A 218,529-nucleotide genomic window follows, 5' to 3' on the forward strand; every position below is an offset into this window, starting at 1 on the left:
GCCGCGCGCCAGCGACCGGGCCGCCTCGTCGGCCTCCGCCAGCATCGCCAGGGTCGCCCCGAAGCCCTCGTTCGCGCCCTGGGTGCCGCCGATCGACTGGAACGGCAGATCGACCGGCAGCCCCGCCTCGATCAGGTCGATCGTGGTCGTGACGTGGGTCAGGACACAGCTCTGCGTCGGGATCTCGTAGCGGAGGCGTACGTCATCGACGAGCCGGAGCAGGTCCGCGACCGTACGCGGGTTGTCGGAGGCCGGGTTGATGCCGATCAGCGCGTCCCCGGACCCCAGGAGCAGACCGTCCAGGATCGAGGCCGCGATGGCGCCCGGGTCGTCGGTGGGATGGTTGGGCTGCAGCCGGGTCGCCAGCCGCCCCCGCAGCCCCATCGTCGTGCGGAAGCCGGTCACCACCTCGGTCGCCGCCGCCACCGCGATCAGGTCCTGGTTGCGCATGATCTTGGAGACCGCCGCCACCATCTCGGGGGTCAGGCCCGGCGCGACGGCGGTCAGCGCGGCGGTGTCACGCCGCGCGGCGGCGGCGAGCAGCCACTCCCGGAGAGCCCCCACGGTCAACCCGCTGACCTGCGCGAACGCGTCCTTGTCGTGCGTCTCCAGGATCAGCCGGGTGACGTCGTCGGACTCGGCCGGAACCACCTGCTCCTCGAGGAAGACGCTCAGCGGCAGGTCGGCGAGCACCATCCTCGCCGCGACCCGCTCGGTGTCGGACCGCGCGGCGCATCCGGCCAGAACGTCGCCGGAGCGCAGCGGCGTCGCCCTCGCCAGCACCTCCACCAGACCGTCGAACTCGAAGCCGTGCCCGTGGAGACTCTGCCGGTATCGCATGAGATCAACGGTAGAGCCGCAATATTTCCACGGTGTGAGGCTCAGGCACCAGTGCAGCACGGCGGACCACAGCGCCAGAACAACACACGAACCCGCCAGACACAGTCGATCCAGAACTCGTTTTCAATCGGCTGCCGCGCCACCCCAGTGAACGGAAGGCAAAGACAGTGCGCGTTAGGGTGCTGTGGTCCCGAACCCAACCGGAAGGACAACAGTGTGACTTCTGAGAAGAAGACAGACAGTCCAAAATCCGACAACCAGAATCCCTCTGGGCACAACCCCTCTGGCCTCATCAAGTCTCCCACGGGCGAAGTCGTCCCACACCCCGCGCTGGACCTGCCGATCTCGAGCGAACAGGACCAACGCAAGGGAATCGACTGGGTGGTCTTCGGCATCGCGGCGGCCATCGCCATCGCGTTCATGGCCTGGGGCTTCATCAACACCGACGGCATGGGCAAGGTCGCCGGCGACGCCCTCACCTGGGTGCTGGACAAGGCCGGCTGGGTCTTCGTCCTGACCGCCAGCGGTTTCGTCATCTACATCATCTGGCTCGCCGTCAGTAAGTACGGCAACATCCCCCTGGGCCGTGACGACGAGAAGCCGGAGTTCAAGACGGCTTCCTGGATCGCGATGATGTTCAGCGCCGGAATGGGCATCGGTCTGATGTTCTACGGCGTCAGCGAGCCCATCTCGCACTTCGTCACTCCGCCGCCGGGCACCGGCGAGGCGGGCAATCCCGAAGCCATCCAGCACGCGATGGCGACCACGATGTTCCACTGGACGCTGCACCCGTGGGCGATCTACGCGGTCGTGGGTCTGGCGATCGGCTACGGCGCCTACCGCAAGGGCCGCGTCAGCCTGATCTCCTCGGCCTTCACGCCGCTGCTCGGCAAGAAGACCGTCGAGGGTCCGGCAGGCAAGGCGATCGACATCTTCGCGATCTTCGCGACCCTGTTCGGCTCCGCCACCTCGCTCGGCACGGGCGCGATCCAGATCGAGAGCGGCCTGCAGATCGTGGCCGGGCTCGGCGAGGTCGGCAACAACGTCCTCATCGGGATCATCGCGGTCCTGACCGTCTGCTTCGTGATCTCCGCGGTCTCGGGTGTGGCCAAGGGCATCCAGTGGCTCTCCAACATCAACATGGTGCTGGCCCTGCTCCTGGCACTGTTCCTCTTCGTGGTCGGCCCGACGGTCTTCATCCTCGACCTGATCCCGACCTCGCTCGGCACCTACATCGGCGACCTCGCCCAGATGTCGGCCCGCACCGGTGTCGGCGGCGAGGAGACCTCCGCGTGGCTCGGTTCCTGGACCGTCTTCTACTGGGCCTGGTGGATCTCCTGGACGCCGTTCGTCGGCATGTTCATCGCGCGCATCTCGCGCGGGCGCACCATCCGGCAGTTCGTCGCCGGCGTGCTCCTCGTCCCGAGCGCCGTCAGCGTGATCTGGTTCTGCATCATGGGCGGCACCGCCATCGACCTGCAGCGTGACGGGACCGTCGACATCGCCGGTCTCGGCGGCGTCGAGTCGCAGCTGTTCACCACGCTCGACCAGTTCCCGCTGGCCACCGTGATGAGCATCCTGGTCATGGTCCTGGTGGCGATCTTCTTCGTCTCCGGCGCCGACGCGGCCTCGATCGTGATGGGCACCCTCTCCGAGCGTGGCGCCGAGGAGCCGAGCCGGCCGACGGTGGTCTTCTGGGGTGTCGCGACCGGTGTCGTGGCCATCCTGGGGCTGATCGCCGGTGGTGCGGACGCCTTGTCAGGACTGCAGACGATCACGATCGTGGCGGCACTGCCGTTCGTGGTGATCATGGTCGGGCTGGCGGTCTCGCTGCAGCGCGACCTGGCCCATGACCCGCTGATCGTGCGTGGTCAGTACGCCGCGGAGGCGGTCGAGCAGGCCGTCATCACCGGCGTCACCGAGCACGGTGACGACTTCGCGCTCGCGGTCGTCGAGGACGACCACAGCAACGACGCCGAGCCGCCTTCGGCCAAGGGCACTGTCACCGCGGTTCCTGCCGACAAGGCCTGATAGACACTGCAGCTGATGGCGGGGTCCTCCGGGACCCCGCCATCAGTCGTCTGTCAGCGGGGTCCCGGCGTACGTCTCCAGGGTGACGAACTCCTCGACGGGCTGCCTGCGCAGCCTGGTGAGCTGCTTGACCGGCTTGCCCAGCGGGACGACCGCGGCGACGGCGTAGCCCTCAGGCGCACCGAGCAGCTCGAGCACCGCCGGCTCCTCGGCGACCACCATCGTGGTGATCACCCCACCGAAGCCCTCGTTGCGCGCGGCGAGGAGCGTGTTCCACACCAGCGGATAGACCGAGGCGCCGGAGACGACACCGACCCGGTCCAGCTGGGAGTCGATGGAGGCGACCGCGCCGAGGTCGACGAGGAAGACGAGCACCACCGGAGCCGTGCGCAGCGGCTCGGTCATCGCGTGCGGGACCCGGGTCGCGGCGATCTGCTCGTCGGTCACCGCCGTCGGGTGCACCGTGTTCCACGGCATCTCCCCCGCCTTCTGCTGCGCCATGTACCTGCGAGCACCGGTCGCGGTCAGTTCGACCAGACGCTCGCGGGTCTCCTGGCTGCGTACGACCACCACATGGCCGCCCTGCCGGTTGCCCCCGGAGGGCGCGAACCGGGCATTGTCGAGGATCCTGGCGAGGATCTCGTCGGGCAGCGGGTCGTCGGTGAAGTCGCGTACGGCATGGGTGGTCCGCATCGCCTCGTAGAGCTCCATGGCTCCATCCCAGCAGACTCAGCCCCGGCTCAGCCCACCAGGAAGGCGATCAGCGCGGTGATGCCGACCACGACGATCACACCGCGGAGCACGTTGGGCGGCAGTCGGCGGCCGATCCTGGCACCCAGGAGACCACCGATCGTCGCGCCGACGGCGATCAGGGCGGCGATCTTCCAGTCGACGTCGGCGACGAGGGCGAAGATGAGTCCGGAGATGCCGTTGGTGATGGCGACCAGGACGTTCTTGAGCCCGTTGAGACGCTGCAGCGACTCGGCGACACCGATGCCGATGATCGCGATCATCAGCACACCCTGGGCGGCACCGAAGTAGCCGCCGTAGACGCCGAGCATCGCGATCGCAGGCCAGACCCACCAGCGCTCGCTGCCATCATCGGGCAGGTCGCCGTGCCGTCTGGCGACCCACCGGGAGATGCGCGGGCCGGTGATCACCAGGATCACACCGAGCCCGATCAAGACCGGGACGATCGCCTCGAACGCACCCGGCGGCAGCACCAGCAGCAGGATCCCGCCGACCGCGCCACCGATGAGCGCCGCGGCCCCGAGCCGCAGGATCCGCCCGCGTTGCCCGGCGAGCTCGCGACGGTAGCCCCAGGCGCCGGCCAGCGAGCCCGGCACCAGGCCGATCGTGTTGGACACGTTGGCGACGACCGGAGGTACGCCGAAGGCCAGCAGCGTCGGGAACGTGATCAGCGTCCCGGAGCCGACGGCAGCATTGATGGTGCCCGCCCCCACCCCGGCGATCAGGATGAGGGCGGACTGAAGTGGATCCACTTAGGCGGTCGGCTCAGCAGGAGGCTGCGGCCGGTTGGGGGCCTCCGCCTGCTTGGCCTCGGCGAGCGCCTCCTGGACGGCCGCGGCCGCGGAGGACTGCTCGAGGTCGACCGTCGGCTCGGCCGAGCCCATGTCGACGCGCTTGACGGGGCCCTCGACCTCGTCCGGGATGCCCTGGAGGCTGTTCATCGTCGAGCCGAGGCCCTCGAGGGCCTTGCCGATCTCGCTCGGGACGATCCACACCTTGTTGGCGTCGCCCTCGGCGATCTTCGGCATCATCTGGAGGTACTGGTAGGCCAGCAGCGACTGGTCGGGGCGGCCGTCGTGGATCGCCTGGAAGACGGTCTGGATGGCCTGGCCCTCACCCTGGGCGCGCAGGATCGCGGCCTCACGGTCAGCCTGCGCCGCGAGGATCTGCGACTCGCGCTGACCCTCGGCGTTGAGGATGGCGGACTGCTTGTTTCCCTCGGCGGAGAGGATCGCGGACTGGCGCTGACCCTCGGCGGTGAGGATCGCGGCGCGCTTGTCGCGGTCGGCGCGCATCTGCTTCTCCATCGCGTCCTTGATGGACATGGGCGGGTCGATCGACTTGATCTCGACGCGCTTGACCTTGATGCCCCAGCGACCGGTGGCCTCGTCCAGGACGATCGAGAGACCGGAGTTGATCTGCTCGCGGCTGGTCAGCGTCTCCTCCAGGGTCATGCCACCGACGATGTTGCGCAGGGTGGTCATGGTGAGCTGCTCGACGGCCTGGATGTAGTTGGCGATCTCGTACGTCGCCGCCACCGGGTCGTTGACCTGGAAGTAGATGACCGTGTCGATCGAGACGGTCAGGTTGTCCTCCGTGATCACCGGCTGCGGTGCGAACGCGACGACCTGCTCACGCATGTCGATCATGTAGCGCACCTTGTCGACGAACGGGATCACCGCGTTCAGGCCGGGGTCACGCTTCGACTGGAACTTGCCGAAGCGCTCCACGATGCCGACCCGCGCCTGCGGGATGATCTTGATCGTCTTGGCCAGCGTGGTGATCACCAGCACCGCCAAGATGACCAGAAGGGCCAGGATGATGCCACCCATTGCCAATCAGTCCTTGTCTATTCGTTGTGCGTCAGGTTGCCCGGAAAGCTACGGAGTCCCGAGCTCCGGAAGAGGATGGACGTACGCCGTCGCTCCTCTGATCTCGAGCACCTCGACCGGCGTGCCGGCCGCGATCACGAGCGTCTCGTCATAGGGCTGAGCGGTCCAGAGCTCGCCCTCGAGCTTGAGCTGCCCAGGCTTGTGGGCGCTGATCTCGACGGGCGAGATGGCCTGGACGCCGATCAGCTTCTGCGCGCCGATCTGGATCTCCGGGCCGTTGTGGAGCCGCCTGGCCAACCCCGGGCGTACGACCGCGAGCATGGAGACCGAGACCGCCAGCGCGACGATCGCCTGGATCACGAAGCTGTCGGTGAACGCGCCGGTCAACGCGCCCGCGAAGGCGCCGGTGGCGAGCATCAGCAGGATCAGGTCGAGGCTGAAGAGCTCTCCGACGACGAGCAGCGCTCCGAGTGCCGTCCAGATCGCCCAGTCCCACTCCTGCCAGTCCATGGGCGTCACCCTATCCAGACGGGCCACGCGTTGTGGGGAGGTTTGGGTACCGACTTCTTAACGTTAGGCCTACCGGGTGTGGCGGGCGCGACGCTTGGCCCAGTAACGGCCATCACTGGCCTCGAGCTCGAGCGGCATGCCGAAGGTCTTGGAGAGGTTGGCCGAGGTCAGCGTGTCGTCGATGAGCCCCTGGGCGGTGATCCGGCCGGAGCGCATCATCAGGACGTGGCTGAAGCCGGGCGGGATCTCCTCGACGTGGTGGGAGACGAGCACGGTCGCTGGGCTGTCGGGGTCGTAGGCAAGCGTCGACAGCGTCGAGACGAGGTCCTCGCGGCCGCCCAGGTCGAGCCCGGCGGCGGGCTCGTCGAGGAGCAGCATCTCGGGGTCGACCATCAGCGCCCGGGCCAGCTGGACCCGCTTGCGCTCGCCCTCGGACAGGGTGCCGAACCTCCGCTCACCGAGGTGCTTGATGCCGACCTCGATCAGCAGCGCCTGGGCACGGTCGTGGTCGAGGTCGTCGTAGTGCTCGCGCCAGCGCCCCACCACGCCGTAGGAGGCGCTCACCACGACATCGCGGACGAGCTCGTGGCGCGGGATCCGGTCGGCCAGCGCGGCGGAGGTCAGGCCGATACGCGGGCGCAGCTCGAAGACGTCGATGCGGCCGATCTGCTCGCCGAGGATCTTCACGACACCCGAGGTCGGGTGGAGCTGGGCTGCGGCGGTCTGGAGCAGCGTGGTCTTGCCGGCGCCGTTGTGGCCGAGGATGACCCAGCGTTCATCCTCCTCGACCACCCAGCTCACAGAGTCGAGAAGGGCGTTGCCCCCGCGGCGTACGGTGACGTCGTTGAACTCCAGCACGGCTGCCATGGCGGCAAATCTATCGGCAGGGGTTCTCGGGCTCGAGGATAGGGTGGGCGGCTGTGAGTGTCGATGAATCCGAGGCGCTGGAGACCACCCCGGAGGCCCTGCGCCTGGCCTGGTGGGTGACGGCGTGGCTGCGCGGTGAGGCAGTCACCGACCTGGTGCTCGATGCGGTGATCGGGCCCGACGCGACCCACACCGTCAGCGGGCTGGCCGCGCTCGGGCTCGGTGGCACCGAGGGGGTCGCGGACACCTTCGTCAGCGGGATGGGACGGCTGCGTACGGAGGGCGCGACCTGTGTCGGGGCCGCTTTCCCGGCCGAGGGCGACCCGGTCGGGCTGGGCGGACCCCGGGCCTTCAACACGGCCGCGATGGAGGCCGGCGAGGCGGTGGTGAGCGACGCCGGGATCGGGCTCGTGCCGGTCCGGGTCGGCGCGGTCGTCGAGTGGCAGGCCTACCCTGCTCAGCGCCGTCAGCTCCCCGACGTCGGCGAGGCCGACCGGGCCCTCCGGCTCGCGCTGACCGAGTCCGCGACGGCGCTCGCCGAGCTCGACGTCGCCCGGTGGCGGCCCGAGGTCGCCGACCGGCTGATGAACCTCCGCCATCGGCCCTCGCTGGCCGGTGCTCCCGGAGTGCCGCCGCGGTGCGTGGAGCTCGCCGCCCGTGGCGTACAGGCCCGGGAGATCGTCGCGGTGGCGCTCGAGGACGAGGGCGGCGCCGTGTCCGCAGCGGAGATGCTGCAGCGGCGAGAGGCGCTGGTCGGCCTCGACCGTGCCGCGCGGAGGGCGCTCACCGCGGCGGGATCGCCCGAGGTGTGGCCGCCGAACTGAGACGCGGGCGCCGGCTCCACTATCGTTTGCAGAGATGACCGAGGAATTCGACGCGCTCGAGCGCCGTCCCGACACCCTGCTGATCACCCTCGCCGGAAACGACCGTCCCGGGCTGACCTCGGCCACCCTGGCGACGCTTGCGTTGGCAGGGGTCGACGTGGTCGACCTGGAGCAGATCGTGCTGCGGGCACGGCTCGTGCTCGGGCTCCTGGTGACCGCGCCGGCCGACGCGGCGAGCACCGACGCGCTCAAGCACGCGATCGAGGAGACCGCCCACGCTCTCGACATGACCGTCGAGATCGAGGAGGGCGTCGGCGACACCCCGCGGGAGCCCGCCGACCGCGCCCGGGTGACGGTGCTGGGTCTGCCGCTGAAGGCGGCCGCGCTCGCCTCCGTGACCCGCACGATCGCCTCGGCAGGCGGCAACATCGACCGCATCATCCGGCTGGCCCGCTACCCGGTCACCGCCTTCGACCTGCACGTCTCCGGCGCCTCGCCCGACGAGCTGCGGGTCACGCTGGCGGCCGAGGCAGCCGCCCAGGGCGTCGACATCGCGGTGCAGCCCGCCAACCTGGTCCGCCGCGGCATGCGCCTGATCGTCATGGACGTCGACTCGACGCTGATCGACGGCGAGGTGATCGAGATGATCGCCGCCCACGCGGGCTACGAGAAGGAGGTCGCCTCTGTCACCGAGGCGGCCATGCGCGGCGAGCTCGACTTCGAGGAGTCGCTCCGGGGGCGGGTGAAGTACCTCAAGGGCGTCCCCGCGACCGCGTTGGACGAGGTGTACGCCGGGCTGCAGCTCAACCCGGGGGCGCGGACGATGGTCCGCACCCTGCGCCGCCTCGGCTACCGCTTCGCCATCGTCTCGGGCGGCTTCTCGCAGATCACCGACCGGCTGGCGGCCGACCTCGGCATCCACTACGCCCGCGCCAACGAGCTCGAGATCGTCGACGGCGTACTCACCGGTGAGGTCGTCGGCGAGGTCGTCGACCGGGCCGGCAAGGCTCGTGCGCTTCGCGAGTTCGCCGCCGAGATCGGCATCCCCGAGGCCGCCACCGTCGCCATCGGCGACGGCGCCAACGACCTCGACATGCTCGCCGCCGCCGGCCTCGGCATCGCCTACAACGCCAAGCCCGCGGTGCGTTCGGCCGCCGGGACCGCCATCAACGTCCCCTACCTCGACACGATCATGTATCTCCTCGGCATCTCCCGTGAGGAGATCGAGGCCGCCGACGCCGAAGCCGGCATCGTCACCCCCGCCCCGCCGCTCATCTGAGCCCTGCCGAGTCAGCTTGCGCCGACTCGGCGGTCAGGCTCGTGCGACGTGGAAGGCGGTGACGGAGGCCTCGGCCTCGTCGAGCTCGGACCAGTCGCCGTCGTAGGTGAGTACGGCGACGGCGGAGGTCGGGAAGCCGAGGGCGAGCTCGTTGCCGGCCTCGTCGTCCCCCTCGCCGTCGTCGAGGAGCTGCACGAGCGAGAACACCGTCGGGTTGTGACCGATCACCACGACCGTCGAGATGCCGTCATCGACGCCACGGATCAGGTCGAGGGCGGTGGAGGTGCCGGCGGCGTACAGACCCTGGTCGTACTCCGCCAGCGTCAGGTCCCACGACGCACCGAGCGCGACGTCCTCCCAGGTCTGGGTGGCGCGGTCGGCCGCCGAGACCAGCACGTAGTCCGGGACCACGCCCTGCTCGGCCAACCACTCCCCCGCTGCGACCGCGTCGGCATGGCCGCGCTCGGTCAGCTGACGCTCGTAGTCGGTGGGTGCCGACGACTCCGCCTTGGCGTGCCGCATGATGACAAGGGTCCGCATGCGGCAACCCTATGACCTCACGCACCCAGCGAGTGATAGCCCCCGTCGACATGGATGATCTCGCCGGTGGTCGCCGGGAAGAAGTCCGAGATCAGCGCGCAGACGGCCTTCGCGGTCGGGCCCTGGTCGGTGTTGTCCCAACCCAGCGGCGCCCGGGTGCCCCAGCCCTCGTCGAGCTCCTCGAAGCCCGGGATCGCCTTGGCGGCGAGGGTCTTGAGCGGACCCGCGGAGACGAGGTTGCAGCGGATCCCGTCAGGGCCCAGGTCGCGGGCGAGGTAGCGCGAGGTCGACTCGAGCGCGGCCTTGGCGACACCCATCCAGTCGTACGCCGGCCAGGCGATCGTCGCGTCGAAGGTCAGCCCCACGATCGACGAGCCGGGAGCCAGCAGCGGCCGGGTCGCCATCGCCAGCGACTTCAGCGAGTAGGCGCTGACCTGGACCGCCTGGGAGACGTCGTCCCAGGGGCCGTCGAGGAACTTGCCACCGAGGAGCGTGTTGGGGTTGCCGTACGCGATCGAGTGCACGACCCCGTCGAGCCGCTCGACACCCTCGGCCCGGAGCGCGTCGGCGAGGCCGTCGAGGTGGTCCTGGTTGGTCACGTCGAGGTCGAGGACCGGCGGCTCCTCGGGGAGCCGCTTCGCGATCCGCTTGGTGATCGACAGCGCGCGGCCGAAGTTGGAGATCAGGACGCGAGCGCCCTGCTCCTGGGCCACCTTGGCGACCGCGAAGCCGATCGAGGAGTCCATCGTGACCCCTGCGACGAGAACAGTCTTGCCGTCCAACAAACCCATGATCAGTGCCCCATTCCAAGTCCGCCGTCGACCGGGATCACGGCCCCGGTCACATAACCCGCATCAGCCAACCACGTCACGGCCGAGGCCACCTCGTCCGGTGACGCGTAGCGCCCCAACGGCACCCGCTCCGTGATCGCCTTCTGCTGCTCATCGGTCAGGACCGCGGTCATCTCGGTCTCCACGAAACCGGGCGCGACCACGTTGGCGGTGATCCCCCGCGAGCCGAGCTCACGCGCGAGCGAGCGGGCCATCCCGACCAGCCCGGCCTTCGACGCCGCGTAGTTGACCTGGCCCGGGTTGCCCATCAGCCCGACGACCGAGGAGATGAAGATGATCCGCCCGCGGCGCAGCCGCAGCATGCCCTTCGAGGCCCGCTTGGCGAGCCGGAAGGACGCGGTCAGGTTGGTGTCAATCACGGAGGTGAAGTCTTCCTCCGACATCCGGAGCACGAGGGTGTCCTTCGTGATCCCGGCATTGGCGACGAGGACCTCGACGGGTCCGTGGGCGGCCTCGGCGGCGGCGTACGCCTCCTCGACGGCGGCCGGGTCGGTGATGTCACACACCAGGTCCAAGGCCCCTTCCGGAGCCCCGCCCTTGCGGGAGGTCACGGCCACCTTGTCGCCGTTGGCCACGAAGGCCTCGGCGATCGCCCGGCCGATGCCGCGGCTGCCGCCGGTGACAAGCACCGAGCGAGGCGATGGACTCTGCCTTGTGGGGTTTTCACTGTCAGTCACAGGCGCGACGGTAGCGATTACTTCGGCGTACGACCAATGCCTTGGATTTGCTTGTGAGAACCCTCCAAGGTCTTTCGGAGCGCCCCTGTTGGGACCACACCATTGACCGGATGCCATCGGCCACGACCTAGACTGGCGGTATGTCCAAGGCGCAACCGATCAGGATCACCACCGCCGGGCGTAGCCGCGCCGAGGACATCGCGATCCGCCAGAAGCGCTACGCCATCTCGATGTCGATCCGCTCGCTGTGCTTCATCGGTGCCGTGATCGCCGGTCTGGCCGGCATCGGCTGGCTGTGGCCGATCCTGATCGCGGGGGCGCTGATCCTGCCCTACATCGCGGTCGTCATGGCCAACGCGACCAACACCAAGAGCGACGAGATGAACCTGATGGACTCGCCCTACGGCCCGCGTCAGCTCACCAGCGGACGCGAGCAGCAGCTCCGCGAGAAGGGTGAGCAGTGATGGGCGCGCTCGACTCCGAACTGTGCTCGGCGAAGGGCTGCCAGGACCCCGGATCGTGGGAGCTGCAGTGGAACAATCCGAAGATCCACACGGCTGATCGGCGTAAGATCTGGCTCGCGTGCGAGACGCACAAGGAGTCGCTCAGCGACTTCCTGGGAGCGCGCGGATTCCTCAAGGACGTCGTCCCTCACTAGCCGTTCCCCCGGAGAGGTCGTGCGATGAACCCGATCCCTGTGCTCCTCGACTGCGACCCCGGCCACGACGACGCCATCGCGATCCTGCTGGCGCTGGGCAGCCCGCACATCGACCTGCTCGGCATCACCACCACCTTCGGCAACTGCCGGGTGGAGAAGGCGACCTACAACGCCCAGCGGGTCCTGGCGCTGGCGCGTCGGCCCGATGTCCCGGTCGCCACCGGTGCCGCCGGGCCGCTGGCCGGTGAGATCCACATCGGTGACTTCATCCACGGCGCGACCGGGATCGACGGGCCCGATCTTCCCGAGCCGCTCCCTGCGCCGGTCGCGATCGGGGCGGTCGAGCTCCTGCGTACGTCCCTTCTGGCTGCCCCGGAGCCCGTCACCGTCGTCGCGACCGGACCGATCACCAACGTCGCGGTGCTGCTGCGTGATCATCCCGAGGTCGGTGCGAAGATCGCCGAGATCGTCTTCATGGGCGGCTCGACCGAGCGCGGCAACACCACGCCGGCCGCCGAGTTCAACGCCTACGCCGACCCCGAGGCACTCGACCTCGTCCTCACCAGCGGCCTGCCGATCCGGATGGTCGGGCTCAACCTGTCCCACCAGGCGCTGGCCACTCCCGAGGTCGTCGCGCGGATGCGGGCCATGGATCATCCGGTCGGCCGGGCATGCGCCGACCTGATGGGCTTCTTCGGCGGCACCTACTCCGACGTCTTCGACTTCGCCTCTCCCCCGGTCCACGACCCCTGCACCATCGCGGCCCTCATCGACCCCGGCCTGATCACCTGGCACAAGTCGTTCGTCGCTGCCGAGACCGCGGGCCGCTGGACCCGCGGCGCCACCGTCGTCGACCTGCACGGCCGCCTCGATGAACCGCCCAACGCCCAGGTCGCGATCACCCTCGACGTCGAGGGCTACTGGGACCTCGTCCTGGACGCACTCGACCGCGTCGGTTCCTGACCTGCCGAGAGGTCAGGTACGTCGGCCGAGGCGTCACTCCCGCCGGCCGAAGCGTCAACGCGGCGCCAACTCGGCCGACGCGGGTGACGTCTCGGCTGGTGGTCAGCCGCCGATGGCGGACATGGGGCGGTCGGGCTGGAGGAAGCCGAGGTCGTCGATGCCGTGGCCGGCGCGCTTGCCGGCCATGGCGGTGACCCACCGGGCGGCGAGATCGTCGTCGGAGGCGCCGGCGCGAAGTGGCGTACGCAGGTCCGACTCGGAGCGGGCGAACAGGCAGTCGCGCACCTGCCCGTCGGCCGTGAGGCGCACCCGGTCGCAGTCGCCGCAGAAGGGGCGGGTCACGGAGGCGATGATGCCGACCTTGGCCGGGCCGCCGTCGACGTGGAAGAGCTCGGCGGGGGCGCTGCCGCGGGGCTCCTCCGCGGGCGTCAGCTCGAAGGCCGCCGACAGCGCCGCCAGGGTCTCGTCGGCGGTCACCATCTTTTCGCGCGACCACCCGTGCTGGGCGTCGAGAGGCATCTGCTCGATGAACCGCAGCTCGTAGCCACGCTCGACCGACCAGCCGAGCAGCTCGGCCGCCTGGTCGTCGTTGACTCCCCGCAGCAGGACCGCGTTGATCTTGATCGGTCCCAGGCCGGCGTCGGCCGCGGCCTCGAGCCCGGCGACCACGTCGGCCAGCCGGTCGCGGCGGGTGATCTCAGCGAAGATCTCCGGCCGGATCGAGTCCAGCGACACGTTGACCCGGTCGAGCCCGGCCTCGGCGAGGGACCCGGCCATCCTGGCGAGCCCCAGCGCGTTCGTGGTGATCGAGAGCTCCGCGTCGGGGGCGACCTCACGGGTCCGGGCGACGATCGAGACCAGCCCGCGCCGCACCAGCGGCTCTCCACCGGTGAACCGCACCTCGCGTACGCCCAGCCGACCGGTGGCGACGCCGATCAGCCGCACCACCTCGTCGTCGGTGAGCACCTCGTCGCCGGGCAGCCAGTCGAGTCCTTCCGCCGGCATGCAGTAGGTGCACCGCAGGTTGCAGCGGTCGGTCAGAGAGACCCGCAGATCTGTCGCGACCCGGCCGAACCGGTCGACGAGCCTCTGCTGGGTCTGATCTGTCGGGGAGGTCGTCATCACACCAGTCTAGGCAGGCTCGACCCGGATCGTGAGTGAGGACCGCATGCCAGTTAGTCTCGTAGGGTGAGTTCGTTCCGTTTCCTGCTCAGCCGACGCTGGGCCGGTTTCACGGTGTTCGTGCTGATCCTGGCCTACGGGACCTGGTGGCTGGGCCAGTGGCAGTTCGACCGTCTCGAGGACCGCAAGGCCAGCAACCAGATCGTCCGCGTCAACGAGCACGCCGAGCCCGCGCCCGTCTCCGACGTACTGGCCCCGGGCCAGAAGGTCGCCGAGAAAGACGAGTGGCGGCGGGTGACCGCGACCGGGACGTACGCGGTCGACGACACGATCATCTGGCGCTACCGCACCCCCGACGACGCGAAGGGTGTCGACATCGTCGTCCCGCTGGTGCTCGCCGACGGCAGCGCGGTGCTCGTCGACCGCGGCTGGCTGCAGACCGAGTCGCAGGACGAGTTCGAGGACCTCCCGGCGCCGCCGTCGGGCGAGGTCACGATCACCGGCTGGGTCCGCGCCGACGGCACCGGCGACTCCACCGACGTCGCCCAGGTCGACGGCTACCACGCCACCCGCGCGCTCTCCTCGGCCCAGGTCGCGAAGGTGGTCGACGAGCCGCTCCTGACCGGCTGGCTCCACCTCGACACCGAGTCCCCCGAGCCCACCACCCAGCTGCGCAAGGCCGACCTCCCCGAGCTCGACAACGGACCACACTTCTTCTACGGCCTCCAGTGGTGGTTCTTCGGCGTTCTTGCCATCGCCGGCTTCTTCTACCTGATGTACGACGAGCGGCGCACCCAGCGCCAGGACGCCCCTGCAGAAGACGATGACACCGCCGACGGCGACGAGCCGGCCGATGAGCGCGCCCGCAAGAAGGCCGCCAAGCTTGCCCAGAAGCAGGCCGTGAAGGCGGCCTACCAGGCTGCGTACGAGAAGGAGCGCAGCGGGAAGAGCTGACCGTCTAGCGACGGAACTGCGTCTCGTAGAGCTCCGCGTAGAGCCCGCCGTCGGCGAGCAGCGACTCGTGGGTGCCGGACTCCACGACTCGTCCGTCCTCGACGACCAGGATGCGGTCGGCGGCGCGGATGGTGGAGAGCCGGTGGGCGATGACGATGGACGTACGTCCCTCCAGCGCGGCGTCCAGAGCGGTCTGCACCGCGGCCTCGGACTCGGAGTCGAGGTGGGCGGTGGCCTCGTCGAGCACGACGATGTGGGGCGCCTTCAGCAGCAGCCGGGCGATCGCGAGCCGCTGGCGCTCGCCGCCGGAGAGGCGGTAGCCGCGGTCGCCGACGACGGTGTCGAGGCCGTCCGGGAGACCCTTGATGACGTTGGCGACCTGGGCGGCATCCAGAGCGGCCCAGATGTCGTCGTCGGAGGCGCCGGGGCGGGCGTAGAGCAGGTTGCCGCGCACGGTGTCGTGGAACATGTGGGCGTCCTGGGTCACGTAGCCGACCGCGGCCTCGAGCGACTCCAGGGTCACGTCGCGTACGTCGAGGCCGCCGACCTCGACCGCCCCGGAGCGTACGTCGTAGAGCCGCGCGATCAGGTGGGTGATCGTCGACTTCCCGGCGCCGGAGGGTCCGACCAGTGCGACCATCTCCCCCGGTTCGGCCACGAAGTCGATGTCGGACAGCACCTCGCGCACCTCCCGGCTCTCCGGGCGTGCGATCGTCTCCAGGGAGGCGAGCGAGACCTCGTCGGCGCGAGGGTAGGTGAAGGCGACATGGCGGAACCGCACCGACGCAGCGTCGGCCGGCACCTCGACCGCGTCCGGCTTCTCCTTGATCAGCGAAGGCAGGTCGAGGACCTCGAAGACGCGGTCGAAGCTGACCAGCGCGGTCATCACGTCGATGCGTACGTTGGAGAGCGCCTGCAGCGGCCCCAGCAGCCTCACCAGCAGCAGACCGAGCGCGGTCAGGGTGCCGAGCGTGACGTCGCCCTGGATCACCATCCAGCCGCCCACGCCGTAGACCAGCGCGGTCGCCAGCGCCGGCACCACCTGCATGGTCGCTCCGAACAGGCGGGTCAGCAGCGCGATCCGGATCCCAAGGCGGCGTACGACATCGGCTCGCTCGGCGAACGCGGCGTCCTCCTCCTCGCGGCGTCCGAAGAGCTTGAGCAGCAGAGCGCCGCCGACGTTGAACCGCTCGGTCATCGTCGTCGCCAGCGCCGCGTTGCCGTCCATCTGCTCGCGGGTCAGGCCGGCCAGCCGGCGGCCGACCCAGCGCGAGGTCAGGAACAGGATCGGGAACAGCGCGACGCACATCAGCGTCACCTGCCACGACAGCACCAGCATCGCCGCGCCGACCACGACCAGCGAGATCAGGTTGGAGACGCTGTTGGACAGAGTCGAGGTGAAGGCCCGTTGCGCGCCGAGCACGTCGGTGTTCAGGCGGCTGACCAGCGCGCCGGTCTGCGCCCGGGTGAAGAAGGCCAGCGACTGGCGTTGGACGTGGCCGAAGACCTGGGTGCGCAGGTCGAAGATGAGTCCCTCGCCGATGCGGGTCGAGAGCCAGCCCGAGACGATCCCGAAGCACATGTCGACCACGGCCACCAACGCCATCGCCGCGGCCAGCCAGACCACCAGCGAGACGTTCTGCTCGAGCACACCGTCGTCGATGAGGCGTTGGGTCAGCAGCGGGGTCACCACCACGAGCGCGGCGTCGAAGACCGTGAACACCAGGAACGCGCTGATCAGGGCCCGGTGAGGCCCGGCGTAGGAGATGACTCGCTTCAGCGTGCCCTTCGGCAACCCGCGCTGGAGAACCGTCCGGTCGGCACGCAGGTTGCGCATGATTCCGCCGCCGCCCATCGCCCCGCCGCTCGCACCGAAGCCTGGACCCATTTGTGACACCCCGTCACCTTAGTTCGCCCGGCCACGTTCGGCCGCCTCGGGATGGTTCGTCGAATTATGGTCAAAATCACCTCGGGTTGGTGACCAAGCGCTCTGTTGGTGGTATGAAGTGGAGCGCGTGTGTGCGCCGGTCTCCGGGGGCTGGATCAGGATTCGTCCAGACTGCCCTGAACCCGCGGGTTCATGCCCTGACTGTTCACCCCCACACCAGGTGCCCTGACATGACCCGACCACTCCTGGCCCGACTCCACCGAGCCGGTCCATGGTTCTGCAGTACCGCGATCCTCCTCTTCGTCGCGCTCTCCCCCGTCATCTTCGTCACCGCCTCCGGTGACCAGTGGTTCTGGCCCTGGATCCTCGCCGGCGTACCCGTCGTCGCTCTCACCCTGTGGCTCACCGCGATGGCCTACGACACCCCTGCCGAGGCGTCACCCCGGTCGGCCGAGGCGTCAGTCCCGTCGGTCGAAGAGTCGGACGCGCAGGCCGAAGCGTCACTTGCGTCGGCCGAGTGGGCACCGGATGACACCTCGACCGACGCGAATGACGTCTCGGCAGACGTACCTGACGTCTCGGCCGACGCGAGTGACCTCTCGGCCGACGTACCTGACGTCTCGGCAGGGAGGGGTGGGGATGCCGGGATGCGGGTGGCGGTGCTGTCGCTGTCTCGCAAGGTGCAGGCGTCGGCGCACCGGATCCAGGAGGAGTCGACGCGGATGGTGGCGAAGTTCCCGGCCGAGCCGGACGTGCTCGAGGCGGGGATGCGGGTCGACCACGCGGCGGCGCAGCAGGCGCGGCTGGCACAGAGCATCGCCACGCTGTGCGGGGAGCAGCCCGGACAGCACTGGCGCGACCCGCTCGCGATCGCCGATGTCGTACGCGGCGCGGCCGGCCGGATCACGGCCTACCGCCGGGTGCGGGTGGAGGGTGACCCGCCGGTCGCGGTCCAGGGTGCGTACGTCGAGCCGCTGATCCACCTCGTGGCCGAGCTCCTCGCCAATGCGACCCAGTCCTCGCCGCCGGCGACGGAGGTGCTGGTCACGATCCGTTCCGTACGCCGCGGCGCGGCCCTCGAGATCGACGACGCGGGCGTCGGCATGGACGAGACCAACCTGGCCTGGATGCGTGAGATCGCCTCGGGCACCCGGCAGGTCCGCCTGCACGACCTCGGCGAGATCCCGCAGACCGGCCTGGCGGTGGTCGGCACCTACGTACGCCGCCACGGGTTCCGTGTCGACCTGACCGAGTCCGTCCACGGCGGCCTGCGGGTCGCCGTGCTCGTTCCCGAGGCGATGAGCACACCGCTGAGCCCGGCCGCGCTCGAGCCGGTCGCGCCGGTCGCGCCGCGTACGCCGACCTCGACCCCCGTCCCCACCGCGCTCCTGACGAAGGCGCCGAAGGCACCAGCCCCGACGACCACGCCGCCGACGACGCCGGCCTGGCCCGTCTACAGCAACGCGAAGGCGCCCGATCCCGTGCCGGACCACGAGCAGCGCGAGCCGTCGCTGTTCACCTCCGACGGCCTGCCGCAGCGCCGCTCGAAGCGCGGCCAGCGCTTCGCGACCGGACAGCAGCTCGCGGCGAGCCAGCCCATCCCAGCGCAACCCGAGCCGACCGCCGAGCAGGCGGGCGCCTGGATGAGCAGCTTCCTCAGCACCCCGGCCACGCCCGCGGCCGGCACGACCATCCCACACCAGGCCGTCGAACCGAAGGACGGCAGCACCGCCGCGGAGACCGATTCCGCACCCGAGAACCACTGGAGGAACCATGACCGATGAGAACAGCTGGATGCTGGAGCTGGTCGCGGGAGTACGCGGCGTACGTCATGTCGTGGTCCTCTCCGCCGACGGGCTCGTCCGGGTCCGCACGAGCCACACCCCTCGCGAGGAGGCCGACAAGCTGGCCGCGGCGTGCGCCGGCCTGACCTCGCTCGGTCACGGGATCAGCCGCCAGTTCGGCGCCGACGCCCACCCCCGTCAGGTGATGGTCGAGTTCAACGGCGGCTTCCTGTTCATCCGTGGCGCCGGCGACGGCTCCCGCCTCGCGGTGGTCACCGAGATGAGCATCGACCCGGCGCTGGTCGCTCAGCAGATGCAGGCGACCGTCCTGATGCTCGGGGAGCGTGCGATGAGCACCCCGAGACGTTCGATCTGAGCCGATCCGAGCCGATGCCCGACGCTTCTGACGACTACGTCGACCACCCGATCCGGTCCTACGTCCGGACGGGTGGTCGTGCCCGTCCGACCCATCGGCTGACGCCGGCGACGCTCCTGATCGGCCACACCAGCCCGGCGGCCACGGACTCGTCGGTGGGCCGTCAGGAGCGCGAGGTCCTCTCCCAGTGCCTCGGCGTGATCTCCATGGCCGAGATGGCCGTCCATCTCGGCCAGCCGGTCAGCGTCCTGGCGGTGATCGCCTCGGACATGATCGACGCCGGCCTCATCGGCGTACGCCCCGACAGCGACACCGCCGCCGGCCCCTCCCGCGAAACCCTCCAGAAGGTCCTGCATGCTCTCAACCACCTCTGACGGCAACCACTATCTGGCGCCGACGGTCGTCGAGTCGGTCAAGATCCTGGTGGTCGGCTCCTTCGGAGTAGGCAAGACCACGCTGATCGACTCGGTCAGCGAGATCGAGCCGCTGCGCACCGAGGAGACGATCACCCAGGCCAGCGAGGGGATCGACGAGGTCGCGGCGACCCCGGAGAAGACGACGACCACGGTCGCGATGGACTTCGGCCGGATCACCCTGACCAACGAGATCGCGCTCTACTTGTTCGGCACCCCTGGGCAGCGCCGCTTCTGGGACCTGTGGTCCGGCCTCGCCGAGGGCGCCGCCGGCGCCCTGGTCCTGGTCGACACCCGCCGACTGGCCGACTCCTTCGAGGTGCTGGACCAGCTCGAGACGCGTACGTCCCTGCCGTTCGTGGTCGCGATCAACCAGTTCCCCGGCGCGCCGAACTACGAGCCCGACCAGATCCGCACAGCGCTCGACCTCGATGACGAGACCCCGATCGTGGTGTGCAACGCCAAGAACCGCAACGCCTGCGCCCGAGCGCTCGCCGCGCTCGTGCGCCATGCCCTGAAGACGCACTGACCCCCGATCCACGACCGACAGGCACTCCTCGCGATGACTCCCACCCGCACCGCACGTCTCGCCGACCTCACCGACCTCGTCCAGGCGCCCGAGACCGTCGGGCCTCGGGCGAGAGAGGTGCACCAACGGCTCCGGGCCGAGTGGGGTCCGGTGGCCCCCGGCGAGCTCTCCCCCGGCGTACGCCTCTGGTTCGCGATGGGCTACGCCGAGTTCAGCGAGGTCATCCGCAACGAGGACGTCTTCTCCCGCAACGGCGACAACTGGAGCGCGGTGCAGGAGGGCAAGATCCTGCCGGACATGCCGATCTATCCCTTCGTGACCACCCGGCAGAACTCCTTCCACAACGACGGCGAGCTCCGCCGGCGGCTGCGCTCGCCGGTCGACCGGGCGCTCTCGCGGGTCGACGAGCACGGCTACGCCGCGAAGGTACGCGGCATCTGCAACGACCTCGTCGACGACATGCTCGAACGCGGCGAGGCCGATCTGGTCCAGGACTACGCCGTCCTGATCCCGCTGCTGTCGGTCGCCGCGATGTTCGGGATGGGCCACGAGGTCGGCGACTCGATGCGCAAGGCCGCTCACAAGGTCCTCGGTGGCGGCCAGCTCGCCCAGGAGGGGGTCATCGAGCTGGCCGTGGAGATCGTCGACCACATCGCCAAGCGCCGCAGGGAGCCTCAGGACGACCTCACCTCGCACCTGATCGACGACCCCGGCCTGTGGGACGACAACGAGGTCATGGAGGCGATGATCGTGATGATCATCGCCGGCAACGAGCTGACCATCGCGACCATCACCCAGACCCTGCTGCTGATGCTCTCCGACGAGCGTTTCGCCGGCCGGCTGCGCGGCGGCCGCCTCGACGTCGACCAGGCGATCGAGGAGGTCATGTGGCGCGACCCACCCTGCTACAACATCACCCCGCGGTTCGCGCTGCGCGACGTCGAGCTCGGCGGTCAGCTGATCCGTAAGGGCGACGCCGTGGTGCCGTGCATCGCGGCCGCCAACGTCGACCCACTGATGACCGGCGGCGACCCGTGGCTGGAGATCGGCAACCGCGCCCACATGTCGTGGAGCGCCGGGCCCCACTCCTGCCCCGCCCAGCGTCCGGGAACGATCATCGTCCAGGCGGCCGTACGCACCGTCCTGGAGCGCCTTCCCGAGGTCTCCCTCGCGGTGTCGGCCGACCAGGTCGAGCGCAACACCGACTCGCTCTCCTACCGCTACCCGACCTCGATGCCGGTGACGTTCGTCCGCACCCTGACCTGATCGCTACGCGAGCGAGACCAGGTCGGCGTACTCCTCGTTCCACAGGTCCTCGACGCCGTCGGGGAGGATGAGCACCTTGTCGGGCTCCAGCGCGTGCACGGCGCCCTCGTCATGGGTGACCAGCACGATCGCGCCCTCGTAGCGGCGGATCGCGTTGAGCACCTCCTCGCGGGAGGCCGGGTCGAGGTTGTTGGTGGGCTCGTCGAGCAGGAGCACGTTGGCCGCGGAGACGACCAGGGAGGCCAGGGCCAGCCGGGTCTTCTCTCCACCGGAGAGCACTCCGGCCGGCTTGTGCACGTCGTCGCCGCTGAAGAGGAACGCACCCAGCACGGTGCGCGCCTCGGTGTCGGTGAGCTGCGGAGCCGCGGACTGCATGTTCTGCAGCACCGACCGCTTGGTGTCGAGGGTCTCGTGCTCCTGGGCGTAGTAGCCGACCTTGAGCCCGTGACCCGGCACGACCTGCCCGGTGTCGGGCTGGTCGACGCCGGCGAGGATGCGCAGCATCGTGGTCTTGCCGGCACCGTTGAGCCCCAGGATGACCACCCGAGTCCCCCGGTCGATGGCCAGGTCGACGGCGGTGAAGACCTCGAGCGCGCCGTACGACTTAGACAGGTCGTTGGCGGTGAGCGGCGTCTTGCCGCTCGGCGCGGGTGAGGGGAACTTGATCGCGGCGACCTTCTCCTGCTGCCGCTCCCCCTCGACGCCCGCCATGATCTTCTCGGCGCGCTTGAGCATGCTCTGCGCGGCGGTCGCCTTGGTGGCCTTGGCGCGCATCTTGTTGGCCTGGTCGGTGAGCGTCTTGGCCTTGTTCTGCGCGTTCATCAGCTCGCGCTTGCGCCGGGCCTCGTCGGTCTCACGCTGGGTCAGGTACTGCTTCCACGGCATGTTGTAGATGTCGATCACCTCGCGGTTGCCGTCGAGGTGGAAGACCTTGTTGACCGTCTGGGCGAGCAGGTCGTTGTCGTGGGAGATCACGATGAAGCCGCCCTTGTAGGACTTCATCCAGTCGCGCAGCCAGATGATCGAGTCGGCGTCGAGGTGGTTGGTCGGCTCGTCGAGGATGAGCACCTCGGCCGACGAGAAGAGAATGCGCGCCAGCTCGACCCGGCGTCGCTGACCACCGGAGAGCGTCTTCAGCGGCTGGGTCATGATCCGGTCGGGGATGCCGAGCGACTGGGCGATCTGCAGAGCCTCGGTCTCGGCGGCGTAGCCACCGCCCGCGTCGAGCTCGTCGTGGGCGCGCTGGTAGCGCTTCATCGCCTTCTCGCGCACGTTCGGATCCTCGGAGCCCATCTCCTCCTCGGCGATCCGCATGCGGCGTACGGCATCATCGAGCCCTCTTGCGGAGAGGATGCGGTCCTTGGCGATCACCTCGGGATCACCGACCCGCGGGTCCTGGGGCAGATAGCCGATCTCGCCGGTGTTGGACACCGTTCCGGAGGCAGGCAAGTGGTCGCCGGCGAGCACCTTCGTCAGGGTCGTCTTCCCAGCGCCGTTGCGGCCTACGAGCCCGACCTTGTCGCCGGGTCCGACTCGGAATGTGACGTTCTCCATCAAAAGTCTGGCGCCGACGCGGACTTCTAGGTCATGGGCAGTGATCATCTCCGTCACTAGTGTATGGGCGGGGCACTCGGTCCCACACATCACCACCTCCAGGGGGACAAGATGCGGTTCAACCCGAAGGCCAGACTCGACACCAGCCGGACCTCCGGCGGCGGTGGCGGTGGTGGGTTCGGTGGTGGAGGTGGCGGCCGGCTCCCGATCCCCGGCGGCAAGGCGAGCGGCGGCATCGGCACCGTCATCGTGCTGCTGCTCTTCTTCCTCATCACCCAGTGCACCGGCGTCGGCCCGCAGGTCCTCGGGGACAGCGGAGGCTCGACCTCGGTGGGCACCGGCACCTTCGGCGGCATGCAGGCGGCCGACGGCGGCGAGACCGGCGACTTCGGGTCGTGCCAGACCGGCGAGGACGCCAACAACGACGAGAACTGCGCCTTCGTCGCCCTCGAGAACTCAATGACCGGCTACTGGGACTCCCAGCGCGACCTCTCCGGCCGGTTCCAGCCCGAGCAGGCGGTCGTGATCTTCTCCGACCAGGTCCAGACCGGCGGCTGCGGCTCGGCGTCGAGCTCCGTCGGCCCGTTCTACTGCCCGGCCGACCAGACGATCTACCTCGACCCGACCTTCTTCGACTCGATCTTCGAGCAGCTCGGCGGGCAGGACACCACCTTCGTACGCGCCTACGTGCTCGCCCACGAGTACGGCCACCACATCCAGAACCTGCTCGGCACCATGGGCCAGGTGCGCACCCAGCAGGGCCCCGACTCCGACGCCGTACGCCTGGAGCTGCAGGCCGACTGCTACGCCGGCATGTGGACCGCCGCCGCCGAGGGCGACGGGTTCGTCGAGGACATCACCGACCAGGACATCACCGAGGGCATCACCGCCGCCAAGACCGTCGGCGACGACCACATCCAGTCCCGGACCACCGGCCGCGTGGACACCTCGTCGTTCACCCACGGCTCCTCCGAGCAGCGGATCGCCTGGTTCCGGAAGGGCATGACCACCCCCGACTCGATCGCCGGCTGCGACACGTTCAAGGCGCGGGATCTGGACAACCCGTAGGCCCGGGCGGGATACCCGGTTAACCGGGTATCCCTGCACTTCTCAGGCATTGCAACGCCTGAGAAGTGCAGGGATTGCCTGAGTCATGGTGCAGATGTGACGCATGGGACCGCCCGTGCCGCTCACATCTCAAGCAGCGCCTCCACCAGCGGAGCCTGTTTCTGCAGTGTCCGAAGATGCGGCGCGACGGCGGGGTGGCGGAACTTCGCGAGCAGCGGCCCCTCCCCCGGCTTGATCCGGCTCAGCGCCCACTCCGCTCGGCTCAGCGCGGTGTAGACGGCGCTGATCTGCGCGCCGAGCGTCGCCTCCTCGCGGGTCGCGACACCGGAGGGCAACCCCAGGACGTACGCCTCGAGCAGCGGCTCGAACGACTCCCGGGCGTGCAGCAGATAGAGCCCGAGGTCACCACCGACGGGGCCGTGGCCCAGGCTCGACCAGTCGATCGCGATCAGCCGCTCGCCGTCGTCGGTGCGGCCGAGGAGGTTCTGCGGCGCGGGGTCGCCATGCTGGGCGACCTGGGGCAGCTCGTCGAGGAGGTTGGTGAACCGCCCGCGCCGCTCCCAGAGGGTGTGGGCGATGTCCGCGGCGGTCGTACGCATCATGGTCGGCCAGCCGCCGTTGTACTCCACCCGCGCGATCCGGTCGCGGAACTGGTCGCGCGCCAGCCAGCGCGCCTCGCCCAGGTCCGCGCCGGCGAAGCGGCCCATCGATAGTGCCGCGAAGAGCCCGGAGTTGGCGGCGTCCTCGACCCACTCGCTGGTCAGGGTGATGCCCTCGTCGTCCTCGGCGACGCTCGTACGCGCGCCGATCATGCCCGGGGTGTCGTCGACGAGCCCTGCGGTGGCGACGTCGGCCGCCCGCCGCCAGTAGGCGAAGTGGCGCCGGCGGCTCAGCTCGGCCGGATCGTACGCCCCCGGCTCCCCGAGCCGCTTGACCACGACCGGCTCTTGCTCCTCGCCCACAGCAGTGCGCCAGACCCCCAGCGTGGAGGGTCCGGTGCCGCCGGGAAGGACGAGCCACCCTGGGTCGGGCTGCCACATGCTTGCCAAAGTAGCGCATCCTCGCAGGTCGCAACGGCACTCACCGCCGGGATGCGACGACGGGATGCTGAGTTTGATCCTGGGGCCGATATGGTTGAGCCGATGTCCGAGACTGACTACTGCGAGCTGTGTGACCTGCCGAAGTCACAGTGCATCCATGGGCGGCCCCCGGCCCCGCCCGCTCCGGCTCCAGTGAAGAAGCCGACAACCCGGGTGCGCAAGACCACGACGAGCTCGACGGCCGCCGCGCCGAAGGTCGTCACCAAGTCCGCTCCCCGCAAGTGGACCCCGCCGGCCGCCTTCGCGCCGCTCATCCTCGAGATCCTCGAGACCGCCGGTGGCTCGATGTCTGCCGACAACGTCCTCGACGAGCTCGAGAGCCAGCTGGGCGACAGCCTCCTCCCGGGCGACTTCGAGACCACCCCGGAAGGCGAGCTCCGCTGGCGCTACGCGGCGCGACGCGCCCGTCAGACGCTGCTGACCGACGGCCTGATGGTCAAGGGTTCGCCGGGAGTCTGGCAGCTCCCCTGACGCGTCAGCCGTCGGCGTTGAGGACCTCGATCCGCACCTTCTGGGCCTCCTCGACGGCCTGATCCAGCACCGCCCGGTTGGGGTCCTGCACGGCCAGCCACGGCCCGGTCACCTCGAGCGACGCCAGCCGCCGGTCCTCGAGCACGTCGTCGACACCGCCGTGGTCGCCGCCGGTGACCAGCGGGCCCCGCAGCCCGTTCAAGATCCGGGCCGCGTGCTCGGCCGCCGCCTCGTACGCAGCGCTGGCCTGGTTGGCCCGGCGCCGGGCGAAGCGCTGCTGGCTCCAGCCGCCGGCCTTGGTCTTCCCCTGGACGTGCCGCCGCCCGATCTTGTGGTCGGCGATCTCGCCACCGCTCATCCGGGCGATCGCGAAGCCGCCCTTGCGCACCAGCAGCAGGCCCCAGTCCTGCGGCGCCGCCGAGGCGGCGATGAACGCCTCGACCTCGGCCGGCCCGGCGTACGTCTTCTCGAACGGCAGCGTCGCGATGAACGAGGACCCGTCGGCCGCGGCACCGGTCAGCGCACCGGAGTCGACCGCGAGCCGGGTCTCGCCGTGGCGCCCGGCGAAGTTGTCGACCCAGCGCTGGATCCGAGCGACCGGGACGGCGACGTTGGGCATGTCCGTACGCTACCGGTCCAGACCACGCAGCAGCCGAGGCGGCGCGATGTGGCGATAGGCGTCCTCGCAGATCTCGGCGACCTCGTCCCAGTCGACGTCCCCGTCGAGCCGCATGCCGACCCAGCCGCGGCCACCGACGTAGGGAGGTACGAAGAACCGCTCGGCGTCGTCACCGACGACCTCGGCCTGCACCCCCGCCGCAGCGGCCGCCCACAGATGCGGCTCCTCCCGCCCGTGATGTCCCTCCGGCCACAGCATCACGAACTGCTTCTTCACGAAGAACCCGGGCGCGCCGTGGGTCACCCGCTCGGCGCACTCCGGGAACCCGAGGCAGATCTCCCGGACCCGCTCGGTCAGCTCGGTCGGTGTCATCCGCCCACCATCCTGGTTCCTGGATCAGGCCGGCTTCGGCCAGACGAGCTCGAACTGCTCCATCACGACCGGCATGTCCTCGCTGAACTCGTGGTCGGGACCGGCGAACTCGGTGAAGAAGCGTTCGTGCACCTCGCGCCAGTACTCGAGCGACAGGTCGCCCTCGCCCTCCAGCCGGGCGAACTCCTCAGGGACGTCCCGGAACGGGGCGATGTCGACCTGGGTGGTGGCGATCAGTGCCCGTGGATGACCGGACCCGTCGAGGATGATGCTCATGCCACCGACGGTCGGGAGCGGCTCGTCTCCGTTCTCGAAGTCCCACTGCGCAGTGGCCGTAGCGGTCTTCACCCCCTCGAGAACGAGCTCGAGCAGACCGTCGGCCTCCTCCGGCGTACCGCCGAAGGCCCAGGCCGGCGGCTGCAGCGCCTCCAACGGCGATGCCCCGAAGTAGCCGGGCGCGGCGCTGAGGTGGGCGTGGTGCTTCACGTCGTCCCAGAACGCGGCGATGTCAGCCTCCTGCTGGGAGTCGGACACGGGGGCCTCAGGCTCAGGGATCGTGGCGTCGTCGCTCATAGGCGACACTCAATCACAGTTCGCGTCAGCCGTGCCGGGACTCGACGGAGGTACGCGGCGTGGCTGATCGCGCGGTCACCAGGCGTGCCTGGGCGCGCCAGCCGAGGCCGGCGTAGAGGGGTTCTCCCATCTCGCTGGCGACCAGAAGGCCATGGACCGCACCGGCCTCCCCGGCGGCCGCGACGAGCAGGCTCATCACCGCGCCGCCGAGACCGCGGCGTCGGTGGTCGGGCTCGGTCTGGATCCGGTCGGCGACGGCGTCGGCGCCGATGACGGCGATCCGCCCGCCGGCCGCGACAGCATCGCCCGCGCTGACCGTCACGGTGATGACGCCGCCGTCGCGCTCCACCTCGGCGCGATAGCCCTCCGGAAGCCGCCGGGACGCGTGGTCGGCGAGCTCGATCGACATCAGCGCCTCCTCGCCGTCGTTGGCGTCCAGCCCGGCCTCGACGAACCAGGGACGTACGCCCGCCGGCGACTCGGTCACCACCGACAACCACGCCTCGGGCGTGGCCCGGGCGGTGTCGACGAGCCCGGCGAGCGTGTCCGCGTCGTCGGTCGCCACCCACTCGACCCGGCGCCCGGGCTCCCCCACCTCCACGCGTACGCCTCCGGGCACCGCCGCTGGGCGCGGGAAGCCCCGCGCGTAGGCCCAGCCGCGGGCCCACCGGGAGACCAGGTCCGCAAGGTCGGTGTCCCCCGCAGCAGCGGAAAGCGCGGCCTGACGACCGCGATACCACTCCCCCAGCACCGTCGCGACCAGCACGGCGACCGCCAGGCCGAACGCCAGCGGATCCAGCGTGAACAGCCCGATCACCGCGAGACTCACCGCGGCGATGTACCCGAACCAGATCCGACCAGGAGCCTCCACGTCCGCGGAGCCTACCGGGGTCAGCCGAGACGCTCTCGCAACGTCGCCACCCCTGGTCCGTCGAGATCGGCCAACGCGACCGACCGGCCGGAGAGCGCCATCGCCAATGCCTCGCTGGGACCGGCGACCTCTTCGCCCGAGCCGTCGGCCGCAGTCCAGGACCAGTCCTGGTCGGTCGCGCGCAGCGCGAGCCCGTCGAGCCGTCCGGCCGGGACCACCCCGAGCGAGGCCTGCTTGGTCGGCAGCCAGTCGAGCACCGCGCGCCAGTCCTCGAGCGGGACCTCGGTGTCGAGACCGAGCGGCCGGGCACAGTCACGCAGGTGGATGCAGTGATCGGTGAACTGCCCCATCGGACCGACGCCGGGCGCCGGCACCCGCTTGGTGGCGTACGTCCTCAGCAGCCCCGTCAGCTCGGCGACCGGCCGTCGCGCCTGCTCCTCGGCGATCGCGACCGAGGCCCGGTCGATGGAGCCTCGGGCCAGCAGCGTGCGCCACAGCAGCCGCCCGATCCCGACCGAGAACGGCATCGCGCTGTGCCCCAGCACCTCCCTCACCGTCCAGGCCGAGCAGAGGCTCTGCGTCTCCAGCTGGGACTCGTCGAGGCCGTCGAAGAAGTCGGCGAGCAGGCGGCGGTTGGCTGCGGTGCGGGCGGCTACGTCCATGCCTCCATCGTGTCAGGCCGCGGCCTCCTCCACGACGGGCTCCACCGCCGGCTTCGTCCCGGCATACACGTCCCGGTCGATCTCGTCCGCGCCGTGCGCCACCAGCAGAGCGACCATGGTGTCGCCGTTGACGTTGAGGAACGTACGCAGGATCCCGGTGAACCAGTCGACCGCGATGAGCAGCCCGGCGGCCTCGATGGGCAGGTCCAAGGACGTGGCCAGGAAGATCGCGACGACCGGGAACCCGCCGGGCACCGTGATCGTGCCGATGTTGAGCAGCACCGCGAGCGCCATCCCGAGGGCGATGTCGCCCGGGGAGAGCGAGACGCCGGAGGCCTGGGCGAGGAAGAGCACCACGATCGTGTAGTTGAGCACCGCGCCGCACGAGCCCATCGTCATCCCCAGGCAGAGCGTGAAGTCCGCGACCCGCTTCGAGATCCCGAACTTCTCGACCGCGTTCTTCAGCACCGTCGGGAAGGTGACCGCCGACGATGTCGTGGTGACGGCCACGACGGTCTGCTCGGCGAGCTTCGCAGGCAGGCGCAGCGGGTTGAGCCGGGTGACGGCGACGACCACGACGACGTAGAGGACGGAGATGATCACCACGCCTGCCAGGGTCGTGCCCAGGTAAGTGAGCGCGGTGGTGACCACCCCGAAGCCGACGCGGCCGGCAAGGTCGGCGAGAAGGCAGAAGACGCCGATGGGCGCCAGGACGTACCTGATCATCAGCAGGACGATCGCCTGGATCTGCTCGAAGAAGGTGAGCACGACGGTCGGGCCGTTCATCGCGGTGTAGCGGTTGAGCGCGAGACCGAAGATCAGGGCGAAGACGATGATCGGCACCATCGCACCGGTGGCCATCGCCTCGACCACGTTGGTGGAGACGAAGCCGGTCACGGTCTGCTGCCACCCGACCGCGGTCGCCGCAGCCGAGTCGGTCAGGGTCGGGTCGAGCTCGCCGTCGTAGCGCATCCCCGAGCCCGGCTGGATCAGCTCGGCGAGCCCCCAACCGACGAAGGCGGCGACCACCGCGAACCCCAGCATCCAGCCGAAGGTCGCCCCGGCCAGCCTGCCGGCGCCCGCCCCGGTCATCGCGCCCGTCGCGACGATCACCGACGAGGCGACCAGGGGGACGATCGACATCTGGATCAGCCGGATGAAGATGTCACCGACGAACTTGAGGTTCGCCGCCCACTCCCCCACCACCAGGCCGAAGACGATGCCGGCGACCGCACCGACGAGGATCAGGACGGCTGGGGACTTCAAGACCTTCATCGGGTCTCCTAAGCGTCGGGGACGGTGGATCCCCGGACGCTAACGAGGCCGCGTACGCCGCCGGTTAAGCCGTCGTCACCGGCACGTTTCCCGCGACAAACCAGTGGTCCCGGCTGGGGCGGGGTGAATACCATTGATGTCATGCGCGAGACCACGATCTGCAAGCACCTGGGCCGACCGGTCCAGGACGTGGAGTTTGCGCGCTCGGAGCCGCAACGAACGTAGGTGCTCACCGCATCCACCAGGGCCGCTCCGATCGAATCGGAAGCGGCCCTTTCTCATGTCCAGCAGCATCACCAGGAGGTGAACGAGATGGAGATCATCACACTCTTCGGAGAGGGCAACAGCTCCAAGACCTACGAGCTGACGCTGAAGCACCCGACTCCCCGGACAGACGAGTGGGCCTGCGTGGGCGAGGACCCGGAGCTCTTTCACCCCGAGGACCTCACCCAGCTCGCCGAAGCGCAGGAGGTCTGCGCGGGCTGCCCGATGCGGCAGACCTGCCTCGAGCTCGGGACCGCCCGGCGGGAGTGGGGAGTCTGGGGCGGTGTTCTCCTGGAGAGCGGCAAACCTCGGGACACCCCCAGAACTCCCGGACGAAAGCCCTACAAGCGCAGCCAGGAAGCGATCGCGCGCGCCCGTCGCGTCGCCTGAGATGACCTGGGAGTCCTGAGGCGGTGTCCTGAGCCTGTCGAAGGGTCACCCAGTGACCTCAGGACTCCCACGTCAAGGCGGCATCAAGGACTACTCCGGTCCGAACAGGAGGGGCCGCGTCGGCCACTGTGCGAGATCCGCCTCGAGCAGCGCCGGGTCGCGCCGCGACGGGACCTCGTCGAGGATCTCCAGTCGTATGATCCGCTCGATACGGAACCCACGTATCGCATCGCGGAGCCGGCACCACCCGGTGAGCAGCCACGTGTCAGCGGCGCGGAGAAGACCCATGGTCTCGACCTCACGGACGGTCGTGCTGGCGACGTCCGGGTTTCCGTCGGCGCTCTCACCCACGTAGGTGAGTCGCACCACGCGGCGCGCGGCGATCGCGTCGGAGAGTATCCCGAGCGGCACGGAGCCGTCCGTTGGCGGGACTGCGTCGATGACATGCATCGTTCCGAGCAGATCCTGCACGGGCGCGCGATGCGCCTCGTCCATGACCGCAGCGATCTTGGCGCGTGCGCGGCGAGCAGCTCCTTGGTAGGGCGAGGACTCGAGCAGTGCGAGACCGGCGATCACCGCCAATGACTCGGCAGCGGAAAGGTTCAGCGGCGGCAGCGAGTACTCCTGGAGGATCGAATAGCCGCCCGCGGCCCCGTGATCCGCGTAGATGGGGACCCCGGCCTGTTGGAGTGAACCGATATCGCGTTCGATCGTCCGTGACGACACGCCGAACTCGTGAGCGAGCCGAGCGGCGGACCAGGGACGCCGTGCTCCGCGAAGCAGGTCGACCAGGGCATATTGTCGCTCGGCTCGCTTCATGCTTCCTATTCTCCCGAGAGCCGGCGGAGTCGGGTGGGATGCATCAGCTCCGCATGCTCCTCTGCCCGCCCACAGACCAGACCCGACGGACCCGACCGTCGCCATCGAAGTCGAAGACGTCCACGCCACCTGCCTGCTGACCGTTCACGTCGACATCCCAGAGAAGCCGGCCGTGGTTGCCGTCGATGGCATCGGCGATGTTCGTGAAGACGACACCCGGGTTCTGCTCGTGCCACCAGTCGAGATATCGCGCGAAGTCTTCGGAGGTGCGGATGTCGTCCGCGGGGGTCGACCCGTCGGGCTCGGTCACGGCGAAGTGGATCCGGAAGTCGTTCGCGCAGATCTGTCGTGCGATGTCGCTGTCGGTGTTCCACATCGTCAGCCATGCGTCGAGCGCGTGTCGGGCGGCCGAGCTGCGCGTGATCGTGGGGTCGGTGTTGTCGGTCATGCGTCTACCTTCGACCAACCACGCGACAACGGTATGTCGGTGTTCCCCGAAATGACGTGGGAGTCCTGAGGTCACCCAGTGACCTCAGGACTCCCACATCGGGCGAAACCCTCAGACGTTGAACCCGAGAGCGCGCAGCATCTCGCGGCCGTCGGGGGTGATCTTGTCCGGGCCCCACGGCGGCATCCAGACCCAGTTGATGTGTACGTCGTTGACCATGCCCTCCAAGGCCTGCGAGGTCTGGTCCTGGATGACGTCGGTCAGCGGGCAGGCCGCCGAGGTCAGCGTCATGTCGATGACCACGTTGGAGTGGTCCTCGATGTGCAGGCCGTAGATGAGGCCCAGGTCGACGACGTTGATGCCGAGCTCGGGGTCGACGACGTCCTTCATCGCCTCCTCGACGTCCTCGATCTTCAGGCTCGCGCCCTCGACCGTGGACGTACGCATCCCCTGCCACTCAGGCGCCTCGTGACCGTGGCCGTGGCCCGAGTGGTCATGACCGGAGTGGTCATGACCCGAGTGGTCGTGTCCCGCGTGATTGTGCTCAGCGTGGTCGGTCTCAGTCATCAGTTCTCCTCAGCGACAGTCTTCGCGGCGGCGTCTTTCCAGGCCATCCACGACAGCAGCGCGCACTTGATCCGGGCGGGGAACTTGGCGACGCCCGCGAAGGCGATGCCGTCCTCCAGAATGTCCTCGTCGGGCTCCACCTGGCCCTTGCCCTGCATCAGCCGCAGGAACTCCTCGTGGATGACCATCGCCTCATCCACCGTCTTGCCGACGACCAGGTCGTTGAGAACGGAGGCCGACGCCTGCGAGATGGAGCAGCCGAGGGCATCGTAGGAGATGTCCTCGATCTTGCCGCCGTCCACGTGGAGCCGCAGGGTGATCTCGTCGCCGCAGGTCGGGTTGACGTGGTGAACCTCCGCCTCGTAGGGGTCGCGAAGACCCTTCCCGTGCGGGTTCTTGTAGTGGTCCAGGATGATCTCCTGGTACATGCTCTCGAGGTTCGCGGCAGTCATCACTTGTCCAACTTGAAGAACGTGCGTACGTATTCCAACCCCTCGACCAGCGCGTCGATCTCGGCGGGCGTGGTGTAGAGGTAGGACGACATCCGGTTGGAGGCCTGTACGCCGAACCGCTGGTGAGCCGGCTTGGCGCAGTGGTGCCCGGCGCGGATGGCGACGCCCTTGGAGTCGAGGACCTGGGCCACGTCGTGCGGGTGCACCCCGTCGAGCTCGAAGGCGATCGCGCCGCCGCGCTTGGCCGCGTCGGCCGGGCCGAGCACGGTCACGCCCGGGACGGTCGCGAGGCGCTCCAGCGCGTAGGCCGTGATCGCCTGCTCGTGGGCGTGGACGTTCTCCATACCGACGTGCATGAGGTATTCCAGCGCCGCACCGAGACCCACGGCCTCGGCGATCGGCGGGGTGCCGGCCTCGAACTTGTGCGGGATCGGCGCGTAGGTCGACTTCTCCATCGTCACCGTCGCGATCATCTCGCCACCACCGAGGAACGGCGGCAGCGCCTCGAGCGCGGCGCGTCGGCCCCACAGGACGCCGATGCCGGTCGGGCCGACGACCTTGTGGCCGGTGAAGGCGAGGAAGTCGGGACGCTCCTCCTCGGCCATGCCGGCCAGGTCGATCGGCAGCACCGGGGCGGCCTGCGCGGCGTCGACGACGACGAGCGCACCGACCTCGTGAGCCTTGCGGGCGATCTCGGCGATCGGGTTGATCGTGCCGAGCATGTTGGAGACCCAGGTCAGCGCGACGATCTTGGTCGCCGGCGTGATCAGCTCGTCGATGTTCGAGAGGTCGAGCTCACCGGAGTCGGTGAGCCCGAACCACTTCAACGTCGCACCCGCGCGCTGCGTGGCGAGCTGCCACGGAACGATGTTGGAGTGGTGCTCCATCTCGGTGGTGACCACCACGTCGCCGGCGGCCAGCGGCACGGTGTTGGCGACCAGGTTGAGCGCCTCGGAGGCGTTCTTGGTGAAGATCACCTCGTCGCGCTCGGGCGCGCCGAGGAAGCGCGCGACCGTGTCGCGCGCCCCCTCGAACGCCTCGGTTGCCTCCGCACCCAGGTGGTGCATCGCCCGGGCGATGTTGGCGTTGTGCCGCTCCAGGTGGTCGACCATGGTGTCGATCACGATCTGCGGCTTCTGCGAGGTGTTGGCGCTGTCGAGGTAGACCAGCGGGGTCTCGCCGCCGTCGAAGGTGCGCTCCAGGATCGGGAAGTCCTTGCGGACCAGATCCAGGTCGGGCAGCAGACCCTTCATGTCAGACTCCCGTCGCGACGTACTTCTCGTAGCCGTTGGCCTCCAGCTCCTCGGCCAGGTCCGGACCACCCGACTCCGCGATCCGGCCGGCCACGAAGACGTGCACGTGGTCAGGCTTGATGTAGCGCAGGATGCGGGTGTAGTGGGTGATCAACAGGACCGACTTGCCATCGCGGGCGCGGAAGTCGTTGATCCCCTCGGAGACGACCTTGAGCGCGTCGATGTCGAGGCCGGAGTCGATCTCGTCGAGCAGCGCGAAGGCCGGGTCGAGGATGTCGAGCTGGGCGATCTCGTGGCGCTTCTTCTCACCGCCGGAGAAGCCCTCGTTGACCGAGCGCTGCGAGAAGGTCGGGTCCAGGTGCATCTTGTTCATCGCACCGTTGACGTCCTTGACCCACGTACGCAGCTTGGGGGCCTCGCCGTCCAGCGCCGTCTTCGCGGTGCGGAGGAAGTTGGCCACGCTCACGCCGGGAACCTCGACGGGGTACTGCATCGCGAGGAACAGACCAGCCTTGGCCCGCTCGTCGACCGACATCTCCAGGACGTCCTCACCGTCGAGGGTGACGGTGCCGCCGGTGATGGTGTACTTCGGGTGGCCGGCGATCGAGTAGGCAAGCGTCGACTTGCCCGAGCCGTTGGGGCCCATGATCGCGTGGGTCTCGCCGGAGTTGATCGTCAGGGTCACGCCCTTGAGGATCTCCTTGGCACCGTCCTCGGTGTTCACCGAGACCGTGAGGTCCTTGATCTCAAGCGTGCTCATGCGGTTGCGTCCTTCTCGATAAGAGTGTTGATGTTCTTGGCGAGCTCGGCCTCGACCGTGCCGGTCAGCTTCTCCTCGAGCTCGGGGACACCGATCTGACGGATCAGGTCGTTGAAGAAGCCGTGCACGACCAGGCGCTTGGCCTCGGTCTCGGAGATGCCGCGGCTCTGCAGGTAGAAGAGCTGCTCGTCGTCGAACCGGCCGATCGCCGACGCGTGACCCGCGCCCTCGATCTCGCCGGTCTCGATCTCCAGGTTGGGCACGGAGTCGGCCCAGGCACCGTCGGTGAGGATGAGGTTGCGGTTCTCCTCATACGTCTCGATGCCCTCGGCCTCCTTGCGGATCAGCACGTTGCCGATCCAGACCGCGTGGGCCTTCTCGCCCTGCAGCGCACCCTTGTAGACCACGTGGGACTTGGTCTTCGGGGCGGTGTGGTCGACGAAGAGACGGTGCTCGATGTGCTGGCCGGCGTCGGCGAAGTAGAGACCGAGCGCCTCCACCGAGCCGCCGGGGCCGGCGTACTCGGCGGAGAAGTCGTGGCGCACCACGTCGCCGCCGAAGCTCACCGAGACGTGCTTGAGGTTGGCGTCGCGGCCGACCTTGGCGTGCTGGGTGGAGAGGTGGACGGCGTCGTCGGCCCAGTCCTGGACGGAGACGACGGTGAGGTCGGCGCCGTCCTCGACGACGATCTCGATGTTGTCTGCCACGACGGCAGAGCCCTCGAAGACCAGCACGACGGTCGCCTTGGCGAACTTCTCCGCCACGATCACCGCGTGACCGGCGCCGGCGGTCTCCGAGCCGGTGCCGTGGTGGCGGATCACGGTCGCGCCCTCGACGACGGTGTCGGTCGGGATCCGCACGACGGTCGCGCCGGTGCTGGCCGCCCAGGCCCGCGCCGAGACGCGGTCGGTCGGGACCAGACCCGAGCTGCCGCGTACGGCATCGTCAGCCGCTACGGTCTCGACGGTCACGCCCGCGGCCGCCTCGATCTCCACCTTGGTCGCGCCGTCGGCGAACGGGGCGTCGTTGTGGATGCCCTTGAGGCGCTTGAGCGGGGTGAACCGCCAGATCTCCTCGCGACCCTTCGGCACCTCGTGCGCCTCGACGTCGAAACTTCCCTCCGGGTGGAGGTGGCTCTCGACCTTGTTCATCTCGAGAGCGTCAGCTACTGCCGTCATCAGCCGACGGCTCCTTCCATCTGCAGTTCGATCAGGCGGTTGAGCTCGAGGGCGTACTCCATCGGGAGCTCCTTGGCGATCGGCTCGACGAAGCCGCGCACGATCATCGCCATCGCCTCGTCCTCGGCCATTCCGCGGGACATCAGGTAGAACAGCTGGTCGTCGGAGACCTTGGAGACCGAGGCCTCGTGACCCATCGAGACGTCGTCCTCGCGGATGTCGACGTAGGGGTAGGTGTCCGAACGGGAGATCTGGTCGACCAGGAGCGCGTCGCAGAGCACGTTGGACTTGGAGCCGTGCGCGCCCTCGTTGATCTGGATCAGGCCGCGGTAGGACGTGCGGCCACCGCCACGAGCAACGCTCTTCGACAGGATGGACGAGGACGTGTTCGGGGCGGCGTGCACCATCTTGGCGCCCGCGTCCTGGTGCTGGCCCTCGCCGGCGAAGGCGATGGAGAGCGTCTCGCCCTTGGCGTGCTCACCCATCAGGTAGACCGCCGGGTACTTCATGGTCACCTTGGAGCCGATGTTGCCGTCGACCCACTCCATGGTCGCGCCCTCCTCGCAGACGGCGCGCTTGGTGACCAGGTTGTAGACGTTGTTCGACCAGTTCTGGATGGTCGTGTAGCGAACGCGGGCGTTCTTCTTCACGATGATCTCGACGACCGCGGAGTGCAGCGAGTCGGACTGGTAGATCGGCGCGGTGCAACCCTCGACGTAGTGAACGTAGGAGCCCTCGTCGGCGATGATCAGGGTGCGCTCGAACTGGCCCATGTTCTCGGTGTTGATCCGGAAGTAGGCCTGCAGCGGGATGTCGACGTGGACACCCTTCGGCACGTAGATGAAGGAGCCACCCGACCACACGGCGGTGTTCAGCGCGGCGAACTTGTTGTCGCCGACCGGGATCACCGTGCCGAAGTACTCCTGGAAGATCTCCGGGTGCTCCTTGAGCGCGGTGTCGGTGTCGAGGAAGAGCACGCCCTGGGCCTCGAGGTCCTCGCGGATCGAGTGGTAGACGACCTCCGACTCGTACTGCGCGGCGACACCGGCGACGAGGCGCTGCTTCTCCGCCTCCGGGATGCCGAGCCGGTCGTAGGTGTTCTTGATGTCCTCGGGCAGGTCCTCCCACGAGGTGGCCTGCTTCTCCGACGAGCGCACGAAGTACTTGATGTTGTCGAAGTCGATGTCCGAGAGGTCGGAGCCCCAGGTGGGCATCGGCTTACGGCCGAAGAGCTTGAGGCCCTTCAGGCGCAGGTCGAGCATCCACTGCGGCTCAGACTTCTTGCCGGAGATGTCGCGGACGATGGCGTCGTTGAGACCGCGCTGTGCCGCGGCACCGGCGACGTCCGAGTCGGACCAGCCGAACTCGTACTTGCCGATGCCCTTCAGCTCGGGGTTGAGCTCCTCGATGGAGGTCATGTCGTGACCTGCTCCTTCTTCTTCGAAACTTCGCCGGGACCGGAGGATCCAGGAGGGATGTGCGTCGTGCAGACTCCGTCGCCGTGGGCGATGGTGGCCAAGCGTTGTACGTGGGTGCCGAGCAGCTTCGCGATCGCCTCTGTCTCCGCCTCGCAGAGCTCGGGGAACTCCTGGGCGACGTGGGCGACCGGGCAGTGCTGTTGGCACAGCTGCTCACCTGCGTCATGGCCGTTGATCAGCGGCAGCTCCCTGACGGAGGCCGCATAGCCGTTGGCCGTGAACACATTCGCAAGCACCTGCGCGGGGCTGAGGTCCGTCTCGCCGGCGGCGATCCGGTCCAGTCCCTGTTTGATGAACGCCGCGCGGCGCTCCGCGAATTCCCGCACGGCCTCCTCGCCGGCCACCTCGGAGAGGAACCGCAGCGCCTCGACGGCCAGGTCGTCGTACTTCTTCTCGAAGCCGTCCCTACCCTGGTCGGTGAGCGCGAAGAGCTTGGCCGGGCGGCCTCGCCCACGCGTGGACGCGGTGCGCGGCTCGCGCTGCTCCACCGCCTCCTCCTCGGCCAGGGCGTCCAGATGGCGCCTGACCGCGGCCGGGGTGAGATCGAGCCGCTTGGCCAGCGTCGCAGCGGTCTGCGGACCATCGACGAGCAGCGACCGAGCGACCCGCTGGCGGGTGCTCTCCTCGCTGGTCTCTGCGGGCTGCAGAGTGCTCTCGTCGAATTTCACAACACCATTGTGACGTTATTCCCCCAGGCGATTCAACGAAGGCAACCCTTACTTGCTCGCCCGGCGCCGCCAACGTGTCGTACGTCACCACCGCAGAGCGAATCACCGATCAGCCCGTCGGCATCCCGTCGAGGGTCGGGGAGGCGAGGGCGGCGACGCCGATGTAGACGGCGTCGGGCGGCAGCCAGCGGGTGCCGCGGTCTGAACGCAGGACCGCCCGACCGCGTTCGAGGTCGAAGACACCGACTCTGGTGCGACCGCCGGAGCGCACGACCGCCACCTCGCCGCGCCTGGGTCGGCGGGGGTTGATCATCAGGTCGGAGCCCGGCGGCAGGCCGCGAGAGGTGAGGTGGGCGCCGACAAGACGGTAGACCTGCGTCCCCTCTTCCGGCACAGGCGCCGATGGTCGCTTGACGGGTGCGGGCAACGCATCGACAGCGATGTCGAACGGCAGCGGTACGTCGCACCGGGACGCGCCGCCAGTCGATCTCATGTTCGAAAGCGTACCGGTCAACGACGGCACACGGAACCGCCCTGAAATCTCGGATTCGCCCGGGCGCCCTGCTCTCCCACCCTGCTCCGGTCCGAGAGACTGTGGCCCATGACCGTCAATGACCCCACCGACTGGGAAACCGCGTACGTCCGCGGCACGACCGGCTGGGACCTCGGCGCTCCCCTGGCGTACATCGGGGAGGACGCGGCGCTGTTCGGGGAGCCCGGCACCGCCTTCGCGCCAGGTGCCGGCCGGGGACACGACGCGGCTGGGTTGGCGGCTGCAGGATGGCGTACGACGGTCGTCGACGTCTCGCCCACGGCGGCCGCCCACGCAGCCGAGCATTACCCGGAGCTCACCTACGTGGTCGGCGACGCACTCGACATCGACGTCGTCCTGGCCGCGACCGGCGGACCGGTCGACCTGATGTGGGACCACACCTTCTTCTGCGCGCTGCCGCCCGCCTGGCGCGGCCGCGTCGGTGACCTGGCCCGCGCGGTCGTACGCCCCGGCGGGCGGGTCGCGTCGGGGGTCTTCCCGATCGACCGGCCGAGAGAGGAGCCCGGCCCGCCATGGACGTACGTCCCTGAGGACATGACCCGCGCCCTCGGCCCGGACTTCGACCTGGTCCACCTATCCGAGCCGCGCCAGCTGAGCCCGCGGCTGCCGTGGAACCACCGCCTCGGGATCTGGCAGCGCCGCTGAACCCGCTAGCAGGAACCAGCGGCCCCTCGGTCTCAGGCGAGGTGGGCGGGGAAGCCGCCGGTGGCGACCGGGCCCCAGCGCTTCGGGGTGATCCGGAGGAGGGACTTGCCCTGGTCGACCATGGCCTGGCGGTACTCGTCCCAGTCGGAGTGCTCGCCGGAGATGTTGCGGAAGTAGGTGACGAAGGCGTCCAGGGCCTCCTCCCCCGCGGTCGCGTCGAGCACCTCGGCCTCGCCGTCGACCTGGACCCAGGCGCCGTTCCACTCCTCGGAGAGGACCATGACGCTCACCTGCGGGCGGGTGCGGGCGTTACGGGTCTTGGCCCGTTCGGGGTAGGTCGCGATCACGATCCGCCCGTCGTCGTCGACGCCGCCGGTGACCGGCGAGAGCTGCGGTGACCCGTCGGCTCGGCGGGTCACCAGGATCATCTGGTGGCGGGGACGTACGAACTCCAGGAGCCCCTCGAGATCAACGGTCGTGTTCGTCGCGATCGTGCGTGCCATGGTCCCCAGCCTGCCAGGTGAACCCGTCCGGGTCGGTGAAAGCCTCGCTACCGCCACCCAGCACGATTCCGTACGCAGCGGCCGGGTCGACCGCGACACCGGTCTCCTTCTCCAGGGCACGCCGGGGGTAGATCGCGAGCTGGACGGCACCGGGAGCGGCCTCGAACTCGGCGTACTTGCCTCCGAAGCTCCGCTTCACGCCCAGCCCGCGCTCGGCGTAGAACCGCTTGGTCGCCTTGACGTCGGCGACGCCGAGGAGCAGGACGATGTCGTCGATCTCGCGGGTGGCGGGGCCGTTGTCCTTCTTCGCCGAGGTGGCGATCTTCCAGATCGAGCCGTCGGGGGCCTGGACGATGCCGCCGTAGCCCCAGAACGACTTCTCGACCGGCTTGAGCGAGGTGGCGCCGGCCGCGAGCGCGGAGTCGACGAGGCTGTCGACCGTCGAGGGCTGACCGACGACCAGGGAGATCGTGAACGGGCGGCCGGTGCCGGTGCCCGGGCCCTGCCGTACGGAGATCTGGTCGGTGAGCCCGAAGGCCTTCTCGTAGAACGCCTGGGCGTCCGTGGGGTCGGTTGCGTCGAGGGTGATGGTCTCAAGTGTGAACATGTCTCGACCTTAGGAATCCCGGGGCCTTCGAGGCTTCTCGATTCCTGACCGCCTTGCTTGTTGATCTTCTGAGCAGAAATTGTGTCTGAGACACCGCGTCATGGCCCCCGGGGCATCACGTCTCATCCCCGCGTTGGCCGTCCTTCGGTGGGAGTTGGGCGGCCAACGTCCTTACAGACACCTAAGAATCCACAGGATCGCACCTACGCGATTGGGCCGGTGGCGTACGCCTTCTTAGACTGCCGCCGTGGACTCTTCCGTCGCCAGGCCTGCTGTCGAGGTACGCGACCTGCGCATGACCTATGGCGACAAGACGGCCGTCGACGGACTCACGCTGAGCGTCGCGGAGGGCTCGATCACGGCCGTTCTCGGGCCCAACGGTGCCGGCAAGACGACGACCCTGGAGACCTGCGAGGGCTACCGGAAACCCCAGCAGGGGACGGTACGCGTCCTCGGGCTCGATCCCATCGCCGACCGCAAGCAGCTGCTCCCCCGGATCGGGGTGATGCTGCAGGGGCAGGGCGCCTGGAGCGGCGTACGCGCCATGGAGATGCTCAAGCACATCGCCCGGCTGCACGCGCATCCGCTCGACGTCGACTACCTGGCCGAGCGGCTCGGCCTGGGCGAGTGCGGTCGCACCCCCTACCGGCGGCTCTCGGGCGGGCAGCAGCAGCGGCTCGGGCTGGCGATGGCGCTGGTGGGCCGCCCGGAGCTGGTGTTCGTGGACGAGCCGACGGCGGGGATGGACCCGCAAGGGCGGCGTACGACCTGGGAGCTGCTGCGCGAGCTGCGCGCCGACGGTGTCACCGTCGTGCTGACCACCCACTACCTGGAGGAGGCCGAGGAGCTGGCCGACCAGGTGCACATCATCGATCGCGGCCGGATGATCGCCTCGGGCACTCCGCTCGAGCTCACCCGCGGCCCAGGAAATGGGATGAGCGCGACCGCCACCGTGAGACTGGTCGTGACCAAGCCGTTCCCGCCCGGTGCCCGCGAGTCGCTGCGCAAGGCGCTCGGCGAGGACACCGAGGTCACCCTGCTCGACGAGCGCTCGATGCGGGTCACCGGGAAGGCCGACCCGACCACGCTCTCCAAGGTGAGCCGCTGGTGCGAGGAGAACAACGTCCTCCCGGAGTCGCTGACCCTGGGTCGCAGGAGCCTCGAGGACGTCTTCCTCGATCTCACCGGAGGGCTCCATCTCACCGAGGGGGTCGAGCATGTCTGAGGTGGCCACGGGGACCTTCACCCCCAAGCCCGGCGGCGCCCCGATCACCCGGCAGGTGGTCGCCCAGGCGCTGATGGAGGCCAAGCTGATGCTCCGCAACGGCGAGCAGCTCCTCCTCGCCGTCGTGATCCCGGTGATGGTGCTGGTCGGCGGAGTCACCGCGGGCAACGCGATCGACCTCGACCTCGGCACCGACCGGCCACTCGTCGACCTCCTCACCCCCGGCGTCCTCGCCCTGGCGATCATGTCGACCTCGTTCACCAGCCTCGCGATCGCGACCGGGTTCGAGCGGCGCTACGGCGTGATCAAGCGCCTGGGTGCCTCACCGCTCCCCCGGATCGGCCTGCTCGCCGGCAAGGTGCTCGCGCTCGGCTGCGTACAGCTCGTGCAGCTCTTCGTCATCGGCGCCGTCGGCCAGATCCTCGGCTGGACCCCCGCCGCGGGATTCGGCACCGTCCTCGCCTTCTTCCTCGCCATCGCGATGGGCACACTGGCCTTCGCCTCGCTCGGGCTCTTCGTCGCCGGCGTGCTGCGCGCCGAAGCGACCCTGGCCGCGGCCAACCTCATCTACCTGCTTCTCCTGGCCGGTGGCGCCGTGGTGCTGCCGCTGACGGCCTACGGCGCCTACGGCGACGTCGCCCGCTGGCTTCCCTCGGGCGCGCTCGGAGAGGCCGTACGCACCGCGTTCCTCGACGGCGTCCCGGCCTGGCGAGACCTCGGCGTACTCCTGATCTGGGCCGTTCTCGGCTCCACCCTCACAGCTAGGACCTTCAAGTGGGAATGACCTCCACCGAACCCGCCACCGGCCCGGCATCCACGGCCAAGGACAAGGTCCTCGCCTGGCTCCGCGCCCATGCGTTCGGTCTGGCCATCGCCAACCTGATCGCCAACATCGGGATCGTGGTGACCGGCGGAGTGGTCCGGTTGACCGGCTCCGGCCTCGGCTGCCCGACCTGGCCCAAGTGCACCGAGGAGTCCTACGTGGCTCACGAGGCGCTCGGGATCAACGGCGTCATCGAGTTCGGCAACCGGCTGTTGACCTACGTCCTGGCCGCCATCGCGATCACGGTCGTCATCGCGGTGTGGAGGCGCCGCGGAGTCGTACGCAACCTGGCGGTCGTCATCGCCCTCGGCGTCCCGTTCCAGGGCGTTATCGGCGGGATCACCGTGCTCACCGACCTCAACCCGTACGTCGTCGCCCTCCACCTGCTGCTGTCGATGGCGATGGTCGGACTGTGCGTCTGGCTCCTCGACGAGATCCGTTCGCCGGTGCGTGAGGCGGCTCCGCGCAACGTACGCATCGCCTCGGTGGTCACCCTCGTCGTCGGCTGGGTCACACTCTGGCTCGGCACCGTCGTGACCGGCTCCGGCCCCCACTCCGGCGACCTCGAGTCCCGCCGCACCGGCCTCGACCCAGCCCTGATGTCCCACATCCACGCCTACGCCGTCTACGCGCTCGTCGCCGCGACCCTGGTCACGCTGTGGCTGGGCCGCAAGAACGCGTACGTCCGCCGAGTCACCATCGTCCTGCTGGTCATCGAGCTCGCCCAGGGCCTGATCGGCTGGGTGCAGTACCTCACCGACCTCCCCGTCCTCCTCGTCGGCTTCCACATGCTCGGCGCCGCCCTGATCTCCGCCGGTCTCGCCCGCGTCCTCGTCTCCACCCGCGCCCACACCGCCTGACCCGCCCTCGCCGAGCCGTCACCCCGGTCGGCCGAGAAGTCGCTCCGGCTGGCCGAGGCGTCAGTTGCGTCGGCCGAGCGGGCAGTGCACTGCCGACTCGGCCGACGCAACTGNCGGTCACCGAGGCGTGGTGGGAGCCCGGCGGCGGGCGGCGGGTCGCCCGCTTCCAGCTCGTCGGGGTCGACGGCCGCGCCTGGCTGGCCACCTTCGACACCGACCACTGGCTCACCGAAGCCAGCTACGACTGATGGGCTCGGCTGATGGGCTGGAACAACCCCGAGATCCCGTGGAAGGAGCTGGAGCGGCGACTGTCGGGCCGCCCGCCGAAGGATCCCTACGGCGATGCGCCGATCTCGCGCCGCAAGAAGCGGCTGACCGATGAGGAGGTGCGCGGGCCGGAGGGCCCGGTGGTGCCGTACGCCGAGCTCCACGCCCACTCCGACTTCTCCTTCCTCGACGGAGCGAGCTCGCCGTCGGCTCTGGTCGCCGAGGCGATTCGGCAGGGGCTGCGCGGGATCGCGATCACCGACCACGACGGCTTCTATGGGGCGCCCGCCTTCGCGGAGGCGGCGCAGAAGCTGGGCCCGGCCGGTGAGAGCGACCGGTTGCGGACCATCTACGGCGCCGAGCTGTCCCTCGGCCTGACCAAGCCGCAGAACGGGATCGCCGACCCCGAGGGCAGCCACCTCCTCGTGCTCGCCCGGGGCGTCGAGGGCTACCGGCAGCTGGCCGGCGCGATCACCGAGGCGCAGCTGCGCGGCGACGAGAAGGGCCGGCCGGCCTACGACCTCGACGAGCTCGCCGACCGGGCTCGCGCCGGCAACTGGCTGATCCTGACCGGGTGCCGCAAGGGCACCGTACGTCAGGCCCTCACCGGCACGGGCCCGATCGCCGCGGCCCGGGCGCTGCGCGACCTCACCGACAGGTTCGGCCACGACAACGTCGTCGTCGAGCTGACCGACCGCGGCCATCCGACCGACTCCTACGACAACGACCTGCTCGCCGGCATCGCCCGCGAGGCCGGCCTGCCCACGGTCGCCACCAACAACGTCCACTACGCCACGCCCGACCGGCACCGGGTGGCCGACGCGCTCGCGGCGGTCCGCGCGCGGCGCACCCTGAGCGACATCGCCGGCTGGCTGCCGGCCGGCCCGGTGGCGTACGTCAGGTCGGGGGAGGAGATGGACCAGCTCTTCCGGCGCTACCCGGGGGCGGTGGCGCGTAGTGTCGAGATCGCCGAGGAGTGCGCCTTCGACCTGCGCAAGGCCACCCCGAAGCTGCCCAAGCGCGGGATCCCCGAGGGCGAGACCGCCGCGAGCCGGCTGCGCCACCTGACAGAGGAGGGTTTCGCGGAGCGCTATGCGAAGGCGTACGCCACCGACCCGGAGTTCGTCGAGAAGGCCCGCAAGCGGGTGGAGCACGAGCTCGACGTCATCGAGCGCAAGGACTTCCCGGGCTACTTCGTGATCGTGCACGACATCGTCGAGTTCGCGCGGAGCGAGAAGATCCTCTGCCAGGGGCGAGGGTCGGCGGCCGCATCCGCGGTCTGCTACGCCCTGGGGATCACCGCGATCGACCCGGTCTTCTACAAGCTGCCGTTCGAGAGGTTCATCTCCGAGCACCGGGAGGAGGAGCCGGACATCGACGTCGACTTCGACTCCGACAAGCGCGAGACGGTGATCCAGTGGGTCTACGACACCTACGGCCGGCGCAACGCCGCGCAGGTCGCGAACATCGTCGGCTACCGGCCGAAGATGGCGGTCAGGGACGCGGCCAAGGCGCTCGGCCACAGCCCCGGCCAGCAGGACGCCTGGTCCAAGCATCTCGGCTACTCCCGCGTCGAGGCACCGGACGACGTCGGCATCCCCGCTCCGGTCCTCGCGCTGGCCGAGGAGATCCACGGAGCCCCGCGCCATCTCGGCATCCACTCCGGCGGCATGGTGCTGACCGAGGAGCCGATCGGCGAGGTCGTACCCATCGAGCGTGCCCGCATGGAGAAGCGCACCGTGATCCAGTGGGACAAGGACGCCGCCGAATACATGGGGCTGGTGAAGTTCGACCTGCTCGGGCTCGGGATGCTGGCGGCGCTCGACCACATGATGCATCTGGCTCTCGAGCACCTGGGGGAGGGCTGGACCCTGGCCACCATCCCCAAGGAGGAGCCGGCGGTCTACGACATGCTCTGCCGGGCCGACTCGATCGGGGTCTTCCAGGTCGAGTCGCGCGCGCAGATCGGCACCCTGCCGCGCCTGCAGCCGCGCTGCTTCTACGACCTGGCCATCGAGATCGCGCTCATCCGGCCAGGGCCGGTGCAGGGCGGGGCGGTCCATCCCTACGTACGCCGGGCCACCGGGCGCGAGGAGGTCAGCTTCGCCCACGAGCTGCTGGAGCCGGTGCTGGAGCGCACCCTCGGGGTGCCGTTGTTCCAGGAGCAGCTCATGGAGATGGGTCGCGTCCTGGGCGACTTCAACCACGACGACGCCGATCTGCTGCGCCGGGCGATGGGCTCGAAGCGTGGTCTCGAGCGGATCGACTCGCTCAAGGAGCAGCTCTATGAGGGCATGCGAGCCAAGGGGATGACCGAGGAGACCGCCGAGGCGGTCTACACCCAGATCCTCTCCTTCGCGAACTTCGGCTTCGCCGAGTCCCACGCGCTGAGCTTCGCCAAGCTCGTCTACGCCTCGTCGTGGTTCAAGCTCCACTACCCGGCCGCGTTCCTGGCCGGCCTGCTCCGCGCCCAGCCGATGGGCTTCTACTCACCGCAGTCGCTGACCCAGGACGCCCGCCGCCACGGAGTGGAGGTACGCCGCCCCGACCTCGTCCTCAGCCAGGCCGCGGCAGACCTGGAGCCGCTCGATGTCGACCTCGTGTCGCCGACCGGGAAAGAGGACTGCCGGCTGGACGGCGAGAAGACCCCGTGGGTGCCCGGCACCCCCGACCCGACCCCGGAGCACCGGCGTGACGGCAACTTCGCGGTGCGGCTGGGCCTGGACTCCGTACGCGGCATCGGCAAGGACGTTGCCAAGCGGATCGTGAAGGCCCGCGAGGAGGCGCCGTTCAAGGACTCCCTCGACCTCTCCCGTCGCGCCGGACTGGAACGCGCCCAGCTCGAGGCGCTGGCGACCGCCGGATGTTTGGAGGTGTTCACATCGAGCCGTCGCCAGGCGCTGTGGCAGGCGGGCTGGACCGAGACCGAGGACCAGCTCGAAGGGGTGCGGTTCACCGCCGAGACCCCTGCGCTGCCCGGCCTCGACCCGGTCGAGGAGACCCTCGCCGACCTGTGGGCGACCGGCGTGACCCCCGGCAGCCATCCCTTCGCCCATCTCCGGGCCGGCCTGACCGCTGCGGGGCTCCCGAAGATCAGCGACCTCCCCACCTCGGAGCCCGGCCGGCGCATCACCGTCGCCGGCCTGGTCACCCACCGCCAGCGTCCCGGGACCGCGGGCGGCGTCACCTTCATCAACCTCGAGGACGAGACCGGCATGCTCAACGTCGTCTGCTCCGCCGGCCTGTGGAGGAAGCACCGCAAGATCGCCGTCTCCACCTCCGTCATGCTCATCCGCGGCATCCTCGAGCGCAACGACGGAGTCACCAACCTGGTCGCCGACCGCCTCGCCCCGCTCGAGGAGATCCACCCCGAGGCCGCCAAGGCCATCGCCTCCCGCCACCGCTCCCGCGACTTCCACTGACTGCCGAGGCGTCAGCTAGGTCGGCCGAGGCGTCACTCCCGTCGGCCGAGACGGCAGCCGGTGACCTCTCGCGCGACGTACGTGACCTCTCGGCCGACGCGGGTGACGCTTCGGCCGACGGGGGTGACGCCTCGGCGCTAGCCGGCCGCCTGGAACATCTCGAAGGTCGTACGCCGCCGCTCCTCGAACCCGAGACCGAGGTAGACCGAGATGGCGCCGGTGTTGGCGACCGAGGCATGCATCAGCGCACGAGAGCCGCGGGCGTGGATGTCGGCGGTGACCGCGAGGACGAGGCGGCTGGCCAGGCCGCGGCCGCGTGCCTCGGGCGCGGTGCAGACGGCGCTGATCTCGATCCAGCCGCCTGGGTGCATCCGCTGGCCGGCCATCGCGACGAGGCGGCCCTCGTGGCGCAGCCCCAGATACGTACCCATCGTGTGGGTCGACTTCTCGAACGGTCCAGGCTCGGTGCGGGCGACGAGGTCGAGCATCTCGGGTACGTCGGCGGCTCCGAGCACGACCGCCTCGGGATCGGGCGCGGCAACGACCCGTGACGTCTCGACGAGCTGGACGCCTTCGCCGCCACCGACCATCTCCCACCCGTCCCCGCAGACACCGGCCGCGCCGGTGATCAGCGCGGTGCCGCCGGTTCCGACGGCCGCGGCCAGGTCGCGCCACGCCTGCGGCTCGCCCGGATCCGAGACCGCGGCGAAGGGCGAGACGTCGGGACGGTAGCGACGGGCGAGCCCCGAGCCCTCGGCGAGCGAGGCGTGCGCACCGGTCAGCGAGTGCCAGACCGGGTTGTCGAGAACATCGTCGAGAAGAAGATCAGGCTGCGAGACGGACACGCCGGAATTTTCCCACCACCCCTCCTGTCACGGTTAACCCTTTTCGACAGGTGGATCGATAATGGAGGGGTGCCTTCCGCTCTGCCTCCCGGCGACCCCGCCCCCACCGACGGGTCACTGCCGGCCGAATCGCTGAGCACGCTGGGGGAGAAGGGGCTGGGCTTCTACGTCCACGTCCCGTTCTGCACGGTCAGGTGCGGCTACTGCGACTTCAACACCTACACCGCGATCGAGCTGGGCCCCGGCGTGAGCCGGCAGACGTACGCCGACCAGGCGATCGAGGAGGTCAGGCTGGCGCGCCGGGTGCTGGCCGACAGTGACAAGCAGGTGGACACCGTCTTCTTCGGCGGTGGCACCCCGACGCTCCTGCCGGCGAGCGACCTGACCGGCATGCTCGGTGCGATCAGGGACGAGTTCGGCCTCGCCGACGACGTCGAGGTGACGACCGAGGCCAACCCCGACTCCGTCGACCTGGACTACCTGCGCACCCTGCGCGAGGGCGGCTTCACCCGGCTCAGCTTCGGCATGCAGTCGGCCGTCCCCCACGTACTCGAGACCCTCGACCGCACCCACGACCCCGAGCGGGTCCCGCTGGTCGTGGAATGGGCCCGCGAGGCCGGTTTCGAGCAGGTCTCCCTCGACCTCATCTACGGCACCCCGGGCGAGTCGATCGACGACTGGCGCACCAGCCTCGACGCCGCGCTGGCCAGCAACCCCGACCACATCTCGGCCTACTCCCTCATCGTCGAGGACGGCACCGCGCTGGCCCGACGCGTCAGAAGAGGCGAGATCGAGATGCCCGACGAGGACGACCTCGCCGACAAGTACGAGCTGGCCGACGCCACCCTCCGAAAGCACGGCCTGGCCTGGTACGAGGTCTCCAACTGGGCCACCGACGAGTCCCAGCGCTGCCGCCACAACATGCTCTACTGGCAGGGCGGCGACTGGTGGGGCGTCGGCCCCGGCGCCCACAGCCATGTCGGCGGCACCCGGTGGTGGAACGTCAAGCACCCCAAGGCGTACGCCGACCGCATCGGCGCCAAGCAGAGCCCCGCCCACGCCCGCGAGATCCTCGCCGAGGAGGACCGGCGGGTCGAGCGCGTCCTGCTCGAGCTGAGGCTCGCCGACGGCCTCCCGACAGAAGCCCTCGACGACGACGGCCGTGCCGCTGTTCCGGAGCAGGTACGCCGCGGCCTGGTCACCGTCGCCGACGACACGATCTTCCTCACCGAGACCGGCAGACTCCTCGCCGACGCGGTGGTCCGAGACCTGCTCCCCTGAGCATCCCTGAGTCCGGGACCTTGGTCCTGATCGAAGGATCAGGGGTGATCCTGATTGGTAAAGAGGGCCTGACGGGGGAGAGTGGAGCCATGGCAACCACAACTCTTTCCCGTCCCAGCAACGACAAATGGATCGCCGGCGTCTGCGGCGGTCTCGGCGCCCGTTTCGGCATCAACTCGAACCTGATCCGGCTGGCCTTCGTGATCTCCTGCCTGCTTCCCGGACCGCAGTTCATCGTCTACATCGTGCTGTGGATCATCATGCCGAAGAAGTCGTCCTACTGACGACAGGCTCAGACGGGCTCGGTCACGAAGTCGATCAGCTCCTCGACCCGCCCGAGCAGGGCGGGCTCCAGGTCGCCGAACGAATTGACCCGGCCCAGGATGTGCTTCCACGCGCGCGCGATGTCGGCCTGATCGCGGTGGGGCCAGCCCATGTGCTGGCAGATGCCCTTCTTCCACTCGATCGAGCGCGGCACGTTCGGCCAGGCATCCAGCCCGAGCCGGGCCGGCTTGACCGCCTGCCACACGTCGATGAACGGGTGACCCACGATCAGCACGTGCTGACCGACCGCGGAGCGCCGGATCGACTCCGCGATCCGGGCCTCCTTGGACCCCTTGACCAGGTGGTCGACGAGCACCCCGACGCGGCGCTCGCGGCTGGGACGGAAGTCGACCAGGTGGTCGGCGAGGTCGTCGACACCACCCAGGTATTCGACGACGACACCCTCGATCCGCAGGTCGTCGCCCCAGATCTTCTCGACGAGCTCGGCATCGTGACGCCCCTCGACGAAGATCCGCGACTCGCGCGCGACCCGGGCCTTGACGTTGTCCACGGCCACCGAGCCCGACGCGGTGCGGGTCGGCTTCGCGGGGGCGGTGCGGGTCACCGGGGGAGTGAGGATGACCGGCTTTCCCTCGAGCCAGAAGCCCGGCCCGAGCGGGAACGTACGCCGCTTGCCCTTCCGGTCCTCCAGGGTCAGCGTGTGCAGGTCGCGGTCGATCCGCACGATCTCGCCGACGAAATCGGTCTCGACCTCCTCGACCACAGCGCCCAGCTCTGCGGGAGTCTCGACGGCACGCCCGTTCTTGGGCTTGCGCCAGTCGCCGGCCAGTACGTCGGAGCCGTAGCGATCGCTCATCCGGAGAACGTTAGTGGAGTCAGCAGCGAGAACCGGTGAGTACGCGCCCGAGCTGCTCGAGAACCTCGTCCGGCGTGGCCGCGGTCTCCGGGAACCGGAAGGTCACGTGGTGGCCGCCGTCGAGGGTGATCCAGGAGACGTCGACGCTCTCGGCGGTGAGGTTGGAGAGGCGTACGCCCACGATGTGACGCGGCCGCAGCCCGAGCCGTGCGGAGAGCGAGCGGCACAGGTCCGTCTGGTGCTCGTCGTTGGCGTGGGCCGTGATGCGGACCAGCAGATCGTCGGCGATCATAGGACTCTCCAGTGGGGCGGAAGCAGTGCAACGAATGGCTCTAAGGTCAGCCTAACCTAAGGCTATCTCGATGACGAGAGGAGTGTTCCGTTCCACAGAGCGGAGCGGCCACCGGAAACTGGTGCCTGTGACGCGAACCGGTAGGATTGGCACTCGCACGGAATGAGTGCCAGGCAGCCAGAGCGATAGGAGGGCAGATGCAGAACGAACGCAGGCTCTCCGTCCTCAGGGCGATCGTCGAGGACTATGTGAAGACCGAGGAGCCGGTCGGCTCCAAGGCGCTCGTGGAGCGTCACGGTCTGGGCGTCTCACCGGCGACGGTACGCAACGACATGGCCGCGCTGGAGGAGGAGGGCTACATCACCGCCCCCCACACCAGCGCCGGCCGGGTGCCCACCGACAAGGGCTACCGGCTCTTCGTCGACCGGCTGACCACGGTCAAGCCGATGACCGCGGCCGAGAAGCGCGCGATCGCCGGCTTCCTCGACGGCGCGGTCGACCTCGACGACGTCGTCAGTCGCTCGACCCGGCTGCTCTCCCAGCTGACCCGCCAGGTCGCGGTGGTGCAGTACCCGACCCTGAGCCGCTCGACCGTCCGCCACGTAGAGCTGGTCGCGCTGGCCCCGACCAGGCTCCTCCTCGTGCTCATCCTCAGCACCGGCCGCGTCGAGCAGCGACTGCTCGAGGTGACCGAGGAGGTCTCGGAGGAGACCCTGGCCACGCTGCGCGCGAAGATCAACACCGCGGTCGCCGGCGCCGTCATCGCCGAGGCCGGCGAGGCGCTGCGCACGATCGCCCAGCCGGCCGGCGAACCCGCCGACGCCCCGCAGGACCCGCTCGCCTCCGCCGTGGCGGAGGCCCTGATCGAGGCGATGAACGACCACCGCTCCGACGAGCGGATCTCCATCGGCGGCACCAGCAACCTGGCCCGCTTCGGCGACAGCTTCGACACCGCCGTGCGCCCGCTCCTGGAGGCCCTCGAGGAGCACGTCGTCCTGCTCAAGCTGATGGGCGAGGCGACCGCGGGCGGCCTGGTCACGGTGCGGATCGGCGCCGAGGGCCCCTACCAGGAGCTGTCGCAGACCAGCGTGGTCGCGACCGGCTACGGACCTGGCGACGAGGCGCTGGCCACGCTCGGCGTGGTCGGCCCCACCCGGATGGACTACCCCGGATCCATGGCGGCGGTGCGCGCGGTGGCGCGCTACCTCTCCCGGATCCTCGACGAGGCCTGAGCAGCAGATTCGATTCAAGGAAGATCAGCGAACTTCGATGGCAGGAAGACCGACGTTGGACCCCTATGAGCTCCTCGGTGTCGACAAGGACGCCGACGACGCAACGATCAAGAAGGCGTACCGGAAGCTGGCGCGCCAGTACCACCCTGACGTCAACCCCGACGCCGAGTCGCAGGAGAAGTTCAAGGAGATCTCCCACGCCTACGAGGTGCTGAGCGACCCGCAGAAGCGGGCTGCGTACGACCGCGGTGGCGACCCGTTCGCGGGTGGTTTCGGCGCCCAGGGCGCGGGCTTCTCGTTCACCGACATCATGGACGCCTTCTTCGGGGGCGCCGGTGCGGGCACCGGTGGCGCCGGACGTGGCCCCCGTCCGCGCGTACGCCGCGGGCAGGACGCCCTCATCCGGCTCGACATCGACCTGGCCGAGGCCGCCTTCGGCGTCACCCGCGACCTCAAGGTCGACACCGCGGTCGTCTGTGACACCTGTGGTGGCGAGGGGGCCGCGGAAGGCTCCCACCCGGTCCCGTGCGAGACCTGCCACGGCCAGGGTGAGGTCGCGGTCGTGCAGCGCTCCTTCCTGGGCGAGATCCGCACGCTGCGCCCGTGCTCGGCCTGCAACGGCTTCGGCACCGTCATCCCCGACCCGTGCCGTGACTGCAGCGGCGAGGGCCGGGTGCGCTCCCACCGCACCCTGACCGTGAAGATCCCGCCGGGCGTCGACGACGGCACCCGGGTGCAGCTCGCCGAGCAGGGCGAGATCGGCCCCGGTGGCGGCCCTGCCGGCGACCTCTACGTCGAGATCCACGTCGCCAAGCACGCCACCTTCACGCGGAGGGGCAACGACCTGCACTGCACCGCGAAGGTGCCGATGACCGCGGCCGCGCTCGGCACCACGCTCAACCTGCCGACGCTGGAGGCCGACCTCGTCGGCGAGGGCGCCGACCAGATCGACCCCGAGGACGCCTCGATCCAGATCGACCTCAAGCCCGGCACCCAGTCCGGCACCGACCACGTCCTGCGTGGTCGCGGTGTGCCCGGTCTGCGGGGCGGTCGCGGCGACCTGATCGTGACCATCAACGTGGAGACCCCCACCAAGCTCGACCTCGAGCAGGAGGCGCTGCTGCGCCAGCTCGCCGAGATGCGTGGTGAGGAGTCCGTCCAGGGTCAGCTCAAGGCGGCTCACAAGGGCGGCGTCTTCTCCTGGTTCAAGGACACCCTCAACGGGCACTGATCCACGATGACCCTTCCTGTTCACCTCGTCGAGTCGCTCGTCGGCACCCGTGTCGGCGACGACATCGAGGTGAGCGGTGACGAGGGCCACCACGCGGTGGTCGTACGCCGCCTCCGGGTCGGCGAGGAGGTCGTGCTCACCGACGGCGCCGGCGAGGGCGTCACCGGCACGATCACGCAGACCACCAAGAAGTCGATGACCGTACGCGTCAACGAGATCATCCTCGGCGACGCGCCGCCCGAGCCCGCGCTGACGGTCGTCCAGGCACTGCCCAAGGGCGATCGCGGCGAGCTCGCCGTCGAGATGCTCACCGAGATCGGCGCCGCCAGCATCGTCCCGTGGGCGGCGACCCGCTCGGTCGCCGTCTGGAAGGGCGAGCGCGCGGTCAAGTCCCTGGCCCGCTGGCGGGCCACCGCGAGGGAGGCCGCCAAGCAGTCGCGCCGGCTGTGGCACCCCGAGGTCGAGCCGCTGGCGACCACCGACGCGGTCGTGGCCAAGATCGAGGCGGCCGACGTCGCCGTCGTGCTCCACGAGGAGGGCACCCTCCCGCTCGGCGCCGTCCCCGTCATCGACGAGGGCACCATCCTGGTCGTGGTCGGCCCCGAGGGCGGCCTGACGGAGGAGGAGATCTCCCTGTTCGAGAAGGCCGGCGCCACCACCATCCGCCTCGGCGGCGAGGTCCTGCGCACCTCGACCGCCGGCGTCGCCGCCTCCGCCGCCCTGTTGGCCCGCACCCGCCGCTGGGACTGACCACCGACCGACCGCCGACTGCTCGGCGTGGTGGGTTCGTCCTTCGGGGATGCCGGGTGAGTATGGAGGCATGAGGAGCACACGTACGCGTCCGGCGGGCGCCATGATCGCTCTTGCTCTCTGCGGCGTGCTGGCTGCCGGGTGCGGCAGCAACGATGCCGTCGCCGAGGATCCGGAGGTCTCGACCCAGCCGTCGGAGGAGCCATCCGTGCTGCCACGCACCTCCGGCCTGATCACGCTGGCGGCGCCGGCCGAGGGGGCGACGGTCTCCGACAGCTTCGAGGCCTCGGGCAAGGCCAACTCTCCCGAGGCGAACGTGCCGTGGGAGGTCCGCGACACCACTGGCGAGACGGTGCTCGAGGGGGCCGCGACGGCCGAGGGCTGGGTGGACAAGCTCTACCCGTGGAAGACCACGGTCGACGTCTCCGAGCTCGAGCCCGGGACGTACCTCTTCATCGCTCGCACCGACGACACCTCCGACGGCGAGGGGAAGCCTTCTGAGGAGGTTGGCGCCCGGATCACCGTCGAGTAGGAGATCATCGCTACCGTGATCCTCACCGAACGGCAGCTCAACCGGACCCTCCTGCTCCGCCAGCACCTGCTGTCGCGGGCCTCGCTCACCCCGGCCGAGATGATCGAACATCTGGTCGGCCTGCAGGCGCAGGAGTCGATGCCGCCGTTCTTCGCGCTGGCCGCCCGGCTGGAGTCGTTCGACCCCTACGCGCTCAGCGCACAGCTCGAGTCGAGCGCGCTGGTCCGGCTCTCCTCGCTGCGGTCGACGATCCACATGCACACCGCCGCCGACGCCGCGCTGATCAGGGCCTGGACCCAGCCGGTCCACGACTTCTACACCCAGCGGGTCGAGATCGTCCGCCCGGCGGCGCAGCTGAAGGGCTTCGCGGAGGCGGCCGAGGACGTACTCGCTCTCGGGGCGCTGCCCAACGCTGCCCTCGAGGCAGGTCTGGTCGAGCACTTCCCCGACGTCCCGGCCAAGGCCCTCGGCCTGCGGGCGCGCAACGAGCTGCCGCTGGTCCAGCTGCCGCCGCGAGGCCTGTGGAAGGGCTCGGGCGGGCTCGTCTACGACCTGCTCCCGCGCTGGACGGGCGTGCCGCCGGTGGCCGTGGACGACGTCGTCCCGACGCTGGCGCCGGAGATCGTACGCCGCTACCTGCGCGCATTCGGGCCGGCGACCGCCGCCGACATCACCACTTGGTCGTCGCTGACGCGCCTGGGCCCGGTGGTCAAGCGGATCGAGGGGCTGGTGACCTACCGCGACGAGGCCGGCAAGACCCTCTACGACGTCCCGGACGCTCCGCTCGCCACCGGCGAGGAGCACGCTCCGGTGCGGCTGCTGGGCAGGTTCGACAACGTCTGGCTCTCGCACGCCAACCGGGAGCGGATCACCGCCAAGGGGACCCGGAAGGAGTGGGGCATCGGTGGCGGCGGCGCGGTCATCATCGGCGGTGGCCACCTCATCGGTCTCTGGAAGCCGGTCGACGGCAAGGTCGAGGTCGTCAAGCTGCTCCGCGACCTCACCCCGGACGAGCGCGACGAGCTCGCCGAGGAGACCGTACGCGTCGAATCGCTGCTCGCGAGCTGACGCCCGAACTATCCAGTAGGAGAGGGGCCGAGCGCCCGCGTACCATGGACGCATCAGCCTCGTGACGAGAAAGGGCCCGCTCCGGGCATCCATGACCGATCGACACCCAAGTCCGCTTCCGACCGACACCTCCGACCAGGGGGTCTCCGCTACGACCAAACACACGGTGGTCGTTCCGAACAGTGTCGACATGGTGACCGTCCTCGGTCCGGCCGATGAGCACCTCGGGATCATCGAGGCCCACTTCGACGCAGACGTGCACGTGCGCGGCAACCGGATCACCCTCCACGGCGCCCCCAGCGAGATCGCGATGATCGAGCGGGTCCTGGAGGAACTGGTCCAGATCATCCGCACCGGCCAGGGCGTCAGCGGCGAGACGGTGGAGCGGGTGATCGGCATGCTCCAGGCCGACACGACCGAGAAGCCGGCCGATGTGCTGAGCCTCAACATCCTCTCCAACCGCGGCCGCAGCATCCGTCCCAAGACGCTCAACCAGAAGCGCTACGTCGACGCGATCGACAAGCACACGATCACCTTCGGCATCGGCCCGGCCGGCACCGGCAAGACCTACCTGGCGGTCGCCAAGGCGGTCCAGGCGCTGCAGACCAAGCAGGTCACCCGGATCATCCTGAGCCGTCCGGCGGTCGAGGCCGGCGAGAAGCTCGGCTTCCTGCCCGGCACCCTGACCGAGAAGATCGACCCCTACCTGCGCCCGCTCTACGACGCGCTGCACGACATGATGGACCCGGAGCTGATCCCCAAGCTGATGGCGTCGGGGACCATCGAGGTCGCCCCGCTGGCGTTCCTCCGCGGGCGAAGCCTCAACGACTCCTTCATCATCCTCGACGAGGCGCAGAACACCACGCCCGAGCAGATGAAGATGTTCCTGACCCGCCTCGGCTTCGGCTCGAAGATCGTGGTCACCGGTGACGTGACCCAGACCGACCTCCCCAACGGCCAGAAGTCCGGGCTCCGGGTCGTGGAGGGCATCCTCGACGACGTCAAGGACATCAGCTTCAACAACCTGACCAGCCACGACGTCGTACGCCACCGGCTGGTCGCCAAGATCGTCGCCGCCTACGAGGAGCACGACGTGCAGAGCCAGGGCCGGGCCTCCGGAGAGGTTCGATGAGCACGGAGATCATCAACGAGTCCGAGCAGGAGATCGACGTCGAGCACGTCGCCAAGCTTGCTCGTTTCCTGCTCGAGCAGTTGCGCGTGCACCCGCAGGCCGACCTCCGGATCAAGTTCGGCGACGAGGCCACGATCACCGCGCTCAACGAGCGCTACTTCGACACCGAGGGCCCGACCGACGTGCTGTCGTTCCCCGGTGACGAGCTGCTCCCCGGCCGCCTCGACGAGGAGCCGGAGGAGGGCGACCTGGGCGATATCATCATCGCCCCGACGATCGCGGCCAAGCAGGGCGAGGCAGCCGGCCACGGCACCGTGGCGGAGATCGAGCTGCTGACCACCCACGGCATCCTCCACCTGCTCGGCTACGACCACGTGGACCCCGACGAGCACGCCGAGATGTTCGGGCTGCAGGCCAAGCTGCTCAAGGCCTGGGGCTCCTCGGCCACCGCACCCGAGTAGGAGCACCACCAACACCCATGGACGATGCGAGGCTGCTGATCGCAGCCGCAGTTCTGGTCCTGATCGCCGGCATCTTCTCAGCCGCCGACGCGGCGCTCAGCGCCTTCTCCCGCGCCCGGGCCGCGGAGCTGGTCTCCGAGGGCCGTGCCGGCGCCAAGCGCCTGGTGGCGGTGGTCGGCGACCCCGCCCGCTACGTCAACACGGTGCTGCTGCTCAGGATGCTGTGCGAGATCGGCGCGACCGTGCTGGTCGCGCTGTGGGCGTACGACCTCTACCAGGGGCGCTGGTGGCCGACGGTGCTCACCACGACCGGGACGATGACCGTGGTCTCCTTCGTGGTCATCGGCGTCGGTCCCCGCACGCTGGGGCGCCAGCACCACGAGGGCATCGCCCTCGCGGTCGCCGGCCCGATCGGCGCGATCACCGCCATCCTCGGCCCGATCCCGAGCCTGCTGATCATGCTCGGTAACGCGCTCACCCCCGGCAAGGGCTTCCGCAAGGGCCCGTTCTCGACGGAGACCGAGCTGCGCGAGCTGGTCGACATCGCCGAGGCCTCCGACCTGATCGAGGCCGACGAGCGCCGGATGATCCACTCGGTCTTCGAGCTCGGCGACACCCGTGCCCGCGAGGTGATGGTGCCCCGCGGCGACATCGTCTTCCTGGAGCGCCGCAAGACCCTGCGCCAGGCGCTGTCGCTGTTCCTGCGCTCGGGCTACTCCCGGATGCCGGTGATCGACGACAGCCTCGACGACATCATCGGGATGGTCTACCTCAAGGACGTCGTCGCGCGAGACTTCGAGGCGCCGGAGGTCGAGACCACCCAGCGGGTCGAGTCGCTGATGCGCAAGCCGACCTGGGTCCCCGACTCCAAGCCGGTCGACGAGCTGCTCGCCGAGATGCAGCAGCACCGCCAGCACATCGCGGTGGTCGTCGACGAGTACGGCGGCACCGCCGGCCTGATCACCATCGAGGACATCCTCGAGGAGATCGTCGGCGAGATCACCGACGAGTACGACATCGAGGACCGCGAGCCGCTCCACCTCGGTGACGGCTCCTGGCGGGTGCCCTCGCGCTTCCTGGTCAGCGACCTCGAGGAGCTCATCGGCCTCCCCGTCGAGGAGGACGACGTCGACTCCGTACGCGGTCTGATGGCCAAGCATCTCGGCCTCGTGCCGATCCCCGGGACCGAGGTCGAGGCCCACGGGCTCTGCTTCGTGGCCGAGGAGGCTGCCGGCCGGCGGAACAAGATCGGTACCGTACGCATCAGCGTCGTCGTCCCGGCCGAGACCGGGGCCGACGACGAGGACGAGCAGAGCGAGAAGACGGACAGGAAGAAAGAGGCACATGCCCGAGCAGAGTGAGCTCACCGCGGAGGACCGCAAGCTGGTGACCCTGGCCCGGGCGACGCGTGCCCGCACCGGCGCGGCCGAAGGAGCAGCCGTACGCGACCTCGACGGCCGCACCTATGCCGCTGCCACCGTGGACCTGCCCTCGCTCCAGGTCTCCGCGATCGGCGTCTGCGTGGCCATGGCGGTGGCCTCCGGCTCCAAGGGCCTCGAGGCCGTGGTCGTGCTCGGCGAGGCCGAGGAGGCCTCCGCGAACGACCTCTCGATCGTCAAGGAGTTCGCGGGCGAGGACGTCCCGGTCCTCGTCGGCGACCCGCGCGGCAACCTCCGCTGAGTCCCTGCGGGCTGCTCAGCGAGCGGCCCGGTGGCCGCCGGTGCCGCCGGCCCCGCCGGACTCGGCGAGGAGCGGAAGAGTGCCCAGCTCGATCGTGACGTGGATCCCGTCCTCGTCCCGGTAGGCGGTGAGGCCGTTCATGGTCGCCATGTCGACGCCCTTCTCACGCATGTGCACGACGATCTGGTCGATCGCCAGCGCGAGCCGGGCCTGGGACACGGACTTGTTGCGCCACTTGACCTGGTTCTCGGTGAAGTAGGGGGTTGCCTTCTCGGCGAGCGTTGACACAGCGTCACGATGGGCAGCACTGGACATGGGGACCCTCCAGGGTGCACGAGATTGGGGGCGCTCGACGGGAGCAGTCGGCGCTTGTGACTGTAAGCGAACGAACGTGAAAATCGAAACCCGAGATCCCAGGGCGCGAGTAAAGTGCGTGGAGTGACGGGTGAGACTGGTTGGCAACGACACACCGAGGCCGTCGAGCGGCTGACGGCCTCCTACAAGCGGATCCCTGACGGCGCTCCCGTCAGGCTGGCCAAACGCACCACCAACCTCTTCCGGGCCCGGGCGGCGACCGACGCCCCCGGCCTCGACGTCTCCGGCCTCGGCGGCGTGATCGAGGTCGATGCCGAGGCGGGCACTGCGGACGTACAGGGGATGTGCACCTACGAGGACCTCGTCGACGCCACCTTGGCGCACGGGATGATCCCCTACGTCGTCCCGCAGCTGCGCACGATCACGCTCGGTGGCGCGGTGACCGGGATGGGCATCGAGTCCACCTCGTTCCGCAACGGGATGCCGCACGAGTCGGTGCTGGAGATGGACATCCTGACCGGGTCGGGCGAGATCGTCACGACGGTTCCGGGGGAAGACCTCTTCGACACCTTCCCCAACTCCTACGGCTCCCTCGGCTACGCCACCCGGCTCAAGATCAAGCTGGAGAAGGTGCCGGGCTACGTCGCGCTGCGCCACGTACGCTTCGACGACGTCGGCCTGCTCACCAAGACGATCGCGCAGATCACCGAGACCAAGTCGTACGAGGGGGAGCGGGTCGACGGGCTCGACGGTGTCGCGTTCGAGCCGGGGGAGTACTACCTGACCCTCGCGACCTGGACCGAGAAGGCCACGCAGACCCCCAGCGACTACGGCGGCCAGCAGATCTACTACCGCTCGATCCAAGAGCTCTCCCAGGAAAACGGCGGAGTTGATCTGCTGACGACCTACGACTACCTGTGGCGCTGGGACACCGACTGGTTCTGGTGCTCGGGTGCCTTCGGTGCGCAGAACAAGTACCTCCGCAGGGTGTGGCCGCGCCGGCTGCGGCGCTCGGACGTCTACATGAAGCTGGTCGGCCTGGACCGGAGGTTCGGCATCGCCGACAAGCTCGACGCGCGTGCCGGACGGCTCCTGAGGGAACGGGTGATCCAGGACATCGAGGTCCCGGTCGAGAACCTTCCGGCCTTCCTGGAGTGGTTCGACGCCGAGATCGGGATGCGGCCGGTATGGCTGTGCCCGCTGGTCTCCCAGGGGACGAGCACAGGAGGGAAGTGGCCGACCTACCCGCTCGAGGCGGGCCGGACGTACGTCAACGTCGGTTTCTGGGGCACGGTGCACGTCGGCCCCGGCGCCGTCAACGCCCCCAAGAACCGTGCGATCGAGGCACAGGTTCACGAGCTCGGCGGGCATAAATCGCTCTACTCCGAGGCGTTCTACGACAAGGATGTCTTCGACGCTCTCTATGACGGGGACAACCTCGCCGCCGTGAAGGCGAGGTATGACCCTGGCAACCGGTTGACCGATCTGTACAGCAAGGCGGTGAAGAGACTGTGAACCACATTGCAGAGACCATCAACGAACTCTTCGACGGTGGGCTGCCAATCAAGCTCACCGCGTACGACGGCAGTGTCGCCGGCGACAAGGACTCTCCCTTCGGGATGGAGATCCTCAACCCGCGCGGGCTCGCGTTCCTGCTGACCGCGCCGGGCGACCTGGGGCTAGCGCGTGCCTACGTCAGCGGTGACATGGCCCTGCACGGCATCCACCCGGGCGACCCCTACCCGCTCCTGGACCTGATCCTCGACAAGACCGACTTCAAACGGCCCAGCCCTCGGGAGACGGTCGACATGGTCCGTGCGCTCGGGGTGAAGAACTTCGTCCCGCCCAAGCCACCGCCGCAGGAGCACCTGCCCGCGTGGCGGCAGCGGGCCGAGAACGTACGCCACCTCTCCGGTCGCGCGATCAGCGCGCTGCCGTGGACGCGGCACTCGCCCGAGCGCGACGCCGACGCGATCCACCACCACTACGACGTCTCCAACACCTTCTACGAGTACGTCCTCGGCCCGTCGATGACCTACACCTGTGCGCTCTACCCGGCCGATGACGCCACCCTCGAGGAGGCGCAGGCGGCCAAGTACGACCTGATCTGCCGCAAGCTCGGGCTCGAGCCCGGGATGCGGCTGCTCGACATCGGCTGCGGCTGGGGCGGGATGGTGCGCCACGCGGCTCAGCACTACGGGGTCAAGGCGCTCGGTGTCACGCTCTCGCGCGAGCAGGCCAACTGGGCCCAGAAGGCGATCAAGGCCGATCGTCTCGACGACGTCGCCGAGGTGCGCTTCTCCGACTACCGCGACGTGGTCGAGGGGGACTTCGACGCGGTCAGCTCCATCGGGCTCACCGAGCACATCGGCGTGGCCAACTACCCAGCCTACTTCGGCTTCATCAAGAGCAAGCTGCGCGACGGGGGCCGGCTGCTCAACCACTGCATCACCCGTCCCGACAACGTCTCGAAGGCGAACGCGGGGGCGTTCATCGACCGCTACGTCTTCCCCGACGGCGAGCTGATCGGCTCGGGCACCATCGTGTCCGCGATCGAGAACACCGACCTCGAGGTGCAGCACCACGAGAACATCCGGGTCCACTACGCCAAGACCCTCACGGCGTGGAACGACAACCTCCGCGACAACTGGGACGCCTGCGTCAACGAGGTCGGCCTCGGCACCGCGAAGGTCTGGGGCATCTACATGGCCGGTTCCCGGATCGGCTTCGAGCGCAACAACATCCAGCTCCACCACGTGCTCGCGACCAAGACAGTCGACGGGCTCTCGGGCTACCCGCTGAGGCACACCTTCTGAGTAACTCTGAGTAGCTGAGTGGGCGAAAGTGGCAGTTCGGACCGCGGTCCGGCTGCCACTTTCGCCCACTTGCTATGAGACTTCGGGCAACTGCCAGGTTCCACCATGGTCGGATGTCATCGACGGTGAGCTCTCGTCCGAGCGCATCCATCGCCGCCCGGAGGATCAGCCAGCTGTCGTGGCGGACCTGGCTCGCGATCCATCCGTGGCGTACATATCCGGCCTTGGCGAGGTCCGCGTCCCTTCCCCGGTCGCGGCGGTACTGACCGCGCTCACGGTGCTGTGCTCCGTCGTACTCCTGCAGCGTTTTGGTCCCGGTCACCACGAGATCGGCTCGCCCGATGAAGACGCCACGGGCGTCGTGGATTTCCACCTGCGGCTCGACCTCGACCTCGCACGCGGTGTGCAGGATCCGCAGGACGGACTCCCAGGCGGACTCGGAGCGCCGGTCGCACCAGCGCAACGCCTCGCTCAGCCGACGTGATCCCGGTCGACCAGTGGCTGTGGCGGCCTGGAGATCGGCGAGCGTGCACTTCTCCAGATGGAGGGCGCTGTCGATCAGGACCACCAGATCCAGAACGCCGAGGTCGCGTGCGCAGGCAAGAGCTGCATCGGGCACCGGCGCAACCCGAAGATTGTCGAGCGAGATGGCTGCCGGTGGCCGCGGGTGTCGGCTGATCCGCAGCTCGGGCCGGCGTATCCGCGCGGACGACTCGTGGAGCGCCACGAAGACCGGCAGATCGTCGGGCACCGGTGGGAGCCAGAGGTCGTGGAGCCGCATGGCGGTCAACCCGGTGAGAACGGCCGAACCGGGAAGAACATCTGTCCACGCTGCCAGCCCTGCTCGCCACCTGGAGTCACCGTCGAGCCCCGCTGGCACGTACACGCCGTTCCCGACCCGCTCCCAGGTTGGACCCCGCCGCCGAGGTTGTCGCGGACGTCGTCGTCGGGTGGTCGTTCGCGGTGCGTCGCCTGTGAAGACCGTCGATGTGTCCTCGAGGGGTTGGCCTTCGATATCGATGAGATCCATGGGGCTCAGCATCCTCGCGACCACCGACATCTCTGGTCGACGGCCATCGAGTGGGCGAAAGTGGCAGGCTGGAGCGCGGTCTGGCTGTCACCTTCGCCCACTCGTATGTGGCACGGTGTCGGAATCGGCCCTTTCTGTTCGTGGAGTAGGTGAAACATCCTGTTCCAGCCGAAGGAGACACCGCCATGGAGACCCACAACCTCGCCGAGATGTACGACGCCCCGCCGATGTCCTGGGCGGAGGTGACCGCTCGTCTGGACCAGGGCTTCAACCAGGGGCCCGGGTCGCAGGTGGGCGAGCCCGGGCGCTACACGACCTGGGTGAGCACGATCAACGCCGACGGCGGCCCGCACGTGAACGCCGTCGGCGCCGTCTGGCTCGACGGCAGCTTCTACCTGGTCACCGGACCAGAGACACGGCGTGGCCGCAACCTGGCCCGCGATCCCCGCTGCGCGCTGTCGCTCACGGTCCGTGAGTTCGACCTGGTCGTGGAGGGCCGCGTGACGCGGGTCCTCGGCGATGAGCTCGAGCGCGTGGCCAAGCACTACCACGACGACGAGGGCTGGCCGGCCGAGGTCGACGAGTCGGGCGAGGCCGTCACGGCGCCGTTCAACGCGCAGAGCGCGGGCCCGGCGCCCTGGCACGTCTTCCGCATCGACGCAACCTCCGCCCATGCGGTCGCGACCGTCGAGCCCTACGGCGCGACCCGCTGGAGGTTCTGAGATGACCGACCTGTTCGCCGGGCAACCGGTCGCAGACCTGGCGCGTGCGGTCCGTTGGTACGAGGCCCTGCTCGGTGGCCCGCCGGCCTTCTACCCCAACGACGTCGAGGCCGTCTTCGAGGTGGTCGAGCACGGCTACGTCTACATCGAGGTGAGGCCGGAGCTCGCCGGCCGTGGCTTCCTCACCCTCTTCGTCGACGACCTGGACGCCCGCCTCACCGCGATCGCCGACCGCGGCCTGCGGCCGGAGTCGCAGGAGACGTACGACAACGGGGTCCGCAAGACCATCTTCCGCGACCCCGACGGCAACGAGATCGGGCTGGGCGGTGGCCCGGCCTGATCAGGCCGGGACCGGGAGGCTGTGCTCCTTGGCGTAGGCACGTCGGCAGGACGCGGCGCAGAAGCCGATGGTCTCCCCGTCGTGCTCCATCGTGATCGCTCCGCGGCCGAGGGTGACCTGCATGCCGCACATCGGATCGATCACGACGCCTTCGGGGAGGTCGACCTCGCCCGCGCTGTGTCGCGCACGGAACTCCTCGGTCATCCAGCTCGTCAGCTCGTCTGCCGTCGCGGGGCTGCCGTTGAGCCCGATGCTGCCGTCCGCGATCCCGACCAGGTTGATCCAGAGGTGCCCGCCCGGCCTGGTCCAGCCGTGGTCGCGGTCGAGTCTGCGTACGCCGGCCCGGACGGCGCCGGACAACGGGCGAGACATCTCCTCCCGCCACGCCTCGGGAACGGTGGCCGTGATGACCAGCGGCGGCGGGGCGGGCGGTGCCCACGTCCCATCACCGGTCGTCCATCCGGCGAGCTCCCGGAACGCGATGTGGGTCACCGCCCGGCCTCGAGCCATCGTCTCCTCCGGCGCGCTGACGCCCTCGTTGAGGAGCGACGTCACCGCCTTTGTCAGCGTCGCGCGGTCGCCGTCGGTGAGTGCTCCGGCGGGAGCGGCGATCTCGATCAGGAACACGTCAGGCCTCCTCGTGGTGGGCGTCGGGATCGAAACCGTCGGGTGCGCGATCGATGAACGCGGTGATAGCGGCGATCCGTCCGGACCGATCCAGATCGAGGACGTCGGTGCCCTCGGCGAACGAGCCCTCCTCCTTGCGGATCTCCCAGCGCACGCGGACGTGCTTGTGGTGTGAATCGGGCTCGGTGCGAGCCACGAACGTGTAGTCGCCGACGCCCTCGATGAACTGGCGGGTGAAGTCGATCAGCGCCTCGAGGCCGGTGGACTCGCCGATCGGGGTGGAGCGAGCGACGTCGTTGGCGAACAGGGTGGCGCCGAGGGCGCGCTGCTCCTCGGCGGAGAGGTTCCAGAACGAGACGTACGCCTCGGCGGTGGCGGCAGGTGAGCGGGGTGTGGTTTCAGTCGTCATGGCCAAGACGATCCGCCTCCGGGCGAGCCCTGTCGATTACCTCTCGGGTAGTTGCCGTGCCGCACTCCGCCCGGCAGCCTGGGTGCATGACAACGGCCCAGCTGAGCGTCGGAGAGCTGCTTCGCGACTGGCGCGAGCGGCGCCGTCGCTCGCAGCTCGAGGTGGCGATCGCGGCCGACGTGTCGGCTCGTCACCTCAGCTTCATCGAGACGGGCAGATCAGGACCGAGCCGGACGATGATCGAGCGGCTCTGCGAGGAGCTCGAGGTGCCGCTGCGTGAGCGCAACCGGCTCTATCTCGCGGCCGGGTTCGCGCCCGTCTACCAGGAGCGGCCGCTCGACGACCTCGGGGTCGCCAGGTCAGCCGTCGAGGCGGTGCTCACCGCCCACGAGCCCTATCCGGCCTGCGCGGTCGACGTCCGTTGGGACATGGTGGCGACCAACCGGCCCATGGAGCTCTTCCTCGCTCCGCTGCCGGACGCGCTGCGGCAGCCCCGGCTCAACATGCTGCGCGCGACGCTGCATCCCGACGGCCTGGCGGCGCAGGTGCGCAACTACGCGCAGTGGCGCGCCCACGTCGTCGGCCGCATCCGTCGGCAGCTCGACCGCACCGCGGCCGACGGGCTGGTCGAGCTCCTCGAAGACGTGGAGGGCTACCCGGCGCCGCCCGGAGCCGACGTGGACGCGCCGGCGGTCACGGCGAGGGACGGTGCCTTGCCGGTGCTGCCGCTGCTGCTGCGTACGAGCTTCGGCGATCTGTCCTTCCTCTACGTCCTCTCCGTGATCGGCGCGCCGCGCGATGTCACGGTCGACGAGATCGCGGTGGAGGCGATGTTCCCTGCCGACGACGCGACTCGAGCGGCTCTGCTCGCCATCAGCCACGAATGAGTGCGGCGCTGATGCGGGCGGGCCGCGTCTGCGCGGATAACCTTGAGGCGATGAGTGTCAAGGCCCAGCAGTACGCCGCGGAGGTGCTGCGGCGCGAGCAGATCACGCCCCACCTCGTACGTCTGGTGCTCGGCGGTCCCGGCCTGGCCGGGTTCGAGTCCACCGGGATCCCCGACGAGTGGGTCGGGCTGATCGTCCCGGGGCAGTTCCAGTCGCGCTACTACACCGTGCGGTCGTGGCAGGGTGGCGAGCTGACCCTCGACGTCGTCGTCCATGACGTCGGTCTGGTGACCGAGTGGGCCACGCGTACCGACCCCGTCGGGCAGACGGTCACGATCACCGAGCCCAAGGGCTCCTACGCCGCGCCCGACGGCGCGCAGTGGCTGTTGCTGGTCGGCGACCTGACCGCGATGCCGGCCATGGCGCGGATCGCCGAGACCACCACGCTGCCGACTCGGATCTGGGCAGAGACCCCCGACGACCTGCCCGGATATCTCCCTGGGACCGCCGAGGTCACCTGGTCGACGCCGCCGTCGGAGACCTCCTCCGACCTCGCGGCGGCCGTGGAGAAGATCGAGTGGCCCGAAGGCGACGGATACTTCTGGATGGCCGGTGAGTCCAGCCAGATGCGGGCGATCCGCAAGCATCTGATGCGCGAGCGGAAGCTCGACTCCCACGCCTACGACGTGATGGGCTACTGGCGCGGAGGCGGCCAGAAGCGGCAGCCGCGCGCGGTCGATCCCGGACCGGTGTGGCGTGAGGGCAAGGCCCAGGGGCTCACCGACGAGCAGATCTGGCAGCGATACGACGAGCAACAGGAGCAACAGTGACCGAGCCAGCTTTCCGGAGCGGCTTCGTGTCGTTCGTCGGACGCCCCAACGCGGGCAAGTCGACCCTGACCAACGCACTGGTCGGCACCAAGGTGGCGATCACCTCCGACAAGCCGCAGACGACCCGCACCGTGGTCAAGGGCATCGTCCACCGGCCCGACGGCCAGCTGATCCTGGTCGACACCCCGGGCATCCATCGGCCGCGTACGCTGCTCGGCGAGCGCCTCAACGACCTGGTCGAGGCCACCTGGACCGAGGTCGACGTGGTCGCGATCTGCTTCCCGTGCAACGAGAAGATCGGTCCCGGTGATCGGCGGATCGCGGAGAACGCCAACAAGCTCAAGAAGGGCATCAAGCGGGTCGCGATCGCCACCAAGACCGACCTCGCCACCCCCGAGCAGATCGGCGAGCACCTGATGTCGATCCAGACCCTCGGGGTCGAGCTCGGCATCGAGTGGGCCGAGATCGTCCCGGTCTCCAGCGTCGGCGGCGACCAGGTCGACCTCCTCGGTGACCTGCTGATCAAGCTCCTCCCCGAGGGACCGCCGCTCTACCCCGACGGCGAGCTCACCGACTCTCCCGAGGAGATCATCATCGCCGAGCTCATCCGCGAGGCAGCCCTGGAAGGCGTACGCGACGAGCTCCCGCACTCCATCGCCGTCGTCGTCGAGGAGATGCGTCTGCGTGAGGACCGCCCGGAGGACAAGCCGCTGATGGACATCCACGCCTTCCTGTACGTCGAGCGCGACTCCCAGAAGGGCATCGTGATCGGCCACAAGGGCTCACGCCTCAAGGACGTCGGTCAGCGCGCGCGCCTGCAGATCAAGGAGTTGCTCGGCATGCCGGTCTACCTCGACCTGCACGTCAAGATCGCCAAGGACTGGCAGCGCGATCCTCGGCAGCTGCGCAAGCTCGGGTTCTAGTCCCAGGCGCCTCACCGGTCACAGCGCTCGGGTGTTTCCTGCACTTCTCAGGTGTTGCAATGCCCGAGAAGTGCAGGAATACCCGGTTAACCGGGTATTCCATCCGCCTTAGCTCGGCGCCCAACAGATCCCATACGTCTGCCCGCCCTGCCACTGCTCGGCGCTTGGGAACTCCCAGGACCACTCGTACTTGAGCGGGTCGTCGGCGACCTCGGCGGCAGCTGCCTTGCAGTCCTCGGCGCCGGCGCTGTTGACCTTCGCCTCGCCGGGGTACTTCCCGGAGCCGAGGTCGATGACCGACAGGGCCCGCCAGCTGTGCTTGAGGGAGCAGGGGACGCGCTTGAAGGACTCGGACTTCGGCGAGGCCGTGCCGCACATCCGGAACGGCTCGGCGGTCTTGGAGTCGCCCAGGACGCCCTTCATGTTGCCCTTGAGGGTCATCAGGGCGTTGGGGCCGGCGATGCCGATGACGTCGCAGCGGAACCAGTTGGCGCCGGCCTCGGACTCCTTGATCGTCGGCGTGAACCAGACCGGGCGCAGCATCGAGAGTCGCAGGTCGTCGGCGTCGCCACCGAGGTACTTGGTGACCTTGTTGGGGCACGCCTCGGCGACCTGGGCCGCGACCTGCTCCGAGTCGACCGCGACGAGGTGGCCGTCGACGACGTTCCTCAGCCTGCCCACGGCGTACGTCTGGGTGGTGTGCTTCCCCTTGCAGGAGACCGCGGTGCCGCCGGCGGTCGGGGCCAGCGCCTCCTCGTAGGTGAGGTTGTAGCAGGCCCCCTCCTTCGGGGACGGAGCCGCCGAGGCGGAGGCGGACGGAGGCGCCGACGAGGGTGACGGAGCCGACTTCGGCTCGCCCCCACCGCAACCGGCGAGAGCCATGGCTCCCACGGCGACGAGAGCTCCCCACAGCTTGTTAGAAACCATGCTCACTCCTCGGTCACCGCCCAGCAGACCGCCCAGCGGTTGCCGGCGTTCCACTCCTTCTCTCCAAACCATGTGTACCCGTAGTCGAAGCTTTCCGGGTAACCCAACCAGGCCTGGACCGAGCCCTTGCAGTACTGCGAGGCCTTCTTCTTCGACTCCGCGACACCGAGGAACTTGGTCTTGGCCTCGCCCAGCTTGATGGTCGTCACCGCACGCATCTGGTGCGGCTCGGAGCAGGGCACCTTCGCGGAGGCGACGCTCTTGCCCTCGGCGCACACCATCCAGCGGTCCTCGACGTCCTCGACCTTCTTGACCTTGAGGAGGTTGCGGGTGGTGGTCGGCAGGTCGACGTACTCGGCGCCCTGCTGGCCACCGCCGACCACGTCGCAGCGGATCCAGCGAGCGCCCTCCTCCCAGGCCTTCTCCGAGGGTCCGAAGTAGACGTGGGAGAGCATCGAGCGCATCAAGAGGCTCTGGTCGGAGCCGACGTACTTCTCCAGCAGCTTGCGGCACTGGCTGAAGGCCCACTCGTTGACCTTCTCGTCGCCGTACTCGGCGTCCTTGAACTCGTCCGGGAGCGGTCCGGCGCCGAAGGTCTCGGCGTTGTGCGGCTCGTCGCAGGCGACGTACTTGTCGAAGTTGTAGGCCTCGGCGACATCCTCGTGGGTGAGGTTGCGGCACTTGCCGACCTCGGGCAGCGCGGTCGAGTCCACCTGCTTCGGGTCCTCGCCCTTGGCAGCAGCCCGATCACCGCCGCACCCGCTGAGCGCGAGGACGGCGAGCACCACGATCAGGAGCGACAAGGATGTCGTACGTCTGGGGGTATGGCCGATCACGGGGATCGACTCTACTTGCGAACCCATGAGCAGGCCGAAAGGACAATCAGTCGAGGACGGCGGCCAGCGTGGCTCCCAGCTCGTATGCCGCCTCGATGTGCGCGTCCTCGACGTCTCCCAGGACGTCGAGGATGTCATAGGACTGGGCCCACCCGAGCGCGCCGACGATGGACTGCACCGAGCGGATCGCGCCGGTGGTGTCGTAGCGGCCGTGGACGTAGAAGCCGTAGGGGCGTTTGGCGGTGGCACCGGCCGCTGATCCGTCTTCTGGCCCGGCTCCGCCGGAGGGGTCGAGCGCGCCGCCCACGTCCAGGAAGATCGAGTCGAAGAAGTGCTTCAGCGCGCCCGACATGTAGCCGAAGTTGGCGCTCGTGCCGAGCACGTAGCCGTCGGCGGCCAGGACGTCGTCGGCAGTCGCCTCCAGAGCGGGACGTACGACGACCTCGACCCCCTCGATCTCGGGATCGTTGGCGCCGGAGACCACCGCGTCGGTCAGGCGCTGCAGCGACCGGCTGGGGGAGTGGTGGACGACGAGCAGGCGAGGCATCAGCCGTCCGCGCCCAGACGGCGGCCGGTGACCTCCTTGGGGCGCAGCCGCACCCACAACGGCCGAGGGCCGGCCGGCCAAGGGTGGAGGTTCTTGACGAGATCGGGGATCTGGTCCTCGCGGTAGAGGATCTCCGCGCGGCCCTTGAACAGCGCCGACCAGCCCACATGAGTGTCGGGGTCGAGGTCGTCGACCAGCAGCGCGACGGCGCTCTCGTCGATCTGCTCGGCCATCGAGGAGTGGGCCGAGGTGCGGATCCAGAGCGCTTCCTCGTGCACGACGTGGTTGACCGGTAGTACCACCGGGCCGCGCGGGCCGGTCCAGCCGATCCGAGACACCTGGGTTTCCGTCGCGAGGCGCCAGGACTCCTCGACCGTGAGCTCTTCCAGTTGGGCCACGCCCGTTCCTCCCCTTCGTCGTCACTTCTGCGTCTCAGTGTTGAGGATCAATCGCCTGCCCGGCCAGTCTGCCAGTTCTGTTCTGTTATTGTTACCGAGTCATGATGCGCAGCCTCCTCCTTAGCTGCCGCAGCGGGGTCTGAGAAAGCCGGACTCCCTCGCTGCGGAGGTTCGACGTGCGCCGGCACTCGCTTCCATCTGTTGAGGATTCCGCATGACCAACCTGAGCAACTCCAGCAACCAGCAGAAGCCGTCGGGGATGCCGCACCAGCGCTATCGCGCCTTCGTGCCCGTCGACGTACCTGATCGCACCTGGCCCACCAAGAAGATCACCAAGGCTCCGCGCTGGCTCTCCACCGACCTGCGTGACGGCAACCAGGCCTTGATCGACCCGATGACGCCGGCCCGCAAGCTGCGGATGTTCGAGCTGCTGGTCGCGATGGGCTACAAGGAGATCGAGGTCGGCTTCCCGAGCGCGAGCCAGACCGACTTCGACTTCGTGCGCAAGCTGATCGAGGAGGACCGGATCCCCGATGACGTACAGATCTCGGTCCTGACCCAGGCCCGCGAGGACCTCATCTCGCGCACCGCCGAGTCGATCGCCGGCGCCCCGCGCGCGACGATCCACCTCTACAACGCCACCGCCGAGCTGTTCCGCCGGGTCGTGTTCAACGTGACGCCGGCGGAGTGCATCGGGATCGCGGTGCGCGGCACCGAGATGGTGATGAAGTACGCCGAGGAGCACGTCCCCGAGCTGATCGGCACCGAGGACTTCGGCTACCAGTACAGCCCGGAGATCTTCACCCAGACCGACACCGACTACGCGCTGGAAGTGTGTGAGCGGGTGAGCGACGTGTGGCAGCCAGAGGCCGGCCGGGAGATCATCCTCAACCTGCCCGCCACCGTGGAGATGTCCACCCCGAACACCTACGCCGACCAGATCGAGTACTTCGGCCGGGGCCTGACCCGCCGCGAGCACTCCGCCATCAGCCTCCACCCGCACAACGACCGCGGCACTGCGGTCGCGGCCACCGAGCTGGGCCTGATGGCCGGCGCCGACCGCGTCGAGGGCTGCCTGTTCGGTCACGGTGAGCGCACCGGCAACGTCGACCTGGTCACGCTGGGCATGAACCTCTTCTCCCAGGGCATCGACCCGCAGATCGACTTCACCGTCGGCGGCGGCATCGACGAGATCCGCCGCACCGTCGAGTACGTCACCAACATCAACGTCCACCCGCGCCACCCCTACGCGGGCGACCTGGTCTACACCGCCTTCTCCGGCTCCCACCAGGACGCCATCAAGAAGGGCCTGGAAGACCTCGACCGGATCGCCGCCGAGGCCGGCAAGCCGACCAGCGAGATCCCGTGGGAGGCGCCCTACCTGCCCATCGACCCCAAGGACGTCGGCCGCACCTACGAGGCCGTCATCCGGGTCAACAGCCAGTCCGGCAAGGGCGGCGTGGCCTACCTGCTCAAGACCGAGCACTCCCTGGACCTGCCGCGTCGTGCGCAGATCGAGTTCAGCCGCGTGGTCCAGCAGCACACCGACTCCGAGGGTGGCGAGGTCAGCCCCGAGGAGATCTGGTCGATCTTCTCCGCCGAGTACCTCGAGCGCGAGGAGCCGTACGCCCTGGAGAGCTGGTCCTCGGTGACCGACGCCGAGGGCGGCGACGAGCAGGTCGTCGACCTGCGGGTGCGCGGCGAGGAGCGCACCTACAAGGGCGTCGGCAACGGCCCGGTGGCCGCGTTCGTCGACGCGCTGAAGGAGGCCGGCGCCGAGATCCGGGTCCTCGACTACGCCGAGCACGCCCTCTCCGCCGGTGGCGACGCGGCCGCGGCCGCGTACGTCGAGTGTGAGATCGCCGGCGAGATCGTGTGGGGCATCGGCATCCACGAGAACATCGTCACCGCCTCCCTGCGGGCCGTCGTCTGCGCGGCCAACCGCGCCCAGGCGGTCACGATCCCGCGCGGCTGACCTCGGCGCCGCTGCGGGGGCGACCCCGCAGCGGCGTCCCGCGCAGCCCGATCACCAGGCCCAGGGCGACGACCGCGGTGCCCAGCCACACCATCGGGCCGGGCACGATCCCGTTCAGCGGTACGCCGAGGGCGGCCGCGGACACGGGCACGACGCCGGTCAGCAGGCCGGCGCGCCCGGAGCCGAGGCGCTTGACCGCGGTGAACCAGAGCAGGAACGCGAGCGTGGTGACGACCGCGGCCAAGTGGAGCGCCGCGAGCAGATCGCCGGTGTCGAGCGTGGTGACGGCGGCCGGTCCCTCGGTGGCGACACCGATGACGGCCATGCCGGCGGTGGCCATCCACACCGAGTGGAACGAGACGCCGAAGGCGCCCAGGCGCGGGAGGACGGGCACCGCCAGGAGCGTGAAGCCGGCCTCGCAGACCAGCACCAGGAAGGCGTAGCCGACCCCGGCCGCATCGGTCCTCCCGAAGCCCTCGACCACGACGGCGCCCGCGGTCACCACCATGGCCCCGATGATCACGGTGCGAGCCGGGAGCGTGCGGGTCGCGACCGCCGGGACGACCGCCAGCAGCATCGGGACCGCGGCGACGGCGACGCCGATCACCGCCGGCTCGGCATGGGCGACACCCCGGACCACACCGACGTTGAAGAGCACCAGGCCCGCGGTCGCCACCCCGGCCAGCCAGAGCCACTCGCGACCGCGCGGCCGCGGCACCCGCCAACCGGTGACCCGCGCGACGGCGAGCAGGAGGAGGGCGGCGAGGGCGTACCGGACGCTCTGCAGGGTGAAGAGCGGGGCGTCGGTGATCGCGGCCGAGACGGCGACGCTGCTGCCGACGCATACCATCCCGGCCGCGGCGAAGACGATGCCGAGCAGGGTGCCGCGGTGCAGCGCTGTTCCGCCAGCGGTATCGGGGTGTGGGAGGGCTTCGATGGTCATGTCTACGAGGTTCGCCCCAACTTGGTCTGGCGGACAGATCCAAACCACACGTGGCAGAGTGGACCAAATGACGGGTGCGGACTTCCTCCAGCTTGACCCGACCGGAGTGCCACCGGGTGGGCTGGCGGCCTGGCTCACCGGTGCGCTGCGCGACGCAGTCGCCGATGGCCGCCTCGCGGTCGGTGCCCGGGTGCCGGCGTCGCGCACCCTCGCCACCCAGCTCGGCGTCTCGCGCGGGGTGGTCGTCGAGGCGTACCAGCGGCTCACCGACGAGGGGCTGCTCTCGGCCCGCAGCGGCGGCGGCACCCGGGTGAGCGCGGTCCCCGGAGCCGTACGCCGTCTCGGTGCCGCCACGCGGCTGCCGACTCCCGATCTGGACCTCTCCCCGGGGGTGCCCGACCTCTCGGCCTTTCCGCGTGCCGCGTGGGCGAAGGCGTCGCGGGAGGTGCTCGCCGAGATCGGCAGCGCCGACCTCGGCTACGGCGACCCGCGCGGCGTACCGGCGCTCCGGGAGGCGCTCGCTGTCTGGCTGGGTCGCACCCGCGGACTCACGGTCTCGCCCGACGAGATCCTGGTGATCAATGGCGTCGCCCAGGGGCTCGTGCTCCTGGCGCGCTGGTTGGAGGAGCGCGGCCGCACCAGGGTCGGCTTCGAGGAGCCGGGATCGTACGGCGGCCGCGTGCACCTGCAGCGGTGGGGGATGACGACGGTGCCCGTGCCGGTGGACGGCGATGGTCTGGACGTGGCGGCGCTCGATGCCAGCGGTGTCGATGCCGTCGTGGTCACGCCCGCGCACCAGTTCCCGACCGGGGTCGTGCTCTCCCCGCAGCGGCGCCGGGAGCTGGTCGAGTGGGTCCGGGCGGTGCCTCACCGGCTGGTGATCGAGGACGACTACGACGCCGAGCACCGCTACGACCGGCCGCCGGTCGCGGCCGTCAAGGTGCTCGCGCCCGGCCGGGTCGTCCACCTCGGCAGCGTCTCCAAGACGCTCGCGCCCGCGATGCGGATCGGCTGGCTGGTCGCTCCGTCCGGGATGCAGGAGGAGCTGGTCGAGGCGCGCTACTGGCTCGACCTGGCCAGCCCGGCGCTACCCCAGATCACCCTGGCGCGGATGCTCACCTCGGGTGCCTTCGAGCGGCACCTCAGACTTGTCCGGCAGCGACACAAGGCTCGACGTGACGCCCTGCTCGAGGCGCTCGCCGATCATCTGCCGGCCGTTCGGGTCCGAGGCATCGCGGCCGGACTGCACGTGCTGGCGACGCTGCCCGACGGGGTCGACGACGCGGCTCTCGCCTCGGCCGCGCTCGAGGCGGGCATCGCCGTCCATCCGTTGAGCCGGCACCGCGAGGGTGAGGGTCCGCCGGGCCTGGTCATCGGCTACGCGGCGACGACCCCTGACCGCCTCCGGGAGGCGGTCAGGCGGTTGGCGCCTCTGATCTCCTAGGCGTCTCTAGGACTCGACGTCGTACTTCGCGCAGAGGCCCAGGCGACTGCCGGCCATCCAGGCGGTCCTGAACGGTGGCTTGAACATCGTTGCCTCCGACGGACAGCCACCCAGCCCCTGGATGTTGGTCTCGCTCTGCTCGGGGTAGGCGTCGCCGGTCATCTCGAAGGTGTCGACGACGACGTAGTCGTGGGTGGTCCCGCAGCGGACGACCTTGTCGATCTTGCTGTCGATGCAGGCCCGCAGGTCGGCCGGGAACGGGTCGGGCACCGGGTCCTCGGGCAGGTCGATCATCGGCGCCCCCTGGACCGTCACCCCGACATCGCACCTGACGTAGCGGTCGCCGTCGTTCCAGGTGGCCTCCGCCGGCCAGTACCAGCTCACGATGTAGGCGGTGCGGGCCAGCGTCTCGGGGTGCAGCCCGAGGCCGGTCTCCAGGCGGGTGAAGCAGGCGGCCCCGGCGGCCTCGTTGTCGTTGTAGGTCTTCACGTCGGTGGCGACGTGGAAGGTGTAGAGCGTGTGCGGCTCGGCGCAGTCCACCGGCTCCGTCTCGTCGACGAACTCGGTGGCCGCGGCGTAGTCGAGATTGCGGCACTCACCGGCCTCGGGTACGTGACTTCCCCCGTTGGTCACGAAGAAGATCAGCCCGACGACGAGCCCGACGACCACCACCGCGGCCAGGCCACCGACCAGGAGCCCGGTGCGCTTCCGCTTCGGCGGGTGCTGCGTCGCGATGCTGGTCGGCACAGTCGTCGGCTGCTCGAACGGCGATCCGGTGGGCGGGCCGCTGGGTGGCCCGCTGGGGGGTCCGCTGGGCGGGGCCGCCGACTTCTGCCACGGCGAGGTGGGCGGCGGAGGCTGGGACGCCGAGTGAGGCTGCGGACCAGGGGTGACGCGGGTGCCCTTGACCGCGCCGCGGAGCCCGTCGGCGAACGAGCGCGCATCGGGCCAGCGGTCCTCGGCCCGGGGCTCCAGAGCCCGGGCGATGGCCTGGCTGATCGGGGCCGGGAGGGGACGTACGGAACCTGCCTCGGGCACCCGGGAGGTGAGCCCGAGCGCGGGGGCGGGGGAGCGGCCGGCGAGCAGGGCCCAGGCGACCGCGCCGAGGGCTCGTACGTCGGCGCGGTGGTCGATCGGCAATGATGGGTCGAGCTGCTCGGGCGCCATGTAGGACGGGGTGCCGATGTCGCGGGTGACCTCGTTGAGCGAGTCGAGCGAGCGGGCGACGCCGAGGTCGGCGATCATCACCCGGCGTGCGCCCGCGGTGCCGCCGGAGGTCTCGGAGGTGAGCAGCAGGTTGGCGGGCTTGATGTCGCGGTGGATCACCCCGCGAGCCTTCAGCGCCATGAGTCCGTCGGCGGCCTGCGCGACGATGTCGGCGACCTCGTGCACGTCCAGCCCGCCGGGGGAGCGCTTGAGCAGGTCGGCGACCGAGCCGCCGTCGGCGTACGACATCACGAAGAAGGGGATGCCGGTGCTCGTCTGGCCGATGTCGTAGACACGCACGACATGGGGTGAGTCGACCGAGCGGAGCAGTCGTGCCTCCTGGAGGAAGCGCTTGTGGATCTCGGGGTTCGACACCCAGCCGGGGGAGAGCGCCTTGACCGCGACGTGGGAGTCGAGATCGGGGTCGTAGTAGAGCCACACGGAGGCGAAAGCGCCGGCGCCGATGTGGCGGACCTGTTGTAGCCGCCCGAGACTGGTCGGGAAGGTCGCGCTCATGGCCGAATCATGCCCTGAATCCGGCCCGGCGGACTGCGGTGACACCTACTTCAGCGGGTTTCGCAAAGAAATCGAGACCTACTTGCCGAACCGCTCCTGATCCCGCTTTACCGCGGTGTGATCGTCAGAGCCGATGTTCTCCCGCAGCTCCTTGGCGGACTCGCGGATGGCGTCGGAGATGATCTCGTGGACCCGCGGGTCGGCCAGGCCCTGGTCGACCAGGCGCAGCACCGTGTCGGCCACGAGCCGGACGACGTCGTCGTGGAAGGGGAGGTACCTCAGCTTCCCGGCCGCCTGATCCTGACGGATGAGGTCGATGATGAGGGTGTCGATCTCGGCGCGGTTCTCCTCGATCGCGCTGGAGATGTGCCGGGTGTAGTTGCCGGTCTGGATCACCGCGATCACCTCGTCGAGCACCGCGACCGTGATCGGCTTGCGGATCGCGTCGACGATCGATCCGGAGAACCTTCCCACGACGTACGCCGAGACCCGGTCGCCGAAGGCACGGTCGGCGGCGCGCATCAGCCGTAGGAAGATGACGACCACCCGCAGCAGCCGGAAGGCGCGGAAGGCCGGGTCCGAGAGCGGGATCATGCCGAGGATCTCGTACCAGTAGAGCGCCAGGAACTTCCAGCCCAGCCCGGACCTGCTCCACCGGAAGCAGAACTCGACGAAGAAGATCCCGCAGATCACGTAGTCGGCGATGATCACCCGGCGTTCCCAGGGCTGGGGCACATCCCAGAAGGTGATCCAGACCAGCAGCGCGACCGAGATGATCGCGAGCGCCAGCATCAGCCAGTCGACCACCGTGACCGGCGGCGTCCGCACGGCACCCGGCTGGCGGTCGTCATGGCGGCGGTCGACGTCCCGGTCCGTGCCTGTTGAGCTCATGACCGGCACGATAGGAGACGAGCCGACCAATCACGATCACCCACACGCGTCGTTGCCATCGTGTGGCTGCGACGTGAGGTCGACAGCGTGGTCACTGGGTGCAGGCGACCTTGCCGTCCGGGACCGAGCGAAACGACATCACCTTGCCCAAGAACGGGGTGTAGGAGAAGTGGGGTTCATATCCGATGAACTCGCCATCGACCTTCTCGATGCGACGGACCTGCCCGTAACACCTGCACTCCACGGATATGTCGTCCTTCTCGCTCAAGGTCCGCTCGAACTCGAACCGGGTCAACGAGTGCTCGGCGTCAGCGACCTCGGCAAGATCGGGGTCATCGGTCTCGATGATCTTGACCAGGTCGCCCTGATAGTCGCCGATCTGGATGGCCGGGCTGATGAACCAATGGTTCGTGCGGCCGTCCTCGGTCCAGACGTTGCTGAACATCGTGAACGATGTCTGCGTCTTGAAACCGAGGTAGGGGAGGCTGCCGTTCACCAGGACGAGCAAGGTCACGACCCACAGCACGGGCGATCCGGTGAACAGCGGATCAGAGACGGCTATGGCACGCGGCCCGTCGCGGCGTACCACCGCGAGCATGGACCGGAGATATACGACGATGAGAACCACGAGGCCGAGGAACCACAGACCCACCCGGGCATAGGTGAAGGCATCGTCGTTCCCGATGGTCCTGGAGGCGAGCGTCACGGCGCCGACCAGGACACCGACCGCCATCGCACCGCTCGCGACGGTTGCGATCAGGTGGCGTCGTAGCCGACGAAGGCTGTTGCCGACCAGGTCGCTGGCTGCGGTGGCAACCTCGGGGCTGATGAACAGGGCATACGTTGCGACGGCGACGTAGCTGAACGCCTGGATCGCCGCGATCGGGACCACCGCAAGGGAGAGGTGGAACAACAGCCCGATCGGAATGGCGAGGAACCGCGTTCTGCGGAAGGCGAGCAGCAGCCCCAGGCCGATCTCGGTGACCAAGGTGCCGGCCGTGACCGGAGTCGCCAGCCACGCCACGATCGCGCTGTTCTGCTCGGCATGGAGGGCAGTGCCGAGCAGCGTGGCTGCGCAACCCACCATCGGGTCGAAGAAGTCGGTGTTGGCCTTCGCGATCCCCGACCACACGTACATGACGACCACGGCACCGCGGGCCGGGCCCGCGAAGGCCTCGTACGTCGCCGAGCGGATGCCGAGGTCGGCTCGACCGCGCCTGCGCCGTATCCACGCGATGGCCAACGCGCCGAGCAGGATCAGATTGATGCAGTCCTCGAGCAGATGATGATTGACCTGATAAGGCAGGTGTGCCCAGGAATAGGCCAGGTTGAGCACGAGCATCGTCGCGAGTGCCAGGGTGCGGTTGGGAAGGACGATCGCTGCGAGCGTTGCCACCAGAAGCAGACCGAACAGGGCGTCGCGGGGAAAGTATTCATAGGTGAGGAGCTGGATCAGGCCCTGTCCTGCCCAGAGCATGGTGAACAGGCTGAGCTGGTCAAAGGTCAGCCTTCGAGTCCGTACGTCGGCCACGGCGAAGGTGGACCGAGGGCTGAACCTGGTCATGGCGGGATTACATCTGGTTTCTCGCCGGATTATCTGGTTTCTCGCCGACGCGGGCCGGGCGGCACCCGACGGCCAGGCGCGTGCTGCAGAATGGGACCGTGCCCCTCTACCGCGACGAGGCCATCGTGCTTCGCACCCACAAGCTTGGTGAGGCCGATCGGATCATCACCATGCTCACCCGTCACCACGGACGGGTGCGTGCGGTGGCGAAGGGCGTGCGGCGTACGACCTCGCGGTGGGGTTCGCGGCTGGAGCCGTTCACCCACGTCGACCTGCAGTTCGCCGAGGGGCGCAACCTCGACACGATCACCCAGGCCGAGACGCTCACTCTGTTCCATGCCGGGATCGGGCTGGACTACGACCGCTACACCGCCGGCACCGCGATGCTCGAGACCGCCGACCGGCTGGTCCACGAGGAGGGCGAGCCGGCGCCGCAGCAGTATCTGCTGCTCGTCGGCGGGCTGCGAGTGCTCGCTCAGGGCGACCGGCTTCCCCGCCACGTCCTCGACTCCTACCTGCTCCGCTCGCTGGCCGTCGCCGGATACGCGCCGAGCTTCGAGGCCTGCGCACGCTGCGGGCTGGAGGGTCCGCACCGGTGGTTCAACGTGTCCATGGGCGGCGCGCTGTGCACGACCTGCCGGGTGCCGGGCTCGGCGACGCCCTCGCCCGAGACGCTCGGTCACCTCGGTGCGCTGCTCTCAGGTGACTGGGATACCGTCGGCGGCGCCGAGGACCGGACCAGCAGGCAGGCGAGCGGGTTGGTCGCCGCGTACCTCTCCTGGCATCTGGACCGCAACCTGCGCTCGCTGGAATACGTCGAGAGCTGAGGAACGATGGCCCACTCCCACGGCCACTCCCACGGTGGGCACGACGCCGAGGTGGAGGTCGAGGCGCTGCCGCGGATGGTGCTGACCGTCTCGCTCGTGCTCGTGGCTGTCATCACCGTCGTCGGAGTGGCCCTGTGGTGGCCCGACCGCGCCGCGGTCGAGAAGCTCCAGGGGTCGCAGGAGTTCGTCGCCGACGGCGTCGTCTTCGAGACGGCCGAGATCACCTCGGTCGCCGAGCCGTGCAGCGCCGACGGCACGCCGAAGGGCTGCAACACCGCCGCCGCGACGCTCACCAGCGGACCCGACACCGGCACCGAGGTCGCGGTGGAGATCTCGACCCCGATGGCCCGCTCCGGGCTGGAGACCGGCGACGAGGTCGAGCTCTCCCGCACCGAGAAGGAGGGGGAGGCGACGTACGCCTTCTTCGACGTCAAGCGCGGCCCGCCGCTGCTCCTGCTGGTCGGCCTCTTCGTCGTGTGTGTCGTCGCCGTCGCGCGGCTGCGCGGGCTGATGGCGGTGCTCGGCCTGGGGTTCGCGGGGGCGGTGGTGTGGCTGTTCCTGCTGCCCGCGCTCCTCTCCGGCGAGCCCGCGGCGTGGGTCGCGCTGGTCTCCTCGGTGCTGATCCTCTACGTGGTGCTCTACACGACCCACGGGTTCTCGGTGCGTACGTCGGTGGCGCTCGCCGGCACCCTGGCCGGGGTCGCGGTGACCGCGCTGATCGGCACATTCGCGATCGGCGCCAGCCGGCTCAGCGGGCTGGGCTCCGAGAGCGGCCAGACGCTCTCCTCGCTCGACGCCGCGCTCGACCTGCAGACCCTGCTGGTCGCCGCGGTGATCATCGCCGGCCTCGGCGCGCTCAACGACGTCACCATCACCCAGGCCTCCGCGGTGTGGGAGCTGCGCGCCGCCGGGCCGTCCACATCGCGGTGGGACATCTTCCGCGGCGCGATGCGGATCGGCCGCGACCACGTCGCCTCGACGATCTACACGATCGTGTTCGCCTACGTCGGCAGCGCGCTCACGCTGCTGCTGGTGATCCAGCTCTACGACCGCACATTCCTCTCGTTGCTGACGACCGAGCAGATGGCCGGCGAGATCGTCGCCACCATGGCCGCGGGCATCGGGGTCGTCCTGGCGATGCCGATCACCACGATCATCGGCGCGCTGACCGTCCCCGGTCCGGCCGGGCGACCCGAAGAGATGGAGTACGACGCGCCCCGGCGCCAGATGGTCCCGCCCAGGCCGCAGCCTCCCGGGCCGCAGCCGCCTCCTGGCTATCGCCCGACTAGGGTTGCACCTCGTGAGCAAGCCGGTCCGTACCCCAACACCCCACCCGTCCGGGGCTACCCCGCCCCCGGTCCCCAAGGACCTCGTCCCGCACCACGTGGCGATCATCATGGACGGCAACGGCCGATGGGCCAAGGAGCGTGGCCTCCCCCGGACCAAGGGCCACGAAGAGGGTGAGTCCTCGCTCTTCGACGTCGTCGAAGGTGCCATCGAGATCGGCGTGAAGGCCATCTCGGCCTACGCGTTCTCCACCGAGAACTGGTCGCGCTCGCCCGACGAGGTGAAGTTCCTGATGGGCTTCAACCGCGACGTCATCCGCCGCCGCCGCGACGAGATGAACGAGCTCGGGGTCCGGGTCCGCTGGGCGGGTCGTGCCCCTCGGCTGTGGAAGTCCGTCATCAACGAGCTCAAGATCGCCGAGGAGATGACGAAGGACAACACCGTCTGCACGCTGACGATGTGCGTCAACTACGGCGGTCGCGCCGAGCTCACCGACGCCGTGCGGCGGATGGGGGAGGACGTACGCGCCGGGAAGCTGCGCCCGGAGAAGATCACCGAGAAGACCTTCGAGCGCTACCTCTACGTCCCCGACCTCCCCGACGCCGACCTCATCTGGCGCACCTCCGGTGAGCAGCGGCTGTCCAACTACATGCTCTGGCAGGCGGCTTACTCCGAGTTCGTCTTCACAGACGTGCTCTGGCCCGACGTCGACCGTCGCCACCTGTGGCACGCCATCGAGACGTACGCCTCCCGCGATCGCCGCTACGGCGGCGCGCTGCCGAACCCGGTCCAGCTCTAACGGCAGTCGGTGCAGGTGCCGAAGATCTCCAGGGTGTGGGAGACGTCGGTGAAGCCGTTGTCCTCGGCCATGGTCTTGGTCCAGCGCTCGACGGCAGGGCCCTCGACCTCGACGGTGCGGCCGCACTGACGGCAGACCAGGTGATGGTGGTGGGTGTCGGAGCAGCGGCGGTAGATCGTCTCGCCGTCCTCGGAGCGCATCGCGTCGACCGCGCCGGCCTCGGCCAGTGCGGTGAGCGTGCGGTAGACCGTGGCCAGACCGACCGTACCGTCGAGACGGGAGTGGATCTCCTGGGCGGAGTGGAAGCCGTCGTACGTCCGTAACGCCTCAGCGACGGCGAGCCGCTGCTTGGTGGGGCGCAGGGCTCCGGAAGGTTCAGTCGCCAAAGGATCAGTGCTCGTCATAGTGCTCTCCCTCCGCGCCGACGTGCGCCGCGTGCCGGTGGCCGTCGTGGATGTAGTCGACGTGGTCGCCGTGCTCGACCGCGACGTGGCCGCACTTCTCGCCGTGGTGGTGCGGGTGTGCCTCGTCGACCGGCTTCTCCACGGGCGCGGTCTCCGGGAACGGGGCCACGAGCGCCCGACGGCGGCGTAGCCAGGCGCCGATCGGCCAGACCAGGAAGAACCCGGCCAGCGCGACCAGCACGATGCTGGGGCCGGGCTGGACGTTGGCGCCGGTGCGGGAGAGCGCGGCCGCCAGCCCGAGGCCGCCGACCGAGGCGACCAGGCCGGCGCCCATCGCGCCGAGCAGGGTCATCCGGAACGACCGGGTCAGCTGCTGCACGATCGCGACCGGCACGACCATGAGCGCGGAGACGAGCAGCAGCCCGACCGTGCGCATCGCGATCACGACGCTCAGGGCAGCGAGCACGGCGACGAGGATCGAGTAGAACCGCACCGGCAGCCCGGCGACCTTGGCGTAGTCGGCGTCCTGGGAGACCGCGAACAGCTGCGGCGAGAGGCCGACGCAGATCACGATCAGCACGACCGCGAGGGCCATCGTCACGAGCAGGTCGTCGACCGAGATGGTCAGGATCGAGCCGAAGAGGAACTCCTGGAGCCGGGAGGCGCCGGTGCCGGCGAGCCCGGTGACGAAGACGCCGCCGGCGAGCCCGCCGTAGAAGAGCATCGCCAGGGCGACGTCGCCTTCGGCGTGGCCGCGCTCGCGCACGATCTCGATGACCACGGCGCCGGCGATGGCCACGATCACCGCGGCCCAGGTCGGCGAGGTCTGGGTCCACAGGCCGATCGCTACGCCGGTGACGGCGACGTGACCGATGCCGTCACCCATCAGCGCGAGTCGTCGCTGCACGATGTAGGTGCCGACCGCCGGCGCGGCGATCCCGACGAGGAACGCCGCGATCAGGGCCCGCTGCATGAATGGCACCGAGAAGAGCTCGAGGAGAGTCATCAGAGCTCCTTGAGTGGGGTCGGGACGGCGGCGTTGGGCGCGGCGGTCGAGCCAGCTGAATCGAGCCCAGTGTCGCAGTGGACGTGACCGGCGTCGAAGCCTTGGGCGTGAACGTCGGCATCGGAGAGGGGCGGGCCGTCGTAGGCCTTGCGCCCGTCGCGCATGACGACGGCGCGGTCGACCAGCGGAGCCAGCGGCCCGAGCTCGTGGGCGACCAGCACGATCGTGGCGCCGTCGTCCTTGAGGCGGCCGAGGGCCCCGGCCAGCGCGTGCTGGTTGGGCAGGTCGACCCCGGCGGTGGGCTCGTCGAGCAGCAGCAGCTCGGGACGGCCGGCGAGCGCCCGCGCGATCAGCACCCGCTGGTGCTGACCGCCGGAGAGCTGGGCGACCCCGCGGTGGGCGTACGCATCCATCCCGACCACCTCGAGCGCCGCCCGGATCGCGGCCCGGTCGGCGCTGCGCAGCGGCCGCAACAGCTTGCGGTGGGTGAGCCGGCCGGAGGCGACGACCTCCCAGACCGAGGCGGGTACGCCGCCGGTGGCGGTGCTTCGCTGCGGCACGTAGCCCACCCGCGACCAGTCGTGGAAGCCGGCCAGGGGGCGGCCGAACAGCTCGAGGCGACCGGCCGAGAGCGGGTTGAGGCCCACCAGGGTGCGTACGAGCGTCGACTTGCCGGAGCCGTTGGCGCCCATCAACGCGACGAACTCACCGCGCTTGACGGTCAGGTCCACCTCGCGAAGGACGGGACGTCCGGACAGGGCGACATCCCCGTGCAGGAGCTGCACGGGGACATCGGCGGGGACGGTGCTGTTTCCGGTCCCTGATCTGGTCACTGACAACCGTTGGCCGCCTTCAGGGCGTCGAGGTTCTGGCGCATGAGGGAAAGGTAGTCCTCTCCCTCGGTGTCTGCCGAGAGGCCCTCGATCGGGTCGAGCACGGCGGTCTTGAGGCCGAGGTCGTCGGCGAGGGTGTCGGCGAGCGCGGTGCTGACCAGACGCTCGGAGAAGATCGTGGTCACGCCGTGCTCCTTGGCGTGCTCGCCGATCTCGGCGAGCTGGGCCGGGTTGGGCTCGGCGTCGGGGGTCAGGCCGGCGATCGACTCGAACTCCAAGCCGTACTTGTCCAGGTACGCGAAGGCGTCATGGGAGACCACGACGTCCTTGATCCTGCACTGGGCCAGGCCGGTCTTGAACTCCTCGTCGACCTTCGTCAGGTCCTCGGTCAGCGACTTGGCGTTGGCCTCGTAGGTCTCGGCGTTGTCGGGGTCGGCCTTGACCAGAGCGTCGCGTACGCCCTCGGCGTACTGCGCCATCAGCAGCGGGTCGTGCCAGAAGTGGGGGTCGGTCTCGCCGTGGGCGTGCTCGTCCTCGGCGGCGGCGTCCTCGCCATCGGCGTGCTCGTCGTCGTGGCCTTCTTCGTGGCCCTCATCCTCGGCCTTGCGGAGCTCGACGACCTTCTCGACGTCGACGACCTCACCCTTGACGTCCTGCTCGACCGCGTCGTCGACGGCGGGCTGGAAGCCGTGCTCGGTGAGGATCACGTCGGCGCTCTGCAGCGCGGCGGTCTGGTTGATGCTGAGCTCGAGGTCGTGCGGCTCGACGCCCGGCTTGGTGAGGGGAGTGACCTCGGCGAGGTCACCCGCTACTCGCTCCGCGACGAACTCCAGCGGGTAGAACGCGGCCGCGACCTGGACCTTCCCCGAGTCGGATCCGGAGGCGGAGGAACCGGAGTCGTCGGAGAGGGCGGCACAGCCAGAGGTGAGCAGGAGTGCGCCGGCGGCAAGGAGGCCGGCGGAGCGGGCAGTGGGGGTCATGAGAACCATTCTCAGGCCAGTTGAGAATGGTTGTCAATTCCTTCCGGGATGCCGAACAGCAGGGGTACGCCGGTCACGCGGGGGAGGTCGATGCGGTTGCACCGCTCGGCGAGCCCCGGATCGCCCGGCCAGGAGCCGATGATCAGTCCGTCGGGCTCGTGCCCGCGGGCGCGCAGCGCGCCCACGGTCAGCTCGGTGTGGTTGAGCGTGCCCAGGCCGGCCGCGGTGACGACGACGAACGAGGTGGGTACGCCCTCGGCGAGCAGGGCGTCGGCCAGGTCGAGGAGCGTGCCGCCGCCGGTGTCCAGGCGCACCAGCAGACCACCCGCGCCCTCGACGAGGACGAGGTCGTTCTCGCTGGTCAGGGTCGAGATCGTCGGAGCGTACGCAGCGACCGGCGGGATCTCCACCCCGGCCCGCCGGGCAGCGGTGTCGGGTGCGAGCGGCTCCTCCAGACTGGTGAGCTCGTGGACCTCGATCCCGGTGAGCCGGTGGATCTCGGCCGCGTCGCAGTCGCCGTCGGCGGTCCCGGTCTGCACCGGCTTCACGACCGCGACCTTCTCGCCGTTCGTACGCGCCCGGGCGGCCAGCGTCGCCGTCGCGACGGTCTTGCCGACGCCCGTGTTGGTGCCGGTGACGATCACCACCCGCCCGGTCGACCCGGTCACCGGACCTCACCCACGATCGTGTCGATGGCCTTGGTCGCCCGCTCCCAGGCTTCGTCGGTGACACCCGCTCCGGCGGTGATCCGCAGCCGGGAGATCCCGTCGGGGACCGACGGCGGGCGGAAGCAGCCGACGCGTACGCCCTCGCTGAGCAGGTCCGCCTGCGCGGAGACCGCCGCCTCGGGCGACGGCATCGGCACCGACAGCACCGCGCCGGCGGGGGCAGGGACGTCAAGGGTCCGAGCCAGCTCCGTGACGCGAGCGCGGATGGTGCCGGCGAGCTCCGGGCGAGCGCGCGCGACCCGCGCTGCGGCCATGGCCGCGGCGGCGGAGGCGGGGGCCAGACCGGTGTCGAAGATGAACGGGCGGGCGGTGTTGACCAGGTGGTCGAGGACCGCTCGCGGCCCCAGGACGGCGCCGCCCTGGCTGCCCAGGCTCTTGGAGAGCGTCGCGGTGACGAGCACATCGGGCCGCCCGGCGAGCCCGTGGCGGTGGACGAGCCCGGGCCCGTGCACGCCGACGCCGTGGGCCTCGTCGACGACGAGCAGCGCGCCGTGCTCCGCGCAGACCTCGGCCAGCTCCGTCAGCGGCGCCTCGTCACCGAGGACGGAGTAGACGGACTCGGCCAGCACGAGGCTGCGGACTCCGGGTCGTGCCGCGAGTGCGACCCGGACCGCCGCCACGTCGTTGTGCGGCACGACCGTCAGCTGTGCCCGGGAGAGCCGTACGGCGTCGATCAACGAGGCGTGGATGTGCGCGTCCGAGACCACGTGTGCGGTCCGGTCGGCCAGCGCGCCGACGACCGAGAGGTTGGCGTGGTAGCCGGTCGAGAACGTCAACGCGCCCGGCTGCCCCATCCAGTCGGCGAGCTCGGCCTCCAGCTCGCCGTGCAGGGTCAAGGTGCCCGTGACCAGCCGAGACGCACCCGCGCCACCGCCCCAGAGCATGGCCGCCTCGGCCGCGGCGCGGCGTACGTCCGGGTGGCCGGACAGGCCCAGGTAGTCGTTGCCGGCCAGGTCGACGACGCTGTCGTTGGGCCCGCGCGGCCGCAGCCGACGGGTCAGCCCAGCTTCTTCCCGTGCCGCGGCTGCCTCGTCAAGCCAGTTCTGCCAACCCATCTCAAGCCACCTCCGCGGCTGCGGCGACGGCCCGGCAGATGCGGACGAGGTCGTCCTGGTCGGTGATGTAGGGAGGCATCGTGTAGATCAGGTCGCGGAACGGCCGGATCCAGACGCCTTCGCGCAGCGCGGCGTCGGTGGCCTTGGCGACATCGACCGGATGGTCGAGCTGGACCACGCCGACGGCGCCGAGGACGCGGACCTGGCTGACGCCGGGCGCGGCGGTCAGAGGGGAGAGGCCCGTCGAGAGCGCGGCGGAGACCCGGCGTACGTCCTGCTCCCAGCCGCGGGCGGCCAGCAGGTCGAGCGAGGCCAGCGCCACCGCGCAGGCGAGCGGGTTGCCCATGAAGGTCGGCCCGTGCATGAGCACGCCCGACTCGCTCCGGGAGATCGCGTGCGCGACCTCGGTGGTGGTCAGCACCGCGGCCAGGGTCATGTAGCCGCCGGTGAGCGCCTTGCCGAGGCAGAGGATGTCGGGGGTGACCAGCGAGGACACGAAGAGGTCGCCGGTGCGGCCGAGCCCGGTGGCGATCTCGTCGAAGATCAGCACCAGTCCGTGCTCGTCGGCGATCTCGCGGAGCACGACCAGGCACTGGTCGTCGTAGACCCACATCCCGCCCGCGCCCTGGAGCCGCGGCTCGAGGATGATCCCGGCGAGCTCGTCGGTGTGCTCGGCCGCCAGGCGGCGTACGCCCTGGGCCCACGCCTCCACGTCACCGCCCGGCGCCGGCGGGCGCTCGGCGAAGACCTGGGGCGCGAGCATCTCGCTGAACATCGAATGCATCCCGCCGACCGGGTCGCACGTGCTCATGCACCCGAAGGTGTCGCCGTGGTAGCCGCCGCGCACGGTCAGCAGCCGCGTACGCTCCGGCCGCCCGCGGCCGCGCTGGCTCTGCAGCGCCATCTTGATCGCCACCTCGACGCTCACCGACCCGGAGTCGGCGAGGAAGACGTGCTGCAGGGGGTCCGGGGTGATCGAGACGAGTCGCTCGGCGAGGTCGATCGCCGGAGCGTGGGTCAGGCCGCCGAACATCACGTGCGCCATCCGGCCGGCCTGCTCGGTGAGCGCGGCGTCCAGCTCGGGCACCCGGTACCCGTGGACCGCCGACCACCACGACGACATCGCGTCGACGACCTCGAGGCGCTCGCCGCCTTCGTCGAGGTGGAGGCGTACGCCCTCGGCGCCGGTGACGAGCCGCACCGGCGCCGGGTCGGTCATCGAGGTGTAGGGGTGCCAGATGTGCTCGCGGTCGAAGGCGAGCAGATCGTGGGCCCGGTCGACGCCCCGGTCAACGCCCAGATCAACGCCCAGATCAACGCCCAGATCAAGCATTGGCAGCGACATCGGTCCCCGCTCCGCGACGCCGGATCACCGGGCCGTCCTGCTCGTCATGACCACCGCAGGCCCCGCCAGAGGCAGAGCCGCAGCCGTCGCCGCAGCTGCTGCCACAACCGCTCGCGACGCGACCGGCGGCCTTGGCGCGGTGCTCCTCGATGAGCTCGTCGAACCCGCTCTGGTCCATGCCGAGGATGATGAACCCGTTGTCGCGCAGCATCTCCAGGTCGGCCAGAGCGTCCTGCCCCTCGGAGGTCAGGTAGTCGCCGAGGAAGAGCGAGTTGGCGACCTGCAGCGCGGTGGCCTGCAGCGAGCGTAGGTGCATCTCGCGCCCGCCCGCGATCCGGATCTCCTTGTCCGGGCAGACGAAGCGCGCCATCGCCAGGATCTTCACGCAGCGGGTGGGGGAGAGCTCCCAGGTGTTCTCGTACGGCGTCCCGTCGAACGGCATCAGGAAGTTCACCGGGATCGAGTCGGCGTCGAGCTCCTTGAGCGCGAAGAGCGCCTCGACGAGCTGCTCGTCGGTCTCGCCCAGGCCCGCGATGAGGCCCGAGCACGGCGAGAGGCCGGCGTCCTTGGCCTTGCCGATGGTGTCGACGCGGTCCTCGTAGGTGTGGGTCTGGACGATGTTGTCGTGGTTGGACTCGGCGGTGTTGATGTTGTGGTTGTACGCATCCACCCCGGCGGCCTTGAGCCGCTCGGCCTGGCCGCCCTTGAGCAGTCCGAGACAGGCGCAGATCTCGACCCCCTCGTGCGCGTCCTTCAGAGCGGAGGTCATCTCGACGACCTTGTCGATGTCACGCTCGGAGGGTCCGCGGCCCGAGGAGACCATGCAGACGCGGGTGGCGCCACCACGAAGCCCGGCGCCGGCCTGCTCGAGAGTCTCGTCCTTGGAGAGCCAGGAGTACTTCAGGACCGGCGCCCGCGAGCCGAGCGCCTGGCTGCAGTAGTTGCAGTTCTCCGGGCAGAGGCCGGACTTGAGGTTGACCAGGTAGTTCACCTTGACGGTGTTGCCGAAGTGCTCGCGCCGCAGTCGCCCCGCCGCGGCGACGACACTCATCAGCTCCGCATCGGGCGTACGCAGCACGGCCACCGCGTCCTCCGTGGTGGCGGCCCCGCCGGACAGGATCCGGTCGGCTAGCTGGTCGAAGGCTGTCGTCATGCGGGAGTCTCCTCGGGATGGCTACCTGAACAACGTTCAGTTGAACGGTGTTCAGGTTAGGTTCTGTCGGGCCGCACCGCAACGTCGCCGTCCATCTGACCGGCATAGGATCGGCTGGTGCACACCGAGACGATCCCCGGACTGGTCCTGATCGAGCACGAGATCGAGGTGCCGCTGGACCATCGCGGCGGCGGGCCGGAGACGCTGACCGTCTTCGCCCGTGAGGTGCGTCGTCCGGGTGATCGCGACGACCGCGACGCTCTGCTCTTCCTCCAGGGCGGCCCCGGCGGGGAGAGCCCGCGCCCGATCGACCTCCCGATGGTGCCGGGGTGGCTGGAGCGGGCGCTGGAGGACTATCGGCTGATCCTCCTCGACCAGCGAGGGACCGGGCGGTCGACACCGCTCACCGCGATGACCGGGATGAGCCCGCAGGAGCAGGCCGACTATCTGGCCCATTTCCGCGCCGACTCGATCGTCGAGGACGCCGAGCTCCTCCGCTCGTCCCTGGGGATCGAGCGCTGGTCGCTCCTGGGCCAGTCCTTCGGCGGCTTCTGCTCGCTGCGCTACCTCTCGGCCCATCCCGAGTCGCTGCGCGAGGTGATGTTCACCGGGGGAGTGCCGCCGGTCGGGCTGCCCGTCGACGAGATCTACGCCGCGACCTTCGCCCGCACCATCGAGCTCACCGAGCGCCACTACGCCCGCTTCCCCGGGGACCGGGACCGGATGCGCGCGCTGGTCGAGCGCTGCGACGCCGGCGAGATCCGGCTCCCGCACGGCGGTCTGCTCTCCGCCCGCCAGGCACGCTCCATCGGCAGCCGGCTCGGCATGACCGGCGGCTCCGAGCAGATCCACTACCTCCTCGAGCGCGACCCGGCCGGACTCGGCTTCGGTCACGAGGTCGCGTCGCTGCTGCCGTTCAGCGGCCACTCGCCGCTCTACGTACTCGTCCACGAGGCCTGCTACGCCGATGCCCAGGCGACCCGCTGGGCCTCCGCGCGCGTCCAGCCCGCGGCGTACGAGGACCCGACCCTCTTCACCGCCGAGCACCTCTTCCCCTGGCACCTCACCGAGGACCCGCTGCTGGCTCCCTTCGCGGAGACGGCGGACCTGCTGGCCGAGCGCGAGTGGCCGAGCCTCTACGACCCGTCGGTGCTGGCGTCGGTCGACGTCCCGTGCGCCGCGGCGGTCTACTACGACGACCCCTACGTCCTGCGTGAGCACTCCCTCGCCACCGCCGAGCTGGTCCCCACCCTCCGCCCGTGGGTCACCAACGCCCACCTCCACAACGGTGTCCAGGTCGCCCCCGAGGAGGTCCTGGACCGCCTCATCGGGATGGTCCGCGGGCGCGTCTGACGACGGTTCGTCAACGAAGGGTCAACATCCGCGGCAGCGCGCGGCGGTACCGGGCATCATGAGCGCATGAGCCTGCCCGTGACCGCTTTTCGTACCGCCTCCTTCGTGGTCACCATGATGCTCGTCGGGCTCGCCTACCCGGTGCTCGCCGGGTTGGCCTACGTCGGTCTCCTGGTCGCATCCGCGACCGGCGACCAGGGGATGGGCGGACCGCTCGCGGGGCCGGTGCTCGTCCTGCTCGGCGCTGCCGTCGGGGCGCTCTGCGTGGCCATCGCCGCGCCAGCGGCGCTCGCTGCGCGTGTCGTAGGTGGCCTCAAAGGAGTCCTCGCCGGCTCCGCGACCCTCGTGTTCCTCACGGCCGGAGCCACCTGGCTGGCCTGGCTCCTCTTCGATCTGTCCGGGAGCCCGGCCGTGACCGCCGCGCTCCTGGTCGTCGCCGCGACCCCCGCGGTGCTCGTCCTCGCGCTCTCCGATGCCGTAGCCGGGTTCGTCGCCGGCCTGCGCCTTCAGCCTCGGCCTCTTGCCGCCGAAGCCTGAGCGGACCTGCCAGACTCTGGTTCCTGTGAGCATCGAGGTAGTGGCGTACGACCCGTCCTGGCAGGACCGGTTCGAGAAGGTTGCGGCGGCGCTGAGCGGCGCGCTGGCCGACGGCCCGGCGGCGAGCGTCGAGCACGTCGGCTCGACCTCGGTCCCGGGCCTGGCGGCCAAGTCCATCCTCGACATCGACGTGATCGTCGCCCCGGAGGACGTCCCCGCTGCGGTCGCAGCGCTCGTACGCATCGGCTACCACCACCGCGGCGATCTCGGCGTCGCCGGCCGGGAGGCGTTCCTCGCCCCCGACGAGGATCCGAGACGCCACGTCTACGTCTGCGCCGCCGGGACGCTCAACGTACGCAACCATCTCGCCGTCCGCGACGTCCTGCGCCGCCGCGACGATCTTCGCGACGAGTACGCAGCCGTGAAGCTGGCGCTGGCCGCCGACCCGCACATGGACATCGACACCTACATCGCCCGCAAGTCCGACGTCCTGCAGAAGATCCTCGCCGCCTCCGACCTGACCGACGCCGAGCGCCGCCAGATCCTCTCCCTCAACGACCCGAGCCGCTGATGCCCGTGACCGCCGAGACGATCGCGACCCACCTGCTGCCAACCCATGTCGGCGTGGTGATGGATGGCAACCGCCGCTGGGCGAAGAAGGCAGGATTCGCGAACCCGGGCGCCGGGCACGATGTCGGCGCCGACCATGTCGAGGACCTGCTGGGCTGGTGCACCCGGTGGCGGATCGACCACCTCACCTCCTACGTCCTCTCCGCCGACAACATCCGGAAGCGCCCGAAGTCGCAGGTCGACCACCTGTTCGGCATCCTCGCCGGCAAGCTCCCGCAGACAGTCGTACGCAGCGACCGCTGGGCCCTCCACGTCTCCGGTGATCTCTCCCTGCTGCCCGACGACGCCGCCGAGGCATTGCGCGCGGCCGAGCATGAGACCGCCGACCGCCCAGCCCACCTGACCATGGCGATCGGCTACGACCCGCACGGCGACATCGTCGAAGCCATCCGCCGCGCGATCGCCGCGGGCGTCACGGAGATCGACGAGCAGGCCATCACGGCAGCGCTGCCCGGCGGGCCGGTCAAGGAGATCGACCTCGTCATCCGCACCAGCGGCGAGCAGCGCCTCTCCGGCTTCTTCCCCTGGCAGACCTCGAACGCCGAGATCGTCGTCAGCGAGAAGCTCTGGCCCGACTTCACCGAGGACGACTTCGCCGAAGCCCTCGAGCGCTACGCAGAGCGCCGAACCGCAGAATGACGTGGCCCATGCCGCGCGCGATCATCTTCGACCTCGACGACACGCTGGTGGACCAGGCGGGTGCGGCTCGGCGCGCGGTGGTCGGGTGGGCGGCCGAGCATGGGATCACCGGGGTCGGCGTCGCGGACCGGTGGGAGACGGTCTCGGATGTGCATTACCGCCGCTACCAGAGCCGGGAGATCGGCTTCCAGGAGCAGCGGCGCGCCCGGGCACGGGAGTTCCTCGGAATGGATGTCACCGATGACGACGCCGATGTGCTGTTCGCCGGCTATCTGAAGCGGTACGAAGCGCAGTGGGTCGCCTTCGACGACGCCGTTCCGACGCTGCGCAGGGTGCGCGAGGCAGGGCTCGGCGTCGTCGTCCTGACCAACGGCGACGACGCCCACCAGCGCCTCAAGCTCGGCCTGACGGGTCTGGCCACGGAGATCGACCTGCTTGTCTCCACTTCGACCCTGCCGACGAGCAAGCCCGACCCGCGGGCCTATCTGCTCACCTGCGAGCGTGCCGGCGTCGCCCCGGCGGAAGCGCTGATGGTCGGCAACAGCCTGTCCCACGACGTTCTCGGTCCCATCGAGGCGGGTCTCGACGCCACCCTCCTCGACCGCCACGACGCCCACCCCGAGGCAGCCGTACGTCGCATCAGCACGCTCCGCGACCTGAGCTGGTGAAGGCGACTGTGTGCGCTCAGAGGCGAAGGGCATGCGCCGCCATCCGGTAGGCGACGGCTGCCGCCTCGGGGTCGTGCAGGGACTCGTCGGCCAGGGCGAGCTCGGCGTGGGCACGGACGCTGTCGGCAGGGTCGGCGGCGAGCAGGTCGGCGCACAGGCCGGCGACCACGCTGCCGGAGTCGTGGTCGTCGAGCTCGTCGAGGACGTTCCCGAGGTCGAGCAGCATCGCCGCCTCCTCGAAGACCTCGCGCAGGGTCTCCTCGTCGACCTCGACGCCGGGTCGTGCCGCCGCGACCGAGGCCAGCTCGAGGATCGGGGTGAGCCGGGGATCGAGGTCGGGCATCGTCATGGTGCCCAGCATGAGCCTCTCAAGCGCCGGCAGGCAACGGGTTAGTCGACGTCGTCGAGGTCGAGACCCATCGGCGACTGGTTCGGGATCTCGCCGGAGGCGACGACGGCCTTGGCCAGCGGCCGTAGCAGCGCGATGAGCTCGTCGACCTCGCCCGGCTCCAGGTTCGCGTACGCCGTGGCAGCAAGCGCATCGGTCGTCGACTCGATCCCGGCCTTGGTCTCCCGGCCGGCATCGGTGAGGGACTGGCCGTCGTCGGTGACGAGTCCGCGGGACTGCAGTCCCGAGACGAGGGAGTCCCACTCGGTCTCGTGGATGTTGCGGGAGGTGGCGTAGACCGACGGGGAGGTGCCGTTGGCAAGGGCATGGAAGACGTGCGACTCGCGGCCCCCGATCCCCGCCGAGAGAAGGGTGGCGACGTGGCCGTCGCCGCGGTGTTCCCGCAGCAGCGTCGCCGAATCCCACAGGAGGGTCAGCGGGTCCTCGGAGACGGGGAGCGAGCGCAGCGCGGCGTACAGGGCCCGTCCCTCCGGTGGGGCGCCGAGAGCGGCTCGCGAGGCGAGCGAGGCGACCCGGGTCAGGTCGTCGGAATCGGCGAGCGGGCCGAGGTGACGGCGGAGCGCGGCGACGGCGCCGGTGCGGCGGGCCTCGTGCGCGGCCTCGGGCGGAGCGTACGTCCAAGCGTCGGGAAGCGCCCGGGAGACGTGTGAGAAGGCGAAGTTGTAGAAGACGGCATGGACGACCTCGGCCGGAACAGTGCCCAGCGGAGCAGACCGAGCAGCGAAGTAGCCCATCCAGTAGCCGCGGTAACCGGCCTCCTTGAGCAGGGCGATCGGTTCGGGTGAGAAGTAACCCACCGCATGGACCGGCTCGAGCAGCTTCCACAGACGACGCGCGTTCGGCTCCATGCCCAGCGACGCTATCGGCAGATGCCAGACTGGCCGAGCGATTTGGCCGGCGAATCAGCCCGGCGAATTGGCCCCGCGGGCGGCGTACATAACAAGATGACACCACGGATAGGATTTCCCTGTCGCTGTAGACATCCCCCTCAACACCAGGCCCGGCAGCCGGCCGGGCTCACCTCGAGCAGAGAGCATTCATCGTGGCAAAGCCGCCAGCATCGACCCTTGACCTCGTCGTCTCCCTCGCCAAGCGGCGCGGATTCGTCTTCCCCAGCGGCGAGATCTACGGCGGCACCCGGAGTGCCTGGGACTACGGCCCCCTCGGTGTCGAGCTCAAGGAGAACATCAAGCGCCAGTGGTGGAAGGCGATGGTCCAGCAGCGCGACGACGTCGTCGGCCTCGACTCGAGCATCATCCTGCCGCGCCAGACCTGGGTCGCCTCCGGCCACGTCGAGACCTTCAACGACCCGCTGGTCGAGTGCCAGTCGTGCCACAAGCGCTACCGCTTCGACCACCTCCAGGAGGAGTACGCGGAGAAGAAGGGCATCGAGGACCCCGACACCGTCGTCATCAACGAGGTCGTCGCCTGCCCGAACTGCGGCACCCGTGGCGCCTGGACCGAGCCGCGTGAGTTCTCCGGCATGCTCAAGACCCACCTCGGTGTCCTCGAGGACGAGTCGGGCCTCCACTACCTGCGTCCCGAGACCGCGCAGGGCATCTTCGTGAACTTCGCCAACGTGGTCACCTCGACCCGTCAGAAGCCCCCGTTCGGCATCGCCCAGACCGGCAAGAGCTTCCGCAACGAGATCACGCCGGGCAACTTCATCTTCCGCACCCGCGAGTTCGAGCAGATGGAGATGGAGTTCTTCGTCAAGCCGGGCGAGGACGAGGAGTGGCACCAGTACTGGATCGACGAGCGCACCCGGTGGTACACCGACCTCGGCATCAACCCCGACAACCTGCGCCACTACGAGCACGCCAAGGAGAAGCTGAGCCACTACTCCAAGCGCACCGTCGACATCGAGTACCGCTTCAACTTCCCCGGTAGCGAGTGGGGCGAGCTCGAGGGCATCGCCAACCGCACCGACTTCGACCTCGGCACCCACATGAAGCACTCCGGCCAGGACCTGCAGTACTTCGACCAGGCCAACAACGAGCGTTACCTGCCCTACGTCATCGAGCCCGCGGCCGGTCTGACCCGCGCCCTGATGACCTTCCTCGTCGACGCGTACGCCGAGGAGGAGGCCCCCAACGCCAAGGGCGGTGTCGACAAGCGGGTCGTGCTCCGTCTCGACCACCGGGTCGCGCCGGTCAAGATCGCCGTGCTCCCGCTCAGCCGCAACGAGGCGCTCTCGCCGAAGGCGAAGGCGCTCTCGGCCGAGCTGCGCGCCAACTGGGCCGTCGACTTCGACGACTCCCAGTCGATCGGCAAGCGCTACCGCCGCCAGGACGAGATCGGCACGCCGTACTGCGTCACCGTCGACTTCGACACCCTCGAGGACAACGCGGTCACGATCCGCGAGCGCGACACCATGAAGCAGGAGCGGATCCCGCTCGAGGGCGTGAGCCGCTACTTCGCCGAGCGTCTGATCGGCGCCTGAGCGACACCGTTACCGCGTCGTAAACCTTGCAGGGGGCGTCCTGCTGCGCGATCTCGAGAAGCGTGCGGCAGGATGTCCTCATGCAACGAGCGGGGTCCGTACTCGCCGCATCCGTCACGGGTGCGGTCATGGCCATGTCAGTGATGGGGTGCAGCGGCACCGCGCCGAGGACGAACGCGCCCAAGCCGTCCGAGAGCGCATCGGCCTCGGCCTCCGCATCGCCCTCGGCGTCGGCCTCGCCCTCCGCCGGGGCGCTCACCGAGCCCGGTGCCGACCGTGAGCTGGGTGAGACCGCGACCGTCGAGTGGGCGCCCAAGGAGGGTGTCGACGGCAAGCTCTCGATCACCGTCACCAAGCTCGAGTCGACCTCCTACAAGCAGACCTTCTCCGGGTGGAAGCTCGACGAGGCGACGCTGGCCCGCGCTCCCTACTTCGTACGCGCCACCGTCAAGAACGGCGGCAAGACCGACCTCGGTGGCTATGACGTACCGCTGTGGGGCCTCGACGACGATGGCAACCTGGTCGAGGCGGCCGCGTTCAAGGAGCCGTTCAAGCCCTGCGACGGCAAGACGTTCCCCAAGCCGTTCGCGCCCGGCGCCAGCGTCAACGCCTGCCTGGTCATGCTCGTCCCCGACCAGGGCAAGCTCGTCGGCGTGAGCTTCCGGCCCTACGAGGAGTTCGACCCGATCACCTGGGAGAGCGAGCCGACGCCGTACGTGGCGCCGAAGCCTTCCGGATCGCCTTCCGCCTCGCCGTCTTCTTGACGCCGAACGCTTGATTTCGTACGGCACGCCGCTGGCCGGACAATGGAGAGCATGTCCCTCCCTGGCCCTCTGAAGTTCGGCAGCCTGACCGTCGACACCCCTGTGGTGCTCGCGCCGATGGCCGGTGTCACCAACGCCGCCTTCCGGCGGCTGTGCGCTGAGCAGGGCGCCGGCCTCTACGTCTGCGAGATGATCACCTCCCGCGGCCTGGTGGAGGGCGACCAGCACACCAAGGACATGCTCGTCTTCGACGAGGCCGAGACCGTACGCAGCGTGCAGCTCTACGGCACCGACCCGGTCTACGTCGGCAAGGCGACCGAGATCCTCTGCGCCGACTACGGGGTGGCGCACGTCGACCTCAACTTCGGCTGCCCGGTGCCCAAGGTGACGCGCAAGGGTGGCGGGGGAGCCCTGCCTTACAAGCGTGGTCTGCTCGGCGAGATCCTGGAGCATGCCGTACGCGCGGCGGAGCCCTACGGCGTACCGGTGACGATGAAGACCCGCAAGGGCATCGACGACGCACACCTGACCTACATGGACGCCGGCCGGATCGCCCAGGAGAGCGGCGCCGCCGCGATCGCGCTGCACGGGCGTACGGTCGCCCAGGCGTACTCCGGCACCGCCGACTGGGACGCGATCGCCGAGCTCAAGGCCTCGGTCGACATCCCGGTGCTCGGCAACGGCGACATCTGGGAGGCGGCCGACGCGATCCGGATGGTCGAGGAGACTTGTGTGGACGGTGTCGTCATCGGCCGCGGCTGCCTCGGACGTCCCTGGCTCTTTCGCGACCTGGCGGCCGCTTTCGCCGGTGAGACGGTCAACGTCCTGCCGAATCTCGGCGAAGTGACCGACATCATGCGGCGCCACGCCGAGCTGCTCTGCGAGCACATGGGCGAGGAGCGCGGCTGCAAGGAGATCCGCAAGCACATCGCGTGGTATCTCAAGGGCTTCGGAGCCGGTGGTGAGCTGCGCCGGACCCTCGGTCTGGTGAACAGCCTCCAGGACCTCGACGAGATGCTCGCCAAGCTCGACCGGAACGAGCCTTTCCCCTCGTCACAGCTGGGTGCGCCGCGTGGGCGGCAGGGTGCGCCGCGGGACAAGGTGGTCCTTCCGGAGGGGTGGCTCGACGACGCCGACGGACGCGGCTGCGGGTTCGCCGAGAACGTGTCGGAGACCTCCGGCGGCTGAGGCTCCAGGGGCCGTTCGGATGGGTCTTGAGGGGCGTTTTCAGCCTTCGGAATCAGTCGCTCGACAGGTACAAAAGTACGCAAAAACTCGGTAAGGGAATTGGAATACCCCCTGTCGTGTGTGTTGTACTCAATGCCGTGCCGAGCCCCCACCAGCACAACCCTCGACGGGTTTCATCCGTTGAAACCGTGGGAAAAACTCGGGCACAGACCATGTAGTCGAGCAAAGGATTGCGTGTGGCAGGCAGCCACAGAGGCGACACTCGGGCCGTCCGTAAGACCAAATCCATAGTTGTCAGCGCAGGCGTCGCGGTTCTCGCGACAGGCGCCGCAGTCGGCGCCGGATCCGCATTCGCGGAGCCAACCTCTTCCCTGATCGCCAAGAACGCAGGCGCATCCCTCTCCTCGTCCAAGGCCGAGGTGCCGAGCACTCGTGACGACGCGCGCGTCGCCGGCGACCGTCGCGAGACCGTCGTCAGCCGTGACGGAGGCGACCGCGAGTCGGTCTCCTCGGTCGAGACCCTGACCAAGGGCCCCGAGCAGGTCGAGACCGGCACCGCCAAAGCGGTCAAGCGCTGGACCGAGGAGACGCTCAACCTCTGGTCCGCCTACGGCAAGCACGCCACCCAGTCCGGTGAGATCGAGGCTGGCGAGCTGGTCTACGCGACCGGTCGCACCGAGTCCGGCCGCGACGAGATCCTCGTCGACGGCGAGGTCGCCTGGGTGACCACCGGTCACCTCGTCGACGAGAAGCCCGAGGCCACCGGCGTCGCAGCCGGCGTCAGCACCGCCGCGTGCGGTGACCCCTCGGTCGAGAGCGGTCTGGTCTCCGACGCTGTCACGGTCTACCGCGCGGTCTGCAATGCCTTCCCCGAGGTCGAGTCCATGACCGTCGGCGGCTGGGACGGTCACGGTGAGCACTCCTCGGGCAAGGCGCTCGACTTCATGACCTCCGACAAGGCGCTCGGCGACTCGATCGCCGCCTACCTGCAGCAGCACGCAGCGGAGCTCAACCTCTACGACATCATCTGGTACCAGCGGATCTGGACGCCGGTGCGTGCCTCGGAGGGCTGGCGCTACATGGAGGACCGCGGGTCCACCACCGCCAACCACTACGACCACGTGCACGTCTCCACGAACTGACGCGACAACTGACGCGACTGGCCTCGAAGACAGGTCGGCCCGGGCTCTCGAAGCCCGGGCCGACCTGCGTTTTCGGTCCGTCGGAAGATCAACAACTTCGCAAAAGTCTCCGGGCCACCGTGGGATACCCCCGCAGGTGTGTGCTTGACTCAGGCGCTGTGCCCGGGCTCACGACCCAGCTTCAGCGGAAGTGGCGAAGGGTGTTCTCGGGCGATACCCCCACGTTGTCGAGCGAAGGATTGCGCAGTGGCCACCAGCCACAGAGGCGATTATCGAGCTGTCCGTAGAACCAAGAATGCCGTGGCGACCGCAGGGATCGTGACGTTCGCGACCAGCGGTGCGATGGCCGCCGGGGCGGCCGCGGCGAACCCCGGCGTCGTGATCTCCGAGGTGGAGGAGAAGTCCGGACTCCGGCTGCCATCACTGGCCGATCGGCGCATCGAGGCCGAGGCCAAGGCGAAGGCGAAGATCCCGGCGCTGCCGACGACCCGGGAGGACACCCGGATGTCGAACGATCGCCGCGAGGTCACCGGCCGGGAGACGACGGTCAGCCGCAGTGGCGAGCGTGGGGGAGAGGCGGCGACCAACGCCCTGAGCGAGGTCGCCACGATCGAGTCGCTGATCGAGCGGCCGACGTCGGTCAGCGGCGGTGCCCAGAAGGCGGTGCTGCGCTACGTACAGGACGACGTCACCGTCTACGCCTCCTACGGAAAGCGCGCCAAGGAGCTCGGCGAGCTGAAGCTCGGGCGCGCGGTCTACTACACCGGCCGCGACGAGGGTGGCCGCCAGGAGATCGTCCTGGAGGGCAACCCGGTGTGGATCCCCGAGGGCAACCTCGGCAAGACCAAGCCCGAACCCCCGCCCGAGCCCACTCCCACGCCGACCCCCTCCCCGACGCCGTCCGAGGACGCTCCGGCAGGACTCGACTTCTCGGCCTGCGGTGACTCCTCGGTCGAGGACGGCCTGGTCGCCGACGCGGTCGACCTCTACCGCGCCGTCTGCAACGCGTTCCCCGCGGTCGCTTCCGGCACCACGTACGGCTACGACCCGCACGGCGAGCACATCGACGGCAAGGCGCTCGACTTCATGACCGACGACAAGGAGCTCGGCGACGCCATCGCCGCCTTCGTCCAGGAGCATGCCGCGGCGCTGAACATCTACGACGTCATCTGGTACCAGCGCATCTGGACCCCGGTCCGAGCCGACGAGGGCTGGCGCCCGATGGAGGACCGCGGCGACCCCACGGCCAACCACTACGACCACGTACACGTAGCCGTCAACTAGATCGCCGAGTCGGCGCGTCTTGGCGCGCCGACTCGGCGGGATTTCTGGTCAGGACGAGCCGACTCGGCGGGGGTTGTCGCTCAGAGGACCGCGCCCCGTGGCGCTACCTCCACCGTGGCGACCCCGCGCGCGTACAACAGCAGCAACCGATCGCCGTGCCTGCAGCGGATGACGCCGGTGTCGCTCGACAGCACGGCGGCGACGTGGTCGATCGCCTCGGCCTGGCTCTTCGTCCCCGCCTCGTCGTAGATGACGTCCATGCTGTCACCGCTGACGAGCCGGACGCGAAGGACGACGCCGGCCATGGTCACAGGCCGATCTCTCGCGACGTCGACATGATGTCCGCCTCTCGACCGGCACAAACGGTGTCCGGATGGAGCCTCAGGTCCGGTCAGTCACAACCAAATCTACGCCGGGCCGCCAAGGCGAGATCAGACCAGCGCGCTCAAGGGGGTGGGCTTGCGGCCGCCGACCTGCTCGACGACGTCGGTGACGGTGGCGAGCTTGCCGAGGCGGGTCGCCGTGCCGAACGAGGTGAGCAGCGGGGCGATGAAGTCCGGGAGCCCGGCGGAGACCAGGCCGGCGGTGTAGGCCTCGTCGTCGACCTGGACGACGTCGACCGGCTTGCCGGACTTCTGGGTGGCGAGCTCGGCCAGGTCGGCCGCGGTGTAGGCGTGCGGGCCGGTGACGTCGTACGCCTTGCCCTCGTGTCCCTCGCCCGTCAGGACCCCGGCGGCGACGGCCGCGCAGTCGGCCCGGGTGACGTAGGCCGCGCCGCCGTCGCCGGTGTTGGTGACCAGCTGTCCGGTCGCGGCGGCCTGGGCGACGGAGTCGACCTGCATGTCGGCGTAGAGGTTGTTGCGAAGCATGGTCCATGCCAGGCCGCTCTCGCGCAGCGCGTCCTCGGTGGCGGCGTGGTCGGCGACGACGCCGGCAGGGTTGTCCGCGGTCGGCCCGGAGACCGAGGTGTAGGCCATGTGGCGCACGCCCGCCTTGACGGCCGCATCGATCGCGGCGAGGTGGCCCTCGACGCGGGCGCCGACGGCATCGGTGGAGATCAGCAGTACGCGCTCGACGCCGGCGAAGGCCTCGACCAGCTCGTCGGGCTTGCCGAAGTCGGCGGCACGGACGTCGGCACCGCGCTCGGCGTAGTCCGCGAGCTTCGCGGGGTCGCGGGTGAGGAGCACGACCTCGGCAGGGTCGACGGTGGTGAGGAGCTGGTCGGCGACGAGGCGGCCGAGCTGGCCGGAGGCACCGGTGATGGCGATGGTCATGGGAGGCCTATCGGTAGTGCCGTAACTGTAGTCACGGCGGTGACGGTTTCATAAATGTAGTCATACCGATGGCAATAAGGCAAGATGGGGGTATGGCCGCCCCGACGAACACCCGTTTCGCGGTGGCCGTCCATGTCCTGACGTACCTCGCCTCGTGCGCTGCCGCCGGCCGCACGACCCCCGTCAGCTCCGACGAGCTCGCCGGCAGCACCGCGGTCAACCCGGTCCATGTGCGCAAGGTGCTCGGGCCGCTGCGTACGGCCGGTCTGGTGCGGTCCCGTCCCGGCGCCCACGGGGGATGGGAGCTGGCGGTCGACCCCGGGACGGTGAACCTCGCCCAGGTGTGGCAGGTGCTGCAGGGCGACGATCAGGTCCTCGGCATCCATGGCCCCAACCCCGCCTGCGCGGTGGGCGCCAACATCCAGGGTGTCCTCGTCGACCTCGACCGCCGGGTGGCCCGCGCCGTCCTCGACGAGCTCTCGGGGATCACGCTCGACGACGTCATGTCGACGGCCGGTTTCAACGCGGAGGACTTCGCGATCCTGCTGCCCTGAGGGCCGTTCTCGCGCTTGACCGCAACGACCACAACGTCCGTTACGACGGCAACGTTGACCTGTGGTGCGCGTCACCCACAGTCTCGGGTGTCACCACGTGACGGTCAGCACACGGCGTAGAGAACCAGGATCGGCAATGCTCGTAGCACTCGGCTTCATGATGGTCGCCCTCTTCATGTTCCTGATCATGTCCAGACGGGCGACCCCGGTCGTCGGCCTCATCGCGGTGCCGGTGGTGTTCGGCGTCGCCGCGGGCGCCGGGCTGGGCATCGGCGACATGATCGTCGATGCGGTCAAGGAGCTCGCGCCGACCGCGGCGATGCTGTTCTTCGCGATCATCTTCTTCGGGATCATGATCGACGTCGGCCTGTTCGACCCGCTGGTCAAGCTGATCCTGCGGATGGTCGGCTACGACCCGATGCGTCTGGTCGTCGGGACCGCTGTCCTCGCGATGGTCGTCTCGCTCGACGGCGACGGGTCGACCACGTTCATCATCGTGACCTCCGCGCTGCTCCCGCTCTACCTGAAGCTCGGGGTGAGCCCGGTCGTGCTCACCGTCGTGGCCGGCCTTGCCAACGGCGCGATGAACATCCTCCCCTGGGGTGGTCCGACCGCCCGCGCCGCTGCCTCGCTCGGGGTCTCGCCGTCTGACGTGTTCGTGCCGATGATCCCGTCGATGATCGCGGGTCTGGCTGTCGTGCTGGTCTTCGCCGTGCACCTGGGGTACCTCGAGCGCCGCCGGATCGGCTCGCTGGAGCTGACCGAGATGACCCAGACGACCGAGGAGCGCGTGCTGGTCGGTGCCGGTGCCCCCGCCTCGGCCACGGCTGGTGCGGGAGGCGACTCGGGCCGCGGCTCGGGCCGCGACGAGGAGAACGACGACGCGGACTGGTTCGCGGACGGGCTCGACCCGAAGCGCTCGACGCTGCGACCGGGGCTGTTCTGGTTCAACGCGCTCCTGACCGCCACGCTGCTGGTCGTCCTCGTGCTCGACATCCTGCCGATCCTGGTGCTCTTCATGGTCGCCGCGGCGATCGCGCTGGTCGTGAACTTCCCGCAGGTCAAGGAGCAGCAGGAGGCGATCACCCGGCATGCCCCGAGCATCGTGTCCGTGGTGGCGATGGTCTTCGCCGCGGCCGTGCTGACCGGAGTGTTCCAGGGGACCGGCATGGTCGAGGCGATGGCGCGATGGCTGATCGACATCATCCCGCCCGCGCTGGGCCCGCACATGGCGGTGATCGCCGGCGTACTCAGCCTGCCGTTCACCTTCTTCATGAGCAACGACGCCTTCTACTTCGGCGTTCTCCCGGTGCTCTCCGAGGCGGCGTCGACCTACGGCATCGCCCCGGAGGAGATGGCGCGCGCCTCGATCACCGGCCAGACCTTCCACATGCAGAGCCCGCTCGTGCCCGCCATCCTGCTGCTGGTGACCTTGGCGAGGGTGCCTCTCGCCGATCACCACAAGAAGGTGCTGTGGCGCGCGGCCGCGGTGTCGCTCACGATGCTGGCCATCGGGGTGCTGACCACGGCGATCCCGTTGTAGCCGATAGCCTCCTGGATGTGGAGCTATATGGGGCCGCCGACCGCGAGCGGATCGTCGCCGAGCCGCCCAAGCGGGTGGTCGCGCCGGAGCGTACGCAGTTCGAGCGCGACCGCGCCCGCGTGGTGCATGCCGCCTCGACCCGGCGGCTGGCGGCGAAGACTCAGGTCGTGGGGCCGCAGGCCGACGATTTCGTGCGCAACCGGCTGACCCACTCGCTCGAGGTGGCCCAGGTCGCGCGGGACCTGTCGCGTGCCCTGAACGGCCCGGACTCGCCACAGCCCGACATCGCCGAGACCGCGGCCCTCGCCCACGACCTCGGGCACCCGCCGTTCGGGCACAACGGCGAGAACGTGCTCGCCGAGCAGGCGAAGGGCATCGGTGGGTTCGAGGGCAACGCGCAGACGCTGCGCATCCTGACCCGGCTGGAGGCGAAGACCTTCGACGCCGACGGGCGCTCGGTCGGGCTCAACCTGACCCGGGCGACGCTGGACGCGTGCACGAAGTATCCGTGGGGCTTCGGTGAGCGCAAGGGGTCGAAGTTCGGGGTCTACGAGGACGACCTGCCGGTCTTCACCTGGCTGCGCGCCACGGATGCCGGACAGCGGCAGTGCGTCGAGGCGCAGATCATGGACCTCTCCGACGACGTCGCCTACTCCGTCCATGACGTCGAGGACGGCATCGTCGCCGGCAAGATCGACCTGGCCCGCCTCGACCTCGACGGCGTCGCCGCGACCGTCGCCGACTGGTACGTCCCGGGCTTCGACCGTGCTGTCGCGGTATCGACCATCGCCGATCTGAGTGCCGCCGGCTGCTGGATCCCCGAGGGCGCCGCGTACGACGCCTCTCGCCGTTCCCGGGCCATGCTCAAGAACCTGACCTCCGACGTCATCGGCCGGTTCTGCGGGGCGGTGCGGGAGGCGACGTACGCCGCCGGCGGCGGTCCCTACGTCCGCTACGGCGCGGACCTGGTGGTGCCGGAGCAGACTCGCCTGGAGATCGCGCTGCTGAAGGGGATCGCGGCGCACTACGTGATGCGCACCGACGAGCGGGCCGTGAAGATGGACCGCCAGCGCAACCTGCTCGGTGAGCTCCTCGAGCACCTCGTCGCCACCGGACCGGACGACCTCGACCGGCAGTTCGCCGACGACTGGCACGACGCGGCCGACGACGCCGCCCGGCTCCGCGTCGTGATCGACCAGGTCGCCTCGCTCACCGACATCACCGCACTGGCCTGGCACGAACGGCTCTGCCGGCGCCCCTGACGCCATTGCGGGCACGTCATTTAAGCGTTACCTTAAATGACGTGGCCGATGTCTGGTACGCCGTCTCCGACTCCACCCGCCGCCAGATCCTGGCTCGGGTGGCCGCCGGGCCATGCTCGGTGGGCGAGCTCACCGATGCCCTGCCGGTGAGCATGGCCGCGGTGTCCCAGCACCTCAAGATCCTGCGCGAGGCCGGGCTGGTGTCGATGACCCCGGCCGGTCGTCGCCGGATCTACCAGGCCCGGCTCGAGGGCCTGGCCGAGCTGCGCGCCGAGCTGGATACCTACTGGACCCAGGCGTTGCATTCGTTCAAGCAGGTGGCTGAGGACAGCTACCGTGCAGAGACGACCGGAGCGAGGTCGGGCGGCGAGCTTGCTCGTCCGCACGCGCCGAGCGAGGGAGTAAGCGAGCACAGCGAGCAGAAGGAGCAGCAATGAGCACCACTCGCGAAAAGACCTCCGTGGAGCTGGAGATCACCGTCGACGTCCCGGTCGAGCACGCCTTCAAGGTGTTCACCGAGGACTTCGACCGGATCAAGCCGCGCGAGCACAACATGCTTCCCGTCGAGATCGCCGAGACGGTGCTGGAACCCCGGGTCGGCGGTCGCGTCTACGACCGCGGTGTCGACGGCAGCACCTGTCAGTGGGCGCGCGTCCTCGCCGTCGAACCGCCCCACCGGCTGGTGATCTCCTGGGACATCACCCCCGACTTCAAGCTCGAGCCCGATCCGTCGCGGTGCAGCGAGGTCGAGTTCACCTTCACCGCGGTGGGCGCGGAGCAGACCCACCTACGCCTCGAGCACCGCCACCTCGACCGGCACGGCGCAGGGTGGCAGGGCTGGCGTGACCGGGCCGCCGGATCCGACGCCTGGGGGATCTATCTGCAGCGCTTCCGGGCTCTCGCGCAGGCGTGATCGGGGTGGACCGCACCGCGCTCGCGACGGCCGAACGGAAGGATCTCGCCGACTTCCTCGACACACTCGAGCCGGAGCACTGGGAGCGGCCCTCGCTGTGCAGCGGGTGGACGGTTCGGGACGTCGTCGCGCACCTGATCAGCTACGAGGAGATCGGGCTGGGTGAGTTCGCCGGGCGGTTCGTGCGCGCCGGGTTCCGGTTCGGCCGGATGAACGCCCGCCGTCTCGAGGAGTTCGGTGCCCGGGGTCCGGCCGAGCTGGTCGCCTACGTGCGGGCGCATGCCCGACCGTCCGGACCGACGGCGATGGCCGATGCCAGGATCGGGCTGACCGACGGCCTCATCCACCACCAGGACATCCGCCGGGCGCTCGGGCGGCCGCGCGAGGTGCCGGCCGAACGGCTCGCGCCGGTGCTCGACTTCGCGCTGATGGCCCCGCCGCTGCCGGCCAGGCGCAACGTACGCGGCCTGCGTCTGGTGGCCACCGACCTCGCCTGGTCCCGCGGGAGCGGCGAGGAGGTCACAGGGCCGGCCGAGGCGCTGCTGATGGCGGTCTGCGGACGGGCAGACGCACTGCCCGAGCTCACCGGGCCGGGGCTGGCGACGCTCGAGAGCAAGGTGCGGCGTACCGGCTGAGCCGAAGCTAGGGAACGATGATCCAGAGCGCCGAGGCGATCACGAAGACCGAGAGGCCGAGGGTGGTCTCCAGGACCGTCCAGGTCTTCAGGGTGGTGATGACGTCCATCCCGAAGAAGCGGCTGACCAGCCAGAACCCGGAGTCGTTGACGTGGGAGAGGACGGTCGCGCCGGCGGCGATGGCGAAGACGAGCAGGGCGATGTCGAAGTTGCCCAGCCCCGCGGCAGCGACCTGTGCGGAGATCAGGCCGGCCGTGGTGGTCAGCGCGACGGTCGCGGAGCCCTGGGCGACCCGGAGCAGGGTGGCGATCAGGAACGCCTGCACGATGAGCGACATCCCGAGACCGGAGAGCGAGGTGGACAGCGCCTCGCCGATCCCGCTGATGCGCAGCACGCCGCCGAACATCCCGCCGGCGCCGGTGATCAGGATGATCGCGCAGATCGGGCCGAGCGCCTTGTCGACGATCTCGCTCGCCTGGCCGATGGGGAAGCGGCCAGGTGCGAGCACGAAGATCGCGACGAGCACGGTGATCAGCAGCGCGATCGGGGTCTGGCCGATGAGGATCAGTGCGCTGGCCCAGGTGGCGTCTTCGCTGACTGTCCCGGCGGCGATCAGCGTGCTGACGACCGTGTTGAGACCGATCAGAACGAGGGGCAGAGCCAGGAGGAGCACGACGGTGGCGAACGGCGGGGGAGTGGCGCCGCTCTCCAAGGCGTCGTCCGCATTGCCGGTCGCGAAGACGTTGGGCGGCTCCGGGTTGTATCGGGCGCCGAGCCTGGTGCCGACGAGGTAGGCGCCGGGGATCCAGGCGAGGACGGCGACCGGCACACCGATCAGGAGGGTGAGGCCGATGTCGCCGCCGAGCTCCGTCGCGGCGGCGACCGGGCCCGGGTGGGGTGGCACGACAGCGTGCATCGCGGCAAAGCTACCGGCTGTGGGCAGGGCGTAGATGAGGATCGAGCCGCCGAAGCGCCGCGCGACCGCGAAGATGATCGGCAGGAAGACGACCAGGCCTGCGTCGAAGAAGATCGGGAACCCGAAGATCAGCGCGGCGACGCCGAGCGCGAGCGGGGCACGCTTCTCGCCGAACGCGCCGATGAGCGTGTCGGCGAGCACCTGCGCGCCGCCGGTCACCTCCAGCAACCGTCCGAGCATCACCCCGAACGCCACCAGCAGTGCCACCGAGCCGAGCGTGGCGCTGAAGCCCGCCAGCATCGCCGCGGGCACGTCGGCGACCGGGATGCCGGCCGCGACCGCGGTGACCGCGCTGACCAGCACCAGCGAGATGAAGGCGTGCAGCTTGACCTTGGCGATCAGGAAGAGGAGTACGGCGACGGCGACGGCGGCGATCAGGAGCATCACCCAGGTGGGGTGAGCGGGGGCCAGCGGATCCATGGCGGTCACCCTAGCGACGGGGTGTGACCGAGGTCACCCCTACCGGGGTATGGGAGAGTCTCCTGATGTGAGCGATCCCCTCGTCTGGCTGCCGTTCGACCCATCCGAGCTGGGCGAGGTGCCCGCAGGTCTCCGCTTCGAGCTCTTCGACCACACCCGCTTCACCGGTGGCGAGGTGGAGGTGCCGGACTCGGTAGGTGAGGTGGCCTTCTACCTGCCGCCCTACATGCTCGGCTCGCGCATCTTCGACGTCGTCAGCCAGATGACCTCGCTCCAGGTCGTACAGCTGCTCACCGCGGGGGTCGACGCCGCCCGCGGCCACATCCCGGAGGGCGTGACCCTCTGCAACGGCCGCGGCATCCACGACACCTCGACCGCCGAGCTCGCCGTCACGCTGGTCCTGTCGTCGCTGCGGGGCATCCCCGGCCACGTACGCCACCAGGACGAGCACGCCTGGCGGCCCGGCTGGTTCCCGTCGCTGGCCGACAAGAGGGTCCTGATCGTCGGGTACGGCGCGATCGGCCGGGCCATCGAGGCACGGCTGCTTCCGTTCGAGACAGAGGTGGTCGGGGTCGCGCGGACCGCGCGGGAGGGCGTGCACGGCTTCGACGAGCTCGACACGCTCGTGCCCGAGGCCGACGTGATCGTGCTGGCCACGCCGCTCACCGACGAGACCCGCGGCCTCGTCGACCGGAAGCTCCTCGGGCAGATGAAGGACGGTGCGCTGCTGGTCAATGTCGCCCGCGGTGGTGTCGTCGTCACCTCCGACCTGGTCGCCGAGCTCGCCACGAAGCGGATCCACGCGGCGATCGATGTCGCCGAGGCCGAGCCGCTCCCGGCGGAGAGCCCGCTGTGGAGCTCGCCCAACCTGCTCATCACGCCGCACGTCGGTGGCGCGTCGAGCGCTATGTGGCCCCGCGCCTACCGGGTCGTACGCGAGCAGCTCGAGCGGTTCGCTGCCGGCGAGCCGCTGGCCAACGTGATGTCGGGCGCCTACTGATGCTGCGGATCGCGGTCGTCCAGGAGACGGCGGTGCCGGGCGACGTCGCGGCCAACGTCGCGACGGCAGCGGATCGGGTCCGTGAGGCGGCGGCGAGGGGCGCCCGGTTGGTCGCGCTGCCGGAGACGTTCACGACCTCGTGGGACCTCGACGCCTTCGATGGCCCGCTGCCCTCGCTCGACGACACCGCCTGGCTCGCCCCGGCGCAGGCCGCGGTGGACGAGACCGGCGCGGTGCTCGTCCTCAACTCGCCCCTCGCCCAGGCCGGACGCCGGGCGATCACCAGCCTGGTCATCGCGCCAGGGGAGGAGCCGGTCGCGGCGTACGACAAACAGCACCTCTACCCGCCGGAGGTCGAGCGTTTCGAGCCCGGCCAGCACGGCACGACGGTCGAGGTCGACGGCGTCCGGGTGGCCCTGTCGGTCTGCTACGACGCCAACTTTCCCGAGCACGCGGCCGCTGCGGCCGCCGACGGCGCGGTCCTCTATCTCAACACCGGTGCCTACTTCCCAGGCGGAGGCCACCGGCGCGACCTGCACTACGCCGCCCGGGCGCTGGACAACTCGATGTACGTCGCCTTCGCCGGTCTCGTCGGCGGGCCGCTGGGCCTCATCGGCGGCTCCGCGGTCTACGACCCGCTCGGCCGGCCGGTAGAGCGGCTCGACGACGCGACCCCTGGGATGGTCGTCGCCACGATCGACCCGGCCGAGGTCACGCGCGTCCGGGGCGAGCAGCGGATGTGGGCCGACCACCGAGCCGACCTCGGCCCGCGGCGTACGCTCCGTCTCTAGCCGTCCGTCAGCCGGCCGGCTCCTCGGCGACGAGCTTGCCGAAGGCGATCATCCGGTTGTCGGTGTGGAAGAGCTCGGAGCAGGTGGTGAGGGTGATCAGGCGCTGGCCCTCGACCTGCTCGGGCTCCACCCCACCACGGTCGGGGTTGTCGGGGAGCGGGTCGGTGACCCAGACGGAGGTGAACGGCACGATCAGGTCGTCGCCGTCGCTGGTGAGGGCGTAGACGTACGTCTTCTCCCTGGTCAGCACGTGGATCTCGTCGCCTTCGCGGAGCTCGGGGAGGTCGCGCAGCGGCTCGCCGTGGGTGATCCGGTGACCGGCGAGCGCGAAGTTGCCGACCTCGCCGGGTCCGGCGGTGCCGGAGAAGTGGCCGAAACCGGCGCCCAGGGCCCGGTCCGAGGTGCCTTCGAGGACCGGGATCCGGTAGTCCTCGCCGAAGCGGGGGATCTCGATGAGCGCCTCGGCCGAACCGAACTCGGTCGTGGCCTCGGCCCTGCCCGATTCCCACGCCTTCTCGATCGTCGAGGTCGCTTCCTGCTGGCGTTGCTTGCTGACGATCGTGGTGCCGTAGAGCTCCCAGGCGGCGTAGCCGAGGAGCCCCACACCGGCCAGGACCATCACGAGGCCGAGCCAGAAAGTCGCCCGGCGGGCCCGCGTTCGGGCCGACGGTCGGGCCGGTGTGGTGGTGGACATCAGGTCAAGCATCTCAGGCTGATCCACGGCCCCGTAGGATCAGGCGTTGTGGCGGGCCGCATCAAGGAGACGAGCATCCAGGAGGTGCGCGAGAAGGCGCGCCTGGACGACATCGTCTCCCAGTACGTCACGCTGCGCCGCGCGGGCCCGGGGACCTACAAGGGCCTGTGCCCGTTCCACGACGAGAAGTCGCCTTCGTTCAACGTGAACCCGTCCCGGGGCTTCTTCAAGTGCTTCGGTTGCCAAGAGGGCGGCGACGTCATCGACTTCGTGATGAAGCTCGAAGGACTGAGCTTCTTCGAGGCGGTCGAGCGGCTCGGCGACAAGGTCGGCGTGCAGGTGCAGCGCGAGGAGGGCGACGAGGCGCCGGTCCGACGTGGTCCCGGTCGCGGCAAGCTGGTCGAGGCCCACAAGGTCGCCGCCGAGTTCTACGCCGAGCAGCTGCTGACTCCGGACGCCGTCGTCGCGCGACAGTTCCTCGCCGAGAAGGGCTTCGACCGCGACGCGGCGCTGCACTTCGGGGTCGGCTTCTCGCCGCGCGGGGGAGAGGACCTCTACCGCCACCTGCGTGCGCGCGGGTTCTCGGACGAGGAGGTCGTCACCGCCGGCCTGGTGGCGCACGGGCGGTCGCACTACGACCGGTTCCGCGGTCGGCTGATGTGGCCGATCCGGGAGTCGGGCGGTGACGTGATCGGCTTCGGCGCCCGCCGGCTCTTCGACGACGACCGCATCGAGGCGAAATACCTCAACACCTCCGAGACGCCGATCTACAAGAAGTCGCACGTCCTCTATGGCATCGACCTGGCCCGCAAGGAGATGGCCCGCACCCGCGAGGCGGTCATCGTGGAGGGCTACACCGACGTGATGGCCTGCCACCTCGCCGGGATCACCACCGCCGTGGCGACCTGCGGCACCGCGTTCGGCGACGACCACGCGAAGGTGCTGCGCCGGTTCATCTCCGACGACCAGCAGCTGCGTGGCGCGGTCGTGTTCACCTTCGACGGCGACGCCGCCGGCCAGGCCGCGGCGCTGAAGGCGTTCAAGGGCGACGGCAACTTCACCTCCCAGACGTACGTCGCCGTCGAGCCCGACGGCCTCGACCCCAACGACCTGCGGATCAAGAAGGGCGACGAGGCGGTCCGCGAGCTGCTCGCCAACCGTGTCCCGCTCTACGAGTTCGTGCTGCGCAACGTCGCTTCGAAGTACGACCTGGACCGTGCCGACGGGCGGGTCGACGCCCTCCGCGAGGCGGCCCCGCTGGTCGCCTCCGTGCGCGATGAGTCCAAGAAGATGGGCTTCACCCGCGACCTGGCTCGCTTCCTCGGCGTCGACCCCGACGAGGCTGCCAGAGAGGTACGCCGCGCCGCCGGCCGCCCGGCTCCTTCGGCTGCTCCGCCGCGACGCGAGGCCGTCGCCACGTCCGAGGCTCCCGTCGCGCCGCAGCGCCCGCCCATGCCGCATCCGCGCGAGCCGCGCTTCACGGTCGAGCGCGAGACCCTGAAGCTCTTCGTGCAGCACCCTGTCGCGTTGGGGCGCACCACCGGCGAGATCACCCCCGAGGCCTTCACCCACCCCCTCTACCGGGCGCTGTGGGAGATCATCGCGGGCCTCGGTGGCCCCGGCGCCGGCACCGGCGACGCCGGCTGGGCCCAGAAGCTCGGTGCCGCCGCCTCGGACCCGCTCGTCAGCCGCATCCTCGCCGAGCTCGCCGTGGAGCCGATCCCTTCCGCGAAGGAGCCGGATGCTGCGTACGTCCTGCAGTACGTCGTACGCCTCCTCGAGCTCCTCGACCAGCGCCGCATCGCCGAGGTGAAGAGCCGTCTGCAGCGCTCCGATGCGGCCGCCGACCCCGAGTCCTACAACCGTCTTTTCGCCCAGCTCGCCGCCCTCGAACAGCACCGTCGCGGCCTCCGCAACCTCGTCGCCGAGTGACGGCCTGCCGATTTCCGATCGCCGCCGCCGGGTTGCTAAGGTTTCACCCGCGCCGCAAGGTGCAATTCCCCTGTAGCTCAATTGGCAGAGCATTCGGCTGTTAACCGGAGGGTTGTTGGTTCGAGTCCAACCGGGGGAGCAAGAAAAGGGCCGCTGACCAGGTAAAACGCCAAGGTCAGCGGCTCTCGTCATTTCGGTCCAAGACCGTTTCTCCCGGAGTTCACCCGGTTTTAGGGCTCGGAGTGGACTCCTTGAAGAACTTCTCAAGGGTCTCGGCGACCTTCGGTGCCTCCGTGTTGATCCCGACGTAGAACGACTCTGTCGTGGTCTGGCTTGCGTGGCCGAGCTGCTCCTGAGCCGTGCGGAGGTCGTACTCCTCGGTGAGCAGTTTCGCCACGGCCTTGCGGAACGTCTTGAAGGTGCCCCAGGCGTAAGTGAACCGTCCGGGGCCGTCGACGTCGGAGTGTGCGCTGCAGAGCACAGGCCCTATCGCGGCCGATGCAGGCTGGTACGGGCCAGGTACGGGAACGGCAGGACCGGGTGGCGCCATACGTTGAGGGCTCCCGCTACCTAGAAGGAGGGCATGTGCCTGCACTGCTCAGAAAGTTCACTGCCGGCGTGGTCTTCGCTGCCTTGGCAACGGTCGTCGGAGTCGTTGTCGCCACGCCTGCGCAGGCAGCGTCACACTACGGTTGCAGTTATCCGAACCTGTGCCTTAAGACCGGGACATACAGCGGCGGAACCACGATCTGGTACGGCTCCGCATCCGGCTATCGAAACCTCCCGGAAGGCGATCAGAACAGGGCTGACTCTGTCATCAACACCAAGAACGACGACTCGATCTGGCTCTTGGATACCGGCACCAGCCCGGACTCCTACATCTGCATCCCCGCAGACACCTACGTGAATCTCGGCAACTACAGCAACACGTTGCGCGGCCCGAACGAGACTTGGGCGAACGACGCGGACACGGTGATGATCTGGCCGGACTCTGACAACGGAATGTGCCGGAACCCACAAGGAGTCGACACCAACCGAGTGCAGCAAGGCGCAGTTCCGAACGGTTGGCGCCCGTAACCTGTTGCTCAGCATTCGGTACTTGAAAAGCCGTCTGACCTGCTGTGAAAGAGGTCGGACGGCTTTGCTGGTCGGCGTGTACGTCGCCTTGCTAGAGGAGATCCCCCCAGCCAGCTGCGCTGGCATCGACCAGGCGGCGGTTTCCGGCGAGGACGAGTAGAGCGATCACAACCACCCCGTTCCGCAGGTCGACACACACGCTTGTGCGTTCTGGGCGGATTCGACGGGGATTGGTGAACATCCTGCCTTTCTCCCGCTTCTGGACGGATGACACTGATTGACAATGGGTGCTTTTTCGACATTCGGGCAGGTGAGAGCGGCCGTTCGTCAACGTGCGTCAAGCGCCGTTGGCGGCCTTCCGAAACGGAGAGTTGCTGGTTCGAGTCCAACCGGGGAGCAAGAAACTCCGTCTGACCTGGTCAAACAGGACAGGCGGAGTTCGTTGTCTTGTCCGGTTCAGAGGCTTGGTCACACTTTGCGGCGCTCTTGGGGTCGGCGCGTCGAGCTCCGGGTCTGGGAGCAGGACGTCGTCGACCAGCGGCGGCCGGGCGAACACCGATACGTGACTTCTTCCCACGTACCTGATGGTTGAGATATCGTCGATATGTCATCATCTCTCGACGGATCCGGAGGCCGCTGTGACGCCGCAAGGTGGGGTCGTCTTCGAAGCCCTCGCCGACCCGACGCGCCGCGAGATCCTGCTCGCGCTGGCGGACGGGGAGCTCGCGGTCGGCGACATCGCCGACCGGGTCCAGGGTGTCGGCCGGACGACGGTGTCCAGCCACTTACGCGTGCTCCGCATGGCTGGCCTGGTGACCGAGCGTCGTGAAGGGCGCTTCCGCCTCTACAGCATCGACCCGACACCTGCATCGCAGCTGGTGGGGTTCGTCGCCCAGGTCTACCGGGACTCGCTCGACGAGCTGAGGTCCGACGCCAGGGTGGCTCCGCGGAACGCAAAAGGGCGTTCCACCGCTACCGGCTGACAGGGGTCGCCCATGGGCGAGATCATCCTCGCGGACCGAGAACAACTTCCGTGTCCACCCGAGCAGGCCTTCGATGTGATTGCCGGTGGCGGCCTGCCGGGCTGGCGCCTGCCGAGGGGTCAAGCGCTGCGACTCGGTGTGCCGGTGGCCATCCCGTTGACCCTCCCCGCCACGCTTGGCGGTCAGCGTGCCGAGATTCTCGGTCGCGTCGTCAGCGTCGACCGTCCACGGCGCTTCGTCGTTCACCACGACCTCCCGTGGACCGGGAGCGTGACGGTGAGCGTACGTCCCGACGGGCCGGCGCGTTCCACGGTGCGGGTGGCGGTGCAGCTGGACGAGGAGGCCCTGGGCTGGGCACGGCGGATGGTGGCCGCACCGGCTCCCGCGGCCGGCGACGTGTGGCGACTCGGCCTGATCTCCAGCGGCACTGGCCCGGCAAGCGTGTTCTCCGTCGCGGCACGGAGCACCGCACGGTTGGCGGTCGAGCAGATCAACGCAGACGGTGGCGTTCTGGGGCGCCCGCTCGAGCTGATGACAGGCGACGACGGCACTCACCCGGGCCTCGGCGCGGCCGAGCTCGTCCGCCTGGCCCACGCCGGGTGCCGGGTGGTGCTGGCCAACGTCACCTCCGCGGTCTTCCAAGCGCTGCGCCCGGTGGCACGTAAGTACGGCGTCTTGATCATCCACACGCCGCTGAACGAGGGCGGTGCCGGCGCGCCAGAGCTCCTCCGTCTCGGCGAGCGCCCCGCCGCCCAGGCGGCGGCCGCCATCCCGGCCCTGATGCGTGCGACGAGTGGGTCCCACTTCTACCTGGCGGGCAACGACTACTGCTGGTCCCGCGGCGCCAACCGGGCGGTTCGTAGGGTGGTCGAGCGGTCCGGCGGTTCAGTGGCCGCGGAGGCGTACGCCGAGCTGGGGACGACCGACTTCGCTTCGCTCATCGCCTCCATCCGCCGGAGCGGTGCTGATCTCGTCGTCTCTTCGCTCGTCGGCGCTGACGAGGTCGCGTTCGAGCAGCAGATGCACGCCGCTGGTCTACGTCAGGAGGTGGCGACGCTGGCGCTCGTCCTGGACGAGTCGACACACGAGTTCATAGGCCCGGACGCCAGCGAGGGGCTGTGGACGGCGTTCTCGTACTTCGAGAGCCTCGACTCCGCGGCCAACAATGCGTTCAAGGCCGATTACCACCGCCGGTTCGGGCCCGAGGCAGCGCCCGTGTCGAGTATGACCGAGGGGCTCTACGAGGCGGTGCACCTGGTCACCCGGGCAGCCGCCGACGGCGGGTCCTGGGATCCGGTCGTGGTCGGTGAGCGGCTTCGGGTGGGCGTGACGTACGACGGTCCGCGGGGAAGGGTCAGTACGTCATGGCGGGGCCTGCATCAGCCGATCTATCTCGCCACCTCCCGGGGCGGGGCACTCCGCGTGACCGAGCAGCTCACGGATCTGGCGAGGTGAGCCGAACCTGCTTCCGGCGGCGTCGGAAGGGGAGGGTGAGGTGCTGTTCGAGCAGCTTGGGGAGTGCGGCACACCCCGGCCCTCCCGCATGAACCCAAGTGGCGATCGCCGCGTTCTCCTCGGGGCCGAGGATGCGTGCGAACCAGACCGGCCGGGCGCCGGAGCGCCGCGCGCCGGCGCCCGGTGAGACGACGACGACGTTGGCCGCGCCGCAGACCCACAGGCAGCCGGTCACGCGGAGCGAGGCTCGGCTGCCGAGCCGGTCGCCGAGGTCCGCGACGAGCGCTGCATGGTCCACGTCCGGATGGACCTCGGTGCTGCCGCAGCAGCAGCCGCGGCAGACGGTGACGGTGCAACGGTCACCGCCTGCCGCGGCACTGGTGTGCATGCCGGTCGGCCGATCAGACGGCCACAGAGCTGGGGTTGGCGGCTCGGCCCCGGCTTCGGGCGCGGAGCAGCCGGGTGGTGAGCACGCCGTGTGCCAGTCCGAGGACGCCCCACAAGGCCGCGAGCTGCCCGAGCGAGGTGAGGCGGAACTCCCAGATGAGCGCTGCCGGGACCTCGTGCGGGATCTCGCTGTCCACCCGTGGGAACAAGGTGATCAGTGCGACCGCGCCGGCGACGCCGAGCAGGCAACCGACGACCCAGCGTGCCTCTGGGCTGACGCCGCGCTCGGCCAGCGAACGGCTGAGTGCGAACACCGCGATCGTGAGCAGGACCGCGAGCAGGATGACCAGGAGGTAGCCGGCCGTGCGCTGGTTGACCGTGTCCGGGTCCCCCACCGCAGGCGGGTTGGCAGGCAGTATCAGCGCCGGCGCGAGGGCGAACGCCGTGAAGCCGAGTACGCCGAGCGCGACCGAGCGGCCGACCTCTGTCGACCCTGGCAGGCGGTGTCGCACCCGGGTGTAGACCACGGCGAAGGCGAGCCCGAGCAGCGCTGCGACGATGATGACGGTGACTGCGCCACCGATCTGCTGTTGCAGCCGGGTCACCAGTTCGCCGTGATCAACTGCCTCCGCGGCCGCCTCGTGCGAGTGGCTGTGCCCACCCGACGTGCCCTCCTCGATGGCGATCGCTGCGTCGATGCGAGGTTCCACCGCCAGCAGGAGGACCGCTGCGGCCGAGAGGCCAGCAGTCGCGCCAGCGGTCAGGCCGATGAGCATGCGGGTGCCCCAGCCCGCCTTCGCCGCGGACATCAGTGGCAGGGCACGCCGAGTGCGTGCCGTCCGTCGTGGGTGACCTCGTGAAGCCAGGTGGCGGCGTCAGCAGAGAGGATGGCGCCGTTCTCCTGGACCAGGAAGTACACGGCGAAGAGGGCGATCGCGGCGACCGCCCAGGCCCAGAGGGGGACGCTGGCGGACTGTGCCGGAGCGAGCGATGTGGTCGAGTTGCTCATGGGACTCTCCTTCGGTGGATGCTCAGTTGCGAGCAGGGTCGATGGCGATCGGCTCGAGGTGAGCCTCGTGGTGGTTGCGGTTGGCGGGGGTGGCCAGAACCTCTTGGGTGCGCTCCTCGACCGTCGAGGACTCGATGACCCCGGCCTCGCCGAGGACCGTCTCGAGGGCGGTGACCCAGTGCTCGTAGTAGGACCATGACGGGTCCGTGAGGCCCGGGTTCTGGGTCTCCCACTCCTTGATCGAGTCGATGAGTGCTCCCTGGAAGGCGGGCCACCGGTATTCGCCGGCCTTGTGAGCCGCGACGGCCAGTGCGAACGCCCGGATCTCCCACGGCTGCTCGAAGGACAGCTCACCGGGGCGGCCACCAGGAAGACCGCAGACCAGTTGCTCGACGACCCGGCGGCGCGCTTCGACGGGGAGTGTGTGGAGGTCGGTCATGGTGGCAGTCATGATGCGACCTTCACCGGGCCGACGCCGATCATGGAGTCGCGGGTGACGAGCTCGGCGAGCTGGTCCTCGGACCAGCCGTCGGTCCCGGCGGGACGTTGGGGCAGGACCCAGTAGCGCATCTCCGAGCTCGAGTCCCAGATCTGGATCTCGGTGGAGTCGGGGACGACGTACCCGAACTCGTCGGCGAGCACCTTGCGCGGCTCGCGCACGATCCGGGCGCGGTAGGCGGGTTCCTTGTACCAGTTCGGCGGGAGACCGAGCACCGGCCATGGGTAGCAGGAGCAGAGGGTGCACACGATGGCGTGGTGGACGTCGTCGGAGTCCTCCAAGACGACCATGTCCTCGCCCTGAAGGCCGCTGATGCCGAGGTCCTTGCAGGCCTCGGTGGCGTTCTCGAGGAGGCGGGCCTTGAAGTCGGGGTCGCTCCACGCCTTGGCGACGACCTTGGCGCCGAGCTGAGGGCCGACCTCGTTCTCGTAGATCTCGACCATCCGGTCGACCATCGAGGTCGTGATGACGCCCTGCTCGATGAGCATCGACTCCAGGGCCTTGACGCGGGCGGAGATCTCCTCCTGGCTGGGGACGAGACTGCTCATGCTGCTGCTCCTTCGGTGGTCGTGACGAGGGTGAGGTAGGGATCCCAGGCGTCGAAGCACACCGTGCCGTTGGCATCGCCATGGACGCCCCACAGTTCGGTGGCGTCGAACTTGATCGTGTAGACGTGCTGGGGGTCCTCGCCGAGGTTGTTGCCGGCGGTGTCGGGGTAGATGAACGAGCCGTGGTGGGCGATGACCGTGCCGACCTTGCCGCGGGTGTAGCCCGCGATCCGGGTGTGGCCGAACGGTACGTCGGTGCTCATTCGGACCGTGTCGCCGACCTTGAAGCGGGGCTCCTTGTCGGTCGGTCGGAGGGCGCTGGCACCTGCGGGTACCACGGCGTTGGCGAAGTCGAGCAGCTCCTGGCTCTGCTCGTGCTCGGGGAGCGGAGCATCCGGGTTTGCCAGGTAGTGCGCAGTACGGCGGTCCAGCTCGGCGATGTCGAGGTTGCCGGTGCGGGCGCCGTGGTACTCGAAGCTGGCGAGCCAGTGCTCGTAGTAGGGCGCCTTGAGGTAGACCGCGGGATCCATGTTCTCGATGCCGTGGCGGAACGCGTCCACGCCGAACCAACCGGCACGGAAGAGTGCGGCGAACATGGTGAAGATCGGCTTCTCCCACTCGGCGCGGAAGACCGGTTCCTCCGCCGGCGGATCGATCGGACCGATCCCATCGGTGCCGCCGAGATCGAACACTCCGTTCATGCGTTGCTCCTTACAGTGGTCGGCAGCGGGAAGCCCCCGACTGCGGTTTCCAGGGCCTGCGCGACGCGCAGGACGGTGGCGTCGTCGAACAACTTGCCGACGATCATCAGACCGACGGGCAGGCCGTCGGCGAGCCCGGCCGGCACCGAGCACGCGGGGTGGCCGGTGACGTCGAACGGACAGGTGTTGGCGACCATCTCCAGTGCGCGGCCGAGGATCTCCTCCACCGCGGCGTCCGGGCCGGGGATCACGCTGGCGCGGATCGGGACGGTCGGAAGGACGAGGACGTCGTACGTCGCCAGTGCGTCGTCATAGGCCTCGCGGAGCGACGCCTCCAGAGCGCGCGCCATCGCATAGTGACGGCCGTACTCCGTGCCGAGGGCGTGCTTGCCCGCGAGCGCGACCAGCTTGACGGTCTCCGAGAATGCGTCGGGGTGCTCGCGCCACTGACGCCCGTAGTGAGCGATCAGCTCGGGGTCGTAGTAGCCCTTCCAGTTCATCCCGTAGCCGTTGCCCTCGACCATCTGGAAGGTGGCACCTTCGACGGAGATCACGTCCCAGATCGCGGCTCCGTGCCGGTGCCAGGGGATCGAGACCTCCTCGGCCACCAGACCGGCACCCTCGAGCGTGGCGATGGCGTCGCGCACCGTGGCATCCACCTCCGGCTCGGAGTTCGCTAGCCCGAAGCCCTCGGCGATGACGCCGATGCGCAGGCCCGTGGCCGGTTCCTGCAGGGCCGCGACGTAGTCGACCGGGGCAATCGTGTCGGGCTGTCGAGGGTCGAGCCCGTCGGGGCCGGCGAGCACGTTCAGGGCGAGCGCCGTGTCGGCGACGGTGCGGGCGATCGGGCCGAGGTGGTCGATGGACTGTTCGATGGGGAAGGCGCCGGTGTAGGGCACGAGTCCGAAGGTCGGCTTGTGTCCGACCGTGCCGCAGAAGGCCGACGGGATGCGGATCGAGCCGCCCTGGTCGCCGCCGATGGCGAAGTCGACCTCGCCGCTGGCTACCAGCGCACCGCTGCCGCTGGAGGAGCCGCCCGCGGAGCGGGTCGTGTCCCACGGGTTTCGGACCGGGCCGGTCTTCGATGTGTGCGAGCCGCCCGAGAAGCAGAGGTCCTCACACACCGCCTTGCCTGCGATCGTGGCGCCTGCCTCGAGGAGCCTGGCGGCCACGGTGGAGTCGGTCGCCGGGACGAAGCCCTCGACGGTCCTCGACCCGTTCATCATCGGGATGCCTGCGACTGCGGTGTTGTCCTTGATCGCCACCCGCCGGCCGGCGAGCGGACCATCGGGAGCGCCGGTGATCTCGGTCGTGACGTACCAGGCGCCGAGCGGGTTCTCCTCCTCGGCTGGGCTACTCCACGCCCGCTCGGGGGACACGGGAGCGACCTCGGTGTAGAGCTCCTCCACGACATTCCAGGACTGCAGCAGGCCGGTCGCGGCACCGAGATAGGTCGAGAGATCGGTGGGGTCGATGGCGAGCCGGTTGGCCGTCGCGAGGGCTTCGAAGCCCTGCGCATCTGGCTGGTCGATCGGCATGGGGTTCCTCCAAAGGGGTGATGCGTCGGGTGGCTGGGAACTCACCCGGTTGTCCGGAGACTGTGGCCCTGAACACAACGATATGTCAATGGTTGTCGACATATTGGGACGAAAAGTCACGTCGACGAAATGCGCAGGCGCCGGGAAGGCGCAGGTGTGGCTCGCTCAGGCGTCGGCCGGAACCTCGGCGTCGCGCAGCATCCCCGTGGCCGGGTGGCAGTTGATGTACTCGAAGAGCTGCTGCCGCCCGTCCGAGACCGACACCTCGTGGTAGAGCCGGAGCTTGTCGAGGCGGGTGGCGACCTTGAAGAACGTGGTGAAGATCCGCAGGTGGGTGGGGTGGGACTCCGCCCATCGCTCGAGCCGGTCCAATGAGGCCCAGTGGCCGATGTTGTAGCTCTCGTCGAGCAGGTTCCCGTCCAGGTCGATGCTCTGCACGAAGCGGTTGCTGTAGCAGCCGACCTCGGGGCCGTTGTCGCGCAAGAAGTCCATGCCCGCCTGCAGCGTCGGCAGGATCTCGTCGAGATAGAGCGCCCGCTCCTCCGCGCCCGCCTCGATCCAGTCCTGGCCCGAGCGGATGAGGGCGATGTTGTCGTGGCCCTGTACCACCACGCGGCCGCCGGTTTCGGGGTCGCCGGAGACGACCGTCAGTGAACCGCGGCCCTGCATCCAGTCGGTCTGGGAGAGGGGGAAGCGTTCCCGCATCGAACCCCAGTAGCCGTGCTCGTTGATCTCGCCGCTGATCCCGTCCATGACCGCGCCGACGCCGGGCAACTGGTCCTGGAAGGCGTACAGCGTCTCGAACTGGTCCACCCGCGGTGCCACCACCTCACGGAAGTAGCCGAGCCCCTCGGCGAGGCGCTCCTCCGAGCTCCACCAGCCGGCGATCCTGTCGGAGAGCAGCCAGCGGCAGTACGCGGCGGGGTCGTTCCAATAGCCGACGACCATCAGGTTGTGGTGCCCCTGGTTGTCGACGTGGTACGTGAGATCGTGGTGCGAGGCGCCGTCGGGGCCCTCCAGGCTGTCGACGAGACTGCGGAGTGCTGCGAGGGCGGATGGGCGCTGTTCCTCGTCGCGGTACTGCACACCCAGGTAGGCCATCACGACCTGCTCCACGGTGGCGTCGGCACGCCCGACCCACATCGGGAACGGTGGCTCGTAGCTGTCGGGGACGCGGCGGGACAGGGACCTCGGACAGGTCAGGTGCTGGTCGATCGCGGACTCCATGGCTTCCTCCTGGCGGTGTCGGGTGGGTCGTCGTGACCCCGTGACCGACACTAGGAAGACAGGCGTATGTCAGCGTAGGACGCGGCTATCCAGCCGTTGACGATGGCTGCACATTCGACCCCGGCAACGCCCCTGACGTCCGGCGTAGCTCCCCGGGCGGCAGGTCGAAGCGCGCCTTGAAGAGCCGACTGAAGTGTGATGGATCGACGAGCCCGCACCGATGGCCGACGGCGGCGACCGGCTCGCCCGGGTTGCGACCGCCCGCCAGCTCTTCGTACGCGGCCTGAAGTCGCCGCTCACGCAGGTAGCCGGCCACCGTCCAGCCGTCATCGGCGAAGAGCCGGTGAAGGTAGCTCACCGAGATACTGCAGGCAGCTGCGATGTCGGCAGGGGATAGGTCGGGGTCGCCGAGGTGGCGCTCGATGAAGGATCGGGCAAGCTGGCGATGGACAGCACCCGAAGGGGTCGGGGCCGCCTCGGCAGGGAGGAGGGCAGCGAGAAACCCGACCAGCGTGTGCTGGAGCGCGAGCTGTCTTTCGGCCGCGTCGCTGATGGCGTGCCGAGCGAGCGCGCGGACCAAGTCGCGAGCGACAGCAGACAACCCGTCGTCGCCGCTGATGGCGCGGGCCGTGCCGGAACGCACGCTCAGCTCGGACACCGGTAGAAGGCGCTTGGGGAGAAGTGCGATCGTGTAGTCGAGGGCGTTCGGGGTGATGAATCGGAACGGTCGCGAGCTGTCGTAGAAGAGCAGGTCGCCCGGATGCAGTGTCGCGGTGCGTCCGTCCTGGTCAACCTGGGTCACGCCACGGTTGAGAACCATGAAGTGCAGAACCTCGGGGTCGCTGCGGCGGATGTCGGCGGGGCGTCGTTCGAATTCGTGTCCGACGGCGCGGATGCGTCGGACGTGCGTCTGCGCCAATGTGGATCCGGCGATCCGCCCGCCGATGTCATCGCCGGCAGGCTGCACCCGCAGGGGGACGAAGGTGTCGCATACGTTCTCGCGCCAGTAGTCGGCACGCTCGGCCGCGGCGACCTGCTGTGTGTCGATCGCGACGAGCTCTTGCGATGGCATGGAAACTCTCCTCCCAGTGTGGGTGCTGGTATATGACCGTTAACCGTGCGCCTCTCCGGTGCCGCTGTCAACGCCCCCTCCGTACTCCAGCGGGAGATTTCACGGTGCCGAAACGTGCGGCGCTTGCCGTGCGTACTCGGACGCTCGGCAGCCGAACCGCCGTCGAAAGACCCTGTTGAGGTGGGACAGGTCGCTGAACCCCCACTTGGCTGCCAGGTCGGTGAGGGTCAATCCGCCTGGATTCGCGAGGAGGTCTTCGGCACACTGCTCGGCGCGCAGCGTCATCACGGTCTGGCCGAATGTGGCTGGCCTGTCCTCGTACAGGAGGTGAAGCTTGCGGACCGAGATCCCGAAGTGCTGGGCGACCGCGGTCGGAGTGACCTCGCCGTACTGGAGGTGCCTGGCCACGAAATGCTCGATGTTCTCCCGAAGCACCGTGCCGCCGACCGGGTCGGCGGCGAACTCGGTCGCCGGTGAGTTTCGGAGGAGCGCGGTCGCGAGCGAGACGACGGCGAGGCCTGCGCCATTGGCCTGGTCGTCGTCGAGTGTCGTTCCTGCGCGCCACGCGGCGCGCATGGTGTCAGCAAGGACCGAGGCAAGCCCGCGGCTCGTGGCATGGCGAACGGCGGTATCGGCTTCGGCTACGCCATCAGGAATGAGCTCGAGCGGTATCCGGAACGAGATCGCGCGCCAGTCATCGAGGTAGTCAAGGCGGAATGGTCGGGTGGCGTCGACGATCGAGAAGGTGCCGGGACCCGACAGGCACATGGAGCCGCCCTGCGTGACCACCGATCGGCCACGAAGCATCAGATTGACGAAGGCGACTCCCTCCTCCAACCGGTCGACCTCCGCCTTGCCATGGTGGATCGTCTGGTCGCAGGTCCCGATCTCGGCGCCGTTCACCGCTCCGAACGCGTGCGTCTCCACCCAGCCGGACAGTCCCTCGCGATCCCAAGAGTCGCGGGCGCCGCGAGCCGTCGGTCGAAGCGGGGTGAACGCCTCGCATACGACTTCGCGCCAGTAGCTGTACTGCTCGGCTTGCGGACGAGTATTCGTCTGCCAACGCATCGAACGCCACCTCCCGCAGTTGATTGAGCCAATCAACGCATGCCCCATCTACGACGGTGTTACTCCGGACGGCGTCTCGTTGTCAACGGCCCCTCACGGACTCACGCTGCCAGATCGATGCACCGTGGTTCCGGTTGATGTGCACTCTGGTCCGCGGCAGCGCGCTTCGAAGTGGCAGAACGTTTTCCTATCTGCCGACACCGAACGAAGGAGCACCATGTCGATCGACTTCACCTTGTCCGAGGAGCAGCTCGGCCTGCGTTCCCAGGCCCGCGAGTTCGCCGAGGGTGTGCTCGCGGGCGTTGATTCCGTCATCGCACCGATCAGTACGCCGTTGGAACGCTTCCGCGCGCTCAAGCCGTTCTATCAGCAGATGGTCGACGCGGGGTTCATCAAGGGCCTCATTCCCGCCGAGCACGGCGGTCAGCGCTTCACCAATCTCCAGTTCGCGCTGGCGGTCGAGGAGCTGGCCCGCGTGGAGATCAACACTCCCACCGCCGTGCTCGGGACCGGTCTGGGCGTCTACCCGATCGTCGTCGCCGGTACGCCGGAGCAGAAGGAACGCTTCTTCCGGCCCTTCCTGGACGGCAGCCCGGCCCTGGGGGCGATCGCATTCACGGAGGCTGCCGGTGGTGCCAACTTCGATCACCCGGACCCCGACTTCGGCGTGCAGACCTTCGCCGTCCAGGACGGGGACGAATGGGTGATCAACGGTCGCAAGGCGTACACCACGAATGCCTCCGGCTGGGACGACGACGGCGCGGACCTCATCAGCGTGGTGTGCCGCATCGACAAGACGAAGGGTCCGGCTGAGTCGCTGGCCATCATCGTCGTCGAGAAGGGCACTCCCGGCGTGGAGATCACCGGAATGATCGACACCTTCGGCCACCCCGCGACGAACTCGCCGATCGTGGAGTTCAAGGACGTCCGGGTGCCGTTGTCGAACCTGATCGGGCAGCCCGGTGACGGCCTCAACCTGACCAAGGCTGCCTTCTCGTGGACCTGTTCGAGCATCGGCGCGGCCGCAGTCGGCAAGATGCGCGCGGCCTTCGAGATCGCCTACGACTTCGTCAAGACGGAGAAGCGATCCGGGCCGGTTCCGATCCTGGAGTACCAGAACGCGGGCTACATGCTCGCCGACATCAAGACGCGCATCGAGGCTGGGCGCTACTTCGCCTGGAAGGCAGCCGATCACTTCGACAAGACAGGAGGGGCGGACCGCGAGCTCTCCAACATGGTCAAGATCTACAACTCCGAACTCTCTGTCCAGACGGTCTACGACGCCATGCGACTGGTCGGCGTCGACTCCTACGGCGACCGGACGCCACTCGGCCGGATCATGCAGGACGTGCTCTGCTTCCCCGTCTACGACGGCGGGAACATGGGTGTTCGACGCCGCCACCTCCACGAGATGTTGCTGAACCCGACCTACGACCCGTTGGCCGTGGCCGAGAACCGCAACTCGGTCACCGTGTAGCGGGCATCGGTTCAACGGTGCGATGTCCAGGGCAGGATAATCTCCCTGGACATCGCAACCAGACCCTGACAAGGCCGTGAGGCGTACGTGACGATCGTGAAGGTCTCAACCAGGCACCGAGCCACCCGACGGGATGACCTTGCCGGGGTTGAGGATGCCGTGCGGATCGAGTGCGGCTTTCACCGCGCGGTGGAGATCCAGTACCTCCGCGGGCAGTTCCTTGGTGAGCCCGTCCATCTTGAGTAGGCCGATACCGTGCTCTCCGGTGACCGTGCCGCCCAGCGCGATCGCTTCCTCGATGATTTCCTGAAAGGCCCGCTGCGCACGTCTTCTGGCCTTGTCGTCGCCACGCTGCGTGATCAGAAGGGGATGTAGGTTGCCGTCTCCGGCGTGGGCGATGTTGGCGATCAGGGTCTCGTGCTTCTTTCCGATCGCCTCGATCCGGGCGAGCATCTCAGGAACCGCCGCCTTGGGCACGCAGACGTCCTCGGTGAGCACGGGCCCCAGACGCTCAAGGGCTGGATACGCCAGGCGCCGCGCTTCGAACAGAGCGTCCGCCTCGGTCTGGTCGGTCGAGCGAGCCGCCCAGGTGGCCCCTGCTCGCTCGAAGCAGTCGCGGATCGCGTCCGCCTCCTCCTCGCCTGCCGTGCCAGGCAGGTCGCATCGGGCCAACAGGATGACGTCGGCGTCGACAGCCAGGTCCATCTTCTTCCACTGGTCGACGGCCTCGAGGCAGTGCCGGTCGATGAGCTCCAGGGCGGACGGGACGATGCCGGCCGCGCCCACGGCCGTGACAGCACGTCCGGCGTCCACGATGGACGAGAAGTAGCCGGCGACGGTGTGCTCAAGCGGCCGCTGAGGGCGCAGCCTGAGCGTGACCTCGGTGATGACACCCAGTGTTCCCTCGGAGCCGACGAGCAGTCTGGCGAGGTCGTACCCCGCGACGCCCTTGGCCGTACGCCGGCCGAGTCGGACCAGTTCGCCGGTTCCGGTGACGACCTGCAGTCCGAGCACGTAGTCCGCAGTGACGCCGTACTTCACGCAACAGAGGCCACCCGCGTTCGTCGCGACGTTGCCGCCGATCGTCGACCATGGTGCTGAGGCGGGGTCGGGTGGGTACCAGAGACCGTGCTCGGCACACGCGTTCCGAAGGTGATCGTTGACGACGCCCGGCTGCACCACGGCCAGCCGCTCTACTGGGTCGATCTCGGTGATTGCCGTCATCGCCTCGGTCGACAGGACCACACACCCGTCGACAGCGTTCGCTCCGCCGGACAGACCGGTGCCCGCCCCGCGGGGCACTACGGGCACGTTGTACTCGATGCACGCGCGCACGACCTCTTGGACCTCCTCGGCGGTGCGCGGCCTGATGAGGACGAGCGGTGTCCCGTGAGGCGCCCACTCGGCCTCGTCGTGGGCATAGCTCGCCGTGACCGCGGGATCGAGCTGAACGCGATCAGCTGGGATCCGCTCCTGTAGGTGTTCGATCAGCATCTGAAGCCTCCGTATCGCGTCGCTACTCAACCGAAGCGACGGGGTGTTGTCAGCACATTCGGCAGTCGGGCATTCATCCCAGGACCGTGCCCGTGGTGTTGGTCCGGGTGCGCCGCCGGGAGTACGCGGCGAGGTCGATCTCGACGCCGGTGCGGGGGGTGAGGAAGGTGACCGGGTTCGTGTCGTGGTCCGAACCAGCCTCGACCTCGCTGATCAGAGCGGCCATGAGCTGGCCGACGACCGGGGCGTTCTTGAACTGGTTGCCGCTGGTGCCGATGGCGACGTAGAAGCCGGGTAGGTCGGTGCGGTCGTAGATCGGTGACCAGTCGTCGGCGACGTCGTAGACGCCGACCACACCACTCGGTCGGTTGGGGACGGACAGCTCAGGCAGGCGGCGCGCGGCACGGAGGACCTGGGGCTCGAACACCGCCATCGTGGGATGAATTGAGACCCCGTCGACAGCGTCAGGCTCGAGCCATTCGAGGTCGTCGCACTCGGGCTCGGTTCCGCCGACCAGAAGCCCGCTCCCGACTTCTCCTCGGAAGTAGGTCCCGAGATCCAGGTCGGCGATGATCGGGCCGGGGCCGCCGTCGAGCCGGAAGTCGTCCGGGGCCGCGACATGCGCCACCTCCTGCCGCATCGGGCGCACCCCGACTGTGAAGTCCGAACCCACCCCGGCGATCTTGTTCAGGGCGCCCGACCACGGTCCGGCCGCGTTCACGACGACGTCGCAGCCGATCCGCGAACCGTCGGACAACACTACTGCGCTGACCCTTCCCCGCTGCTTCTCGATCGCTGTGACCTGGCTGCGGAACCGCATCGCGGCTCCATGGGCCTGGGCGGCGGCCGCCAGGTTCGCCGCGGCCAGTGCGGGGTCGGATACATAACCGGCGTCGGGGGTGAAGACCCCTCCGAGGTCGCCTGTCGCGTCGCTCCAGAAGTCCTGATCGTCGACACGCTTCGGTGGCCAGTATCGGCCCGTGTCCAGCCCCGACACGCGCCGCGCGAGGTCCGCGCTGTCCCACTCCTCGTACGGCACTCCGTAGGTGTCGAACAGCGGGAGCCACATCTCTCGCGGCGCGGCATCGACGTCGAGCATGACCAGGCCCGTGGTCACGAAACGGGGCAGCTCGCCGACGTCGACACCCAGGTGAGCGGCCCAGTCCCTCCAGCCGAAGTGCGCTTCCCACGCCAGGGCAACCCCGGCGGCGGAGGTGAAGTTGAACCGAACCACAGCGCTAGAGGCCGCAGTCGATCCCTGGCCGGGGCCGGATGCCTTGTCCACCACCGTCACGCTATGGCCACCCCGCGCCAGCTCCAGCGCGATCGACGAGCCGATCACCCCTGCGCCGACGACCACGACATCCGCACCGACTCCCATGCTGAGACCTTCTTCCAGTGATGCCCTGACTGTGATGCAGGGCTGGCACCGCCCATCGTCAGCCCCAAGCCACAGACAACGCAGTGCTCAGTTGTCGCCGACCCGCCGGCGCGCGGACGACAGGCGTCGACGTGGGCTCGTGAGACGGTTGTCCATACGGCGTCGCGGGCGACAGGCGATGGCCACCTCGATCGACATTTGTAGCGACGTACGGTCCAGAACGCGACGAATGTATGTTGTGTCCCTCCCTCGCCCCGGTGAGAATGTCGGGATACAACCGCGTGGCGACCGTGGCGCGGTCGGCGAGGAGATCTGCCGGCGGAGGGGACGTGTTGTGCCTGAGGACGAGCTGCAGGCCATCGTGGACGAGCTCGCCGAGCGGCTCCAGCGCTCGGCGGCGATCGATGGCCCCGACATCCGGCTGCTGGCCGCGAGCCGACACTTCGGCGACGAGGATCGGCTGCGTATCGACTCGGTACTCAACCGGTCGGTCCCGCCTGATGTCGTCGAGCTGATCCGCACCCACGGCGTATCGCAGTGGACCAAACCGGGCATCCTCGACCTGGGCGTCATCCCGGACACGACGCCGAGGCTATGCGCACCCGTGCGGTGTCACGGACAGCTCCTGGGTTACCTGTGGCTGCTCGACCGCGACGGCGGGCTCAGTGACCAGGAAGTGGCGGCCGCCGGCGAGGCCGCCGAGCGGGCCGGTGCCGTGCTGTACCGACGCCTATTGGTGCGGCAGCGCTCCCGGGCCCGCCATGAAGCGATCTTGCGAGACTTGGTCTCACCCGACACGATGATCCGGTCCCAGGCCATCGACGACATGCGCGCCGAGGGCCTGTTCCCAGACGGCCCCATGCACTTCACCGTGCTGGCTGTGCAATGCCGGTCTGACGACGACACCCACGCGGAGCGGGAAGTCGAGTTGGAGGCCGCCGTCGAGGAAGGCGCCGGCGCAGTCACCGACGACGTCGTCCTGATCGCGACCAATCGGTCGCGGGCCTGGCTCCTCCTCGCTCAACGGCGACCCCCAACTCGGTACCTGGTCGACACCGTCGCCGATCGGATCACCACCCGATTCAAGGGCCTCACGCAGAGCACTTCGAAACCGGTCTTCGGTCTGGGGCCTACCGTGGACCGGCTCGACCAGGTAGCCGACTCCTACCGCAAGGCAGTGCGAGCCGCACGCACAGCGCTCCTCGTGCCCGGGGTAGGCAACCCCGCGCGATGGGGCGAACTCGGACCATACGAACTTCTGATCACCCTCGCGCCCGACGACCTGGCTGAAGCCTCCCGAACGCCAGACCTGGTTGCACTCGAGAACGCCGACGCCCATGGTGACCTCATCGACACGCTCACGACCTTCTTCGACCTCGGGGGAAGCGCGAGGCAGGCCGCCGAAGCCCTGTGTATCCACCGCGCGACGCTCTACCAACGCCTCAGGCGGATCGAACAGGTCACCGGCCGTAGCCTCCGAAACGGCGACGACCGACTCGCCCTCCATCTCGGCCTCAAACTGCGCTCTCTCGCCATTGCCTTCCGCGTCAACCCGCACACCAACTGATCGCCCCGAGCTTGGGCGGGTGCCATCGATCTGCGCCGTTTGATCCTGCAGCAACCCCATGTCACCGGGTGTGGCATGCCTTGAGATAGCTGAGGAACGATGCCTGTACGCCGGTGACATGCGTCTCGTGCAACATTGCGCTGGACACGTATTGGGACCTGCCCTTGGCCTCCAACTTCTCCATGGCGTCGAGAACGTTGCGTGCAAGTCCGCGATACACCGGGATGTCGCCGAACATCTCTGCTTCGTTGAGCGTGACGTGTAGCAGCGGAGCGTCTGAGGCCTCGCCGAGTGCCGGGAGATCGTCGATCATCTCGAAGACCTTGCTGTCGGGACTGACGACTCCGGGACTACCCGCGCAGATACTCGCGAACAGTTCCGGTTCGCGAAGCCATGCGTAGAAGGAGAACAGTCCTCCGTACGAATAGCCGAAGAGGCCATGACCCGACTCACTGACGCGAAACTGCGACTGCAACTGAGGATGGAGCTCGTCGGTCAGGAAGTCGAGGAAGACGTCTGCGTGCGTGTCGGCAAGTTCCCGGAGGTAGGCGTCCACGTGCTCCTGAGTCATCTTGCCTGCGTCGAGAGCCATCTTCAAGGTGGCCACAATGTCGTCGCTGACCGGTTCCCCTGGCGGAACGAGATCGCGGTTGCGAAGGCTCGCCCACTCCTGCGCCTCGTCGCCTGCATAACCGACGCTCACCTGGATGTACGGAGCAATCGTCAGGTATGGGTCCGACTGAGTCACGATGAGCGGCGCCGTCAGGCCAACGGCGAAGTTGGCATCCGTCACGTAGATCAGGGGCAACGAATCCGTTGACTCCGCATATCCGGGAGGTGTGGTGACCCACACGCCGTAACTATGCCCGGACTTTGCCGTGACTTCGAAGTACTCGGTGTCGGAAAGGCAACCGTGCAACATGCTGCTCATGAAATCTCCTCTATAACGAGCCTTCCCTTGACGCCAAGGGAAGGCATTCCTGGATAGGGCGCATTGGCGCCCTGGGGCGGTCCATGCCGAGCGACCGCGCCGGTCTGCCCGTCTCCTAGTTGAGCCGATTCTTGACGACTTCTCCAGCGCGCATGATCAGGTCCAAATTTCGTCCGTCCGCTGCGAGCAGGCTGATGTCCTCCAATGGGTCGCCATCGACGACGATCAGGTCCGCATGCGCGCCGGGTTCGATGCAGCCGAGCTTCCCCTCCTGCATGAGGATCTCGGCCCCGACGGAGGTTGCCTGACGTAAGATCTCGACGGGCGTGAACACGTCCCGGCGAAGTTCGAACTCTCGACACTGCTGGGTGTAGAAACCAGCAAGAAGGTCCGTACCGAAAGCAACTTTGACGCCAGCACTTCGCATCAGATCCAGAGCGTCGATCGACTCTTCGTAGATCGTGCGAACATCGTCGATACGGTCAGGAGGAAGACCCATCCCGAGACCACTCTCGACAAGTGAGAAAAGGACGGACAGCGTCGGTACGACATAGGCCCCGCGCTCAGCGACGAAACTGGCGGTCTCGGCATCGATCAACGCAGCATGTTCGATGCAGCGCACGCCGAACTCGACCGACCTGCGCGTCGATTCACTCGTCAAACAATGCGCCGAAACATAGGTACGCCGTTCGACACACTCTTGGACGATCGCGCGAATCTCATCTTCTCGAAACTGATTCATCCATATCGGATCGCTCGGTGACATGACACCGCCGGACGCGACGATCTTGATGCAGTGTGCTCCGCGGCGCAGCTCTTCGCGTGCCGCCTTGATGCACTCGTCGACACCGTCCGCGATGACGCCTGCCCAGTTCATCGAGGCGCAGGAACAGTACCCATGCGTGTGGTGATTCTCGTTGGGTGTCCGGTAGTCGACGTGGCCGCCGGTCATCGACAGGATCTTGCCTGCGTAGAAGAAGCGCGGCGCTCTGATCAGCCCGTCCGCGATGGCGGCGGCGAGGGGGTAGTCGCCCCCGCCGATATCGCGCACGGTGGTGAACCCGCTGTCAAGCGCATGGCCGAGCTTCTTGATCGCGTAGGCAGTTCGGTAGGGCGCATCCCGGTCGTTGAGAACACGTGGATCGAGATCGGAGAAGTAGGAGTGAACATGCATGTCGATCAGGCCGGGCATAAGAGTCTTGCCGGCGACGTCGATCCTCTGGGCGTCAACCGACGTGATCGGACGATCGGAGACCTCGCGGATCGTTCCATCTTCGACGAGTACCGTCATGCCCTCGGGGCATTCCTCGGACACGCCATCGAAGATTCGGGCGTTCTCCAGAATGAGCTGTGTCATCGTTGCAGCCCCTGCCCGACCTGGGTGGATGCGTGATCGGAATCCGGCTCACGGTACCAAACCACCACGACGGCGAGCGCCAGTACGGCCATCGCTGCGATAAAGACCGGGAAGGCCAGACGGGAGCCGGTGGCGTCAGTGATCCACACCGCGACAAACGGCATGAATCCGCCGACTATGACGGTGAGATTGTAGGCGGCGGTGCCGGCTGTGACGCGAACCTTTGCCGGGAAGAGCTCAACGACATTGATGACAGCCGGGGTCAGGAACACCGACAGAGGGATGGCGAAGATCAAAGCTCCCAACAACCCTAGGGCGAAGGTGCCGGTAGAACCCAACAGGAAGGTCGGCACGACCCCTACCGCCATGGCGCTTGCGCCACCGATCAGGATCGGCTTCCTTCCGACTCGATCGGCGAGGCCGCCCGAGAGCAGGATTCCAGCGATGATCACGACACCGGCGATGGTGTTGATCGTCAACGCTGCCTTTTCCGAGAAGCCGTTCGAGAGCATGTACGCAAGGTAGGCGGCAACGCTGACGTAGACCGCGATCGAGTAGAACGTTCCGAATCCCAGGTACAGCAGGATGGCGCGCCCGTTCTGTCGCATGGCAAGCCAAAGACTCTCCGAACTCCGTTCGGCCACCGTGGCGTTTCGCTGGGCGTGCATCTGCTGGAATTCGGGAGTCTCCTGGAGGGAGCGCCTGATGTAGAGGCCGACGAAACCGAGAGGGAGAGCGGTAGCAAAGACCACGCGCCACCCCCAAGATTGCATCTCGTCGGCCGGCAGCGCGACCGTGAGCACGGTCGCCAATGTCGAGCCGAGAACGATCGAACAGAAGGTGCTCACGCCCAGGAAGCTGACCAACCTTGCCCGGCGATGTGCTGGCGCATGCTCGTAGAGGAATGCCGCCGCGCCGGCCAGCTCGCCGCCTGCAGCGATGCCCTGAGCGATGCGAGCACAGATCAGGAGGATCGGTGCGGCGATCCCAATGGTTGTGTACGAAGGGATCAGTGCGATACAGAATGTCGCGATCGACATCAGCGTGATCGTGACGTAGAGGATGTGGCGTCGACCGTAGCGGTCACCGAGGCGTGCCAGGAATACACCGCCGACCGGCCGCACGAGGAACGAGATCCCGTACGCTGCCCATGTGTTCAGCATGGCGGCCGTTGGGTCGTCGGTGGGGAACATCGCCTTCGAGATGTAGGCGGCGACCACGCCGTAGACGGCGAACTCGTACCACTCTACGAAGTTTCCGACTGACGCCGCGACAACCGTGCGACGCAAGCTGGGTTCATTCGCAACACCTTGGGGCAGATCTACTTTCTCAACACTCACGAGGCTTCCCTTCGCTACGCCACATGGCAATGGCCCGTCTGACCTCACCGGTTTCTGCTCGGTGCCCTGATCGTCGAAGCATGGCCTTTCTCGACCGCGGTGGGCAGTAGCCATGTGTCGTGACTTTAGGTGGGGCCGTTCGACCGATGTTGCGGACCGCAGGTCGTGTCGACCGTCGCGAGACGCGGTTCGGGTGTGGTCCCAAGCGCGAAGGTTCACGCCGAGGAGGTGGCCACAGTCATCGCCGCTGCGTGAACCAACCGGGGGAGCCAAAAGAGCCCGTCTATCCTCCCTCACGTGGCCGCGGCGGGACCGCGCGCAACCAGAGGACCAGCGGGACGAGGGTCGCTGCGGCGAGTACGACGAACAACACGACGCCACCCAGGGTCGCCACGTCGGAGGCGGGATCGGCTCGGTGACCGAACCACTGGTCGACCGCGACACCGATCGCCTCGATCTCCCAGAAGAACAGCCCGGCTCCGCCGAGGAAGACGCCGGAGGGTCGGCGCTGCCAGAGCAGCACGGCCACGATCGCCAGAGCGGGCAGCCAGACCGCGAGGTCTTGGACGTAGATCGGGTTGGTGATCAGACCGGTCCCGTCCAGGAAGCCGGGCGGGTCCTCTCCCAGATCCGGTACGACGAACCGCAACCAGGCCAGCGCGTTGAGTGCGACCACGGTCAGGATGAACGCGGCAATGCCGCGTGCCGGCAGCTTGCTGTCCGGCGCCACGCGCGGCTGGGGGTCGAGCAGCGCGCTGACCAGTGACCACAGGGACAGTCCGAGCAGGGCGACGTAGGCCAGGAACAGCTCGTTGAACGGGGTGGCGTACACCAGCAGGGTGGCGTTGTAGGTGAGGTAGCCGAGCGCGCCGATCAGGGCAGCCCGCCCCCGGACCGAGCCACGGGTCGACGTGACCAGTCCCACCGCGAGCACCGGCAGCGCCAGCGCGAACATGGTCAGCGCCGTGCCGCGCGCGGAGCCGTTCATCACCGGCGTCCCGTTGAGGATCCCGTCCACGAAGAACGTAGGTACCGCAGCGACCACCACCAGTGCGGCCACGGCGGCACAGAGGCCCCGGGTCCGCCGACTGATCACTGCGTCGCCCTCACGCGCTTCCAGCCGCGTCATTTGATGAAGCCTCTTCTGTCTGCCGCGCTGGTGTCCACGCCACCACGAGCGCACCGGTCACGAGGTAGATCACCTGTAGGACGTGGAAGCCACGGATCGACGCGACCTCTCCGATGATCCAGACCACCATGATGGTCCCGGCAACGATGCTGGCGAGCTGCCAGCCGGGGCTGCGTTTGGCAAGGGCTGCGGCGGCGATCAGGGAGCTGCCACCGACGACGGCCATCAGGATCACGCCCGGGAAGTAGTTGCTGGGGAAGTCGGTGTCCTGGACCCAGGACGCTTGCTCGGGAATCCAGTCGGTCATCAGCGCGAGACCTCCGGCTGTGGCGCTCAAGCCGTTGAACAGCAGCAACCCGAGCAAGATCTTGCTGGTGTGCCTCATCGCGGCTTCACCTCTGCTGTGTGTCTGTGTGCACGGGGCGAGGTGGATCGCACGATCGGCGGTCGGGAGGCGTGGCGCCAGTGTCGGCGCAGCATGGTCCACACGTCGGTGGGGAAGTCCTGGGTGAGGAGGAAGCCGATGCCTGCGGCGAGGACGATATTCGGGACCTCCTCCAGCCCCAGCGGAGTGATCCCTATCAAGAACACGACTGCGCCGAGCAGACCCCAGGTGACGGCGCGACCTCGGCTGAGGATGAGGGCAGCGGTGACGGTTTCGAAGATGAGCATGAAGATGCCGAAGGCGAGGGGGCTTGGCTCGGTCAATGCCGTTCCGATGTCCCGATAGATCGCCCACGGTGCTTGAGCCGCGAAGTCGACGTACCTGTGAGGGTTCGTGAGGATGAGTGCGCCGTGGATACCCAGGCCCATCGCACCGAAGAAGAGGCCGACGAAGATCCGTGCCGCCTGCGGTCTCAGGACACAGAACGCTGCGACCCCAACGGTGAACGCGCCCCAGATGAGGAATCCCTGCATGGCAACCTCCTACGGTCTGTGACCACGCTAGGCAGCGCTCGAGATCTCGAAACAGTGTCGAAGGTCGCTGTGGCGCGGCGCCAAGGTCCCTTCCAGAGACTGCCGGTGGGGGCCAGAGTTGAAGCTGGTCACTCTGACCACATCGCAGCGGGGAGATCTGAATGATGACACTCAAGACGATTTCCCCAAGGCAGGGCGATCTACGGAGGCTGCCGAGGATTACGCCTGTGGCCGACCGGTGGCTCGATCCTGCGACCCCCGCGATGGCTCCGGGGGCTGAGGGGACGACGTGATGAATTCGAAGGGCATCGAGCAGGGCAGGCTTGGCGACGGTCTCGCCTACTTCTGCGTCGGCTCCGGGCGCCCCTTGATCTACCTGCCCGGGTTGACGACGCACAACCGGCCGCCTCGGGGAATGGACCGCTGGTTCCAGGCCGGCCAGCTCAGGCCGTTGAGCCGGCACCGCGAGGTGTGGTGGGTGCAGCGCCGCGAGGGGCTGGCGTCCGGCACCACGATGGCAGATATCGCCCGCGACTACGCCGTCGCGCTGCGCGGCCGGTTCAGCGGTCCGGTGGACGTCGTCGGCTCGTCGACCGGTGGATCCGCCGCGCTGCAGCTTGCCGCCGACCATCCCGAGGTCGTACGTCGGCTGGTGCTCTTGTCCTCGGCATGCCGGCTGGGCGCAGCGGGCCGCGACGCCCAACTCAGCCTTGCTCAGCTGCTTCGCCAGGGCCGCACCCGGCAGGCGAGTGCCCAGATGATGTCGATGCTGGGCGCAGGTGATCGCGCCACGTGGGTGTTGGCGAAACTCGGCTGGATGCTCGGGCCCACCATGAAGGTGGAAGGCGGCTTCTCCGACATGCTGGTGACGATCGACGCCGAAGACGCGTTCGACCTCACCGGCCGACTGCAGGCCATCACGACACCGACACTGGTCGTCGGCGGCGCGAGGGACCGCTATTACGGCGCGGAGGAATTTCGCGAAACCGCGTCCCGACTCCGGTACGGGCGGCTACTCCTCTATCCCGACAGGGGACACTTCGGCACACAGACCAGCCGCAAGACCATCAACGAGGTGGTCCACTTCCTTGACGAACAGTGAGGTCCGCCTTACCCGCTCACCGGAAACGGGATCCGCCCGACGCACGGTCGCGATGAGCGCGGGACTGCTGGCCGCGTTCGCGGGACTGGAGCACGGCATCGGGGAGTTGACCAGCGGTGACGTAGCCAGCGGCTCACTGGTCATCGAGTCGTGGCCTCACGTCGCGGCCTTTGATGTGCTGGGTGGTGAGCCGGCGATGACGCTCATCCCGGATCTTCGGGTCGCGGGAGCGGTCACCGTGCTGGTCTCGCTGGTCTTGGGCTGGTGGGCGCTCCGCAACCGCGGCGCGCGCCGCGATGGGCAGTGGCTGCTCGGGATCTCGGCGGCGCTGCTGCTCGTGGGCGGTGGCTTCGGTCCGCCGCTCGTGGGGGTGATCGTGGCGGTGGGGCTCATCGTTCGGGCGGATCCGTCCGCGGGTACACCGGGCACGGTCCGCACGGGTCTCGCCCGGTGTTGGCCCTCGTTGCTGATGCTCTCCGTGACGGCGTACCTCGCCCTCTTCCCCGGCGTCGTCCTCCTCTCCTGGGTCGGCGTCGACGCGCTCTGGGCGACGGTTGTGCTCCCCATCATCGCCTTCGGTGCGCTGGTTCTGTCGCTGGTAGCTGCGTCGGCCAACGACCGTCTTGCTGCGGGCGGTCGGGACGGGTAAGGCCCTTGACGACAGTCTGAGAGCCGTTCTACGATCATTCTGATATATGAGTTGTGTATCATTACCGGCAACCAGGAGCCCAGCATGACCATCAGCCCGCCAAGCTCGACCGCCGTTGCATCCGTGGCGACCGTCCCCACGGCGACGACCAACGTGCTCACGCTCTCCTGTCAGGAGCGCCCGGGGATCATGCAGGCGGTCACGAGCTTCCTGTACGACCGCGGGTTCGACATCCTCGAGCACCAGCAGCACGACGACCGGGTGGGGGAGCTGTTCTTCCTTCGGACCGCGTTCGCGTCCGTCGACGAGGCCGACGTCGACGAGCTCACCGCTGCGTTCGGGCCGATCGCGGACCGGTTCGGCATGTCGTACGCGTTCCACGACGAGCGCAAGCCGCGGCTGCTGGTGATGGTCTCCAAGTTCGGCCACTGTCTCAACGACCTCATCTTCCGGTGGCGTGGTGGGACGCTCGGCGCCGAGATCGCTGTCGTCGCGTCCAACCACGAGGATCTTCGGCCCATGGCGGAGGCGGCCGGGCTGGAGTTCATCCACATCCCGGTCACGCCCGAGACCAAGCCGCAGGCCGAGCAGCGCATGCTCGACCTGGTCGAGGAGTACGACGTCGACCTGGTCGTGCTCGCCCGCTACATGCAGATCCTCTCGGATGGCCTCTGCCGCCAGCTCGAGGGTCGCGCGATCAACATCCATCACTCGTTCCTGCCTGGCTTCAAGGGGGCCAAGCCCTATCACCAGGCGCACGAGCGCGGCGTGAAGCTCGTCGGTGCCACCGCTCACTACGTCACCGCTGACCTCGATGAGGGGCCCATCATCGAGCAGGAGGTCAACCGGGTCGACCACACCTACACACCGCAGGCTCTGGCCACCGTCGGCCAGGACGCCGAGTGCCTCGCGCTCTCGCGCGCCGTCCGCTGGCACTGCGAGCACCGCGTCTTCATGCACGGTTCCAGCACCGTCGTGTTCCGCTGACCACCAACCCGAATCTCAGGAGTTGCTCATGACGTCCTCGCCCCGCACAGTCATCATCGGCGCCGGCATCGTCGGCACGAACCTCGCGGACGAACTCGTGTCGCGCGGGTGGTCCGACATCACGGTCATCGAACAGGGCCCGCTCAGCCTGCCTGGTGGCTCGACCTCACACGCACCCGGTCTCGTCTTTCAGATCAACCCGTCGAAGACGATGACCATGTTCGCCAAGTACACCGTGGAGAAGTTCCTGTCCCTGGAGAAGGACGGGGTGAGCTGCTTCAACCAGGTCGGTGGCCTCGAGGTCGCGACCACCGAGGCTCGCGTCGCTGAGCTCTACCGCAAGCTCGGCTACGCGAAGTCCTGGGGGATCGACGCTCGGGTGATCGGCCCGGCCGAGTGCAAGGATCTCTACCCGCACCTCGACGAGTCGCAGGTCCTCGCGGCGCTGCACATCCCCACCGACGGCCTGGCCCGGGCGGCGCGCGCCGTCGACCTGCTCATCGAACGTACGCGAGCTGCCGGCGTCACGTACCTCGAGCACACCGCGGTGACCGGAGTGCTCCAGGAGGGCGGTCGCGTCACCGGCGTCGAGACGACCGGCGGCGTCGTGGAAGCAGACATCGTCGTCTCGTGCGCCGGGTTCTGGGGCGTCGAGGTGGGGAAGATGGCGGGCACCGACGTGCCGCTCCTCCCGCTTGCCCACCAGTTCGTCAAGACCACGCCCGTCCCGGCCCTGGCCGGCAAGCACAAGCTGGCCGACGGCGCGACCCTGCCGATCCTGCGTCACCAGGACCAGGACCTCTACTTCCGCGAATGGGGCGAGGTGTACGGCATCGGCTCGTACGCTCACAGGCCGATGCCGTACGTCGCCTCCGACCTCGGCCCGACCCCGGAGCACGTCGACCACGACAACATGCCGTCGCGGCTCGACTTCACGCCCGAGGACTTCGAGGGCCCGTGGGACGAGTGCCGCAAGCTGCTCCCGTGCCTCCAGGAGGCGGAGATCGCGGAGTCGTCGTTCAACGGCATCTTCTCGTTCACACCCGACGGCGGCTCGCTCGTCGGTGAGTCCCGCGACCTCGACGGCTTCTGGGTGGCCGAGGCGGTCTGGGTCACCCACTCCGCCGGCGTCGCGCGGGCGGTGGCCGAGGTGCTGACCACCGGACGGTCCCAGTACGACCTCGCCGACCTCGAGCTCAACCGCTTCGAGGAGACCCAGCTGGCTCCGGCGTACGTCAGCGAGACCTCGCAGCAGAACTTCGTCGAGATCTACGACATCCTCCACCCGCTGCAGCCCAAGGACTCGCCCCGCGACATCCGGGTCAGCCCGTTCCACGCCCGCCAGGTCGAGCTCGGCGCCTTCTTCCTCGAGGCCGGGACCTGGGAGCGACCGCACTGGTACGAGGCCAACGCAGCCCTGCTGGACGAGCTGCCGGAGGAGTGGAAGTCGCCGACGCGCGACGACTGGTCGGCCCGTTACTACTCTCCGATCGCGGCCGTCGAGGCGTGGAAGACCCGCACCGCAGTCGCCATGTACGACATGACGCCGCTGCGCCGCCTCGAGGTCTCCGGACCCGGCGCCGAGACCCTGCTGCAGCGGCTCACCACCGGCGACGTCACCAAGAAGCCCGGTGCGGTGACGTACACCCTGTTCCTCGACGAGCAGGGTGGCATCAAGAGCGACATCACCGTCGCCCGACTCGAGGACGAGCTCTACCAGGTCGGTGCCAACGGCACGGTCGACCTGGCGTACCTCCGCAGGGAGGCCCGCAAGCTCGGGGCCGAGGATCCCGCCCTGTCCGCTCACGTCCGAGACATCACCGGCGGCACCTGCTGCATCGGCCTGTGGGGGCCGCTGGCCAGAGACCTGATCGCCAAGGTCAGCGCGGACGACTTCACCAACGACGGTCTGAAGTACTTCCGCGGCAAGCGGGCCTCCATCGGCGGGATCCCCGTCACCGCCCTGCGCCTGTCCTACGTCGGCGAGCTCGGCTGGGAGATCTACGCCTCCGCCGAGAACGGTCAGAAGCTGTGGGACGTGCTGTGGAACGCGGGCCAGGAGCACGGTGTCATCGCCGCCGGCCGGGCCGCGTTCGGTGCGCTCCGGCTGGAGAAGGGCTACCGGTCCTGGGGCGCCGACATGACCACCGAGCACGACCCGTACGAGGCGGGCGTCGGCTTCGCGGTGAAGGCCGCCAAGGAGGACTTCGTCGGCAAGGCGGCCCTCGAGGGTCGCTCGATGGAGACCTCGGCTCGCCGGCTTCGCTGCCTCACCGTCGACGACGGCAAGTCCATGGTGCTCGGCAAGGAGCCCGTGTTGTCGGGCGAGACCGCGGTCGGGTACGTCACCAGCGCGGCGTACGGGTTCACGATCGGCAAGCCGATCGCCTACGCCTACCTGCCGACGGAGATCGGAGAGGGCGACCAGGTCGAGATCGAGTACTTCGGCCAGCGGATCCCCGCGACGGTCACCCCTGAGCCGCTCTTCGACCCGGAGATGAGTCGCTTGCGCGGCTGACCGACTGGTCGAGATCGGGCGCCGGCCGGGTGGGCCGGCGCCCGATCTCGTGGGTGAAGGAACGCAGTCAGAGAACGCGGCGGATCTCTGTCGCGAAGCTGTCGATGTGCTCGCGGGTCAGCCGCTCGGCACGTTCGGCGTCGCCGTCGGCGATCGCCTCCAGGAGCGGGGCATGCTCGCAGATGTGGGACGCCAGGTCCGGGAGCTTGTCCACGACCAGGCACCAGATCCGGGTCGCCAGGTTGTCGTAGCGGACCAGGACGTCCTCGAGGTGTCTGTTGCCCGTGGCGCGGTAGATCATCCGGTGCACCGACATGTCGAGCCGCATCAGCGTGGGCCGGTCGTCGCCCGACGGATCGAGACCGCGAACCTTCTCGGCCATGGCGCGCAGCTCGGCTCGCATCCGGTCGGTCGCGGCGGTCGCCGCTCGGTTGGCGGCGAACGGCTCGAGCTGCTGGCGCAGGTCGGAGATGGCACCCAGCTCGGTGACGTCGACCGGCGTCGCGAACGTGCCGCGGCGCGGGTAGGAGACGACCAGATGGTCGGTCTCCAGGCGTTTGAGGGCCTCTCGCACCGGAGTGCGGCCGAACCCGAGGGAGTCCGCGAGCCTGCCGTCGTTGATCGGCTCGCCCGGCCTGATGTCCAGCATGATCAGCCGATCCCGGATGCGCTCGTAGGCCGCGTACGCCAGCGAGATCGTTGCGCCGATCGCCGGCGGGGCGGGCGCCTGAACGTCGGTCATACCAAGTCACCGCTTTCTGATCTGGGCCGTTGACAGGTGTTCGCTACCCAGCATACTGTTGATCCCGAACTGATATATCAATCGTACTTCAAGAGTGGGAGTTCATCGTGGTTGACGTCTTGACCGCCTCGCTCGCAGACCTCGATCCCGAGGTCAGCGAGCAGATCGACGCCGAGCTGAGCCGCCAGCAGACGACGCTGGAGATGATCGCCTCGGAGAACTTCGCTCCCGCCGCCGTGATGGAGGCTCAGGGATCGGTTCTCACCAACAAGTACGCCGAGGGCTACCCCGGCCGCCGCTACTACGGCGGTTGCGAGCATGTCGACGTCATCGAACAGCTCGCCATCGACCGCCTCAAGGCGCTGTTCTCCGCGGAGTACGCCAACGTGCAGCCGCACTCGGGAGCCCAGGCCAACGCCGCCGCGATGTTCGCCCTCCTCGAGCCCGGCGACACCATCCTCGGCCTCTCGCTGGCCCACGGTGGCCACCTCACCCACGGCATGAAGCTCAACTTCTCCGGGCGCCTCTACCAGGTCGTTCCGTACGAGGTCAGCCGCGGGGACTTCCTGATCGACATGGCCGAGGTCGAGCGCCTCGCCCTCGAGCACCGGCCCAAGCTGATCGTTGCGGGCTGGTCCGCCTACCCCCGGCAGCTGGACTTCGCGGAGTTCCGTCGGATCGCCGACCTGGTCGGTGCCCGCCTCATGGTCGACATGGCGCACTTCGCCGGCCTGGTCGCGACCGGCCTGCACCCGAACCCGGTGCCCTTCGCCGACGTGGTCACCTCGACGACTCACAAGACCCTCGGCGGCCCGCGCGGCGGCGTCATCCTCACCAACGACCCCGCCGTCGCCAAGAAGATCAACTCCTCGGTCTTCCCCGGTCAGCAGGGTGGGCCGCTCGAGCACGTCATCGCAGGCAAGGCGGTCGCTTTCAAGGTCGCCGCGGAGCCCGAGTTCCGCGAGCGCCAGGAGCGTACGCTCCGCGGTGCCCGGATCATCGCGGAGCGGCTGCTCGCCGACGACGTCGCGGCTGCGGGTGTCTCGGTGGTCAGCGGTGGCACGGACGTCCACCTGGTGCTGGTCGACCTGCGCGACTCCGAGCTCAACGGCCAGGACGGCGAGGACCGGCTCCACCGCATCGGCATCACCGTCAACCGCAACGCCGTCCCGTTCGACCCGCGTCCGCCGATGGTCTCCTCCGGCCTGCGGATCGGCACGCCCGCTCTGGCCACGCGCGGGTTCGGCGACACCGACTTCAGCGAGGTGGCCGACATCATCGCGGCCGCGTTGAAGGACGACTTCACCGACGAGACGGCAGATGCGCTGCGCAGCCGGGTCACCGTCCTCGCCGAGAAGTACCCGCTCTACCCCCACCTCCTCGAGTCGAACGGAGCAGAGTGATGGCAGACCTGCTGCCCGAGCACCCCGACTTCCTCTGGCGCAACCCGGAGCCCAAGTCCTCCTACGACGTCGTCATCATCGGCGGCGGGGGACACGGCCTGGCGACGGCCTACTACCTGGCGAAGAACCACGGCATCACGAACGTCGCGGTCCTCGAGCGTGGTTGGCTCGCGGGCGGCAATATGGCACGGAACACGACGATCATCCGGTCCAACTACCTGTGGGACGAGTCCGCGGCGATCTACGAGCACTCCCTCAAGCAGTGGGAGGTGCTCCCCGAGGAGCTCGACTACGACTTCCTGTTCAGCCAGCGCGGCGTGCTCAACCTCGCCCACACGCTGCAGGACGTACGCGACTCGGTGCGGCGCTGCGAGGCGAACCGCCTCAATGGGATCGACGCGGAGTGGCTCGACGCCGACCAGGTGAAGGAGGTCTGCCCGATCATCAACGTCAGCGACAACATCCGCTATCCGGTCCTCGGTGCGACCTACCAGCCTCGCGCGGGCATCGCCAAGCACGACCACGTCGCCTGGGCGTTCGCGCGCAAGGCCGACGAGCTCGGCGTCGACCTGATCCAGGACTGCGAGGTGACCGGGTTCGTCAAGGACGGCAACCGGGTGGTCGGCGTACAGACGAGCCGCGGCACGATCGCGGCCGGGAAGGTCGCGCTGTGCGCGGCGGGACACTCCAGCGTCCTCGCCGAGATGGCCGGCTTCGACCTGCCGATCCAGTCCCACCCGCTCCAGGCGCTCGTCTCCGAGCTGCACCAGCCGGTCCACCCCACCGTGGTGATGTCGAACCACGTCCACGTCTACGTCTCCCAGGCCCACAAGGGCGAGCTCGTCATGGGTGCCGGCGTCGATGCGTACAACGGCTACGGCCAGCGTGGCGGGTTCCACGTGATCGAGGAGCAGATGGCGGCGGCCGTCGAGCTGTTCCCGATCTTCGCCCGCGCGCATCTGCTCAGGACCTGGGGCGGCATCGTCGACGTCACGCCGGACGCCTCGCCGGTCGTGAGCAAGACGCCGATCGACCAGCTCTACGTGAACTGTGGCTGGGGCACCGGCGGGTTCAAGGGCACTCCCGGGGCGGGCTGGACGATGGCGCACACGATCGCTCACGACGAGCCCCATGAGTACAACGCACCGTTCGCGCTCGAGCGATTCAGCACCGGTGCCCTCATCGACGAGCACGGCGCAGCCGCCGTGGCCCACTGAAAGGAGCCGACGATGATCCTCATCAGCTGCCCCAACTGCGGGTCCCGCGACGAGACCGAGTTCCACTACGGCGGCCAGGCCCACGTCCCCTACCCGGAGGACCCGAACGCCCTCAGTGACGAGGAGTGGGGCCGCTACCTGTTCTACCGCGAGAACACCAAGGGCATCTTCGCCGAACGCTGGGTCCACAGCTCCGGCTGCCGCAAGTGGTTCAACGTCCTTCGCGACACCGTCACCTACCGCATCGCCGCCGTCTACCGGGCCGGCGAACCGCGCCCCACCCTGGATGGAGACCCGCAGTGAGCACGACGTCGCACCGCCTCGCAGACGGCGGCCGAATCGACCGGTCCACCTGCCTCACCTTCAGCGTCGACGGCCAGGAGTACGCCGGCCACGCCGGTGACACCCTCGCCTCGGCGCTGATCGCCAACGGCGTGCTCGAGTGTGGCCCCTCGCTGTACCGACAGCGTCCCCGCGGCGTCCTCGCCGCCGGGCTCGAGGAGTCCAACGCGCTGGTCAAGCTGAGGCGTCCCGGCGACTCGGTGACCGAGTCCATGCTTCCCGCCACGACCGTCGAGCTCGTCGACGGGCTGGCGGCCGACTACCTCAGCGGCCTCGGCGAGCTCGACCCCGCCGACGACACCGCTGTCTACGACAAGAAGTACGTCCACACCGACGTCCTCGTCATCGGAGCCGGCCCGACCGGGCTCACCGCGGCCCGCACTGCCGCCGCATCCGGAGCCCGGGTGATCCTCATCGACGACCAGCCCGAGCTCGGCGGGTCCCTTCTCTCCACACGCGGCCTCAGCATCGACGGCGTGGACAGCGACACCTGGCTGAGCCGAGCCACCGAGGAGCTCGCGGCTGCCCCCGAGGTCACCGTCCTCACCCGGACCAACGCCTTCGGCAGCTACGACGCCAACTACGTGATCGCGCTCGAGAGCCGGCTGGACCACCTCGACGCGTCCGCCAAGGAGGCGCTCACGGGGCTGTCGCGTCAGCGCCTCTGGCACATCCGGGCGCAGCAGGTCGTCATCGCGACCGGCGCTCACGAGCGTCCCCTGGTGTTCGGCAACAACGACCGCCCCGGCGTCATGCTCGCCTCCGCCGTCCGCACCTACCTGAACCGGTACGGCGTGGCCGCAGGCACACGGGTCCTGCTCGCGACCACGAACGACAGCGCCTACGAGGTCGCCGCCGACCTGACCGGCGCCGGAGTCGCCGTGGCGGCCGTCGTCGATGCTCGCGCCGAGCAGTCCGACGCCGCCCGCCGTGCCGAAGCCGCCGGCATCGAGGTCGTCCTCGGCTCCGCGGTCCTCGACACCGACGGTGACCCGAGGGTCACCGCCGCCACGGTGTCGGCCGTCGACGCCGACGGCGTCGCGGTCGGAGAACGGCGCGACATCGCCTGCGACGTCGTCGCCGTCGCCGGCGGATGGAGCCCCGTGGTCCACCTGCACAGCCAACGGCAGGGCAAGGTCCGCTGGGACGAGGACCTGGCCGGATTCGTCCCCGACGGCGAGGTCGCCGGTCAGCAGATCGTGGGATCGGCGCGGGGCAGCTACACCCTCGACGCGTGTCTCGCCGAGGGGCGGCATGCGGCAGCGACGGCGCTCCTCGCTGCCGGTTTCATCGGCGAGGCCGAGGCTCCGACCGGGCCGCTCGCCGCGGCTACAGGTGACGGCACGACCCGGGCCTTGTGGCTCGCCGCCGAGGCCGGCGTTCCGCTCGACGATCTCGTCGACCACTTCGTCGACTTCCAGCGCGACCAGACCGTGCACGACGTACTGCGTGCGACCGGCGCCGGCATGCGCAGCGTCGAGCACATCAAGCGCTACACCTCTATCAGCACCGCCAACGACCAGGGCAAGACCTCCGGAGTCAACGCCATCGGAGTCATCGCCGCCGCGCTCAACGACGGTCGCAGCCCCGGCGAGATCGGCACCACCACGTACCGTGCGCCGTACGCTCCGGTGCCGTTCGTCGCTCTCGCGGGCCGCGAGCGGGGTGACCTGTTCGACCCGGCCCGGCTGACGTCGATCCATCCCTGGCACGTCGCGCACGGCGCCGAGATGGAGATCGTCGGGCAGTGGCTGCGGCCGTGGTACTACCCGCAGAACGGCGAGTCCCTGGACGAGGCCGTTCTCCGCGAGTGCGCCGCCGTCCGCGAGTCCGTCGGCATGATGGACGCGACCACCCTGGGCAAGATCGAGGTGTGGGGGAGTGACGCCGGTGAGTTCCTCAACCGGATCTACACCAACGCCTTCAAGAAGCTCGCTCCCGGATCCGCGCGCTACGGCGTCATGTGCACTCCCGACGGGATGATCTTCGACGACGGCGTCACGCTCCGCATCGAGGAGAACCGCTACTTCATGACGACGACCACCGGCGGCGCCGCCAAGGTCCTCGACTGGCTCGAGGAGTGGCACCAGACCGAGTGGCCCGCCCTGGACGTCAGCTTCACCTCGGTCACCGAGCAGTGGGCCACCGTCGCCGTCGTCGGCCCGAAGTCACGCGAGGTGATCGCCAAGATCGCTCCTGAGCTCGACGTGAGCAACGAGGCGTTCCCGTTCATGACGTTCCGCGAGACGACGCTCGCCTCGGGCATCCCGGCGCGGGTGTGCCGGATCTCGTTCTCCGGAGAGCTCGCATTCGAGGTCAACGTCGAGACCTGGTTCGGACAGCGGGTGTGGGAGGAGATCCACGCCGCCGGCCAGGAGTGGGCGATCACCCCGTACGGCACCGAGACCATGCACGTGCTCCGCGCGGAGAAGGGCTATCCGATCGTCGGCCAGGACACCGACGGCACGGTCACGCCCCAGGACGCCGGCATGGAGTGGATCGTCTCCAAGGCGAAGGACTTCGTCGGCAAGCGGTCCTACAACCGGGCCGACACCGCACGCACGGACCGGAAGCACCTCGTCTCGGTGCTGCCCGTCGACACGACCTTCAGACTGCCCGAGGGCACCCAGCTGGTCGCGGCCGGTACGCCGATCACCCCCGCCGACGGACCGGTGCCGATGCTCGGGCACGTGACCTCGAGCTACCACAGTGCCGCGCTCGGGCGCTCGTTCGCCCTGGCGCTCATCAAGGATGGCCGCAACCGCATCGGCCAGACCCTCGTCGCGCCGGTCGGAGACCGACTGGTCGACGTCGTCGTCGCTGAAACCGTCCTCTACGACCCGGAAGGAACCCGCCGCGATGGTTGAGACCACGATCGAGCCGCTCGACAAATTGATCGGAGGTCTACGCGTCAGCCCGGCCCAACACCTCCACGGCGACTTCGTCGACGCAGGCGTGTCCGGCGCCCTCGGCGTGCGGGTGCGCGAGGAGCAGTTCCTCACCATGGTGGGTCTGCGGGTGCCGATCGGCTCGCCCGACCGGACGCGCCTGGCCCAGATCCTCGGCACCGAGCTCCCCGGACGATGCGGCGAGGTCGGCACCGGCCACGACGTGGTCATCCTGTGGCTCTCGCCCGACGACTACCTGGTCATCTCGCAGAGCGTGGCCGGGTCCACCCTGGTGTCGTACCTCCGCGCAGGCGTATCGGAAGGCGGTGCCGCGGTCGTCGACCTGTCGGCCAACCGCACCACCTTCCGGCTCGAGGGAGCCTCCGCGCAGGCGGTCCTCGAGAAGGGCTGTCCGCTCGACCTCCACCCGAGGGCGTTCACGCCGGGCACGGCGGTCGCCAGCACCATCGGACGTGTTCCGGTGATCCTCTGGAAGGTCGACGCAGACTCCTACCGGATCCTGCCGCGTGCCTCGTACGCCGACTACCTGGGCCGCTGGCTGATCGACGCCATGGCCGAGTTCAAGGTCACCTCGACAAGCTCGATACGTCGCCTGGGATCCGGCTGATGGCACTCAGCGTGTTCGACATGTTCTCCGTCGGCATCGGGCCGTCGTCGTCCCACACGGTCGGCCCGATGCGCGCGGCGGCGCAGTTCATCGATGCCCTGAAGGCGGGCTCGTTGCTCGACGCCGTCGCTCGTGCCCAGGTGGAGCTGTTCGGCTCCCTCGGTGCCACCGGTCACGGCCACGGCTCCGACAAGGCGGTGATCCTCGGGCTCGAGGGCAACCGGCCCGAGACCGTCGACACCAGCAACGCCGACGCTCGCGTGGCCGAGGTCCGTGCCACTCGGCGCCTGACGCTCTCCGGTGCCCGGGACATCGAGTTCGGCGCCGACGACGTCGTCATGCACCGCACCAGGACCCTTCCCGCGCACCCGAACGGCATGATCTTCCGCGCGTTCGACGCCGACACGAAGGTGCTCCTGGAGAGCACCTACTACTCGGTCGGCGGCGGTTTCGTCGTGAACGAGCACGCGGCCGGCGCCGACCGGATCGTCGAGGACGCGACCCCGATCCCGTACCCGTTCACCACCGGGGCCGAGCTGCTCGCGGTCTGCGCCGAGTCAGGCAAACGGATCAGCGACGTGATGATGGCCAACGAGCTGGCGTGGCGTACCGAGGAGGAGGTGCGCGCCGAGCTGCTGCACATCTGGTCGGTCATGCAGGAGTGCGTGCACAACGGCTGCACCCGCACCGAACCCACGCTGCCCGGCGGCCTGAAGGTCCCCCGGCGCGCCCCCGGTCTCTACACCCACCTCCAGGCATCCACGGACGAGACGGACCCGCTCAGAGCGATGGACTGGGTCAACCTCTTCGCCCTCGCCGTCAACGAGGAGAACGCGTCGGGCGGACGGATCGTGACCGCGCCGACCAACGGCGCGGCGGGCATCGTCCCGGCCGTACTCCACTACTACGAGAAGTTCGTGCGTAGCGCGGATGAGGACGGGATCGTGCGGTTCCTCCTCGCCGCCGCCGCGGTCGGGATCCTGTTCAAGATCAACGCGTCGATCTCCGGCGCCGAGGTCGGCTGTCAGGGCGAGGTCGGCTCGGCCTGCGCCATGGCTGCCGGAGCCCTGTGCGAAGTGCTCGGAGGCACCCCGGAGCAGGTGGAGAACGCGGCCGAGATCGGCATCGAGCACAATCTCGGGCTCACCTGCGACCCCGTCGGCGGCCTGGTGCAGATCCCCTGCATCGAGCGCAACGCCATCGCCAGCAACAAGGCCATCAACGCCGCCCGCATCGCCGCCCGCGGTGACGGCAGCCACCGTGTCTCCCTCGACGCCGCGATCAAGACCATGCGCGAGACCGGCGCCGACATGAAGATCAAGTACAAGGAGACCTCCCGCGGAGGCCTCGCCGTCAACGTCATCGAATGCTGACGCCACGGTCTCGCGAGAAGGAGAAGTGCATGACCACCGCAGCAAAGATCGACGGCAAGCGCGTCGCTGCTGATCTCAAGGCCGGGCTCGCCGTGCGGGTGAAGGCACTGCACGAGGCCGGGATCGACCCGGGCCTCGGCACCATCCTCGTCGGTGACGACCCCGGTTCCCGTTCGTACGTCGCGGGCAAGCACCGCGACTGCGCCGAGGTGGGCATCGCCTCGATCCGGATCGAGCTCCCCGCCAGCGCGTCGCAGGCCGAGATCGAGGCAGCGGTGCAACAGCTCAACGACGATCCGACCTGCACCGGTTTCATCGTCCAGCTGCCCCTGCCGCCCCACGTCGACACCCACCGGGTCCTGGAGCTCATCGACCCGGACAAGGATGCCGACGGGCTCCACCCCACGAACCTCGGCAAGCTGGTGCTCGGCACTCCTGCTCCGTTGCCGTGCACGCCGCGCGGGATCATCGAGCTCCTCAGGCAGCACGACGTACCGATCACCGGACAGCGGTTCTGTGTCATCGGCTGCGGCCTGACCGTCGGCCGGCCGCTCGGGCTCATGCTCACCCGCCCCACCGAGCACGCCACCGTCACGCTGTGCAACATCGAGACCCGTGACGTCGCCGCCCACGCCCGGGCCTCGGACGTCATCGTCGCGGCGGCGGGTGTGGCTCACCTGGTCAAGCCCGACTGGGTCAGCCCCGGCGCCACGGTCCTGTCCGTCGGGATCACTCGCACCATCGAAGGCATCCTGGGCGACGTCGATCCGAACGTGGACGTCGTCGCGGGCAAGATGAGCGGTGCCACGGGCGGGGTCGGACCGATGACCCGTGCCATGCTGCTGACCAACATCGTCGAGATCGCCGAACAGCATCTGGCTGCCAGGGAGGCGATCGCCGGGGCGCTGACATGAGCGAGCGTCAGCGAGCGACCACAAGGCTCAGGCCGCCGCGCCCGTATGATGGCGCTTGCGCTACGGGCGTGGCGGCATGAGTGCCACGCAGCTGCTCACCGAGGCAGACCGGCGTTGTCAGGTGATGGGCATCATCAACGTCACCCCCGACTCGTTCTCCGACGGCGGCCGGTTCCTAGACGCCGACGTAGCCGTACGCAGAGGCCTCGAGCTCATGCGTGACGGCGCCGATCTCCTCGATGTCGGCGGCGAGTCCACCCGGCCCGGTGCCCAGCGGGTCAGCGCGGCTGAGGAGATCGCCCGCGTGATCCCGGTGGTCGAGGCCCTTGCCCGGGAGGGGTTGCCGGTCTCGGTCGACACCATGCGCGCCTCGGTAGCCCAGCGAGCCGTCGAGGCCGGGGCCGTCATCGTGAACGACGTCTCCGGCGGGCTCGCCGATCCCAAGATGCTGCCCTTCCTGGCCGAGGCGGAGGTCACCTGCGTCCTGATGCACTGGCGCGCCCACTCCATGCGGATGGACGACTTCTGCAACTACGACTCGGTCGTGGGCGACGTGTGCGCCGAGCTCCGCGGCCGGGTCGATTCCGCACTCGACGCCGGCGTACGTCCCGAGCGCATCATCCTCGACCCCGGTCTGGGGTTCGCGAAGAACAGCGCGCAGTCCTGGGAGCTGCTCTCGTCCCTCAGCACGCTGAGAGACCTCGGCTTCCCTCTCCTCGTCGGAGCCTCCCGCAAGCGGTTCCTCACCGAGGTGGCGACGTACGGACGGCGTGATCCGGATGTCCCGGCCGACCGGGACGAGGCGTCGGACGCCGTGGCCGCCATCGCTGCCGCGGAAGGCGCCTGGGGAGTGCGCGTGCACTCGGTGTCCGGTGCCGCTGCCGCCTCCAGGGTGGCCGCACGCCTGCGTGGATCTGCGGTCGCAGCCGACGTGGTCGGTGCCCGGGCAGGGCGGCGATGAGCCGTCGCTCGTCCGCCGTGACCGTACGGAGGCTGCTGCTCGACGCCCGCTACGAGGTCCTGCCCACCGCGACGATCGAAGAAGTCGTCACCAGGTCTCTCCCGGTCGGCCGAACCGTCACGGTGACCGCATCCCCGGCCAAGGGCCTCGAACGAACCGTGGACCTCTCCATCCGCCTCGCCGGACACGGATACCAGGTCGTACCCCATCTCGCCGCTCGCATGGTCTCGGGCCGGGCCGAGCTCGCCGACATCGTCGGTCGCCTGAAGGCGGCCGGCGTCGACAAGGTCTTCGTGCCCGCCGGCGACGCCGAGCGGCCCGGGGCGTTCCCCAGCGCGCTGGAGCTCCTCGAGGCGCTCGTCGATCTCGGCGACCCGTTCGGTCACGTCGGTGTCGCCGGCTATCCCGAGGACCATCCGACGATCATCCACGACCGCCTGGTCCAGGCGATGTGGGACAAGCGCCACCACGCCACCGAGATCGTCAGCAACCTCACCTTCGACCCCAAGGCCCTCACCGACTGGGTACGCCGCGTGCGCGCCCGCGGGGTCACGACACCGATCATCGTCGGGCTGCCCGGCCCGGTCGAGCGCGCCAAGCTCCTCACCATGGCGACCAAGATCGGGGTGGGGGAGTCGACGCGGTTCCTCGCCAAGAACAGGGGCATGTTCGCACGCATCGCCGCGCCCGGGGGCTACTCGCCTGAGCGGTTCCTCACCCGTGCGGCGCCAGAGCTGGACAAGCCGGAGGCCGCGATCGCCGGCCTGCATCTGTTCACGTTCAACCAGGTCGCCGAGACCGAGGCCTGGCGCCGCGACCTGCTGGCGCGCCTGGGCGGAGGAGCCCAGTGACCGGCACGGGCTTCGACCTCGACGTCGAAGAGGTGGAGCGGCGGCTCCTCGCCCGCTGGCCCGAGACCAGGATCTCCCCGTCCCTCGAGCGCATCCGCGCGGTGACGGACGCGCTCGGCCGGCCACAACGCGACTACCCGTCGATCCACATCACCGGAACCAACGGCAAGACGAGCACCGCGCGGATGGTGGAGGCGATCCTCCTCGAGCTGGGCTCGACGGTCGGCCGGTTCACCAGCCCCCATCTCGCCGACATCCGGGAACGGATCAGCATCGGCGGCCGGCCGATCCCGCGGGATGGCTTCGTCCGGGCTTACCGCGACGTCCTGCCCGCGGCCGAGGCCGTGGACCGCGAGAGTCCCACTCCGCTGTCGTTCTTCGAGATGACCGTTGCCATGGCCTACCAGGCCTTCTCGACCGCGGCCATCGACGTCGCGGCGGTCGAGGTCGGTATGGGCGGCATGTGGGATGCGACCAACGTCATCGACGCCCCGGTCGCCGCGATCCTCCCCATCGGCCTCGACCATGTCGATCACCTGGGGCCGACGACGCTCGACATCGCGGCCGAGAAGGCCGGGATCATCAAGCCAGGTGCGCTGACCGTCACGGCTCGGCAGACCCCAGATGTCGAGCAGCTCCTCCGAGCCCATGCCGACGCGCATCTCGCGAGGCTCATGGTCGAGGGCCGTCACTTCCGCCTGAGCGGCAGACGAGCGTTCGGCGATGGTCAGATCATCTCGGTCAACGGCCTCGCCGGTCACTATCCCGAGGTCCCGCTGTCACTTCACGGCCGCCACCAGGCGCACAACGCGGTGCTCGCCATCGCGAGCGTCGAAGCCCTCCTGGAAGACGAGATCCCGCTGGACGCACTGCGACGGGCGCTGGGCTCGGCCCGGTCGCCGGGGCGGCTGGAGGTGCTGCCCGGCACGCCCGCGGTGATCCTCGACGCAGCCCACAATCCCGACGGTGCCCGGGCTCTGGCCTCCGGTCTGTCCGATCTGGGCCGCCGGCCGACTCTCGCCGTGGTCGCCGCGATGGGCGACAAGGACCTCGACGGCATGCTCGCCGAGCTCGAGCCCGTGGTGTCGACGATGATCTGCACCCGGAACAGCAGCCCGAGGTCGCTGTCGTCCCGCGACACCGCCGCTGCGGCGCGCGAGGTGCTCGGGGCGGATCGGGTCGTGGAGATCGACGGCCTCGCCGACGCCCTCCTCGAGGCCACCAGAGCGGCCTCGGCTCTCTCCGAAGAGGGTGGAGAACCGGCTCAGGTGCTGGTCACGGGCTCTGTCGTCACCGTGGGGGAAGCACGCCGCCTGTTGGGTATGTGAGACGGTCCTGCCCCTGACCGATGTGGCCAAGGGGCAGGACCGTCTGGCCGCCCGATTGCGTCAGTTCACCATGCCGTGCGGGTCGATGACGTACTTGGTGGCCGCGCCCTGGTCGAACGCTGCGTAGCTCTCCGGCGCCTCGTCGAGGCTGATGGCCTTCGCGTTGACGGCGTCGGCGATGTGGGCCTTGTCGGCGAGGATCAGGTTCATGAGTTGGCGGTTGTACTGCTTGACCGGGCACTGGCCGGTCACGAAGGTGTGCGACTTCGCCCAGCCCAGGCCGAGCCGCACGCCGATCTGCCCCTGCTTGGCTGCATCGTCGACGGCGCCGGGGTCGCCGGTGACGTACAGACCGGGGATGCCGAGGGAGGCGCCCGCGCGCGCCACGTCCATGATGTCGTTGAGGACGGTGGCGGGCTGCTCGGCAGCGTCTCGGCCGTGGCCGCGGGCCTCGAACCCGACCGCGTCGATCGCCGCATCCACAACGGGTTCCCCGACGATGTCCGCGATGATGTCCGCCAGGGCGTCACCGGAGGACAGGTCGGCGGTCGCGCAGCCGAAGCTGGCGGCCTGCTTGAGCCGGTCCGCGTTCATGTCGCCGACGATGACCGTGGCGGCACCGAGCAGCTGTGCCGAGTACGCCGCGGCGAGCCCGACCGGGCCTGCGCCCGCCACGTACACCGTCGACCCGGTGGTGACGCCGGCGGTGTAGGCACCGTGGTAGCCGGTCGGGAAGATGTCGGAAAGCATCGTCAGGTCGAGGATCTTCTCCAGGGCCTGGTCCCGGTCGGGGAACTTCAGCAGGTTGAAGTCGGCGAACGGGACCATGACGTACTCCGCCTGGCCACCGATCCAGCCACCCATGTCCACATAGCCGTACGCCGCGCCGGCCCGCGCCGGGTTCACGTTGAGGCAGATGCCCGTCTTGCCCTCGTTGCACATGCGACAACGACCGCACGCGATGTTGAACGGGACCGAGCAGATGTCGCCCACCTCGTGGAAGAGGACGTCGTCGCCGATCTCGACGATCTCGCCGGTGATCTCGTGGCCGAGCGTCTGACCCACGGCGGCGGTCGTCCGGCCACGCACCATGTGCTGGTCGCTGCCGCAGATGTTGCTGGTCACGAGCTTGAGGATCACCGCGTGCGGCGCCGCGCGCTTGATGCCCAGGCCGCTCACAACGTCCTCGGGGAGCTCCAGCTTCGGGTACTCGATGGACTCGACGGCCACCTCGCCCGGCCCCTTGTAGACGACGACTCTGTTGTCTGCCATGGCGTCTCTTCTTCCTGCCCCGGGTGGGGGCGTCCGGCTTGCTGAGTTGCGGAGATGTTTCTCATAGCGAAACAAGAGCGCTATATGAAACAAACTAGACCGTCGACGGCATCGGCATCAAGACCCTGTTTCGACCGATTTCAGGGTTCTTGCGGAGGTGTCTGGTCGCTCGCGCCGCGGCTACCCGGCAGTAGGGGGCAAGGAGGAGGATCTGACAAGGAGGCATACTGTTTCAGCATGAGCAACACGAGCGAAACACGGAGCACGACCGTTCACTCAGTGGACCGAGCCATCTCCATCCTCCAGGTGCTCGCCCGTCGGGGGGCTGTCGGAGTCACGCCGATCTCCGAGGAATTGGGAGTGCACAAGTCCACGGTCTTCCGTTTGCTGGCCACCCTCGAGGCGCGCGGGCTGGTGGAGCAGAACGCGAGCCGGGGGCACTATCAGCTCGGCTATGGCGTCATCCAGCTGGCCGCCGGCGCGACCCGCAAGCACGACATCTCGGTCACGAGTCGCCCGATCTGTATGGCGCTGGCCGACGCGGTCGGCGAGACCGTCAACATCGTCATCAACGACGGCGAGGAGGCCATCACGATCGACCAGGTGATCGGGAGCGCCGAGATCACGTCGGTGAACTGGGTCGGGCAGCGCAGCCCACTGCACACCACTGCTTCCGGCAAGGTCTTCCTGGCGACCATGTCGCCGGAGGACCGTCGGGAGATTCTCGAGGGTGGGCTGGAGCGCTATACCGAGGAGACCGTGATCGATCCGGCGAAGCTCGAGGAGCAGCTCGCCGAGGTCAGGAAGCTGGGCTACGCCTACTCGGCCGACGAGCACGAGGTCGGTCTCACCGGGGTGGCCGCGCCGATTCGGTCCCTGGGCGGCGGGGTGATCGCCGCCGTGGTGGCCTCGGGTCCGTCGTTCCGCATCACGTCCGAGAAGGTGCCCGAGCTGGCTGAGCACGTGCTTGCCGCCGCTGCTGCGATCTCCGAGCGGNTCACCAGCTCGGCGGTGTTGCCGGAGGTCTCGTAGACCCCCTGCTGGACGTCCTCGTTGGTCTGGAAGATCTCGACGAGCTTCTTGTAGGTCGCGTTGTCCTTGTCCTCGGCGCGTACGGCGAAGATGTTGACGTAGGGGAGCGCCTTCGGGTCGGAGGGGTCGTCGGTCGCGAGCGCGTCCTCGAACTTCAGGCCGGCGTCCTCGACGAAGTCGTTGTTGATGATCGCCGCGGCGACGTCGGGGAGCGAGGAGGCGGTGATCGAGGCCTGGACCGCCCGGACCTTCACCTTGGACGCTGCCGTGTCGACCTCCTTGATGGTGCTGAACGGGGTGCCGCCGTCGGTCAGCTCGATCAGGCCCTTGGACTGCAGCAGCACCAGGCCGCGGGCCTGGTTGGTCTCGTCGTCGGGGACGATCACGGTCTCGCCGGCCTTGATGTCGTCGAGCGAGGAGTACTTCGAGGAGTAGAGACCCAGGGGATAGGTCGCGGTCGAGCCGAGCGCCACCAGGTCGTCGTCGTTCTGGACGTTGTAGTCGGCCAGGAAGATGATGTGCTGGAACTGGTTGAGGTCGAGCTCGCCCTCCGACAGCGCCGGGTTGGGCTGGTTGTAGTCACCGAAGTTCTTGACCTCGAGATCGATGCCCTCCTCGCGAGCGGCATCCTGGAAGGTCTTCCAGTAGGGGTCGTCGGCGCCCACGACGCCGATGCTGACCTTGGTCAGCTCGCTGCCGGCGTCGTCGTCGCGGGTGAGGAAGAATGCGAGGCCGCCGATCACGATGGCGGCGGCGACGACGATCCCGATGATCAACGGGAGCTTTGACTTGGGAGCCTCGATGAGCGGGGTGGGCTCAGGCGTGTTGGAGGACACGGGTGGGAACCTCTTCTGGATGTCGAGAGTGCTGAGACAACGCGGTTGTTGTCCACCAACACAGTAGACTTAACGAGGATCACACCCGCGTGCGCGGCCACACCCCGAGATCATGTCAACGACATGCCTCGAGGTGTGTTAGGCGCCGTTCACGCCAGGTCGCGTCGCCTCATCACGACCACCGCCGCGACCGCGGCGACCAGAACGTACGCCGCCACGGTGACCAGCGCTCGTTCGCCGGAGATCGCGTCGAGGATTCCCGGTGTGCCGTTGGGCCCGCCGATGATCGCACCGGCCAAGGAGCCTCCTGCGGTGCCGGGGAGGGCGTCGGTGACGGTCTCGATGCCCGGGAGCAGGCTGCCGACGCCGCGCAGCAGGTTCTCCACCACCAGCGACCAGACCAGGCCCAGGCCGACGGCAAGCGCCGGGCCCTTGGCGAGCACACCGACGAGGAACCCGAGCAGCGCCCACATCTCCAGCACCAGGAACCCGGCGCCGAACGACTGCGCCAGATCGCTCAGGGCGGGCATGGTGATCGACTCACCCTCGGTCGCCGCGATCGCGACCGAGACACCCGCGCAGAGAGCCAGGGTCGCGGTCATCATCGCGAAGATGAACATGGTCACTGCGGTCAGCGAGCCGCCGACGGCGGCGAACCGGCTCGGCCCCTGGGTGAAGACCGTCTTCCAGGTGCCCCAGCCGAACCCGTTGCCGGCCACCAGCGCCCCGACCACCATCGCCAGAGCCCCGCCGAACATCGGCAGGCCGCTGACGATGACGTCCGGGATGGCGCTCGGCATCAGCTCGGAGAGGAGCTGGGCGTTGCTGGCGCCGTCGCCGGCGAAGTTGTCGTCGCCGGTCTTGTAGGCGACGTAGTTGAAGACGTACCCGAAGGAGAGCGACAGCGCCAGCCAGGCGCCGACGACCACCCAGATCGCCGACCACTTGCGTAGGCGGAGCAGCTCAGCGCGGGTGCTGTTGATGAGAGCGTTCATAACACGAGCTCCTTGTTACTGGTCATCTCGAAGAAGACGTCCTCGAGGGAACGTTCCGCGACGGTGACCTCGTGGACATCGATGGAGTGGGCGACCAGATGACGTACGACATCGGGGGCCGCGGTGATGGGCAGGTCGACCTCGAGCGTCTCGTTGCCGATGCGGCGTACGCCCTCGTCGCCGGCCATCCGCATCAGAGCCGCCAGGGCGGCGTCCTCGGGGGTGGCCCGGACCCGGAGGGTCGCGCCACCGCGCAGGTCGGCGACGGTCGACTCGCGCAGCAGGCGGCCGTTGTCGATCACGCCGACGCGATCGCAGATCTCCTGCACTTCCGCGAGGATGTGGCTGGAGAGGATCACCGTCTGACCGGCCTCGGCGAGCGCGACGACCAGGGCCCGCATGTCGGCCATGCCGGCCGGGTCGAGCCCGTTGGTGGGCTCGTCGAGCACCAGCAGGCCCGGTGAGCCGAGCATCGCGGCGGCGACGCCGAGGCGCTGCTTCATCCCCAGCGAGTAGCCCTTGAAGGCGTCCTTCGCCCGGTCGGCCAGGTCGACCATCTCGAGCACCCGGTCGACCTCGGTGTTCGGCAGCCCCTGGTAGCGCGCCATCGTGCGCAGGTTGTCGCGGCCGTTCAGATAGGGGTAGAAGCCGGGGCCCTCGATCAGGGCGCCGATGCGGGCAGTGACCTCGGGTCGTCCGGCGGGACGGCCCAGGACGCTGGCCGATCCGGCGGTGGGCCGGATCAGGCCGAGCATCATCCGCAAGGTGGTCGTCTTGCCGGCCCCGTTGGGGCCGAGGAAGCCGTACACCTCGCCACGCATGACGGTCATGCTGACCCGGTCGACGGCGAGCCTGTCGCCGTACCGCTTGGTCAGCCCGTCGGTCTCAACCACGAGTTCCTTCATGCCTCTCACGCTCTCGTGACCGCCCCTGGGTCGCATCGGCGTCGGCGAGGCTCCCGGTTACGCAGATCTGCGTAGGCGGCTGGCCGCATTTGTCGTACGCCTCGCGCGGCCGCGCGAACTAGGGTCAGGTCCATGTCCCGGATCCGTCGCCACTGGCTGCCGTGGCTGGTCGTCGTGGTGGAGCTGGTCGGCTCGCTGGGCAGCAACGCCCAAGCCGATACCCGCGGGCCGGCCGTGCTCGCCGCGCTGCTCGCCCTCGTCGCCGTCCTCCCGGTGCTGCTGCGGCAGCCGCCCGGTTGGGTGCTCGCGGTCAGTGGGCTCTGTGTCGGGATCTACTTGGCCGCGGGCTACGCCGACGGGCCGATCTTCCTGGCGCTACCCGCGGTCACCTTCGCGGTGGCGTGGTCGCTGCCTCCGCGGCGGTGGGTCGGCTGGGCGGTCGTGGGTGCGGCCCTCGTGGCCACTGGGATCATGCTGAACCCGACGGAGAGCACGAGATTCGACGGCGGCCGCGGCCCCTGGGGACCCGGCGGCGGTCCGGAAGGAGACCTCTCGCTGTGGCGGGCCTTCGGGCAGGTGGCGCTCATCGCCGCGTGCGGTGCGATCGCCAGCGCGGTGCGATCGCGCAACGAGGCCCGCGCCCAACGGCAGCGACGTGCGGTCAGCGACGAACGGGTGCGGATGGCCACCGACCTGCACGACGGCGTCGGGCACGGGCTCGCGGTGATCGCGATGCAGGCCGGTGCCGCGCTGCACGTCCTCGACCGCGATCCCGAGGCGGCCCGCCGAAACCTGGAGGCGATCCGTGCCGAGAGCAAGGAGTCGCTCGACCTGCTGCGCCGCCAGCTGGCCCGGCTGACCGACGCCGATACCGGCGCCGGGCCGGCACCGCGAGCACCGGAGCACGGGCTCGCCGACCTGCCTGCTCTCGTCGAGCGGGTACGCACCGGGGGACTGGAGGTCTCCCTCCGCCTCGAGGTGGATTCGGCGTCGCCGGAGGCGGAGCGGGCCGCGTACGCCGTGGTCCAGGAGGGGCTCACCAACGTGCTGCGGCATGCCGGAGCGACGCGAGCCGAGGTGGCGATCGTCTCGACCCCCGCGGCCGAGATGGTCGTAACCGTCGACGACGACGGGCGGGGATCGGACATGTTGAGCGGGGAAAGGCGTCCCGGGATGGGAATTGTGGGAATGCGGTCGCGCGTCGAGGCACTTGGGGGCACCCTAGAGGCGGGGCCGGAGGTACGGGGCTTCCGGCTGCGGGCTTCCCTCCCGCTTTCTGGGTCCTCGGCGGGTGGCGCGGAGGGGCTGGCATGAGCATCACCGATCACACGCTGATCAGGGTTGCTCTGGTCGATGACCAGCCCCTCGTGCGCATGGGCCTGGCGACGATGATCGGCGCCGAAACCGACCTGGAGGTCGTCGGCGAGGCCTCCGACGGCAGCGCGGCGCTGCCGATGCTGCGCCGCACCCACCCCGACGTGGTCCTATGCGACATCCGGATGCCGGTCCTCGACGGCCTCGGCCTGCTGGAGCAGGTCACCCGCGACCCGTCGTTGAAAGACGTACGGGTGGTGATGCTGACGACTTTCGAGCTCGATGAGTACGTCTTCGAGGCGCTGCGGCTGGGAGCGAGCGGGTTCCTGCTCAAGGACGCCGAGCCGGTCGCTCTGCTCGACGCGATCCGGGTCGTGGCCGACGGTGGCTCGCTGCTCGCCCCGACGGTGACCAAGCGGGTGATCGAGGAGTTCGGGTCCTCACGCCGGGCGGCGAACCCGCATCCGCGTCTGGGTGATCTGACCGAGCGTGAGCGGGAGATGGTCGCCTGGGTGGCCACCGGCCGCTCCAACGCCGAGATCGCCGCCGAGCTCGTGGTCAGCCCCGACACGGTCCGCACGCACGTCTCGCGCGCGATGGTGAAGCTGCATGCTCGTGACCGCGCCCAGCTCGTCGTCTTCGCGATCGAGTCGGGACTGAAGATCTAGTCGGATCCGGATCAGGCGGCGAGCGGGATGCTGCCGGGCATCACGACGGGTGCGCACGAGCACGTGTCGCTGCAGGCAAGGTAGGTGTGCACCTCGTGGCCGCATCGCGGGCACGGCAGGAAGTGCGACATCGGGAAGCTGCGTACATTGGTGTTCTCGGGGTGCTGAGCTGTGTCCCACATGACTTTCTCCTATCCGCGTGTTGTGCCTTCACCTACTCCACGAGTGTGGGCGCCCGAATTCGACACTTCTTCGTCGACACGCGGCAGATTCATCAAAATGGGAGGATTCAGGGGTGACGACCAAGCCCACTGGTGGGCAGAGCCAGGAGCAGCGCCTGCGCGACCTCAAGCTGCTGCGCAAGGTCAAGGACCGCATCGACAGGGAGTACGCGCAGCCCCTGGACGTGGAGGCTCTCGCAGCTGGCGTACACATGTCGGCCGGCCATCTGAGCAGGGAGTTCCGCAAGGCCTACGGCGAGCCGCCCTACTCCTACCTGATGACCCGCCGGGTGGAGCGGGCCATGACCCTGCTGCGGCGCGGCGACCTCAGTGTCACCGACATCTGCTTCGCGGTCGGTTTCGGTTCGCTGGGGACGTTCTCGACCCGGTTCAGCGAGCTCGTCGGGATGTCGCCGAGCCTCTACCGCGAGAGGGCCACCGAGGGTGGCGGCGGGATCCCACCGTGCGTCTCCAAACAGGTCACCCGGCCGATCCGGCGCAGTTCGATCAGGAATGAAGAAGCGAAGGTGCCGGACCCCTACATAGGTTGAGGTCCATGGACATCAACATCTGCCACAGCTACCTTCCGCACACCGACCCCGAGGCCTCGCTGAGGTTCTACCGCGACCTGCTGGGATTCGAGGTGAGGAAGGACGTCGGGTACGAGGCGATGCGCTGGCTCACGATCGGTCCGCCGGCGCAGCCCGCCGTGAGCGTCGTGCTCTACCCGCCGCTGGCCGACCCGAACATCAGCGAGGAGGAAGGCCGAGTCATCCAGGAGATGATGGCCAAGGGCACCTTCGCCAGCCTGATGCTCTCCTCCACCGACGTCGACGCCGCGTTCGAGAAGATCCAGGCCGGTATCGAGGCCAGCGGCGGCGAGATCATGTCGGAGCCGACCGACCAGGACTGGGGCATGCGGGACTGCTCCTTCCGTGACCCCGCCGGCAACACCATCCGGCTGCAGCAGGTCAAGTGAGTCGGAAATGTGCAGGCCTGGATTCACGCCCCCGACTAGCCTGATCGCCATGACCGACCCCGGCTCGAACGAGCACAGCACCGAGCGCAACAGCGTGCACAGCGCAGACACTCACGACCTGATCCGAGTCCAGGGGGCCCGGCAGAACAACCTCAAGGACGTCTCGGTCGAGATCCCCAAGCGCCGGCTCTCGGTGTTCACCGGAGTGTCGGGGTCGGGGAAGTCGTCGCTGGTCTTCGGCACGATCGCGGCGGAGTCGCGGCGGCTGATCGACGAGACGTACTCGACCTTCATCCAGGGGTTCATGCCCAGCCTGCCGCGACCCGAGGTCGACGCGATGGAGGGGCTGACCACCGCCATCCTGGTCGACCAGGAGCGGCTCGGCGCCAACCCGCGCTCGACGCTCGGCACGGTCACCGACGCCTACGCGATGCTCCGCAGTTTGTTCAGCCGGCTCGGCGATCCCTATATCGGCGGTCCGACCGCGTTCTCCTTCAACATCCCCACCACCCGCGCGAGCGGCGTGATGACCGGGCCCAAGGGCGAGAAGACGATCGTCAAGGACGCGGTCTACCTCGGCGGCATGTGCGCCGAGTGCGAGGGCCGCGGGACGATCTCCGATCTCGACCTCGCGGTCATCATCGACGAGTCGAAGTCGCTGGTCGACGGGGCGATCCTGGTGCCCGGCTACACCGCCGACGGGTGGATGGTGGCCGCCTACAAGGTCGTCGTGCCGCCGGACGTTCCGATCAAGGACCTCACCGAGGAGCAGCGCCACGACCTGCTCTACGCCGAGCCGCGCAAGATCAAGCTCGAAGGCATCAACGCGACCTACGAGGGCCTGATCCCGAAGATCCGCAAGTCGATGTTCAGCAAGGACGTCGAGGCGCTGCAGCCTCACATCAAGAAGTTCGTGGAGTCGGCGGCGGTCTTCCAGCCGTGCCCGGCCTGCGGTGGGACCCGGCTCAACGAGTCTGCGCTCTCCTCGAAGATCCGCGGCAAGTCGATCGCGGACGTGTGCGCCATGCAGGTCACCGACGCCGCGGAGTGGCTCAGGACGATCGATGATCCTGGGGTGGCGCCGCTGGTCGCCGGGCTGCTGCATCTGTTCGACTCGTTCGTCGAGATCGGTCTCGGGTATCTCTCCCTCGACCGGCCCTCGGGCACCCTGAGCGGCGGTGAGGCGCAGCGTACGAAGATGGTCCGTCACCTCGGCTCCGCGCTGACCGACGTGACCTACGTCTTCGACGAGCCGACCGTCGGCCTGCACCCGCACGACATCCAGAGGATGAACAAGCTGCTCCTCGACCTGCGCGACAAGGGCAACACCGTGCTGGTCGTCGAGCACAAGCCGGAGACCATCGCGATCGCCGACCACGTCGTCGACCTCGGTCCGGGGGCCGGCAGCGACGGCGGCGCGATCTGCTTCGAGGGGACCTTCGATGGGCTCGCCCAGGCCGACACGCTGACCGGGCGCCACCTCGGGCACCGCGCGTCGCTGAAGGAGACGGTCCGGGTTCCGAAGGGGCACCTGGAGATCCGCGGGGCGACCTCGCACAACCTGCGCAACGTCGACGTGGACGTACCGCTCGGCGTGCTCACGGTGGTCACCGGAGTAGCCGGGTCCGGGAAGTCGTCGCTGATCCACGGTTCCATCCCGGCGAGTGCCGACGTGGAGTTCGTCGACCAGAGCGCGATCAAGGGATCGCGGCGCAGCAACCCGGCGACGTACACGGGTCTTCTCGAGCCGATCCGCAAGGCGTTCGCGAAGGCCAACGGGGTCAAGCCGGCGCTCTTCTCGGCCAACTCCGAGGGCGCCTGCCCGACCTGCAAGGGCAACGGGATGATCTACACCGAGCTCGGGTTCATGGAGACCGTCGCCTCGCCCTGTGAGGACTGCGGCGGCAAGCGGTTCCAGGCGCTGGTGCTCGAATACCGTCTCGGCGGGCTCAACATCGCCGAGGTGCTCGACCTCTCGGTCGCCAAGGCGCACGCCTTCTTCTCCGAGGGCGAGTCGAAGGTGCCCGCGGCCGCCAAGATCCTCGAGCGGATGTCCGACGTGGGCCTCGGCTACCTCAAGCTCGGCCAGCCGCTCAACACCCTCTCCGGCGGCGAGCGGCAGCGGATCAAGCTGGCCATGCACCTGGGGGAGAAGGGCGGGACGTACGTCCTGGACGAGCCCACCACCGGCCTCCACCTCGCCGACGTCGACAACCTGCTGGCGCTGCTCGACAAGCTGGTCGACGCCGGCAAGTCGGTGATCGTGATCGAGCACCACCAGGCGGTCATGGCTCACGCCGACTGGATCATCGACCTCGGCCCGGGTGCCGGTCACGACGGCGGCCTGGTCGTCTTCGAAGGTACGCCCGCCGAGCTCGTCGCCAAGAAGTCGACGCTCACCGGCGAGCACCTGGCGGCGTACGTCGGGGCGTGACCCATGTCGTAGCGGGTGGTGCGAATCACGCCCGGTTGCGGCCATCTGGATGCGGTCGAGGTAGGGGGTCGCGCTTAGTGTGAATTGGTTGCAGCATCAATCAAGGAGCACCGAGAATGACCCTCTACCTTCCCGAGCACAGGCGGACCCCCGCGGTGGAGGTCGCGCCCGTACGGGAGCGTCCGGCGTCGGTGTGGCCGCGCGGGCTGGTGGCCACGGCCATCGCCGCGGTCGTCACGACGCTGATGGCCTTGATCGCCAAGGCGGCGGGGGTCGACTTCGGGAGCAGCGTGGGCGACGTTCCGCTCTCGGCGTTCCCGATGCTCACCATCTACTGCTCGCTGATCGGCATCATCATCGCCGAGGTGATGATCCGGGTGGCCACGATGCCCCGCTCGACCTTCCAGATCACCATGATCGTGCTCACCGGGCTCTCGCTGGTCCCCGACGTGCTGCCGTTCTTCGAGTTCGACCTGGCATTCGTCGGCGTCCTGTGCCTGACCCACATCGTCGCCGCCGCGATCGTGGTCCCCATGATCGCCGGGCGGATGGAGGAGCGCCGGGGCCTCGGGCTGCCCGCTCCTGCTCACCGCCGATAGCGGACGCCGACCGTCCTGTTTCGGTGTCATGGTGGAGCCATGGCACTCGAGACCCGCACCTTCCAGGTCACCTTCGACGCGCACGACCCACGCGCGCTCTCCACGTTCTGGCGTGACGTCCTGGGTTACGTCCACCCGGGTCCACCCGGGGTCGACGTCCCCGAGGGCAGCGACCCGCTGGATGCATGGGACGAGTTCCTCGCTCGCGTCGGCGTGCCGGAAGACCAGCGCAACAACGCCTCGGCGATCGAGGATCCCGCAGGCACCGGTCCGCGGGTCTTCTTCCAGCGGGTGCCGGAGTCGAAGACCGCCAAGAACCGCGTGCATCTCGACGTCCGAGCTGCTCCAGGGCTGCAAGGTGAGGAGCGGATGGCCGCGCTCGAGGCGGAGTGCGAGCGCGTCGTCGCGATCGGTGCCACCCGAGTTCGACGCTTCGAGCCCGACCCGCCGATGAGTCTCGGCTTCATCGTGATGGAAGACCCCGAAGGAAACGTCTTCTGCTTGGACTGAATCGCCACCGAGCGTGTCAGGGCTGCGGATCAGAACCAGATCCCAGGACGAGTGGAGCTCACCCGGGTCGGGTGATGGTGAACGGTTCGGCGAAGCCGATGATCTCTACGCGCGCACATGCGCTCGGAGATGGAGGCTGGAATGATCACAGTGACCGAGGACAACTTCGTCAGGGCCGAGAGCGATCGGATGCTCGTGGGGATCCAGTCGCAGGCAGGCGGGGTGAACGTCTGGAAGCATTACCGCGCACCGGCGGCGCTCGATGAGCAGACAGTCATCCGGACGAACCGGGACACGTTGTACAGCACGGCCGTCACGAACATCTCAGCTGGGGCGACCCTGACCATCCCCGACGCCGGTGATCGGTACATGACGGTGATGGTGGTGAACCAGGACCACTACATCAACCGGGTCTATACCGAGCCCGGGGAGTACGAGCTGACCACCGACGAGTTCGACACCCCGTACGTGCTGTTGGCGGCGCGGGTGCTGGTTGACGCCACCGACCCCGAGGACGTGGCTCAGGCGAACCAGATCCAAGACGGGTTCGCCCTGACTGCACGGGCGAGCGAACCGCTCGAACTGCCCGGCTACGACGAGGACTCGTTCACAGCGGTGCGTACCTCCGCCTTGGCTGAAGCATCCCAGGGGTTCCATGGCACCCACGGCATGTTCGGCAAGAAGGAGGACACCGATCCGCACGCCCACTTCCTCGGCACCGCTGGTGGTTGGGGCGGCCTGCCCGAGCAGGAGGCCTACTACGTGAGCCGGGAGCCGGGGCTGCCCGTGGGTCGGTACACGATCACCGCCAAGGACGTGCCCGTGGATGCATTCTGGTCCATCACCGTCTACGGCCCCGACGGATTTCTCCACCCGAACGACCTCGGCGCCTACAACGTCAACAGCGTCTCCGGCGAACGGAACGCTGACGGATCGATCACCGTGACCTTCGGTGGCGACAGCAGCGACGTGAACCCGCTTCCGATCGAGGACGGTTGGAACTACACCGTCCGCATGTACCGACCCCGACCGGAGATCCTCAACGGCACCTGGTCCTTTCCAGACCTCGATCCCGTCTCCTGACCGGGTCCAGCGTCGTCATCTAGCTCACTCGACGGGCGAGCAGGGTCGAGTCGTCGATCTGGACCGGGACGCCGTCGCGGATGGTCAAGCGCGGGCGCTGCTCGACGACGATCGGCTCGAAGCCGACGGGGAGGCCGGGCAGCAGGTCCGAGGCCAGGAACATCGCGTTGTGATGGCCATGGCGCGCGAAGACCTCGGAGGGCGCGTGCCCGACGACGAGGAGGTGGCCCCCGGGCGCGACCGCGGTGGCCAGGAGACCGGCGACCTCGACCATGCTCCCGTCCGGGGTGTGCAGGAAGTGGCAGGTGACCAGGTCGAACCGCCGGCCGTCGGCGTCGAACGTGCGGGCATCGACCTGCCACCAGGACGTACGCTCCGCGACGCCGGCGTCCTCGGCATGCCGCCTCGCCCGGGCCAGCCCGTTGGCCGAGAAGTCGGCGCCGGTGACCGTCCAGCCCTGCTGCGCGAGCCAGATGACGTCGCCGCCCTCTCCGCAGCCGACGTCGAGCGCCGTGCCGGGCGTCAGCTCGGAGACCTCGGCGACGAGCTGGGGGTTCGGGTTGCCGCTCCAGACCTTCTCCTCGCCGGCGTAGCGCTCCTCCCATGACTCCGGCTCGAACATCCTGCGGCCCTCGTCCTCGCTCATGGTGCTCAATCTAGCCGCCGTCCCAGTCAAAACCCGGTGCGTTCGGAGCATGCCGTGTGGTTGCCTTGCCGGCGATGATCACCCTCAGCGAACCACCTCGTCTGGTCCGTCCGACGACGGCCGTACGCACCTCCTATCTCACCGGCGAACAGGCCGACTGCCTCCTGCGCGGCACCGACACCGACTGGCTCGGACCGGCGAGCAAGGACTTCGACGCGTTCGTCGCCGCCCGGGACCACGACAAGGAGCGCTGGGACGTGATGTCGACGGTCTACTGGTACGTCTCAGAGGAGCACTATCTCGGCACCCTCGTCGTGCGCCACACGCTGACCCCCGAGCTCGCCGTCGACGGCGGCCACATCGGCTACCACGTCGTCGCCCCCTGGCGGCGCCAGGGCCACGCGACCCGGATGCTCGAGCTCGGCCTGGAGAAGGCTCGTGAGCACGGCGTATCCCGTGCCCTGCTCACCTGTGCCCCCTCCAACGAGCCGTCCCGGCGGGTGATCGAGAAGAACGGGGGCGTGCTCGACGAGCAGCTCGGCAACGAGCTCCGGTTCTGGATCGGGTAGGGATACTTCACCCATGCACGCTCTCGTACGCCGCCCCTCGCCCCGCCTCGCCGAGGGGCTCGTCACCCACATCGAGCGGAGCCCGGTCGACGTCGGCCTCGCCCACGAGCAGTGGAAGGCGTACGTCGCCGCGATGCGCTCCGCCGGCTGGACCACCCACGAGGTCGATCCTGCCGACGACTGCCCGGACTCGGTCTTCGTCGAGGACACGATGGTCGTCTTCGCCGACACGGCCGTGATCAGCCGGCCGGGTGCGCTGGAACGGCGCCCGGAGATCGACGCGGCCGAGGACGCGGTCCGCGCGCGGGGCTACCGGATCGCCCGCATCGAGGCGCCCGGAACTCTCGACGGCGGCGACGTGCTCAAGCACGGAGACACCGTGTGGGTGGGGGAGGGCGGACGTACGAACGCCGAGGGGATCGCCCAGCTCCGGGCACTGCTCGGACCGCTGGGCGCCGAGGTCGTCGCCGTCCCCCTCACGAAGGTGCTCCATCTCAAGTCGGCCGTCACCGCGCTGCCCGACGGCACCGTCATCGGCCACGAGCCGCTGGTCGACGACCCGAGCGTGTGGGGAGCCCGGTTCCTGCCGGTCCCGGAGGAATCGGGCTCCCACGTGGTCGTCCTTGACGACCACACGCTGCTGATGGCTGCCTCGGCACCGCTGAGCAGAGCGATGTTCGAGGAGCGCGGCTACACGGTCGTGCCGGTCGACATCTCCGAGTTCGAGAAGCTCGAAGGCTGCGTCACCTGCCTGTCCGTGCGGCTACGCGCAGCTCAGGGCTGAGCGGGCATCGTCGCGCAGTTGGATCCGGCTGCGACGCCCTTGACCCGGTCGGTGATCCAGTTGATCGCGGCGGTCTGGTCGACGAGCAGCGGGGTGACGTGGTTGGTGACCAGCCCGTCACCGAGGTTGGGCAGGATGACCGCCTGGTAGGTCACCTTCGCTCCCCGACCACACCAGTCGACGGCCAGCTGCCGAGACTGCTCGTGCGGGACGATGTCGTCCTGGGTGCCGGTGGCCAGGCGTACCGGGATCCGCGGGGCGAGGTGCCCGAGCTTCTGCTCGGAGATGATCGCCCGCACCGCCGGCTCGCGCTCGATGATGTCGTCGAGGCTCTCACCGGTCGCTGTCCAGCTGGTGCTGCGCTGGAACGGGTAGCCGATGATCCCGTCCGCGACGCATGCCGTCGAGAGGTCCTCCAGCGCCGCGTGGCCGGCCGCGTTGAGGCTCTCGTTCAGGATCGGTCGCAGCTCCGGGTTGGACTGGGCGAGACCGTTGATGGTCCAGGCCAGCGCCGCCACCAGCGCCGACCCGTCGATGCCCAGCGCGGTCGCACGCAGGTCGGCGGGCGGAGCGCCGACGTAGGCGCCGACGAGGTTGATCTCGGGAGCGTACGTCGGAGCGAGCTCGGAGGCCGACCCGGTCGCGCCGCCGCCCTGGCTGTAGCCATAGAGCGCGACCCGAGACCCGGCGGTCACCGATGCGTCCGGAACCTCGCGCGCTGCCCGTGCGGCGTCGAGGACGGCATGACCTCCGTCGACCCGGTCGACATAGGTGTGGAGCCGGTCGGTGGTGCCCAGGCCGACGTAGTCGGTGACCATCACCGCCACGCCGCGTGCCAGGAGACGGTAGATCCCGATGTCCTCGTAGCCCACCGAGACGGTCTTGCCGTTGAAGAGGATCGGGCGCTCCAAGCCGAGCGAGGCCGAGCACTGGTCTCCCTGGCCCATCGTGCCGGGAGCGACGACCACGAGCGGTCTGTCGCCAGCACCGCTCCAGGCCGCGAACGGCTCGATGTAGGCGCCGGTCACCGCGGCCGGGGCGCCGTTGTTGTCGGTCGTCTTGTACATGACTCGGGTCGCGGTGCCGGGCAGCGAGCCGATGCCCGGGATCGAGAGGCCGACACCGAGGGGGAGGGGCTCGGTGCGTACGAGCGCACCGTCCGCGTCAGGAAGCGTTGCCGGTGGGTTGTAGAACTCCGGGATCTCGACGCCACGGGAGACGACGGCGGTGCTCTGGTCGGCGGCCGCGGCCGGCGCGGCCAGAGCGGCGGGCATGACGGCGGCGACGGCCAGAGCCGTCACCAGGGTGCGTACGGCGTGCTTGCCGGGACGCTTCACGAACAGCCTCGATGCGTGCTGAGCCATGGGGGACTTCCTCACGTAGGCGGGACCGCTGCGTCCCGAGTTACTGAAGAGTAATGTGAGCGCCGTCACGCTGACAAGGGTTTCAGTCCACACTTGTACACCGAGATTCGCAAAGCCTAAGAGGCGACCGGCTGACGCAGGATCGTCCGAAGCTTCGCGGGCTCCACCCGCCGCGGATCGCCCAGATAGATCTCGTGGTGCTTCCCGGTCATCCGCAGCCCGTTCTCGGGGATGAACCGCTCGTGCAGCTCCTCGAGCACCGGGCCCTCGTCGTCGTAGGACCCGATGTGCAGCGTCTGCACGCAGGTGCCTTCCGCGAGCGTCTCCAGGCGTACCTTGCCCAGACTCGTTGGACGGTCCTTGGCACCGACCTTGGAGACCGCCTCGTCGAACATAAGTGCGGTTACCCAGTCGGGCGTCATGATCATCGCGGTCCAGTCCCAGAGCGACTTGTCGCGTGCCCGGGTGAAAGCGTCCATGTCCTCGGCCCACCACAGCGCCTCCAACGGAGGCACCACGTAGTCGAGGCCCGCGTTCTTGCTCGCGAACTTCAGCTTGTACGCCACCGGGTAGAGCGCCGCGAGCGCATCGGCGTACTCCTGGGAAGTGTTGGGGTCACCGTGGCCGTCGACCATCAGGTAGGGGAGTGGCGGCACCTCGAGCACCCGGAACTCACCCTGACGTGCCCGATAGCTGTCGAGCGTCTTCTTCAGATCCACCTTCGCCGCCATGAGGCCATGATGTCGCGCCGTCGACACCGATGGGCGCGAAACTCGGGTGCCGTCGGGGGAGTCTGCGCCTACGCTCCGGACATGGCAACCGTGGACGACGTGCGCTGGCTCGGCTCGAGCCTGGAGCGGTCCTACGAGGTCTTCGTACGCGGCCGGCTGAAGTTCCGGGTCGGGTCGATCGTCTATGTCGCCTTCTCCCTGGACGAGACCGAGATGGGGTTCGGCTTCCCGAAGGAGGAGCGTGCCGCGCTGGTCGCCAGCGCGCCCGACAAGTTCCAGCTGCCCCGCGAGTCGGAGATGCGATTCAACTGGGTGGAGTCGTCCCTGGCCGCGCTCGACCCGGTCGAGGCGTGTGAGTTCGTCGTCGACGCCTGGCGCCTGTGCGTCCCGAAGAAGGTCTCCGCCGCCTACGACCTCACCCATCCCGACGGCCCCGGACCGGACCGTCCCGAGACCGGGCCCGAGGCCGGGGGAGAGCGATGATCCTGGCAAAGGAGCGCGACCCGGGCCTGATCACGATCCGCCGCGGCGGCACCCTCACCGACGCCCATCATCATCTGCTCGCGCTGTGGGCGGCGACCTGCGCCGAGCACGTCCTCGCGCTCTTCGAGGCGGAGTGCCCCGACGACCCGCGGCCACGGGAGGCCATCGAGGCCGCGCGTGCCTGGACCCGCGGTGAGCTGAAGATGATGGAGGCGCGCGCTCTCGGCGGTCACGCCATGGGCGCGGCCCGGCCCTTGCGCGGAGCCGCCCGCAATGCCGCCTACGCCGCCGGACAGGCCGGCGTGGTCGCCCATGTCGCGGCCCACGACCTGGGCGCGGCGGCGTACGCCATCAAGGCCGTACGCGACGCCGCTCCTCCCGGCGAGGCCATCGGGGCCGGGCGCCGGGAGTGCCGCTGGCAGCGCGAGCAGCTCCCGGACCCGATCCGCGACCTCGTCCTCGACGACCAGCGGATCCGCAACGAGATCTGCTGGTCGGTCTTCGACTGCTGAGGTCAGTCCGCGATGGGGTCGTCGACCGCGGAGATCGTGTACGGGGGAGTGCCGGCTCCGTCATCGATCTGGCTGTTCACGACCAGGACTCGGCCGCGCGTCACGGCCAGGGTCGTCGGGGTCGCGAACCCTTCGGCGGCGGAGGCGATCACCTGACCGTGGCGCAGCGTCTCGTCGAGCTCGGCGACGTACAGGCCCTGCGCGCCGCCCGGAGCCGCGTAGTTCAGGACGGCGTAGAGGGTCGTGCCGCGAAGCTCGATGCCATCGGGTCCGAAGCTGTGTTCGCCGAGGTCCACCAGCTCACCGGAGCGATCCGCAACGTCGACCCGGATCAGCTTCTCGAGGCCCTGCGACGAGACGAGCAGCGTCTCACCGTCCTCGGAGGCATCGATGCCGTTGAGGTACATGAACTCCGGAGGGAACCCCGGCACGACCGTGCGTGCGTCGAACCATCGTTCCAGCGGACCGACCTCGTCCCCGAGCGGTGCGCGCCACACCACCGCGTTCGTGGAGTCGGTGACGTAGACCGCGTGCGGCGTGATGACGAGATCGTTGAGGTACGGCTCGCCGACCGGTCCTGACTCGGGATGCAGCGTCGTCAGCAGGGTGCCGTCGGCGCGGTAGACGTCGAGCTGGGTCTTCCCCGCGACGTACAGCCGGCCATGCGAATCCGCGTGTAGCCCCAGCGCATGCGCACGGCCTGCAGCGGCACCGGAGGCGAAGCGCTCGAACCGCGTGCTCGTCACGTGGCCGCGCAGCACGTCACCGTTGCCGATGCTCGAGACGTAGATGGTGCCGTTCGGGGTGACCTCGATGCCTTCCGGCTGGAAGCCGGGTTCCTCGGAGACGACATAGGTATCAGGGAGGTGCGGGTCGGAGGCCGCGGCCGCGGTGGCGGGCAGCGCGGTGATTGCAGTCATCGCGATCGCTACGGCTATCGGTAGACGTCGGTTCATGGAACGCTCCTTGACTCGGTGCGGGCGAAGCAGTGGCAGCCGAGACCTGCGACATCCACCGATCCTCGCCCGATCACCACCCGGGCGCCATGCCAATTACTGTCGACCACATGGATCAGGCTCGCGAACGGCTCGAGGCGGAGCGCCGCCAGACGCTCACGCGCCTGGCGGACCTCAGCGACGACTTCGACGCCGTCGTCGCGGCCTCGCGCGACACCAACGCCGACGACGAGCACGATCCCGAGGGCGCCACGATCGCCTTCGAGCGGTCCCAGGTCCAAGCGCTCGTACGCCAGGCCCGCGAGCATCTCGCCGAGATCGACGCGGCGCTGGAGCGCGTGGACGCCGGCACGTACGGGACCTGTGAGAACTGTGGCCGACCCATCGGCGAGGGCCGCCTCGAGGCGCGCCCGGTGGCGCGCACGTGCATCAGCTGTGCCGGGAAGCCGAGGGATCGGCTGCGCTAGCGGCGATGCCGGCCGGGCTGGTCACGCATCTCGACGAGATCGTGGTGGATCCGGCGTGCGCGCCGTCTCTCCAGCCTCGCCAGCAGGAATCCGGCTGAGGCCGCGAGCACCATCAGGACAAGGAGCACCACGACTGTGGCCCCCACCATGTCCAGGACGTTGCTCGTCATGGCGAGCAGGTACCCGATGTCGTCTGCGTTCATGCGCGAGGCTCTTCGATACGGTGGCCGTCATGTCAGGTGAACCCGAAGACTCGATCCGCCTGTGCTGTCTCCTGTGGGCGCGCGGGGGAGAGGCCGAGGCCCTCCACGCCTACGAGGACCGTGTCCTGAGGCTGATCTCGGAGCACGGCGGCGAAGTGGTGCACCGCGCGTTCGCCGACGACGCGCCCGGGCAGCCCGACGAGGTCCAGCTCTTCCGGTTCCCGGACCAGGCCTCGCTGGACGCCTACATGAACGACGAGCGGCGTACGGCACTCAGCGCCGAGCGCGACGCGGCCGTCGCGCGCACCGAGGTGTTCCCGGTTCGGTTCTGAGGATCGGTTAGGGTCAGCCTCATCTGGTGCTCGAGCACCCAACCCGGAAGAGGTCTGTGATGGTCGTTGCTGGATTGGTGCTCGCCGCCCTGGCCGCCCTGGTGCACGTCTACATCTTCGTCATGGAGTCGTTGACCTGGACGAGCCCGAAGACGCGGGCGGTGTTCGGGATCGGCGCCGAGGAGGCCGAGGCGACCAAGGAGCTGGCCTTCAACCAGGGCTTCTACAACCTGTTCCTCGCCATCGTCACCGCGGTCGGCATCGTTCTGTACCCAGTGTGCTCCGCAGCGGTCGGCTCGGCTCTGGTCTTCGCCGGAGCGGGCTCGATGGCAGCCGCCGCGGCAGTGCTGTTCATCTCCTCGCCCGACAAGCGCAGCGCGGCTCTCAAGCAGGGCGTCATCCCGCTGCTCGCCGTCGTCGCCCTGGCGATCAGCGTGGCGCTGCGCTAGCCAGGAACTCGAGCAGGAGCTGGTTGGTCTCCTCGGGGCGCTCCTGCTGGACCCAGTGTCCACACCGGGGGAGCACCACCGAGCGAGTGAGGCCCGGCAGGGTCTGGTCGAAGCGTTCGATCTGGCGGCGGCCGGTGATCGCCGGCCCGTCGTACTCGCCTGCCACGAAGAGCGACGGCACCTTGATCGGCACGTCGCTGAAGGCCGCGAGATCCTCCCAGTCGCGGTCGATGTTGCGATAGCGCGCGAGCGGACCGAAGAAGTCGGAGTCGGCGAACTCGCGCGCGTAGAAGTCGACATCGGCCTCGGTCAGCCACTCGGGCATCTCGGTGGGGTAGATGAACTGGTCCGAGAGCCGGTCGCCGCGCGGCACCAGCCCGAGCGCTCCGCGCGGATCCCCACCGGCGGCGAGCACGCCGTCGCCCGAGATCGAGTAGTAGATGCCGAGCAGCCAGCGGCGTACGTCAGGCAGGATCTCGGCCTCGACGACACCCGGGGTCTGGAAGTAGGAGATGTAGAAGTCTTCGTCGTCACCGCCGGCCTGCGCCATCGCCTCGGTGGGCCGACGGCGTCCGGAGGGGCTGAACGGCACCGACAGGCCGGCTACGGCGGTGAAGACGTCCGGCCTCAGCTGAGCCGTTGTCCAGGCGATGGGAGCACCCCAGTCGTGCCCGACGATGGTGGCCGTCTCCGCGCCCAGGGCGTGCACCAGGGTGACGTTGTCGCCGACATGGCGCAGCATCCGATAGTCCTCGATGGCACCCGGTTTCGAGGAGCCGCCGTAGCCGCGGACGTCGATCGCGACCGCCCGGTAGCCCGCGTCGGCGAGCGCGGCGATCTGGTGGCGCCAGGAGTACCAGGACTCCGGAAACCCGTGCACCAGGATCACGAGCCGGCCGTCCGCCGGCCCTGACTCCACCCAGTGCAGGTCGATTCCGTTGATGTGTTCGGTGCGGTGAGTTACAGCGGTGTCGGCCACGGCTGGAGTCTGCCACCTCGTCGAAATTCCGCGATAGTACCCCCTATCGCAGAAATGTTCGAAAAGACTGTAATATCGGGGGATGTGAGCGTACCTGACGATGGTGTGATGTTCGGCGATGTCGTCGAGGACTTCCTGACCGACCGGGCGACACTCACGCGCCGTGGACTCAACGACAAGTCCCGCAACGCCTACCGGCAGGACATCGCCGCCTGGGCACGGCAGCTGCATGTCGACGCGGGCGGCGAGCCTGACGCGCACGTTCTGGCGCTGGTGCCGATCTCGGCGCTGACCGACCAGAACGTACGCATCGCCTACAGGTCCCTGCGGGAGAGCTCGGCCGCTGCCACCTGTCAGCGCCGCGTCGGCACACTGCGGCTCTTCACCCACTGGCTGCAGCTCGAGGGACACCTGCTGGTGGATCCCACGCTGCGTATCGAGGCACCCGAGCGGCCCAGCCGGCTGCCTGCCGGCTGGAGCATCGACGAGCTCCGCCGCCTGGCACGGGTTGCTTCGACCCCGCGCGAAGGCACCGACCGGCGCCGCTGGCCGGCTCGAGACCGGGCGATCTTCGCGGTGCTGGTCACCACCGGCGTACGCGCCGCGGAACTGTGCGGTCTCACCATCGGCTCCATCCGGCGCGAACCCGACGGCGAGACGCTGGTGCGGGTCATCGGCAAGGGCGACAAGCAGCGCAACCTGCCGCTGCCGCCCGAGGCCGTCGATGCGGTCGATCTCTACCTGGTCGAGCTGGAGGCCCGGTTCGGCGCTCGCGACGCGGCCGACAGCCTGTTCGTGCTGACCTCGGGCAAACAGCTGCGACCTGGCGCTCTCAACCACCTGGTTGAGACCTGGATCCGCCTCGCCGGCGTCCCGAAGCAGCCTGGCGAAGCCGCGCACGCGTTTCGCCACAGCGCGGCCAAGGGACTGATCCGTTCCGGCGTACCGGTGCCTGCGGTGCAGGGATTGCTCGGTCACGAGGACCTCAAGACCACCGGGATCTACGTCAAGGCGACAGCCGCCGACACGCGCGACGCCGTGCTGCTGTCACCGGCGCGCGCAGTGCTGCGAGAGACTGCTGTGCCACCGCCTGACTAACGCGGCGCTCACTCGTGTGGCTTGACCGCGCGGGTTGCGATGTAGGCGGACAGGTGCTGGGCCGTGACGTCTGCGTGGTGCGGCGCTTCGCTGAGGTGGGTCAGGACGAACCCGGCCGCCAGCTGCCCGCCGATCTGCTCGGTCAGCGAGTGGCTGTACTCGATCGGGCCGCTTCCGTAGGCGCGCATCCGGTCGGCCTCCGAGAGGTCGAGCGAGCTGAACGGCAGCCGGTGACGCACCACCAGCTCCTGCCGGTCGAGTGCCACCTCGTCGAAGATGTAGACGTCCGGGTTCATGAAGCCGACCATGAGCGTCCCACCGGGGCGCAGCACCCGAAACGTTTCCTCCCAGACCGGCGTCAGGTCGGGACAGAACACGTTCGACACCGGGTTGACGATGAGGTCGAAGCTGGCGTCGTCGAAGACACCGAGGTCGCGCATGTCGCCGAGCACTGTACGAAGCTCCAGCCCGTCACGAGCCGCCACCTCGTCATCGCGAGCCAGCTGCTTGGGCGAGTTGTCGAACACGGCCACGCGGGCGCCTGCCGCCGCGAGGACCGGACCTTGCTGGCCACCGCCGGAGGCAAGGCAGAGCACCCGAGCACCGGCCAGCTCGGACGGGAACCAATCACGCGGGATCGGCTCGTGACCGATCAGCACCACCGACCAGTCGCCTTGACGTGCCTTCTCAATGACCTCGGGACCAACCGGCCGAGACCATTCGTTGTCGTTGTCGACCAGTTCGTCCCACGCGACGCGGTTGTGCGCGGTCGGGTCGAAGTCTTCAGTCACACAGCGAACCCTAACGCTCCCTGTTTCGACCGATGACTTAGTCGCCGATAATGCACATTATGTCAAGTGACGTCGCCTTGAGTCCCCTCTCGCGACCGCCCCCGTGTACCGGAACTCGATGACGTGGCGTCGCCGGAATGGTTGCCGCCACTGCGGCGGATGACGCTGGCGTCATGACATCCATCAACGAACTTCGCAAACAAGTGACGCGGGTCATCGCGCCCGACGATCCAGACTACGAAACGGCTCGAGCCGTTTGGAACGGGATGATCGACCGTCGTCCGGCCGCCGTCGTACCGGCCGCGAACGTCACTGACGTCATCGCCGCGGTGAACTTCGCCCGCGACGCCGGGCTTCCGCTGGCCGTGCGTGGAGGCGGACACAGCGCGCCCGGTTACGGCACGATCGATGACGGCTTGGTCATCGACCTGTCCCCCATGCGTTCCGTCGAGGTCGATGCCACCGCGCGAACCGCTCGCGTGGGTGGCGGCGCCACCCTGGCCGACCTCAACGAAGCCACCCATGCGCACGGCCTCGCCGTGCCTGGCGGGATCGTGTCGACGACGGGCGTCGGCGGACTCACGCTCGGCGGCGGCATCGGATACCTCACGCGCGGTTTCGGTCTCTCGATCGACAACCTCCGCTCGGCCGACGTCGTCACCGCAGACGGACAGCTCCGTCACGCCAGTGAGTCCGAGAACCCCGACCTGTTCTGGGCACTCCGCGGAGGCAGCGGAAACTTCGGGGTCGTCACGAGCTTCGAGTTCGACCTGCATCCCGTGGACGAGGTCGTCGTCGGACTCTTCTTCTACGAGCTGGAGCACGCCGGCGACCTGCTACGGCTCTTCCGCACCTGGGTCAACGAAGCCGACGAGCGCTGCGGGGGCTTTCCGGCGTTCCAGGTGGCCCCTCCCCTCCCCTTCCTTCCGGAGGACCGCCACGGTGACACGTTCTGCGCCGCCGTCGTCCACTGGAGCGGGCCGACCGAGGAGGGCGAAGCGGCGATGCAGCCGTTCCGTGACCTCGCGCCGCGCGTCGGCGAGATGGTCGCGCCCATGCCGTACCCGTGGCTCAACAGCGCGTTCGACGACCTGTTCCCCCGTGGCGTACGCAGCTACTGGAAGGGCAACTACGTCACCGAGCTGACCGACGAGGCGATCGAGGTGCACCTGGCCCACGGCCCGAAGGCGCCGAACGCGAGCTCGACGATGCACCTGTACTCGATCAACGGTGCCGCCTCCCGTGTCGGCGCGACGGACACCGCGTTCTCCTACCGGCACGCGACGTTCTCGACGGTGATCGTCTCCGCCTGGCCGGACGCCTCCGACGACGCCGCCAACATCGCGTGGGTCCGCGACTACGCCGACGCGCTCACGCCGCACTCCGAGGCAGGCGGGTACGTGAACTTCATGTCCGACGACGACCAGGGCCGCGTCACCGACACCTATGGCAGCAACTACGCGCGACTCAGGAAGGTCAAGCAGGCTTACGACCCGGGAAACCTGTTCAGCCACAACCAGAACATCGCGCCCTGACCGCTGAACCTGGATCCAGGACGAGGGACGGGTGCGGCACCGCACGAGGCGGCACCGCACCCACGGAGTCACTCCTTGATCACTTCTTGATGAAGTCGAGGATGTCCTGGATCAGCTCCTGCTGGTACGCACCGAAGATCCCGTGCGGAGCGCCCGGGTAGACCTTGAGCGTGCCGTCCTTGACCAGCTCGATCGACTTCAGCGCCGCGTTCCCGATCGGCACGATCTGGTCGTCGTCGCCGTGCGCGATGAAGATCGGCACATCGAGAGCCTTCAGGTCCTCGGTGAAGTCGGTCGCGGAGAAGGCGGCGACACACTCGTACGCCGCCTGGATCCCGGCGAGCATCCCCTGGCGCCAGAAGTCGTCGATCGCGCCCTGCGACGTCTCGACGCCGTCACGGTTGAAGCCGAAGAACGACGGCGCGAGCTCGCGGTAGAAGTTCGAGCGGTCGGCGAGCACGCCGGCCCGGATCCCGTCGAAGACGTCGATCGGAAGCCCGTCGGGGTACGCCTCGGTCTGGAGCATGATCGGCGGGACCGCACCGATCGTGACGACCTTGGCGACGCGTCCGTTGCCGTGCTGGGCCGCGCAACGTACGACCTCTCCCCCGCCGGTCGAGTGGCCGACGAACACCGCGTCGCGCAGGTCGAGATGCTCGACGAGCTCGGCGAGGTCGCGCGCGTAGGTGTCCATGTCGTTGCCCTGCCAGGGCTGGGCGGACTTACCGTGGCCGCGGCGGTCGTGGGCGATCACCCGGTAGCCGGCGTCGGCGAGCGTCTTGCGCTCGAGCGACCAGGCGTCCGAGCTGAGGGGCCAGCCGTGGCTGAACACGATCGGCTGACCGGTCCCCCAGTCTGAGTAGTGGATGTCGGTGCCGTCGGACGTGGTGAAGAAGGGCATGGTGCTCCTGTTGGATCGGTACAGCGGGGACTTCACCATCGTCGCCGTCCGCATCGCCCTGAGTCGCCTGCCGGATCGGCCGCGAATCCCTCGGAATCGGACGCGTCAGGCCAGGGCGAGCCGGTCGACGTAGGCGTTCGCCGACTCGCGCAGCTCTCGCCGCGAGGTCGCCGTGGTCCCGGCCTGGATCAGCGCCTGGGAGAAGAGCAGGATCTCCCGCGCCAGCGTGCCCGCTCCGGTGCCGGTTCCGATGCGGGCCGCGATCCGCTCCTCCATCACGTCGAGGGTCCGCCTGCAGATGCCGACCACCTCGGGGTCGCGGTCGGCGAGCTCTGCCAGCGACCGCACCATGAGGCATCCGAGGCGCCGCGGATCTGCGGTGCAGTCGTCGGCGATGCGCAGCAGGTAGCGGCGTACGGCTTCACGGGCTCCGTCCTCCCCCGCCAGGGCGTCGGTCGTCAGGGTGATCCGGCCGCCGCAGTACGCCTCGAGGGCTGCGAGGAAGAGGCCGCGCTTGCTCCCGAACGCCGCGTAGATGCTGCCGTTGCCCGCGCCGGTGTGCTCGGCGAGGTCATGCATGGAGGTTCGCTCGTAGCCATGCTCACGGAACACGTCGAGCGCTGCGTCACGTACCGCTGTGACTGAGATCTCCCGAGGTCTGGCCATCCCCCGAATCTACCGGTCTTCATCACCATAGTTGTGGAATACTCAATCCATAACTAAGAGAGGATGTCGATGGCTGGTACGAGGCGACGAATCGGGTTCCTCCTGTTCGACGGCGTGAAGGCGCTGGACTATGTCGGTCCCGCCGAGGTTTTCGTGGAGGCCAACCAGGCGACAGAGGCGTACGAGGTGGTCCTGCTCTCGCCTTCGGGTGCGGCGGTGACCTCGTCGATCGGCGGCGGTGTCGCCGTGAGTGCTGCTGCAGCCGATGCCCCACAGCTCGACACGCTCATCGTCCCGGGCAGCGAGCGTGCGCCGTCGGTCTTCGTGACCGAGGAGCTGCTCACCGCGGCGCAGACCCTGGCCGGTCGGGCCAGACGTGTCGTGTCGATCTGCAGCGGGGCGTTCGTGCTCGCGGAGCTCGGCCTGCTGGACGGGCGCAGCGCGACCACCCACTGGAAGTTCACCGACGACCTGGCACGTCGGTTCCCCCTCATCGACGTGCAGCCGGACCGGATCTTCGTACGCGATCGCCACGTCGCGACGTCCGCCGGCGTCGCCGCCGGCATCGACCTTGCGCTGGCCCTGGTCGAGGACGACCTCGGCGCGGCAACCGCCCGGCGTGCTGCGCAGGGGCTTCTCGTCTACCTGCGGCGCTCGGGCGGACAGACCCAGTTCTCCGCTCCCCTGCGCGCTGTAGGCGTGCCGGAGAGCCCGGTGCGCGTCATCACCGAGCTCATCGCCCAGGACCCGTCGTATCGGCACAGCGTCATCTCACTGGCGCGTCACGTCAGCATCAGCCCCCGCCACCTCACGCGCCTCTTTCAGGACGAGGTCGGGATGAGCCCAGCCGAGTACGCCGCCAGCGTACGTTTCGATCTGGCTCGGAGCTGGCTGGAGGCCGGCCGCTCGGTGGCGCAGGCGGCCTCCGATGCCGGGTTCTCGAGCGCCGAGGCCCTCCGCCGCACCTTCGTCGCACGCCTGGGTGTCTCGCCCTCGGCCTACCGCCGCGGCATCCGCACCCAGATCGACGTCACAGCGTCAGGGCCGGCGACTCTCACCTTCGCGCAGGGCAAGGATCGTGCGGGCGTCGGCAGCGGTAGCGACCGCCAGCGCTGACGCCGCGATCTTCGGCCCGATGTTGCCCTCACTGCGGGCGAGGCTCACGCAGTACGCCGCGATCGCCACGTTGAGTCCGGCGCGAGCAGCCATCCACGGCAGTCTGCGGCGACCCACCAGCAACCCGGGCACGAGCGCCAGGTCGGCGACACCGATCGCTCGAAGCGCGGCGGGGTGGTCCCCGAACTTCAGCGCCCGGCCCACCCGCTCCGGCGCGAGGAGGATCGCTGCCCCGATCGGCAGGGTGGCCAGTCCTACGAAGGCGGCCGAACGCCGCGCACTCTCGTGGTCCATGAGAACCATCTTGTCCGACGGCTGGTGATGTCCCGCGCAGGATGTAGAGACGAGGTCCTCCAGCGAGCCGTTGCACTCCCCCGGTCCATAACTCGTGATTCCATGACGACCATGGTGATCGGTTGGGGGTTCTTCTTCGGGGGCCTGCTCTTTGCCGCGTTCGGGATCTGGTTCGTCGTCTGGGGCGTGATCCAGCGCCAGCGGCTCAGAACCTGGACGCCGGCGACAGCGACGATCCGCGAGTTCGAGACCCGCAGGGTGAGCAGTGGGCAGCATGGCTCGCGGACCAAGCTGATCGCCCACTACGAGTACCGAGGCCCCAACGGCGAGGAGTACGCCGGCGAGGGCGCCCTGGACAACCAACGCTTCGCGGTCGACGGATCAGCGCTCCCGCTCGCGATCGTCGTCGATCCGCTCGATCCGAGTCGTTCGATGGTCGCCGACGAGGGCGCACCCATCGGATGCCTGGTCGCGATGGCGATCCCCTTTACGCTCATGGGCACGGTCTTCGCGCTGATCGGGTTGGCACTGACCCGCGCCACGGTGGTCTGACGGCGCTCGGCGGCGGTCTACGAAGAGGTCGTCGAGCCGGACCCGTCGGGTCCGTTGGCGCGCACCCGCTCGACGTTGACCAGCGACTCCTGAAGCTCGGTGAGCCACTCGCCCGAGTGCTGCTGGACGAGCCTGACGCACCAGCCGAGCGCATCGCTGCGGCTACGCGCGACTCCCCCGGACACGAGCAGGTCGAGAACGGCCCGTTCTGGTTGGCGCAGGCGGGTCATGACCGGGGCCGAGACGTTGGTGAACAAGTGTCGCTCTCCCCCGATCTCGACCGCCCACGACACCTTCCGGTCGAACCTGCGTTCGGCCTGGCGGGCGACCGCCATCCGGTCCTCCCGGGTCCGCTCCCGGAACTCCGCGGCCCTCCCCTCGTTCGCGGCAGCGCGCTCCTCTTCCGGAGCGTCTTCGGCGATCTTCGGTTCCTTGATCCGCCCGGTGACGGTGATCTCCTCGCGGTCGACCACTACATCGACGATCTCGTCGTACACACCATCGGGCAGTCGTCCAGCGAACCACCCGCGTAACTCTGACGTAAGCATGTAATCATGCTTACACCCACCACCTCGGGGATTCAAGGAGCACCACATCTGGCTCGTGGCACCATGTGCCCGTGACCGACGACACGCCTGCCACGGGACTGACCGAGCTCCACGCCCGCCGCTTCCTGACGACGGACGCGGCGCGATCCGACAAGGTTGCCCGGTGGCACGCCAAGGGGCGGCGTACGGCTCGGGAGAACATCGCCGATCTGGTCGATCCGGGCTCGTTCGTCGAGTACGGCAGGTTCATCACCGCGGCCCAGGAACGCCGCCGTGACCTGGCCGAGCTCGTCGTGGAGACGCCGGCCGACGGCATCGTCGGCGGGACCGCGACCGTGGACGGGAAGCCGTGCGCGGTGCTGTCCTACGACTACCTGGTGATGGCCGGTACGCAGGGCATGCGCGGGCATCGCAAGTCGGACCGGCTGATCGAGGTCATCGGGCGGATGCGGCTGCCGGCGGTCTTCTTCACCGAGGGCGGCGGCGGCCGTCCCGGTGACACGGACATCCCGCTGGTCTCCGCGCTCGACGTCGGCTCGTTCGCGCTCTGGGGAGAGCTCGAAGGCGTCGTGCCGCGGATCGCCGTCGTCTCCGGGCGATGCTTCGCCGGCAACGCGGTCCTGGCCGGCAGCGCCGACCTCCGCATCGCCACCCCGGACGCCAACCTCGGCATGGCCGGGCCGGCGATGATCGCCGGCGGCGGGCTCGGCAGCTTCGCACCCGAGGAGATCGGGCCGGTCAAGGACCAGACCGCCAACGGTGTCATCGACCTGCTCGTCGAGGACGAGGCAGCAGCCGTCGAGGCCGTACGCAGCATCCTCTCCTACCTCGAGCCCAGCGCCGATGGCGGTGAGGCCGGCGACCAGACCGATCTACGGACGCTCCTCCCCCACAACGACCGCGAAGCCTTCGACGTACGTCCGGTCGTCGAAGCCCTCGCCGACATCGACTCGGTCACCTGGCTCCGCGAGGCGTACGCCCCCGAGCTCGTGACCGCGCTGGCGCGGATCGACGGGATCGCGGTCGGGGTGATCGCCAACCAGTCGACCCACCTTGCCGGAGCGCTCACCAGCGAGGCATCGGTCAAGGCCGCCGACTTCCTCGCGCTCTGCGAGCGCTGGGGCCTCCCGGTGGTCTCGCTGGTCGACACCCCCGGGTTCATGGTCGGCCCCGAGGCCGAACGCGGCGGCCTGGTCCGTCACGCGTCCCGGATGGTCGTCGCCGGCGCACAGCTGTCGACCCCGCTGGTCGGGGTGGTCTTGCGTCGTGGCTACGGGCTCGGCGCGCAGGCGATGCTCGGCGGCAGCACGCACCGCCCGCTGCTCACCGTCGCCTGGCCCGACGCCCACCTCGGCCCGATGGGCCTGGAGGGCGCGGTACGCCTCTCCATGGCCGCCGAGCTCGCCGAGATGCCCGAGGCCGAGCGTGAAGAGCGGGTCGCCGCACTCACCGACGAGTACCGCAAGCAGGCCAGCGCGCTCAACGCCGCACGGATGTTCGAGATCGACGATGTCATCGATCCTGCCGAGACCCGCAGCGTCATCGCCGCAACGCTGCGCCGCGCCTAGGAGGCACCGCCCTCGTCGTCCCAGATCTGCTGGCCGATCTCGCTCTGGTCGGGACCATCGAGGCCCAGCAGCTGCGCTGGGCGGAAGGTGTTCCGGTCGTCGGCCGCCTGCTCCATGATCTTCTCGGCGCGCTCGGGGGCGGTGTCGTGGGGCACCACCAGCAGACGCAGCCGGTCCCCGGTGGCCATCGACAGCACCACGAGGTGCGTGTCGTCGGACGGGAACGAGCCGATCTTCACGATCCCGCGCGCGGCGCGGACCTTGCGGACGCTCGGCGTGCCCGCGACCGAGTCCCAGTCGGGCCGGGAGAACAACAGCCGCGAGATCCGGCCCACGCGATGGGGGAAGTGGTCGATCAGGTCGGCAGCCTCGGCCTGAAGGTCGCGTGACTGCGGCCACCAGGCTCCGTCGAGCGGACCGGACGAGAAACTGTTGTCCAGGCGGATCCGAAGATCGACGCGAACCGCGGTGATGAGTTCTACTGTCGGTGACGTCGTCATGACGCCCACCCTTCGTGCTGCCCCGCGGACTCGACGAGTCCGGCCGGCAACGTGGTTAGAACAAGTGTACTACGCCGCCAGCCGGATCCGTCCTCCTAGACCTCCTTCAACCGCGGCACCAGGTCGACGAGCGAGGTGGTCCACGGCACCGGGTCGACGTACGGCGTCGGCATCAGCCCGACGAGCGTGACACCCAGACCGGCGTACTCCTCCATCGACTTCAAGAAGGCGTCCGGGTCCTCGACCGAGGGGCCTTGGAAGAGGATGGTCTTCTCGATCGCGTCGTAGTCGGTGCCGAGGTCGTCGCAGTGGCCGCGGAGCACCTCGAGCTTGTGCCGGACGGACTCGACCGCCTCGGGGCCGGGGCCGCCGAAGAGGTTGGTGCCCTGTCCGTACTTGGCGACCAGGCGCAGCGTCTTCTTCTCGCCTCCCCCGCCGATCAGGACCGGGACGGTGCCGTTGACCGGCTGCGGGAGCGAGATCGTCTCGGCGAGCTGGTAGTGCTTGCCCTCGTAGGCACCGTCGTTCTCCGACCACATCTGGCGGCAGATCTCCAGGGTCTCCTCCAGGCGCTCGAACCGCTCCGCCGTCGACGGGTACGGCACGCCGAGCCCCTGGTGCTCACGCTCGTACCACGCCGCACCGATGCCCAGCAGCGCGCGGCCGCCGGAGAGCCGGTCCAGGGTGGTGACGATCTTGGCGAGCAGCCCCGGGTGACGGTAGGTCACTCCGGTGACGAGCAGACTGAGACGTACGTTGTCGGTGACCCCGGCCAGGTAGCCCAGGGTGGTGTAGCCCTCGAGCATCGGCTCGAACGGGCCGCCGGCCTGCTCCATCTGGAACCAGTGGTCCATGACCGTGAGCAGGTCGACACCGCCCTCGTCGGCGATACGGGCGGTCTCGGTCAGCTTGTCGGCGAGCGTGGTCTCCCACTCGGGGTGGGTGAAGGTGAAGTAGTGGAGTCCAAGATCCATACCTCAGACGCTAGAGGTTCGAGCGCGCTCGAAGGCAAGCCCTCAGTCGGGCAGCTCTGCCAGGTGCTTGTGTCCCCAGTCCCCCAACGGCTGGAGGGCGGCGATCAGCTCCGCCCCGGCTGGGGTCGGACGGTAGAGGACCTGCACCGGGGTCGAGGGGATCACCTCCCGCACCAGGAAGCCGTCACGCTCGAGCTCCTTGAGGCGCAGGGCGAGCATCCGGTCGGAGATCCCCTCGACCGCACGTCGGTACTCGCCGAAGCGGCGAGCACCGCCCACAGCGGCATAGAGCACCGCGCCGGACCAGCGTTGTCCGACGCGCTCGAGCGTGCGCTGGAAGATGGCGCACGACTTCTCGTCGACCTGCGCGGCATTGGGTGTCACTTACTCAGGATAAGTTGCTAACGCCATAGTTGCAACGCGTCATCGCCCCGCACAGACTCTGCGGTTGTCGGTCCATCGACCGGCCTCGAGATCACCCCGCCAAGCGGGGCAGCCAAAGGAGTACACGCGTGTTCATCGCGTACATCGTCGTCTCGTCCCTGCTCGCGCTCGCCTGCCTGGCATCCGGGACGATCAAGGTGACCAGGCAGCCGGCCATGGTCGACCAGCTGGGCGGGCTCGGCGTCGCCGCCAAGTACGTGCCGGTTCTGGGCGCTCTGCTCGTGCTCGGCGCTATCGGCCTCATCGTCGGCAACTGGGTCGGAGCCCTCGGTGTCGCGGCCGCGGGGGCGCTCGCGCTCTACTTCATCGGCGCGATCATCACCCACCTGCGGGCCGGCGACGCCAAGGGCTCCGTGCCCACGGTGGCTCTCACCGTCGTCTCCGTCGCAGCGCTGGTTCTCCGGGTGCTGTCGCTCTGATCCCGGAGACGCTGGCCCAGGTCAGCGCAGCAGCGGCTCCCGCTTGAGGTCGCGCTTGTCGAGCTTCGCGTCGTAGGTGGCCAGCGGCTTCGCCTTCGACGCGTCGGCCTCGACCGCGGCGCTCGCGACGCCGGCCCACTTCAGGATCCGGGCGGTGGCGAGCTCTCGCTCGTCGGCGACCAGGCCGGCCACGTTGGCACCGTGGTTCATGCCCGGCGCGGTGAAGACGTAGGAGTCGTTGGCAAAGATGCCCGGGCGGAAGCGCTCGGCACCCCACGGGTCGGCCTCGCCATAGACGAAGAGCATCTGGTTGGCGTGCTTGCGCACCCAGGAGTCGACGTCACGCATCGCGGACGGGTCGAACCGCATGTCGATGTCGCGCGGGACGAAGCTGCGCGGCGGCTGGTAGCCGTAGCGGATCAGCTCGTCCTCGATGTGCGGGAACCCGATCATCGGCGCACCGAGCTCGGTGCCCGCCTGGTAGTAGTACGGCGTGTAGGGGCTCAGGCCCTGGTCGGTGTAGAAGCCGAAGCCCGAGTAGTAGTCGATCGAGTCCCAGATCGCCTGGTCGCTGGCGGTCGCCGCGTCGGCGGGGATGTTCGAGCACTGGGCGGTGCCGGCGTACTGCCAGAAGGCCCACACGTAGTCGAGCACGACCATCTCGTACGCAGCGTCCAGGCTGCCCACGGTGTCGAAGGTGTAGCCCTCGGCTGCTGCCAGGTCGGCGTACTTCGCCTTGAGCGCCTCTCGGCGGACGAGCGCCTCGCGCTGGACGCCGTTGAGCCGGTCGCGGCAGTCCTCGGTGCCGACGGTGGCGAAGAACTCGTCGTAGGCGGAGTCCTCGCGGTTGACCACGTCGTTCGGCGCGACGTAGGCGACGATGCCATCCATGTCACGCGGGTAGAACCGCTCGAAGTAGGTCGCGGTCATGCCGCCCTTGGAGCCGCCGGTGGCGAGCCAGTTGGCGGAGTAGATCGGCTTCAGCGCCTTGAAGATGGCGTGCTGGTCGCTGGCGGCCTGCCAGATGTCGAGGTCGTCCCAGTCTGCCGGGTCGGGGCGCGACGGGGTGAAGAACCGGTATTCCATCGAGACCTGGTTGCCGTCGATGATGCGGGTCGGCTCGCTCCGGCCGGGGTTGGTCGAGACGTTGTAGCCGCTGGTCTGGAAGACCGTGGGGCGGGCGGTGTCCTTGTGGAGCACGGTGAACCGCTGCTGGAAGGTGTCACCGTCGGGCCGGCGGTGGTCGACCGGCTGGGTGAAGCTAAGGACGAAGTAGCGGTAGCCCTCGACGGGCTTCTCCTGGATCAGGCTGACGCCCTCGATTTCGAGCAGGCGGTCGAGGATGTCGTCCTCGGCGGCTGTCGCGGGGCTGGCGGGTGTGACGAGGAGCAGGGATACCAGCCCCATCGCCACCAGAATCCGGCCGATCAATGCACGCATGTGGGGTCTCCTTCGGTGCGGGTCCTCGGCAACCTAGCCGACCTGCGCGCGGCGCACCTCTGAATTAGGAACCGGGAAGGAAGTCGTGCCCGGTCGCCTTCTAGAAGGCAACGACCACACGGGCGACGCCCGACGAGGAGGCGCTTCACCATGACGTTCGACGCACACGAGCTGCTGGCCACCACCCGCCACGGGATCCTGGCCACGATCAAGGCCAACGGCCTGCCACAGCTCTCACCCGTGTGGCAGTTCTACGACCGCGAGCGCAGCGAGATCCTGATCTCGACCCGGGAAGGGCTGGTGAAGACCAAGAACCTCCGCCGTGACCCGCGGGCGGCGATCGAGGTCGATGGCCCCGGAGGGCGGTCCTGGGCGACGGCCGAGGGCACGGTCACACTGACCGGGCCCGGCGCCTCGCTCGACAGCCCAGAGATCGACGCGCTCGTCGACTACTACCGACGGGGCGCCGGCGAGCACCCCGACTGGGACGAGTACCGCCAGGTGATGGTCTCGGACCGCCGGGTGCTCATCACCATCGCGGTCACCAAGGTCTACGGCGCCGACATCGGCTGATCCGGCGGGCGGAAGGCCGGCCGAGCGCTCCTCGCTCGGCCGGTCGGTGACGGTTCCGCGGGGGTTACCTACGCGGATTGAAAAATGTGCCGAACCCGGCCGAGCCGAGTCCGCACAGCATGATGATCGCTCCGACGATCACGTTGGAGGCGATCATTCCACCGGTGGTGTCGACACCGTTCATGAGCCACGGCGAGACGATCGCCCATGCACCCATGAACGGCACGGTCCAGGCCAGACCGTGTGTGCGGCCGAATGCCGACGCGAACCCGAGCGCCAGCAGAGCGACAGCGAGGCCGATGATCAGGTTGCTGACCATCAGTGGTGATGCCGTGGTGTTGAAGCCCACGACCCACGGCGATATGGCCAGATATAGACCGGCCATCATCGTGACACCGTCGACCACCTGAGCAGTGGCGGAGGACCCGGTCAGATCGAACCGGTCCCGGAGTGCCGCGATGTCGGGATGTTCCTGAATGGACATGTGTTCAGACGACATTTTGAATTCACCTCCTCAGCCCAATGCCAAAGGAAGAACGACTGTCCTCGCGACCATTCTAGGCCCGCGAAGCGGCAATTGACCCGACTGAAATCGCGGCCCCTCGCAGCCCCAGGCGGTGGCAACATGGTCGCCATGGACGTGACGTTGCTGCAGGCCTACTGCCTCGCCAAGCCAGGCGCCTGGCCGGACAACCCGTGGGATCACGAGCACCCGGTGATCAAGGTCGGCCCGGGTGAGCGCGGCAAGATCTTCGCCTTCCTCGGCGACGTGAAAGTCGGGCTGAAGTGCGGGCCGTCCCGGGAGATCGCCGACGAGTGGCTGCTGCGCTATCCCGACGATGTGACCGTCACCGGCTACATCGGCCGCTCGGGCTGGAACGACCTCGCCTGGGGCGGCTCGATCCCGGACGAGGAGATCCTGGAGGCGGTCGACGAGTCGTACGCCACGGTCGTCTCGAAGCTCCCGAAGAAGCTCCGTCCGGAGGGCTGGGACGCCTGAGCGCGGCATGCCGGGCTTGAACGAGGCCGATCTGTGAGGAATGGTGGAGCGGGTACTCCGTACCCAACCATGGAAGATCTCGACATGCTTCAGCTGACCGAGAACGCCACCACCATCGTCCGCTCCATCTCCGAGCAGGCCCAGGGCGCCGGCCTCCGGCTCGCCTCCGACGCAGAACCGGACGGCGCATTGAGCGCCGCTCTCGTCCCGACCGCCGAGGCGGAGGACCAGGTCATCGAGCAGGAGGGTGCGCGGGTCTTCCTCGACCAGGGCGCTGCCGCCGAGCTCGACGACAAGGTCCTCGACGCCGGGATGGACGCCTCCGGCAACGTCCAGTTCGGGATCTCCCAGCAGGGCTGATCCCGTGCTACGCCGGGGTGTGCCGCAGTCGCGGTGCACCCCGGCGTACGTCGTTTTCGGCCACATCCGCGTTGTCGCACGCGTAGGGTCGCGGACATGAGCACCACCGGCGCACCTGCCTGGTTCCACCTCTTCCTCGACGTCCCACGGGAACGATGGGAGGAGGCGGTCGGATTCTGGTCCGCGGCGACCGGATGGGCGATCTCGCCGCCGAGGGGAGAGGACGGGCAGTTCGTCACGCTGGTGCCGCAGACGGGCGATTCCTGGCTCAAGATGCAGGCCCTCGACGACGGCGAGCCACGGATCCACGTCGATCTCGATGCCGCCGACCGTGAGGCTGCGGTGGAGCGGTCGGTGTCGCACGGAGCGAGTCCGGCATGGACGTACGACGGGGTTCCGGTGATGCGCTCCCCCGGCGGCATGCTCTTCTGCCACACGCTCGATGAAGGCTCGCAGCCGCGCTTCGCTCGCTCGGAGCCGGAACGGGTGCTGGACCAGGTGTGCATCGACATCCCTCGCTCCCGCTGGGACCAGGAGGTCACCTTCTGGGCCGCGGTCACCGGACGCACTCCGGAACCGGCCAAGACCCCCGAGTTCGTACGCCTCGCCGACCCCGATCCGCACGGCGGGCTCCGGATCCTCCTGCAGCGGCTCGAGGACGAGGACGGTGAGGTCGGAGCGCATCCCGACCTCGCGGTCGCCAACCGTGCCTCGGAGACCTGCCGTCACGAGGCGCTCGGCGCCGACACGGTCGGCGTCTTCGAGTGGTGGACGGTGATGCGCGCGCCGTACGGGCAGATCTACTGCCTCACCGATCGCGACCCGGTGACCGGCCGCGTCCTCTAGCCTGGAGAGATGCGCCTCGCATCGTTCAACGTCGAGAACCTCTTCGCCCGGCCGAAGGCGATGGATGCCGAAGAGGCTGATGCCACGACGCGACGAGCGGTCCTGACCGCTCACGCCCGCGTCTCCACTCTTCTCGCTCAGCCCGGCTATCAGGGCGATGAGCAGGAGATCCTGGACAACCTCGAGAAGCTGGGGCTTCTGAAGAGCGACGAGGGCGAGTTCGCGCGGCTGCGGAAGATGCGCGGCAAGCTGCTCAAACGCCCGCGCTCGGGGCCGGTGCAGCTGGTCGCGCAGGGGCGCAACGACTGGGTCGGGTTCGTCGAGCTCAAGACCACCGCTGTCGACGAGGTCGCCACCGAGAACACCGCGCGCGTCTTCGCCGAGCTGCGGGCCGAGGTCGCGGTCGTCGTCGAGGCCGACGACCGGCCGGGGCTGCACATGTTCTCCCAGACGCTCCTGCCGGAGGTCGGAGCCGAGGCGTACGAGCAGGTGATGGTCGTGGAGGGCAACGACGAGCGCGGCATCGACGTCGGCGTCATGGTCGGCGACGGCTATCGCCTGGTGCAGCTGCGCACCCACATCTTCGACCGCGACGAGGAGGGCGTGATCTTCTCCCGCGACTGCTGCGAGTATCACCTCGACGCTCCCAGCGGCGCGCGGATCGTGGTGCTCGCCAACCACTTCAAGTCCAAGGGCTACTCGGAGAAGGGCGACCCTCTCGGCGCCAAGCGGCGCGGGAGGCAGGCGAAGCGGGTCGCGGAGATCTACCGGGGACTGCTCGAGGAGGGGATCGAGCACGTCTGCGTAGCCGGCGACCTCAACGACTCCCCCGCCAGCGAGTCGCTGAAGCCGCTGCTGTCCGTCGAGGGACTCGCCGACGCCAGCGAGCACGAGCACTGGGACTGGAACCACCGCCGCGGAACGTACGGTTCCGGCAACGAGGACGCCAAGATCGACTATCTGCTCCTCTCCCCCGCGCTGCGCGCGAAGCAGACCGGTGGTGGCGTCTTCCGCAAGGGCGTGTGGCACGGGCCGCGGACCAAGGATCCCTGGGACCTGTTCCCGACGCTGACCGCGGAGCAGCACGCCGCCTCCGACCACGCCTGTCTCTACGCCGACTTCACCGACCTGTGACCCTCGGAGTCTGAGAAGTCGGCCCGCGAGCCTGAAGATGCGCTGAAGGCGGGCGTCCTGGCGGTGGTTGTGGGCCTCGGCTGTGGCACGCTGGCGATGTGAACGAGGTGTGGTACGTCGTCGGGCTGGTCGCGGTCTCCGTGGCCGTGCTGGCGCTCGGGGTGTGGTTCGTGCGGCGTGAGATCAGGGACGAGGTCTCGCCGGCGCCGTTGCTGTGGGCCGGCTACGCGGTCGTGGCGGCGTTCGTCGTCTTCGGCGTCCTGCGCACCTCCTGGGTGGTGCTCTCATGAGGACGCGCGCTGATCTGTTGGGCTGGATCGGTCTCGCCGGCCGTCTCTACCTCGGTTTCGTGTTCCTCGCCGCCGGGCTTGCGAAACTGCCCGAGCCGGCGATCACCGAGCAGGCCGTGCGCGGCTACCAGCTGCTGCCGTGGCAGCTGGCCCCTGCGTACGCGATCGCCATGCCGATCGCCGAGATCGTCCTCGGCGCGCTGCTGATCCTCGGGCTGTTCACCCGGACGGCGGCGGTGGCGACAGCACTCGGCCTGTGCTCGTTCCTCGTCGGGATCACCTCGGCCTGGGCGCGCGGGCTCAACATCGACTGCGGCTGCTTCGGGGGCGGCGGCGCCTCGGCCGACCCCGCCTATCTCGCCGACACCCTCCGCGACCTGGGCTGGCTCGCGATCGCGGTCTACCTGATCGTCGTACGCCGCACCAAGCTCGCTCTCGACGACCTGCTGTTCCGGCGGGACGCCCCACCGGTCGACGACTACAGCGAGAGCTCGAAGAAGACCGAGTTGGGATCGAGCACGTAGCTGCCGAAAGGCGGGCGCTCGGTGAAGCCGTTGCCCGCGTAGAGGCGCCGGGCGGGCTCGTAGAACCCTTCGGTGCCGGTCTCCAGAAGCACCCGGCGACCACCGCGTGACCTGGCCTCGGCCAGCAGGTGGCGCAGCATCGCGGTCGCGACGCCGCGGCCACGGGCGGCGGCCGTGGTGCGCATCGACTTGAGCTCGTAGTCACCCTCGCCGAGCGACTTCAGCGCGCCGCAGCCGACGAGCTCGGTGCCCTCCCAGGCCGACCAGAACGCGATCTCGGGCACCTTCAGTGCCTCGAGGTCGAGTGCGTGCACCGACTCGGCCGGCGTCACCGAGTACATGTCCTCGAGATGGTCCTCCAGGAGCCGGATCACCTCGGGCCGGGTCAGGTCGTCGAGCTCGAAACGCAGGGAGAGCACAGGCACGACTGGAGGCTATCCGAGCCCCTCCCCTGTCGTGGCGAGTGGGTGCGGTGGGGCTGGTGCAGTATCGCGGCTGACAACCAAGGTGTGCGATAGTGCGTGGCCCCAACGCTGGCAGGAGATGCCTCCGGCATCGCCACGCGGGGTCCGTCGCGGGATCGTTCGGACCGCTCCCCTAGCATCTGGGCATGCCTTCTCGTGCACTCCCGGCCGTTGCCGCCGCTGCCCTGCTCCTGACGCTGTCCGCATGTGGTTCCGACGATGGCGGGTCCGGTTCCGGCGAGGCCACGGAGAGCAAGGGCCCGAAGTCGAGCGAGTCCAGTGACTGGAAGTCGATCGTGAAGCCCGGCTCGACGAGCTGTGACTACGTCGAGGACCCGATGGGTGCCTCCAAGGAGGTGGACCAGCCGGAGAAGACCGCGCAGTACACCGGCAAGGTCGCCGCCACCATCAACACCTCCGTCGGCCCGCTCGCGATCACCCTCGACGCCGACAAGGCGCCCTGCACGGTCAACTCGTTCCTCTCGCTGGCCTCGCAGGACTACTACGACGGCACCAGCTGCCACCGCCTCGGCAACAACCCCGGCTTCGCGCTGCTGCAGTGCGGCGACCCGACCGGCCAGGGCACCGGCGGCCCGGGCTACACGATCCCCGACGAGTTCAAGGACACCGACACATTCCCCGCCGGCACCCTCGCGATGGCCAACACCGGCCAGCCCAACTCCGGTGGCAGCCAGTTCTTCATGGTCTTCGGCGACACCCAGCTCGAGCCCGCCTACACCGTCTTCGGCACTCTCGACGAGGCCGCCATCAAGACCCTGCAGGAGGTCGGTGAGGCCGGCGTGGCCGAGGCAGGCCCCGACGGCACCGGCGCCCCCAAGACGCCCGTCGAGTTCGAGACGATCACCGTCGGCTGACCCAACCCTGCCGAGGCGTCACGTACGTCGGGCGAGTTGGCGCGTACGTGACATCTCAGCCGACCTAGGCGACGCCTCGGCCGACGGGGGTGACGCCTCGGCTGGTCAGGCGCGGCGGCGGGGTGGGTCGCGGCGCAGGACCTTGGGGAGGTACGCAGCACCGGCGCTCTGGGCCGCCGCGGCGTCGTCGGGATTAGAGATGCGGCAGCGCTGGAGAGAGAGGCAGCCGCAGCCGATGCAGGAGTCGAGGTTGTCGCGGAGACGCTCGAGGGCGTGGATCTGCTCCTCGAGACGGCGGCGCCAGTGCCTGGACATGCGCGCCCAGTCGGCCTTCGTGGGCGTGCGGTCGCCCGGCAGGCAGTCGAGCTCGGCCTTGATCTCGTCCAGGGAGAGCCCGACGTTGGCGGCGGCCCTGATGAAGGCGAGCCGACGCAGGACGCTGCGCTCGAACGTACGCTGTCCCCCGGCCGATCGCTCGGCCTGGATCAGGCCCTGGCTCTCGTAGTAGCGCACCGCGGAGGCGGCGTAGCCGCTGCGCCGGGTCACCTCGCCCATCGTGAGCAGGTCGTGGGTGTTCATCTCGCTCTTTTCTGTCACAGCCCTTGATCTCAAGTTCACTTTAGGTTGAATCCTAGGGGGCATGAACAGATCAGACAACGAAGTAGCCGTCATCACCGGCGGCTCCGCGGGGCTGGGACTCGCCCTCGCGACCTCCCTCATCGACAAGGGCTGGAGCGTCGTCACCGACGCCCGCGACGCCGACCGTCTCCATGCCGCCCTGCCGGACAGCCCCCGGGTGACGACGCTGAGCGGCGACGTACGCGACCTCGACCATCAGGACGCCATCGCGGCGGCGGTCGCCCGCCACGGGCGCCTGGACCTGCTCGTGCACAACGCCAGCGAGCTCGGTCCGATGCTGCCGCTGGCCGAGGTCCCCGAGAGCCTCTTCTCCAGCGTGCTCGAGACGAATCTGCTCGCCCCGTTCTCGCTCACCCAACGGCTCCTCCCCTACCTGATCGCCTCGCGCGGCACCCTCGTGGGCATCTCGAGCGACGCGGCGGTCGAGCACTACCCGACCTGGGGAACGTACGCAGCGAGCAAGGCCGCGCTCGACCACCTGATCCTCACCCTCGGCGAGGAGAACGGCATCCGCGCGTACGCCGTCGATCCCGGCGACATGCGCACCGCGATGCATCAGGCCGCCTTCCCCGGTGAGGACATCTCCGACCGGCCGCTGCCGGAATCGGTCGTTCCGCACCTGCTCGCGCTGCTCTCGAGCGAACAGCCGTCCGGGCGCTACCGCGCCACCGAACTCGCATCCGTAGGAGCAACCCGATGACCATGCTCGCCGAACGACCGACGACCACGTTCCCCTTTCCCGACGAGACCACTGCTCCCGCGCCCGCGGAGTGGCGCGGCATCGAACGCGACGGGGTGCGCCTTCTGGTGGCGTCCCCGGGCGGCGTACGACATGCCCGGTTCCGCAACCTCGCCGATCACCTCTCCCCCGGCGACCTGGTCGTGGTCAACGACTCGGTGACCGAGGCCCGCCAGCTCGACGCCGACCTGATCGGGCGCGGACGGGTCGTGCTCCACCTCGCCCAGCGCCTCGACACCGGCTGGGCCGTGGAGCTCCGTTCTGCACCTGACGCCTCCCGGTCGGTGCTTGACGCCGCCGAGGGGGACGTGGTCGTGACCGCCGGCCTACGGGTGACCCTCCTCGAGCCGTACCCGGACGGTCGTCCCTCCTCCCCCACCGGCGAGGGCAACCGGCTGTGGCGCGCCCGGGTCACCGGCGACGTGGCCGCCGAGCTCGAGCGGGCCGGACGCCCGATCGCGTACGGCTATCTCGACCGGCGCTACCCGCTCTCCGCCTACCAGACGGTCTTCGGGCACCGCCCCGGGAGCGCGGAGATGCCCTCGGCGGCGCGCCCGTTCACCCACCCGCTGGTCACCGAGCTGGTCACGCGCGGCATCCAGGTCGCGCCCATCACCCTGCACACCGGCGTCTCCTCCCAGGAGGCCGGCGAAGCCCCCGGCGCGGAGTGGTTCGAGGTCTCCGCGACCACGGCCCGTCTGGTGGAGCAGACCAGGTACGCCGGTGGCCGCGTCGTCGCGGCCGGCACCACCGTCACCCGCGCCCTCGAGTCGGCGGTCATCCCTGCGACCGGCGCGGTCAGAGCGGCGAGCGGCTGGACCGACCGGGTCATCACGCCGGCCAACCCGCCGTACGTCGTCAACGGGCTCATCACCGGCTGGCACGACCCTCAGGCCAGCCACCTGCTGCTGGTCGAGGCCGTCGCCGGCCCCGAGCTCACCCAGGCGGCCTACGACGCCGCCGTCGCCGACGGCTACCTGTGGCACGAGTTCGGCGACTCCGCCCTCCTGCTCCCCTGAGCGCCGAGGCGGGCTAGGAGAGGGCGCCCTCTCCGTAGGTCACCGGGGTGCCGACGGCGACGGTGCGGCCGACGGTGCACAGGCGGGTCTCGGACTTCTTGATCGCGTCCGGGAGGACCTTGCGGGCGGCATCGCCGGCCTCACCCTCGGGGAAGGTGATGTCGAAGGTGACCGACAGATCGACGAGGCGGTTGCCCTGCTCGTCGCGGATCTTGGTGCCCGCGGCGAGCGCCTCGAAGGTCTCCATCGGGGAGCGCTTGCCGGTGATGAAGTCGACGTCCAGGGCGCTGCAGCCGGCCAGGGCGGCGAGGAGCAGCTCGACCGGGGTGAAGTCGGGGTCGTCGCCGTGGCCGATCACCACGGAGGCGCCGCGCGCGTTGGTCGCACGGAAGCGGTGCTCGCCGATCTTCTCCAGAGATACCGAGCGCAGGTCTGCAGCAGAGTCAGTCATGGGGAAAGAGTGCCATCCGCCCGTTAGCCTGTGCGACGTGAGCACCCAGAGCCTGCCCCTGCGCCGAGACGAGGCCGCCGCCCGTGCCAGCCTGCTGAAGATCGAGGACTACGACGTACGCCTCGATCTCGGCTCCAGCGAGGAGACGTTCGGCTCCGTGACGACGATCCGGTTCACCTCGCGCGGTGGGCCGACGTTCCTCGACCTGAAGCCGGTCTCGGTCGAGCGGATCAGTCTCAACGGTGCTTCGATCGACCCGGCCACGCTCGCCAAGGGGCGTCTCCCGATCAGCACGGACGAGGGCCCTAACGAGCTCGTCGTCGAGGCCACCATGCCGTTCCGCAACGACGGCGAGGGGCTCCACCGCAGCGTCGACCCGGCCGACGGGCGGGCCTACGTCTACGGGATGTGCTTCATGGACGCCGCCCCGACGATCTTCGCCTGCTTCGACCAGCCCGACCTGAAGGCGCCCTACACCTTCCACGTGACCGCACCGCACGACTGGACGGTGATCGGCAACGCGCCGGGCACCCAGACCTCCCCCGGGACCTGGGAGTTCGAGCGGAGCCAGCCGCTCTCGACGTACTTCGTCACGCTCGTCGCCGGCCCCTGGCACATGATCCACGACGAGCACGACGGGATCCCGCTGTCGCTGAGCTCACGGCAGAGCATCGCCGCCGACCTCGACAAGGACGCCGAGGAGCTCTTCACGATCACCAAGCAGTGCTTCGACGAGTTCCACCGGCTCTTCGGCATCCGCTACCCGTTCGGCAACTACCACCAGGCGTTCGTGCCGGAGTTCAACGCGGGCGCGATGGAGAACCCGGGCTGCGTGACCTTCCGCGACCCGCTCGTCTTCACCTCCCGCGTGACCCGTGGCATGCGGATCCAGCGGGCCACCACGGTCGCCCACGAGATGGCCCACCAGTGGTTCGGCGACCTGGTCACGCCGCAGTGGTGGGACGACCTGTGGCTCAACGAGTCGTTCGCCGAATACATGGGCAACCGGGTGACCGCCGAGGTCACGGAGTACGCCGACGCCTGGGCCGACATGTCCTACGCCCGCCGCCAGTGGGGTCTGACCGCCGACCAGCGCGGCTCGACGCACTCGGTCGCCGGCAACGGCGCCGAGGACGCCGTCTCCGCGCTGCAGAACTTCGACGGGATCTCCTACTCCAAGGGCTCGGCGATCCTGCGCCAGCTCGCCGCATCGCTGGGTGACGACGTCTTCTTCGCGGGTGCGATCGACCACTTCACCCGGCACCGGTTCGGCAACGCGACGATGCACGACCTGTTCGGTTCGTGGGATGCCGCCGCGGCCGAGGCGGGGGTCGAGTTCGACCTCGACACCTTCACCTCGCAGTGGCTGCTCAAAGCCGGCCCGGACACGCTCTCGTGGGATCCGGCCAAGATGGTCGTCAACCGCACCGCTCCGTCCCGGCACCCCGCCGACCGCTCGCACACTTTCCGCGCCGCGATCCTCAACGGCACCCGGTGGACCACCGAGGAGATCACCGTGAGCGGTGACCAGACGCCGCTCCAGGTCGCCGCCAACGCCGTCGTGCTCGACCCCTACGACGACACCTGGGCCTCGGCCATCCCCGACTGGGAGACGGTGCAGGCGCTCAAGGGCGCGATCGCCTCGATCACCGACGACGGTCTGCGCGCGGGGGTGTGGAACAACCTGCGCAGCGCCTGGTTCAACGCCGCGGTCGACCCGGCCGACGTCATCGACATCGCCGAGGCGTCGCTGCCGGTCGAGGACCTCGAGGACACCCCGAGGCGCACCATGCCGTGGCTCTTCGGCTCGGTGGTGCCGCTGGCGCCCGCGGGGGCGCGCGAGCGGCTGCACGAGGCCGCCCTCCGCAAGCTCGCCGAGGTCGCTCCCGGCTCGGAGCTGCAGCTGTCGTCCTATCGCGCGGCGATCCGCTCGGCGACGTCCGAGTCGCTGCTGCGGGAGTGGCTCGCCGCTCCCCCGGCCGGGATCGAGACCGACCTCGACCTGCGCTGGCGCATCCTGGCCAAGCTCGCCGAGAACGGTTTCGCGGATCGTTCGGAGCTGCAGGCCGCCTATGACGCGGAGCCGGCCAACGAGGCCCGCATCCATCTCAACGGCGCCCTGGTCAGCATCCCCGACGCGGAGGCGAAGGCATACGGCTGGTCCGTGTTCACCGGCGAGACCGACCTGCCCAACTACGACATCCTGGCCGCCGGACGGGCGTTCTGGACCGGCCCGGCCGAGCTCACCACGGACTACGTCGAGCGCTACTTCGCCGAGCTTCCCGCCACCGCCGAGAAGCGCTCGGGCTGGAGCCTCGCCGAGGCCGCCGAGGCGTTCTTCCCGAGCGGTTCGGTGACCGAGGAGACCCTCACTGCCGCGCGGGCGGTCATCGAGCTGGATCTCGACCCGGGCGTACGCCGCCGGGTGTCCGACGCGGCCGACAACCTGCAGCGGCAGCTGGCGATCAAAGTGACCTATCCCGCGTAGCCGACGCTCCGGCGGTGAGTCGGGGGCAAGACTGTCCGTGCTCACCGATAGTTTTCGTTTCATGCGGATCCTGCACACCTCCGACTGGCACCTGGGCCGGTCCTTCCACCGGGAGGGCATGCTCGGGCACCAGGCGGCGTACGTCGACCATCTCCTCTCCGTGGTGGAGCAGGGATCCGTCGACGTGGTGTGCGTATCCGGCGATGTCTACGACCGGGCGCTTCCGCAGGTCGACGCCGTGCGGCTGGCCTCGGAGGCGCTCTCGCGGCTCGCGGCCTCGCGGGCGAAGGTCGTCATCACCAGCGGCAACCACGACTCGGCCCAGCGCCTGGGGTTCGGCTCCGAGCTGATCGACGCCGCCGGCATCTTCATCCGCACCGATCTGGCCGGGGTCGGCCGCCCGGTGATGCTCCCCGACGAGCACGGCGAAGTGGCCTTCTACGGTCTCCCCTACCTCGATCCCGACGCCGCCAGGGCTTCGTGGGGCCTGGAGTCGCGCTCCCACCAGGCGGCGCTCGGCGAGGCGATGCGGCGGGTCCGCGCCGACCTCAACCACCGAGGTGGCCGCAGCGTGGTGATGGCCCACGCCTTCGTCACCGGCGCGGAGCCCTCCGACTCCGAGCGCGACATCTCCGTCGGCGGCGTCTCGATGGTGCCCGCCAGCCTCTTCGAGGACATCTCCTACTCCGCCCTCGGCCACCTCCACGGCCGCCACACGATCACCGACACGGTGCGCTACAGCGGCTCCCCGCTGGCCTACTCCTTCTCCGAGGCCAACCACCTCAAGGGGTCATGGCTCATCGATCTCGACGAGTCCGGTTTCGTGGCCAGCGAGTTCGTGGAGGCGCCGGTGCCGCGCAACCTGGCCAGGCTGCGGGGCACGCTCGAGGAGCTCCTGAGCGACCCCCGCCACGAGGTCCACGAGCAGTCGTGGCTGCAGATCACCCTGACCGACCGGATCCGCCCGGCCCAGGCCATGGAGCGGCTGCGGCGGCGGTTCCCGCACACCCTCGTGCTGGGCTTCGAGTCGACCGCGCCGGTCCTCGGTGCTCTGTCGCAGCCCGACCCGTCCCGGCCGCGGCGCGACATCGACCTGGTCACCGAGTTCGTGGCCGAGCTCCGCGGCGAGCCCGCGGCCAAGGCCGAGCTGGCGCTGCTGCAGACCGCCGTGGACGCCTGCTGCGAGGACCCCGAGGTCGACTCGCTCGACTCGCGCTCCGGCGTCGCCGAGGAAGAGGAGTGGCTCGAGGTGCTCTTCTGATGCGCCTTCACCACCTGGAGGTCGCCGCGTTCGGCCCGTTCACGGGCACGGTGAGCGTCGACTTCGACCAGCTCTCCGAGGCGGGGCTCTTCCTGCTCTCCGGCGCCACCGGAGCCGGGAAGACGAGCGTCCTGGACGCGGTCTGCTTCGCGCTCTACGGCGACGTCCCCGGTGACCGTTCGGTCGCGAAGCGGCTGCGCAGCGACCGGGCCCCGGCCGAGGTCGCGACCCGGGTCGTCCTGGAGGCGACGCTCGCCCAGCGACGCTTCCGGATCACCCGCTCCCCGTCGTGGGAGCGACCCAAGCGGCGTGGCGCCGGCACCACGACCCAGCAGGCCTCCGTCGTGCTCATGGAGCAGGTCGGCGAGGAGTGGCGCACTCTCACCACCCGCCTCGACGAGGCCGGCCACCTGGTCTCGGACCTCCTCGGCATGACGCTGACCCAGTTCGTGCAGGTCGCGATGCTTCCGCAGGGCCGCTTCCAGGCCTTCCTCCGCTCCAGCGCCGAGGAGCGCAAACGGCTGCTCGAGCGGCTCTTCCGCACCGAGCGCTTCGCCGATGTCGAGCGCTGGCTGCGTGAGCGCCGCGTCGAACTCCGGCGGCGCTCCGAGGAGCTCAACGCCGGCGTCGCCGAGGTGGTCAGCCGGATCAGCGAGACCGCAGCCGTCACGCTCCCCGACGACTGGGACGTCCACGACCTCGGCCTCCCCGCCGGCGACGGTGCCATCGCCACCTGGGCCCGAGCGCTGGCCGAGGAGGCCACCGAGTCGCAGGCCGTCACCTCCGGCGCCGCCATGGAGGCCCTGGCCGCGGAGTCGGAGACCCTCGCCGCCCTCGACGCCGCTCGGGCGATGGCCGAGAAGCAGCGCGGCCTCCGGGCAGCCGCCGCCGCCGAGAGCCGTCTCGTCGCCGCGGCCGAGGAGCAGGAGGAACGCGTACGCCGTGTCGAGGCCGCCCAGCGGGCCGAGGCCGTGGCCGGGGTCAGCGAGCTGGCCGACCAGGCGCGGCGCGAGCATGCCAGGGCCACCTCGCTCGCTCCGAGCGACCTGACCCTGACCGATGCCAAGGCGGCCGTGGACCGGATCTCGGCCCGTCTCGCCCAGGCCCGTGCCCTGGCGCCGGTCCAGCAACGTCTCAGCGAGGTCACCCGCGAGCTGGCGGGCACCGGCACCCAGCGGGACCGGCTCCTCGCCCAGACCCGTGAACAGGCCAGGCTCGCCGATGAGCTGCCGCAGCAGGCCGAGGCCCTCACCGCGGACCTGGCTGCGGCCACCGAGGCCGCCGCGGCGATCCCGGTGCTGCGTGCCCAGGTCGCCGCCGTCACCGAGGTCGGCCGGCTGACCCGGGAGCTCGTCGACGCCCGAGCCAGGCACGAGTCGGCCAGGACGGCCGCCATGGAGGCGCGCACCCACTATCTCGACGTACGCCAGGCCCGGCTGGACGGCATCGCGGCCGAGCTCGCCGGGGCGCTCGCCGTCGGTGCGGACTGCCCGGTGTGCGGGTCCCACGAGCACCCCCACAAGGCCTCCCCCGCCGACGGCGCCCCCGACGCGGCTGCAGAGAAGGCCGCGCAGGCGACCTACGACAACGCCAGCGCCGAGGAGCACGCCCGCGACCAGCACGTACGCGACCTCACCACCCGTCTCCAGCTCGCCCAGGAGGCTGCTGGGGAGACCGACGAGCCGGTCGCGTCGATGGCCGAGCGCCTGGCCGGTCTGGAGCGTACGGCTGCCCGCGAGCCGAGCCTGCGCGCCGAGCTCACCGCCGCCGAGGAGACCCGGGCCCGCTCGGCGACGCTCCGTGCCGAGCTCGAGACCCGAGCCGCCGAGCTCGAGACCACCCTGCGTCACCTCACCGAGGAACGCGAGCGTCTCGAGGAGCAGCTGGCCGACATCCGTGGCGACCACCAGGATCTCGGCGCGGTGCTCGCCGCTCTCGACCGCGACCACCGCGCCGCGACCACGAACCTCGAACGCCTCGAGGCCGCCACCCGCGCCGCCGAGGCGCTCGCCGGCGCCGAGCGCACGCTCACCGCCACCGCGGTCAGGGCCGGCTTCGACACCCCCGAGAGCGCCCTCGCCGCCGCGCTGCCACCGGAGCGGGTCGCGGCGCTGAACAGCCAGATCAAGACGTACGCCGACAGCCTGGCGGCCGCCCGGGCGACCCTCGACTCCCCCGGCGCGGACGAGATCCTGGCCACCGAGGAGCCGGACCTGCCGGCGCTCGCAACCGCCCATCGCAAGGCCGCCGACGCCGCCGACGCCGCCCGCTCGGCGGCCGACACCGCCGCCAACCGGGCCGCCCGCCTCGACTCCCTGCAACGCGACCTGAACGGCGCCCTCTCGGCTTGGGCGCCCGTGCGCGACGACCTCGAGGTCGCCGCCCGGATCGCCTCCTTCGCCGAGGGCAAGAGCAGCGACAACCAGCTCCAGATGAGCCTGTCGGCCTACGTCGTCGCCTACCGCCTCACCCAGGTCGTCGCCGCCGCCAACGAGCGGCTGGCGAAGATGAGCGACCAGCGCTACGCCCTTGAGCACTCCGCGGCCAAGGGCGCCGGCGACCGCCGCGGCGGACTCGCGCTGATGGTCCGCGACGACTGGTCCGGCGAGTCGAGGGACCCAGCCACGCTGTCGGGCGGAGAGACCTTCGTGGTCTCCCTCGCCCTGGCGCTGGGCCTGGCCGACGTGATCATGAACGAGGCCGGCGGCCAGATGCTCGACACCCTCTTCGTCGACGAAGGCTTCGGCTCCCTCGACGCCGACACCCTCGACGACGTACTCGACGTCCTGGACACGCTCCGCGAGGGCGGCCGCATCATCGGCGTGGTCAGCCACGTCACCGAGATGCGCGAGCGCATCCCCGCCCAGCTGGCCGTGGCCAAGGGCCGCGAGGGATCCACCCTTCAGGTCCTCGGCACCTGACACCGGAAGATCTCGGGTCACTCGAGAGCGTCGCCGAAAAATTAACCTTCGGGTCGATAGGTATTACTTCCCAGCCATTCCCCCGGCGTGACGTACGTCACTAGCCTGAGGCGGCTCCGCGTCGCGGAAGCCTGTCCCAGACCAAACCGGAGGTTTCCGTGCCACGTCTCACCACCCGTGTCGCCCAGGTCGCCGCGGCCCTTCTCCTTCCCGCTTCCCTGCTCTCGGCGACGTCGTTGATGGCCTCACCAGCGCACGCCGACGGCCCCGGCAGCGGCACCCCGTGGATGGTCACCGTCGGTGACAGCTACGTCTCCGGAGAAGCCGGCCGCTGGGCCGGCAACACCAACTCCGGCGAGTCGCTCATCGACGCGGGCGGCAGCGCGACGTACTTCGACAACGCCACCCACACCGCGGAGACGATCAATCGGTGTCACCGCAGCACGGCCGCTGAGGCGTACGTCGGCGGTGGCGTGAGCGGGCTCAACCTGGCCTGCTCCGGCGCGAAGGTCGCCACGACCACGACCAGCGACGGCTACTTCAAGCCCGGCGTCGACTTCTACTCCAACGGCAGCAACCAGGGCCAGGCCCTCATGCTGCAGAGCTTCGCGGCGACCCACAACGTCAAGGCGGTGACGATCGGCATCGGCGGCAACGACTTCAACTTCGCCGCCATCGTCACCCAGTGCGTCCAGAACTTCCTGGCCTCACCGTCCTGGCTCAAGGACTACTGCAAGGACGACTCGGTGGTCACCAACGCGATGGCCGCGAGCAACGTCGCCGCGGTGCGGGCCCGGATCGCCACCGCCTTCCAGAACGTACGCACCGCCATGCGCAACGCGGGCTACGCAGACAACGGGTGGACCCTGATCGTCCAGAACGTGCCCTCGCCGCTGGCGACCTCCTCGGTCTACCGCTACAGCGAGTCCGGCTACACCCGCCAGAACACCGGCGGGTGCGGCTTCTGGAACGCGGACGCCGACTACGCGTACAACACGATCCTGCCGACGATCAACAACGCGATCTCGGGCGCGGCGACCGACTCCGGGCTGACCAACATCAAGACGCTCAACGTCTCCGGTGCGTTCGCCGGCCGCCGTCTGTGTGAGAACACCGTGGGCCTTCTCGAGGAGAAGGGGCTCTCGAGCTGGCGGGCCTCCGGCGCGGTCGACAAGACCGAGTGGGTCAACCAGATCCGCACCGTCTCCACCACGAGCGGCAACTACTACATCCAGGAGAGTCTGCACCCGAACCACTGGGGCCAGCTCGCCTTGCGCAACTGCCTGCGCCAGGCCTACAACGGTGGCGCGCCGAGGTCCGGCACGTGCACCCACGGCACCGGGCTCAACGCCAACGGCGAGCCCATCATGACCCTGAGCTGACCAAACCTCGACGAGGCGGCGCGTTANCGCTGGGTCACCATGGTCTCGGCGTACGCCTCGGGGTTGGGGCCGTTGGCCCGTCCGCGCCGGTAGCCGGCCTGCTCGGCGGCCTGGAGGAAGGACTCGGTGTAGGGACGGGGGCTGCGTTGCCGCTCGACGCGGACCGGGCCACCGGTGCCGTCCAGCGCGGTGGCGTCCTCGACGTCCTCGAGCTTCGCGTAGGTCTTCTTGACGACGTCCCAGCCCCACTCGGGCCCGGCCGCCGCGCCCCACGCCTCGTAGTCGGCCTGAAGGCCCTTGACCCACATCATCGCGTTCATCGAGGACGAGCCGCCGAGCATCCGGCCGCGCGGCCAGTAGATCCGCCGGCCGCCGAGCGCCGGCTGCGGCTCGGTGGAGTAGTCCCAGTCGTGCTCGGACTTGAAAAGCTTCGAGAACGCCGCCGGGATGTGGATGTTCATGCTCTTGCCGCGCGGTCCCGCCTCGAGCAGCGTGACCCGGACACTCGGGTCCTCGCTGAGGCGTGCCGCGAGCACGGCGCCTGACGATCCGGCCCCCACCACCACGTAGTCCGTGGCGAGCTCATGGACGCTCGTCTGGCTCATATCTCTCCTCCGTCAACACTGACAAGGGTGGGCTGCCACCCCGAACGTACTGGGACCTATGCGGCTTGTCAGGCTCTCCGATGGATTTCCGCGGCTTGAACGAGACGCGTCCTGGGGTCGGCACAGCGTTCGGCAGCGCGACGGTCAACCCATGGGCGGCCGCATGGTCACGCGGATGCGCAGCCCGCGCATCATGCCTCGCGACATGATGAAGTCCGCCGGGACGATCAGCAGGTGCGCGCCCGCCGTGAACCACCAGGGGCCGGTCCGGGCTCGCCAGCGGAACACGAGCCGGGTCGCCCGCCCACCATCGACCGGGCGAAGGACGAAGCACCAGGTCCAGCGCAAGTGCGCCCTACCCTGGCGCCGCCACGTGAGCGGCAGGTGCGTCGTGGACTCCAGCAACAGGTGCTGCTCGGGGGCGAGCTCGCGCACCACGAACCCGCACTCGGTCTCGGGCGCGCCGTCCGGCACGAAGTCGCCGACCGTCAGGCTCTGGTAGTCCTCGACGATAGTCTCCGTGCTCGGCCAGTTGTCCGGGAACAGCAGCACATCGACCCACCCCGGCGTGTACCAGCCGCCCCGATGCCAGCCGACCTGCACCAGCCATGGCCAGATCCGCTCCGGCGGCGCCGGGATCGTGGCCGCGTGCGTGCACGAGACCGTCGGGCAGTCCACCAAGTCATCGCCGGGCATCGGCGCCCGACGCTCGGCCGCCGTCGACCCGTAGGTCCGACCCAGCCGGTACCACGCCAGATACGCGCCGGCCAGCGTGAAGGCGATCGCTACCCGACCAGACCACGGTCCTCTCATGGCTCGATGCTCCGCCCCACGACCGCGCGCCCCATAGAGACCTTCGTCCCCGGCCACCCAGTCGAAGGACGGCAGTCCACCGGCACTCGCCCAGCGACCCGCGCAGCCCGACGTTCTTGATGGGCCCTCGACTCATCCGGTCGTGACGGCGTACCTCAACCGAATCCGACCGTCAGGCAGCACCTCGTGCTCGATCAGCTCCAACCGGGTTGGCCACTCCGCAGCGTCCAAGGGGGCGCAGTCGAACAGTGCCGGAGTCCCTCGGCCGCCAATCACCCAGGGCAAGAACTCGATATCGATCTCGTCGACCAGTCCCTGGCGAAGCAGGGCTCCACCGAGGCGGCCACCGCCAGTGCTGACGACAGTGTGGACGCCCAGCAACGATCTCACCAGTTCCAGCGCCCGGCCGAGCGCGACGTGCTGGTGACCGGCGACCAGGTACGGAATGCCGCGGTCTCGGAGCACCGCGAGGTGTTCCTGTGGCGCGGCACGCGAGGTGAGGACCAAGGCGTGCCAGCCGGCCCAGTTCGGGTCGGGCCACTCGGTCAACTGCAGGTCGACGACACCGGCTCCGTCCACGACGGTGAACCACCTTCGTCCTGGGGCCTTGGCGATCTCTGTTGGGAGGAAGTGCTCTCCCTCCGGAGGTGGCTCCTGCTCGACGCTGTAGAGGTCCGTGTGCGCAGGAGTGAGAAGCGACCCGCTGCCCTCCAGCAGCAGGTCTGGGTGGTGGGCCTCGCGAGCCCACAGGTAAGGGTCACCCATACCGCGAGTCATGGTGCTCCAACGCTCGTCCCCGGACATGACACCGACACCCGGAGCCAGGGTGAGGCGGCCGTCGAGCGACGCAATGTTGAAGATCACCACGCGCGGGCGAGACATGCAGCCATTCTGCGCCACGCAACGCCAAACCGGCGGCCTCTCCGTCAGGCGGCAGCGGTTGCCCGTGGGCGTCGACCGAACCCGGTGACCTTGGTCTCTTCTCCTCGGCGGTGACCCCGCCTAGCGTCGAAGTCAAGGAGACGAAATCCGTCAAGGAGGGATGACATGCCTCCGCACTGTGACTCACTGGACGGCCCCGTCGTCGCTGCGGCTCGCCAGGCGCTGGAAGCGGCCGACGTCGACCTTGTCCTGCCGTTCGTGCCCCCCGAAGCGGAAGCCGAGGTCCGCGCGGCCTACGACCGCGTGGCGCCGCTTCGCGACACTGGTCCGGCGGTACGCGAGACCGCCGAGCTCTGGTTCTTCGAGACCGTGGTACGCCTGCACCGCGCCGGGGAGGGCGCCCCATACACAGGCCTGAAGCCGGTCGGGTTGTCCGTCGGTCCCGTGATCCCCCTGGCCGAACGCGCAATCGAATCAGGCTCGAGCCAACAGTTGGGTGATTACCTGACCAACGTTCTGCGCGACGAACTCGAGCACCGCCTCGATGCCGTACGTGACCTGGCCGCATACCGCGCCCGGTCCATGGAGGACGAACGACGCTACGTGCAGGCCATGCTCGGTTATCAGGTGTACTGCCACCACCTCTACGGAGCGATGCGGGCCGCTGATCACCACGAGGCGGGCGCGCACTCCCACGCGGAGTAGGAGCGCGCCAACCGCCAGGTCTGATGCTGCCCGGTGCGACCGTACGACGGTCCTCGGCGCCGGAGCCCATTCCTCGCCGGCCCGCTCTCAGTCGGCGAGGAAGGCGCCCAGGGCGTAGGCGGGGTGGCGGTCGAGGTTGTGGCGGCCGCGGTCGTAGCGGCGGGTGGTGCGGGGGTCGGCGTGGCCGGCGGCGTCCTGGACGTCCTCGAGAGGTACGCCGGCCTCGCGAGCCAGGGTGACGAAGGTGTGGCGGAGGCTGTGCGGGGAGAGCTTGTCGCCGTGCTCGATGCCGGCCGAGGCGCCGAGTTTGCGGATGAGACGGAAGGCCTCGGAGCGGTGCCAGCGGTTGCCGGTGCCGGTGATGAAGACGGGGCCGTCGGCCCGGGCGTCGAGGTAGGCGTCGAGGGCCTGTGAGGTCGCCGGGTTGAGGACGACGTCGCGGCGCGCGCCGCCCTTGCGGGTGATCGTCAGGATGCGGTGGCCGCGGGAGTGGCTGAGGTCGCTCACGTCGGCGCCCAGTGCCTCGGAGATGCGCAGGCCGTCGTTGAGCAGGAGAGTCACTAGCGCGGCGGCGCGGCTGGAGTGGTCCCGCGCGGCGGCGAGGAAGGCGCGCGCCTCGCCTCTGTCCATGCCCAGGGTCTGGGAGTCGTTGCTGGTCTTGGGGCGCTTGATGTGCTCAGCCGGTGAAGCGTTGAGAACGTCCTCCGCCACGCCGTAGCGGTAGAAGCCGGCGATCGCGGAGAGTCGTCGCGCGATCGTCGCGGGGCTCCGCCGTGTCTCCAGATGACGGGCGTAGCCGTCGACCATCGCCCGGTTGGCGGCGAGCGGGTCGATCTCCAGCGCGGCGCACCAGCCGAACCAGTCGGCGAGGTCACGTCCGTACGCAGCGCGGGTGTGCCCCGCGTACGAGAGCAGGAACCTTCTGGCGAGCGCTTCGGCCCTCTTCTCCTGGGGCAGCTCCCTCAGGTCTTCGAGGAACAGCTCTCTGACGGATTCCGTCACCGCCAGGTCTGTGTAGGGGGTCTGGGGACGGTTCTCGAGCGTGCTCACGGGACACATCATAATGCCAGTTATGTTGTGTGTCCCGTCGGGATCCCATTTGGACCACATTAAGTATTCGTTACGTGTTTCGTCACGCTATGCTGACGTAATGATGGAAACGATTGCTGCCGACGAGAAGCTCTGCCGCTTCCCCGGCTGTCCACTGCCGGCGGCGGCGCCGGAGAGCGGAAGCGGCCGGCCGCCGGAGTACTGCGACGACCCCGCCCACAACCGAGCCGCCGCCTGGCGCGAGCGGAAGCGCCTGCAGCGGCTCGTCGAGACTCGGGATCCCGAGGAGACCGCGCGACCGGTGCAGGCCGCCCAGCAGCGGGCCGCGGAGATCACCACCCAGCTGACCCAGCTCGCCGACAGGTTCCTCGACCAGCTCCCGAAGGCACTGGATGAGCTGCGTACGCTCGGCGACCTGACCGCTGCCGAGGCCCAGATCGCGACCGTGCAGAGCGAGGCGCAGGAGCAGATCGCCGCCGCGAGCGCTCGCGCCGTGCGCGCCGAGCAAGCGCAACGTACGGCCGAGGCGGAGCGCGACGAGGCAGACGCCGCTGCTGCGGAGGCCTTGGAGGAGTCGGAACGCTCTGGTGAGATCCTGCGGGAGGCGCTGTCCGCCACGACCGCGGCCGAGGAGTCCCGCCAGGCCGCACAGGCGGCCCGGGAGAGAGCAGAGTCCGACGCGACTGCCGCGGCGAAGTCCGCCTCCGCGACGATCGCCTCCCTCGAGAAGCGTCTCGAGGAGACGGCCTCGGCGCGCGACGCCCTGGCCGAGAAGCTCGAGCAGCTGCGGGCCGAGCACGCCTCGGCCGTGCAGCGCCGGCGGAGCGAGACCGCGCGCGCCGACCACGCCGAGAAGGCGACGGCACGGCTCCAGGAGCAGCTGACCGCGGAGAAGAAGGCCGCCGAGAAGGCGGCGGCGAGTGCGGAGGCGACGATCACCGGGCTGCGTACGCAGCGCGACGCCGCCCGCGAGCAGATCGACGCCCTGCGGGACCAGGTGGCCGACCTTCGCGGGAGCGAGGCGGCGGCGAAGGCGGATCGCGATGCCACCCGCGCCGAGCTGGACCGCGAGCGCGCCCACGCGAGCGAACGGCTCGAGGATCTGCGGGCGGCACACCAGGCCCAGGTCGCGCAGCTGGTGGAGCAGATCGAGCGGCGTACGGCATCACCCGATGTGCCGGAAGAGGGTGCGTGACACGCGGGACCCCAGTTGGAGGTGAACGGACCACATCCGCTACTGTTCTTCTCGCAAGCGGACGTAGCTCAGTTGGTAGAGCGCAACCTTGCCAAGGTTGAGGTCGCGAGTTCGAGCCTCGTCGTCCGCTCCACATTTGCCGAAGGCGAAGATGTATAGAGTCGCCGAAGGCGAAGATGTATAGAGTCGCCGAAGGCGAAGATGTATAGAGCGAGGGCCGCCCGATCGGGCGGCCCTCGATCAATTTCCCGTGGCGAAACCAGCATCTCGCCGCAACTGCTCTAGGATTTCACTGTTCTGGGATTCTTGGGCACCGGGTGTGGGTCAGCCCGGAGGCGAAGCCGACAACCGAAGGACTGTGCGTGGGGGGCGTTGAGTGAGCGGGAAGTTCATCGACGCCTATGCCGTGCTCGAGATCGGTCCGGACGCGGACGACGCGGCCGTCCGAGCTCGCCATCGTGAGCTCGCCAAGCAGTTTCATCCCGACCGTGGCGGTCGTGCCGCCGACGGCGAGCTGATGATGCGCATCAACCGGGCGCGCGACGTGCTGCTCGACCCGGTCGCCAGGGCCACCCTCGACGAGGAGCTCGCCCGGCGCCGCCGTAAGGCCGCTGCGTCGGGGGCCGCGGGGAAGGCGCCCGCGTCTGCTTCTCCCACTCCGCCGCTCAGCCGCGACCGGCGCTGGCGGGCCGAGTGGGGTGCCGCGACTCCGCGGCCCGCCCCGGCGCCCGGCAGCAACTCGCCGGCTCCGGTGCCGCCACCCGCTCGGGTGCGTCCGTCGGCCGGCCGGCTGCGGCAGGCCACACGGCAGGCTCGAGCGGCGAACGCCGCGCTGTCCTCGCGACAGCGGCCTCCGGCGCCGAAGCCTCCTCGCACGGTAACGGAGCCGCCGCCTCCCCCGCCCGCCGCACAGCAGCCGGCGAGCGCCCAGCCCGCTGCCCCGCAGCCTCCGAACCCTCAGCCGGTGGCTCCGCAGTCGGCCGCTCCGAAGCAGCAGACCGCGCCGGCGGCGGACAAGCCGGCCAACGCCTGGTCGCTCTACTCCGTACCGCTCGACGCGGTCTCGGTCGCGTCGCTGCTCGCCAGCGTGCTGATGTGCGGCCCGCTCGGCTTCATCCTCGGCATCATCGGCCTGGCCCGCACCGCCGACGACAAGCGTCGCGGCCGCTGGGCAGCGGTCGCCGGCATCGCCATCAGCAGCCTGACGATGCTCGTCGCCGTCGGCTACGTGATGCAGGCGATGTCCGCGCCTGGACCCTGATGCGTGGCTCCGCCCAGCGGCCACTCGGCGATGGTCCGGCAGCCGTGGTTCGCGTACCACTGCAGGCTGACCCGGTCCGCATGACATCGCGCGGGTAGGAACGGCGCCAAGGACGTACGTGTCGAGTCGAGGCACACTCCCCCGGCGATGTGGTCGACGGTCAGGTGCGGCACCGGATCGAAGAGGCCGTCATAGGGCGGGCACTGCGGAAACGCCGCGCTCAGCTCGGCGGTCAGTGCCGCGAACGGCTCCGCGGGCTCAGGATGCAGATAGATCGTGCCGCCGGCGAAGACACGTAGGTCGTCCAGTCGAAAGCCGAACGCGGCCGCTGCGGCCACGATCTTGCCGACCCGCTCCAGATCGTCGGTCATAGGTGAGGCCAGAAACGGCGCGAGCAGCGTGATGTGCGCGTGCACGAACGCCGGGTCCGCCGATACGAACGAGTCGTCATAGTGGCGCGTCCGCTCCAGGACGTACGCCTCCAGCTCGGGCACCGGGACGACGATCACCGAATGCCCGGCGGAGGATCTGCTCATGGTGGGATTCTCGCCGTGATCCCAGGTTGATGACCACTCGACGCAGGCCGCGCGCCACTCGGCTAGGGTTCCCGGGTGTCTACGCCTGAGATGCCCGCGGAACTGCTGAAGCACGCTCTCGACGCCACGGGGTTCATGCCTCCTGAGGAGGGCATGGCGCTGTTCGAGTACGCCGTGGAGCGACTGCCGCACGGGCCGGCGGTCGAGATCGGGACCTACTGCGGAAAGTCGTCGGTCTATCTCGGCGCCGCGGCGAAGCTGACCGGAGGCACGGTGTTCACCGTCGACCACCACCACGGCAGCGAGGAGAACCAGGCGGGCTGGGAGCACCACGACACGACCCTCGTCGACGAGCGCACCGGGCGGCTGGACACGCTGCCGACCTTCCGGCGCACGATCGAGCAGGCCGGCCTCGAGGACGAGGTGGTCGCGGTGATCGGCGCCTCGACGACCGTGAGCCGGTGGTGGACGACGCCGGTCTCGCTGCTGTTCATCGACGGCGGCCACGGCGTGGAGCCGGCGCAACTGGACTACCGCGGCTGGGCGCCGAAGGTGATGCCCGGTGGTCTGCTGCTGGTCCACGACGTCTTCCCGGACCCGGCCGAGGGCGGCCGGCCGCCGTACGAGGAGATCTACCTCCCCGCGCTCGCCTCGAAGCAGTTCGAGGAGATCGGCGCCGTCGGGTCGTTGAGGGTCCTGCGTCGGCTCAGCTGATCCCAGGCGCCACAGGAGTCACATCGATCAGGGTATTCCTGCACTTCTCGGGTGTTGCATTGCCCGAGAAGTGCAGGAATACCCGGTTAACCGGGTATCCCTGCCGAACTCGTCTCGCACCCACACTCCAGCGCCAACTCCTCGAACGGAGCGGCGAGGGAGGTGCCGCGCATGATGGCGGAGCCCGGGGTGGACCCGCCGTAGCGCTCCCCCAGCGCGTCCGCGGCCAGGATGACGGCGGCGGCGGTGAAGGTGGAGTGCTCCTCGGGCCAGTAGGCGTTGGGGTTGGGGTTGGGGTAGTCGGGCGACTCGTAGACCCAGCCGGTCCAGTAGCCGCCGTCGTCGGCACGCATGTGCTGCATCTCGGTCAGCAGCCGCAGGGCGCGGCGGTGGTCGCCGATGTTGTCGAGCGCCATGGCCAGCTCGCAGGTCTCCGCGCCGGTCACCCACGGATTGGTGTCGACGCAGAGTGCACCGAGGCCGGGGCGTACGAAGTGGTTCCAGCGCGACGCGATCAGGTCGTGGCCGTCGGCGCCGACAACGGCACCGCCGAGGACCGGGTAGTACCAGTCCATCGAGTGGTGCGACTTGTCCTCGAACGAGTCACGGTGGTGACGCAGGGCGTGACCGAGCCGGCCGCCGACGATCTCCCACTCCGGCTGCGGGTCGTCCATCAGGTCGGCCAGAGCGACTCCGGCGCGCAACGACTGGTAGATCGAGGACGAGCCGGTGAGCAGCGCGAACGGGTCGCGCGGGGTCCAGGCGATCCCGCCGAAGGGCAGCTGCAGGCCGACCACGAAGTCGAGTCCGGCGCGCACCGATGGCCACAGCCGCTCCACGAACGCCCGGTCACGACGGATCAGCCAGTGGTGCCAGAGCCCGACCGCGAAGTAGGCCGACATGTTGGACTCGCCGATCGTCTCCACCGCCGAGCCGGCGACGATCTTCATCGGCCAGGAGCCGTCGCCGTTCTGCAGGGACGGGATCCAGTCGTACGCAGCCTCGGCCTCCTCCACCAGGCCACCGACGAGCAGGCCCATGGCCGCCTCGACGTGGTTCCAGATGTCGGTGTGCTGACCAGGGACCCACGGGATCGCGCCTGACGCCTCCTGCGCGCGGGCGATCGACCCGGCCGTGGCGACGATCTGGGCAGGGGTCAGCACCCCGTCGACGTACGGGATCTCGACTCTCATCCGCGAATCAGGCAGCCGAGGTGGGGTCGGTGGCGATGGGGCCCGGCTTGCGGAAGTAGAGAACCATGCTCTTGCCGATCATCGGGTCGAGGACCTTCCCGGCGAGACGCAGCGGCAGCGGGTTCTTCATGATCTCCCAGACCAGGATCTGGTGGTACGCCTTCACCAGGACGTGCTTGTCGTTGTCGACGCCGACGGCCGACTTCAGCCACCAGTAGGGCGCGTGCAGGCCATGGGCGTAGGACTTGCCCTCGAAGATCATCGCGTCACCGGGGGTGCCGTCGTTGGGCCGGCCGGCCTTGGTGACCTTGTCGATGAGCTCGTGGTCGGTGTAGATGCGGATGTGGCCGCCGGTGGTGTTGTGGTAGTCCTCGGAGAGCTTCCAGTTGACGACCTCGGGCAGCCAGCGCGGCACCGAGATGGCGAGGGTGCCACCGGGACGCAGCACGCGGACGAGCTCCTTGATCGCGTCGACGTCGCGGTGGATGTGCTCGAGCACCTCGGCGGCGACGATCCGGTCGAACTCGCCGTCGGCGAACGGCAGCGACAGGGCGTCGCCCTCCTTGACCTCCGCGTTCGCGCCCTCGGGGACCTCGTCGCGCATCGCGAAGAACCAGTCACTGACCTTGGCCAGCTCCTCGGTGTCCTGGTCGAACGCGATCACGTCGGCGCCGCGGCGGTACATCTCGAAGGCGTGCCGGCCACCGCCGGCGCCCATGTCGAGCACGCGCTCTCCTGGCTCAAGGCCAAGGCGGTCGAAGTCAACGGTGAGCACGGCTCACTTCCTCTCGTCTGTGTGGAACTCGTCGATGGACTGCTGGTAGAGGGCCGTCATCCGCTCGGCGACGGCGTGCCAGGAGAAGTGCTCCTCGACCCGGGCGCGCCCGGCGGCCGAGTAGCGGGCCCGGCGCTCGGGGTCGTCGAGCAGCGCCGCGATGGCCTGCTCGAGCTCCTCGGTCTCGCCCGGGGTGACCTGCTTCGCGCACAGGTCGTCGGGGCCGACGACCTCGGGGATCGCGCCGGCGCGGGAGACGACGAGCGGGGTGCCGCACGCCATCAGCTCGGCGGTGGGCAGCGAGAACCCCTCGTAGAGCGAGGGCACGCAGGCGATCTCCGCGGAGCCCATCAGCTCGACGAGCTCGGCGTCGGAGATGCCGTTGACGAAACGTACGTGGTCCTTGATCGCGAGCTTCTCGATGAGCTGCTCGGTCGGACCGCCCTTCTTGGGCTTGGAGACCAGCACCAGCTCCAGGTCACGTTCGGTACGCAGCTTGGCGAAGGCCTCGAGCAGGAATGCGATGCCCTTCAGCGGGGCGTCGGCACTGGCCATGGCCAGGATCCGCCCGGGGATGCGGGGCCCGGTCGGCGGGACGAACTCCTCCGGTACGCCGAGGTGCACGGTCTGCACCCGCTCGGAGGGGACGCCGAAGTCGGTGAGGATGTCGCGCTTGGAGTTGTCCGAGGGCGTGATCACGTGCCGCAGCTGCGAGGCGACCTTCGCCTGCATCTTCACGAACGAGTACCAGCGCCAGACGCCGAACTTCTTCTTCCAGCCTTGGGCGCTGTCCAGCTCGATGCGTCGGTCGAAGGAGATCGGGTGGTGGATCGTGGTCACCAGCGGCAGGCCGAGCTCGGGCTCGATGCTCAGCAGCGGGGTGGCCAGGGTCTGGTTGTCGTGGACGATGTCGAAGTCGTCCTTCCGCACCTTCAGCACCTTCAGAACGCGCTTGGCGAAGGTCAGCGGCTCAGGGAAGGCGCCGGTGCGCATCCGGGCCCACTCCTCGACGTCGACCAGGTCGCGCAGCTCGGAGAGCTTCGGGTTGCCGAACGGGTTGGGCTCCTCGTAGAGACCCAGGCTCGGCACCTTGGTGAGGGTCACGCCCTCTCCCACGAGGTCGAGCTCGGGATAGGGCTGACCGGAGAAGACCTCGACCGTGTGCCCGAGCTTGGCGAGCTCCCGACTCAGATGGCGGATATAGACGCCTTGACCGCCGACGTGCGGCTTGCTGCGATACGACAGCAGAGCGATCCGCATCCGCCACCTCCCTCAAACCTAGGCAGAGCAAAACTAGAACGTGTTCTATACTAGCAGGTAGCCAGCGCGAGTCACTCTAATGCAGGCGCTTCAACAGACGGTGTCGGGCTTGGCGTCTAGGCTGGTGGTGTGGAGGGTTTCTGGACCCGGTTCCGCCTCGACCCGAGGCAGGCCGACAACGCACGTATGCGCGCCTCCGATGCCGATCGGGAGGTTGTACGCGCCGTTCTCACCGATGCCTTCGCCGACGGCCGGCTGACCCGCGAGGAGCACGAGGAGAGGGTCGGCACCCTCTTGGAGGCTCGCACGCTCGGTGAGCTGCCCGCGCTCGTGGACGATCTCGTGGTCGCCGAGCCCGCTGCCGGCGAGCCCGGAGCGGGCCTCCCCGAGACCCTCAGGTTCCGCGAGCAGGGTGCGGCTGCCTACCGCAAGGAGCTCCAGGAGGCGGTCGCCACCTTCTTGATGGTCAGCCTCATCACCTGGGGCATCTGGATGTTCACCTCGGCCCCTGACGGGCATCCGTGGCCGATCTATCCGATGCTCTTCCTGATCGTGAACCTGGTCGGCACCGGCGTACGCCGCGAGGCGATCGTCCAGCGCGAGGTGCAGCGCCTCGAGAAGAAGGCCGCCAGGAAGGCGGCGAAGAAGGCAGCCAGGGCCGAGGTCGAGGCAGCCCCCGAGACTGCTGCCCCGATCCTCGACCCGCCGGCCCAGTCCGAGAAGGACCGGCCCAGCGATCCCTCCTAGCTCCCCAGCTGCGGGTCGCTCACGGAGGGACGTCCGGTTTCCAGGTGGCCGGCGAACCCGCGTGCCCAGGTGGTGCCCGGGACGGTCAGGGTCAGGTCGTACCAGCCCCCGGTGGCGCGGGTGTCCAGGTGGCGGGAGCGGATCCTGCCGGCGTACGCGCTGGTGATCTCGGCCTTGCGGGGCGCGGTCACGGTGAGCCGCTGCGAGCGGCCATCCCGCCGGAGGTTGGCGGGCGCGGGGTCGGCACCCGCGGTGCCGGCGTAGGAGCGGAAGAACCCGTTGGGCCCGTGCAGGTGGATCTCGTAGTCGCCGCTGACGGGCCAGCGCACCGACAGGGTGTCGCCGGCGCCGACGGTGTAGCTGTGCGGCGCACCCTCCGGGGCGAGCAGCCGAGCCTGGAAGTGGGCGCCGACGCTGCCGGTGTTGTGGATCTCGACGGCGATCTCGCCGACGGCGGCGGTCTCGATGACCTCGAGCCGGTAGGGGGTCGGGCGAGCCGGTCGGGTGCCGCGCTCCTGCGTCGGCATCGTTCCGTTCGCCGGCGCCTCCGGGGCGTAGTCGGGGTGGCGCTCGCGGTCGGCGGGCTCCCACCCGCTCGTGTCCGGGAGCACGGGCGGCTCGGAGGTGCGAGAGAAGTCGAATGCCGAGGTCAGGTCACCACACACGGCGCGACGCCACGGCGTGATGTTGGGCTCGGCGACACCGAAGCGCTCCTCCATGAACCGCAGGATCGAGGTGTGGTCGAAGGTCTCCGAGGAGACCCAGCCACCGACGCTCCACGGGGAGACGACGAACATCGGCACCCGCGGCCCGAGACCGTAGTGGCCGTCGCCGTGGGAGCCGGTGTAGAGCTCGTTCTCCGTCGAGACGGTCGACTCCCCCGGCACCAGCGGGCTGTTGATGTGCGGCGGCACCAGGTGGTCGAAGAAGCCGTCGTTCTCGTCGTAGGTGATGAAGAGCGCGGTCTTGGCCCACGCCTCGGGGTTGGAGGTGAGCGCGTCGAGCACCTTGGCGATGTACCAGGCGCCGTAGTTGGTCGGCCAGTTCGAGTGCTCGGAGAACGCCTCCGGTGCGGCGATCCAGCTGACCGAGGGCAGGTTGTCGGCCTCGACGTCGGCGCGCAGGATCTCGAAGTAGTCCTGGCCGTCGATCGCACGGGTGCCGGTGCGGGCCTTCTCGAAGAGCGGGTCTCCGGGCTGGGCGTCCTGGAACCTGTTGAAGTAGAGCAGCGAGTTGTCGCCGTAGTTGCCGATGTAGGCGTCCTTGGTCCAGCCCCACCAGTTGTCGCCCTCGGCGTTGAGGCCGGTGCCCTCGTCCTGGTAGACCTTCCAGCTGACTCCGGCCTTCTCGAGCCGCTCGGCGTAGGTGGTCCAGTCGTAGCCGGCCTCGTCGTTGTAGAGCACCGGCCCGCCACCCTTGCCGTCGTTGCCGGTCCAGCCCGAGAGCATGTAGTAGCGGTTGGGGTCGGTGTTGCCGATGAAGGAGCAGTAGTAGGCGTCGCACACCGTGAACGCGTCGGCCAGCGCGAAGTGGAAGGCGGCGTCCTGCCGCTGGAGGTACGCCATCGTGGTGGTGCCCTTGGCCGGCACCCACTGGTCGTAGCGACCACCGTTGATCGCCTGCTGGCCGTCGGGCCAGCTGTGCGGGAGACCCTCGAGGAAGGCGGCGCCGAGGTCGTCGACCTCGGGATGGAACGGGAGGAGCTCGCCGTCACCGTTCGGCTGGTGCCACACCGGCTTGCCCGAGGGCAGGATCGCCGGGTGCGGGTCACCGAAGCCGCGTACGCCGCGCAGGGTGCCCAGGTAGTGCTCGAAGCTGCGGTTCTCCTGCATCAGGACGACCACGTGCTCGATGTCGCGGATCGTGCCGGTCCGGCGGGCGGCGGGGATGGAGGCGGCTCGCGCGATGCTCTGGTCGAGCATGGTCAGCGCGGCTGCGTCGCCGGCGAGACCTAGGAACCGACGACGATCGATGTCAACCACAGAAGCTCCTTGACGTGGGGGTGGACGGCCACCATCGCGGCTCAGATGTTCACCGCGGCAACAGGTGACTGGTCGCCAGATGACCGGCGGGCGAAGAGTTCGCGGTCGGGCCGCAGCCGGCGGCGCAGCTGCGCGGTGACGTACGCGGCGACGACGAACATCACCAGGTCGGCCGCGATCAGCGCGAACAGCCAGGAGGCGTCGGCCGGTCCGTCGATCCGCTGCTGGATGTGGAGGTGGGCGACCATCGCCGAGACGATGAACCCGACGCTGGCATAGAGGGTGATACGCAGATCCACCCCCTCTTCATCGACGCCACGCACCCAGTGGCGGGCGACCCGCAGGATCGCGAGCGAGGTCAGCGCCGCGATCACCGGCAGGAACGGCACCGCATAGCGGGCGTGGATCCAGCCGCCGCCGGCGTGGAACGAGGCCAGGTTGACGATGATGATCACGCAGTAGATCCCCATCAGCGCCCGCACGGCCACCTCCAGACGGCGCTCCAGGACGGTCGGCTCCGGCCCGGGGATCACGACGCGGCGCATCAGCCCGTCCGGTCTCGGCCGGGCCTTCGCGTTCACGTCGAGCACCATGCCGGTGACCGTGACTGCCAGAGTGGCCGCGGCAGCAAGGATCCAGATCTTCGGGATGACGT

At 69.1% G+C, this 218,529-nt stretch carries 234 protein-coding genes, 2 tRNA genes and 2 pseudogenes (2 of these 238 only partly in view); 125 read left to right on the forward strand and 113 right to left on the reverse strand.

The genetic code is table 11. The annotated features are described in order from the left end of the window. Window positions 1-840, reverse strand: the 5' portion of a protein-coding gene (locus tag ACFX43_RS11240; RefSeq protein ID WP_378820675.1) for an ethanolamine ammonia-lyase subunit EutB. Its footprint begins 561 nt before the window's first position; 840 of the gene's 1,401 nt are visible here — the first part of the coding sequence; the start codon lies at window positions 838-840; its stop codon lies off the left edge, out of view. A 381-nt stretch (window positions 841-1,221) separates the two neighbouring features. On the opposite strand from ACFX43_RS11240, the gene ACFX43_RS11245 reads away from it, so the two are divergent. Beyond that, window positions 1,222-2,871, forward strand: coding sequence for a BCCT family transporter (locus ACFX43_RS11245; protein ID WP_378820677.1), 1,650 nt, complete (start codon window positions 1,222-1,224; stop codon window positions 2,869-2,871). A 42-nt stretch (window positions 2,872-2,913) separates the two neighbouring features. Here ACFX43_RS11245 and ACFX43_RS11250 read toward each other — a convergent pair whose 3' ends face one another. The 5 genes from ACFX43_RS11250 to ACFX43_RS11270 all read right to left on the reverse strand — a co-directional run bounded on the left by ACFX43_RS11250 (window position 2,914) and on the right by ACFX43_RS11270 (window position 6,830). Next, the gene (locus tag ACFX43_RS11250; protein ID WP_378820679.1) at window positions 2,914-3,582 is read right to left on the reverse strand and encodes a nitroreductase family protein; all 669 of its coding nucleotides are present in this window, start codon (window positions 3,580-3,582) and stop codon (window positions 2,914-2,916) included. A gap of 29 nt (window positions 3,583-3,611) precedes the next feature. Beyond that, entirely contained in the window at window positions 3,612-4,373 is a 762-nt protein-coding gene (locus ACFX43_RS11255; protein WP_378820682.1) for a sulfite exporter TauE/SafE family protein, read from the reverse strand. After that, on the reverse strand, window positions 4,374-5,453 hold the full coding sequence (locus ACFX43_RS11260) for an SPFH domain-containing protein (protein WP_378820685.1): 1,080 nt from the start codon (window positions 5,451-5,453) through the stop codon (window positions 4,374-4,376). A gap of 48 nt (window positions 5,454-5,501) precedes the next feature. Further along, a complete protein-coding gene (locus ACFX43_RS11265; RefSeq protein ID WP_378820688.1) occupies window positions 5,502-5,963 on the reverse strand; it encodes an NfeD family protein in 462 nt (153 codons plus the stop codon). A 69-nt stretch (window positions 5,964-6,032) separates the two neighbouring features. Next, window positions 6,033-6,830, reverse strand: coding sequence for an ABC transporter ATP-binding protein (locus tag ACFX43_RS11270; RefSeq protein WP_378820690.1), 798 nt, complete (start codon window positions 6,828-6,830; stop codon window positions 6,033-6,035). Between the two features lie 53 nt (window positions 6,831-6,883). Between ACFX43_RS11270 and ACFX43_RS11275 the strand changes: the two genes are divergently transcribed. Next, window positions 6,884-7,654: a hypothetical protein gene (locus ACFX43_RS11275; RefSeq protein ID WP_378820693.1), complete on the forward strand. Its 771-nt coding sequence runs from the start codon at window positions 6,884-6,886 to the stop codon at window positions 7,652-7,654. A 34-nt stretch (window positions 7,655-7,688) separates the two neighbouring features. Continuing rightward, window positions 7,689-8,933 (forward strand): phosphoserine phosphatase SerB, encoded by a 1,245-nt coding sequence (serB, locus tag ACFX43_RS11280; protein WP_160022683.1) that lies wholly within the window; start codon window positions 7,689-7,691, stop codon window positions 8,931-8,933. A 33-nt stretch (window positions 8,934-8,966) separates the two neighbouring features. Here the strand turns inward: serB and ACFX43_RS11285 are convergent, their stop codons facing one another. The 3 genes from ACFX43_RS11285 to fabG are packed head-to-tail and all read right to left on the reverse strand — an operon-like array spanning window position 8,967 to window position 11,001. Further along, window positions 8,967-9,473: a SixA phosphatase family protein gene (locus tag ACFX43_RS11285; protein ID WP_378820696.1), complete on the reverse strand. Its 507-nt coding sequence runs from the start codon at window positions 9,471-9,473 to the stop codon at window positions 8,967-8,969. A 17-nt stretch (window positions 9,474-9,490) separates the two neighbouring features. Next, window positions 9,491-10,264, reverse strand: a complete 774-nt coding sequence (gene fabI / locus ACFX43_RS11290; protein ID WP_378820699.1) for an enoyl-ACP reductase FabI — start codon at window positions 10,262-10,264, stop codon at window positions 9,491-9,493. A 2-nt stretch (window positions 10,265-10,266) separates the two neighbouring features. Further along, window positions 10,267-11,001: a 3-oxoacyl-ACP reductase FabG gene (fabG, locus tag ACFX43_RS11295; protein WP_378820702.1), complete on the reverse strand. Its 735-nt coding sequence runs from the start codon at window positions 10,999-11,001 to the stop codon at window positions 10,267-10,269. A 140-nt stretch (window positions 11,002-11,141) separates the two neighbouring features. On the opposite strand from fabG, the gene ACFX43_RS11300 reads away from it, so the two are divergent. The 3 genes from ACFX43_RS11300 to ACFX43_RS11310 are packed head-to-tail and all read left to right on the forward strand — an operon-like array spanning window position 11,142 to window position 12,622. Then, window positions 11,142-11,465 carry a DUF3099 domain-containing protein gene (locus ACFX43_RS11300; RefSeq protein WP_378820705.1) on the forward strand — a complete coding sequence of 108 codons (324 nt, stop codon included), beginning with the start codon at window positions 11,142-11,144 and terminating at the stop codon, window positions 11,463-11,465. Next, a complete protein-coding gene (locus ACFX43_RS11305) occupies window positions 11,465-11,659 on the forward strand; it encodes an acetone carboxylase (protein WP_378820706.1) in 195 nt (64 codons plus the stop codon). Before ACFX43_RS11300 ends, ACFX43_RS11305 begins: the two co-directional genes overlap by 1 nt. A 24-nt stretch (window positions 11,660-11,683) precedes the next feature. Next, window positions 11,684-12,622 carry a nucleoside hydrolase gene (locus ACFX43_RS11310; protein WP_378820709.1) on the forward strand — a complete coding sequence of 313 codons (939 nt, stop codon included), beginning with the start codon at window positions 11,684-11,686 and terminating at the stop codon, window positions 12,620-12,622. A 102-nt stretch (window positions 12,623-12,724) separates the two neighbouring features. Here ACFX43_RS11310 and moaA read toward each other — a convergent pair whose 3' ends face one another. After that, window positions 12,725-13,744: a GTP 3',8-cyclase MoaA gene (gene moaA, locus ACFX43_RS11315; RefSeq protein WP_378820711.1), complete on the reverse strand. Its 1,020-nt coding sequence runs from the start codon at window positions 13,742-13,744 to the stop codon at window positions 12,725-12,727. A gap of 66 nt (window positions 13,745-13,810) precedes the next feature. Here moaA and ACFX43_RS11320 point away from each other — a divergent pair, with 66 nt between their 5' ends. Continuing rightward, window positions 13,811-14,698, forward strand: coding sequence for an SURF1 family protein (locus ACFX43_RS11320; protein WP_378820714.1), 888 nt, complete (start codon window positions 13,811-13,813; stop codon window positions 14,696-14,698). 4 nt (window positions 14,699-14,702) lie between these two features. On the opposite strand, the gene ACFX43_RS11325 is transcribed toward ACFX43_RS11320, so the two are convergent. Continuing rightward, entirely contained in the window at window positions 14,703-16,586 is a 1,884-nt protein-coding gene (locus tag ACFX43_RS11325) for an ABC transporter ATP-binding protein (RefSeq protein ID WP_378820718.1), read from the reverse strand. Window positions 16,587-16,816: 230 nt separating this feature from the next. On the opposite strand from ACFX43_RS11325, the gene ACFX43_RS11330 reads away from it, so the two are divergent. Genes ACFX43_RS11330 through ACFX43_RS11350 form a run of 5 tightly spaced genes read left to right on the forward strand, consistent with a single transcriptional unit; the run spans window position 16,817 to window position 20,954 of the window. Further along, window positions 16,817-18,370 (forward strand): ATP-binding protein, encoded by a 1,554-nt coding sequence (locus ACFX43_RS11330; RefSeq protein WP_378820721.1) that lies wholly within the window; start codon window positions 16,817-16,819, stop codon window positions 18,368-18,370. Beyond that, window positions 18,360-18,746, forward strand: coding sequence for a roadblock/LC7 domain-containing protein (locus ACFX43_RS11335; RefSeq protein WP_160022665.1), 387 nt, complete (start codon window positions 18,360-18,362; stop codon window positions 18,744-18,746). Before ACFX43_RS11330 ends, ACFX43_RS11335 begins: the two co-directional genes overlap by 11 nt. Window positions 18,747-18,760: 14 nt before the next feature. Continuing rightward, window positions 18,761-19,120 (forward strand): DUF742 domain-containing protein, encoded by a 360-nt coding sequence (locus tag ACFX43_RS11340; protein ID WP_350658958.1) that lies wholly within the window; start codon window positions 18,761-18,763, stop codon window positions 19,118-19,120. Window positions 19,121-19,166: 46 nt separating this feature from the next. Then, window positions 19,167-19,688: an ATP/GTP-binding protein gene (locus ACFX43_RS11345; RefSeq protein WP_378840845.1), complete on the forward strand. Its 522-nt coding sequence runs from the start codon at window positions 19,167-19,169 to the stop codon at window positions 19,686-19,688. 33 nt (window positions 19,689-19,721) lie between these two features. After that, window positions 19,722-20,954: a hypothetical protein gene (locus ACFX43_RS11350; RefSeq protein WP_378820724.1), complete on the forward strand. Its 1,233-nt coding sequence runs from the start codon at window positions 19,722-19,724 to the stop codon at window positions 20,952-20,954. Window positions 20,955-20,957: 3 nt separating this feature from the next. Here ACFX43_RS11350 and ACFX43_RS11355 read toward each other — a convergent pair whose 3' ends face one another. Further along, window positions 20,958-22,556, reverse strand: a complete 1,599-nt coding sequence (locus tag ACFX43_RS11355) for an ABC-F family ATP-binding cassette domain-containing protein (protein WP_378820726.1) — start codon at window positions 22,554-22,556, stop codon at window positions 20,958-20,960. 63 nt (window positions 22,557-22,619) lie between these two features. On the opposite strand from ACFX43_RS11355, the gene ACFX43_RS11360 reads away from it, so the two are divergent. Next, window positions 22,620-23,576: a neutral zinc metallopeptidase gene (locus ACFX43_RS11360; RefSeq protein WP_378820729.1), complete on the forward strand. Its 957-nt coding sequence runs from the start codon at window positions 22,620-22,622 to the stop codon at window positions 23,574-23,576. A 122-nt stretch (window positions 23,577-23,698) separates the two neighbouring features. Here the strand turns inward: ACFX43_RS11360 and ACFX43_RS11365 are convergent, their stop codons facing one another. Next, window positions 23,699-24,616 carry a phosphotransferase gene (locus tag ACFX43_RS11365; protein WP_378820731.1) on the reverse strand — a complete coding sequence of 306 codons (918 nt, stop codon included), beginning with the start codon at window positions 24,614-24,616 and terminating at the stop codon, window positions 23,699-23,701. A 102-nt stretch (window positions 24,617-24,718) separates the two neighbouring features. Here ACFX43_RS11365 and ACFX43_RS11370 point away from each other — a divergent pair, with 102 nt between their 5' ends. Next, window positions 24,719-25,147 carry a hypothetical protein gene (locus ACFX43_RS11370; RefSeq protein WP_378820734.1) on the forward strand — a complete coding sequence of 143 codons (429 nt, stop codon included), beginning with the start codon at window positions 24,719-24,721 and terminating at the stop codon, window positions 25,145-25,147. Between the two features lie 4 nt (window positions 25,148-25,151). Here the strand turns inward: ACFX43_RS11370 and ACFX43_RS11375 are convergent, their stop codons facing one another. From ACFX43_RS11375 to ACFX43_RS11400, 6 genes are read right to left on the reverse strand one after another with little or no spacing between them, the layout of a single operon-like run. After that, window positions 25,152-25,766, reverse strand: a complete 615-nt coding sequence (locus ACFX43_RS11375; protein WP_378820736.1) for an acVLRF1 family peptidyl-tRNA hydrolase — start codon at window positions 25,764-25,766, stop codon at window positions 25,152-25,154. Window positions 25,767-25,775: 9 nt separating this feature from the next. After that, window positions 25,776-26,138, reverse strand: a complete 363-nt coding sequence (locus ACFX43_RS11380; protein WP_378820739.1) for an MmcQ/YjbR family DNA-binding protein — start codon at window positions 26,136-26,138, stop codon at window positions 25,776-25,778. 24 nt (window positions 26,139-26,162) lie between these two features. Then, window positions 26,163-26,711 carry an ASCH domain-containing protein gene (locus ACFX43_RS11385; protein WP_378820741.1) on the reverse strand — a complete coding sequence of 183 codons (549 nt, stop codon included), beginning with the start codon at window positions 26,709-26,711 and terminating at the stop codon, window positions 26,163-26,165. A gap of 25 nt (window positions 26,712-26,736) precedes the next feature. Next, window positions 26,737-27,582, reverse strand: coding sequence for a GNAT family N-acetyltransferase (locus tag ACFX43_RS11390; RefSeq protein ID WP_378820743.1), 846 nt, complete (start codon window positions 27,580-27,582; stop codon window positions 26,737-26,739). Window positions 27,583-27,602: 20 nt separating this feature from the next. Beyond that, entirely contained in the window at window positions 27,603-28,244 is a 642-nt protein-coding gene (locus ACFX43_RS11395) for a maleylpyruvate isomerase family mycothiol-dependent enzyme (RefSeq protein WP_378820745.1), read from the reverse strand. A 12-nt stretch (window positions 28,245-28,256) separates the two neighbouring features. After that, window positions 28,257-29,519 (reverse strand): dicarboxylate/amino acid:cation symporter, encoded by a 1,263-nt coding sequence (locus tag ACFX43_RS11400; RefSeq protein WP_378820748.1) that lies wholly within the window; start codon window positions 29,517-29,519, stop codon window positions 28,257-28,259. A 312-nt stretch (window positions 29,520-29,831) separates the two neighbouring features. Between ACFX43_RS11400 and ACFX43_RS11405 the strand changes: the two genes are divergently transcribed. Next, on the forward strand, window positions 29,832-30,173 hold the full coding sequence (locus ACFX43_RS11405; protein ID WP_378820751.1) for a WhiB family transcriptional regulator: 342 nt from the start codon (window positions 29,832-29,834) through the stop codon (window positions 30,171-30,173). A 90-nt stretch (window positions 30,174-30,263) separates the two neighbouring features. On the opposite strand, the gene ACFX43_RS11410 is transcribed toward ACFX43_RS11405, so the two are convergent. From ACFX43_RS11410 to ACFX43_RS11455, 10 genes are all read right to left on the reverse strand, one after another. Beyond that, on the reverse strand, window positions 30,264-30,992 hold the full coding sequence (locus tag ACFX43_RS11410) for a helix-turn-helix transcriptional regulator (RefSeq protein WP_378820753.1): 729 nt from the start codon (window positions 30,990-30,992) through the stop codon (window positions 30,264-30,266). Window positions 30,993-31,035: 43 nt separating this feature from the next. After that, window positions 31,036-31,440, reverse strand: a complete 405-nt coding sequence (locus ACFX43_RS11415) for a nuclear transport factor 2 family protein (RefSeq protein WP_378820756.1) — start codon at window positions 31,438-31,440, stop codon at window positions 31,036-31,038. Window positions 31,441-31,551: 111 nt separating this feature from the next. Continuing rightward, the gene (locus ACFX43_RS11420) at window positions 31,552-31,887 is read right to left on the reverse strand and encodes a metal-sulfur cluster assembly factor (RefSeq protein ID WP_160028798.1); all 336 of its coding nucleotides are present in this window, start codon (window positions 31,885-31,887) and stop codon (window positions 31,552-31,554) included. Window positions 31,888-32,006: 119 nt separating this feature from the next. After that, complete coding sequence (gene sufU, locus ACFX43_RS11425) at window positions 32,007-32,459, reverse strand: Fe-S cluster assembly sulfur transfer protein SufU (protein ID WP_378820759.1); 453 nt, start codon at window positions 32,457-32,459, stop codon at window positions 32,007-32,009. Then, the gene (locus ACFX43_RS11430; protein ID WP_378820761.1) at window positions 32,459-33,712 is read right to left on the reverse strand and encodes a cysteine desulfurase; all 1,254 of its coding nucleotides are present in this window, start codon (window positions 33,710-33,712) and stop codon (window positions 32,459-32,461) included. The genes sufU and ACFX43_RS11430 overlap by 1 nt, the downstream gene beginning before the upstream one ends. A gap of 1 nt (window position 33,713) precedes the next feature. Continuing rightward, entirely contained in the window at window positions 33,714-34,472 is a 759-nt protein-coding gene (gene sufC / locus ACFX43_RS11435) for a Fe-S cluster assembly ATPase SufC (protein ID WP_378820763.1), read from the reverse strand. Then, window positions 34,469-35,650, reverse strand: a complete 1,182-nt coding sequence (sufD, locus tag ACFX43_RS11440) for a Fe-S cluster assembly protein SufD (RefSeq protein WP_378820766.1) — start codon at window positions 35,648-35,650, stop codon at window positions 34,469-34,471. Before sufD ends, sufC begins: the two co-directional genes overlap by 4 nt. Further along, window positions 35,650-37,068, reverse strand: a complete 1,419-nt coding sequence (gene sufB / locus ACFX43_RS11445; protein ID WP_091041037.1) for a Fe-S cluster assembly protein SufB — start codon at window positions 37,066-37,068, stop codon at window positions 35,650-35,652. Before sufB ends, sufD begins: the two co-directional genes overlap by 1 nt. Beyond that, window positions 37,065-37,796 carry a metalloregulator ArsR/SmtB family transcription factor gene (locus tag ACFX43_RS11450; protein ID WP_350840457.1) on the reverse strand — a complete coding sequence of 244 codons (732 nt, stop codon included), beginning with the start codon at window positions 37,794-37,796 and terminating at the stop codon, window positions 37,065-37,067. The genes sufB and ACFX43_RS11450 overlap by 4 nt, the downstream gene beginning before the upstream one ends. Before the next feature lie 109 nt (window positions 37,797-37,905). After that, entirely contained in the window at window positions 37,906-38,289 is a 384-nt protein-coding gene (locus ACFX43_RS11455; protein ID WP_378820769.1) for a hypothetical protein, read from the reverse strand. A 108-nt stretch (window positions 38,290-38,397) separates the two neighbouring features. Between ACFX43_RS11455 and ACFX43_RS11460 the strand changes: the two genes are divergently transcribed. After that, window positions 38,398-38,994, forward strand: coding sequence for a methyltransferase domain-containing protein (locus tag ACFX43_RS11460; RefSeq protein WP_378820771.1), 597 nt, complete (start codon window positions 38,398-38,400; stop codon window positions 38,992-38,994). 32 nt (window positions 38,995-39,026) lie between these two features. Here the strand turns inward: ACFX43_RS11460 and ACFX43_RS11465 are convergent, their stop codons facing one another. Both ACFX43_RS11465 and ACFX43_RS11470 read right to left on the reverse strand, forming a co-directional pair. Continuing rightward, the gene (locus tag ACFX43_RS11465) at window positions 39,027-39,497 is read right to left on the reverse strand and encodes a PPOX class F420-dependent oxidoreductase (protein WP_378820774.1); all 471 of its coding nucleotides are present in this window, start codon (window positions 39,495-39,497) and stop codon (window positions 39,027-39,029) included. Further along, window positions 39,463-40,104 (reverse strand): glyoxalase, encoded by a 642-nt coding sequence (locus ACFX43_RS11470; protein ID WP_378820777.1) that lies wholly within the window; start codon window positions 40,102-40,104, stop codon window positions 39,463-39,465. The genes ACFX43_RS11465 and ACFX43_RS11470 overlap by 35 nt, the downstream gene beginning before the upstream one ends. Window positions 40,105-40,399: 295 nt before the next feature. Between ACFX43_RS11470 and ACFX43_RS11475 the strand changes: the two genes are divergently transcribed. From ACFX43_RS11475 to ACFX43_RS11490, 4 genes are all read left to right on the forward strand, one after another. Then, the gene (locus ACFX43_RS11475; protein ID WP_378840850.1) at window positions 40,400-41,329 is read left to right on the forward strand and encodes an ABC transporter ATP-binding protein; all 930 of its coding nucleotides are present in this window, start codon (window positions 40,400-40,402) and stop codon (window positions 41,327-41,329) included. Then, window positions 41,322-42,113, forward strand: coding sequence for an ABC transporter permease (locus ACFX43_RS11480; RefSeq protein WP_378820779.1), 792 nt, complete (start codon window positions 41,322-41,324; stop codon window positions 42,111-42,113). The genes ACFX43_RS11475 and ACFX43_RS11480 overlap by 8 nt, the downstream gene beginning before the upstream one ends. Further along, window positions 42,110-43,012 carry a heme A synthase gene (locus tag ACFX43_RS11485; RefSeq protein ID WP_378820781.1) on the forward strand — a complete coding sequence of 301 codons (903 nt, stop codon included), beginning with the start codon at window positions 42,110-42,112 and terminating at the stop codon, window positions 43,010-43,012. Before ACFX43_RS11480 ends, ACFX43_RS11485 begins: the two co-directional genes overlap by 4 nt. 260 nt (window positions 43,013-43,272) lie before the next feature. Further along, entirely contained in the window at window positions 43,273-46,701 is a 3,429-nt protein-coding gene (locus ACFX43_RS11490; protein ID WP_378820784.1) for an error-prone DNA polymerase, read from the forward strand. A 137-nt stretch (window positions 46,702-46,838) separates the two neighbouring features. Here the strand turns inward: ACFX43_RS11490 and ACFX43_RS11495 are convergent, their stop codons facing one another. Next, complete coding sequence (locus tag ACFX43_RS11495; protein ID WP_378820786.1) at window positions 46,839-47,546, reverse strand: GNAT family N-acetyltransferase; 708 nt, start codon at window positions 47,544-47,546, stop codon at window positions 46,839-46,841. A 69-nt stretch (window positions 47,547-47,615) separates the two neighbouring features. On the opposite strand from ACFX43_RS11495, the gene hemW reads away from it, so the two are divergent. Beyond that, a complete protein-coding gene (hemW, locus tag ACFX43_RS11500) occupies window positions 47,616-48,827 on the forward strand; it encodes a radical SAM family heme chaperone HemW (protein WP_378820789.1) in 1,212 nt (403 codons plus the stop codon). Window positions 48,828-48,916: 89 nt separating this feature from the next. Next, window positions 48,917-49,111, forward strand: a complete 195-nt coding sequence (locus ACFX43_RS11505) for a PspC domain-containing protein (RefSeq protein ID WP_091048517.1) — start codon at window positions 48,917-48,919, stop codon at window positions 49,109-49,111. A gap of 8 nt (window positions 49,112-49,119) precedes the next feature. Here ACFX43_RS11505 and ACFX43_RS11510 read toward each other — a convergent pair whose 3' ends face one another. Then, window positions 49,120-49,968: a DUF3097 domain-containing protein gene (locus ACFX43_RS11510; protein WP_378820792.1), complete on the reverse strand. Its 849-nt coding sequence runs from the start codon at window positions 49,966-49,968 to the stop codon at window positions 49,120-49,122. Between the two features lie 19 nt (window positions 49,969-49,987). Next, window positions 49,988-50,260: a hypothetical protein gene (locus ACFX43_RS11515; RefSeq protein ID WP_378820795.1), complete on the reverse strand. Its 273-nt coding sequence runs from the start codon at window positions 50,258-50,260 to the stop codon at window positions 49,988-49,990. Window positions 50,261-50,457: 197 nt separating this feature from the next. Here ACFX43_RS11515 and hrcA point away from each other — a divergent pair, with 197 nt between their 5' ends. The 9 genes from hrcA (at window position 50,458) to ACFX43_RS11560 (ending at window position 58,346) form a co-directional block, all read left to right on the forward strand. Next, the gene (gene hrcA, locus ACFX43_RS11520) at window positions 50,458-51,492 is read left to right on the forward strand and encodes a heat-inducible transcriptional repressor HrcA (RefSeq protein WP_378820798.1); all 1,035 of its coding nucleotides are present in this window, start codon (window positions 50,458-50,460) and stop codon (window positions 51,490-51,492) included. 37 nt (window positions 51,493-51,529) lie between these two features. After that, a complete protein-coding gene (dnaJ, locus tag ACFX43_RS11525; RefSeq protein ID WP_355227967.1) occupies window positions 51,530-52,723 on the forward strand; it encodes a molecular chaperone DnaJ in 1,194 nt (397 codons plus the stop codon). A 6-nt stretch (window positions 52,724-52,729) separates the two neighbouring features. Next, window positions 52,730-53,473 carry a 16S rRNA (uracil(1498)-N(3))-methyltransferase gene (locus ACFX43_RS11530; protein WP_378820801.1) on the forward strand — a complete coding sequence of 248 codons (744 nt, stop codon included), beginning with the start codon at window positions 52,730-52,732 and terminating at the stop codon, window positions 53,471-53,473. 70 nt (window positions 53,474-53,543) lie between these two features. After that, a complete protein-coding gene (locus ACFX43_RS11535) occupies window positions 53,544-54,005 on the forward strand; it encodes a Gmad2 immunoglobulin-like domain-containing protein (protein ID WP_378820803.1) in 462 nt (153 codons plus the stop codon). Between the two features lie 15 nt (window positions 54,006-54,020). Then, window positions 54,021-55,073, forward strand: coding sequence for a winged helix DNA-binding domain-containing protein (locus ACFX43_RS11540; protein ID WP_378820804.1), 1,053 nt, complete (start codon window positions 54,021-54,023; stop codon window positions 55,071-55,073). A gap of 91 nt (window positions 55,074-55,164) precedes the next feature. Beyond that, window positions 55,165-56,205 carry a PhoH family protein gene (locus ACFX43_RS11545; RefSeq protein ID WP_378820806.1) on the forward strand — a complete coding sequence of 347 codons (1,041 nt, stop codon included), beginning with the start codon at window positions 55,165-55,167 and terminating at the stop codon, window positions 56,203-56,205. After that, complete coding sequence (gene ybeY / locus ACFX43_RS11550; protein ID WP_378820808.1) at window positions 56,202-56,666, forward strand: rRNA maturation RNase YbeY; 465 nt, start codon at window positions 56,202-56,204, stop codon at window positions 56,664-56,666. Before ACFX43_RS11545 ends, ybeY begins: the two co-directional genes overlap by 4 nt. A 17-nt stretch (window positions 56,667-56,683) precedes the next feature. Next, entirely contained in the window at window positions 56,684-58,027 is a 1,344-nt protein-coding gene (locus ACFX43_RS11555; RefSeq protein ID WP_378820810.1) for a hemolysin family protein, read from the forward strand. Next, the gene (locus tag ACFX43_RS11560; protein WP_378820812.1) at window positions 58,011-58,346 is read left to right on the forward strand and encodes a cytidine deaminase; all 336 of its coding nucleotides are present in this window, start codon (window positions 58,011-58,013) and stop codon (window positions 58,344-58,346) included. Before ACFX43_RS11555 ends, ACFX43_RS11560 begins: the two co-directional genes overlap by 17 nt. A gap of 15 nt (window positions 58,347-58,361) precedes the next feature. On the opposite strand, the gene ACFX43_RS11565 is transcribed toward ACFX43_RS11560, so the two are convergent. Further along, entirely contained in the window at window positions 58,362-58,634 is a 273-nt protein-coding gene (locus ACFX43_RS11565; protein ID WP_355227979.1) for a hypothetical protein, read from the reverse strand. A gap of 150 nt (window positions 58,635-58,784) precedes the next feature. On the opposite strand from ACFX43_RS11565, the gene ACFX43_RS11570 reads away from it, so the two are divergent. The 5 genes from ACFX43_RS11570 to ACFX43_RS11590 all read left to right on the forward strand — a co-directional run bounded on the left by ACFX43_RS11570 (window position 58,785) and on the right by ACFX43_RS11590 (window position 63,569). Continuing rightward, window positions 58,785-60,176: an FAD-binding oxidoreductase gene (locus ACFX43_RS11570; RefSeq protein WP_378820814.1), complete on the forward strand. Its 1,392-nt coding sequence runs from the start codon at window positions 58,785-58,787 to the stop codon at window positions 60,174-60,176. Next, window positions 60,173-61,477, forward strand: a complete 1,305-nt coding sequence (locus ACFX43_RS11575) for a class I SAM-dependent methyltransferase (RefSeq protein WP_378820816.1) — start codon at window positions 60,173-60,175, stop codon at window positions 61,475-61,477. Before ACFX43_RS11570 ends, ACFX43_RS11575 begins: the two co-directional genes overlap by 4 nt. A gap of 178 nt (window positions 61,478-61,655) precedes the next feature. Further along, window positions 61,656-61,961: a hypothetical protein gene (locus ACFX43_RS11580; RefSeq protein ID WP_378820819.1), complete on the forward strand. Its 306-nt coding sequence runs from the start codon at window positions 61,656-61,658 to the stop codon at window positions 61,959-61,961. 731 nt (window positions 61,962-62,692) lie between these two features. After that, window positions 62,693-63,229, forward strand: coding sequence for a pyridoxamine 5'-phosphate oxidase family protein (locus tag ACFX43_RS11585; protein WP_378820821.1), 537 nt, complete (start codon window positions 62,693-62,695; stop codon window positions 63,227-63,229). A gap of 1 nt (window position 63,230) precedes the next feature. Next, window positions 63,231-63,569 (forward strand): VOC family protein, encoded by a 339-nt coding sequence (locus ACFX43_RS11590; RefSeq protein WP_378820824.1) that lies wholly within the window; start codon window positions 63,231-63,233, stop codon window positions 63,567-63,569. On the opposite strand, the gene ACFX43_RS11595 is transcribed toward ACFX43_RS11590, so the two are convergent. Next, window positions 63,570-64,196 carry a hypothetical protein gene (locus tag ACFX43_RS11595; RefSeq protein WP_378820827.1) on the reverse strand — a complete coding sequence of 209 codons (627 nt, stop codon included), beginning with the start codon at window positions 64,194-64,196 and terminating at the stop codon, window positions 63,570-63,572. 1 nt (window position 64,197) lies between these two features. After that, window positions 64,198-64,605: an isomerase gene (locus ACFX43_RS11600; RefSeq protein WP_378820830.1), complete on the reverse strand. Its 408-nt coding sequence runs from the start codon at window positions 64,603-64,605 to the stop codon at window positions 64,198-64,200. Between the two features lie 86 nt (window positions 64,606-64,691). Here ACFX43_RS11600 and ACFX43_RS11605 point away from each other — a divergent pair, with 86 nt between their 5' ends. The 3 genes from ACFX43_RS11605 to era are packed head-to-tail and all read left to right on the forward strand — an operon-like array spanning window position 64,692 to window position 67,245. Further along, window positions 64,692-65,492, forward strand: a complete 801-nt coding sequence (locus ACFX43_RS11605; protein ID WP_378820833.1) for a helix-turn-helix domain-containing protein — start codon at window positions 64,692-64,694, stop codon at window positions 65,490-65,492. A 50-nt stretch (window positions 65,493-65,542) separates the two neighbouring features. Then, window positions 65,543-66,322 (forward strand): siderophore-interacting protein, encoded by a 780-nt coding sequence (locus ACFX43_RS11610; protein WP_378820835.1) that lies wholly within the window; start codon window positions 65,543-65,545, stop codon window positions 66,320-66,322. Beyond that, window positions 66,319-67,245 (forward strand): GTPase Era, encoded by a 927-nt coding sequence (gene era, locus ACFX43_RS11615; protein ID WP_355227996.1) that lies wholly within the window; start codon window positions 66,319-66,321, stop codon window positions 67,243-67,245. Before ACFX43_RS11610 ends, era begins: the two co-directional genes overlap by 4 nt. Before the next feature lie 108 nt (window positions 67,246-67,353). Here the strand turns inward: era and ACFX43_RS11620 are convergent, their stop codons facing one another. The 4 genes from ACFX43_RS11620 to ACFX43_RS11635 are packed head-to-tail and all read right to left on the reverse strand — an operon-like array spanning window position 67,354 to window position 69,953. Continuing rightward, a complete protein-coding gene (locus tag ACFX43_RS11620; protein ID WP_378820838.1) occupies window positions 67,354-68,172 on the reverse strand; it encodes a septum formation family protein in 819 nt (272 codons plus the stop codon). 2 nt (window positions 68,173-68,174) lie between these two features. Continuing rightward, window positions 68,175-69,008: a septum formation family protein gene (locus ACFX43_RS11625; protein WP_378820840.1), complete on the reverse strand. Its 834-nt coding sequence runs from the start codon at window positions 69,006-69,008 to the stop codon at window positions 68,175-68,177. A 46-nt stretch (window positions 69,009-69,054) separates the two neighbouring features. After that, window positions 69,055-69,555, reverse strand: coding sequence for a flavodoxin family protein (locus ACFX43_RS11630; RefSeq protein WP_378820842.1), 501 nt, complete (start codon window positions 69,553-69,555; stop codon window positions 69,055-69,057). Continuing rightward, window positions 69,555-69,953 (reverse strand): pyridoxamine 5'-phosphate oxidase family protein, encoded by a 399-nt coding sequence (locus tag ACFX43_RS11635; RefSeq protein ID WP_378820844.1) that lies wholly within the window; start codon window positions 69,951-69,953, stop codon window positions 69,555-69,557. Before ACFX43_RS11635 ends, ACFX43_RS11630 begins: the two co-directional genes overlap by 1 nt. 214 nt (window positions 69,954-70,167) lie before the next feature. Between ACFX43_RS11635 and leuA the strand changes: the two genes are divergently transcribed. Next, window positions 70,168-71,928: a 2-isopropylmalate synthase gene (gene leuA / locus ACFX43_RS11640; RefSeq protein WP_378820846.1), complete on the forward strand. Its 1,761-nt coding sequence runs from the start codon at window positions 70,168-70,170 to the stop codon at window positions 71,926-71,928. On the opposite strand, the gene ACFX43_RS11645 is transcribed toward leuA, so the two are convergent. Next, window positions 71,909-72,871 carry a DMT family transporter gene (locus ACFX43_RS11645; RefSeq protein WP_378820849.1) on the reverse strand — a complete coding sequence of 321 codons (963 nt, stop codon included), beginning with the start codon at window positions 72,869-72,871 and terminating at the stop codon, window positions 71,909-71,911. The two genes, leuA and ACFX43_RS11645, sit on opposite strands and share 20 nt — an antisense overlap. Window positions 72,872-72,938: 67 nt before the next feature. Here ACFX43_RS11645 and ACFX43_RS11650 point away from each other — a divergent pair, with 67 nt between their 5' ends. Then, window positions 72,939-74,315 (forward strand): PLP-dependent aminotransferase family protein, encoded by a 1,377-nt coding sequence (locus ACFX43_RS11650; RefSeq protein ID WP_378820852.1) that lies wholly within the window; start codon window positions 72,939-72,941, stop codon window positions 74,313-74,315. A gap of 6 nt (window positions 74,316-74,321) precedes the next feature. On the opposite strand, the gene ACFX43_RS11655 is transcribed toward ACFX43_RS11650, so the two are convergent. The 3 genes from ACFX43_RS11655 to ACFX43_RS11665 form a co-directional block, all read right to left on the reverse strand. Beyond that, entirely contained in the window at window positions 74,322-76,037 is a 1,716-nt protein-coding gene (locus ACFX43_RS11655) for a protein kinase (RefSeq protein ID WP_378820855.1), read from the reverse strand. A gap of 78 nt (window positions 76,038-76,115) precedes the next feature. Beyond that, on the reverse strand, window positions 76,116-76,928 hold the full coding sequence (locus ACFX43_RS11660) for an ion transporter (protein ID WP_378820858.1): 813 nt from the start codon (window positions 76,926-76,928) through the stop codon (window positions 76,116-76,118). Window positions 76,929-77,019: 91 nt separating this feature from the next. Further along, entirely contained in the window at window positions 77,020-78,492 is a 1,473-nt protein-coding gene (locus ACFX43_RS11665; protein WP_378820860.1) for an HTTM domain-containing protein, read from the reverse strand. A gap of 98 nt (window positions 78,493-78,590) precedes the next feature. On the opposite strand from ACFX43_RS11665, the gene recO reads away from it, so the two are divergent. The 3 genes and pseudogenes from recO (at window position 78,591) to ACFX43_RS11680 (ending at window position 81,405) form a co-directional block, all read left to right on the forward strand. Then, a complete protein-coding gene (gene recO / locus ACFX43_RS11670) occupies window positions 78,591-79,319 on the forward strand; it encodes a DNA repair protein RecO (protein ID WP_355018167.1) in 729 nt (242 codons plus the stop codon). A 342-nt stretch (window positions 79,320-79,661) separates the two neighbouring features. Further along, window positions 79,662-80,471: pseudogene (locus tag ACFX43_RS11675) on the forward strand (YibE/F family protein); the annotation flags it as partial. Window positions 80,472-80,610: 139 nt separating this feature from the next. Next, a complete protein-coding gene (locus tag ACFX43_RS11680; RefSeq protein WP_350664605.1) occupies window positions 80,611-81,405 on the forward strand; it encodes an isoprenyl transferase in 795 nt (264 codons plus the stop codon). On the opposite strand, the gene ACFX43_RS11685 is transcribed toward ACFX43_RS11680, so the two are convergent. The 8 genes from ACFX43_RS11685 to bioB are packed head-to-tail and all read right to left on the reverse strand — an operon-like array spanning window position 81,402 to window position 88,909. Further along, window positions 81,402-81,809 carry a Fur family transcriptional regulator gene (locus ACFX43_RS11685; RefSeq protein ID WP_378820864.1) on the reverse strand — a complete coding sequence of 136 codons (408 nt, stop codon included), beginning with the start codon at window positions 81,807-81,809 and terminating at the stop codon, window positions 81,402-81,404. The two genes, ACFX43_RS11680 and ACFX43_RS11685, sit on opposite strands and share 4 nt — an antisense overlap. Further along, a complete protein-coding gene (locus tag ACFX43_RS11690; RefSeq protein ID WP_378820866.1) occupies window positions 81,796-82,815 on the reverse strand; it encodes a metal ABC transporter permease in 1,020 nt (339 codons plus the stop codon). Before ACFX43_RS11690 ends, ACFX43_RS11685 begins: the two co-directional genes overlap by 14 nt. Next, window positions 82,815-83,648 carry a metal ABC transporter ATP-binding protein gene (locus ACFX43_RS11695; RefSeq protein WP_378820868.1) on the reverse strand — a complete coding sequence of 278 codons (834 nt, stop codon included), beginning with the start codon at window positions 83,646-83,648 and terminating at the stop codon, window positions 82,815-82,817. Before ACFX43_RS11695 ends, ACFX43_RS11690 begins: the two co-directional genes overlap by 1 nt. Beyond that, on the reverse strand, window positions 83,645-84,628 hold the full coding sequence (locus tag ACFX43_RS11700) for a metal ABC transporter substrate-binding protein (RefSeq protein ID WP_378820871.1): 984 nt from the start codon (window positions 84,626-84,628) through the stop codon (window positions 83,645-83,647). Before ACFX43_RS11700 ends, ACFX43_RS11695 begins: the two co-directional genes overlap by 4 nt. A gap of 11 nt (window positions 84,629-84,639) precedes the next feature. Further along, window positions 84,640-85,296: a dethiobiotin synthase gene (bioD, locus tag ACFX43_RS11705; RefSeq protein WP_378820874.1), complete on the reverse strand. Its 657-nt coding sequence runs from the start codon at window positions 85,294-85,296 to the stop codon at window positions 84,640-84,642. Then, window positions 85,293-86,411, reverse strand: a complete 1,119-nt coding sequence (locus ACFX43_RS11710; RefSeq protein WP_378820876.1) for an 8-amino-7-oxononanoate synthase — start codon at window positions 86,409-86,411, stop codon at window positions 85,293-85,295. The genes bioD and ACFX43_RS11710 overlap by 4 nt, the downstream gene beginning before the upstream one ends. A 1-nt stretch (window position 86,412) precedes the next feature. Beyond that, window positions 86,413-87,756 carry an adenosylmethionine--8-amino-7-oxononanoate transaminase gene (gene bioA, locus ACFX43_RS11715; RefSeq protein ID WP_378820879.1) on the reverse strand — a complete coding sequence of 448 codons (1,344 nt, stop codon included), beginning with the start codon at window positions 87,754-87,756 and terminating at the stop codon, window positions 86,413-86,415. Further along, window positions 87,737-88,909, reverse strand: a complete 1,173-nt coding sequence (bioB, locus tag ACFX43_RS11720) for a biotin synthase BioB (protein WP_378820881.1) — start codon at window positions 88,907-88,909, stop codon at window positions 87,737-87,739. The genes bioA and bioB overlap by 20 nt, the downstream gene beginning before the upstream one ends. A 117-nt stretch (window positions 88,910-89,026) precedes the next feature. On the opposite strand from bioB, the gene ACFX43_RS11725 reads away from it, so the two are divergent. From ACFX43_RS11725 to ACFX43_RS11745, 5 genes are all read left to right on the forward strand, one after another. Continuing rightward, entirely contained in the window at window positions 89,027-90,262 is a 1,236-nt protein-coding gene (locus tag ACFX43_RS11725; RefSeq protein ID WP_378820884.1) for an alpha/beta fold hydrolase, read from the forward strand. Window positions 90,263-90,328: 66 nt separating this feature from the next. After that, a complete protein-coding gene (locus tag ACFX43_RS11730; protein ID WP_378820887.1) occupies window positions 90,329-90,799 on the forward strand; it encodes a hypothetical protein in 471 nt (156 codons plus the stop codon). Window positions 90,800-90,824: 25 nt separating this feature from the next. After that, complete coding sequence (locus ACFX43_RS11735; RefSeq protein ID WP_378820890.1) at window positions 90,825-91,370, forward strand: GrpB family protein; 546 nt, start codon at window positions 90,825-90,827, stop codon at window positions 91,368-91,370. Then, the gene (gene uppS / locus ACFX43_RS11740) at window positions 91,370-92,068 is read left to right on the forward strand and encodes a polyprenyl diphosphate synthase (protein WP_378820893.1); all 699 of its coding nucleotides are present in this window, start codon (window positions 91,370-91,372) and stop codon (window positions 92,066-92,068) included. Before ACFX43_RS11735 ends, uppS begins: the two co-directional genes overlap by 1 nt. A gap of 8 nt (window positions 92,069-92,076) precedes the next feature. After that, window positions 92,077-92,736, forward strand: coding sequence for an HAD family hydrolase (locus ACFX43_RS11745; protein ID WP_378820896.1), 660 nt, complete (start codon window positions 92,077-92,079; stop codon window positions 92,734-92,736). Window positions 92,737-92,752: 16 nt separating this feature from the next. On the opposite strand, the gene ACFX43_RS11750 is transcribed toward ACFX43_RS11745, so the two are convergent. Then, window positions 92,753-93,085: a hypothetical protein gene (locus tag ACFX43_RS11750; RefSeq protein ID WP_378820899.1), complete on the reverse strand. Its 333-nt coding sequence runs from the start codon at window positions 93,083-93,085 to the stop codon at window positions 92,753-92,755. A gap of 41 nt (window positions 93,086-93,126) precedes the next feature. After that, window positions 93,127-93,993: a hypothetical protein gene (locus tag ACFX43_RS11755; RefSeq protein ID WP_378820901.1), complete on the reverse strand. Its 867-nt coding sequence runs from the start codon at window positions 93,991-93,993 to the stop codon at window positions 93,127-93,129. 194 nt (window positions 93,994-94,187) lie between these two features. On the opposite strand from ACFX43_RS11755, the gene ACFX43_RS11760 reads away from it, so the two are divergent. The 5 genes from ACFX43_RS11760 (at window position 94,188) to ACFX43_RS11780 (ending at window position 99,966) form a co-directional block, all read left to right on the forward strand. Continuing rightward, complete coding sequence (locus tag ACFX43_RS11760; protein WP_378820904.1) at window positions 94,188-95,588, forward strand: glycine--tRNA ligase; 1,401 nt, start codon at window positions 94,188-94,190, stop codon at window positions 95,586-95,588. Window positions 95,589-95,668: 80 nt separating this feature from the next. Then, window positions 95,669-96,352 carry a hypothetical protein gene (locus ACFX43_RS11765; RefSeq protein ID WP_378820906.1) on the forward strand — a complete coding sequence of 228 codons (684 nt, stop codon included), beginning with the start codon at window positions 95,669-95,671 and terminating at the stop codon, window positions 96,350-96,352. 51 nt (window positions 96,353-96,403) lie between these two features. Continuing rightward, window positions 96,404-97,540: a tRNA dihydrouridine synthase DusB gene (gene dusB, locus ACFX43_RS11770; RefSeq protein WP_378820908.1), complete on the forward strand. Its 1,137-nt coding sequence runs from the start codon at window positions 96,404-96,406 to the stop codon at window positions 97,538-97,540. A 419-nt stretch (window positions 97,541-97,959) separates the two neighbouring features. Further along, on the forward strand, window positions 97,960-98,682 hold the full coding sequence (locus tag ACFX43_RS11775) for a mucin-2 protein (protein WP_378820910.1): 723 nt from the start codon (window positions 97,960-97,962) through the stop codon (window positions 98,680-98,682). A 300-nt stretch (window positions 98,683-98,982) separates the two neighbouring features. Then, the gene (locus ACFX43_RS11780; protein ID WP_378820913.1) at window positions 98,983-99,966 is read left to right on the forward strand and encodes a mucin-2 protein; all 984 of its coding nucleotides are present in this window, start codon (window positions 98,983-98,985) and stop codon (window positions 99,964-99,966) included. Window positions 99,967-100,046: 80 nt separating this feature from the next. On the opposite strand, the gene ACFX43_RS11785 is transcribed toward ACFX43_RS11780, so the two are convergent. Both ACFX43_RS11785 and ACFX43_RS11790 read right to left on the reverse strand, forming a co-directional pair. Further along, a complete protein-coding gene (locus ACFX43_RS11785) occupies window positions 100,047-100,271 on the reverse strand; it encodes a hypothetical protein (RefSeq protein WP_378840853.1) in 225 nt (74 codons plus the stop codon). A 126-nt stretch (window positions 100,272-100,397) separates the two neighbouring features. Next, window positions 100,398-101,240 carry an SDR family oxidoreductase gene (locus ACFX43_RS11790; RefSeq protein WP_378820914.1) on the reverse strand — a complete coding sequence of 281 codons (843 nt, stop codon included), beginning with the start codon at window positions 101,238-101,240 and terminating at the stop codon, window positions 100,398-100,400. Window positions 101,241-101,332: 92 nt separating this feature from the next. Between ACFX43_RS11790 and ACFX43_RS11795 the strand changes: the two genes are divergently transcribed. The 6 genes from ACFX43_RS11795 to ACFX43_RS11820 all read left to right on the forward strand — a co-directional run bounded on the left by ACFX43_RS11795 (window position 101,333) and on the right by ACFX43_RS11820 (window position 106,147). After that, a complete protein-coding gene (locus ACFX43_RS11795) occupies window positions 101,333-101,794 on the forward strand; it encodes an Rrf2 family transcriptional regulator (RefSeq protein WP_355020456.1) in 462 nt (153 codons plus the stop codon). Between the two features lie 136 nt (window positions 101,795-101,930). After that, entirely contained in the window at window positions 101,931-103,337 is a 1,407-nt protein-coding gene (locus tag ACFX43_RS11800; protein ID WP_378820918.1) for a CitMHS family transporter, read from the forward strand. A gap of 17 nt (window positions 103,338-103,354) precedes the next feature. Then, a complete protein-coding gene (locus ACFX43_RS11805) occupies window positions 103,355-104,599 on the forward strand; it encodes a deoxyguanosinetriphosphate triphosphohydrolase (RefSeq protein ID WP_378820921.1) in 1,245 nt (414 codons plus the stop codon). 41 nt (window positions 104,600-104,640) lie between these two features. Further along, entirely contained in the window at window positions 104,641-105,036 is a 396-nt protein-coding gene (locus tag ACFX43_RS11810; protein WP_378820923.1) for an ArsR/SmtB family transcription factor, read from the forward strand. After that, the gene (locus tag ACFX43_RS11815) at window positions 105,033-105,512 is read left to right on the forward strand and encodes an SRPBCC family protein (RefSeq protein ID WP_378820926.1); all 480 of its coding nucleotides are present in this window, start codon (window positions 105,033-105,035) and stop codon (window positions 105,510-105,512) included. The genes ACFX43_RS11810 and ACFX43_RS11815 overlap by 4 nt, the downstream gene beginning before the upstream one ends. A 5-nt stretch (window positions 105,513-105,517) precedes the next feature. Further along, window positions 105,518-106,147 carry a maleylpyruvate isomerase family mycothiol-dependent enzyme gene (locus tag ACFX43_RS11820; protein ID WP_378820929.1) on the forward strand — a complete coding sequence of 210 codons (630 nt, stop codon included), beginning with the start codon at window positions 105,518-105,520 and terminating at the stop codon, window positions 106,145-106,147. A 7-nt stretch (window positions 106,148-106,154) separates the two neighbouring features. On the opposite strand, the gene ACFX43_RS11825 is transcribed toward ACFX43_RS11820, so the two are convergent. After that, entirely contained in the window at window positions 106,155-107,543 is a 1,389-nt protein-coding gene (locus ACFX43_RS11825; protein WP_378820931.1) for a GntP family permease, read from the reverse strand. Window positions 107,544-107,610: 67 nt separating this feature from the next. Here ACFX43_RS11825 and ACFX43_RS11830 point away from each other — a divergent pair, with 67 nt between their 5' ends. Together ACFX43_RS11830 and ACFX43_RS11835 are read left to right on the forward strand one after the other, a co-directional pair. Continuing rightward, window positions 107,611-108,543 (forward strand): 2-hydroxyacid dehydrogenase, encoded by a 933-nt coding sequence (locus ACFX43_RS11830; RefSeq protein WP_378820934.1) that lies wholly within the window; start codon window positions 107,611-107,613, stop codon window positions 108,541-108,543. Next, entirely contained in the window at window positions 108,543-109,334 is a 792-nt protein-coding gene (locus tag ACFX43_RS11835; RefSeq protein WP_378820937.1) for a carbon-nitrogen hydrolase family protein, read from the forward strand. Before ACFX43_RS11830 ends, ACFX43_RS11835 begins: the two co-directional genes overlap by 1 nt. Window positions 109,335-109,341: 7 nt before the next feature. Here the strand turns inward: ACFX43_RS11835 and ACFX43_RS11840 are convergent, their stop codons facing one another. Further along, window positions 109,342-110,028 carry a class E sortase gene (locus ACFX43_RS11840; RefSeq protein ID WP_378820939.1) on the reverse strand — a complete coding sequence of 229 codons (687 nt, stop codon included), beginning with the start codon at window positions 110,026-110,028 and terminating at the stop codon, window positions 109,342-109,344. 48 nt (window positions 110,029-110,076) lie between these two features. Here ACFX43_RS11840 and dnaG point away from each other — a divergent pair, with 48 nt between their 5' ends. Together dnaG and ACFX43_RS11850 are read left to right on the forward strand one after the other, a co-directional pair. Beyond that, window positions 110,077-111,960: a DNA primase gene (gene dnaG / locus ACFX43_RS11845; RefSeq protein WP_378820942.1), complete on the forward strand. Its 1,884-nt coding sequence runs from the start codon at window positions 110,077-110,079 to the stop codon at window positions 111,958-111,960. Window positions 111,961-112,026: 66 nt separating this feature from the next. Further along, window positions 112,027-112,099 (forward strand) — tRNA-Asn (locus ACFX43_RS11850). Window positions 112,100-112,180: 81 nt separating this feature from the next. Here the strand turns inward: ACFX43_RS11850 and ACFX43_RS11855 are convergent. Next, window positions 112,181-112,441: a hypothetical protein gene (locus ACFX43_RS11855; RefSeq protein WP_378820945.1), complete on the reverse strand. Its 261-nt coding sequence runs from the start codon at window positions 112,439-112,441 to the stop codon at window positions 112,181-112,183. A 104-nt stretch (window positions 112,442-112,545) separates the two neighbouring features. Between ACFX43_RS11855 and ACFX43_RS11860 the strand changes: the two genes are divergently transcribed. From ACFX43_RS11860 to ACFX43_RS11870, 3 genes are all read left to right on the forward strand, one after another. Next, on the forward strand, window positions 112,546-113,037 hold the full coding sequence (locus ACFX43_RS11860) for a hypothetical protein (RefSeq protein WP_378820947.1): 492 nt from the start codon (window positions 112,546-112,548) through the stop codon (window positions 113,035-113,037). 638 nt (window positions 113,038-113,675) lie between these two features. Beyond that, on the forward strand, window positions 113,676-114,020 hold the full coding sequence (locus ACFX43_RS11865) for an ArsR/SmtB family transcription factor (protein WP_378820949.1): 345 nt from the start codon (window positions 113,676-113,678) through the stop codon (window positions 114,018-114,020). 12 nt (window positions 114,021-114,032) lie between these two features. Then, on the forward strand, window positions 114,033-115,475 hold the full coding sequence (locus ACFX43_RS11870; RefSeq protein WP_378820952.1) for a substrate-binding protein: 1,443 nt from the start codon (window positions 114,033-114,035) through the stop codon (window positions 115,473-115,475). On the opposite strand, the gene ACFX43_RS11875 is transcribed toward ACFX43_RS11870, so the two are convergent. From ACFX43_RS11875 to ACFX43_RS11920, 10 genes are all read right to left on the reverse strand, one after another. Beyond that, a complete protein-coding gene (locus ACFX43_RS11875; protein WP_378820954.1) occupies window positions 115,456-115,863 on the reverse strand; it encodes a (2Fe-2S) ferredoxin domain-containing protein in 408 nt (135 codons plus the stop codon). The two genes, ACFX43_RS11870 and ACFX43_RS11875, sit on opposite strands and share 20 nt — an antisense overlap. A gap of 13 nt (window positions 115,864-115,876) precedes the next feature. After that, window positions 115,877-116,671: a CbtA family protein gene (locus tag ACFX43_RS11880; RefSeq protein ID WP_378820956.1), complete on the reverse strand. Its 795-nt coding sequence runs from the start codon at window positions 116,669-116,671 to the stop codon at window positions 115,877-115,879. After that, entirely contained in the window at window positions 116,671-116,871 is a 201-nt protein-coding gene (locus ACFX43_RS11885) for a CbtB-domain containing protein (RefSeq protein WP_355019102.1), read from the reverse strand. Before ACFX43_RS11885 ends, ACFX43_RS11880 begins: the two co-directional genes overlap by 1 nt. A gap of 22 nt (window positions 116,872-116,893) precedes the next feature. Continuing rightward, window positions 116,894-117,322: a nitrile hydratase accessory protein gene (locus tag ACFX43_RS11890; protein ID WP_378820959.1), complete on the reverse strand. Its 429-nt coding sequence runs from the start codon at window positions 117,320-117,322 to the stop codon at window positions 116,894-116,896. Continuing rightward, the gene (nthA, locus tag ACFX43_RS11895; RefSeq protein ID WP_378820961.1) at window positions 117,319-117,918 is read right to left on the reverse strand and encodes a nitrile hydratase subunit alpha; all 600 of its coding nucleotides are present in this window, start codon (window positions 117,916-117,918) and stop codon (window positions 117,319-117,321) included. The genes ACFX43_RS11890 and nthA overlap by 4 nt, the downstream gene beginning before the upstream one ends. Further along, window positions 117,915-118,619 (reverse strand): nitrile hydratase subunit beta, encoded by a 705-nt coding sequence (gene nthB / locus ACFX43_RS11900; protein WP_378820963.1) that lies wholly within the window; start codon window positions 118,617-118,619, stop codon window positions 117,915-117,917. The genes nthA and nthB overlap by 4 nt, the downstream gene beginning before the upstream one ends. After that, window positions 118,616-120,157, reverse strand: a complete 1,542-nt coding sequence (locus tag ACFX43_RS11905) for an amidase (RefSeq protein ID WP_378820964.1) — start codon at window positions 120,155-120,157, stop codon at window positions 118,616-118,618. The genes nthB and ACFX43_RS11905 overlap by 4 nt, the downstream gene beginning before the upstream one ends. 165 nt (window positions 120,158-120,322) lie before the next feature. Beyond that, window positions 120,323-121,384 carry a phenylacetaldoxime dehydratase family protein gene (locus ACFX43_RS11910; RefSeq protein ID WP_378820967.1) on the reverse strand — a complete coding sequence of 354 codons (1,062 nt, stop codon included), beginning with the start codon at window positions 121,382-121,384 and terminating at the stop codon, window positions 120,323-120,325. 85 nt (window positions 121,385-121,469) lie between these two features. Then, a complete protein-coding gene (locus ACFX43_RS11915; RefSeq protein WP_378820968.1) occupies window positions 121,470-122,456 on the reverse strand; it encodes a helix-turn-helix domain-containing protein in 987 nt (328 codons plus the stop codon). Window positions 122,457-122,555: 99 nt separating this feature from the next. Then, entirely contained in the window at window positions 122,556-123,524 is a 969-nt protein-coding gene (locus ACFX43_RS11920) for a helix-turn-helix domain-containing protein (RefSeq protein WP_378820971.1), read from the reverse strand. Between the two features lie 217 nt (window positions 123,525-123,741). Between ACFX43_RS11920 and ACFX43_RS11925 the strand changes: the two genes are divergently transcribed. Then, window positions 123,742-125,001: an acyl-CoA dehydrogenase family protein gene (locus ACFX43_RS11925; protein ID WP_378820974.1), complete on the forward strand. Its 1,260-nt coding sequence runs from the start codon at window positions 123,742-123,744 to the stop codon at window positions 124,999-125,001. A gap of 105 nt (window positions 125,002-125,106) precedes the next feature. On the opposite strand, the gene ACFX43_RS11930 is transcribed toward ACFX43_RS11925, so the two are convergent. Together ACFX43_RS11930 and ACFX43_RS11935 are read right to left on the reverse strand one after the other, a co-directional pair. Next, window positions 125,107-126,495 (reverse strand): FAD-binding oxidoreductase, encoded by a 1,389-nt coding sequence (locus tag ACFX43_RS11930; protein WP_378820976.1) that lies wholly within the window; start codon window positions 126,493-126,495, stop codon window positions 125,107-125,109. Between the two features lie 73 nt (window positions 126,496-126,568). Next, window positions 126,569-127,876 carry an NAD(P)/FAD-dependent oxidoreductase gene (locus ACFX43_RS11935; protein ID WP_378820979.1) on the reverse strand — a complete coding sequence of 436 codons (1,308 nt, stop codon included), beginning with the start codon at window positions 127,874-127,876 and terminating at the stop codon, window positions 126,569-126,571. A gap of 334 nt (window positions 127,877-128,210) precedes the next feature. Between ACFX43_RS11935 and ACFX43_RS11940 the strand changes: the two genes are divergently transcribed. Continuing rightward, the gene (locus ACFX43_RS11940) at window positions 128,211-129,443 is read left to right on the forward strand and encodes a PucR family transcriptional regulator (RefSeq protein ID WP_378820981.1); all 1,233 of its coding nucleotides are present in this window, start codon (window positions 128,211-128,213) and stop codon (window positions 129,441-129,443) included. A 61-nt stretch (window positions 129,444-129,504) separates the two neighbouring features. Here ACFX43_RS11940 and ACFX43_RS11945 read toward each other — a convergent pair whose 3' ends face one another. From ACFX43_RS11945 to ACFX43_RS11970, 6 genes are all read right to left on the reverse strand, one after another. Next, window positions 129,505-130,374 (reverse strand): alpha/beta hydrolase, encoded by an 870-nt coding sequence (locus ACFX43_RS11945; protein WP_378820983.1) that lies wholly within the window; start codon window positions 130,372-130,374, stop codon window positions 129,505-129,507. A gap of 115 nt (window positions 130,375-130,489) precedes the next feature. Then, window positions 130,490-131,731 (reverse strand): amidohydrolase family protein, encoded by a 1,242-nt coding sequence (locus tag ACFX43_RS11950; protein WP_378820986.1) that lies wholly within the window; start codon window positions 131,729-131,731, stop codon window positions 130,490-130,492. Beyond that, a complete protein-coding gene (locus tag ACFX43_RS11955; protein ID WP_378820989.1) occupies window positions 131,728-133,071 on the reverse strand; it encodes an MFS transporter in 1,344 nt (447 codons plus the stop codon). The genes ACFX43_RS11950 and ACFX43_RS11955 overlap by 4 nt, the downstream gene beginning before the upstream one ends. A 283-nt stretch (window positions 133,072-133,354) precedes the next feature. After that, window positions 133,355-134,200 (reverse strand): hypothetical protein, encoded by an 846-nt coding sequence (locus tag ACFX43_RS11960; RefSeq protein WP_378820992.1) that lies wholly within the window; start codon window positions 134,198-134,200, stop codon window positions 133,355-133,357. Beyond that, window positions 134,178-134,585, reverse strand: a complete 408-nt coding sequence (locus ACFX43_RS11965) for a hypothetical protein (protein WP_378820995.1) — start codon at window positions 134,583-134,585, stop codon at window positions 134,178-134,180. The genes ACFX43_RS11960 and ACFX43_RS11965 overlap by 23 nt, the downstream gene beginning before the upstream one ends. Beyond that, window positions 134,582-135,118 (reverse strand): hypothetical protein, encoded by a 537-nt coding sequence (locus ACFX43_RS11970; RefSeq protein ID WP_378820998.1) that lies wholly within the window; start codon window positions 135,116-135,118, stop codon window positions 134,582-134,584. Before ACFX43_RS11970 ends, ACFX43_RS11965 begins: the two co-directional genes overlap by 4 nt. A 292-nt stretch (window positions 135,119-135,410) precedes the next feature. Between ACFX43_RS11970 and ACFX43_RS11975 the strand changes: the two genes are divergently transcribed. The 4 genes from ACFX43_RS11975 (at window position 135,411) to ACFX43_RS11990 (ending at window position 140,374) form a co-directional block, all read left to right on the forward strand. Next, window positions 135,411-136,220, forward strand: coding sequence for an alpha/beta fold hydrolase (locus ACFX43_RS11975; RefSeq protein ID WP_378821000.1), 810 nt, complete (start codon window positions 135,411-135,413; stop codon window positions 136,218-136,220). Window positions 136,221-136,272: 52 nt separating this feature from the next. Further along, the gene (locus ACFX43_RS11980; protein WP_378821001.1) at window positions 136,273-136,869 is read left to right on the forward strand and encodes a hypothetical protein; all 597 of its coding nucleotides are present in this window, start codon (window positions 136,273-136,275) and stop codon (window positions 136,867-136,869) included. An 84-nt stretch (window positions 136,870-136,953) separates the two neighbouring features. Then, entirely contained in the window at window positions 136,954-137,856 is a 903-nt protein-coding gene (purU, locus tag ACFX43_RS11985) for a formyltetrahydrofolate deformylase (protein ID WP_378821003.1), read from the forward strand. A 28-nt stretch (window positions 137,857-137,884) separates the two neighbouring features. Then, on the forward strand, window positions 137,885-140,374 hold the full coding sequence (locus tag ACFX43_RS11990; protein ID WP_378821005.1) for an FAD-dependent oxidoreductase: 2,490 nt from the start codon (window positions 137,885-137,887) through the stop codon (window positions 140,372-140,374). A gap of 67 nt (window positions 140,375-140,441) precedes the next feature. Here the strand turns inward: ACFX43_RS11990 and ACFX43_RS11995 are convergent, their stop codons facing one another. Continuing rightward, window positions 140,442-141,116, reverse strand: a complete 675-nt coding sequence (locus ACFX43_RS11995) for a GntR family transcriptional regulator (protein ID WP_378821007.1) — start codon at window positions 141,114-141,116, stop codon at window positions 140,442-140,444. 107 nt (window positions 141,117-141,223) lie between these two features. On the opposite strand from ACFX43_RS11995, the gene glyA reads away from it, so the two are divergent. The 10 genes from glyA (at window position 141,224) to ACFX43_RS12045 (ending at window position 153,021) form a co-directional block, all read left to right on the forward strand. Beyond that, window positions 141,224-142,519 carry a serine hydroxymethyltransferase gene (gene glyA, locus ACFX43_RS12000; RefSeq protein WP_378821009.1) on the forward strand — a complete coding sequence of 432 codons (1,296 nt, stop codon included), beginning with the start codon at window positions 141,224-141,226 and terminating at the stop codon, window positions 142,517-142,519. Next, window positions 142,519-143,736 (forward strand): sarcosine oxidase subunit beta family protein, encoded by a 1,218-nt coding sequence (locus ACFX43_RS12005; RefSeq protein WP_355230399.1) that lies wholly within the window; start codon window positions 142,519-142,521, stop codon window positions 143,734-143,736. Before glyA ends, ACFX43_RS12005 begins: the two co-directional genes overlap by 1 nt. Window positions 143,737-143,748: 12 nt before the next feature. Further along, window positions 143,749-144,039 (forward strand): sarcosine oxidase subunit delta, encoded by a 291-nt coding sequence (locus ACFX43_RS12010; protein WP_378821011.1) that lies wholly within the window; start codon window positions 143,749-143,751, stop codon window positions 144,037-144,039. Next, window positions 144,036-146,945 (forward strand): sarcosine oxidase subunit alpha family protein, encoded by a 2,910-nt coding sequence (locus ACFX43_RS12015; RefSeq protein WP_378821013.1) that lies wholly within the window; start codon window positions 144,036-144,038, stop codon window positions 146,943-146,945. The genes ACFX43_RS12010 and ACFX43_RS12015 overlap by 4 nt, the downstream gene beginning before the upstream one ends. Continuing rightward, on the forward strand, window positions 146,938-147,594 hold the full coding sequence (locus ACFX43_RS12020; RefSeq protein WP_378821016.1) for a sarcosine oxidase subunit gamma: 657 nt from the start codon (window positions 146,938-146,940) through the stop codon (window positions 147,592-147,594). Before ACFX43_RS12015 ends, ACFX43_RS12020 begins: the two co-directional genes overlap by 8 nt. Then, window positions 147,594-148,967 (forward strand): L-serine ammonia-lyase, encoded by a 1,374-nt coding sequence (locus ACFX43_RS12025; protein WP_378821018.1) that lies wholly within the window; start codon window positions 147,594-147,596, stop codon window positions 148,965-148,967. The genes ACFX43_RS12020 and ACFX43_RS12025 overlap by 1 nt, the downstream gene beginning before the upstream one ends. 29 nt (window positions 148,968-148,996) lie before the next feature. Beyond that, entirely contained in the window at window positions 148,997-149,881 is an 885-nt protein-coding gene (locus tag ACFX43_RS12030; RefSeq protein ID WP_378821021.1) for a bifunctional methylenetetrahydrofolate dehydrogenase/methenyltetrahydrofolate cyclohydrolase, read from the forward strand. A gap of 76 nt (window positions 149,882-149,957) precedes the next feature. Next, a complete protein-coding gene (folP, locus tag ACFX43_RS12035) occupies window positions 149,958-150,842 on the forward strand; it encodes a dihydropteroate synthase (RefSeq protein WP_378821023.1) in 885 nt (294 codons plus the stop codon). Then, window positions 150,839-151,693 (forward strand): methylenetetrahydrofolate reductase, encoded by an 855-nt coding sequence (locus ACFX43_RS12040; RefSeq protein WP_378821025.1) that lies wholly within the window; start codon window positions 150,839-150,841, stop codon window positions 151,691-151,693. Before folP ends, ACFX43_RS12040 begins: the two co-directional genes overlap by 4 nt. Further along, the gene (locus ACFX43_RS12045; protein WP_378821027.1) at window positions 151,690-153,021 is read left to right on the forward strand and encodes a bifunctional folylpolyglutamate synthase/dihydrofolate synthase; all 1,332 of its coding nucleotides are present in this window, start codon (window positions 151,690-151,692) and stop codon (window positions 153,019-153,021) included. Before ACFX43_RS12040 ends, ACFX43_RS12045 begins: the two co-directional genes overlap by 4 nt. 60 nt (window positions 153,022-153,081) lie before the next feature. On the opposite strand, the gene fdhA is transcribed toward ACFX43_RS12045, so the two are convergent. Further along, window positions 153,082-154,293 (reverse strand): formaldehyde dehydrogenase, glutathione-independent, encoded by a 1,212-nt coding sequence (gene fdhA, locus ACFX43_RS12050; RefSeq protein WP_378821030.1) that lies wholly within the window; start codon window positions 154,291-154,293, stop codon window positions 153,082-153,084. 279 nt (window positions 154,294-154,572) lie between these two features. Here fdhA and ACFX43_RS12055 point away from each other — a divergent pair, with 279 nt between their 5' ends. Further along, entirely contained in the window at window positions 154,573-155,325 is a 753-nt protein-coding gene (locus tag ACFX43_RS12055; RefSeq protein ID WP_378821032.1) for an IclR family transcriptional regulator, read from the forward strand. A 17-nt stretch (window positions 155,326-155,342) separates the two neighbouring features. Here the strand turns inward: ACFX43_RS12055 and ACFX43_RS12060 are convergent. The 3 genes and pseudogenes from ACFX43_RS12060 to ACFX43_RS12070 form a co-directional block, all read right to left on the reverse strand. Then, a pseudogene (locus ACFX43_RS12060) lies at window positions 155,343-156,161 on the reverse strand (MetQ/NlpA family ABC transporter substrate-binding protein); the annotation flags it as partial. A gap of 149 nt (window positions 156,162-156,310) precedes the next feature. After that, on the reverse strand, window positions 156,311-157,156 hold the full coding sequence (locus tag ACFX43_RS12065; RefSeq protein ID WP_378821034.1) for an ABC transporter permease: 846 nt from the start codon (window positions 157,154-157,156) through the stop codon (window positions 156,311-156,313). Then, on the reverse strand, window positions 157,153-158,061 hold the full coding sequence (locus tag ACFX43_RS12070; RefSeq protein WP_378821037.1) for an ABC transporter ATP-binding protein: 909 nt from the start codon (window positions 158,059-158,061) through the stop codon (window positions 157,153-157,155). The genes ACFX43_RS12065 and ACFX43_RS12070 overlap by 4 nt, the downstream gene beginning before the upstream one ends. Window positions 158,062-158,193: 132 nt before the next feature. Here ACFX43_RS12070 and ACFX43_RS12075 point away from each other — a divergent pair, with 132 nt between their 5' ends. Beyond that, window positions 158,194-159,375, forward strand: a complete 1,182-nt coding sequence (locus ACFX43_RS12075; protein WP_378821038.1) for a sensor histidine kinase — start codon at window positions 158,194-158,196, stop codon at window positions 159,373-159,375. Further along, window positions 159,372-160,043 carry a response regulator gene (locus ACFX43_RS12080; protein WP_378821040.1) on the forward strand — a complete coding sequence of 224 codons (672 nt, stop codon included), beginning with the start codon at window positions 159,372-159,374 and terminating at the stop codon, window positions 160,041-160,043. Before ACFX43_RS12075 ends, ACFX43_RS12080 begins: the two co-directional genes overlap by 4 nt. A gap of 11 nt (window positions 160,044-160,054) precedes the next feature. Here the strand turns inward: ACFX43_RS12080 and ACFX43_RS12085 are convergent, their stop codons facing one another. Further along, window positions 160,055-160,225: a hypothetical protein gene (locus tag ACFX43_RS12085; protein ID WP_378821042.1), complete on the reverse strand. Its 171-nt coding sequence runs from the start codon at window positions 160,223-160,225 to the stop codon at window positions 160,055-160,057. A 113-nt stretch (window positions 160,226-160,338) separates the two neighbouring features. Here ACFX43_RS12085 and ACFX43_RS12090 point away from each other — a divergent pair, with 113 nt between their 5' ends. The 6 genes from ACFX43_RS12090 to ACFX43_RS12115 all read left to right on the forward strand — a co-directional run bounded on the left by ACFX43_RS12090 (window position 160,339) and on the right by ACFX43_RS12115 (window position 165,869). Beyond that, window positions 160,339-160,815: a helix-turn-helix transcriptional regulator gene (locus ACFX43_RS12090; RefSeq protein ID WP_378821043.1), complete on the forward strand. Its 477-nt coding sequence runs from the start codon at window positions 160,339-160,341 to the stop codon at window positions 160,813-160,815. A 5-nt stretch (window positions 160,816-160,820) separates the two neighbouring features. Further along, window positions 160,821-161,243 (forward strand): VOC family protein, encoded by a 423-nt coding sequence (locus ACFX43_RS12095; RefSeq protein WP_355021447.1) that lies wholly within the window; start codon window positions 160,821-160,823, stop codon window positions 161,241-161,243. 49 nt (window positions 161,244-161,292) lie between these two features. Continuing rightward, entirely contained in the window at window positions 161,293-163,677 is a 2,385-nt protein-coding gene (locus ACFX43_RS12100; RefSeq protein WP_378821045.1) for an ATP-binding cassette domain-containing protein, read from the forward strand. Between the two features lie 116 nt (window positions 163,678-163,793). Beyond that, on the forward strand, window positions 163,794-164,276 hold the full coding sequence (locus ACFX43_RS12105) for a DUF6069 family protein (RefSeq protein ID WP_378821048.1): 483 nt from the start codon (window positions 163,794-163,796) through the stop codon (window positions 164,274-164,276). Between the two features lie 39 nt (window positions 164,277-164,315). After that, a complete protein-coding gene (locus ACFX43_RS12110; RefSeq protein WP_378821050.1) occupies window positions 164,316-164,786 on the forward strand; it encodes a VOC family protein in 471 nt (156 codons plus the stop codon). Between the two features lie 141 nt (window positions 164,787-164,927). Further along, entirely contained in the window at window positions 164,928-165,869 is a 942-nt protein-coding gene (locus ACFX43_RS12115) for a DUF1214 domain-containing protein (RefSeq protein WP_378821052.1), read from the forward strand. 19 nt (window positions 165,870-165,888) lie between these two features. Here ACFX43_RS12115 and ACFX43_RS12120 read toward each other — a convergent pair whose 3' ends face one another. Then, window positions 165,889-166,515, reverse strand: coding sequence for a class I SAM-dependent methyltransferase (locus ACFX43_RS12120; protein ID WP_378821055.1), 627 nt, complete (start codon window positions 166,513-166,515; stop codon window positions 165,889-165,891). Window positions 166,516-166,589: 74 nt separating this feature from the next. Here ACFX43_RS12120 and ACFX43_RS12125 point away from each other — a divergent pair, with 74 nt between their 5' ends. Beyond that, a complete protein-coding gene (locus ACFX43_RS12125) occupies window positions 166,590-167,084 on the forward strand; it encodes a GNAT family N-acetyltransferase (RefSeq protein ID WP_378821058.1) in 495 nt (164 codons plus the stop codon). A 13-nt stretch (window positions 167,085-167,097) separates the two neighbouring features. Then, complete coding sequence (ddaH, locus tag ACFX43_RS12130) at window positions 167,098-167,868, forward strand: dimethylargininase (RefSeq protein ID WP_378821061.1); 771 nt, start codon at window positions 167,098-167,100, stop codon at window positions 167,866-167,868. Here ddaH and ACFX43_RS12135 read toward each other — a convergent pair. Continuing rightward, a complete protein-coding gene (locus ACFX43_RS12135; RefSeq protein WP_378821063.1) occupies window positions 167,859-169,232 on the reverse strand; it encodes a lipase family protein in 1,374 nt (457 codons plus the stop codon). The genes ddaH and ACFX43_RS12135 overlap by 10 nt on opposite strands. 116 nt (window positions 169,233-169,348) lie before the next feature. Continuing rightward, a complete protein-coding gene (locus tag ACFX43_RS12140; protein WP_378821066.1) occupies window positions 169,349-169,963 on the reverse strand; it encodes a GyrI-like domain-containing protein in 615 nt (204 codons plus the stop codon). Between the two features lie 81 nt (window positions 169,964-170,044). Here ACFX43_RS12140 and ACFX43_RS12145 point away from each other — a divergent pair, with 81 nt between their 5' ends. Continuing rightward, window positions 170,045-170,446, forward strand: coding sequence for an MmcQ/YjbR family DNA-binding protein (locus tag ACFX43_RS12145; RefSeq protein ID WP_378821068.1), 402 nt, complete (start codon window positions 170,045-170,047; stop codon window positions 170,444-170,446). Further along, a complete protein-coding gene (locus tag ACFX43_RS12150) occupies window positions 170,443-170,958 on the forward strand; it encodes a putative immunity protein (RefSeq protein WP_378821070.1) in 516 nt (171 codons plus the stop codon). The genes ACFX43_RS12145 and ACFX43_RS12150 overlap by 4 nt, the downstream gene beginning before the upstream one ends. Window positions 170,959-170,960: 2 nt before the next feature. Here ACFX43_RS12150 and ACFX43_RS12155 read toward each other — a convergent pair whose 3' ends face one another. Next, complete coding sequence (locus ACFX43_RS12155; RefSeq protein ID WP_378821073.1) at window positions 170,961-171,914, reverse strand: SMP-30/gluconolactonase/LRE family protein; 954 nt, start codon at window positions 171,912-171,914, stop codon at window positions 170,961-170,963. A 110-nt stretch (window positions 171,915-172,024) separates the two neighbouring features. Here ACFX43_RS12155 and ACFX43_RS12160 point away from each other — a divergent pair, with 110 nt between their 5' ends. Further along, window positions 172,025-172,381 (forward strand): TraR/DksA family transcriptional regulator, encoded by a 357-nt coding sequence (locus ACFX43_RS12160; protein WP_378821074.1) that lies wholly within the window; start codon window positions 172,025-172,027, stop codon window positions 172,379-172,381. Here the strand turns inward: ACFX43_RS12160 and ACFX43_RS12165 are convergent. Next, window positions 172,378-172,584, reverse strand: coding sequence for a hypothetical protein (locus ACFX43_RS12165; protein WP_378821076.1), 207 nt, complete (start codon window positions 172,582-172,584; stop codon window positions 172,378-172,380). The genes ACFX43_RS12160 and ACFX43_RS12165 overlap by 4 nt on opposite strands. Window positions 172,585-172,613: 29 nt before the next feature. Between ACFX43_RS12165 and ACFX43_RS12170 the strand changes: the two genes are divergently transcribed. Together ACFX43_RS12170 and ACFX43_RS12175 are read left to right on the forward strand one after the other, a co-directional pair. Further along, a complete protein-coding gene (locus ACFX43_RS12170; protein WP_378821078.1) occupies window positions 172,614-172,916 on the forward strand; it encodes a hypothetical protein in 303 nt (100 codons plus the stop codon). A gap of 26 nt (window positions 172,917-172,942) precedes the next feature. After that, complete coding sequence (locus ACFX43_RS12175) at window positions 172,943-173,365, forward strand: DUF1304 domain-containing protein (protein WP_378821079.1); 423 nt, start codon at window positions 172,943-172,945, stop codon at window positions 173,363-173,365. On the opposite strand, the gene ACFX43_RS12180 is transcribed toward ACFX43_RS12175, so the two are convergent. Beyond that, window positions 173,346-174,344: an alpha/beta fold hydrolase gene (locus tag ACFX43_RS12180; RefSeq protein WP_378821082.1), complete on the reverse strand. Its 999-nt coding sequence runs from the start codon at window positions 174,342-174,344 to the stop codon at window positions 173,346-173,348. The two genes, ACFX43_RS12175 and ACFX43_RS12180, sit on opposite strands and share 20 nt — an antisense overlap. An 84-nt stretch (window positions 174,345-174,428) precedes the next feature. Here ACFX43_RS12180 and ACFX43_RS12185 point away from each other — a divergent pair, with 84 nt between their 5' ends. Next, complete coding sequence (locus tag ACFX43_RS12185; protein ID WP_378821084.1) at window positions 174,429-175,442, forward strand: tyrosine-type recombinase/integrase; 1,014 nt, start codon at window positions 174,429-174,431, stop codon at window positions 175,440-175,442. An 8-nt stretch (window positions 175,443-175,450) separates the two neighbouring features. On the opposite strand, the gene ACFX43_RS12190 is transcribed toward ACFX43_RS12185, so the two are convergent. Beyond that, a complete protein-coding gene (locus ACFX43_RS12190; RefSeq protein WP_378821087.1) occupies window positions 175,451-176,233 on the reverse strand; it encodes a class I SAM-dependent methyltransferase in 783 nt (260 codons plus the stop codon). A gap of 266 nt (window positions 176,234-176,499) precedes the next feature. Between ACFX43_RS12190 and ACFX43_RS12195 the strand changes: the two genes are divergently transcribed. Next, complete coding sequence (locus ACFX43_RS12195) at window positions 176,500-177,768, forward strand: FAD-binding oxidoreductase (RefSeq protein ID WP_378821089.1); 1,269 nt, start codon at window positions 176,500-176,502, stop codon at window positions 177,766-177,768. A gap of 79 nt (window positions 177,769-177,847) precedes the next feature. On the opposite strand, the gene ACFX43_RS12200 is transcribed toward ACFX43_RS12195, so the two are convergent. Further along, complete coding sequence (locus tag ACFX43_RS12200; RefSeq protein ID WP_378821091.1) at window positions 177,848-178,669, reverse strand: alpha/beta fold hydrolase; 822 nt, start codon at window positions 178,667-178,669, stop codon at window positions 177,848-177,850. Window positions 178,670-178,774: 105 nt separating this feature from the next. Further along, a complete protein-coding gene (locus ACFX43_RS12205) occupies window positions 178,775-179,335 on the reverse strand; it encodes a TetR/AcrR family transcriptional regulator (RefSeq protein ID WP_378821092.1) in 561 nt (186 codons plus the stop codon). 69 nt (window positions 179,336-179,404) lie between these two features. Here ACFX43_RS12205 and ACFX43_RS12210 point away from each other — a divergent pair, with 69 nt between their 5' ends. After that, window positions 179,405-180,451 (forward strand): GlxA family transcriptional regulator, encoded by a 1,047-nt coding sequence (locus ACFX43_RS12210; protein ID WP_378821095.1) that lies wholly within the window; start codon window positions 179,405-179,407, stop codon window positions 180,449-180,451. On the opposite strand, the gene ACFX43_RS12215 is transcribed toward ACFX43_RS12210, so the two are convergent. After that, window positions 180,374-180,745: a hypothetical protein gene (locus tag ACFX43_RS12215; RefSeq protein WP_378821097.1), complete on the reverse strand. Its 372-nt coding sequence runs from the start codon at window positions 180,743-180,745 to the stop codon at window positions 180,374-180,376. The two genes, ACFX43_RS12210 and ACFX43_RS12215, sit on opposite strands and share 78 nt — an antisense overlap. 102 nt (window positions 180,746-180,847) lie before the next feature. Between ACFX43_RS12215 and ACFX43_RS12220 the strand changes: the two genes are divergently transcribed. Continuing rightward, on the forward strand, window positions 180,848-181,297 hold the full coding sequence (locus ACFX43_RS12220; protein ID WP_378821100.1) for a DUF3592 domain-containing protein: 450 nt from the start codon (window positions 180,848-180,850) through the stop codon (window positions 181,295-181,297). A 17-nt stretch (window positions 181,298-181,314) separates the two neighbouring features. Here ACFX43_RS12220 and ACFX43_RS12225 read toward each other — a convergent pair whose 3' ends face one another. Further along, a complete protein-coding gene (locus ACFX43_RS12225) occupies window positions 181,315-181,845 on the reverse strand; it encodes a hypothetical protein (protein WP_378821101.1) in 531 nt (176 codons plus the stop codon). Window positions 181,846-181,916: 71 nt separating this feature from the next. Between ACFX43_RS12225 and ACFX43_RS12230 the strand changes: the two genes are divergently transcribed. Further along, a complete protein-coding gene (locus tag ACFX43_RS12230; protein ID WP_378821103.1) occupies window positions 181,917-183,413 on the forward strand; it encodes an acyl-CoA carboxylase subunit beta in 1,497 nt (498 codons plus the stop codon). Here the strand turns inward: ACFX43_RS12230 and ACFX43_RS12235 are convergent. From ACFX43_RS12235 to ACFX43_RS12245, 3 genes are all read right to left on the reverse strand, one after another. Beyond that, entirely contained in the window at window positions 183,410-183,913 is a 504-nt protein-coding gene (locus ACFX43_RS12235) for a DUF5994 family protein (RefSeq protein WP_378821105.1), read from the reverse strand. The genes ACFX43_RS12230 and ACFX43_RS12235 overlap by 4 nt on opposite strands. Window positions 183,914-184,008: 95 nt before the next feature. Next, complete coding sequence (locus tag ACFX43_RS12240; protein WP_378821107.1) at window positions 184,009-184,887, reverse strand: LLM class F420-dependent oxidoreductase; 879 nt, start codon at window positions 184,885-184,887, stop codon at window positions 184,009-184,011. A gap of 42 nt (window positions 184,888-184,929) precedes the next feature. Continuing rightward, window positions 184,930-185,271: a winged helix-turn-helix transcriptional regulator gene (locus ACFX43_RS12245; protein ID WP_378821110.1), complete on the reverse strand. Its 342-nt coding sequence runs from the start codon at window positions 185,269-185,271 to the stop codon at window positions 184,930-184,932. 128 nt (window positions 185,272-185,399) lie between these two features. Between ACFX43_RS12245 and ACFX43_RS12250 the strand changes: the two genes are divergently transcribed. Then, window positions 185,400-185,750, forward strand: a complete 351-nt coding sequence (locus tag ACFX43_RS12250; RefSeq protein WP_378821113.1) for a DoxX family protein — start codon at window positions 185,400-185,402, stop codon at window positions 185,748-185,750. A 21-nt stretch (window positions 185,751-185,771) separates the two neighbouring features. Here ACFX43_RS12250 and ACFX43_RS12255 read toward each other — a convergent pair whose 3' ends face one another. Next, window positions 185,772-187,190: an aminopeptidase gene (locus ACFX43_RS12255; protein ID WP_378821116.1), complete on the reverse strand. Its 1,419-nt coding sequence runs from the start codon at window positions 187,188-187,190 to the stop codon at window positions 185,772-185,774. A gap of 150 nt (window positions 187,191-187,340) precedes the next feature. Between ACFX43_RS12255 and ACFX43_RS12260 the strand changes: the two genes are divergently transcribed. Further along, window positions 187,341-187,763, forward strand: a complete 423-nt coding sequence (locus ACFX43_RS12260; RefSeq protein WP_378821119.1) for a PPOX class F420-dependent oxidoreductase — start codon at window positions 187,341-187,343, stop codon at window positions 187,761-187,763. Window positions 187,764-187,827: 64 nt separating this feature from the next. On the opposite strand, the gene ACFX43_RS12265 is transcribed toward ACFX43_RS12260, so the two are convergent. Beyond that, the gene (locus ACFX43_RS12265) at window positions 187,828-188,247 is read right to left on the reverse strand and encodes an SPW repeat protein (RefSeq protein ID WP_378821121.1); all 420 of its coding nucleotides are present in this window, start codon (window positions 188,245-188,247) and stop codon (window positions 187,828-187,830) included. Between the two features lie 150 nt (window positions 188,248-188,397). Between ACFX43_RS12265 and ACFX43_RS12270 the strand changes: the two genes are divergently transcribed. The 6 genes from ACFX43_RS12270 (at window position 188,398) to ACFX43_RS12295 (ending at window position 191,917) form a co-directional block, all read left to right on the forward strand. Beyond that, a complete protein-coding gene (locus ACFX43_RS12270) occupies window positions 188,398-188,763 on the forward strand; it encodes an MmcQ/YjbR family DNA-binding protein (protein ID WP_378821123.1) in 366 nt (121 codons plus the stop codon). Between the two features lie 84 nt (window positions 188,764-188,847). Then, the gene (locus ACFX43_RS12275; RefSeq protein WP_378821125.1) at window positions 188,848-189,123 is read left to right on the forward strand and encodes a Fe-S cluster assembly protein HesB; all 276 of its coding nucleotides are present in this window, start codon (window positions 188,848-188,850) and stop codon (window positions 189,121-189,123) included. A gap of 96 nt (window positions 189,124-189,219) precedes the next feature. Beyond that, on the forward strand, window positions 189,220-189,969 hold the full coding sequence (locus ACFX43_RS12280) for a VOC family protein (protein WP_378821128.1): 750 nt from the start codon (window positions 189,220-189,222) through the stop codon (window positions 189,967-189,969). A gap of 9 nt (window positions 189,970-189,978) precedes the next feature. Next, window positions 189,979-191,103: an endonuclease/exonuclease/phosphatase family protein gene (locus tag ACFX43_RS12285; RefSeq protein ID WP_378821130.1), complete on the forward strand. Its 1,125-nt coding sequence runs from the start codon at window positions 189,979-189,981 to the stop codon at window positions 191,101-191,103. 98 nt (window positions 191,104-191,201) lie between these two features. Beyond that, window positions 191,202-191,393 carry a hypothetical protein gene (locus ACFX43_RS12290; RefSeq protein WP_160023619.1) on the forward strand — a complete coding sequence of 64 codons (192 nt, stop codon included), beginning with the start codon at window positions 191,202-191,204 and terminating at the stop codon, window positions 191,391-191,393. Continuing rightward, window positions 191,390-191,917 carry a MauE/DoxX family redox-associated membrane protein gene (locus ACFX43_RS12295; protein WP_160023621.1) on the forward strand — a complete coding sequence of 176 codons (528 nt, stop codon included), beginning with the start codon at window positions 191,390-191,392 and terminating at the stop codon, window positions 191,915-191,917. Before ACFX43_RS12290 ends, ACFX43_RS12295 begins: the two co-directional genes overlap by 4 nt. Here the strand turns inward: ACFX43_RS12295 and ACFX43_RS12300 are convergent. Then, entirely contained in the window at window positions 191,872-192,342 is a 471-nt protein-coding gene (locus ACFX43_RS12300; RefSeq protein ID WP_378821135.1) for a GNAT family N-acetyltransferase, read from the reverse strand. The genes ACFX43_RS12295 and ACFX43_RS12300 overlap by 46 nt on opposite strands. A gap of 185 nt (window positions 192,343-192,527) precedes the next feature. Between ACFX43_RS12300 and ACFX43_RS12305 the strand changes: the two genes are divergently transcribed. Further along, on the forward strand, window positions 192,528-193,256 hold the full coding sequence (locus ACFX43_RS12305) for a peptidylprolyl isomerase (RefSeq protein WP_378821138.1): 729 nt from the start codon (window positions 192,528-192,530) through the stop codon (window positions 193,254-193,256). Window positions 193,257-193,361: 105 nt separating this feature from the next. On the opposite strand, the gene soxR is transcribed toward ACFX43_RS12305, so the two are convergent. Beyond that, entirely contained in the window at window positions 193,362-193,835 is a 474-nt protein-coding gene (gene soxR / locus ACFX43_RS12310; protein WP_378821140.1) for a redox-sensitive transcriptional activator SoxR, read from the reverse strand. Between the two features lie 61 nt (window positions 193,836-193,896). Between soxR and ACFX43_RS12315 the strand changes: the two genes are divergently transcribed. Together ACFX43_RS12315 and ACFX43_RS12320 are read left to right on the forward strand one after the other, a co-directional pair. Further along, window positions 193,897-194,595, forward strand: a complete 699-nt coding sequence (locus tag ACFX43_RS12315; RefSeq protein ID WP_378821142.1) for an SDR family NAD(P)-dependent oxidoreductase — start codon at window positions 193,897-193,899, stop codon at window positions 194,593-194,595. Further along, window positions 194,592-195,653 (forward strand): S-adenosylmethionine:tRNA ribosyltransferase-isomerase, encoded by a 1,062-nt coding sequence (locus ACFX43_RS12320; RefSeq protein ID WP_378821144.1) that lies wholly within the window; start codon window positions 194,592-194,594, stop codon window positions 195,651-195,653. Before ACFX43_RS12315 ends, ACFX43_RS12320 begins: the two co-directional genes overlap by 4 nt. A 13-nt stretch (window positions 195,654-195,666) precedes the next feature. On the opposite strand, the gene ACFX43_RS12325 is transcribed toward ACFX43_RS12320, so the two are convergent. Further along, on the reverse strand, window positions 195,667-196,104 hold the full coding sequence (locus ACFX43_RS12325; protein ID WP_378821145.1) for an OsmC family protein: 438 nt from the start codon (window positions 196,102-196,104) through the stop codon (window positions 195,667-195,669). A gap of 37 nt (window positions 196,105-196,141) precedes the next feature. Here ACFX43_RS12325 and pepN point away from each other — a divergent pair, with 37 nt between their 5' ends. The 4 genes from pepN (at window position 196,142) to ACFX43_RS12345 (ending at window position 204,156) form a co-directional block, all read left to right on the forward strand. Beyond that, window positions 196,142-198,592: an aminopeptidase N gene (pepN, locus tag ACFX43_RS12330; RefSeq protein ID WP_378821147.1), complete on the forward strand. Its 2,451-nt coding sequence runs from the start codon at window positions 196,142-196,144 to the stop codon at window positions 198,590-198,592. Window positions 198,593-198,653: 61 nt separating this feature from the next. Beyond that, window positions 198,654-199,853 carry an exonuclease SbcCD subunit D gene (locus ACFX43_RS12335; RefSeq protein WP_378821150.1) on the forward strand — a complete coding sequence of 400 codons (1,200 nt, stop codon included), beginning with the start codon at window positions 198,654-198,656 and terminating at the stop codon, window positions 199,851-199,853. Then, complete coding sequence (locus ACFX43_RS12340) at window positions 199,853-202,774, forward strand: AAA family ATPase (protein WP_378821152.1); 2,922 nt, start codon at window positions 199,853-199,855, stop codon at window positions 202,772-202,774. The genes ACFX43_RS12335 and ACFX43_RS12340 overlap by 1 nt, the downstream gene beginning before the upstream one ends. 158 nt (window positions 202,775-202,932) lie before the next feature. Further along, window positions 202,933-204,156, forward strand: a complete 1,224-nt coding sequence (locus ACFX43_RS12345) for a hypothetical protein (protein WP_378821154.1) — start codon at window positions 202,933-202,935, stop codon at window positions 204,154-204,156. Between the two features lie 23 nt (window positions 204,157-204,179). Here the strand turns inward: ACFX43_RS12345 and ACFX43_RS12350 are convergent, their stop codons facing one another. The 3 genes from ACFX43_RS12350 to ACFX43_RS12360 all read right to left on the reverse strand — a co-directional run bounded on the left by ACFX43_RS12350 (window position 204,180) and on the right by ACFX43_RS12360 (window position 206,456). Further along, window positions 204,180-204,761: a GMC family oxidoreductase gene (locus tag ACFX43_RS12350; protein ID WP_378821156.1), complete on the reverse strand. Its 582-nt coding sequence runs from the start codon at window positions 204,759-204,761 to the stop codon at window positions 204,180-204,182. Between the two features lie 144 nt (window positions 204,762-204,905). Next, window positions 204,906-205,574 (reverse strand): hypothetical protein, encoded by a 669-nt coding sequence (locus ACFX43_RS12355; protein WP_378821158.1) that lies wholly within the window; start codon window positions 205,572-205,574, stop codon window positions 204,906-204,908. A 132-nt stretch (window positions 205,575-205,706) separates the two neighbouring features. Next, window positions 205,707-206,456: a dihydrofolate reductase family protein gene (locus ACFX43_RS12360; RefSeq protein WP_378821161.1), complete on the reverse strand. Its 750-nt coding sequence runs from the start codon at window positions 206,454-206,456 to the stop codon at window positions 205,707-205,709. Between the two features lie 165 nt (window positions 206,457-206,621). Between ACFX43_RS12360 and ACFX43_RS12365 the strand changes: the two genes are divergently transcribed. Further along, entirely contained in the window at window positions 206,622-207,161 is a 540-nt protein-coding gene (locus ACFX43_RS12365) for a DUF6448 family protein (RefSeq protein WP_378821163.1), read from the forward strand. Between the two features lie 87 nt (window positions 207,162-207,248). Here ACFX43_RS12365 and ACFX43_RS12370 read toward each other — a convergent pair whose 3' ends face one another. Continuing rightward, window positions 207,249-208,211: a tyrosine-type recombinase/integrase gene (locus ACFX43_RS12370; protein WP_378821165.1), complete on the reverse strand. Its 963-nt coding sequence runs from the start codon at window positions 208,209-208,211 to the stop codon at window positions 207,249-207,251. Between the two features lie 100 nt (window positions 208,212-208,311). Between ACFX43_RS12370 and ACFX43_RS12375 the strand changes: the two genes are divergently transcribed. From ACFX43_RS12375 to ACFX43_RS12385, 3 genes are all read left to right on the forward strand, one after another. Then, a complete protein-coding gene (locus ACFX43_RS12375; RefSeq protein WP_378821167.1) occupies window positions 208,312-209,406 on the forward strand; it encodes a hypothetical protein in 1,095 nt (364 codons plus the stop codon). A gap of 57 nt (window positions 209,407-209,463) precedes the next feature. Continuing rightward, window positions 209,464-209,539 (forward strand) — tRNA-Gly (locus ACFX43_RS12380). A 243-nt stretch (window positions 209,540-209,782) separates the two neighbouring features. Beyond that, window positions 209,783-210,667 (forward strand): DnaJ domain-containing protein, encoded by an 885-nt coding sequence (locus ACFX43_RS12385; protein WP_378821170.1) that lies wholly within the window; start codon window positions 209,783-209,785, stop codon window positions 210,665-210,667. Here ACFX43_RS12385 and ACFX43_RS12390 read toward each other — a convergent pair. Beyond that, window positions 210,631-211,203 (reverse strand): 2'-5' RNA ligase family protein, encoded by a 573-nt coding sequence (locus tag ACFX43_RS12390; RefSeq protein WP_378821173.1) that lies wholly within the window; start codon window positions 211,201-211,203, stop codon window positions 210,631-210,633. The two genes, ACFX43_RS12385 and ACFX43_RS12390, sit on opposite strands and share 37 nt — an antisense overlap. A 75-nt stretch (window positions 211,204-211,278) precedes the next feature. On the opposite strand from ACFX43_RS12390, the gene ACFX43_RS12395 reads away from it, so the two are divergent. Further along, window positions 211,279-211,917, forward strand: coding sequence for a class I SAM-dependent methyltransferase (locus ACFX43_RS12395; protein WP_378821176.1), 639 nt, complete (start codon window positions 211,279-211,281; stop codon window positions 211,915-211,917). 86 nt (window positions 211,918-212,003) lie between these two features. Here ACFX43_RS12395 and ACFX43_RS12400 read toward each other — a convergent pair whose 3' ends face one another. The 3 genes from ACFX43_RS12400 to ACFX43_RS12410 are packed head-to-tail and all read right to left on the reverse strand — an operon-like array spanning window position 212,004 to window position 215,145. Beyond that, window positions 212,004-213,110, reverse strand: coding sequence for a prenyltransferase (locus tag ACFX43_RS12400; protein WP_378821179.1), 1,107 nt, complete (start codon window positions 213,108-213,110; stop codon window positions 212,004-212,006). A 7-nt stretch (window positions 213,111-213,117) separates the two neighbouring features. Next, the gene (locus tag ACFX43_RS12405; protein WP_378821181.1) at window positions 213,118-213,885 is read right to left on the reverse strand and encodes a class I SAM-dependent methyltransferase; all 768 of its coding nucleotides are present in this window, start codon (window positions 213,883-213,885) and stop codon (window positions 213,118-213,120) included. A 3-nt stretch (window positions 213,886-213,888) separates the two neighbouring features. Beyond that, the gene (locus tag ACFX43_RS12410) at window positions 213,889-215,145 is read right to left on the reverse strand and encodes a glycosyltransferase family 4 protein (RefSeq protein ID WP_378821184.1); all 1,257 of its coding nucleotides are present in this window, start codon (window positions 215,143-215,145) and stop codon (window positions 213,889-213,891) included. Between the two features lie 129 nt (window positions 215,146-215,274). Here ACFX43_RS12410 and ACFX43_RS12415 point away from each other — a divergent pair, with 129 nt between their 5' ends. After that, window positions 215,275-215,892, forward strand: coding sequence for a DUF1707 domain-containing protein (locus tag ACFX43_RS12415; protein ID WP_378821186.1), 618 nt, complete (start codon window positions 215,275-215,277; stop codon window positions 215,890-215,892). Here ACFX43_RS12415 and ACFX43_RS12420 read toward each other — a convergent pair. Together ACFX43_RS12420 and ACFX43_RS12425 are read right to left on the reverse strand one after the other, a co-directional pair. Continuing rightward, window positions 215,889-217,874, reverse strand: a complete 1,986-nt coding sequence (locus ACFX43_RS12420) for a phosphocholine-specific phospholipase C (RefSeq protein WP_378821188.1) — start codon at window positions 217,872-217,874, stop codon at window positions 215,889-215,891. The two genes, ACFX43_RS12415 and ACFX43_RS12420, sit on opposite strands and share 4 nt — an antisense overlap. Before the next feature lie 41 nt (window positions 217,875-217,915). Continuing rightward, a protein-coding gene (locus ACFX43_RS12425) for an ArnT family glycosyltransferase (RefSeq protein WP_378821191.1) crosses the window boundary here: on the reverse strand, window positions 217,916-218,529 show its end. The gene runs 946 nt beyond the window's last position; only the last 614 of its 1,560 coding nucleotides appear in the window; its start codon lies off the right edge, out of view — the gene reads right to left on this strand; the stop codon is at window positions 217,916-217,918.

Origin of the sequence: Nocardioides sp. YIM B13467 (genome assembly GCF_042788075.1) — a bacterium.
Classification (GTDB): domain Bacteria; phylum Actinomycetota; class Actinomycetes; order Propionibacteriales; family Nocardioidaceae; genus Nocardioides.

What these genes read in the sequence shown, in the direction of transcription:
- ACFX43_RS11980 (WP_378821001.1), top strand. Translation starts at nt 136,273, where the DNA reads ATGAGCGCGGGACTGCTGGCCGCGTTCGCGGGACTGGAGCACGGCATC.
- ACFX43_RS12010 (WP_378821011.1), top strand. Translation starts at nt 143,749, where the DNA reads ATGATCCTCATCAGCTGCCCCAACTGCGGGTCCCGCGACGAGACCGAG.
- ACFX43_RS11840 (WP_378820939.1), bottom strand. Translation starts at nt 110,028, where the DNA reads ATGTCCACCACCACACCGGCCCGACCGTCGGCCCGAACGCGGGCCCGC.
- ACFX43_RS12305 (WP_378821138.1), top strand. Translation starts at nt 192,528, where the DNA reads ATGCCTTCTCGTGCACTCCCGGCCGTTGCCGCCGCTGCCCTGCTCCTG.
- ACFX43_RS11650 (WP_378820852.1), top strand. Translation starts at nt 72,939, where the DNA reads ATGACGGGTGCGGACTTCCTCCAGCTTGACCCGACCGGAGTGCCACCG.
- ACFX43_RS11360 (WP_378820729.1), top strand. Translation starts at nt 22,620, where the DNA reads ATGCGGTTCAACCCGAAGGCCAGACTCGACACCAGCCGGACCTCCGGC.
- ACFX43_RS11480 (WP_378820779.1), top strand. Translation starts at nt 41,322, where the DNA reads ATGTCTGAGGTGGCCACGGGGACCTTCACCCCCAAGCCCGGCGGCGCC.
- ACFX43_RS12295 (WP_160023621.1), top strand. Translation starts at nt 191,390, where the DNA reads ATGAGGACGCGCGCTGATCTGTTGGGCTGGATCGGTCTCGCCGGCCGT.
- ACFX43_RS11790 (WP_378820914.1), bottom strand. Translation starts at nt 101,240, where the DNA reads ATGACCATCGCCATCACCGGTGCCTCCGGCCAGCTCGGCCGCCTCGTC.
- ACFX43_RS11880 (WP_378820956.1), bottom strand. Translation starts at nt 116,671, where the DNA reads ATGTCCGCGGCGAAGGCGGGCTGGGGCACCCGCATGCTCATCGGCCTG.
- ACFX43_RS11730 (WP_378820887.1), top strand. Translation starts at nt 90,329, where the DNA reads ATGAGCCTGCCCGTGACCGCTTTTCGTACCGCCTCCTTCGTGGTCACC.
- ACFX43_RS11875 (WP_378820954.1), bottom strand. Translation starts at nt 115,863, where the DNA reads ATGCACACCAGTGCCGCGGCAGGCGGTGACCGTTGCACCGTCACCGTC.
- ACFX43_RS11965 (WP_378820995.1), bottom strand. Translation starts at nt 134,585, where the DNA reads ATGAGGCACACCAGCAAGATCTTGCTCGGGTTGCTGCTGTTCAACGGC.
- ACFX43_RS11960 (WP_378820992.1), bottom strand. Translation starts at nt 134,200, where the DNA reads ATGACGCGGCTGGAAGCGCGTGAGGGCGACGCAGTGATCAGTCGGCGG.
- ACFX43_RS11745 (WP_378820896.1), top strand. Translation starts at nt 92,077, where the DNA reads ATGCCGCGCGCGATCATCTTCGACCTCGACGACACGCTGGTGGACCAG.
- uppS (WP_378820893.1), top strand. Translation starts at nt 91,370, where the DNA reads ATGCCCGTGACCGCCGAGACGATCGCGACCCACCTGCTGCCAACCCAT.
- ACFX43_RS11610 (WP_378820835.1), top strand. Translation starts at nt 65,543, where the DNA reads ATGAGTGTCAAGGCCCAGCAGTACGCCGCGGAGGTGCTGCGGCGCGAG.
- ACFX43_RS12150 (WP_378821070.1), top strand. Translation starts at nt 170,443, where the DNA reads ATGATCCTGGCAAAGGAGCGCGACCCGGGCCTGATCACGATCCGCCGC.
- ACFX43_RS11465 (WP_378820774.1), bottom strand. Translation starts at nt 39,497, where the DNA reads ATGGCACGCACGATCGCGACGAACACGACCGTTGATCTCGAGGGGCTC.
- ACFX43_RS12220 (WP_378821100.1), top strand. Translation starts at nt 180,848, where the DNA reads ATGACGACCATGGTGATCGGTTGGGGGTTCTTCTTCGGGGGCCTGCTC.
- ACFX43_RS11750 (WP_378820899.1), bottom strand. Translation starts at nt 93,085, where the DNA reads ATGACGATGCCCGACCTCGATCCCCGGCTCACCCCGATCCTCGAGCTG.
- ACFX43_RS11600 (WP_378820830.1), bottom strand. Translation starts at nt 64,605, where the DNA reads ATGACGACTGAAACCACACCCCGCTCACCTGCCGCCACCGCCGAGGCG.
- ACFX43_RS11910 (WP_378820967.1), bottom strand. Translation starts at nt 121,384, where the DNA reads ATGGAGTCCGCGATCGACCAGCACCTGACCTGTCCGAGGTCCCTGTCC.
- ACFX43_RS12215 (WP_378821097.1), bottom strand. Translation starts at nt 180,745, where the DNA reads ATGGACCACGAGAGTGCGCGGCGTTCGGCCGCCTTCGTAGGACTGGCC.
- leuA (WP_378820846.1), top strand. Translation starts at nt 70,168, where the DNA reads ATGACCAACCTGAGCAACTCCAGCAACCAGCAGAAGCCGTCGGGGATG.
- ACFX43_RS11270 (WP_378820690.1), bottom strand. Translation starts at nt 6,830, where the DNA reads ATGGCAGCCGTGCTGGAGTTCAACGACGTCACCGTACGCCGCGGGGGC.
- ACFX43_RS11510 (WP_378820792.1), bottom strand. Translation starts at nt 49,968, where the DNA reads ATGAGCGATCGCTACGGCTCCGACGTACTGGCCGGCGACTGGCGCAAG.
- ACFX43_RS12270 (WP_378821123.1), top strand. Translation starts at nt 188,398, where the DNA reads ATGGACGTGACGTTGCTGCAGGCCTACTGCCTCGCCAAGCCAGGCGCC.
- ACFX43_RS11755 (WP_378820901.1), bottom strand. Translation starts at nt 93,993, where the DNA reads ATGGAGCCGAACGCGCGTCGTCTGTGGAAGCTGCTCGAGCCGGTCCAT.
- ACFX43_RS11545 (WP_378820806.1), top strand. Translation starts at nt 55,165, where the DNA reads ATGACCGATCGACACCCAAGTCCGCTTCCGACCGACACCTCCGACCAG.
- ACFX43_RS12260 (WP_378821119.1), top strand. Translation starts at nt 187,341, where the DNA reads ATGACGTTCGACGCACACGAGCTGCTGGCCACCACCCGCCACGGGATC.
- ACFX43_RS11355 (WP_378820726.1), bottom strand. Translation starts at nt 22,556, where the DNA reads ATGATCACTGCCCATGACCTAGAAGTCCGCGTCGGCGCCAGACTTTTG.
- ACFX43_RS12240 (WP_378821107.1), bottom strand. Translation starts at nt 184,887, where the DNA reads ATGGATCTTGGACTCCACTACTTCACCTTCACCCACCCCGAGTGGGAG.
- ACFX43_RS12135 (WP_378821063.1), bottom strand. Translation starts at nt 169,232, where the DNA reads ATGGCTCAGCACGCATCGAGGCTGTTCGTGAAGCGTCCCGGCAAGCAC.
- bioB (WP_378820881.1), bottom strand. Translation starts at nt 88,909, where the DNA reads ATGACGACAGCCTTCGACCAGCTAGCCGACCGGATCCTGTCCGGCGGG.
- ACFX43_RS11380 (WP_378820739.1), bottom strand. Translation starts at nt 26,138, where the DNA reads ATGACACCGACCGAGCTGACCGAGCGGGTCCGGGAGATCTGCCTCGGG.
- ACFX43_RS11685 (WP_378820864.1), bottom strand. Translation starts at nt 81,809, where the DNA reads ATGACGAGCACTGATCCTTTGGCGACTGAACCTTCCGGAGCCCTGCGC.
- sufD (WP_378820766.1), bottom strand. Translation starts at nt 35,650, where the DNA reads ATGACGGCAGTAGCTGACGCTCTCGAGATGAACAAGGTCGAGAGCCAC.
- ACFX43_RS11935 (WP_378820979.1), bottom strand. Translation starts at nt 127,876, where the DNA reads ATGGGAGTCGGTGCGGATGTCGTGGTCGTCGGCGCAGGGGTGATCGGC.
- ACFX43_RS12140 (WP_378821066.1), bottom strand. Translation starts at nt 169,963, where the DNA reads ATGGCGGCGAAGGTGGATCTGAAGAAGACGCTCGACAGCTATCGGGCA.
- ACFX43_RS12105 (WP_378821048.1), top strand. Translation starts at nt 163,794, where the DNA reads ATGACCCTCTACCTTCCCGAGCACAGGCGGACCCCCGCGGTGGAGGTC.
- ACFX43_RS12120 (WP_378821055.1), bottom strand. Translation starts at nt 166,515, where the DNA reads ATGAGCGAGGACGAGGGCCGCAGGATGTTCGAGCCGGAGTCATGGGAG.
- ACFX43_RS12280 (WP_378821128.1), top strand. Translation starts at nt 189,220, where the DNA reads ATGAGCACCACCGGCGCACCTGCCTGGTTCCACCTCTTCCTCGACGTC.
- ACFX43_RS12325 (WP_378821145.1), bottom strand. Translation starts at nt 196,104, where the DNA reads ATGACTGACTCTGCTGCAGACCTGCGCTCGGTATCTCTGGAGAAGATC.
- ACFX43_RS11330 (WP_378820721.1), top strand. Translation starts at nt 16,817, where the DNA reads ATGACCCGACCACTCCTGGCCCGACTCCACCGAGCCGGTCCATGGTTC.
- ACFX43_RS12125 (WP_378821058.1), top strand. Translation starts at nt 166,590, where the DNA reads ATGATCACCCTCAGCGAACCACCTCGTCTGGTCCGTCCGACGACGGCC.
- ACFX43_RS11505 (WP_091048517.1), top strand. Translation starts at nt 48,917, where the DNA reads ATGGCAACCACAACTCTTTCCCGTCCCAGCAACGACAAATGGATCGCC.
- ACFX43_RS11585 (WP_378820821.1), top strand. Translation starts at nt 62,693, where the DNA reads ATGGAGACCCACAACCTCGCCGAGATGTACGACGCCCCGCCGATGTCC.
- ACFX43_RS12205 (WP_378821092.1), bottom strand. Translation starts at nt 179,335, where the DNA reads ATGGCCAGACCTCGGGAGATCTCAGTCACAGCGGTACGTGACGCAGCG.
- ACFX43_RS11530 (WP_378820801.1), top strand. Translation starts at nt 52,730, where the DNA reads ATGACCCTTCCTGTTCACCTCGTCGAGTCGCTCGTCGGCACCCGTGTC.
- ACFX43_RS12340 (WP_378821152.1), top strand. Translation starts at nt 199,853, where the DNA reads ATGCGCCTTCACCACCTGGAGGTCGCCGCGTTCGGCCCGTTCACGGGC.
- ACFX43_RS12355 (WP_378821158.1), bottom strand. Translation starts at nt 205,574, where the DNA reads ATGAGAGGACCGTGGTCTGGTCGGGTAGCGATCGCCTTCACGCTGGCC.
- ACFX43_RS11415 (WP_378820756.1), bottom strand. Translation starts at nt 31,440, where the DNA reads ATGACCGACAACACCGACCCCACGATCACGCGCAGCTCGGCCGCCCGA.
- ACFX43_RS12165 (WP_378821076.1), bottom strand. Translation starts at nt 172,584, where the DNA reads ATGAACGCAGACGACATCGGGTACCTGCTCGCCATGACGAGCAACGTC.
- ACFX43_RS11260 (WP_378820685.1), bottom strand. Translation starts at nt 5,453, where the DNA reads ATGGGTGGCATCATCCTGGCCCTTCTGGTCATCTTGGCGGTGCTGGTG.
- ACFX43_RS12020 (WP_378821016.1), top strand. Translation starts at nt 146,938, where the DNA reads ATGGTTGAGACCACGATCGAGCCGCTCGACAAATTGATCGGAGGTCTA.
- ACFX43_RS11370 (WP_378820734.1), top strand. Translation starts at nt 24,719, where the DNA reads ATGTCCGAGACTGACTACTGCGAGCTGTGTGACCTGCCGAAGTCACAG.
- ACFX43_RS11905 (WP_378820964.1), bottom strand. Translation starts at nt 120,157, where the DNA reads ATGCCGATCGACCAGCCAGATGCGCAGGGCTTCGAAGCCCTCGCGACG.
- ACFX43_RS11995 (WP_378821007.1), bottom strand. Translation starts at nt 141,116, where the DNA reads ATGACCGACGTTCAGGCGCCCGCCCCGCCGGCGATCGGCGCAACGATC.
- nthA (WP_378820961.1), bottom strand. Translation starts at nt 117,918, where the DNA reads ATGAGCAGTCTCGTCCCCAGCCAGGAGGAGATCTCCGCCCGCGTCAAG.
- ACFX43_RS12320 (WP_378821144.1), top strand. Translation starts at nt 194,592, where the DNA reads ATGACCATGCTCGCCGAACGACCGACGACCACGTTCCCCTTTCCCGAC.
- ACFX43_RS11950 (WP_378820986.1), bottom strand. Translation starts at nt 131,731, where the DNA reads ATGACACAGCTCATTCTGGAGAACGCCCGAATCTTCGATGGCGTGTCC.
- ACFX43_RS12025 (WP_378821018.1), top strand. Translation starts at nt 147,594, where the DNA reads ATGGCACTCAGCGTGTTCGACATGTTCTCCGTCGGCATCGGGCCGTCG.
- folP (WP_378821023.1), top strand. Translation starts at nt 149,958, where the DNA reads ATGAGTGCCACGCAGCTGCTCACCGAGGCAGACCGGCGTTGTCAGGTG.
- ACFX43_RS12095 (WP_355021447.1), top strand. Translation starts at nt 160,821, where the DNA reads ATGGACATCAACATCTGCCACAGCTACCTTCCGCACACCGACCCCGAG.
- ACFX43_RS11265 (WP_378820688.1), bottom strand. Translation starts at nt 5,963, where the DNA reads ATGGACTGGCAGGAGTGGGACTGGGCGATCTGGACGGCACTCGGAGCG.
- ACFX43_RS12030 (WP_378821021.1), top strand. Translation starts at nt 148,997, where the DNA reads ATGACCACCGCAGCAAAGATCGACGGCAAGCGCGTCGCTGCTGATCTC.
- ACFX43_RS11765 (WP_378820906.1), top strand. Translation starts at nt 95,669, where the DNA reads ATGCAACGAGCGGGGTCCGTACTCGCCGCATCCGTCACGGGTGCGGTC.
- ACFX43_RS12265 (WP_378821121.1), bottom strand. Translation starts at nt 188,247, where the DNA reads ATGTCCATTCAGGAACATCCCGACATCGCGGCACTCCGGGACCGGTTC.
- ACFX43_RS12195 (WP_378821089.1), top strand. Translation starts at nt 176,500, where the DNA reads ATGATCGACCGTCGTCCGGCCGCCGTCGTACCGGCCGCGAACGTCACT.
- ACFX43_RS11385 (WP_378820741.1), bottom strand. Translation starts at nt 26,711, where the DNA reads ATGAGCGACGACGCCACGATCCCTGAGCCTGAGGCCCCCGTGTCCGAC.
- ACFX43_RS12110 (WP_378821050.1), top strand. Translation starts at nt 164,316, where the DNA reads ATGGCACTCGAGACCCGCACCTTCCAGGTCACCTTCGACGCGCACGAC.
- ACFX43_RS12275 (WP_378821125.1), top strand. Translation starts at nt 188,848, where the DNA reads ATGCTTCAGCTGACCGAGAACGCCACCACCATCGTCCGCTCCATCTCC.
- ACFX43_RS12145 (WP_378821068.1), top strand. Translation starts at nt 170,045, where the DNA reads ATGGCAACCGTGGACGACGTGCGCTGGCTCGGCTCGAGCCTGGAGCGG.
- ACFX43_RS11340 (WP_350658958.1), top strand. Translation starts at nt 18,761, where the DNA reads ATGCCCGACGCTTCTGACGACTACGTCGACCACCCGATCCGGTCCTAC.
- ACFX43_RS11310 (WP_378820709.1), top strand. Translation starts at nt 11,684, where the DNA reads ATGAACCCGATCCCTGTGCTCCTCGACTGCGACCCCGGCCACGACGAC.
- ACFX43_RS11915 (WP_378820968.1), bottom strand. Translation starts at nt 122,456, where the DNA reads ATGCCATCGCAAGAGCTCGTCGCGATCGACACACAGCAGGTCGCCGCG.
- ddaH (WP_378821061.1), top strand. Translation starts at nt 167,098, where the DNA reads ATGCACGCTCTCGTACGCCGCCCCTCGCCCCGCCTCGCCGAGGGGCTC.
- ACFX43_RS11300 (WP_378820705.1), top strand. Translation starts at nt 11,142, where the DNA reads ATGTCCAAGGCGCAACCGATCAGGATCACCACCGCCGGGCGTAGCCGC.
- ACFX43_RS12075 (WP_378821038.1), top strand. Translation starts at nt 158,194, where the DNA reads ATGTCCCGGATCCGTCGCCACTGGCTGCCGTGGCTGGTCGTCGTGGTG.
- ACFX43_RS12100 (WP_378821045.1), top strand. Translation starts at nt 161,293, where the DNA reads ATGACCGACCCCGGCTCGAACGAGCACAGCACCGAGCGCAACAGCGTG.
- ACFX43_RS11710 (WP_378820876.1), bottom strand. Translation starts at nt 86,411, where the DNA reads ATGGGTTGGCAGAACTGGCTTGACGAGGCAGCCGCGGCACGGGAAGAA.
- ACFX43_RS11350 (WP_378820724.1), top strand. Translation starts at nt 19,722, where the DNA reads ATGACTCCCACCCGCACCGCACGTCTCGCCGACCTCACCGACCTCGTC.
- ACFX43_RS12070 (WP_378821037.1), bottom strand. Translation starts at nt 158,061, where the DNA reads ATGAAGGAACTCGTGGTTGAGACCGACGGGCTGACCAAGCGGTACGGC.
- sufU (WP_378820759.1), bottom strand. Translation starts at nt 32,459, where the DNA reads ATGACTGCCGCGAACCTCGAGAGCATGTACCAGGAGATCATCCTGGAC.
- fabI (WP_378820699.1), bottom strand. Translation starts at nt 10,264, where the DNA reads ATGGGTTTGTTGGACGGCAAGACTGTTCTCGTCGCAGGGGTCACGATG.
- ACFX43_RS12285 (WP_378821130.1), top strand. Translation starts at nt 189,979, where the DNA reads ATGCGCCTCGCATCGTTCAACGTCGAGAACCTCTTCGCCCGGCCGAAG.
- ACFX43_RS11885 (WP_355019102.1), bottom strand. Translation starts at nt 116,871, where the DNA reads ATGAGCAACTCGACCACATCGCTCGCTCCGGCACAGTCCGCCAGCGTC.
- ACFX43_RS12390 (WP_378821173.1), bottom strand. Translation starts at nt 211,203, where the DNA reads ATGAGCAGATCCTCCGCCGGGCATTCGGTGATCGTCGTCCCGGTGCCC.
- ACFX43_RS11365 (WP_378820731.1), bottom strand. Translation starts at nt 24,616, where the DNA reads ATGTGGCAGCCCGACCCAGGGTGGCTCGTCCTTCCCGGCGGCACCGGA.
- ACFX43_RS12005 (WP_355230399.1), top strand. Translation starts at nt 142,519, where the DNA reads ATGGCAGACCTGCTGCCCGAGCACCCCGACTTCCTCTGGCGCAACCCG.
- ACFX43_RS11395 (WP_378820745.1), bottom strand. Translation starts at nt 28,244, where the DNA reads ATGGACGTAGCCGCCCGCACCGCAGCCAACCGCCGCCTGCTCGCCGAC.
- ACFX43_RS11405 (WP_378820751.1), top strand. Translation starts at nt 29,832, where the DNA reads ATGGAGATCATCACACTCTTCGGAGAGGGCAACAGCTCCAAGACCTAC.
- ACFX43_RS11930 (WP_378820976.1), bottom strand. Translation starts at nt 126,495, where the DNA reads ATGCTGATCGAACACCTACAGGAGCGGATCCCAGCTGATCGCGTTCAG.
- ACFX43_RS11690 (WP_378820866.1), bottom strand. Translation starts at nt 82,815, where the DNA reads ATGACTCTCCTCGAGCTCTTCTCGGTGCCATTCATGCAGCGGGCCCTG.
- ACFX43_RS11795 (WP_355020456.1), top strand. Translation starts at nt 101,333, where the DNA reads ATGGCCGCCCCGACGAACACCCGTTTCGCGGTGGCCGTCCATGTCCTG.
- ACFX43_RS11460 (WP_378820771.1), top strand. Translation starts at nt 38,398, where the DNA reads ATGACCGTCAATGACCCCACCGACTGGGAAACCGCGTACGTCCGCGGC.
- ACFX43_RS11655 (WP_378820855.1), bottom strand. Translation starts at nt 76,037, where the DNA reads ATGAGCGCGACCTTCCCGACCAGTCTCGGGCGGCTACAACAGGTCCGC.
- ACFX43_RS12375 (WP_378821167.1), top strand. Translation starts at nt 208,312, where the DNA reads ATGATGGAAACGATTGCTGCCGACGAGAAGCTCTGCCGCTTCCCCGGC.
- sufB (WP_091041037.1), bottom strand. Translation starts at nt 37,068, where the DNA reads ATGACCTCCATCGAGGAGCTCAACCCCGAGCTGAAGGGCATCGGCAAG.
- ACFX43_RS11430 (WP_378820761.1), bottom strand. Translation starts at nt 33,712, where the DNA reads ATGAAGGGTCTGCTGCCCGACCTGGATCTGGTCCGCAAGGACTTCCCG.
- ACFX43_RS12155 (WP_378821073.1), bottom strand. Translation starts at nt 171,914, where the DNA reads ATGAACCGACGTCTACCGATAGCCGTAGCGATCGCGATGACTGCAATC.
- purU (WP_378821003.1), top strand. Translation starts at nt 136,954, where the DNA reads ATGACCATCAGCCCGCCAAGCTCGACCGCCGTTGCATCCGTGGCGACC.
- ACFX43_RS11825 (WP_378820931.1), bottom strand. Translation starts at nt 107,543, where the DNA reads ATGGATCCGCTGGCCCCCGCTCACCCCACCTGGGTGATGCTCCTGATC.
- ACFX43_RS12360 (WP_378821161.1), bottom strand. Translation starts at nt 206,456, where the DNA reads ATGTCTCGCCCGCGCGTGGTGATCTTCAACATTGCGTCGCTCGACGGC.
- dnaJ (WP_355227967.1), top strand. Translation starts at nt 51,530, where the DNA reads ATGGCAGGAAGACCGACGTTGGACCCCTATGAGCTCCTCGGTGTCGAC.
- ACFX43_RS11335 (WP_160022665.1), top strand. Translation starts at nt 18,360, where the DNA reads ATGACCGATGAGAACAGCTGGATGCTGGAGCTGGTCGCGGGAGTACGC.
- ACFX43_RS11990 (WP_378821005.1), top strand. Translation starts at nt 137,885, where the DNA reads ATGACGTCCTCGCCCCGCACAGTCATCATCGGCGCCGGCATCGTCGGC.
- ACFX43_RS12255 (WP_378821116.1), bottom strand. Translation starts at nt 187,190, where the DNA reads ATGCGTGCATTGATCGGCCGGATTCTGGTGGCGATGGGGCTGGTATCC.
- ACFX43_RS11490 (WP_378820784.1), top strand. Translation starts at nt 43,273, where the DNA reads ATGGGCTGGAACAACCCCGAGATCCCGTGGAAGGAGCTGGAGCGGCGA.
- ACFX43_RS11375 (WP_378820736.1), bottom strand. Translation starts at nt 25,766, where the DNA reads ATGCCCAACGTCGCCGTCCCGGTCGCTCGGATCCAGCGCTGGGTCGAC.
- ACFX43_RS11590 (WP_378820824.1), top strand. Translation starts at nt 63,231, where the DNA reads ATGACCGACCTGTTCGCCGGGCAACCGGTCGCAGACCTGGCGCGTGCG.
- ACFX43_RS11835 (WP_378820937.1), top strand. Translation starts at nt 108,543, where the DNA reads ATGCTGCGGATCGCGGTCGTCCAGGAGACGGCGGTGCCGGGCGACGTC.
- ACFX43_RS12335 (WP_378821150.1), top strand. Translation starts at nt 198,654, where the DNA reads ATGCGGATCCTGCACACCTCCGACTGGCACCTGGGCCGGTCCTTCCAC.
- ACFX43_RS11660 (WP_378820858.1), bottom strand. Translation starts at nt 76,928, where the DNA reads ATGAGCTCAACAGGCACGGACCGGGACGTCGACCGCCGCCATGACGAC.
- ACFX43_RS11925 (WP_378820974.1), top strand. Translation starts at nt 123,742, where the DNA reads ATGTCGATCGACTTCACCTTGTCCGAGGAGCAGCTCGGCCTGCGTTCC.
- ACFX43_RS11535 (WP_378820803.1), top strand. Translation starts at nt 53,544, where the DNA reads ATGAGGAGCACACGTACGCGTCCGGCGGGCGCCATGATCGCTCTTGCT.
- ACFX43_RS11815 (WP_378820926.1), top strand. Translation starts at nt 105,033, where the DNA reads ATGAGCACCACTCGCGAAAAGACCTCCGTGGAGCTGGAGATCACCGTC.
- ACFX43_RS11645 (WP_378820849.1), bottom strand. Translation starts at nt 72,871, where the DNA reads ATGACCATCGAAGCCCTCCCACACCCCGATACCGCTGGCGGAACAGCG.
- ACFX43_RS11555 (WP_378820810.1), top strand. Translation starts at nt 56,684, where the DNA reads ATGGACGATGCGAGGCTGCTGATCGCAGCCGCAGTTCTGGTCCTGATC.
- ACFX43_RS11470 (WP_378820777.1), bottom strand. Translation starts at nt 40,104, where the DNA reads ATGTTCACACTTGAGACCATCACCCTCGACGCAACCGACCCCACGGAC.
- ACFX43_RS11890 (WP_378820959.1), bottom strand. Translation starts at nt 117,322, where the DNA reads ATGACTGCCACCATGACCGACCTCCACACACTCCCCGTCGAAGCGCGC.
- ACFX43_RS11400 (WP_378820748.1), bottom strand. Translation starts at nt 29,519, where the DNA reads ATGAAGGTCTTGAAGTCCCCAGCCGTCCTGATCCTCGTCGGTGCGGTC.
- hrcA (WP_378820798.1), top strand. Translation starts at nt 50,458, where the DNA reads ATGCAGAACGAACGCAGGCTCTCCGTCCTCAGGGCGATCGTCGAGGAC.
- ACFX43_RS12210 (WP_378821095.1), top strand. Translation starts at nt 179,405, where the DNA reads ATGGCTGGTACGAGGCGACGAATCGGGTTCCTCCTGTTCGACGGCGTG.
- ACFX43_RS12065 (WP_378821034.1), bottom strand. Translation starts at nt 157,156, where the DNA reads ATGAACGCTCTCATCAACAGCACCCGCGCTGAGCTGCTCCGCCTACGC.
- ACFX43_RS11485 (WP_378820781.1), top strand. Translation starts at nt 42,110, where the DNA reads ATGACCTCCACCGAACCCGCCACCGGCCCGGCATCCACGGCCAAGGAC.
- fdhA (WP_378821030.1), bottom strand. Translation starts at nt 154,293, where the DNA reads ATGGCAGACAACAGAGTCGTCGTCTACAAGGGGCCGGGCGAGGTGGCC.
- ACFX43_RS12170 (WP_378821078.1), top strand. Translation starts at nt 172,614, where the DNA reads ATGTCAGGTGAACCCGAAGACTCGATCCGCCTGTGCTGTCTCCTGTGG.
- ACFX43_RS11305 (WP_378820706.1), top strand. Translation starts at nt 11,465, where the DNA reads ATGGGCGCGCTCGACTCCGAACTGTGCTCGGCGAAGGGCTGCCAGGAC.
- ACFX43_RS11785 (WP_378840853.1), bottom strand. Translation starts at nt 100,271, where the DNA reads ATGGCCGGCGTCGTCCTTCGCGTCCGGCTCGTCAGCGGTGACAGCATG.
- ACFX43_RS11605 (WP_378820833.1), top strand. Translation starts at nt 64,692, where the DNA reads ATGACAACGGCCCAGCTGAGCGTCGGAGAGCTGCTTCGCGACTGGCGC.
- ACFX43_RS12115 (WP_378821052.1), top strand. Translation starts at nt 164,928, where the DNA reads ATGATCACAGTGACCGAGGACAACTTCGTCAGGGCCGAGAGCGATCGG.
- ACFX43_RS12160 (WP_378821074.1), top strand. Translation starts at nt 172,025, where the DNA reads ATGGATCAGGCTCGCGAACGGCTCGAGGCGGAGCGCCGCCAGACGCTC.
- nthB (WP_378820963.1), bottom strand. Translation starts at nt 118,619, where the DNA reads ATGAACGGAGTGTTCGATCTCGGCGGCACCGATGGGATCGGTCCGATC.
- ACFX43_RS11620 (WP_378820838.1), bottom strand. Translation starts at nt 68,172, where the DNA reads ATGGTTTCTAACAAGCTGTGGGGAGCTCTCGTCGCCGTGGGAGCCATG.
- ACFX43_RS12080 (WP_378821040.1), top strand. Translation starts at nt 159,372, where the DNA reads ATGAGCATCACCGATCACACGCTGATCAGGGTTGCTCTGGTCGATGAC.
- ACFX43_RS11515 (WP_378820795.1), bottom strand. Translation starts at nt 50,260, where the DNA reads ATGATCGCCGACGATCTGCTGGTCCGCATCACGGCCCACGCCAACGAC.
- ybeY (WP_378820808.1), top strand. Translation starts at nt 56,202, where the DNA reads ATGAGCACGGAGATCATCAACGAGTCCGAGCAGGAGATCGACGTCGAG.
- ACFX43_RS12040 (WP_378821025.1), top strand. Translation starts at nt 150,839, where the DNA reads ATGAGCCGTCGCTCGTCCGCCGTGACCGTACGGAGGCTGCTGCTCGAC.
- dusB (WP_378820908.1), top strand. Translation starts at nt 96,404, where the DNA reads ATGTCCCTCCCTGGCCCTCTGAAGTTCGGCAGCCTGACCGTCGACACC.
- ACFX43_RS12365 (WP_378821163.1), top strand. Translation starts at nt 206,622, where the DNA reads ATGCCTCCGCACTGTGACTCACTGGACGGCCCCGTCGTCGCTGCGGCT.
- ACFX43_RS11455 (WP_378820769.1), bottom strand. Translation starts at nt 38,289, where the DNA reads ATGAGATCGACTGGCGGCGCGTCCCGGTGCGACGTACCGCTGCCGTTC.
- ACFX43_RS11665 (WP_378820860.1), bottom strand. Translation starts at nt 78,492, where the DNA reads ATGACCAGGTTCAGCCCTCGGTCCACCTTCGCCGTGGCCGACGTACGG.
- ACFX43_RS11560 (WP_378820812.1), top strand. Translation starts at nt 58,011, where the DNA reads ATGCCCGAGCAGAGTGAGCTCACCGCGGAGGACCGCAAGCTGGTGACC.
- ACFX43_RS11920 (WP_378820971.1), bottom strand. Translation starts at nt 123,524, where the DNA reads ATGCGTTGGCAGACGAATACTCGTCCGCAAGCCGAGCAGTACAGCTAC.
- ACFX43_RS11410 (WP_378820753.1), bottom strand. Translation starts at nt 30,992, where the DNA reads ATGAAGCGAGCCGAGCGACAATATGCCCTGGTCGACCTGCTTCGCGGA.
- ACFX43_RS11420 (WP_160028798.1), bottom strand. Translation starts at nt 31,887, where the DNA reads ATGCGTACGTCCACGGTCGAGGGCGCGAGCCTGAAGATCGAGGACGTC.
- bioA (WP_378820879.1), bottom strand. Translation starts at nt 87,756, where the DNA reads ATGTCGCTGCCAATGCTTGATCTGGGCGTTGATCTGGGCGTTGATCTG.
- ACFX43_RS11285 (WP_378820696.1), bottom strand. Translation starts at nt 9,473, where the DNA reads ATGCGGACCCTTGTCATCATGCGGCACGCCAAGGCGGAGTCGTCGGCA.
- soxR (WP_378821140.1), bottom strand. Translation starts at nt 193,835, where the DNA reads ATGAACACCCACGACCTGCTCACGATGGGCGAGGTGACCCGGCGCAGC.
- serB (WP_160022683.1), top strand. Translation starts at nt 7,689, where the DNA reads ATGACCGAGGAATTCGACGCGCTCGAGCGCCGTCCCGACACCCTGCTG.
- ACFX43_RS11870 (WP_378820952.1), top strand. Translation starts at nt 114,033, where the DNA reads ATGGGCGAGATCATCCTCGCGGACCGAGAACAACTTCCGTGTCCACCC.
- ACFX43_RS12200 (WP_378821091.1), bottom strand. Translation starts at nt 178,669, where the DNA reads ATGCCCTTCTTCACCACGTCCGACGGCACCGACATCCACTACTCAGAC.
- ACFX43_RS11945 (WP_378820983.1), bottom strand. Translation starts at nt 130,374, where the DNA reads ATGAGCAGCATGTTGCACGGTTGCCTTTCCGACACCGAGTACTTCGAA.
- ACFX43_RS11800 (WP_378820918.1), top strand. Translation starts at nt 101,931, where the DNA reads ATGCTCGTAGCACTCGGCTTCATGATGGTCGCCCTCTTCATGTTCCTG.
- ACFX43_RS11975 (WP_378821000.1), top strand. Translation starts at nt 135,411, where the DNA reads ATGAATTCGAAGGGCATCGAGCAGGGCAGGCTTGGCGACGGTCTCGCC.
- ACFX43_RS12225 (WP_378821101.1), bottom strand. Translation starts at nt 181,845, where the DNA reads ATGCTTACGTCAGAGTTACGCGGGTGGTTCGCTGGACGACTGCCCGAT.
- ACFX43_RS12315 (WP_378821142.1), top strand. Translation starts at nt 193,897, where the DNA reads ATGAACAGATCAGACAACGAAGTAGCCGTCATCACCGGCGGCTCCGCG.
- ACFX43_RS11250 (WP_378820679.1), bottom strand. Translation starts at nt 3,582, where the DNA reads ATGGAGCTCTACGAGGCGATGCGGACCACCCATGCCGTACGCGACTTC.
- ACFX43_RS11700 (WP_378820871.1), bottom strand. Translation starts at nt 84,628, where the DNA reads ATGACCCCCACTGCCCGCTCCGCCGGCCTCCTTGCCGCCGGCGCACTC.
- ACFX43_RS12235 (WP_378821105.1), bottom strand. Translation starts at nt 183,913, where the DNA reads ATGACGACGTCACCGACAGTAGAACTCATCACCGCGGTTCGCGTCGAT.
- ACFX43_RS11630 (WP_378820842.1), bottom strand. Translation starts at nt 69,555, where the DNA reads ATGCCTCGCCTGCTCGTCGTCCACCACTCCCCCAGCCGGTCGCTGCAG.
- ACFX43_RS11970 (WP_378820998.1), bottom strand. Translation starts at nt 135,118, where the DNA reads ATGCAGGGATTCCTCATCTGGGGCGCGTTCACCGTTGGGGTCGCAGCG.
- ACFX43_RS12400 (WP_378821179.1), bottom strand. Translation starts at nt 213,110, where the DNA reads ATGAGAGTCGAGATCCCGTACGTCGACGGGGTGCTGACCCCTGCCCAG.
- ACFX43_RS11325 (WP_378820718.1), bottom strand. Translation starts at nt 16,586, where the DNA reads ATGGGTCCAGGCTTCGGTGCGAGCGGCGGGGCGATGGGCGGCGGCGGA.
- ACFX43_RS12085 (WP_378821042.1), bottom strand. Translation starts at nt 160,225, where the DNA reads ATGTGGGACACAGCTCAGCACCCCGAGAACACCAATGTACGCAGCTTC.
- ACFX43_RS11475 (WP_378840850.1), top strand. Translation starts at nt 40,400, where the DNA reads ATGACCTATGGCGACAAGACGGCCGTCGACGGACTCACGCTGAGCGTC.
- ACFX43_RS12410 (WP_378821184.1), bottom strand. Translation starts at nt 215,145, where the DNA reads ATGCGGATCGCTCTGCTGTCGTATCGCAGCAAGCCGCACGTCGGCGGT.
- moaA (WP_378820711.1), bottom strand. Translation starts at nt 13,744, where the DNA reads ATGACGACCTCCCCGACAGATCAGACCCAGCAGAGGCTCGTCGACCGG.
- sufC (WP_378820763.1), bottom strand. Translation starts at nt 34,472, where the DNA reads ATGAGCACGCTTGAGATCAAGGACCTCACGGTCTCGGTGAACACCGAG.